Source organism: Rahnella sp. EDr1-12, assembly GCF_049206505.1.
Lineage (GTDB): Bacteria > Pseudomonadota > Gammaproteobacteria > Enterobacterales > Enterobacteriaceae > Rahnella > Rahnella rivi.
This window is the reverse complement of sequence record NZ_JBLZNY010000001.1, coordinates 115,344-346,029: the sequence shown is the minus strand read 5'-3', so window position 1 is coordinate 346,029 and position 230,686 is coordinate 115,344. Positions and strand designations below refer to the sequence as shown.

Below are 230,686 nucleotides of genomic sequence, written 5' to 3'. Positions count from 1 at the left end.
AGCCAAAGTGGCGTTCTTCTATTCCAGCCCGACGGTGACCGACCAGAACCAGTGGGTGAAAGAGGCGAAAGCCAAAATTGCCAAAGAGCATCCGGGCTGGGAAATCGTGACCACGCAGTACGGCTATAACGACGCCACCAAATCGCTGCAAACCGCCGAAGGGATCCTCAAATCTTATGGCGATCTCGACGCGATTATTGCCCCTGACGCCAACGCGTTACCGGCTGCCGCACAGGCGGCAGAAAACCTCAAACGCACTAACGTCACCATCGTCGGCTTCAGTACGCCAAACGTGATGCGCCCGTACGTTGAGCGCGGCACGGTGAAACAGTTCGGTCTGTGGGACGTGGTCAGTCAGGGCAAGATCTCGGTTTACGTGGCCGATCATTTATTGAAAAAAGGCGAATTTAACGTGGGTGACAAACTGGACGTACCGGACCTCGGAACGGTGGAAGTGATGCCGAACAGCGTGCAGGGCTACCAGTATGAGGCCAAAGGCAACGGCATTGTGTTACTGCCGGAGCGTGTGGTCTTCACCAAAGACAACATCGGTAAATACGATTTCTGACGATAAGGAGACAGGAAATGGCAGATCTGGATGACATCAGAGACGGCAAAAACTTCGGCATCGGCACGCCGCAGCACAATCACGCCTTCTTTCTTAAAGGCTGCGGTCAGCTGGACTGGGGCATGCAGTCGCGGCTGGCGCGGATTTTCAATCCTGAATCCGGTCGTACGGTCATGCTGGCCTTTGACCACGGCTATTTTCAGGGGCCGACGACCGGCCTTGAACGCATTGACATCAACATTGCGCCGCTGTTCGCCCACACTGACGTGCTGATGTGTACCCGTGGCGTGCTGCGCAGCGTGGTACCTGCCGCCGTCAACAAACCGGTGGTGATGCGCGCCTCCGGCGGTAACTCGATCCTGACCGAGCTTTCCAACGAAACGGTGGCGGTGGCGATTGAAGATGCGCTGCGCCTGAACGTCACGGCGATGGCGGCGCAGGTGTATATCGGCAGTGAATATGAGCATCAGTCGATTAAAAATATTATTCAGCTGGTCGATCAGGGGATGCGCTACGGCATGCCGACCATGGCGGTGACCGGCGTCGGGACCGACATGGCGCGCGATCAGCGTTACTTCTCGCTGGCGACCCGCATCGCAGCGGAAATGGGCGCCAACATCATCAAAACCTATTTCGTTGATGACGGTTTTGAGCGCGTCGCGGCGGGCTGCCCGGTGCCTATCGTGATAGCCGGCGGTAAAAAACTGCCGGAACGCGAGGCGCTGGAAATGTGCTTCAAGGCTATCGATCAGGGCGCATCGGGTGTCGATATGGGGCGCAACATTTTCCAGTCAGAATCACCGGTCGCCATGCTGAAAGCCGTGAAGGCGGTGGTGCATGAAAACGCCAGCGTGGCGCATGCGTATGAACTGTTCCTGAGCGAAAAGGGGTGAATCATGGAAGTGACGCTGGTCGAAATTAATGTTCAGCCGGAGAAGGTGGAAGAGTTTCTGAAAGTGTTCCACGCCAACCATCTCGGCGCGGTGCAGGAGCCGGGGAATCTGCGCTTTGATGTATTGCAGGACGAGACGGTACCGACGCGGTTCTTTATCTACGAAGCCTATCAGGATAACGACGCGGTGCTGGCGCATAAGAAAACCCCGCATTATCTCCGTTGCGTCGAGGCGCTGGAAGGGATTATGTCGGAGCCGAGGAAGAAGACGGTGTTTAAAGGGGTATATCCGTAAGCTGACGTTTAACGTCAAGGTAACACCAGCCTGGGGGGCGGCCTGTCGCCGCCGCCCAGGTGCGTAAACCGCGCTTGCTGAAAAAGCAGGGCATAATCCAAAACAGCAAAAGCACTTTCCTGCCAGCTTCCGGTGCAATCGGAAATCTTAAAGCACCTTTTCTAAGAAAGCCCGGGTCCTCGCATGAACCGGGCGCTCCAGTACCTGTGCGGCAGCGCCGCTTTCCACCACGCGGCCATCCACCATAAACACCACCTGATCCGCTACCTGGCGCGCAAAGCCGATTTCATGGGTGACCACCACCAGCGTGACGCCCGACTGCGCGAGTTTTTTAATCACGTCCAGCACTTCGCCGACCAGCTCCGGGTCAAGGGCGGAGGTGGGTTCGTCGAACAGCATGACTTTGGGATTGAGTGCCAGCGCACGCGCAATGGCGATGCGTTGCTGCTGGCCGCCGGACAAATGTCGCGGCCAGGCGTGGGCTTTTTCGCGCAGGCCAACGGTGTCGAGCAGATCATAGGCCCGCAGGATGGCCTGCTTACGGCTCAGGAAACCGTGCACCACCGGCGCTTCGATAATGTTATCCAGCACCGTCATGTGCGGGAATAAATTGAAATTTTGGAACACATAACCGACGTGGGTGCGCTGTTTGAGAATGGCGCGCTCTTTCAGTTCGTACAGCGTGTCACCCTTGCGGCGGTAACCGATGTACTCGCCGTCGATCTGAATAAAACCTTCGTCCACGCGTTCCAGATGATTGATGGTGCGCAGCAGGGTAGATTTACCGGAGCCGGAGGGGCCGAGGATCACCGTGACCGTCCCCGGTTCGATGTTCAGGCTGACGTTATCCAGCGCCTTATGCGCGCCGTAATATTTGCTCAGGTTACTGATGCTGATGTGTCCGACGGTGGCCGCCTGCGGCCTGCGCGGGAACAACGGCTTAACGGGAGTTTCCGCCGGGCGGTTTACAAATAAATCAAAGGCTTCGGACATGATGATTCTCCTGGAAAGTTAAGCCGCTCATGCGCGGGTCAGACGCCACTGGCGCAGGCGCTGAAAAAGCGTCGGGGCAGTCTGACGTACGGTGCCGCGTGAGAAATAACGCTCGACGTAATACTGTAAAACCGACAGCACCGTGGTGATCAGCAGATACCAGATGGTCGCCACCATCAGCAGCGGGATCACCTGCTGCGTGCGGTTGTAAATCACCTGCACGGTGTAAAACAGTTCCGGCATCGACAGCACGTACACAATCGACGTGCCTTTCGCCAGGCTGATCACTTCATTAAAACCGGTCGGCAAAATTGAGCGCAGCGCCTGCGGCAAAATGATGCGGAAGGTGCGGCGGTATGCCGGTAACCCCAGCGCCGCTGCCGCTTCGTGCTGACCCTGTTCAACGCCCATGATCCCGCCGCGAATGATCTCTGCGGTATACGCCGATTGCACCAGTGACAGGCCAAGCACGGCGACGGAGAACTGATCCAGCAGATCCACGGTCGGGGTGCTGAAAAACGACAGTGAGGTAAACGGAATGCCGAGCGAGAGGTTGTCGTACAGATAGGAAAAGTTGTAGAGGATGATCAGCACCAGCAACAACGGCAGCGAACGGAACAACCAGATGTAACCCCAGGCCAGCGAATTGAGCAGGTAGGATTTCGACAGGCGGGCGAGGGCCAGCGCGGTGCCGAAGATGACGCCAAATACCGTGCCGAGCAGGGTGAGAAGCAGGGTTTTAGCCAGCCCCGACAAAATCACCGGTTCAAAAAACCACTGGCGAAACACACCCCATTCCCAGCGGGGATTGGTGGCTATCGACTGCACAATCGCCAGCAAAATGAACACCGAAAAAACCGCACCGGCCAGCCGCCACGGATAGCGCGCCGGCACCACTTTCAGCGGGGGATGATTCACGAACGGGGATGTGTTTTCGCTCATACTTTTTCTGCCTGTATTCAGTGTTATCGTGCCGGTCAGGTGACCGGAACATCAGCGGTCAGCGCCTTGATGAAGGGCAGACGCCCGTCATACGGCGGTCGGGAATACACTTCCGGATCCAGCCGGGTGTCGAACTGCGGCTGATAACCGTGGGATAAATACAACCCGACGGCTTCCGGCTGACGGAAACCCGTGGTCAGAAAGACCCGGCGGTAACCTTGTGCCGCGACCCGACGCTCCAGTTCCTGCAAAATCTTCTGTGCCAGCCCCTGACGGCGCAGCGAACGGTGCGTCCAGATGCGTTTCAGTTCGGCAGTGTCTTCGTCGTAGCGTTTGTAGGCGCCCATCGCAATGGGCGCGCCGTTTCTCAGCAGGACGATAAATGCGCCGCCGGGCGCGGAAAATACGCTGTCATCTTCCGGTGGCTGGCTGGAGAAAAAGTCGCCGTAGCGCTCGCGGTATTCACCAAATAACCCCTCGATGACCGGCGCAATCAGCGGATCGTCCGGCACGGTCTGAATAAAGATATCGTCGCTCATGGTGCAGTCTCCTGATCAGTCGCCCAGTCCCGGCGGGTTGATTTCTGAATGGTCAATTTTCTCGACGCTCTCGCCCCAGCGATCCAGCACCTGTAAATAGGCACCGCTGGCGATGGCGCTGTTGAGCGACGCCTGCACGGCATCCACTAATCCGTTACCCTTTTTCAGCGTGACAGCGATGTTGGCCGTTTTCGGCCAGCCGCCCGGCACGGTGCCGACCAGTTGGGTTTTACCGGTCAGCAGCGATTTATACGCGCCGGTCACGTTCGGGCCGAAAGTGGCATCGGCGCGGCCAGACTGGATCGCCAGCGTCGCGGCGGCATCGTCGGTCACGTATTGCGGTTTAAACGCCGGCAGCCCCTTGGCCTGATTCTCTTTATCCCACGCCAGCAGCACGGCTTCCTGATTGGTGCCGGAGCCGACGATAATGCGTTTACCGGCGATGTCCGGTGCGGATTTTATCGAGGTGATTTTGCTGCCGGTCTTCACGTAAAAGCCCAGCGTGTCTTGGCGGTAAGTGGCGAAATCAAATTTGGTTTTGCGGTCTTTGGTCACGGTGATGTTGTAGATCGCCGCGTCGTATTTGCCGGAGGTGACGCCCAGCGGCCAGTCCTCCCAGGCAGCCGGGACCACTTTCAGCTTCAGGCCCAGACCGTCGGCCACCAGACGGGCGATATCCGCCTCGCTGCCGATCACCGTTTTGTTATCACGGGCGAACAGGCCAAAGGGCGGGGCACTGCCGAGGACGGCCAGTGCCACGGTCAGCGTCCCCGGTTCGACAAACTTAAAGTTGGCCGGAATTTTTGCCACGGCTTCCGGGCTTTTCGGCGTGTGTATTGGCGTTTCATTGGCAATCAGATCAATACCCGGCGCGGCGTAAGCTGCTGAAGAAAAACTGACGAGTGCTGCGATGGCGGTGGCTGTGAGAGTGGCGCTATGTTTCATCATTATTATTTTTACCCTGCATGCTTATTGTCTGTGGTGATGACCGTGAGGTGACACTTTCACTATTCCCGAGTGTTACAGGGATGTAAAACAACAAAATTAAATAATCAAAGAGAGAAAATGGAAATACAGATCAGCGGATAAATCCCACGAAAAATGCCCGGAATATCCGGGCGTGAGGAAATAAAATCTGGAATAAAGCGGTTATCCGGCGGTTAATTCCTGCAGGGCTTTTTCGGCCAGTTGCTGGAAATAATTCGCCGCCGGGAAAATAGCGGCTTCATCCGGATTAAACTGCGGATGATGTAAACCAAATTCGCTGGCCGAGCCGATGCTGACGAATGCACCGGGGACGTGATGCAAATAAAACGCAAAGTCTTCGCCGCCCATTTGCGCGGTGGCCACTTCGGCCTTGTACCCAAATTCAGCCGCCGCCTGCAGGCTGAACTCTGCCCAGCGCGGGGTGTTGACGACCGCCGGTGGCCCGCCAAACCAGTGCAGTTCGGCTTGTGCGCCCAGAGCAGCGGCGACGCCGGAAATCAGCTGGCGGATCCGCCCCGGAATTTGCTCCCTGATATCGTCGTTGTGCGTGCGCACCGTGCCTTCCAGTTCGACATGCTGGGGCAGAACGTTCCAGGTGTTGCCGCCCTCGATGCGGGTCACGCTGACCACCGCCGATTCCTGCGCCGCCACATTGCGGCTGACCAGTGTTTGCAGCGCGGTGACGATATGGCTGGCGGTGACAATGCTGTCCACACCTTCTTCCGGATGCGCCGCGTGCGCGCCTTTGCCGGTGACCGTTATCTGGAAGCGATCGACGTTGGCGTAGAACGCGCCGCCCTTGGTGGAGAAGGTGCCCACCGGCAATTCAGGCGCATTGTGCAGGCCAAAAATCGCATCAACGTTTTCCAGCGCACCGGCCTTGATCAGCTGTGTGGCACCGCCAAACCGCTCTTCCGCAGGCTGGAAAAACAACCGCACGCGGCCAGGCAATTGGTCTTCCCGCGCTTTGAGCAAATAGGCCGCGCCGAGGATCACCGACGTGTGGAAATCATGGCCGCAGGCGTGCATGACGCCCGGTTGCTGCGAGCTGAACGGCACGCCGGAGGTTTCTTCAATCGGCAGGGCGTCGATATCCCCGCGCAGCGCCACCACCGGCCCGTGCTCAGGGCCAATTTCAGCGACAACGCCGGTTTTCAGGCCGAGGGACAAAATACGGATCCCCGCCGCGTTCAGCCAGTCGGTAATTTTCCGGGTGGTGACAAATTCCTGATTGGATAATTCAGGATGTTGATGTAATTCGCGACGGTGAGCGATGAGCTGCTTTTCTAATTCAGTATTTTTTGTACCCGCATCGGTACGGATGTCATCGGCAAGTGAAAGGGTCATTATAAATAGCCTTATATGGGTAGAGATTGCAGTCATTTCATCCTAGCCACTCAGGACGAAGGGACTAAATACCCTGTGGCTATAATTTATAAACGAAATCGCAAACGTGCCGCATAGCAAAATATTCACTATAGAAACGCGATTTAATTATTTCGTTTCAGGCTGACTTCGTGGAACTCTTTTTATCATTAATGATGTGGCTACCGGACACCGGCAGATAAAAAGGAATGCCCGACGTGAATTACCGACTGAGCTTATTAGATCAAAGCCCGATACCTGACGGGCAGAGCGCTGCGCAGGCACTGGAGGCGACGCTGAGCTTTGCGCAGGCGGCGGAAAAACTGGGGTATCACCGCTTATGGGTTTCCGAGCACCATGACACCGATAAACTGGCCGGCAGTTCGCCGGAAGTGCTGATTGCCTGGCTGCTGGCGCGCACCTCGCGGCTGCGTATCGGCTCCGGCGGTGTGATGCTGCAACATTACAGCCCGTACAAAGTGGCCGAGAATTTCCATCTTTTGTCCTCGCTGGCGCCGGATCGCGTTGATATCGGCATCGGCAAGGCACCCGGCGGTTTGCCGCTTTCGACCAAAGCCTTGCGTGCACACAATCACGCGGACAATGCGCCGGGTTTTCCCGCGCAGTTGCAGCAACTCACGCATTATCTGACTCATCTTGATGACCATCTGGCCGGGACCGAAGCGCGCGCCTTGCCGCGTCCGCCGGTGGCTCCGCAGCGCTTTCTGCTGGGTGCCAGTAAAGAGAGCGCGCGGCTGGCGGCATCCCTTGGCTGGAACTTTGTTTTCGCCGGTTTCATCAATACGTCAGCAGAAGTGATGACCGAATCGGTGCTGGCATTCCATGAATATTCTGCGGGTCAGGGCCAGGCACTGGTGAGCCTGGCGGTGCTGGCGGCGCAGACGCGTGAAGAGGCCGCCGCTCTGGTGGCGGAACAACATAATTTTCGCGTCACGATTGGCGACCGGCATGTCACCGTCGGCACGCGCGAGCAGGCGGAAGCCTTTGTTCGTCAGGCCGGTGAGAAACATTTCACCATCGAAAAGCAGCAGATAAGCGTGCTGCACGGCACACCCGGCGATATCCATGAGCAGTTGCGTGATATTCAGCGCCGTCTGTGCGTCAACGAATTCGTCCTGCACACCCCACTGACAGATGCCGCCGTGCGTCTGAAGTCCATTGAATTGCTGGCTGGCCAGCTGTAAGGAGATTTCATGAGCCATTCAAAAAGTATCAAGCTCGGTCTGATGTTGCACGGTGCAGGCGGCCATATGAACTCGTGGCGTCATCAACAGGCGCCTGCCGATGCGAGCGTTAATTTCCCCTATTTTCGTGATCTGGCCCTGCGCGCCGAAGCAGCCGGGTTTGATTTCCTGTTTGTCGCCGACGGCCTGCACATCAATGAAAAATCGCTGCCGCATTTCCTTAACCGTTTTGAGCCGATCGCGCTGCTGTCTGCGCTGGCCTCGGCCACGCACAGCATCGGGCTGGCGGGCACCATTTCAACCTCTTACAGCGATCCCTTTACCGTCGCACGTCAGCTGGCGACGGTAGACAACATCAGCCAGGGGCGCGCGGGCTGGAACGTGGTGACGTCGCCGCTGGCCGGTTCAGCTAAAAACTTTGGCAAGGATCACCCGGAACACGCGCTGCGTTACCAGATTGCCGAGGAGTACATCAGCGTGGTGCAGGGGTTGTGGGATTCGTGGGAAGACGATGCCTTTGTCCGTGACCGCGAAAGTGGCGTATTTTTCGATGCCGCCAAACTGCACAAACTGAACCATCAGGGGCAATTCTTCTCGGTGGAAGGGCCGCTGAACATTCAGCGTTCGCCGCAGGGGCAGCCGGTGATTTTCCAGGCCGGTGCGTCAGATGCCGGGATCGCCCTGGCGGGTAAATCTGCCGATGCCGTTTTCACTAACGCCCGCACGCTGGAAGAAGCGCAGGAATATTCGGCCAAATTACAGGCGCAGGTGGCGAAAAATGGCCGTCATCCGGTGGGTATTTTCCCCGGCATCAGCCCGATTGTCGGCCATACCGAAGAAGAGGCCGAAGCCAAATATCAGTATTTGTTGTCGCTGTTATCCCTCGACGATGCGCTGGCGTACCTCGGGCGCTTCTTCGATCACCACGATTTCAGCCAGTATCCGCCAGACGGCCCGTTCCCGGAGCTGGGCGATCTGGGGCAAAACACCTTCCGTTCGACCACAGACAGCATCAAGAAACAGGCAAAAGAGCAGCATCTGACTCTGCGTGAAGTGGCCTATCAGACCACGCTGCCGCGCGGTGAGTTTTTCGGCACGCCGGAGCAGGTCGCCGATACGCTGATCCGCTGGGTGGAAGAGGGCGGTGCGAGCGGATTTATCATCAGCGGTCCGGTACTGGTGGAAGCGCTCGCCGACATCACGCGGCTGGTGTTGCCGGTGCTGGAAGCGCGCGGTTACTGGCATCCTTCGCAGGCGACCACGCTGCGCGAACGGCTGGATATTCCGTTCAAATCCAACCGCTACAGCGTGCAGGAAACCCGCCGCGAAACGGTGAACGAGAAATAGTTACAACATACTAGCCATAGACTCCCCGCCCGCTTCGGTAGCCCCGAGCGGGCTTTTTGCTTTGCAGGGCGGTACAGGGTGCCGTGGGTATCCTGACAAAAAGCCTTCCGGGCTTGCCTCTTCAAAAGATTGGGCGTAGGTTTCGCAAAACCCTTCGAAATCCCGGAACGCTTAAGGAAAACATATGAAAGCATTGGTTCTCGAACAACAAGACAAGGCAACGCTTGCGCAGGTGAAAGAGATTGCGCTGCCGGAAATGACGGAAGGCGATGTGCTGGTTGATGTCAGCTGGTCAGGGCTTAATTACAAAGACGCGCTTGCCATCACCGGCCAGGGCAAAATTATCCGTCAGTTTCCGATGGTGCCGGGCATCGATTTTTCCGGCCACGTCAGCCGCAGCAAAGACCCGCGTTTTTCCGTCGGGCAGTCAGTGATCCTCACCGGCTGGGGCGTCGGTGAAACCCATTGGGGCGGGCTGGCGGAACAGGCCTGCGTGAAAGGCGACTGGCTGGTGCACTTGCCGGAAGGCATGGCGGCGCGTAACGCCATGATCATCGGTACCGCAGGATTCACCGCCATGCTGTGCGTGATGGCGCTGGAAGACGCCGGTGTGACGCCGGAAAGTGGCACCGTGGTGGTGACCGGTGCCAGCGGGGGTGTCGGCAGCACGGCGGTGGCGTTACTGCATACCCTCGGTTACACCGTGGCGGCGGTCACGGGCCGGGAATCGACCCACGACTACCTGCGTAAACTGGGCGCCAGCGAGATCCTCTCCCGCGATGATTTCGCCGAAACCCGTCCGCTGGAAAAACAGATCTGGGCCGGTGCGGTGGATACGGTCGGTGACAAAGTGCTGGCGAAACTGCTGGCGCAGACCAATTACGGCGGCTGCGTGGCGGCCTGCGGCCTGGCCGGAGGGTTTAATCTGCCGACTACCGTGATGCCGTTTATCCTGCGCAATGTGCGTCTGCAGGGCGTCGATTCGGTGTCGGTACCTGCCGAACGCCGTGCGGCGGTCTGGGAACGCCTGATGAATACCCTGCCGGAAAGCTTCTACCAGCAGGCTGCCACGGAGATCACGCTGGAAATGACGCCGGCGGTGGCGGCAGATTTCCTGAACAATAACATTCAGGGCAGAACCCTGGTGAAGATTGGCGGCTAAGCTGCCTGACCCGGTATCCTCTGCGATACCGGGTACCTTTCCGCTCAATTTTCTCTTCGCTCTAAAGAATTGCCCCTGACCAGCCGATAAAAAGAATGTCCCTCTGAGAAAAAAGAGAATGAAATTCCTTATTTTCCGAATGACGCACAGCGTAATCACAGACAAAAACAAATCACGACAGGCCTGGGGAAAGTATGGACAATTTTCAGAAAGACATCGATGAGAGAACGAACCTCACTTCATCTAACCGCTTTGAATTATTGCTGTTCCGTCTGGGCTCTGCGCCAGATGAAGAAAAGTCTGAACTCTTTGGTATCAACGTGTTTAAACTCCGTGAAATCGTACCGATGCCTGCGCTGACGAAAGCGGCGGGTATGGCGTCGCCGATGATGGGGATGGCTAATATTCGCGGTGAAATTATTCCGGTGATCGACCTGCCTGCCGTGGTGGGCTGTGTACCTAAAACCGGCCTGAACATTCTGCTGGTCACCGAATATGCGCGCAGTACACAGGCGTTTGCGGTGGAATCGGTTGACGATATTGTCCGCCTTGAATGGAGCCAGGTGCTGGCTGCGGAATCCGGTGTGAAGAGCCGCAACATCACCAGCATTGCGCGTCTGGATAACGATACCTCCAGCAACCGTCTGGCGCTGGTGCTCGACGTCGAACAGATCCTCTATGACATCGTGCCATCCAGTGGCAACGTGTCCATTGATAAGCAAAAAACCAAGGCGTTTTCTCTCAAACCGGGCGCGGTGGCGATCGTAGCGGAAGATTCCAAAGTGGCGCGTTCGATGCTTGAGAAGGGCCTGAACATGATGGAAATTCCGGCGCAGATGCATATCACCGGTCTGGAAGCCTGGAATAAAATCCGCAAAATGGCCGAAGAGTGCAAAGCCGAAGGCCGCCCGATTTCCGATAAAATTTCCTTCGTATTAACCGATCTGGAAATGCCGGAAATGGATGGCTTTACGCTGACGCTCAATATCAAGCGCGATGAGTTCCTGAAAAATATTCCGGTGATCATCCATTCTTCTTTATCCGGCAGCGCCAACGAAGATCACGTGCGCAGAGTCGGGGCTGACGGTTACGTCGCCAAATTCGAAATCAACGAACTGGAAGCGGCCATTCACAAAGCGCTGGACGCCAAAGCGGCGGCGGTGGCGTAACGGCTGAAAAGGGCAGCGGCCTGCCCGGCGTGTTTCCGGTCAGGATTGGCTCAATTTTCGATATATTGCAGGGCGGTAAAGGAAATATTCCCGATACCGCCCTGTGCGTTATTTATTACTGCCGTTTCATGTCAATAAAATAATGCACATTTAACTTCATGGTGTTAATGGTGTTAAGTTGCTGGCACGCGGCGGATAATTGTAATTAATGTTATTTCCGGGTGCTTTGTTTTGCTTTTCGGGAAATGTTAGTATTGCGCACATTAAGTCCGCACAATATTGGAAAGATTGATGATGTTTTTCCTGGAAGAAACGTTAATAAATACGCTTGTCGGAATGTGTATTACCTATACCTGTATTTCAATTCCTTTTTTATATGTGAAGTTTACGCAGAAAAACAGCCTGCTGGTGAAGTGCGGCCTGGGTGTGCTGTTCGGGTTGGCAAGCGCTTATATTTTTCAGGAAGGGTCTGTCAATCATGCCAGTCTTTACAGCGTGATTATCGCTCCGGTTACCTTTGGTTTTATCTTCTACGGCTACCCGGTGCTGATTTTAGGCTTTATAACAAGCATGCTATTTATTTTCGGAAAAACCAGTTATTACGATGTGTTTTCCATTATCTATTTCATCTGTCTGACCGGGTTCAGCCTGACACATCGTAAAGGCATGATGTTTGTCATTTTATCCTACAGCATTGCTCAGTCGATTAATTTGCTGTCACATATTTCCGCACTCAACGACAACGGGTACTGGGAACTGGCGATCGTCAAAACGCTGATGAGTCTGGTATTCCTGATGGTGTTGTATTTTTCTTTTGGAAAACTGACCGACCTTTCTACCAGTAAAAATTATTTTAAAAAAGCCTCAGAAACTGATCCGCTGACCGGCGTCAGTAATCGGCGGAGTATTGATCTCTATTTAAAAGAAGCGGAAGAAAACAGCAGCAGCAATTTCTGCGTATTTATGCTGGATATCGATAACTTCAAATCAATTAATGATAATTTCGGTCACCCGTTTGGCGATGAAATTATCAGCACGGTGGCCAAAATTATTAAAAAGAATATTCGCGGCAATGATTTCGTCGGCAGGTATGGCGGCGAAGAATTTCTGATCGTACTCAATTCCGGCCTCGTCAACGCGCTGCCGGTGGCAGAAAAAATGCGCCTGAAAATCCAGGAGCATGTCAGTGCCAGTCAGGGGCCGGACAATGTCCGCATTACCGTTTCCGTCGGCGTCGCCGAACATGCACCGGGTTCACCGGTAAACGGCACGGTCGCCAACGCCGACAGCGCGCTGTATCAGGCCAAGACCCAGGGAAAGAACCGGGTCATCGCCTGGGAAACCCTGCAGGATGCCGACGAGGGGAACGTGAGGGGGGAGCCCTGACTATCATTTACGTTAACGCCTGTTTTTTTCCCTCATACCGAAAGCCGGAAAGCGGAGCGGGCAAGGGGCTGGTTGACCGCAAATCTTAGCGTAATCCGATCCTGCAACCTGACACAGCCACGGCATTTACAGGTATAATCCCACAAATTTTTTAAACTGGTTTAGAAACGAAGATGACAAAACTCACCTTACAAGAGCAGTTGCTGAAAGCCGGATTAGTCTCCAGCAAGAAAATGGAAAAAGTCCAAAGAACGGCTAAAAAATCACGTGTTCAGAGCCGTGAGGCAAGAGCAGCTGTGGAAGAGAACAAAAAAGCCCAGCTTGAGCGTGACAAACAGCTCAGCGAACAACAAAAACAGGCGGCCCTGTCTAAAGAGTATAAGGCCCAGGTTAAGCAGCTGATTGAGATGAACCGAATCACTGACGCCAAAGGCGACATTGGTTTTAACTTCACCGACGGTAACTTAATTAAAAAGATCTACGTGGATAAAACGACGCAAAGCCAGCTGATCAGCGGGCGTCTGGCGATCGCCCGTCTGCTGGTTGATAGCAACGGCGAGAGCGAATACGCAATCATCCCGGCAAGCGTCGCGGATAAAATTGCGCAGCGCGATGCGGGCAGTATCGTGCTAAACAGCACGCTGAGTCAGGAAGAGCAAGACGAAGAAGATCCGTATGCTGATTTCAAAGTGCCTGATGATTTGATGTGGTAATAAACCGGTTCAGAACGGACTTTCGTGACGGGCAACGATCGGCTCCTGGCTGACGGGGTGAACAAAATGCAGTTCACTGGCATGCAGCATCAGGCGCGGTGTCCGTTCGGTTCCCGGCAGCAAAAGTCCGCCATACAGGTCACAACCCAGAATAGGGTGGCCTGTGTGCTGACAGTGGATCCGCAACTGATGCGTGCGGCCGGTTTCCGGGGTGAGCTGTACCCGCGTTAACGGCAGTAGCGCCCCGTCATCCTGTTCCTGATAAAACCGCTCAATGACCTGATAGCCAGAACGCGCGGGTTTACCGCTGAGTGCGCAAATTGACATCAGCGGGAAAAGCGCCGGATCTTTGGCAATCGGCGCGTCTATCACCCCTTCATCTTGGTCCAGATGTCCGCAAAGCAGCGCGCTGTACACTTTGGTGACGGTGCGCAGGCTGAACTGCTGGCAGAGGGCGGCATTAACCGCTTTGTTGCGGGCAATCACCATCAGACCAGATGTCCCAAAATCTAGGCGGTGGACCAGCGTGCAGCCGGGAAATATCTGTACCAGCCGGTGATGCACTGAATCAAGATTTTGCGGATTTTTGCCCGAAAGGCTGAGCAGACCGGACGGCTTATTGATGAGCACCAGATGGTCATCCTGATACAGCGTCTCAATCTGGTCATGGCACGGCGGGGCAATAAACGTATCGATAATCGTAGACATCAGGCAACCCGGACGGAAAGTGGGAGCGGATGATAACGAATTTTAAACCGAGTTACGACGTCAGGCTGCGCATCATCGCTCCCTGCGGAAGGTTCATTCACATTCTTCAACAATGACGTCAGGGTGAAGGCGAATATAAACACTGCACTACCGACGCAAAGATAACTCACTTGGTTTTGTCAGAAGATTACCTACTTTCCATGAAAGTTTTCTCCTCTGGCAAACTTTCAGATGAGAACGGGTATGTAAAAACGGTTCACAGTGAGATAAATAGTCGCCTTTTAACCAAATTAAAATACTCATGCTTAGACGTCATTTGCCGATAATGTGTTTAAACACAGGGAGATCATGATGTCCGAGGTTAAATATTTCAGTAATTGCTACGAGTTTTTGAATTCACAGAACATAGATGATAATGCCGGCATTGCCGCAGTGAAAACGAAAGGCTTACATCTCGTATGGGAAAATGGCGTGCCTGTATCAACAGGAAATTGGGGATTTGTGGCGCCAAATGACATTGATCACCTCTTAATATTTTACGTTCAAAATAAACTCCCGACGCAGTTATGGTTGGGTGAAGTCGTTGGTTCGACGAGGGTAAGCAAGCTGAAGAGAAAAGGGGATAACGTCCAACTTCAGGTCAGAAATATGGCGTTGATCGGTGAAACAACTCAGAAATGGAAAACGTTCACCAATAATGGTCAATCAAATGGGATAAGAATTTTACAACGGAAAACGGTGAGTCCAGCCACCCTGATTTCCGATGAAACGCCGATGAGTATTCCTGCTGGTAACAGGTATCCTCAAAAAATCTCTGAAACCAGGGATATTGTGGAACGATGTGAGCAGGTTAAAAAATATACTCTTTTGCGCGCTAATGGCCAGTGTCAGGGATGTTCTAATCAAACAACGCCTTTATTGACAGACAGTCAGTCAGTATTTCTGGAGGTCCATCATGTGAAGTTTCTACGAAATTCAGGGCCAGATACCATCGATAATACTGTTGCTCTATGCCCTCGCTGTCATAAAAAAGCTCATCACAGTCATGACCGTCATCTATTCATGAACCATCTGTATGAATTGAACGATTTTCTGAAACCTTAATTTTGTGTCAGTAGCGTGACGTATAATTCCTTGTCACAGGTTTTCAAGGCTTTACTATGGGGCATGACGGCATCGCGCCCATATTGCAATAAGCGTCAACTTAATCAGAGCTGACTCTGGATATAAAGCACAAAAACTAGAAGCCCGCTTAAGTTTGCTTAAGCGGGCTTCTAGTTTTTGGATCCTCTGACTGAGATCGCCCTGCCAGTAACTGGCTAATAATTAAGCTAATCCTGAATTGCGATGCTGTCAAGAGCACCAGAATGATCACTAATTGAATTTGGCGGTATAAAACTGGTTCTGGGTTTTGTACATAGAGGGCAATACGCACCACGCGGCCACAATGGTTGATGATAATGCGGGTGTCAGGTACCTGACGTACAACCTCGTACAGCTCCGATAACGTGGTGAAAAACAGCAGGCATCATAGTTCAACCTATATCGGCCAACTGTTCAAATCAACACCCGCCTGATAGTGCTTATCGAGCAATAGTCCAGCGGATGCAGCTGAAAGCGGATTAACAAGGCTCGGATCTGCGTCCCTGGAGACTCGATGACGTACGCCGCGTAGGTGACCATGCGCAGCAGATAACTCCGCCTCCAGTACCTTGTGCACCGCCACGCCATGACATAAATCGACATAACCGACTACCACTGCGCCGCTTTGGGTAACAGCTGCTGCTGGCGGGGAGTAGCTTAGGTTACGTACTCAATTAAGCCCACCGGGCGCAAGGCTTTTGACCCCGAACTGCGGTAGCTGGTCAGCGCCTGCGTATACACCGAAGCTGTAATATTGTTGTGGCCGTAAGCCGCATCTACAAGGTACTCCAGTAGCAGGTATTGTCTGCCGGGGCGGTCATAAATGTGGTAATAGGCGTCAATAATCGCCAGGTCAGGTTACAGCGCCGGTTCGGTGCCGTTTGCAAGCTAATTCGCTCTAATCGGGAGATAGTCGTTGCTCATACTAGATAACTTATTGTAAGTAGATCGAGTAGATCGCGATTAACTATAGAACGAAGATGCGTATTTTGCGAGCGGAGGAAAGGCGGAATGTCCCCCTTGCTGTCAAGGCTATTCGGCAAGGGAGGCAGCCGCTATTCCAAGCGTAAGTGTTATAAAATTTGATATATCCAACCATAATTAACACGAATGATTCTGATATCAATGCGTTAAATAATCATCTGGAAAGTTACATAAATGAGTCAGGTTATCGTATTGTTGTTCAGTTATTAATTAAATTTCGGAATGCGCGATGAACGTTGAATAATCAACTATTCGAGTATTGTTATTTTCATTCGTATTAATATCTGGAGCAGCAATTTCCTGGTGATGGTTTTTGTACACACGCTGAATAGTACGAATAATGGATCGCGTTTTTTGGTCTGACAACGCAGAATGTAACACGATCGCCATCGAGGGAAGCGCTGGCAGAGAGAGTTTAGTGCTCACTTCGACCAGGTTTACAGGCGCCATACGATAAGGCAATACGCCTACCGCAATGCCTGCGCTGAGTGCAGCGATAACGGCGGTTATACCCACCCCGACGAACACCTCTTCCCAACGAATTCCCGACTGGCGTAAACGTTGAGAAGTCAAATCGCGTATACCGCAGTCAGGAGAAAGGTTAGCGATATGCACGGGGTGATCGGGAATACAGGTATATTTTTCGGTAGCAAACCAGCCAAACTGTTCTTGGCACAGTTCCAGCCCTTCGCGGCGGTCATCATCATTACGCACAATCACTGCATCCAACTGACCGTTGTTAAATGAATTCATCAACACGTGAGAGCTATCAACAGTCACCACTATCAATAACGTAGGATCTAATGACTTCATTTGTGAAAGAATTTCCGGCACTTCGGGTCCCATCACATAGCATGAAATGCCCAATTTGAATTTGCTATCACTCGCTATTAAACTGGATATGGCCCGTTCATGAGAGCTGAGAAAATCACGCGCGGATGAAATAAATTTTTCTCCAAAAATAGAAAGGCGCACCTGACGAGGTGTACGTTCTATCAATTTTTGCCCAAGCTTATCCTCGAGTCGCTTCAGTTTAACGCTTAAAGCTCCTTGCGTTGTGCCCAGTTCAGTCGCCGCACGAGTGAAACTTTTTGACTCTGCAATCACGACAAATGCGCGCACGGCATCAATATCCAGCGTGGTCATCTCAACTATTCCATTTTGTTGTCACAGATATACCAGACTTTACCATATCTGATGAGTTCGAGAAGTGATACTTTCTTGCCGTGTTAGAACATTTAGCTAAATAGAAAACTTCATTTTTCATAAATACTTTCATAAGAAAAATGCCATCTGATTAGATCTACGGAGCAAAAAAGAAATGGCCGCGACCATATCATCAATAAATAAGATAGCACTGGGTGCTGTGTGCTTATCCGCCATTATGTTGGGTCTGGAAATAACCAGTATTCCATCAATTTTACCAACGCTCGAAAAAGTGTTGCCTGCAGAGTTCCGTCAACTTCAATGGATTATGAATGCCTACACCCTGGCAATGTGCTCATGTCTAGTTGCTATGGGTGCTCTGGCAGATCGATTTGGCCGTAAGCGTATCTTTCTTGCGGGGATTACTGTTTTTGGTATTGCCTCTCTCATTTGTGGAATGGCAAGCAGTGCACCGTTGCTGATTGGTGCCAGATTCCTGCAAGGTGGAAGTGCGGCAGCGATGCTTTCCTGTCAGGTCGCTGTGCTTTCACATCAGTTCAGGGACGGGCCAGAGCGAGGAATTGCCTTTGGATGGTGGGGAATTATGTTCGGTCTGGGGTTGGGGTTCGGCCCTATTGTTGGTGGGGTTATCCTTGCTCTGTTGAGCTGGCACTGGGTGTTCCTTATTCATGTTGTGATTGCCGTAGTAACCGTTATTGCTGCCCGGATGGGTGTGGTGGAGTCGGGTGACCCGCATGTGGTGAAAATTGATCTTGGTGGTATGATCACCTTACCGATCGCCGTATTTGGTTTTGTCTATCTAATTACACAGGGGCATGAATTAAGTCTGGCATCGGGTACGGGCCAAGAAATTATTGCGATCAGTATTGCGAGCCTGCTGCTTTTCATCATCATTGAGCTGAAAAGCCAACGTCCTATTTTTGATTTTAAAGCTTTCCGAATTCGTAACTTCTCAGTTGCATTGTTGGGAGCCAGCGGCATGAATTTTTCATTCTGGCCGTTCGTTATCTATTTCCCGCTCTATTTACAGTCAGTGTTGGGCTATAGCAGTGTGGTAGCCGGGCTAATTGTGCTGGCTTATACCCTGCCAACGATTGTGGTTCCGCCTTATGCTGAGCGCCTGTTACAGAAGCGCGGCCCAGGTTTTATTATCCCGGTGGGATTATTCACCATCGCGATTGGCTTTGCGGTACTGCACATAACCATTTCCAGCGGACATGCTAGCTGGTTGACATTACTGCCGGGCTGTCTTATTGCTGGAGTAGGATTAGGGTTGACCAATACGCCAGTGACCAATACCTCAACCGGCTCACTGCCTCCAGAACGTGCAGGCATGGCATCGGGAATGGAATTCAGCGCCCGCATGATTTCACTCGCAGTGAATATCGCCGTGATGGGTTTTGTGTTGCTATCTGGCGTCTCTGCCGAGCTGGTTCATAGCGTAAAGGTAGATTCGCTTGCAAGTGTTGCTAATACGATTGCCGCAGGCAACTTCAATGCAGAACTTCTGGGTGGCGTGAATGTTGCCGCAGCACATGATGCCTTTGTAAATGGTATCAGCTGGGTCACGTTGTACGGCACGTTGGCTCCGGCAATTCTTGGATTACTGGCACGTCTTATTTCACAACAAAAATCATCAAAACAGATCGCAACGAGTTGATATTCTATTTATTAAAATTCATTTTTCGATGAAAAAATAAATAAAATTATATTCTTCACTATTATGGAACAGGGTGTTCCAGATAATACCTTATTTTCATAAAAACAAGGGTGCTAAGATGAAAAAAGATATTGAAACTGTTCGGCCACAACTCGCATTGGTTTTGGATATGGAACCTCATGATATTTACCCATATACAAATCTAAATGAGAATGAAAAATGGGACTCTTTTGCAATTCTCGCGGCAGTCGCATTAGTCACTAAAGAAACAGGGAAGCAGGTGGCCGTAGAAGATATGAGAAATATCAAAGTCGTGAATGATCTGGTTCTACTACTGGTGGAATAATAAGGTTTTATAAAATGCGTACCCATTCAATCATTGGCATTAATATTAAAGCAATTGCAGCAGCAATACCGTCTACGTTGATGCAATCGTCTGATTTCACTCTTTTGTACGGAGAGAAAAATGTTTCACGTGTTATTAGAGGAACAGGAATAAAATCAATCAGGGTTGCTAAGCATATATCAACGACAGATCTGATGACTGCCGCGGTGAATAATTTACTGAGCAATATTGATTTAGAGAATAATCAGATAGATGGTTTGATCGTTATCACTCAAACACCCGATGTATGGAGCCCCGGAACCTCATTTTCTCTTCACCAGGTATTGGGTCTCAGCGAAAACTGCTTTTTACTTGATCTTAATTCGGGTTGTTCTGGTTACGCCAATGGACTGATTCAGGCTGCGTCGTTGGTCAAGGCGGGTGTGTGTAAAAATGTGTTGGTATGTACTGGTGATGTTAATTCTCGCGTCATTGATGATAAAGAATATCAATCCAGAATGCTTTTTGGCGATGCTGCATCGGTATCATTGATCACTAATGGTGAGGACACCTGTACATTTATTTATGGCGCTGATGGGCAAGGTAGAAAATCCCTTGGTGTGGGAATGCATTATCAAAAAGAAGACGCAATTTCTGGAACGGTTGGCTATTTAAAAATGGATGGTGCTGCTGTAATGAGCTTTGCTCTAAAACGTGTTCCTGAAGCTATCGATACGCTGTTATCAGAATCGAATGTTGATAAAAATGAAATTGCGCTTTACGCCTTACATCAGCCAAATGAATTTATTCTTGGATACCTGAGAGACATCATGAGTCTGAATGATGAACAACTGCCTGCAGATGTTGACGGTATTGGTAATACTAATTCTACATCTATTCCTTTATTGTTAAGTCGAAAGGACTGGGGGCATTCACGGAAAAATATAATAATATGTGGTTTTGGTGTTGGCCTTTCCTGGAACGCAATGTTAATAAATCTGGAAAAAACAAAAATTATTAAACCTACAATAGTGTTAGATAATTCTCACACTGAGTAACTTAAATTTTTTCTACAATTAGAGGTGTCATATGTGTGGGATTACTGGTTGGGTAGATTTTAATAATAGGTATTTTGACAGAACGTATTTTGTACAAGCCATGACGGAGTCGTTGGCACATCGTGGGCCAGATGGTCAAGGTGTCTGGAATGATAAATATGCATCCTTAGGACATCAGCGATTAGCGATTATTGATATTGAGCATGGTGCTCAACCAATGGAAGCCAAAGGTTTTAATGGTAACCATGCGGTGATTGCATTCAATGGGCAAGTGTTTAACTTTCAGGAACTGCGAAGAGATTTACAAGGACTAGGTTATCATTTTGATACGACCAGTGATACGGAGGTGCTTCTCAAAGGCTACTTACACTGGCAAGAAAATATTGTCCATCATCTTAATGGCATGTACGCGGTAGCCATCTGGGATTGTCAACGTAACCAGCTTTTTATGTTTCGCGATCGCATGGGGATAAAGCCTCTTTATTATGCATTGACTGAGAGCGGCGTCATTTTTGCTTCGGAGCCGAAAGCTCTTTTTGTTAGTGGTGTCGTTCAACCAAGTATTTCCAGAAATGGATTTTGTGAAATACTCGATATGCTAAAAACACCTGAATGTACTGTATATGATGGAGTGTTTGAAGTGCGTCCGGGTACGATGCTTATATTTGATAAAAATGGGTTACAAAAAGAGACCTACTGGGCACTGGAAGCTAGGGAACATGTTGACTCTCTGGAAACGACCATTGACACAGTCAGAACCTTGCTTACTGACACAGTGAGCAGACAAATTGTGTCAGATGTGCCGGTATGTTCGCTTCTTTCGGGAGGGCTTGATTCATCTGCAGTCACCGCGATGGCGGCTAAATCCTTACCTTCAGGGTATTTACCGTCCTTCTCTATTGACTTCAGTCATAACATCGAGACTTTTCAGGCTGATGGGGTGAGAGGAGCCGCCGATGCGCCTTTTGCTCGAATGCTTGCCCAGCACGCGGGCACCAGACACACTGAGTTACTGCTACGCAGTGAAGATATGCTCAATGAATCTGTCAGGCAAAAGGTCTTACGTGCGGTGGATGCGCCACCTGCTTATTGGGGAGATATGTGGCCATCTTTGTATCTGTTATTTCGCGAGCTAAAAACACACTCTAGCGTTGCCCTTTCAGGCGAGGGAGCAGATGAAATTTTCTGTGGATATCAATGGTTTAGAAACCCAGCAGCCAGAGATGCAGATACATTCCCTTGGTTAACTGCGGGATCGGCACGCTATTTTGGTGGTCTCCAGTTGCTTTCACGTGACTTTGTCACTTCATTAGAACGTGAAGATTATCGAGCTGAATGCTATAGCAAAGCGGTGAAAGAAGTCCCCACTTTGCCAGGAGAAAACGATACAGATTGGCGTATGCGGAAAACGTCTTATCTCGCCATTACTCGATTTTTACCCACATTGCTTGACCGCAATGACCGTATGAGTATGGCGGTTGGAGTGGAGGTTCGCGTGCCATTCTGTGACCATCGGTTAGTCGAATATGTATTTAATACACCGTGGGAAATGAAAAGTTTTGACGGCAGAGAAAAAAGTTTACTGCGTGCCGCAACACGGCACCTGCTACCGGATGGGATTGTTAACCGAATCAAAACACCATATCCGGCCACCCAAGATGGTGCATATGAAAATGGACTTCGAGTTGAGTTAGGTACAATTATTGAAAATAACCGTTCACCAGTTTACGAACTGATTGACCGTGAAAAAATCATTAGCCTACTAAAAAGAGAGTCATCAGAAATAAGCCAGCCTTACAATCGAGGAAGTATTGAAATGGTGCTCTGGATGCATCGCTGGTTGAACGAGTATCAAGTCAACGTTAAGGTAAAAAAGGGGATGTGATGACAATTCAGTATAATAATACCATTGCGCCAAAATTATTGCACAAAGGCAGCTCTGATGACGTATTACTGTGCAGTCCAAGAAAAATCATGCCTTATATTGTTATTCCTAAAACCCCTATTTCTCAGAATGTTAGTGTTATTTTAAATGCATTTTATCACTGTAATGGAAATGGTGATTATACTTTTATTGATGATCATAACGAGGCATTACCAGAAGTGGAATTTGAGGGTGATGCTGAACTGATCTCCCAAGGAATTCCATTTCAAAGGCTTGATTCGCTCAGTAAAAAAAATAATCTCGATCATGATTTTATAAATGCCGAGAATGTCACTTCTTTCCTGAATGAATGCAATATTGAGCGTTATTCGACCAGTTTCCAGTTAGTCAATAATGCAGACCACTATTTCTTCTACAGAAAGCAGCATGAGCATGTTCCCGGCATTATGCTTATGGAAGTAGCCAGACAGGCAATTTATTATCAATTGTATACGTACTCTCAACATCAGTTAGGTAAGGTCACTATCAGTTTAAGCCAAATGCAAGCTGATTTTTACTCTTATTGTGAGCTTATGTATCCGGTGGAAATCGTTGTTGATGATTTTACTTCATCAAAATCATCAACTCCAAGGGAAATTACGTATTTAATCTCGTTCTATCAAGAGGCGAAACTGATTGCAAGAATCAAAACTGTGGCACCCGTGATTTCGATTGGGAAATTTAAGTTGGCTAGAAATGTGCTGCTAAATACTGATGATTTATTTAAACCTTTAAGTCACTCGCCACTAACCGTATTTATTACGTCACATGATCTTAGTCAGAATATTGTTGTATTGAAAAGTGTATCAGGCAAGGGGTGTGTTACCAGCAGAGTAAAGAATAAAAATATAGAGAAAGCGATTGTAACTTTTGTTTATGATAATTCAATATCTTTCAGCACATCTATTTATAGGGTTGGTGAAGGTAATGGGGAGAGTCATTGGTTATTTGAACGAGTCTCCTTTGAAGAGTTAGAAAGTCTTAAAGAGATGATCAAACGAGGATTTATAGAAAATTCTGTTGAAACTAACGTGTTCGGCGAGTGAAATTATGCCTAATTATTCAAATTTGACGCGGCCCTTATCCTTCGGGAAAAATCATTTAGCAGCAAACAGAATGTATTTTTCCTCTGTTGGTTTTGATCTTTGTGACCCAATGGGTAGGCCTCTACCTGAATTTTTTTCAATTTATGATTCTCTCATGGAAGGGGGATGTGGTTTTGGTTTTTTAGGAAATGCATCAGTTGACCCTTTGTCACAATATACTGATCGCAGCATGAAAATTGTTTCTGAAGACCATGCAAATGATTTAAAGCCAATTATTGAAAGTGCGAATAATAAAAAGTTTATTTTAGGCGTTCAATTGCAACATTATGGTGTAAAGCCTGAGGGAAACTCTTTAAGTTATAATCTACCCGATATTCCTGGTGATGTGACAAGGTTGAATGAAGACCGCATTGAAGATTATATCTATCAGTTTCATAATGCTGCGTGTCTGGCATTAAGAATAGGTGCGCCTGCAATTCAAATACATGCAGCTAATGGCTACCTATTGAGTTCTTTTCTCTCACCAAGAACTAATCGGCGAAAAGATAAGTGGGGTGGTTCACCGCTAAGAAGATCGCTAATTTTGGTTGAAATCATTCGCAGAATTAAAATTTCTGTTGGTGATAACATGGCAATATTTGTGCGTCTACAAATCGATGATGGTTTGGGTAAGGAAGGAATTCATGTCGATATATTAAGTGATGTCATTATTGCTATTGAAGAAGCTGGGGCTGATGCAATCATAGGTGCTACAGGAATTGCTGAGACTTATAATAAGTTCTTGAGCGATAAAAATTTCACAATTGATATTTCTCGCTCAGCTGGGCGTTTCTTTAAACAGAGAACAGCTTTGCCTATTGGTTTTGCTGCTAATATCGATAGTCTGAAATTAGCCGATGAGATTCTTGACAGTGGAGATGCCGATTTTATTGGTTTTGGGCGAGCGATTGTTGCAGATCATCAGTTTGTTAACAAAGAGCTGGCTGGGGATTATGATGACGTTTTCCGTTGCCGGTGGGATTCGTATTGCTTGTGGGATAAGAAAGAACCATCAGCAGACAGGGTATTTTGTTGTGTAAATCCGCGCTATTTGCGCCCTGTTCATATTCAATTAAAACATCAGGAGAAATAAAATGTCTTATACTGGTAAAGTCGCATTGGTTTCTGGCGGGACTCGTGGGATTGGATTTAATGTAAGTAAAAGCTTGATTGAAAAAGGTGTTTTTTGTTACATCACGGGAAGAAATAAAGAAGACGGATTGAATGCGCAGGAAGAATTGGGTAGTAATTCACGTTATGTTCAACTTGATGTCACCAATGAACGTGCCGTAATTGAGCTTTTCGATTTAATTCGTAAGGAGCACGGGCGTTTAGATTTTGCTGTTAATAATGCAGGTATCACCACTAAAAGAGCCTCAGTTCAAGAACTGGATTTAAACGAGTGGAACCGTGTATTACAGGTTAATCTTGTTGGACCATTGTTATTGATGTCACACCAGATTCGCCTGATGGGTCTAAGTGAGAAAGGCTCGATTGTGAATGTCTCGTCTTGTGGCGGGGTTTTAGGGCAACCACGGCAGAGTGCATATTCTACCAGTAAAGCAGCTTTAAATATGTTGACACAGGTTGCTGCAGTTGAAAGTGCCAATCCACCAGAAGGGCTGAGTGTGGTGAGGATCAATGCAGTTTGCCCAGGCCCGACCTTAGGTGGTATGAACACCAAGGAGAGACTTCGTGCTAACCCTGCATCAACAGAAGAGAAAATTCAGTCAACCGCATTGAAACGTTTTGCCGAGCCAGAAGAGATCACTGCCGCTATATTATGGCTTTTAGGTGAACAGTCATCCTATGTAACGGGGACATTGCTTTCAGTTGATGGCGGATTTAGTGCTGGGAAATTTTAAGGAAAGCCATGCGTACTTTGAGTTCACTCGAGAACCAGAAACAGCAGGAAGCTTTCAAGAGGGTATTCATTACTGGAGTGAGCAGAGGCTTAGGTCTGGCGCTGGCTTGTCTTTATCTCGATAAAGGTTGGACAGTATACGGTACAGCACGACATAAACCGACTCAGCTTGCAGGACATGACCGGTTTATTTTCAAATCCTGTGATTTGCAAGATCCTGAGCAGGTCGCAGCACTATTTGAACAAGAATTCAGCCCTGTTATTACACTGGGTGTGTCGGTTATACATCTTAATGCCGGTGTTTCTTCTAATGCACCATTGCATACTGATGAATATGATCTTTCACAATTACAAAAGGCCATGATGATTAATGTTCTGGCTAATAAGTTAATTCTTGACGCGCTTTTTCAATCAGGTTTTAAACCGGCACTTGTTGTGGCATCAGCTTCCATTGCTGGTATACGATACCGCGCTGGTATGTTGTCATATAGTCTATCTAAGGCTGCCTTAAATGCATTGTGTGGGGTTTATGCTCAAGAAAACCCAGACGTATTTTTTGCTGTGTTGGGGATGTGTAATATTCTGACTGATTTATCTTTAGGGATAATTTCAAAAGATAGTTTATGCAAATTTCCCGAGCATTTAAAATTAAGAGAAAGGTTTAATATGCCCGGATACGCAGTTAGCCCTGAGAAACGTGCAACAGAAATTTATCAAAGGGTCATTGAGCATGAATGCATAGGAATCACAAGCGGTGAGTTTATAGAGTTAAGAAATATCCTATAAAACTCGGTATGTTTTATCAATGAAGTAATTACAGTTTAAATTTAGGGATTATTATGGAAGTCGAGCTTAACGATATTTTAACATCTGCTATATATCGACAAGAGCCATTTATGGATCAACCTTTTGATTTTTCAGAGGGAGATGATACGGAACTCTATTCTTCAACGGGACAGCTAGATTCATTGAGTCTGTTGACTATCATTTCAGATGTAGAAAAACAGTTATTTAAGGTGCTTGGATATAAGATTAAACTCGCAACAGAGCAAGATCTTTCATTTCAAAACTCGCCGTTTAACACATATGGTAAAATGTTGAGGTTTATTAATGATAAAATTCAAATCTCGTTAAAAAATATAGCAAGTTAGTTTTTATCCGACCCTGTAGAAGGGTCGGCATTCTGACGGATAAATCTCAATGCTATCTATTAGTATGGATTGGGGCTAAATAATAATATGCTTTGGCGTGAAGTGGCTTACTTAAAAGATAACGATGATGAAGAAATTACCGTTTTTGTTGGAAATTATTCTGATTTTACACAGGATGATGCCATCTTCCTTTCTGAAGACGAGAAAATAAAGTCTCAAGCATTTTCGAGTGTTTCTGCGCGAAATCGATATATTGCAGGTAAGGCTTTTTTACGCAGAGCGCTAGGGTTTATGTTTAACAGAGATCCCTTTCAAGGGGCTGTATTGAAAGATGAGTATGGTAAACCATACATAGTGGATTTTGATAAAAAGATAAACTTTAACGTGTCCCATACGGGTGATGTTATTGCAATCGCGTTCTCAAGAAATAAGCCTCTTGGTATTGATATTGAGCTAAAAAATCGCGCAATACATCAACAAGTTGTAGACTATATATTTACAAATGAAGAAGCTGAAGAAATCTTGAGTAAGGCTGATTGGCCAGAGTGTTTTTTACGCGCATGGACAAGAAAAGAAGCTGTGCTGAAATGTATAGGTTGTGGCTTTGCTGGTGATGCGAAGGAAATTAGGGTTCCACTGGATGATGAAAAACTTACGGCTTATAAATATTTATTGGATGTAAATATTTTTCAGGTTTGGCATCTATTTACGATAGATTTTTTGCCAAATATAATTGGCGTTATTGCTATTTAATTGATGTAGAAATGGATATTATGAATTTAAAAGTAGGGGTTATTGGTGCAGGTGCAATGGCACAGGCAATTACGTTACAAGCGGTAAAGAATGGATTTGAGGTTATGGTCAGTAATACTCGTGGTCCTGAATCTCTCGAGTTATTAGTCAGAACATTAGAATGTAAGGCGGGCACACCCGAACAGGCAATCAATTTTGGTGATATAGTGATAGCCGCAGTTCCCCTTTATGCTATTCCAGAATTACCTAAAGCATTGCTTATAAATAAAATCGTCGTTGATCCGTTAAATTACTTCCCTCATCGTGATGGTGTTATCCAGTCGTTAAAAAATGGTGAGATAACTACCAGCGAGTTCTTGGCAGAAAACGTACCAGGTGCCATTATTGTTAAGGCCTTTAACTCTATTACGGTTGAGGATTTACGACGTGATGCGCGGCCAAAAGGGGCGATTAATCGCCGGGCTATTCCGATCGCCAGTGATAATATCAAAGCGAAGTCTACGGTAGCGAATTTCATTGAAAGTATCGGTTTCGACGTTGTGGATGCAGGTGAGTTAAGTGGCAGTTGGCGCTTTGAGCGTTACCGGCCTGTATATTGCGTTGCACTAAAGCAGGATGTGTTGAAAGAGCGTCTGTTTGCCACCAATCGTGATACCTGGGTTGCTGATGGCTACTGGATATTTAATCGGGGTGTGTAACTCTTATTACAGAAACCCTCTAATTTTGTTGTAGGCCGTGGAATTCAACCTGTTAACAGTCGTATTAAATCAGCAAATAATCAAGATACACAGGATTAAATGGTCTTTGTTGAATAAATCGAACTTTTAGCCGTTGTCAGGATCAGATCACCACACTCCTGATCCTGCAGCGATATCACGTGGCAAAACAAAAGTTCAAAATCACCAAGTGGGCTACCTACAACAAGGCGCTCATCCATCGGGGCTCACTGACATTCTGGCTTGATGAGTCGGCCATTCAGGCCTGGCATAACGATCCCAATACGTCTTCACGTGGTCTTCCTCAACGTTATTCTGTGCTCGCTATTTCTACCGTACTGATGATCAAACAAGTTTTTCGCCTCACGCTGCGCGTCGCGCAGGGATTTATTGACTTCATTTTTACCCTGATGAACTCCCGCTCCGGCGCCAGGATTACTCCTGCGTCAGCAGGCGGGCTAAGTCCGTCAACATCCCGTTTAAAACCCCGCGAGCGGCGAAATTGCCCATCTGGTTATCGACTCCACCGGATTAGAAGTCTTCGGTGAAAGGGAGTGGAAGGTGAAAAAACACGGTCAGGAAAAGCACCGCGTCTTGCGGAAACTTCACCTGGCGGTGGACGCCGGTACTCATGAGGTTATCTGCGCTGACCTGTCCCTGAATAATGTTGACGCAGAGGCATTCCCGGGAGTTATTCGTCAGACCCACCGGAAAGTTAAGGTCGTTTCTGCCGATGGCACTTATGGCACAAAACTTTGCCATGACGAGATGCGGCGTAAGAAAATCAAGGCGCTTATCCCTCCGCTAGATCAGGCGGGTTACTGGCCGGTGGAGTATGGGGACAGAAATCAGGAGGTGGCGAGGCAGAGGCTCACGGGGAGTAATGCTTACTGGAAATGGAACACGGCTTATAACCGACGTTCGGTGGGTATCTAACGATGCATGACTTCGATGCGCAGGTTGGTGAGGCTATGGCCATGATCCGTGCCTTAAACAAAAATGGCGCGTGCAGGGATGCCAAAAAGTGTGCGGATTGCCTAAGATAATGATTGATATGGGGCAGTTTTATCTAAACTCGATTTATTCAATAAAGCCTTGTGAGGGACCAAATTCAATATTCAGCTCTATTTTGTGACTAAAAACCAAGATCTGTATCAAGCTGACGTTGTTTTACTATATATGCGATGTATTTAGTCTTAAACGGGACCCATTAGCTGAGCGCTTTTTCAAGGTTATCAATCGGTATGTACCGAAGTTCAGACTTTGGACTGCTGATGGCCCAAAATATAGGATGGCACGAATTCCTCTCTGCATCTGTTCAGATAATCTGACCACCACTGCATCATCGTCTTGCGGGCTTCCAGATGTTACGCCTTGTGGATGTATGCTGCCCGTACGCTATTACGCTCCTGATGACTCATCTGACGCTTGCGGCCACAGCCCAGACTCCATGAGGGCACTACAGGCCATTGTCCGAAATCCGTGGCCGCAGATTTCATTTTTTGTGTCATATCTCATCAGGCGCAACGCCTTGTTGACGGTGTTTTCACACATTGGCTTATACGGATTATGGTCACCGGGGAATATCAGCACGCGATGCCCGGATATTTCCCGTATCTGTTTCAGAATAGCGATGGACTGACGGGAGAGTGGAACGATATGTGGAGTGCGCATTTTTGCACCACGCTCAGAGTAGCGGACACCGGGGATGGCCTCGCGAGTGGCAGGAATGGTCCAGATTCTATTTTTGAAATCGATCTCAGACCAACAGGCGAAACGCAGCTCGCTGGAACGGATGAATAGGTGAAGGGTGAGTAATACGGCCAGGCGGGTTAACTCTCGTCCTTGCTGGTAGTCCTCAATGCGAGCCAACAGTTCCGGTAGTCGTTCCAGCGGAAGGGCGGGGTAGTGACGTTTAACGGGCGGGGCAATAATACCCTCCAGATTTGCTGCCGGATTGTTCTTTATCAAATCCTGATGTATGGCATGACGCATGATGTTGCACATATGCTGCCGGGTACGTGCTGCGACTTCCAGCAGACCTTTTTGCTCAATGCCTTTCAGCAGGTCGATAAAGTGACGAGGTTTCAGTTCAGCTACCGGCAAGTGTCCAATCACAGGGAATATATGATTGTTCATGCTGGCAAGCAGACGGGAGGCGTGGTTCTCTGACCATGTTCGGTTGCTTTTATGCCAGTCCAGTGCCACATACTTGAAAGTTTTTCCTGGCGAGGTAGTGGCTCTTTCAGCAGAGCGCTGTTGTGCTGGATTTATATTCTGCGCCAGCAATTTACGGATGCCGTCACGCTGTTGACGAGCATCAGCCAATGACACGTCAGGGTAGGCGCCTAAGCCAAGGCGAGATTCTTTTCTATTGATACGATATTTGAGATACCAGAGACGTGAACCGCCTGGATTAACCAGCAGATATAGACCATGAGAATCGGAAACTTTGAAGGGTTTAGCGGATGATTTTAAGTTGCGGATTTTTGAGTCGTTAAGAGACATTTGGGGGTCACTCCGTCATCGAACCAACTTGACCCCAAATCTGACCACCAAATTCTCCCGATGCGGAGGGAAAACTGAAAATGCATCGGGAAGACTTTTCACGCTAACTCATTGAATCGGAATCACATAAGGATTCGCAAAACGGCATGAAAACAAGAATTTGGCTCCTCTGACTGGACTCGAACCAGTGACATACGGATTAACAGTCCGCCGTTCTACCGACTGAACTACAGAGGAATCGTGTGAACGGGGCGCATGATAACGAGTGACAGGGGCGGGATCAAAGGTTTTTTTGCTGCGACGTTCTGATGGGAGACAATTTGTGCAGATGGGTCAAAAAACAGTAAATCTTTCCCGCAGTTCATCAAATAAACTGAATCCTTATGTTAAATAAATGACATTTATTCTCATCCTGAGTCGCGTAAAGTAATCCCATCAGTGTGCTGTTATCCGCAAGTCGGGTCCGGCGCAGCGTTTTACGCACTATGAGGATGAATACGCGATGAAAAAGATTGGATTTTTATCATTTGGTCACTGGACGCCATCTCCGCAGTCGGGCACCCGTTCGGCAGCAGATGCATTATTAGAATCTATCGATCTGGCGGTGGCGGCTGAAGAACTGGGAGCCGACGGCGCTTATTTCCGCGTGCATCACTTTGCCCGTCAGCTGGCCTCGCCATTCCCGTTGCTGGCGGCCATTGGCGCCAAAACCCGCAAGATCGAGATTGGTACCGGTGTTATCGATATGCGTTACGAGAATCCGCTGTATATGGCCGAAAGCGCCAGCGCCGCTGATTTGATTTCCGGGGGGCGTTTGCAGCTCGGTATCAGCCGGGGTTCGCCGGAGCAAGTGATCGACGGCTGGCGCTATTTTGGTTATCAGCCGGAAGAGGGCGAAACGGAAGCCGATATGGCGCGCCGTCATACTGAAAAGCTGCTGGATGCGCTGCGCGGTGAAGGTTTTGCGAAACCCAATCCGCAACCGATGTTTCCAAATCCGCCAGGTTTGCTGCGCACTGAGCCTTATTCTGAAGGGCTGCGCGAGCGCATCTGGTGGGGCGCTGGCTCGAATGCGACCGCCGTCTGGGCCGCGAAGCTGGGCATGAATCTGCAAAGCTCAACGCTGAAAGATGATGAAACCGGCGAGCCGTTCCATATTCAGCAGGCGCAGCAAATCCGCGCCTATCGTGCGGCCTGGAAGGAAGCCGGGCATGAGCGGGCACCGCGTGTCTCGGTCAGCCGCAGCATTTTTGCCCTGATGGATGACCGCGATCGCATGTACTTTGGCGGCAGCAGTAACGATGGCGATAAAGTGGGTTTCCTCGATGAGAAAACCCGTGCGATTTTCGGTCGCAGCTATGCAGCCAGCCCGGAAATGTTGATCAAACAGCTGAAACAGGATGAAGCCATCGCCGAAGCCGACACCTTGTTACTGACCGTGCCGAATCAGCTGGGCGTTGAGTATAACGTGCATGTGATTGAGTCGATCCTTAAACATGTTGCTCCCGAAATGGGATGGCGTGAGTAGTCGCTAAGCAACATGACGAAACGAAAGCCCGTCGGGGGAAACCCTGACGGGCTTTTTTCTTTTTGCGACGCGGGCAGATAAGCCGCTGTCATTAAGGGGTTATTCTATAATCAGTGATGGCATTATTTTGATGAAAAAACCCGCAGGCACTGTACAAAATTCTGAAGGCAAGATCTATCAAATACATAGGGTGATTCAGATGTGACTGGTTTCAATCCGCGTATAGAGTAGCAATGAGACTACAAAAACAGGAGTGTGAGCATGAGCAATTCCATTGATGAAGAAGCAAAAGACGCAAAGCCCATTGTTGAAGCAGAAAGAGAAGCATCCGCCGGTAAATGCCCCTTCCATGAAGGTAATACCAATAAATCGTCCGGCGGTGGCACATCCAACCGTGACTGGTGGCCCAATCAGCTCAGGGTCGACCTGCTAAATCAGCACTCGACTCGTTCCAACCCGCTGGGCGAGACGTTTGATTATCGTAAAGAATTCGCTAAGTTAGATTACTCTGCACTCAAGTCCGATATCAAAGGGCTGCTCACCGAATCACAGGCCTGGTGGCCCGCCGACTGGGGCAGCTACATTGGCCTGTTCATCCGTATGGCGTGGCACAGCGCCGGGACGTATCGCTCCGTCGATGGACGCGGCGGATCAGGACGCGGTCAGCAACGCTTTTCTCCTCTCAACTCCTGGCCGGATAACGTCAGCCTCGATAAAGCGCGCCGCCTGTTGTGGCCGGTGAAGCAAAAATACGGTCAGAAAATTTCCTGGGCAGATCTCTATATTCTGGCGGGTAACGTTGCGCTGGAAAACTCCGGTTTCCGCACCTTTGGTTTTGGTGCCGGTCGCGAAGACGTCTGGGAACCGGATCTGGACGTGAACTGGGGTGACGAAACCACCTGGCTTGAACACCGCCATCCTGAAGAACTGGCAAAATCTCCGCTGGGCGCAACGGAAATGGGGCTGATTTACGTGAACCCGGAAGGTCCGAATCACAGTGGTGATCCGGCTTCTGCCGCTCCGGCCATCCGTGCCACCTTCGGCAATATGGGGATGAACGACGAGGAAATCGTCGCGCTCATCGCCGGTGGTCATACGCTCGGTAAAACGCATGGCGCCGCTTCTGCCACCCACGTGGGTGTTGATCCCGAAACCGCACCGATTGAATCTCAGGGCCTCGGCTGGGCAAGCAGCCACGGAACCGGCGCGGGCGCAGATGCCATCACCTCCGGTCTGGAAGTGATCTGGTCGCAAACCCCGACGCAGTGGAGCAACTACTTCTTCGAAAACCTCTTCAAATATGAGTGGGTGCAAACCCGCAGCCCGGCGGGGGCTATTCAGTTTGAAGCCGCCGATGCACCGGACATCATTCCTGATCCGTTCGACACGTCAAAAAAACGCAAACCGACCATGCTGGTCACCGATCTGACGCTGCGCTTTGATCCTGAGTTTGAAAAAATTTCACGTCGTTTCCACGGCGACCCGCAGGCCTTTAACGAAGCTTTTGCCAGGGCGTGGTACAAACTGACTCACCGTGATATGGGGCCAAAAGCGCGCTATATCGGGCCGGAAGTGCCAAAAGAAGACCTCATTTGGCAGGATCCGTTGCCGGTCCCTGTGTATCACCCGACCGTTGCTGAGATTGCGCAGCTGAAGGAAAAAATTGCGGCTTCCGGTCTTACCGTCAGTGAACTCACGTCGGTCGCCTGGGCTTCGGCTTCGACTTTCCGTGGCGGCGACAAACGCGGGGGCGCGAACGGTGCCCGCCTGGCGCTTCAGCCACAAAGAGGGTGGGAGGTGAATGCCACGGCGGCGCGCGTACTGCCCACTCTGGAATCCATCCAGCAGTCCTCCCGCACGGCGTCACTGGCGGATGTGATTGTACTGGCGGGTGTGGTCGGTGTTGAGCAGGCAGCGAAAGCGGCTGGCGTTGATATCGAGGTGCCATTCACCGCCGGTCGTGTGGATGCCCGTCAGGATCAAACGGACATTGAGTCCTTCGAATTGCTGAAACCTAAAGCCGATGGTTTTCGTAACTACCGTGGCAGTTCGGCCAATGCCTCGACCGAAAATCTGTTGATCGACAAGGCCCAGCAACTGACGCTGACCGTGCCTGAATTAACGGTGCTCGTCGGCGGATTACGCGCGCTGGGGGCAAACTATGACGGCAGTCAGCTGGGGGTTTTCTCGCAAAAAACCGGCGAACTTAACACGGATTTCTTCGTCAATTTGCTCGACATGCGCACCGAATGGAAAGCCACCGACGGAACGGGTGAACGTTTCGAAGGCCGCGATCGCGTCAGCGGAGAGGGTAAATTCACTGCCTCCCGTGCCGATCTGGTGTTTGGTTCGAATGCCGTATTACGTGCAAATGCCGAGGTTTATGCCAGCGCTGATGCTAAAGAGAAGTTTGTGAAAGACTTTGTCGCTGCCTGGACAAAAGTGATGAACCTGGACCGGTTCGAACTTTAAACGTAAAGGCAGGATCGTAAAGGGTAGTTATCACCCTTAAAGCCCGCTCAGGGATAACTGAGCGGGCTTTTTAACAGGGAGATTATGCTGTCAGAGAGGGGAGCCGCCGTTTCCTCCGTTGCCTCCAGCGCCGACAGAAGCAGTATTGGATTTTTCCGGAAATGGCGTTGCGGTGGTGAAGTGAGCCTGAATAGGGATCGCACCATCCTACAGGCTCACTTCAAACATCAGACGGGGGGCGAAATTATTTCGCCAGAAGCTCTTTGCGGACGATTTCAGCGCCTGCACTTAAGGCATCCAGCTTGCCTCTTGCCACGCTGCGAGGCAGGGGGATCATGCCGCAGTTAGTGCAAGGATAGAGCTTGTCAGCGTCTACAAACTGCAACGCTTTGCGAAGGGTGGCGGCGACTTCTTCCGGTGTTTCGATATTATTGGTTGCCACATCAATGGCTCCCACCATTACCTTTTTACCGCGAATAAGTTCCAGCAGCTCAATGGGTACATGGGAGTTCTGACATTCCAGTGAAATAATATCGATATTAGATTTTTGCAGCTTTGGAAAAATCTCTTCATATTGTCGCCATTCGGTGCCCAGCGTTTTTTTCCAGTCTGTATTGGCTTTAATGCCATAACCGTAGCAAATGTGGACAGCCGTTTCACATTTAAGCCCTTCGATAGCTCTTTCTAAAGTGGCAATACCCCAGTCATTCACTTCATCAAAGAAGACATTAAACGCGGGCTCATCGAACTGAATAATATCGACGCCCACAGCTTCTAATTCTTTGGCTTCTTCATTGAGAATTTTAGCGAATTCCCAGGCAAGTTTTTCGCGACTTTTATAGTGATTATCATACAGCGTATCGATCATGGTCATCGGCCCTGGCAGAGCCCATTTAATTGGTCGTGTGGTTTGCTGACGTAAAAACTTAGCATCTTCGACAAAAACCGATCTCTGGCGGCTTACCGGCCCAACAACCGTCGGCACGCTTGCTTCATAGCGATTACGAATTTTAACCGTTTCGCGTTTTTCGAAATCAACGCCGCTGAGGTTCTCAATAAACGTCGTGACAAAATGCTGACGGGTTTGCTCGCCGTCGCTGACAATATCAATACCCGCCTGTTGCTGATCTTCCAGACACAAACGCAGGGCATCCTGTTTGCCGTCAATTAATTCCTGATCCTGCAATTTCCACGGGGACCAAAGCACCTCAGGTTGTGCCAGCCAGGAAGGCTTAGGTAAACTGCCGGCAGTCGATGTCGGTAATAATTTTTTCATAACAGGTGACCTTATATTTTTTTATAATCAAAGAACGGTTTGCGCAGACCATTGTTCAAGAACGGATTGATAGGGTTTAATGAAGTTCTCTTCAGTAAACTTCCCTTGCTCGACAGCCAGCTGGCTACGTTCTTCCCGATCGTAAACAATGCGGGTTAAAGAATAATCCTGGTAATTCAGGCTTGGCTGATACTGTATTCCGGCCGCAGAATTAGCATTGTAAATCTCAGGGCGGTAAATCTTTTGGAAAGTCTCCATCGTGCTGATGGTGCTGATCAGCTCAAGATTTGTGTAATCACTGAGTAAGTCGCCGGTAAAATAGAAGGCTAAAGGTGCCACGCTGTTTTCAGGCATGAAATATCGCGCACGTAATCCCATTTTTGCGAAATATTCATCCGTCAGAGAAAGTTCATCCTGCTGATATTCGATACCCAATACCGGATGTTTCACGCCGGTGCGATAATAAGTGTTTTTACTGGAGACACTCAGGCATATCACCGGTTTCTTATTGAAGTTATCTTTATAGGTGTCTGAGTTGACGAAGCATTTAAATATATCCCCATGCAGTTCTCCAAATTTCTCAGGAAGACTGAATGCGGATTGGGTTTTATTGTGCGCCGGCAATAAAACGCTAAAATCATAATCCCTCACATAGGAGGAGAAATTATTCCCTAAAATACCTTCAATACGCTGGTTGGTGTGTTTATCCACGATATTTGTTTTCAGTATTTCAATCACCGGGAAGGAGTCTGAGCTGTCTTCGCCGGAAATAGTCAACTGAACAGTAATGATATCAAGTTCAACAGAATAGCGATCGCTCTTCGGGTTATCCCAGTGGGCCAGAGAGTTGAAGCGGTTATCGATCATCACTAAGGTGTTACGCAGGTTATCCTGGCGTTTCTCACCCCTTGCCAGATTAGCAAAGTTGGTGGTAATACGCGTATTTTCCGAGGGGTTATAATCTTCGTCGAAACGAATGCTCTTAATAGCAAAGGTAATATTTTTATTCATTGTTATCTGATATCCCGACATCTGATATGAAACCTGTTTTGATTGTTTGCTTTTCAGGGCTTCTCAATTTATTTTCAGATTTACCTTCAGCAGCCTCAAAATTTTCTATAGTTAATAACCGTGTATAATTTATGCCTGACTCGCTGACTAAGGAAAAGTGATTTAATTTCACTGAACATGAACGATTTTCATGATCAGGGGACAGATGTTCAGCTTCTCATGACAGTTCTTCACGCCTCCCGGACATAAGAAAGCCCGCCCAGATTTCTCCTTGCGGGCTTTCCAGCACTCATTTCGGCCCAGCCACGTGCGCAAAGCAGGGGCGGAAAACTCACTCCTCGCTGACGGCCTTATTGAGAAGGCGCGCGCGGCACACCTCGAGGATCTCATCAGACAGTGCCGAATCATCGGGGCAGGCGCGGGAGAGCACCAGAGCGCCAACAAGGTGGGCCATGCTGTCGATAAGGTCAGCGCGCGATGCGCTGTGCGGGCCACGTTCACTGGCTAACAGTGCCAACTGCGTTTCAATGCCTTGCGCAAATGCGGCTTTGATTGGCGCGGGCTGACGGGCGGTATCTGCCCCCAGCGCCGACATGACGCAACCCTTGCCCATGGAATCACGGTGCTCCCGGGAGAGGTAATTCTCCACAAATTGCTCACGGCTGACCCCCTGGGTACTTTCTGCCGATCGCATAAAACCGCAGCTCATCGCCTCCGACATCAAATCCGCCTTGGAGGCAAAGTGTTTATAGAAGCCGCCATGAGTGAAACCTGCCGCTGACATCAGTTCCGCGACGCCTACACCGTCATAGCCCCGTTCGCGAAACAACACCGAAGCCGTTTCAACAATGTGTTTCCGGTTTTCACGAACCTGCTCTTTTGACACTTTCATTTTTGCACACCTCACGAAAATTCATGCCTCAAGTATACATTGATGATAACCGTAATCAAACCGATTGACTTTTTAGATTACGATCACCATCATTAAGTCTGTACTTTGGCCGCGCACTGGCGGATTTTGTTTACTCACCAATAAAGAAGATCAACTCATGACCAAATCATCAGTCCTCATTACTGGCGCTTCGACAGGCATCGGCGCTGTTTACGCAGAGCGTTTCGCCCGCCGGGGGCACAACCTTGTTCTGGTCGCCCGCGACAAGGCAAAACTCGACACCCTGGCCGCACGTCTGCGGCAGGAACACGGCGTGGCTGTCGATATTCTGCCCGCTGATCTGACCCAACCGGATGCACTGGCGGCTGTCGAAACCCGTCTGCGCGACGACGCGCAAATTGGCATTCTGATCAATAACGCGGGCATTGCGCAGTCCGGCGGTTTTGCGGAGCAGACGTCAGAGTCTATTGAACGGCTGATTGCGCTGAACATCACAGCTCTGACGCGGTTGGCCAACGCCGCGACGCCGCGTTTTGTGCAGGCGGGAGAGGGCGCAATTGTCAATATCAGTTCCGTCGTCGGTCTGGCTCCGGAATTTATGATGTCGGTGTATGGCGCCACTAAAGCCTACGTGCTTTTCTTATCGCAGGGATTAGATCTGGAACTGTCATCCCGTGGTGTGTACGTCCAGGCGGTGCTGCCAGCCGGAACCTATACGGAAATTTGGGAACGCGCAGGCATTGACGTGACAACGTCACCTAAGATGATGCAGGTAGATGATTTAGTGGATGCCGCACTGGTCGGTTTTGACCGTCGCGAAAAGGTGACCATACCGCCACTTCAAAATGCCGCACACTGGGACGCTCTCGACGGTGCGCGTCAGACGCTGATTTCAGACATCAAACAAGATGAACCCGCAGCGCGATATAAATCCCTTTAATTAGAAAAGGTGCGTTGTGCAGGAGAACAAATGGTTGGCACAAGGGATGAGTAGCGTGTTTTTTGTTCCAGACAGGCTATCACGGGCATCAGGAGCGGATTTAACCAGAAAGCGTGAGCGCGTCGAAATGAATCTTAAAGTGACTTAAAAGGGGAAGTGGCCTTCCCCTTTAGATGCGTTTTAACCGGAGAGTTAACTCACCAGGTTAATCAGTCGTAAAAGGGCTAAAAACAGCTCCAGTACGACGATGATCACTGACAACATGTTCATCCGCGTTCTCCACATAATGCGGAGCGCAACACCAGTACCTTACCCTTACATTGCCTGTCAGTACGGGTGTACAAGTGTTAGATTGTATAGTCGCACTCCAGACTGGGGCACTGCTTGCGGCACCACCCGTCTGGCAGTCAGGGCTTTAAAATAGGTAAAGCCTGAAGCACGACAAACCTAACGGCCTGTATTATTAATGAGCATCCGTGGGTTTGCAACGGGTATTGAAGAAAGCTATAATCTCGTCGTTAGATTGTATGGTCGCACGTCGCTGCTTCACGATTACCTGTCGTTAAGGGCGAAAAATATAGAACCCCGTCTCACCAGCGGGGTTTTTTATTGTCTGGAATTTGGTTTCTCCGGCATCCCGATTTTCGCCGAACGAAAGAAAAGCGGAAAAGCAAAAAGCCCGCTTAAGTTTCCTTAAGCGGGCTTTTCTAATATGGCTCCTCTGACTGGACTCGAACCAGTGACATACGGATTAACAGTCCGCCGTTCTACCGACTGAACTACAGAGGAATCGTTTGAACGGGGCGGATAATATCCAGAGGGCGCCGGGGTGTCAACGCAAAATTCAATAATAGCCGCTGACTGCTCAGCATCTAATCAATACGGCTGAAAATCATCATCAGCGCCATCAAAATATGGGGTCAGCCGTCAGATTAACAATCACAGCGTTGTCCGCGACGTTGCCGTGCCAGCGGGTCTTGCTGATAAAAACGGGTGAAATGGCCGTAAACCAGCGGAAACCGGTCAGACAGCAATTCTGGCGCACTAAAGAAATATTCAGAAAGTACGGCGAAACACTCGGCGGCGTCGGTTGCTGCGTAGGCGTCCATGCTGGCAGCCTCTTCGCCTACGGTGTCGATTTCATCCTGCAGATTTTGCATGGCGGCCTGCAAATCATGCTCCCAGGCAACCACGTCGCGCAGCGGAATGGGCGGAATGCCGCTGACTTCGCCGCCGTTACGCATATCCAGTTTGTGCGCGGCTTCGTGGATGATCAGATTAAAGCCAGAATTGTCGAAGGAGTCTTCAATGTCCTGCCAGTTAAGGACGATCGGCCCCTGATCCCAGCTTTGTCCGGCGTGGATTTGCGTTCCGGCGTGGATCAAGCCGTTCTCGTCCTGCCACGGGGTATCGACCACAAAAGGAGAGGGATAGAGCAGAATCTCATGAAATCCGTCGAGCCAGGATGCGCCCAGCTCCATGACCGGCAGTGCAAACAGCAGAGCGATGCGCGCCTGCATTTGTTCGGTGAGCACAATGCCCTGCAAGGGCACCAGCCGTTTTTGTTGCAGCAACTGGCTGGCGATGCGTATCAGACGTTGTTGCTCTTCGTCATTGAGAGAGGACAACAGCGGAATGTTCAGGGCGTCGTTCCACGCGTCCGATCTTTCAATTTTCAGCTCATTTGCTTTCCACGGCCACTTAATCATCATTTTGCTCGCAAAGTGATCACTTGATTTATCAGTGCCAGCTAAGCCGAAGTGACTCCAAAACAAGTAACTTCAACAAGTTAGCGTCGGACTGCACAGATTCTGAGAGGATGTTACACATCCGCTCATTTTAAGCAAAATGCGGGATCCTCTTATAAGACATAGCTCACGTTATTCTTTAAGCCATTTTTCGATGAAAGTATTTGGCGCAAGGGGCTTGCTGAAAAAATAGCCTTGCAGGAATTCGAGCTGATACGGCGTCAGATAATCGACCTGTGCCTGTGTTTCGACACCTTCGGCCACGATAATCAGGCGCAGACGTTTTGCCAGATCGATGACGTTATCGACGATGTGCCCGGCCAGTGCGTCGGTGCCGATTCGGCCAATGAAGCTCTGGTCGATTTTTAGGATATCGATGTGGAAATTTTGCAGATACGCCAGGCTGGAGTGACCGGTGCCAAAGTCATCCATGGCAATCAGGACGCCCATCCGGCGCAGCGAGCTGAACAAACTGTGGGTGATGTCCGTTTGTTCGATCAGTTCGCGCTCGGTAAGTTCAAGTACCAGATGCACAGGGTTTTCTTTAAAGGCGTCGATGAACGCTTTGCAGTCTTCCACCAGCGTCAGATCTTTAAAGTGACTGGCGCAGATGTTAAACCCGAAATGGAAGCCTTTCGGCAACTGCGCGGCCATCGGACCAAACTGATCGCGCACCTGCGCCATCATTGAACGGGTCATCGGCACAATTAATCCGCTTTCTTCGGCAAGCGGAATGAACTGGTAGGGCGGGATCAGCCCGGAATGCGGATGCTGCCAGCGCATAAGCACTTCGCAGCCGGTGATTTTATGATCCGTGCCATCCACCACCGGTTGCAGCCAGGGAATAAACTGTTTTTTCTCCAGCGCCGTTTTCAGTGCGGTGACCGGCGTGCCAAAACGGCCAAGCAGCCCGTAGGTCATGAACGCCACAAATAAGCCGACCAGCGGAAAGAGCACCAGACTGGCGGTGGCGTAATCAAAGATGTAACGCCAGTGATCGCTGCCGCTGATCACCAGGCGCATCTCATAAGGGTAACGCTGAGACGCCAGCGCCATTCTTTCGCCTTTCGGCCAGCCCAGATCACGATGAATTTTGCCCTGATTATCCATCCACTGGTCGCCGACCTTCAGAACGAGAAATTTTTGCTGGCTGAGTAAACGAAGAATGTTGTGCAGGAAATAGCCGTCAACGCCGACCAGAACGCCCTGGCCGTTTACGTCGTGACGATAGGCGATCAGCGGATGATTTGGCGTTACGGCATTGCCGCTCATCAGCATCAGTTGTCCGCCAGCATAGTGGCCTTGGGAAACGAAATCGATCTTCTCACCAAACAGAGAGGTGCAATAAATGGTGTCGCCGGTATAGAGATTGACGGTGCGCACATTGGGCACTTTCGCCACCTGCCAGCGCAGAGCCTGAATCGTCTCCTCGGTACAAGGGGCGCCTATCAGATAGTTGACGGTATCGGCGGCGACGGCGGCATTGTCGAGGGTCATATCCACCATGTAGACCGATTGCGCCAGACTGGCGGCGTGATCTTTACGCAATCCCTGTGAGGTCTGCCATGAAATCGCCAGCGTGCCCAGCGCGGCGACCAGCAGGAATGCCAGTACCGACAGACAGAGTCGGAATCGCGGCCGGTATAGCCAATGTACGGATAAGGCCAAAGGAGTGTCCACCTTAGGAATTTGTGAAGGCTTACTGTTCTTAATATAACGCATAATCAGCGAAATCTGCTGCAAACCTCGGGTAATAATGAGGGAAATCAATCTCCCACCTACCCGATGTTTATGCTTAAAAGTCAGTTCGTGCGGTTTCAGTTTTATTGAGGGCCTAAAATTTGTAGCATAAGCGTTTACGCCGCCTGTCAGAAAACGACATCAGGACGAACACATGCCTTCCCGCTTTTCCATACTTCTCTGCGCTGCTGTTATCTCTCTTTCCGTCAGCGGTGCTGCGCTGGCCGCCGATGCACCAAGCTACGGGCCACAATTACAGGGGTTCGATTACCCGTTTCCGCTCAAACAGTTCTCACTGAATTCGCAGGGTGCGCCGCTGCAGATGGGCTATCTGGACGTGTCGCCGGCAGGCCACAAAAACGGACAGACCGTGGTGCTGATGCATGGAAAAAATTTCTGCGCCGCCACCTGGGGCGGGACGATTTCGGCACTGGCGGCCAAAGGCTATCGCGTGATTGCGCCTGATCAGGTGGGGTTCTGCTCCTCCACCAAACCCGGACATTATCAGTACAGTTTTCAGCAACTGGCGATCAACACGCATGAGTTACTCAAAAGCCTGAAGATCAGCAAAGCGGTGATCGTCGGGCACTCTACCGGCGGAATGTTAGCCACGCGTTACAGCCTGATGTTCGCGCCGGAAGTGTCGAAACTGGTGCTGGTCAATCCCATCGGGCTTGAGGACTGGAAAGCGAAAGGGGTGCCATACCGCACCGTGGATCAATGGTATGACCGCGAGCTGAAAACGTCGGCCGAGAGCATCAAACAATACGAGCTGAAAACGTATTACGTAAACAAATGGAAACCGGAATATGACCGCTGGGTCGATATGCTTGCCGGTCTGAACAACGGGCCGGGGCATAAGCTGGTGGCATGGAATTCGGCCCTGATTTACGACATGATTTTCACGCAGCCGGTGTTCTACGAATTTAAGAATTTACGTGTCCCGACCACGCTGATGATCGGCACGTCTGATACCACGGCCATTGGCAGCGACATCGCCCCGGCGGCAGTGAAAGCCAAAATTGGCAACTATAAAGTGCTCGGTAAACAGGCCGTGAAGCTCATCCCCCATGCCCGGCTTATCGAATTCAAAGGATTGGGGCACGCGCCGCAAATGGAAGAGCCGGAAAAATTTAATACCGCTCTGCTGAAGACCCTGGCGAACTGAGGCCGCAAGCATCATAAAAAAAACCGCAGTCTGCGTCAGGGCTGCGGTTTTTTATGGTTTTGCGTTTCGACATTCTGCTTCGGCGATTAACGCAGATTGTCCGGGAAGTTGGCCGGTAACTCGCTGGCTGCGCAGTCGATCACGGTGTCGTTGTTCGCGCCGCAGTCACGGACGAAAGTGATGGTCGCGAATTCATCAATCACTTCGGTCGGATAGGCCGGACCGGCATCGCGGTAAGCATTCATCAACGGAATATGATCGTTCTGGAAGCAGACGGTTTTTTCCGGATTGTTCATGACCCAGCGCGGGAAGAAGATGGTGCCGTGGAACACGTTATCGCCAAGATTCACAATCAGGCTGACGTCGGTACCGGTAGGCTCGGTCCAGGAAATTTTGTAAACCTCTGACGCCACACGCACGATGTAAGCTTTCTGGTCTTTCACCCAACGGTTACCCACCAGGCCACTGTGAATACGGTAATCCAGCGTCTGTGCGTTTTTCACATAGATTTCATAGTTCCAGCCGTTATCGTAGGTATAAACCACATGTTTACCAACGAAGCCGCTCAGGTCATTTTTATCAAAGTTACTCATGGTGAATCTCCTTAGGTTTTCTGGATGAAACGTGTGTTTCGTTTCGATGAAAGAATCATACCCCTCATAAATGTGATAAAAAAACGCTGATTTTCGATAAAAACAATCGGTTTATTAGATGTATTATGCGGTGACAAACTTCACTGCACAGGAGACAGATATGGCGCTGCCTAGAACCACACTTGAACAATGGGTTGTGTTGCAAACGGTGATTGAGCAGGGAAGTTTTGCGCAGGCGGCCACGGTGCTGAACCGCAGTCAGTCATCGGTCAGTTATGCGTTGAGCGGATTACAGGAGCGGCTCGGGCTGCCGCTGCTGGAAATTACCGGGCGCAAAGCCGCGCTCACCGAACAAGGGCGAGCCTTACTGGCGCAGGCGGCGCCGCTGATCTCTTCTTTCCTGCAACTGGAGCATCGCGCGGCAGGCTTGCGCGGCGGGGTGCGCACGGAGCTGAGTCTGGTGGTGGACAGCGTGTTTCCTAAAAACCTTTTGTTCCGAGCGTTGAAACGCTTTCAGCAACAGTTTCCCGATACCCAGGTGCATCTGACGGAAATCCTGCGGGGTGAAAGTCCCGGCCAATTAAATGAACGATCAGCGGATTTGTACCTCACCACGCTGGCGCCGGAAAATGCGATACACGGCCGGTTCCTTCTCGATGTGGATTTCGTGCCGGTGGCGAAAAGCGATCATCCGCTGTTACAACTGCCGGTGCCGCTTTCCGCTGAAGATCTGGCGCGCTTTCCGTTAATTACGGTGGCTGACCGTCGCTCGCCGCGAAGCGACAGCCGCCCAGCCGGTCAGGCGGCGAACTGGACGTTCACCACGGTGGAAGCGGCGATGGAGGCGATATCAGTGGGCGTGGGTTACGGCTGGCTGCCGCTGGGAAGTGTTGGCCCGGCGCTGGAAAGCGGTGTGCTGAGCAGGCTGACGCTGTCGGCCCGCACGGTGCGGCAAACGGCGTTGTATATGGTGATGGATAAAGAATCACAAAACTTTGACCAGACGGTGCATGCCCTGTCGCAAAGCATTCTGGCGGCGTGTGGCCTGCTGCCCTGAAACGCCGGGCAGCAGGTGCTCAGATTAGGGTTTTTTGCAGGCCGCGAGGAGATCAAGCTGCGGATCCCGTGCGCTGGTCTGAACGTTCATGGCACTGAGCACGGTATGGAACAGATTATCCTGCGACACATCGTCCTTCGTGGCATGGGCTTGCAGGCATGACACATCAATACCCTGCGCTCTGGAATAGCCGTCAGATAACCAGAACAGCATAGGCACATGCGTCTGCTCGGCGGGCGCGACGCTGTACGGCGTGCCGTGCAGGTACAAACCATTTTCCCCCAGGGATTCGCCGTGATCGGACAGATAAATCACCGCCACGTTGTACTTATCCTGATATTGCTTCGCCTTTTCAATGACCTGTGACACCACATAGTCGGTGTAGTGCAGGGTATTGTCGTAGGTATTGACCAGCTGCTCCTGCGTGCAGTTTTCAATGTCACTGCGCGGGCAGTCTGGCATAAATTTACGGAATTCCGGCGGATAGCGTCTGGAGTAGGTGGGGCCGTGGCTGCCGATCAAATGCAGGCCGATCAGCGTATTCCTGCCATCCGGTTTGATGTCCTCATCGATATTTTGCAGCAGCGCCATGTCGTAACAGGTGTCGCCATCGCAATATTTACCGTCTTTTTGAGTATTGAGGGTGACGTTAGGCACGCGGTCACAAACGCCTTTACAGCCTTCGTCATTGTCTTTCCAGAACACGGAGACGCCCGCTTTATGCAGAATATCCAGCAGCCCTTCGCTGTTGCGCGCCCGGTTGGCGTCATAGCGGGTACGTTTCATGTCCGAGAACATGCAGGGCACCGAAATTGCCGTGGCCGTACCGCAGGAGGTCATGTGCGCAAAGAAGATCACATCGGGCATGGCCTGAGTGTATTCATTGGTCGGTTTCGCATACCCGTTAAAAGACTGATTCTGCGCACGGGCGGTTTCGCCGATCACCAGAAACACCAGGTTGGGTTTCTCGCCAGGTGTCTGCACCAGTCTGGCGTCGTTTCCGAGGGTTTGAAACGGCATTTTTGGCGTGAAGTAACGGTGATTCATGTACTGGAAGGCGCTGTAGAGGTAATTGGTCGGCACGATTTCCAGATTCAGGGTGCGGTTGTTACGGCCAACGGAGGCGTAATCTTTGTAGAACACCCCGGCGATGGAGGCAACGATCGCCAGTGACACCAACATCGACACCAGACGCACGCCCAGACGACGTAAACGCGTCTGATCATAGCTGACGGGCGTGAAGAACAGCACAATCGCCGGTATTACGCCGGTAAAGACAAACCACAGCACCACTTGCAGATTCAGATACGAAGACGCTTCGGCAGACTGCGTCTCCAGAATGTTTTCGATCATCCCCCGGTCAAACACCACCTGATAGGTCATCATGGCAAAACTGGCGAGGGCGCTCACCGGCAGTATGATGATGAAGAAAGGTTTAAGTAACGGGCGGAAGCTGAACGGCGTGAACACAAAGTTCAGCGCAAAGAAAAGTGCCACGGGGATGGTCAGTGCGAACGCCAGGCTGTAGGCAGGCAGCGCATGAAGAATGCGGTAAAAGTGTAACAAGATTGGCAGGTTAACGATAAACGTAAAATATAAGCTGAGCAGCAAAGTCAGCCAGAAGTAGCTGATCTTCGGAAATAAATGGCGCAATGAAAACTCCCAAAAAACTGAAGGATGCAGGCGTTAACGGACTGAAACCATAACGCACATAAATGAATTGTCGTGAATCATAATATTGCTAGCTTAAGAAAGCCTTAATAGAAGTGTCACAAAGGGTTCACAGCTCACATTTTTCAGAAAGGTTCAGAAAATAAATAAAATATAGTTGGCAGGGTTTAGCCCCCGTAACCCTTATGCTGGGCGGCATAGCAGGGAAATTGCGCAAAAAGCCATCAGCCTGTTTATACCTTTCTGAGTGCGACTTCCGACTCATTTTGATCTTCCCGCTGATTAATCCTCCCAGGTTTAATTTAACACTGACGATTTTGCGTCCGGCCCTGCATGCGGAGCGATTGTCAGAAGGATTTATGCGTTGATTTCATCTTCGGCCACAATTGCGGCCAGCAGTATCATCGAACCGGGTGTTGTTATCGGCCCGCACGTTGTTGTCGGCCCTTTCTGTTTTATCTCCACGGGTGTGCGGATAGGCGAAGGGTCAGTCATTGCCTCACATGTCGTCATTAACGGCGATACGTCTATCGGTCGTGAGAACCGAATCGGGATGGGATCGTCCATCGGCGAAGTCAGCCAGGATTTGAAATACAACGGCGAAGCGGCGAGCCTCGACATCGGCGACGGCAACGAGATTGGCCGTCACTCGACGCTGCATCGGGGCACAGAGCAGGGCGGCGGTGTCACGCGCATTGGCGATCAGAATATTTTTCAGGCGGGTGTGCACATCGGGCACGACTGTCAGGTGGGCAATCACACGTCAATGGGCGATCACAGCGGGCTGGCCGGTCACGTCACGCTGGGGGATTATTCGCAACTCGGCGCACTGTGTGCGGTGCATCAGTTTTGCATCGTCGGCACCGGTTCGCTGCTGCTGGACAACACCTGCGTGGTGCAGGACGTTCCGCCGTTTGTTGTGGCGAGTGGTAACCGCGCAGTTCCGCGCGGCATCAACGAACGCGCGCTGGCGTTTACCCGCGCGAATGCCGTTGAGCGGAAGGTGATCCGCCATCTGTACGATCTTTTATATCATCAGCAGGTGGCGGCAGACGTGGTGAAGCTTGAGATTGAACGGCTCAGCGCGGAGCACCCGATACTGTGCCAGTTCAATGATTTCTTTACCCGCTCGACGCGCGGAATTATCCGCTAACCGGCGGGATATAAAGGCCGGTCAGGCTTCCAGCGCCAGCAGGGCAAAGGTAGCCAGCCAGTGTTCGCCCATGTAATCGCTGTCGAGATTATCCAGTGCGCTGTGCAAATGCTCTTCCGCCGTGTGGCGTAAAAGGGCTGTGCGCGCGTCGCCTGCCGGTAACGCCGACGCGAGAGATCGCTGGCACCAGGCGCGGCTGAGGTTCAGACCGTCCAGATGCCCGATCTTGCCGTCACTGCGATCCGTGACCGTGGCGGGCGTGAACAGCGTGGCGGGTTGACGTTGCGCCAGTTCCGGCAGAAAACGGTCGAACCAGAGAATAAATTCCTCCCCCGGCAGTACGCGGCGCATCAGCTCCGCTTCCATCAGCGATGGCGACAAAAATTCATCACCACCCGGTTCCCATGCCTGACAATGCACATCATCCTGATGCCAGCGCCGCGCCGTTTCTTCAATTAACGCGCACAGCGGGCCATGCTTCACGCTTCGGGCATAGTCCAGCGTCAGAGCCAGCGCGAAGGCCGTATTGAAATGGCTGCCGACGCGCAGCGGATAGGTCGCTTTCGGCAGAAACGCCGTAAAACTCTCTTCGAAAAAGCGGGCCATCGGCGCCAGATTTTTTGCCCATTCAGCGGCCTGCGGCAACGCCATTTCCTGCAGCTGCTGCGTCAGCGCCAGAAACCATGCCCAGCCATAAGGACGTTCAAACCCGGCATGTTGTGGCTGTTGCAGATAAGCCATTTCGCCCGCGACGTTTTGTGCAGTGAAATGCTGCCCGACCACGGATATGATTTTCTCTGCTTCCGGCAGTTCAGGGTAAGTGTTCAGCAAGCGCAGCAACAGCCAGTAGCCGTGAACGCAGGAGTGCCAGTCGTAGCTGCCATAAAAAATCGGGTGAAGCTGGCGCGGGGTGCGGGCGTCCTGCGCGCTGCTCATCGCATGCATCAGTTTATTGGGAAACTCACGCGTTAAATGATTGAGCGCAAGTGAGGCAAAACGGGACGCCATCGCTGGCGTCATCTGCGTTGTGGTCATCGTCTTTCCTTATCAGAAGCGGAACACAAAGAAATACATAAAGGCGGTGTTGACCAGCAACAGCAGCACGCCGGTTTTCCACTGTGCCTTGATCACGCCATTTTTATCCTGCAATTCAAGCAAGGCGGCGGGAACGATGTTGAAGTTTGCCGCCATCGGCGTCATCAGTGTTCCGCAGAAACCGCACAGCATACCGATGGCGCCCATGATGGCCGGATTGCCGCCGAGCTGATTGACGATAAGCGGCAGACCGATGCCCGCCGTCATCACCGGGAAAGCGGCAAAACCGTTGCCCATGATCATGGTAAACAGTGCCATCCCGAAGGTGTAGGCCACCACAATCGCCAGCGGTGAACCCAGAGGGATAATATTTTTCACCAGGTCGGCCACCACGCCGCCGACGCCTGCCATCGCAAACAACGCGCCCAGCGCCGCCAGCATCTGCGGCAAAATAGCCGCCCAGCCCACGGTGTCCATCGTCTGCCCGCCGGCTTTTATGGCTTTGAGTGGCGAATCGCGCAACATCACCAGCGCGGCGACAAAAGCCACCAGCGTGCCGATCACCAGAGAAATCAGTGTGACGTTTTTGGCTTCCACCAGCGGGGTGTATTTCAGCGTCAGGGTGCCGATCAGCGTCACAATCGGGATCAGCAGGGCAGGAATAAACAGTTTGCTGCCAAAACGTCGGGCACCGGCTTCACGCTGTTCCACGCGTTCAGGCTGGTCGTTATCCGTTTTGCCTTTACCCAGTTTGCCGCTGCCGGCAATCACCGCCAGCAGAATCGCCAGACAGCCGGTGACAAAGTGCGGCAACTCGCCGCCAAACAGAAAAGTGATACCGTAAACGCCCCAGAACAGCGCATTCACATAGCGACGTGCATTACTTTTGTCGCGCAGATTGAAGAGCGCGAAGGCGCAGAACATCAGGCCCGCGAGAATATAAACTGACTGTAGGTTGATCATTTTGCGGTGCTCCCGTGGTGGCCGTCAAAACGTTTAGCCAGCGAGCGGTCAAGCAGCCACAAACGGATAAAGTGAATAATCAGTGCGGCAATCGCGGTCGGGATCGCCCAGACAGACAGGTGCAGGGGTTCGACGTCGATTCCGTACTGATCGAGAAAACCTTTGATCAGCAGAATCGATTGCACGGCGATAAAAATGTCCTCGCCGAAAAAGACCGCCACGTTATCTGCCGCAGCAGAATGGGCACGGATTTTCTGACGCACGTCGTTAGGTAAATCACCGTATTTGGTGGTGGCGGCGGCTTCGGCCATCGGTGCGATCAGCGGACGAACCATCTGCGCGTGTCCGCCCAGCGAGTTCAGCCCCAACGCTGCCGTCATCTGGCGCAGGAAGAAATAGAGCATCAGGATGCGGCCAGTGGTCGCCACATGAATTTTGGAAATCAGGTGTTTCGCCTGCTCTTTCAGCCCGTTACGCTCAAGCAGCGCAATCACCGGCAAGGTCAGCCAGATAAGGCCCATATAGCGGTTATCGGTAAACGCCTTTCCGAAAGCGCTGATGATTTCCACGGTTTGCATGCCGCCGGCCAGTCCGGTAGAGATCCCGGCGATGGTCACGACCAGTAACGGATTAAACCGCAGTGCAAAACCCAGCACGACGATCGGAATACCTATTAGCACCCACATATAACTTCCCCTGTAACGATAAATACGATGTTGTGTTTTTTGTTTTACGTGCCAGTCTGCCTGCGCAATACACGCGAAATAACCGTGGGTTATTTCTTATAGCGATTACGCATAAATAAAACTGAGAGGCGGAAAGTAACAAGCGATTTAACGGAACGCAAGATGCAAACCGGCGGCCATCATAGGAAATGAGTCTGGCTGTTTGAAACTTTGTTATCGAACAAAATAGTGAACTGGCAGATGCTTTATACGCAGGGGATCAGAAGGTTATCAGCGGGAATTATCAGCATAATTAACCCGACACAGGGCCGGGATTAATGATAAAGGCGTATCAATACGCGGTGTGGCAGATTATTCGTCGTCCTCATCCCCGTAATATTTCACCCCAAGTTTGATCAGATCACGGCCCTGGGATTTACGGTGCAAATTACTGTCGCGCAGCGAATAGACGCAACCGCAATATTCCTGCTGATAAAAGCGTTCGCGTTTGCTGATCTCCACCATGCGCGCTGCGCCGCCTTTCTTGCGCCAGTTGTAGTCCCAGTAGACCATTCCTGGATAAGGCGCGGCAGCGCGATCGCCGCAGCCATTAATTTGCTGCATATCTTTCCAGCGCGAAATGCCCAGTGAACTGGAAATAGCACTGAAACCATGTTCCCAGGCATAGAGTGCCGTGCGTTCAAAACGCATATCGAAACACATGGTGCAGCGGATCCCACGCTCAGGTTCATTTTCCATTCCTCTGGCGCGTTCAAACCAATTATCGGTGTCGTAATCGGCGTCAATTAACGGGATGCCGTGTTGTTCGGCAAAACGTATATTTTCTTCTTTGCGCAGCAAATATTCTTTCTGCGGATGAATATTCGGATTGTAGAAGAATATCGTGTAGTCGATGCCGGACGCCTGAATAGCCTCCATCACTTCTCCCGAACAGGGCGCACAGCAGGAGTGCAATAAAAGACGGTCATGCCCTTCAGGCAGGGAAAGTTTCTCACGAATTAATTCAGACATCCTGTTCACCTTTATTTCAGAATAACTTTAACGATTGTTCTGAGGGGGATGATAGAAGACCTCGCTGTCGTGTCAAAATTTTCTTAACTGTTTCTGAACACACATCATGGCGTTACAGGGTTAGATGCTATGATAGAGGCAACATTGAGGGCCAGGCCCGGGACACGTTTTTTAAGGATGCAGGCAATGCAAATTATGAGATCGAATCACATTCGCTGGCTCAGTTTGTTGATTGTGATGGGCGGGTTGTTGTTGATTCTTCCTCTTCATTTACTGGCGTGCTTTATCGCCGGTTTTGTGGTGTACGAACTGGTCAATGCGCTGACGCCGCATTTTCAGAAAATCCTCAGCGGCGAACGTGCGCGCTGGGTGGTGGTGGCTTTTATCAGCACCGTGGTGGTGAGTTGCCTGATTCTGTTTGTCGCGGCTATCGCAGACTTCCTGATGGAAGACATGAAAAATCCGGTGGCGTTTAACGCCATGGTGTCGCGATTGCTGACTGACGCGCAAAGCCGTTTGTCGCCGGTGCTGTTGCACTATCTTCCAGCCAATATCGAAGAGTTACAGCGTACTTTCCTGCAATGGCTGCGTGAGCACATTGTCATGATCCAGACGTTCGGTAAAAACGCCGCGCACGTTTTTGTCACCATGCTGATTGGTATGATCCTCGGGGCGATTATTTCTCTCCAGCGGCATACCCGTGGCGAGCACCATGCTCCGCTGAAACAGGAATTGCTGGATCGCGTGAGCCTGCTCAGTGCTGCTTTTCGTAATGTGGTGTTTGCGCAGTTCCAGATTTCACTGATCAACACGGTGCTCTCGGGCATTTTCCTGTTTGGTATTTTGCCGCTGTTTGGCATTCATCTGCCGCTGGCAAAAACGCTGGTTGCGCTGACTTTCGTGTGCGGCCTGCTGCCGGTGGTGGGGAATCTGATTTCAAACACCCTGATTTTCATCGTGGGTTTGTCGCTGTCCTTGTGGGTGGGGGCGCTGGTGCTGGGGTATCTGATCATCATTCACAAGGTGGAATACTTCCTGAATGCGCGCATTGTGGGTAACCGCATCAAGGCCAAATCCTGGGAAGTTTTGCTGGCGATGGTGGTGTTTGAAGCCGCATTTGGTATACCGGGCGTGGTCGCCGCACCTATCTATTACGCCTACCTGAAAAGCGAACTCAAAGACGCCGGTCTTATCTAAACCTTTCTGCATTCCTTCTCAAATGTGACGCTGCGTTGTGCGGCGTCACTGTCTGGCTATCGGATTACCCTGATTTAAAACTCCTGAAAAAAACAGATTCAGGCAAGTAATGGCGAGGATCGTTATATTTGTTTGTCTCCTTAACGCGTCATACTTTCCTGGTGCACTGCCTTTTGCCGTGCGCATGTATTCCGTTAGCCCTTCAGGAGAAATAAATGACTCTTAACGTTCGTGGTTTCGCTGCCCTTTCAGCGGATGCGCCTCTTGCGCCTCATAATTTTGTTCGCCGTGACCCGCGTGATACCGACGTTGTGATCGACATTCTGTATTGCGGCGTGTGCCACTCCGATATCCACCAGGCGCGCAATGAATGGCACCAGAGCATCTATCCGATGGTTCCGGGACACGAAATTATTGGCCGTGTGAAACAAGTCGGCGCGAAAGTCAGCGGCTTCAAAGTCGGTGATACTGTCGGTGTAGGTTGTATGGTCGATTCTTGTCAGCACTGTGAATCCTGCGCGGAGAGCCTGGAACAGTACTGTGAAGAAGGCGCGACCATGACCTATAACAGCTACGATCGTCATGACAACATGATGACCTACGGCGGTTATTCCGAACAAATCGTGGTTGCAGAGAAATTCGTGCTGCGCGTTTCTGAAAAACTGGACATCAAATCCGCTGCGCCACTGCTGTGTGCCGGTATCACCACCTTCTCTCCGCTGAAACACTGGAAAGTCGGGAAAGGCCATAAAGTCGCGGTTGTCGGCCTGGGCGGTTTGGGCCACATGGGCCTGAAATTTGCCAAAGCATTGGGCGCAGACGTCACGCTGTTCACCCGTTCTAAAGGCAAAGAGCAGGAAGCTTACCGTTTAGGCGCCGATCACGTGGTGCTGTCGACGGATGAAGAGCAAATGGCGGCGGTGAAAAGCCACTTCGACTTCATTCTCGATACTGTGCCAAACCAGCACGATCTGAACCCGTACCTGGATACCCTGAAACGCGATGGTACCCACATTCTGGTCGGCCTGATTGAACCTATCGACCCTGCGCTGCACAGCGGCAAACTGGTGATGGGGCGTAAAACCGTTGCAGGTTCCCTGATCGGCGGGATCGCAGAAACTCAGGAAATGCTGGATTTCTGTGCTGAACACGACATTACCTGTGACGTCGAGATGATCGACATGCAGGACATCAACGGCGCTTACGACCGTATGCTGAAAAGCGACGTGAAATACCGCTTTGTTGTCGATATGGCTTCACTGAAAAACGCGTAACCCGCTGATTTCGGTTAAATAGCGACCTGATGCGTCTGCCGGAGAGTGAAGAAATTCGCACCGGCAGGCGCATTGTGACGAAATTTACGCTTTCCTTCTTACGGTGGCTTCTCCGCTTGTAACGGCAGTGGTATCCTGCTGCCTTTCGCCGGGCGAAGGAAAAACAGTGGCTAAGAGTTTTGATGAACTCATCAGAGATATGGACCTGATGATTGAACATGTGGACAGACTGAAAAGCCTGCCTCCACGGGCTGCAGAGCCAAGTTCAGCGGCGGCTGAGAAACCGGCATACGATTCTTTCGGCGAGATCTTTGCGCTTAAAGCCGTGATGCGTGCCTTTATCTCTTCCGTCGATACGATTGTAAAAGTGCAGATTGCGAAGAAAGTTGAGCAGGATATTGGCCATCTGGAAAACACGGTGCGCTCTATCGGCGGTGGCAGTGCGAACGCTGAAGACGTCGCGCAAATCACCGCTTACGTCCGTAATGCCGTTTCTGAACTGATGGAATAGCAGTACGCTGCTTCCTGGCAATACACGAAAACTGTCTGCTAATAAACGCCGGTCACCTCAGTGAGCGGCGTTTTTTTTGGTCGCAAGGGTGAGCCAGACGGTAGGCGTACAGGCGATAAGGCGATATTCTTCGCGTATGTTTGATGGCTGGCGCTTGTTATGACTCAGGATTATCGCTTTTTCGCGGCAACGCGACGCAGATGTTTTGCGCTTTTGTTTGAGCACCGCACCCGCAGCGGTCACCGGATGGAAATCTTTTGGATCACCGCGTCCTTACTGAGCGTGGTGGTGCTGTTTTTCGAATCCAGCGCGACCGATCTGTTTCCCAATACGCCGAATGTTCTCTGGCGCTTCGGTTTAATCGAACTCGGATTCACGGCGCTGTTCAGCGTGGAGTACGTGCTGCGCATCGTTTGCTCGCCGCGCAAAATGCATTATCCGGTCAGTTTCTTCGGCATTATCGATCTGTGCACCGTATTGCCGATGTATATCGTCTGGATGATGCCGTCGCTGGCCGGATCTGCCGATCTGGTGGTGGTGGTGCGTTTGCTTCGCGTATTGCGCGTTCTGCGCGTGCTGAAACTCCTGCGCTATATGAATGATGCCGGGATGTTGTGGCGCAGCCTGATGCGCGCGCGCCGCAAGCTCAGCATCTTCTTTGGCTTCGTAGCCATCATCCTGTGTCTTTTCGGCGGCCTGATGTTTGCGGTGGAAGAGGGCAAGGATGGATTTACGTCGCTTGGCGCATCGGTGTATTGGGCCGTGGTGACGCTGACAACCGTCGGGTACGGCGATATCACCCCGCATACAGCCCTCGGCAGAATGCTGGCATCGGTGCTGATTCTTTTAGGCTATTCAATCATTGCGGTGCCAACCGGAATTCTGACGGCTTATATGTCACAAGAGCTGGAAAAGGGGCGGGCGGCACGTTCTTGTCAGAATTGTCTGCATTCTGGACATGAATCTGATGCAAAATTTTGTGCACATTGCGGTGCGGTTCTGGAAGCGCAGAGATCACAAGCTGTTGATAAATAGACCTATAATTGTTCAATGATTGTACTGACTGGTTCATAAAAAGACTATTTTTGGGGTTTCCCCTGACATTGCGTTAAAAAGAGTTGCTATTAAATGGCAGTCATGAGTAAATACGTCTCGGCCTGTGGTACAGACCTATTTATGCACGACATCCTGAGTAAAGTTGTTCCAATTTAAAGCGTTATCCATGATAACCCTGCTCTGACGAATTTCCTTCTTAGTGCCTCCATAAGTAACGACTGAAATCCGGCTATAACATGCCCATGGTGGCGAAATTTATTTTTAAAAGGTAATTCTTATGTCAATGATGAAAGGTCAGGTTAAGTGGTTTAACGAGTCTAAAGGCTTTGGCTTCATCACTCCTGCTGACGGCAGCAAAGATGTGTTCGTACACTTCTCCGCTATCCAGGATCAAGGTTTCAAGACCCTGGCTGAAGGCCAGAACGTACAGTTCACTATCGAGAACGGTGCTAAAGGTCCGTCTGCGGCTAACGTTACCGCTATCTAATCTTACTTTACCGCTGTTACAGCGATAAACGTACAGATGACAAAAACCCGCATGCGCGGGTTTTTTTACGTCTGTCGTTTGTGAAATACCCCTTTGTCATTTTGCGAGCGCCTGTTGTTTAACGGCGGTATCTGGCAAAAAGACAAAAAAAAGCCCGCATAGTGGCGGGCAAAAATATTTCTTATGACATTCATTACGTACTCCCTCGGGGGTGAGCACGCAGGCAGTATAAAAGAAATATCTGTCAGGATTCTGGCGCTGAAATGTTAAGAAATTGAAAATTAATCCCCCCGCGTTATCTTAGGGTTTTTGCCCTGCATTCACCTTGTCCCGTGCCTTTCTCTGCCAGTCTGTACTACAATGAATACAATTGAACACTATGGGGTAACCTGATGAAAGTTAATGATCTTGTCACAGTAAAAACCGATGGCGGGCCGCGTCGTGAAGGGAAAGTGCTTGCTGTAGAAGAGTTTTACGAAGGCGTTATGTATCTGGTTGCGCTGGAAGATTATCCGGCGGGGATCTGGTTCTTCAATGAAGGCGATACCAAAGACGGAACCTTCGTCGTGCCACGGGACAGCGAAGAGTAAAATATCGCAGGTAACATGAATCAATAAAAAAACACCGGAGCCATCGCTGCCGGTGTTTTTGTTTTATACGCGGGTACGGTCAGAATTTAGAACGTTTCCCAGTTCGGTTCTGTGCTGGTGGTTTTGCCTGAACGCGGCGATGATCCCGGCAGGGCGCGTGCGGCGGGCTGAGTACGCCCGGCGGGGCGATGTGTTCCGTCAATTTTGAAGACGGCAACCGCCTGGGTGAGGCGCGCGGCCTGTTCTTCCAGAGAGGCGGCAGCGGCTGAGGCTTCCTGCACCAGCGAGGCGTTCTGCTGAGTTACGCCGTCCATCTCAGAGACAGCCTGGCTGACCTGACTGATGCCGCGACTCTGTTCATCGGAGGCGGAGGCGATTTCCCCCATGATGTCAGTCACATGGCTGACGGCGGTGACAATTTCAGACATTGTCGTCCCCGCATCGCCCACCAGAATGCTGCCTTCACCCACGTAATCCACCGATTCTTCAATCAGTGATTCGATCTCTTTTGCCGCCTGTGCGCTGCGCTGGGCAAGATTACGCACTTCGCTGGCGACCACGGCAAATCCACGGCCTTGTTCACCCGCGCGGGCGGCTTCTACGGCGGCATTCAGCGCCAGAATGTTGGTCTGGAAGGCGATGCTGTTGATCACATTGGTGATTTCAGCAATTTTGGTCGAACTGCGCGAAATATTTTCCATTGTGCTGACGACGTTGGCGACGATTTCTCCGCCTTTCTGCGCTTTATTCGAGGCAGCGGCTGCCAGTTTGCTGGCGTGATGGGCGTTTTCAGAGTTCTGTTTCACCGTCGCGGTGAGCTGTTCCATACTGGCGGCGGTTTCTTCCAGCGCGGCAGCCTGTTGCTCGGTGCGTGAGGAGAGGTCGGTATTGCCGGAAGCAATTTCCGTTGAGCCCTGATAAATGGACACGGCGCCTTCGCGCACGGTCAGCACGGTGCTGGCCAGTGAATGCTGCATGTGGTCGACATTGCTGCTCAGCACGCCGATTTCGTTGCGGCCATTATTTTGTGCCGGCTGAGTCAGATCGCCTTCGGCGATTTTCTGAATGCGCACCACCAGACGGTTCAGCGGATTGATGATCACTTTACGCATCACCAGATAAGTGATGAACGTCAGCACCAGCGCCAGCAGGAATGCGCCGCCCATCAGGCCATAACCGAGCGTGGCATTTCGCTGCGCTTTATCATTGATTTTATTGGCGGTTTCGGTGCGATAGGCAATTGCTGCCAGCAACGGTGTGTTGTTAGCCTGATCCAGTTCACGCACTGTTTCGGCTTCCTGAGAAATCACTTCCTCAAAATGCGCCTGCTTCGCAGAATCCATCATCGGCAGCATGCCCTGCGTCATGTAGGCGTTGTAGGATTTTTTCAGCGGTTCATCGAGCGCCAGATCGGTGGCATTTTTACCGGGCCGGTTGATGTAGGTATCAAAAGCCGTCTGCGACTGTTTCAGGCGGGTGGCGGCATCGCTGAGATTCTTATTAAAGACGTCCTGATCGCCAACGCGGGCTGCCGCTGCGGCCTGAATCAATAACAGGCGGGCAGTGCGCAGGTGGTTGGAGCTGTTCGACAGCGCCAGGCGTATTTGCAATTCCTGCGTGGCATTCGAAAGTGCCGCATTACTTTGTTTGAGGAAAAAGCTGGATGTGCCAATCGAAATGGCAAACAGGAACAGGATCCCCACCAGAATCTGGCTGATCAAGGTGATGAGTCGAATATTGCTGATAAAAGAGGTTCGGGTATTGATGTTTAAAGGAGTATCCATTTTATTCCGCTCTGTTAATCCTGTTCACCGGCAATTGAGGGTCGGTGAGTGACAGCGATGTAGGGTCTGCCTGCGGGCAAGTCCTGCCGTGGCGAAAACACGCCATATAAGGACATCGGCAATCCAGAGAGGAGGTTGAGTTTATATTTGCGACGCGGATCTCATTTCAGAAGTTTGTGTAGCCTTCTACAGGCTATGCAATGGCATAGCCTGTAGAAATAGCCCGTCATTAAAGAAAATTAGCTGACATAAATACCGTCTGTAAGCTGATCACATAAACGCACAACATGATAAATAATGTGTTTGTTCGGTGATTTTATTTTCCGCTTAATATTTCCTTTATATGACGACACTGTTTTGGTCTTAATTTTCAGCTTATCCGACATTTCATTTGTGCCGTCGCCTGACATCCACATTCTCAGCATGGCTGATTCAGACCGGCTGAGCATCACGGGGCGGATATCCAGCAGGCCGCAGCTGGCCGGGTTTTTCGCCTGCGGCAGTCGCGGGTGATTCAGCAGTTGTTTCAGGGTTTCAGCCTTAATGGATTTCGAGGTGATAATCACGTTCTTGCGAACGAAAACGTACTCTTCAAAATGAATACGTGTGCTGGACATAAAAATAAAAAATAACGTGTCGGCATATTCAGTAATCAGCGCTCGCAGGCGGGATTTACTGTCCGCATTGGATTGCATGCAATCTTCATTAATAAACACCACGGACGGCTTCAGTTTGCGGCAACTCTGGTGTAACTGATCAAAGTGGCTGACATAACTGATGTCCTGTTCCTCGGCGAGAAATTGCTGCAATCCAATGCGGGTAAAACGGCAGGGATCCAAGATTATCGTTTGCATAGTGAGTCCTCACAGGACGTCCTTGTTCGGCATAATGATTGGATTAAAACAGATGAATCTTAAAAGCACGAAGAACGTGCTGACCCTATTTCTCGCATGAAAAAACCGCATATTCAAAGTTTTTTTTAGCGTTTAAAGAGAGTTACGAGATTATATTAATTTGGTTTATGTCAGCGTTTACTTTGTGACTGAACAAAGGGATCGTGAAATTAGGACTATTCTGAGCGGATGTAAGGACATAGCAGTAAAACTTATTGATGATGGCGTAATTATAACGACAGGAAATACTTAGCATTCACATCAAGAGCCGCAAAATGCTTCAAAACAATTCACGCATTGTAAACGGCAAGTTAACGGGACGCGATACAGAGTACCGCGTCCATAAAAGTTACCAGTAGGATTGCCAGCACTGAGTCAGGCGTACCAGGGCCTCAACGTAAAAATAGTCGCCCCAGCTGCAACACTCATCCACCCCTTTACCACTCGCCATGTGGTAAACCGAATGCTTAAGCAAGCCGTCGCAGTCTTCCTCTTCACGGACAAGATAATGGTCGGTGAGAGAATCCATTATGCGCAGCGCCATTTCCTCATAACAGGCACGTTTGTCATCGGTGGCGGGCAGGGTGTTGACCAGGCTCAGCAGACCGCACACGGCAATCGCTGCCGCCGAACTGTCGCGGGGTTCCGTGGTCCCCAGCAGCGCCAGATCCCAGTGGCAGACATCGTCCTGTGGCAGACGGTTGAGAAAATAATGTGCCAGACGCCGTGACAGCTCGACCTGATCCTCGTCTCCGGTGTAGCGGTAACTCAGCATGAAGCCGTAAATCCCCCATGCCTGGCCGCGCGACCAGCATGAATCGTCGGCATAGCCCTGATGGGTGTTCCCAAAGCGCGGCTCACCGGTCTGCGTGTCCATATAAAATGTGTGATAGGTCGAGGCATCAGGGCGAACAATGTACTTCGCGGCCTGCTCTGCATGGGCGCGCGCAGCCTGTGCAAAGCGCGGCTCACCGGTTTGCTCACTGGCCCAGTAAAGCAGCGGCAGATTCATATTGCAGTCGATGATCATGCGTCCGGCCTGTTCCGGATCCTGCAAATCGCCCCAGGCCTGAATGATTTTCGCTTTCGAATTAAAACGCTCCATGAGGGCTTCGGCGGCCAGCAGCGCGATGCCGCGGGCCTGGCGGTTGCCGGTCAGTTTCCAGGCACTGACGCAGGACAGGCTGTAAAGAAAACCAAGATCGTGCGTGGCGGTATCAATGCGGTTAACGATGCGGTTGCCAAATGAGGTGACCTGTTTTTCTGCCGCATGACGGTAGCGATCGTCACTGGTCATTTCCCACGCCAGCCACAGCTGGCCGGTCCAGAAGCTGGTGGTCCATTCCACATTTTCAGTCAGCGGGTAATGTCCGTTCTGACAGGTTTCTGCCGGAAACTTATCGCCAAACTTTTCCACGTTGCGGGAAATTTTGCTCAGCACCGTCTGGCGCGCCCGCTGCATTTTTTCTGCAAACGCAATCCTGTCTAACTGATTCAGTTCAACCGGCAATAAATTCTCTTTCGCGATATTCATCGTCATATCTTCTCCCTTTTTCAATTAATTCATTCACTCAGCGTTTCGCCGGGGTCAGTTCTGCCGGGGTTTCCAGCGGTTTATCGGTGGAGGGGGTACCTGACCGGATGCTCTGACAGGCGGATAACGTAAAGGCTGAAACCAGCGTAAAGAACAGCGCAATACTGCCCATGATCAGATAGGTGTGTTCGAAGCCGATGCGTTCATAGAGATAGCCAGCCGGCGGGGCGATAACGATCGAACCGACGTAAATCATGGCCTGATAACCCAGCAGATACATGGTGGCGTTAACACGTTTGCTGAAATGCTCGGCGATATATTTGAAGACCGAAATCAGCAGCAATGAGATTTCCAGCCCGTAGAACGGCTTGATGATGGAGATCAGCAGCGGATCGTGAGTCAGCCCCGAGGCTATCAGGCGGATCCCCACCACCACGCCGACCAACAGCAGGCTTTTCTTGGCACCGAAATAATTCACCAGGAACGGGATCACCATCATCATCAGGAATTCGAAGCCGGACTGCACGGTGCTCAGGTAGCCATACCAGGCGTTGCCTTGCTCTTTGGTGGTAAAAAAGGTGACGAAATAGCGCGAGAACTGCTGCTCGGCAACAAACATCATCCAGGCGACACCGGCGACATAGAGCGAAAACATCCAGAATTTGCGGTTTTTCAGCAACAGGATCACATCGCTGAACACGATTTTTTGCTGCGCGATCACGTCGTTGTTTTTCAGCTCTTCATTGCCAATTTTCAGTGAAAGCAGCACGCACAACATCACCAGCGACGTGGCACTGCTCAGGCCGAAATTCCAGGCAGGAGAAAGATTAAACAACAGGCCTGAGAACGAGGCGGCCAGCGCCCAGCCGAGCGAGCCCCACATACGGACCTGCCCGAACTCCATGTGATACAGGCGGCTGAAGCGATCGGCATAAGATTCTGACGCGGCGACACCGGCATACCAGCCGAGGCTGAGATACAGCGCGCCGACAATAATGCCGATCATCATGTGGCTTTCCAGCAGCGGCTGGTACACGAAGATGAAGAAGGGAGCCATCAGCGCCGACACCAGCACGACAAAGTAGAGCAGCGATTTGCTCATGCCGATCTTGTCCATGATGTAGCCATAAACCGGCTTCATCACCACCGCAAAAACGCCGTTAATGGCGAAAACGGTACCGATACTCATACTGTCCAGCCCGGCCTTTTGCCCCAGCCACAGGGCGTAAAGCCCGAAGCTGGAAGACCAGGTGAAGAAATACAGGAATATAAAGCTACTCATTTTATAGTAAGCCGATTTACTGGCTGTTTTTATGGCTTTCATGGTGACTCCTCAAGCGTGAACTGCCGGGCTTTACTGTGAAATTCAGGCCAGAGAAATCTGCCCGCTGCGTCCCTGATACTGCCAGTGCAACTGGTTGCCCTCGCGGATGATTTCCGGTGTGGCAAGGTCGCCGGTCTCGCTGCCGGTGCCGGCGCAGACCGCGCTGATGAGCCAGTGCGAACCGGCGGGGTAACTGGCTTTAAGCACGGGGATCACTGCCGTTTCGGCGAACATAATGCTGCTGTTCGGCGGAGTCACGACCGTCGTGGCCTCGCGCTCGCTCCCGCCGCTCAGGCTGACTATCCGGCTGATGCCGTTGCATGCCGTCACCGCCATTGCGTGCTGATTGGGGGTGATTTGTGACCGGGTCGCCGGATCCTGGATCACTGCAAATCCGCCCTCGGCACTGTCCAGCGGACGCTGGTTTTTCAGATGATGAATGCGCAAATGCCAGTCGCCACACGGGATAAGCCAGGTGCGCACTTCCACGTCGTGCCAGGGCAGCCAGCGCGAATAAATCGCATCCTCGGTGATGCGGGTTTCAGCGCAGTCACGGCGTCCGCGAAAATATCCGTCGCCTTCGGCCAGCATCAGCATGGAGTCACAACCGGCGTGATTCAGCCCGTAGCGTCCGCGATCCAGCGTGAAGCCGAACTGGCTGGAATAAGCGAATTTGGTGTATTTGGCTTCGGTATTGACGAAGTTATTCAGCTCCAGCTGGCCGGACGTGAGCATCACAACGTGCTGACCTTGCGCGTCGCGCATCAGGATCTGACTGGCGTGAGGAATACAGTGCGTGCGGGGCAGTTCCGGCAGCGGCGCTTCGTCCGCCAGCCAGAACGCATCATCCTGCGGCAACGCCAGAATCAGAAAAATTTTGCACGCCCAGTAAGGCGAGCCCGGCGCGTTGTAGTCTTCGGCCATCACCAGATTGGGCGTGTGATACCCGATGCTGAGCAGGCCGTCGCGGTCGAAAATGGGTTGTTTCAGCCAGTGACGCAGATGGCGCAGGATCACGCCTTTAACGATGCCCGGCGTAAACACATCCAGCTTGCTGTACGCCGCAGCGCTCCAGAAAGCGGCTTCGGCAAAGCGATAGGTCAGGCTGCGGCCAAACGGCACAGCGGCACCGTCGGCGGAGAAAAGAGTGATGAAATCCTGCGCAAATACCCCGGCGCGCTGGCGAAGTAAGGCCGCGCGCGAAGGATCCACATCCGCCATATTTTGAGCGTACAGCAGGCCGTAATAGTGGAACGCCATTGAGATGTAGTAATCGCGCGGACGTCCGGGGCCGTCGGAGTACCAGCCATCGCCCAGATAATAGGCTTCCATCAGGTCAAAACGGGCAGCCACCGCGTCCTGGCTCCACGGCAGACCGGCCTGTTTAAAGCCCATCTGCACCATGATCGGAAAGAAATTCCAGTTGTTGTTGGGAATGACTGCGTCACGTCCCTGATTCAGCCAGTCGGCCAGATGTTGCTGTTCCTGCGCCGTAAAATGCTGCAACAGACGTTTATCCAGCAGCGCCAGCCCGACGCCAAACGCAGCCATTTCCACGCAGCGCTGATCGAAATCGCGCAGGGTGCCCCAACACTGCGGATGTTGCGGGTCGGTGCCGAAACGGATCGCATCCAGATAGAAGGGCAGATCGGCGCATTCGCCACCCCCGGCCACCAGCGGAAAAATCCCCCACAACATGCGGGACAGCGCTTCCATTTTGGCAATCTCTTTACCGTAATGGGTGGTGGACTCTCCGAGGTCGATACCACTTTTGCCTTTTTCGGTATAAGGCGAGACGGCCGAGAGCAGGTCATTCAACAGATGTTGTACGTCTTCGCGATTACGCAGCGGATTTTGAGTATTCACTTTATTTTGCGTCATAAAAGCTCTCCCGGTGGTGTTAAAGGACCGGTAAATAAGGTTTTTATTATTTGAAATACTATTTCAATTCCTTGTGTCGCGATTGAAATATAGAGAAATGGAAAACGCTGATTGTTACGGGGTTCACAGATTCAGCTGAATTTTGAAATTGTGATAAAGAATTTCGCCTGAAAGCGGCTTAAATTATAAAAAATGGACTGAAAATTGTGATCTGCTGTTATCCGTATTATGCGTAAAGGACATCCCCAATGCCGGTATCAGATTATCTTGAACGTATTGCCCTTAATGAACGTCAGGTTTCTTTTAACCGGATGAGTCGCGGCAGCGCTAATTATTTCCACTGGCATCAGTGTCTGGAATTACTGTTTGTCAGCCGGGGTTACGGCATTGTGATTGTTGATAATCAGCAATACACCTTAAAACCGGGGCGCCTGTTCGTGTTTCCGCCGTTCAAATTGCACAAAGTGTTTGTCGAAGCAGGCGAAAATAATGCCTATGAACGCACCACGGTTCATCTGGATCACCAGCTGCTGGACGGCTGCCTGCAATCTTTCCCGCAGCGTCGCGCCCGGTTTGCCAGGTTGTGGGATCCCGACCGCGCCGCCCATATTTTTGACCTGAGCGACCACGCCGCGCACATTGAAGTGATCCTCGAACAGTTCAACCAGCTGACCGAGCAGCAAACCCATCAGTGGGAGGAAATCGCGATGCTGGTGTTGCAGCTGATGGCTTTTATGCCCGCGCAGGGCGATACGCCGAAAACGGTCAGCCGCACGACGGCGTCAAAGGTGATGCAGTGGATTGAAGAAAATTATGTGCAGAAATTTTCGATGGCCAGCCTCTCGGCGGCGGTAGGGCTGTCAGAAAGTTATATCTCACGGGTTTTCGGGCAGGAAACCGGCGGTTCTGTTCAGGATTATCTGGCTACGCGCCGGGTGAAGCGCGCCTGTGAGCTTTTACGTTTAACGGATCAGTCTGTGGAAAGTATCGGTCTGCAATGCGGGTTCGCGGACTCGCCATACTTCATCACCCGCTTCAAAAAAATGATTGGAAAAACGCCGCTGCAATATCGCAAGGCGGCGTTTTCATTATTGCAGTGAACTGACTATGCTTTCCGCCAGCTGGCTGGGGACGTGCCGAGCGCAGAAGCAGGCAAATCCCATTGCCACGCGGTGCCCTCAAGCTCAACGGGCGCACGTAACCGCCAGCCCGGCCCCCAGACGGTATATTCCGGCTGCGACGAATAGTCTTCTGCCTGCGCCGCAAAAATCCGCGACGCAGACGCTGTCTCTTGTGCCCCGGAGGTCATCAGTTCACGGGCAGTACGCGCCAGCGACAGCCTTGTTTCACTGCCCTGATGCGTTTCGACGCGCTGTGCTAACCCCTGAATCACCGCTGCCGCCATCAGATAACCGGTGACGTGATCCAGCGCCTGAACCGGCAGCGGCACAGGCTTATTCTCGCCCGATTGCTGCATACCCTGTTGCGCGATCCCGCAACTCATTTGCACCAGGCTGTCAAACCCGCGCCGCTCGCGCCACGGCCCGCTCCAGCCGTAGGCATTGAGACAGACATCCACCAGCCCCGGCGACAGGGCGCGCCGCTGTTCACTGCCATAACAGAGTTTGTGCAACGCACCGGCGCGATAGCCGTGAACGATCACGTCTGCCTCTCGCAGCAAGGTTTCAAAACGGTGCCTGTCCTGCGGGTTGTGCAGGTTGAGCCGTGCGCAACGTTTACCTAACGTCACGTCGGCTTCCTGGCCCGGTTCATCCCAGCCAAACGGGTCGATGCGCAGCACATCCGCGCCCAGTCCGGCCAGAAAACGCGTAGCCACCGGCCCGGCAATGATGCGCGTGAGATCGAGGACGCGCACGCCTGCCAGCGGACGCTCGCGGCCCAAGGCCCATGCAGGCGGCGTGGCAGGCGGGCAAAGTGCGCGCTGAAACAACGGCTCACTGACCAGCGATTTTCCCTGCACATGCTGCTGCCACTCGCTGGCGCTGAACATTTGCGCGGCACAACCTCCGGCCAGCACCACCGCCTGTTCCAGCTCCGCTTTCTTCCACAAAGCCACCCGTGGCGCCAGCGCCTCCCGGTGGTTTGCCTTGCCCAGCACCGTTTCGACGACGTTGCGATGGGCGGGCGCATTGGTGTGAAGACGGATCCAGCCGTCGGCGGTGGCGTAATCACCGGCCAGACTGTCCCAGACCGGGGGGATTTCCCAGCCGTCAGGTTTGATGCTGCTCTGACACCACAACGACGCCAGCCGGCGGTCAACGGTGACAGCAGGGGTAATGCCGTCTTTCAGAGACAACAGATGCGACAGCGCCTGCGCCGCCACCGCCACGGACGCTGTGATGAGCGTTGTCACCGGATAATAAGCCGGTAAATCCCCTTCACCGGTCACATGCAGCGCCGCAGGCAGGCGGTCCCTGCCGGTGAGTTGTGCATACAGCGCGCGGGTTCGTTCCGGGATGTTTTCATCAGACATACTGCGACTCCAGAAGGCGGATAACGGAGTTACAAATTTAGAACATTTTGGCCGCAGCGTGCCAAATGAGGGAGAGAAGTGCCCTGAAGCGCATGAAATTCAGGGTTCTGTAACAGAATGCTCCTAAAACGCTCGCGCGAATTAGCACCAGACTATGCCCCGCAAACGGCAGTTGGCGAACCTGCCCGCAGCCCCTGACAGGCGGGGGCTGCGCACTTTCAGATGTGCTTACTTTTACAAGCAAAATATTAGCTGAATGCATTCAATTTCTTATACTCGGCGGGTGAATTTTACGTTAGCCTTGAGGTCGAATTTTTTCGAACACCGCGGGGGCGGCGCCCTGAGGCGATGCCCCCAGATTTTTGCCCAGTACAGGAAACGAATCTGGCATGGAACGAAGAGCATTTATTCAAGCTTCAATGGCATTCGCCGCCTGGTGCGGTGTGCCGGCTATGTCCACACTGTTCACCCGTTCCGCTGAGGCGGCAGAGGCGAACGTGGCAGACGGCGGCGAACTGCCGTTTGATTTCAACGCCCTGCAAAAGATGGCGAAGGACTTAGCGGATAAACCCTATGGCGGTGCGCCGCAGCCTTTACCTAAAACGCTGGCTGAGCTGACACCGCAGGCCTACAACGCCATACAGTACGATCACGCCCATTCCTTGTGGAACGGATTGCAGGACCGGCAGCTCGACGTCGAACTGTTCCACGTGGGCATGGGCTTCAAACGTCGCGTGCGCATGTATTCGGTGGATCCGGCCAGGCACATGTCGCGCGAAATCCATTTCCGCCCTGAATTGTTCAACTACCATGATGCAGGCGTGGATACCAAACAGCTCGAAGGTTTCTCCAATCTCGGATTCGCCGGTTTTAAGGTCAACAAAGCGCCTGAACTGACGCGCCGCGACGTCGTTTCTTTCCTCGGCGCCAGCTATTTCCGCGCGGTGGATGACACCTATCAGTACGGCCTTTCTGCCCGTGGCGTGGCGGTGGATACCTTCACCGATCAACCGGAAGAGTTCCCGGATTTCACCGCATTTTGGTTCGATACGCCGAAACCGGGTGATACCACCTTCACGGTGTATGCGCTGCTCGATGGCCCAAGTATCACCGGTGCCTATAAATTCGTGATCCACTGCGAACCGACGCGCGTGGTGATGGAAATCGAAAACCATCTTCATGCCCGTGAAGACATAAAACAGCTGGGCATTTCTCCGATGACCAGCATGTTCAGCTGTGGCACCAGCGAGCGTGGCCGTTGCGACACCATCCATCCGCAAATTCATGACTCCGATCGCCTGCAAATGTGGACCGGCAACGGCGAATGGATTTGTCGTCCGCTGAATAATCCGAAACGTCTGCAATTCAATGCGTTTGCCGATAACAGCCCGAAAGGTTTTGGCTTGCTGCAACTCGACCACGAGTTCAACAATTATCAGGATGTGATTGGCTGGTACAACAAACGTCCGAGCCTGTGGGTGGAACCGGTCGGTGACTGGGGGAAGGGCGCGGTTAACCTGATGGAAATTCCGACCACCGGAGAAACGCTGGATAACGTGGTGTGCTTCTGGCAGCCGGAAACGCCGGTGAAATCCGGCGCTGAGTTCAGTTTCAGCTACAAGCTGTACTGGAGCGGTACGCCGCCGCACCGCAGCCCGCTGGCCAATGTGCTGGCCACGCGTACGGGTATGGGCGGGTTCCCGGAAGGCTGGGCGCCGGGTGAAAACTATCCGGCAGTGTGGGCGCGTCGTTTCGCCATCGACTTCGTCGGCGGTGAACTGAAAGCTTATGCCGACAAAGGCATCGAGCCGGTGATCAACGTCTCTCATGGCCAGATCAAGAATATCGAAATTCTGTATGTCCAGCCGTTCGACGGATACCGCATCCTGTTTGACTGGACTCCGGACAGCGATTCCGTCGCGCCGGTCGAACTGCGCATGTTCCTGCGTTCCGGTCAGACCGCGTTGTCAGAAACCTGGCTGTACCAGTATTTCCCGCCAGCGCCTGAAAACCGCAAGTACATCGACGACCGGCAAATGCGCTAACCCGCAGCGGCGTTAAAAAACAAAAAGCCCCGATTCGCTCGGGGCTTTTGCTTTTTACTGACTTGTTTTGCAGATGCACCGGACACAGGATCTGCCTTGGGTAAAACAAGGGTACTCAGCTGACGAAGGCGAAGACGGCAATCAAAACGCCTTAACCAGCATTCCGGTCTGCGGTTGTTGCTGAGGATTTCTCAGCGCCGCGTCGAAAGATTTTTCAACCTCTTTCAACTGTTGTAAGAATTCTTGCGGCGAGAAGTCGTGCGGTTTGCTGCTCATATAAGCCAGGGCCAGTTCTTTGGCGTTGTAACGCTGAAAGTTATACATGCTGTTCCTTATTCATCTCAGAGATTATTAATGGGATGGCTAACAGCAAGCTGGTGTACTCAAACGTCCTGCCACTGCTTACGACGTGCTGCCAATGCAATGCATTCTACGGAAAAGATTGATAAGTAAAAGCTGGTGCTGTTTATGCATTTGATAGCTGAAACCTAACTCATCACGGTTTTTTGCTTGCACATCCCAATAGTCTTTTCTGGTGATTAATTCATCAGGCCATTATCTCTGCGGAGGAAAGCCTTCATCCTGCTCAGAGAGAAAATTTCTTTGCCAGTCATGCTGTTAATGTGAATTAAAAGGGTGGGCGCGGGCCGCCTGCTGGGGTAGGCTGAAGGGAGTCATTCACATCTCAATGGTCTACGAAAAGAGGTTTTTAACATGAGTAAATTTATCTTCTCTTCGCCAAGAAAGTACGTTCAGGGAAGCGGTGTGCTGGATGAGTTAGGGGATTACCTGCCGGCGCTCGGCGGGAAATCTTTCCTGATTGCTGATGACGTGGTCTGGGGCATTATCGGCGAGCGCGTGAAAGCATCGCTGAGCGCCGCACAGGTCGAATTTCATTATGAACGTTTCAACGGCGAAGCTTCTGCCAGTGAAATCAACCGTCTGGCGGCCATTGCCCGCGAAGCGGGCACGCAGGTGGTGGTCGGTCTTGGGGGCGGCAAAACCCTCGATACGGTAAAAGCCATCGCGGATGAACTGAAACAAAACGTGGTGATTGTGCCGACGGTGGCCTCAACCGATGCGCCGTGCAGTGCGCTGTCAGTGATTTACACCGACGAAGGCGTGTTCGAATCCTACCGTTTCTACAACAAAAACCCGGATCTGGTGCTGGTCGATACCCAGGTGTGCGCCCAGGCGCCGGTGCGGTTGTTTGCCTCCGGGATTGCAGACGGTCTGGCGACGTTTGTGGAAGCGCAGGCGGTGCTGCGCTCGCACTCTCACTCGATGGTAGGCGGTGACCCGACTATCGCCGGGATGGCGATTGCTGAAGCCTGTGAAAAAACGCTGCTGACCTACGGTTACAGCGCCTATACCGCCGTTGAGCAAAAACTGGTGACGCCAGCCGTCGAAGCGGTGGTGGAAGCCAATACGCTGTTGTCCGGTCTGGGCTTTGAAAACGCCGGTCTGGCGGGTGCTCATGCGATCCACAACGGATTCACCGCGATTTCCGGCGACATTCATCACCTGACGCACGGTGAGAAAGTCGCCTACGGTACGCTGACGCAAATGGTGCTTGAGCAGCGCCCTGACGAAGAGATCGCCAAATACGTGCGCTTCTACCGTTCCATCAAAATGCCTACCACGCTCAAAGAGATGCACCTGGAAAATGAAACCTTTGCCAGCCTGGTAAAAGTGGGGGCACTGGCGAACGGCGAGGGCGATACGCTGGGCAACCTGAATCCGCATCTGTCGGCAGAAGACGTTGCCAGCGCCATTCTGGCGGTCGATGCGTTCAGCAAGTCTGTGAAGTAAATAGTAAGTCCTCCCCTGCGCGGGCAGGACATTTCAGAACCGCGCCATCGCCCACGGCAGTACCACAGGCAGTTGCGACAGCAGATACAGCACCAGCCCGATAAACGCGCCAACCAGCGTGCCGTTGATGCGGATAAACTGTAAATCCTTACCGATGTTCAGCTCGATTTGCCGCGACATATCACGCGGATCCCAGCCTTTGACCGTATCGCTGATGTGGCGGGTGAGGAAGGTGGCGAAATCCGGCGCGAGTTTACCGGCGATGGTTTCCATTTGCAGATTCAGCGACGCCCGCAGTTTTTCATCTTGTGCCAACGCATTTCCCAGCCACTGGCCGGATTCGGTGACTTTGACAAACACCCGCGAATCCTCGCTTTCTAAATCCTCCTTCAGCCAGTTACGCATGTCGCCCCACAGTTGCAGCACGTAGGCGTTCAGCTTCTCGTCATCTTTCAGGTACTGCTTAATTTCTTCGGCTTTCTGCGCCGTCGCCGGATCGTTTTGCAGCTTCCAGATAAAACTCTGCACCGAGCGGTCAAAGCCTTTGCGGAAGGCGTGGGTTTTATCGTTGCCCATATCGTCGAGCACCGAATTCACCGCATTGGACACCATATCCGCGCCGTTGCGTCCCAGCCAGCCGGTGGGCAGCAGTTTGGCCGTCAGCGGATGTTCACGCTTCATCCAGCCGACGATTTGCGCCGAAATAAACTGCCGTGTGCTGTCCTTTGCCAGCAACACTTCCAGCTGATCCATGGCCTGATCGAGCAACTCCTGATGGCGGCCATTTCGGGTCAGGCTTTCCAGCAGCGTGGCGATGGACGACGAGAGATCGATTTTGTCGATCACCCGGTACAACGCGCGGCGAATCAGCTGCGCGATGCGCTGATCGTCAGTGACATCCAGAAAACCGCGGATCATTTTAATGGCGTAGCGGGCAAAACGTTGGGCGTTGTCCGGTGCGTTCAGCCAGTCGGTCAGCATCCGCGCCGGATCGTGCTGGCGGATAAGGTTTATCAGCGTGGCGGGTGCGAGGAATTTTTCCTGCACGAACACCGCCAGATTGTCGGCGATCTTGTCTTTATTTCGCGGGATGATCGCCGTATGTGTGGAAACAAACGGCACTGGTACTCTGCGGAACAGCGCCACCACGGCGAACCAGTCGGCCATTGCGCCGACCATAGCGGCTTCGGAAATGGCTTTCAGCCCGGAAACCCAGAAATTGGGTGGCAGAAAAAGGGTGATCACAAACAGGGCCGCAGCAATCAGCAGCAGCCCCAGCGCGTTACGTTTACTTCGGCGAAGTTCTTGTTCTTTATCCATGGCCCCAGTTTAGGAAGCCAAAAGCAGGCTGTCAGCTTTTTTCTCCGTGGCGAAGAGAGTTGATAAAATGAGAATTATTCTTGATATGAGACAATGTCTCATTAAACTGCCTGCAATCAGGTTTCTGGCATTCACAATGAGAGCATTTCATGGAGTTGTTACGCGTCGTTTTTAAGCAGTATCGCTGGCCGTTTTTAGGCGTCATGTTGCTGAGCCTGCTCAGCGCCATTCTGGGCATTGGCCTGATCGCGTTTATCAATCTTAAACTGATAGAAACAACCCATGCTTCCCTGATGGTCTTACCGCAATTTCTCGGCTTATTGCTTCTGCTGATGGTGGTGACCCTCGGTTCACAACTGGCGCTGACGATTCTCGGTCACCATTTTATTTACCGTCTGCGCGGCCAGTTCATCAAACGTATTTTAGATACCGACATCGAGCGCATTGAACAAATCGGCAACGCGCAGCTGCTGGCCAGTCTGGGCAGCGATATCCGTAATATCACCCTGGCATTTGTCCGCCTGCCGGAGCTGGTGCAGGGGATTATCCTGACCCTCGGCTGCGCCGCGTATCTGGCCTGGCTGTCACCGGAAATGCTGCTGGTAACCGTCATCTGGCTGGTGATCACCATTGTCGGTGGTTTCAAACTGGTGTCGCACGTTTACAGCCATCTGGCGAAAGTGCGTGAAGCGGAAGACAAACTGCAAACTGACTATCAGAAAGTCATCGAAGGGCGCAAAGAGCTGGCGCTTAACCGCGAACGGGCGCGCCATCTGTTTGACGATGTTTACCGCAAAGATGCCGAGGAGTACCGCTACCACATTATCCGTGCCGATACCTTTCACCTGAGCGCCGTGAACTGGTCGAATATCATGATGCTGGGGGCGATCGGGCTGGTCTTCTTTATGGCAAACACGCTGGGCTGGTCAAATACCGATGTCGCCGCGACTTATTCCCTGACGCTGCTGTTCCTGCGCACGCCGATGCTGCAGGCGGTGGGCGCGTTGCCGACGCTGCTCAGCGCACAGGTGGCCTTTGGCAAACTGAAAGCCCTGAAACTGGCGCAATACCAGGAGGACTTTACGCCGCCGGTGGTGACGACTCGCTGGCAGACGCTCGAACTGTGCGATCTGGTGTTCAGCTATGAAGGCAAAGAAGATCATGCCGGTTTTGGCATCGGGCCGCTGAACCTGACCATCACCCGTGGCGAACTGGTGTTCCTGATTGGCGGCAACGGCAGCGGAAAGTCTACCCTGGCGATGCTTCTGACCGGGCTTTATCACCCGCGCGGCGGGCAAATATTGCTCGACGGCGTTGCGGTTACCGCGCAGAACGCGGAGCAATACCGGCAGATCTTCTCGGCAGTATTCACCGATTTCCATCTGTTTGGTCAGCTGATGGGGCCGCAGGGGGAGGCACCCGATCCGCAGGTGGTGGAAGACTGGCTGCAACGCCTGAAAATGAAAGAAAAACTTCAGTTCAGCGGCAACGAAGTGACCAATCTGCAACTCTCCGCAGGGCAGCGTAAGCGCGTGGCGCTGCTGCTGGCGGCGGCTGAGGGGCGCGATTTTCTGTTACTGGATGAATGGGCTGCCGATCAGGATCCGCAATTTCGGCGGACGTTTTATCGCGAACTTCTGCCGCAACTGCGTGACATGGGCAAAACCGTACTGGCAATCAGCCACGATGATCACTATTTTGAACACGCCGATCGTCTGCTGGAAATGCGACAGGGTAAACTTAAAGAGCTGCACGGGCAGGAGCGCGCTGACGCCAGCCGCGATGCGGTCGCACAAATCGGTCTTTAAGCGACGTTTTTCGAGATAAAGGAACAGTCATGAACTGGAACGAAGTGATGGTGTGGGGCATCACCGGTGTGGTGCTGGCGTCGGTGCTCAGCCTGTTACATAAAAAGGGCAAACTGGGCCGCGTGCCCGGCATCATCCTGTTTGTCGTGCTGATTGTGGGGGGCGCAATAGTGTGGGGCGGGGTGATTAAGCCGCGCGTCATGGGCGAAAGCGAAGAGCAGAAAATCGACAGCGCGCTCGCAGAACTGCCGCTGTATGGCACCATCAGAACACAGGAACCGGCGCTGTATGCGCAGATCCGCCGCGATATTTTGCAGATGAAGAAGGAAGGGAAACCGCAGCAGGAAGCCATTGACACCGTGAAACCGAGGGTGTCTGAGCTGCTCTCTGCGCGCATTGTTCATGCGCCGGATGCGGCGGTGAATGCGGCGATGCAGGTCAATCTCGAAGAGATGCAGACCCTGCTGGCGCGCAAAGACGGCTCCTGCTTTAAGTTTCTCTATCCGCAGGTGAGCGGCGGGGTGAACACCGCGCAGGTGCTGCCGCCGGAGCTGTTCCGCAAAGATCTGAGTACCATGAACGATTTACTGCTGGCGACCGGGCCTGGGCAGACCGATCTGCCGGTGGCGGTGAGCACCGAAAAAGTCATCCTGATGATGGCGCCGGTGCGCGAAGCGCTGGGAAATATGTACGGCGATCAGTTGCAAATGTTCAGCGACCTGACCAAGCCGGATGTCGATCGCGAAAAAGTGTGTGAGATTTCCATCAGCCTCTATTCCGGCATTCTGGCGCTTCAGCCCGCCGATTCGGCGGCGATCCTGCGCCAGATGCTGGGTAAACCCAACTGATCCCCACGGACGGTACGCGCCCGCGTGCTGTCCGTGAAGATACTGATTCAGACAAACAGACAATCCCTACTACTTTTCCGACTAAGAACAGGTATTCTTAGCCGGAAATTCATAAAACAATAATTTACCGAACTTCCGGAATCCTTTTTCTATGCAAAAATTGTTAAGAATGCCGCTGTTGCTGGCATTGTTGTCATGTCTGCTGATGACCCCCGCGCTGAGTCAGGCCGATGAAGCCACCGGCCAGCCGGACGCCCAGCAGCCGGTGAAAGTCAACGCCACCACGGCGTTACCTGCGCTGCAAAAACGTCTGGATCAGCTCAAGCAGCAGGTGTCGGCAGCGAAAACCGATAAGAAATTTACCGGCCTCAACGACGGCGCGCAAAAGCTGGCCGAAGACGCTGACAAACTGGCCGTGGCGCTGGCACCGCAGCTGGAAGAAGTGCAGGCGCAACTCGACGTTCTCGGCCCCGCGCCGGCGGCGGGGACGCTGACTGAAACGCCTCAGGTGGTCAGCCAGCGTAATAAACTCAACAACAGCAAAACGTTGCTGACTACCCAGATTGAACAAACCAAAGGTATTGCGACCGGTGCGCGAAATCTGTCCTCGCAGATTTCCGGGATGCGCCGTGACGCGCTGAAAACTCAAATCGCGCTCAATACCGGCAGTATTCTCGGCAGCAATTTCTGGTCACCGCTGATCACACCAAATGAAGACGATGCCGCGCGCTTTGACGATTTTGGCTCGCAGGTCAGCGATGCCTGGACGCAGGCGTGGAGCCCGGACTGGCGCGTCGGCACGGGCATTTATCTGCTGCTGGCGCTGTTGATTGGCGTGTTTGGCCGGAAAACGCTGGATCGCCCGATGAACTGGATACTGCCGCGCTGGTTGCCGCAGGGGCGTTTTCGCCGCAGTTTCCTGGCCTGTTTCACCACCCTGAGCACCACCTTTACGCTGGGCATCAGCGTTCAGTTGCTCGGTTTTATCTTCACCCGCCTGCCGGACACCTCGCAGTGGGTGAATGAATTTGCTGAACAACTGGTTGAACTGACCTATTTCTCGGCGGTGATCGCCGGTCTGGGTATCGCGTTACTGTCTAACGGCCATCCGTCGTGGCGTTTACCGGGGATCGCTGATCCGCTGGCGAAAACGCTGGCGTCATTCCCGGTGCTGCTGGCGGGCTTTATTTTCCTGTTCGGCATTATCGAACAGCTGAACAATCTGGTCGGCGCGAGCATCGCCGCCACGCTGTTTGGCAATGGTCTGGCGGCGTTGCTGGTGGCGCTCAACTGCCTGATTGCGCCGCTTCGCGTTAACCGTATGCGCCGTAAAATGCGCGCCGACGGTGAACAGACCGAAGCGCGCTCTACGCTGGCGGGGCTTATCCATCTGGTGATCAGCCTGACGGCCTTCGTCATTCTGATCGCCTTGCTGATTGGCTATATTCCGCTGGCGCGTTTTGTCACCTTCGAACTGTTGTGGATCGGTCTGGTGGTTTGCAGCCTGTATCTGCTGATTCACTTCTGGGTCGATCTGTGTGAAAGCGTGTTTTCGGCGACCACACACAGCGGCAAAATCCTGAAAGGCACGCTGAGCGTCAACGATCGTCACCTGTCGCTGGCAGCGACACTGTGCTCGGCGCTCGGTAAAACAGCGCTGTTGCTGATGGCTGCCGTCGCGTTGCTTAACGGGACGTTCGGCACCACCACGCCGCTGGAATTGCTGAGTAAAATTGTCGACATGTGGGGCGGTAAAGGCCTCGAAAGCCTGAACATTATTCCGGCGCACGCGGTCAATGCGGTGCTGTGTCTGGTGGTGGGCTGGTACGTGCTGCGCTCCGCCAAGCGCTGGCTGGACAACGATTTCCTGCCAAAAACCATGATGGATCGCGGCATGCGCGCCTCGCTGGTGACGCTGTTCACCAACGTGGGCTATGTGCTGATCATCATGCTGACGCTGTCATCGCTGGGCATTGAGTGGAACAAACTGGCGTGGATCGTCAGCGCCTTGTCGGTCGGTATTGGTTTCGGTTTACAGGAGATCGTGAAGAACTTTATCTCCGGTCTGATCCTGCTGACGGAACGTCCGGTCAAAGTGGGGGATTTGATCAGCATCAGCGGTGTGGAAGGGGATATTCGCCGCATCAACGTTCGCGCCACCGAAATTCAGCTCAGTGATAAATCCACGGTGATTGTGCCGAATTCCCAGCTGATTTCGCAGAACGTGCGTAACGCCACCATGGGTAACGCGCAGGGCGTAGCGACCATTGTCCTGACTTTCCCGCTGGACATTGACCCCGAGCAGGTACGCACGCTGTTACTTGACGCCTACAACCTGCACGAAGCGATTCTGGAAAACCCGCCGCCGTCCGTCAGCTTTAAAGAACTGGGGCCGACCGGCATCGTGCTGAGCGTCACCGGTTACGTCAACAGCCCGCGCATGGTAGGCGGAACGCGCAGCGACCTGCTGTACGAAATCCTCAAGATGCTGCGCGCTGCCGAAATCAGCCTCAGCCAGACCCAGACCATGGTGTTGGAACAGCCGCTGGCGCGGATTGCGGCGGCAGAAGAATCCTCATAGGGAGAGGGGGCTTATTAAGGTCAACTTCAAGGTCAACTTCAAGGTCGTGGGCGCCGGCCCACACCGGGTTAAGGGGCGTAAACGCGCCTCTTAACAATCCGGCGTTTTTTTAACTGCGCGCTGTCGCTCGCTGGCTATGTTTCAGGTACTCCTGCTATTGCCGCAAACGCCGCCGCTGCGCGGTTCTCTCATTTCAGGTTCGGACCCGCTCGGAAAAACACCCTCGCGGTTTCTCACCGTTCATTCGACGTCGTTTTGAGCGCGGCCATAGGCTTCTTAAAGCACAACCTCACCGTTTTCGACTTTATAAATCAAAAATAAATCAAAAAATTAAGTCTCAATAATCATCTGAATTACATAGCCATTGGCCGCACTCAAAAATCATCTGAATTACATAGCCATTGGCCGCACTCAAAAATCATTTGAATTACATAGCCATTGGCCGCGCTCAAAAATCACGCCGAAGGGAGTGGTGGAAAACCGCGCATGTTTTTGCGCGGGTTGTAACCCGACCGGAGGGCACCGCGAAGCGGCGGGATTTTGCGGCAATTGGAGGAGTTTCTGAAACATAGCCCGCGAGCGGCAGCGCGCAGTAAAAAGACGCGGGAGATCCAAGAGGGGCCCGTCCTGGCCCCTTTTGGGCGGTTTCGGCGACAGCCGCTGAGCGATCACAGCACGTGAGAAACCGAAACTTTCACCAGGCCCCAAAAGGTCGGGTTACAACTCGTGAAATAGCCGTAGCAACAAAACATAGCCCGCGAGCGGCAGCGCGCAGTAAAAAGACGCGGGAGATCCAAGAGGGGCCCGTCCTGGCCCCTTTTGGGCGGTTTCGGCGCAGCGCGTTAAGTGATCACCGCACGTAAGAAACCGAAACTTTCTCGATCAAACTAAATGATTACTCGCAATTCAGCGACTTAATCGCCCCCTTCCTGTGAAGTAACAAATACACCGCCGGGATCACCAGCATCGAAAGCAGTGGCGCGCTGACCATGCCGCCGATCATCGGGGCGGCGATGCGTTGCATCACTTCCGAGCCGGTGCCGCCGCCCCACATGATCGGCAGTAAACCCGCCATAATGGTGGCGACGGTCATGGCTTTTGGCCGTACGCGCAGCACCGCGCCGTGGTGAATCGCGTCGCACAGCTGGGCTTCAGTCATCTCCTCACCGGTGTTCTGCTGGCGCTGCACCGCCTGATTCAGATACAGCACCATGATCACCCCAAACTCCGCCGCCACGCCGGCCAGCGCGATAAAACCGACGGCAGCGGCGACCGACAGATTGTAGCTGAGCAGGTACAACAGCCAGATACCGCCGGTCAGGGCGAAGGGCAGCGTCGCCATGATCAATAGCGCATCCCGCACGCTGCTAAACGTGACGTACAACAGCACGAAGATGATCAGCAGCGTCACCGGCAGCACGATTTTCAGTTTTGCCGTGGCGCGTTCCAGATATTCAAATTGCCCCGACCAGCTCACCGTGACGCCTTCCGGTAATGTCACCTGCTGATTCACCGCCCGCTGCATCTCTTCGACGGCAGATTTCAAATCGCGGCCGCGCAAATCCACATAAATCCAGTCCGACAGACGCGCGTTCTCGCTTTTCAGCATCGGCGGGCCGTCGGTGACCGTGACTGATGCCAGCGCCGACAGCGGCACCTGCGCGCCGGAGGCGGTCAGCACCGGCAAATCGCGCAGCGCCTGCACGTTATCGCGTAACTCGCGCGGATAGCGCAGGCTGACGGGATACCGCTCGCGGCCTTCCAGGGTTTCACCGATGTTTTCACCGCCCACCAGTGTGGAAATTAGCGACTGCAACTCCGTCACCGTGACACCGTAACGTGCTGCCTCCCGGCGGTTGATGGCAATATCGACATAGCGGCCACCTTCCAGGCGCTCAGCCAACGCCGAGGTGACGCCCGGCACGGTTTTGACAATGTGCTCAATCTGCTGCGCAACCGCTTCGATTTGCGCAATATTATTGCCATTCACTTTGATGCCCACCGGGCTTTTGATGCCGGTACCCAGCATATCCAGCCGGTTACGGATCGGCGGCACCCAGACGTTGGCGATGCCGGGCAGTTTCACCGCGTTATCCAGCTCGGTGATGATTTTGTCCGGCGTCATGCCAGGCCGCCACTGGTCACGGGGTTTAAAGCGGATGGTGGTTTCAATCATGGTCAGCGGTGCAGGGTCGGTGGCGCTGTCTGCCCGTCCGGCTTTGCCAAATACGCTGGCGACTTCCGGCACGGTTTTGATCAGGCGATCGGTTTGCTGCAACAGCCGCGCCGCTTCGCGGGCGGAAATCCCCGGCAGCGTGGAGGGCATGTACAGCAAATCCCCTTCATCCAGCGCGGGCATAAATTCGCTGCCCAGCTTTGCCAGCGGATACAGCGACACCAGCAGAAACAGGCCGCTGAATAACAGCGTGGTTTTCGGACGTTTCAGCACCGCGGAAAGCACCGGCTGATAGGCGGCGATAAGCCAGCGGTTTACCGGGCTGGCATTTTCATCCGGGATTTTCCCGCGAATAAAATACCCCATCAGCACCGGCACCAGCGTGATGCCCAGCCCCGCGGAAACCGCCATCGCATAGGTTTTGGTGAATGCCAGCGGCGAGAACATCCGGCCCTCCTGCGCCTCCAGTGAAAACACCGGAATAAACGACAGGGTGATGATCAGCAAACTGCAAAACAGCGCCGGGCCGACTTCCGTTGCCGCACGTTCAGACACCGTCCAGTAATCTGCGGAGGTCGGTTGCTGCCCCGGATGATCGTGCCGCCATTGTTCCAGCACTTTGTGCATATTCTCGATCATCACAATCGCCGCATCGACCATCGCCCCGATGGCAATGGCGATCCCGCCGAGTGACATAATATTGGCGCTGACCCCCTGATAGTGCATGACGATAAACGCGCCGAGAATGCCGAGCGGCAGGGTGATGATCGCCACCAGCGCCGAGCGGAAGTGAAACAGAAACAGGGCGCAGACCACCGCCACTACCGCGAATTCTTCGAGCAATTTATGTGACAACGTCACGATGGCCCGCTCAATCAGCGGCTGGCGGTCATACACCGGCACGATCTCCACGCCCGCCGGAAGGGTACGGGCCAGCGCATTCAGGCGCACTTTCACCGCTTTCAGCGTTTCCAGCGCATTCTTGCCCGAGCGCATCACAATCACGCCGCCGGCCACTTCGCCTTCACCGTTCAGCTCCGCCACGCCGCGCCGCAGTTCGGGGCCGGTGCGCACGGTGGCGACGTCAGAAATTAACACCGGAATGCCGTTGCTGGCCGTCACCACCACGTTGTTGAAATCCTCCAGGCTTTTCAGATAACCGGAGGTGCGCACCATGTATTCGGCTTCGCCCATTTCCAGCAGTGAGCCGCTGCTTTCCTGATTGGCACTTTGTAATGCTGTCACCAGTTGCTGATGCGTCACCCCACGGGCGCGCATCCGCTGCGGATCGGCCACCACCTGATACTGGCGCACCATGCCGCCAATACTGGCGACCTCGGCCACATCCGGCACGGTTTTCAGATCATAACGCAGCGTCCAGTCCTGCAGGGCGCGCAGCTGTTCGAGGCTGTGTTTGCCGGTTTTATCCACCAGCGCGTATTCGTAAATCCAGCCGACGCCGGTGGCATCCGGCCCCAGCGAGGCTTTGGCCCCCGGCGGCAGCGTGGACTGCACCTGACTGAGGTATTCCAGCACCCGTGAACGCGCCCAGTAGGGATCGGTGCCGTCGTCAAACAGCACGTACACGTAAGCATCGCCGAACATCGAAAAGCCGCGCACGGTTTTCGCGCCCGGAACGGAGAGCAGCGTCGTGGTAAGCGGATAGGTCACCTGATCTTCAATAATTTGCGGCGCTTTGCCGGGGTAACTGACGCGCACAATCACCTGCACGTCCGAGAGATCCGGCAGGGCGTCGAGCGGTGCTTTCTGCAATGACCAGATACCCCAGGCGGCCATGATCAGCGCGGCCAGCAACACCAGCAGCCGGTTTTTTAGCGACCAGCGGATCACGGTGGCAATCATAAATCACCTCCGTGCTGATGCGCTTTTGCCGGCGCGGCTGCCGCGGGCAGTGCGCTGCGCAGGCTGGCTTCGGAATCAATGAGGAATTGCCCGGAGGTCACCACAGACTGACCTTCTTCCAGGCCGGAAAGCACCTGCGTCCAGCCATCACGCGTCGCGCCGGTCGTCACTGCCTGCGCCGTGAAATGCCCATTGCCGTCGTCGAGCAAAACCGTATTGCGGCTGCCGGTCTGGATCAGCGCTTCCTGCGGGATCGCCAGAACCGGAGCCTGTGACACGGCGTCCAGCGCCATCGTCAGGTACATACCAGGGCGCAGTTTATGTTGCGAATTGTCCATCACCACGCGGGCTTTCAGCGTGCGGCTGACGGCGTCTACGTCCGGCAACAGTTCGCTGATGGTGCCGTGGAACAGCTCGCCGGGCTGGCTGTCGGCGCTGGCGGTGACCTTGCTCCCTGTCTGGATCTGACTGGCGGCGGAGGGAGGATAATCGATCACAATCCATACCTGTTGCAGGCTGGTCAGTTCGAACAGCGGCTGCGTGGCGCTGACCTGCGCGCCTTCGCGTACCGCAAGCTGGCTGAGATAGCCGTCCACCGGCGAAATCACGTCGATACGGGTTTGCGGCTGACCGGTTTTCTCGACGCGGCGCAGTACGTCCTCGGGCATAAACTGTAAGGCCAGACGCTGACGGGCGGCGGCGCTCAGGCTGCGGTCACCCAGCTGGCGTACGGCCAGATATTCCTGCTGCGCGGCGGTCCAGTCAGGGATCCACAGCGTCGCCAGTTTCTGGCCTTTTTTCACCTGCTGCTGGCTGGCGGCAACGTAGAGTTTTTCCACCAGACCGGCGGCGCGGGCAGAGACGGTGCGCAGGCTGCGCTCATCGGCGGCGACCGTGCCGTAAAGGTTAAGCGGGGCCGAGAGGGTCCGCCGCTGCACTGTCTCGCTGCGCATCCCCAGATTTTGCTGCTGGCGGGCGCTGACCGTCACGCCACCGTCGTCTTCCACGTCACCGGCGTAACGCGGCAACAGATCCATATCCATAAAGGGGGATTTTCCGGGTTTGTCAAAACGCTGATCCGGCGTCATCGGATCGTACCAGTACAGCACCTTGCGTGCGGCGGGCGCGTCAGAAACCTGCGTTTGCGCGGGGACGCTGTGGCGTCCGGCAAGGTAACCGGCGGCCAGAGCGGCCAGAATGGCGACGGCCAGCAGGCTGTAAGTTTTCGCGGATGTCATTGAAGATCCTCCTGTGGCGCGAGATAGCGCAGGGCGATCCAGAAACGGGCGGCTTCCAGTTCGGCGTTACGCCCGGCCAGCTGGCTGTCGAGCAGGCTGAGGCGCGCGCCGAGTACATCATTCAGGCTGCTTTTCCCGGCGCGATACTGCGCCTGGATCACGCCAATACGCTGCTGTTGCAGCGGAATGACATCTTTCACCTGCCGTTGCCACAGCGTGACGGCGGCCTGATATTGCGTCACCAGCGTGTTCAGCTGCGCCTGATGATCCCGCGTCAGCTGTGCCAGCCGGTCGTTGCTTTCCAGGGCTATTGATTGGTCGGCGGCATGATCTTTGTCCTGTCGCGAGGCGGTAAACAGCGGTAAATCGACGGTAAACATGATGCCTGCCATGTCGTCATAATCGTCGGCACGGTGGGCGTAATACACTTCGACACCCACGTCGGGCAGCGCGGCAATCGCCGATTCGGAGGATTTGGACTGCGCGACTTCCGCCTCGCGCCGCGCCTGCAGAATTTCCGGGTGCAGGCTGACGCTGTCTGCCTGCTGCGCGCTGGCGGGCAACGCACTGACCGCAGGCACCTCACCACGGATGTCAGGGTGATCGATGCCGGTCAGCTGACTCAGACGGGTGCGCGCCAGCTCAACGTCACGTTTCGCCTGGGTGAGTGTGTCCTGCATGGCAATCAGGGTCAGACGGGCGTCGAGCACTGAGGCAGGCAGGGCGCTGCCGCTGCTGACGCCGCCGTGCTGTACACCAATCTGCCGCTCACTTTCTGCCACCAGCGAGCCGGCCTGGCCGACGTTCTGCTCGCCTATCGCCAGCGCCATCCAGGCCAGCGCGGTGTCACGTTGCAGCCGGGCGCGGATACTTTGGGTGCCCGCCGCCACCTGCCGCGATTCGGCGCGCAGGGTGTCGGCCTTACGCTCGCGTTTCGTGCTGCTGACGTAATCCTGCATGATGCCGATGCGCTGCATGGTCATGCCTTCACGGGTAAAGCGGCGAGTGTTATTGCCACCGACCGGCAGGTTCTCAATGCCGAATTTCAGCTTCGGATCCGGCAACTGCATGGCGGCGTCTGCGCGGTTATCCAGCGCGTTGATCTGGTGGCGGCTGGCTGAAAGCTCAGCGGAATATTCCTGCGCGGCAACCAGCGCCTGCGGCAGGGAAACGGGTGTGGCAAAGGCGCAGACCGGCATAAAAGCCAGCAGCCAGTGCCACGTCACCCGAAGGCGACGCGGTAAAGTCAGCATGTGCAATTCCCCTGTCAGCGTGTCAGCGGCGTCAGTGTCTGCAACTGATACGCAGACTCAGTTTTGACGAAGCTGAAGACAACCGGTGTTCCGGCGGGCAGGGCGTTGGCGGTGATCTGCGGCGGCAGACGGAAGTTCATGGTCATGGCGGGCCATTTCAGTGCAGGAATGGCGTGATGGGAAATCCCCACGCGGTCGGCCTGCCACTGAGTGATGATGCCTTCGGATTGATAGACCGTGGCGTCTTGTTGCATCGCCTTATGATCGTGACCGGCGGGCATGACATCCGCGAAGGAATAAACGGAAATAAAGAAAAGACTAACAGAGAATAAATTAAATAAAGCGCGCATGGGAAATACTCCAATACTGTCATAAAGGAAAGTTGCCATTAATCTGGCCGGGTAATTTCATTTAATTTCGGATGCGGAAAAACATCCGTGACAGCAGGGCGCTATTCTCTGTATCGGCAAAACCGGACTTCGGCGGGAGGAGCGATAACCGGCGGGGCAGTCCAGTCCGCCGTGGTGACGGCGGCGCTGGCATCGACGGTGATCAGGGCTAACGTCTGAGCGACCGGCACGGCCAGCAGCGGCACGGTGCCGTTATCAGACGAGGTTCTTTCCGGGACGCAATGCTTCTCGCACAACACCGACTGACTCTGCATATGCGCTTGTGTATCAGGCATTTGCATGAACTGGTTGTGTTGCATTTGGGTATTTTCCACCGGCGGACGCAGGTCACACGGGTGGCTGGCGAGCGCCAGCTGAGCGTTCAGTATCAGCCAGCATAACGCGAACAGCAACGCACTGACCCGCTTGCCTGGCAAGCGTAGTGAATGCATAAACTGTGAAATCGCGAAGCGAACTGACATAGAAATACTATTTCCGGCGGGAAAGATGCGAATGAGTATATAAGTATTCTTCGCAGGCAGGGAAGCGAAAATAGATAAAAGCGGAAGTTAACGCATGAGAAAGGGATAATAAGGCGAATAACACCGGAAAGTGTTATTCGCATGTAACTGTTATGCATTAATCAGGTAATAGATTATAACCAGCCGGACTTTTTCAACTTCCAGTATAACCATACACAACCGACAAACGTCACGCCGAGCGTCACCGGATAACCCCACCAGTCATCCAGTTCCGGCATGTTTTTGAAGTTCATGCCGTACAGACTGAACACCACCGTCGGGATCGCCAGAATCGCCCCCCAGCCCGCCAGCCGTTGCACCACTTCATTCTGATGCACTGACACCAGCGCCAGATTCACATGCATGGCGTTGGAAAGCATTTCGCGCATGTCATCGGTGGTTTTGATCACCTGATTGGCGTGATCCTGCACGTCGCGGATATACGCGCGCAGGCCCTTCGGCACCAGCTCTTCGTAGTGGTGGCTGAGCTGATTACAGATATCTTCCATCGGCACGGCGGCGTTGCGCAGCGACAGCAAATCGCGGCGCAGTTTATACACCTGCTGCACCGCCTGCTGATTGAAAGTGTTCTGGAACATCAGCTTTTCGATGGCATCGAACTGTTCGGTGTACTGATGCAGGATTTCCAGATAGTTATCGACCACGGAATCAAGCACGCAGTACAGCGCATACGCCGGGCCTTTACTGAGCATATCCGGGCGTTCTTCCGCGTGTTTACGGATTTCTTTATAACTCGATGACGCGCCATGACGGACGGTGATCAGGAAGTTCTTGCCCAGAAACAGGTGCGTTTCGCCGTACTCAATGCTCTCTTTCACCTTCTGCGCGGTGTGCACCACAATAAACAGCGACTCGCCGTACTGTTCTATTTTTGGCCGCTGATGGGCGGTCAGCGCATCTTCAATGGCCAGATCATGCAGGCCGAATTCTTCCTGAATGCTGCGCATGTAGCTGTCTTCCGGCTGCCACAGCCCGAGCCAGACAAAGGTATCCGGTTCTTTGAGCACTTCGCTGATGTCTTCGACCGTGACGTCCTGCAAACGCTGACCGTCGCGGTAAGCCACGCTGTTGATCACTGAATCGCAGCTGGGTTTTTTATCTTCTGTTGCAATGTCGTTCATGCTGCGGTTATTCCCCGGCGGTCGTTTTTACTTTTACGTCCGGCGTAGCAGCCGGGCCAAATACCGTGTAGGTCGGTAATTCCACATTCTGATACGGTTCCCAGCCGCCGCCCAGCGCTTTATACAATGAAACCAGATCGGTGCTGGTTTTCACTCTGGCTTCGGCAGATTGCTGGTGTGCCTGTGCCAGCTGGCGCTGGGCATCCAGCACGTTGATAAAGGTGGACAGCCCCTGACGATAGCTGTCGCTCGCCAGATCAAACGCGGTCTGCAAGGCTTCGGTCGTCTGATCCAGCCCGCTGACCTGATCCTGATCGGTGCGGTAGTTCACCAGCGCGTTATCCACATCCTGAAGCGCTGTCAGCACCGTCTGGCGATAATTGAGCGCCGCATTGGCCTGTTGCGCGCGGGAAAGGTGCACGCTCGACACCAGCCGACCGCCCTGGAAAATGGGCACGGTGACCGACGGGCCGATGGAGTAAAAGTGGCTGCTCCAGTTGTCGAGATAGCTGGCATCGGTGTTGCGCATCCCGAACTGGCCGGTGAGCGAGATGCTCGGGAACAGTTGCGCGACGGACACGCCGATATTAGCGGTGGCGGCATGGAGATCGGCTTCGGCTTTGCGCACGTCAGGACGTCGACGGGCAAGCTGCGACGGCACGCCCACCGGCACGGCGGCGGGCAGGGCAGGCATCGGTTTGACGGCGGCCAGTTCGTTATCCAGCGAGCCCGGCGTCTGACCGAGTAACACCGCCAGGCCGTTCATCGCCTGACGTTCCTGTGCCTGATACTGCGGCAACTGGGCGCGCAGGGAACCTAACTGCGCACGGGCATTTTCCACATCCAGCTGCGGCGACAGCCCGTTTTGCTGCCGGTTCTGCGTCAGGCTCAGCGTCTGCAGAGCGACGTCGATTTGCGTCTGAATCGATGCCGTGATGCTTTGGGCACCGCGCAGTTGCAGATAAGCACGCGCGACTTCGGCTTCCAGCGACACTAACGCATCGTTGCGCTGTTCGACGGAAGACTGGGTCTGGGCGTTAGCGGCTTCCACCTGACGGCGCGTGCCGCCAAACAAATCCAGCTCCCAGCTGGCATCGAAGCTGCCCTGATACAAATCCACCGGGCGCGTGGCGGTGTCGATGGCCCCGGAGGCCTGCGGGCTGAGATCGTTTAACTGATCAGACGCGCCGCTCGATTCAAGTATCCCTTTCAGGCCGAGCTGCTGGCGGGTCACTTTCGCGTTGCCCTGCACCGAAGGCAGCCAGGCGCCCTGGGCCTGTTTCACCTGTTCGCGCGCACCGGCAATGCGCAGCACTGCCTGCTGCAACGAGATATTGCCGGCGATGGCACGGGTGACCAGGCTGTCGAGCTGGGGATCGTTAAAGGCTTTCCACCATAACGGATTCGGCTCCGAAGGCAGGGCAATCGACGCCCCGTCTTTGTCTTTCGGCGGGGTCATATCGTTGAATGCCCCCGGCGTGGCCGTCTGAGGTTTCTGATAATCAGGGCCGACGGAGCAGGCGGCTAATACCAGCGTTAAGGTCGAGAGTGTCAGAAAACGGACACCGGAATGCGGATGACCCGGCGTAGAGCTTATCTTTTTCAACTTAATGTGCTCCGGCATTACCTTCGCTCTTCACAGGCGAAAGCAGGAAACAAAATGGAATCAAAATAACGGCGACGATGGCGCAATAGCCGAACACATCGATGTAAGCCAGAATGCGCGATTGCGACACCATCTCCTGATACATCCGCGCGGTGGCAAGCTGCATCGGGTCGCCCAAAACGTGGGCGAAATCACGGATGGCGGCGGCGCTTTTGGTCACGGCCTGATTAAACTGTTCGTTGAGCGGCGACATGTTGTGCACCATATGCGCGCTGTGCGCCTGCGTTCGCTCGGTCACCCCGGCGGTCGCCAGAGAGATCCCGATCGATCCGGCCACGTTACGGAACATGGTAAACAGCGCGGCGGCATCGGCGTTCATGCGTTGCGGAATGGTAATAAACGCGATAGTGGTGAGCGGCACAAACAGGAAGCCGAGGCCGATCGACTGCGCACTGCGGAACATCACCAGTGTTTCGAAATCAACGTTTGGCGTCAGCCTTGCCGAATAGAGGAAGGACGCGGCCAGCAGGAAGAAGCCGAAAGCGATAATGTAACGGGTCTGAATAATCGGCATCAGCTTGAGCACCAGCGGGATCGACAGCACGATCAGTATCGCACCGGGCGACATCACCAGCCCGGAGAGCGTGGCGGTGTAACCCAGTTGCTGCTGCGCCAGCTGCGGGATAACCACCGAGCTGCCGTACAGAATCATCGCCATACCGGCCATCAGCAGGCCCGCCACCGCGAAGTTTTTGTCCTTCAGGCAGCGTAAATCCACCACCGGTTTTTTCGCGTACAGCAGCCAGTAAATCGCCCCGACAATACCGGTTGCTGCCAGCACCGCGAAGGTGACGATAAAGCCGGATTTGAACCAGTCATCGTCTTCACCGCGGTCCATCATCACCTGCAAACAGCCCAGCCCCAGCGCGATAAGCCCGATACCGATGTAATCAATACTCAGTTTGCCTTTGGCTTTACGCTCCCACGGCGGATCTTCCAGCAGCTGATAAATCGCCAGCAGGGCAATGATCCCGACAGGGATGTTGATCAAAAACACCCAGCGCCAGCTGAAATGGTCCGTGATGTAACCGCCAAGCGTCGGGCCGATGACCGGTGCCACGATGATGGCAATGGACGACAGGCCAAAGGCTTTGCCGCGATCGGCGGGTTTGAAGTAATCGAGCAGCACCGACTGCTGAATCGGCTGTAAACCCCCGCCGAAGAAGCCCTGCAGGATGCGGAACAGAATCATCTGCCACAGTTCGGTGGCGATACCGCACAGGAAAGAACAGACGGTGAACATGCCGATACAGATCAGGAAGTAAGTTTTACGTCCCATCACGCGGCTGAGGAAGGCGGAAATCGGCAGCACAATGCCGTTGGCGACCAGATACGAGGTCAGCACCCAGGTGGATTCGTCGTAGCTGGAAGAGAGCGAGCCGGCGACGTGCGGCAGCGCCACGTTGACGATCGTGGTGTCCAGAATTTCCATGAACACCGCGATGGTGACAACGGCAGCAACCGCCCAGGGATTGGCCTTGGGTTTCCAGTAACTGCGGTCTTCGTTCATTCTACGGTCACCGTCGGCTCAACCGACAGGCCGAGCGGCAGAGGTTGTTTCGGATCCAGACCGCTGTCGATCACGATCTTGACCGGAACGCGTTGCACAATTTTCACGTAGTTACCGGTGGCGTTTTCTGCCGGGAAAGCGGAGAAGCGTGAACCGGTGCCTTGCTGAACGCTGTCCACATGGCCCTGCAATTTGATATCAGGATAAGCATCCACGGTGATCTCAACTTTGTTACCCGGACGCATCCGCTCAAGCTGAGATTCTTTAAAGTTAGCGGCGATCCAGATGTCTTTCGACACCACGGAGAACAGCGAAGAACCGGCCTGCACCAGCGTGCCGATCTGCACGTTACGCTTGGTGACATAGCCGTCAAATGGCGCGCGAACCTGCGCATAAGACAGATTCAGCGTGGCGCTTTCCAGCTGGGCTTTCGCCTGTTCAACCTGCTGCTGACGGGCTTCTACGTTGGTTTCGGCCTGACGAATTTGCAGCTGAACCTGTGCCGCCACCTGAACCTGCGCTTTGGCATTTTCTAAATCAGCCGCGGCGGAGCGAACCTGCGCGCTGGAAGAGTCGATGTTTTGTTGCGTTGTGGCGCGGGGATCCACGCCACGCTGACGGCGGAAATCGGCGGTGGCATTCATCAGGCTGGCTTCGGCACGGGTTTGCTGCGCTTTGGCCTGGGCGAGCTGCGCCGGATACTGCACTTTCGCCAGATCAAACTGCACCTGCGCCTGATGCAACTGAGCCACGGCCAGCCCGAGCTGCGCCTGTGCCTGATCGCGTTGCGCGGTGGCGTCACGCGGATCGATTTCGACCAGCAAATCGCCTTTCTTAACGAACTGGTTATCTTTCACTGACAGGCTGGTGACGTAACCGGCAATTTTCGGCGCAATGGTCACCGCATCGCCTTCGATAAAGGCGTCATCTGTGTTGACCTGATCTTTGGTCATCAGCCACCAGATCAGGGCGACCACCACCATCACAACCACCACAATACCCAGAATAATCAGAGGCTTCTTGCCGGGGCCTTTGCCTTTTTCGTCGGCGTCATCCTTGTCTTCTTTCTTATCTTCCGGGTCCGGACTGTGTCCTTCTCCCGATTTAATCTGGCTGGAATCAAGTTCTGTGTGTGCGTCATCCGACGCGGAAGGCTGTGGCTTGTTGTCGTTTGTCATAATGCTCTTCTGATTATCGGCGTTTGTGGCCGGAACAAAGAAATCTTGTTTTAACCTAGATTGTATTGATGTAAAAGCAAGTAAATATAAGTCAATAAACCTTAGTGAGGGCACGAAGATCCACACCATAGGGAAGCTCCGAAAACGGCAAAAAGATGTATAATGCTGGGCTGGTATTTGTATTTTTCAAATAAAGTTGATTATCTGCTTCAGGATATCCCTGTGATAAACGCCCAAAATGATCTGTCTTCGTGGGGTCAGCCATGAGCCGTCCTGCACCTTCTTATAAAGGCCTGACGCGCATTGCGTCGCTGGTGTCGCTTTGCGTGGCGCTGGTGCTGGTCTGTGTGAAAGTCTGGGCATGGGCGGCCACCGGTTCGATTGCGCTGCTGACCTCGGCGGCTGACGGTCTGGTAGACGTGCTGGCTTCAATGGTGACGCTGATAGGGGTGCGCTACGCGCTGCGCCCGGCAGACAAAGGCCACCGCTATGGTCACGGCAAGGCCGAAGCGGTGGCGGCGTTTGTACAGGCACTGCTGCTGGGGGCGGCTGGGCTGGTGCTCGGCGGTGAATCCATCGGGCGCATTATCAATCCGCAACCGCTGGCGCAGCTCGGCCTGGGTATCTGGGTCATTATTGGCAGCTCGCTCGCCGCCACCGGCCTGGTGCTGATGCAGACCTATGTGGTGAAACGTACCGGTTCAACGGCCATTGCCGCAGACCGCGCGCATTACGTCACCGACGTGGCGGTGAATATCGCGGTGCTGGTGGCCTTGATCCTCGAACGTCATCTCGGCTGGACCCGTTCCGACTCTATCGGCGCGCTGTTGATTTCCTTCTATATGATCTGGAACGCACGCGGCATGGCGGCGGATGCCCTCAAGCAACTGCTGGATCGTGAACTGGATATGATCGACCGCAAGCGGGTGAAAGCCGCCGTGCTGAGCGTCGAAGGCGTGCGCGGTGTGCACGATATCCGCACCCGTAATGGCGGGGACCGCGTGTTCGTGGAGTTTCATCTCGAAGTGGACGGCAATCTGACCGTCGATGTCGGTCATGAAATCGGTGATGCGGCGGAAATGGCGGTGAGTCTGCTGTTTAAATCCGCTGACGTGACCGCGCACCTTGAACCTGACGGCATTGATGATGACCGGCTCGATAACCTGCTGCTCTGATCGCTAATGAAAAACCTCCGCCAGCCATGACGGAGGTTTTTTTCTTTCTCACTGGCAGACATGTGCTGTTCTGCCTGCTTATCCTAGTGTGTACGCATTCCCGCTGCGGCCATCAGCAGCTTAAACACTGACGCAACGGCAAACAGTGCCAGCACGCTGCCCAGCCAGATCATCGCCATCCAGCCGATGCGTTTCCAGAACGGCTGCCTGATGACGGTGTCATCGTCCATTTCTCTGATCAGTTTTTTCATCATTTACCTCTCCAGCCTCAATGGTAGCCCTGTTCCGGCGTCACTTTCCCGCGGAAAACGTAGTAGCTCCAGAAGGTGTAAACCAGAATCACAGGGATGATAAACAGCGCGCCCACCAGCATAAAGCCCTGACTTTGCGGCGGGGACGACGCCTCCCAGATCGACACAGACGGCGGAATAATATTCGGCCAGATACTGATGCCCAGACCGGTATAGCCGAGGAACACCAGCGCCAGCGTCAGCAGGAACGGCGCATGGTGCGCCCGACGTTGCACCGCCCGCAGCATCCATACCGACACCAGCACCACCAGCACCGGAACGGGCAGGAACCAGAACAGATTTGGCCGCGTGAACCAGCGGTCGGCGATATCACCGTGGGTGAGCGGCGTCCAGATACTGATCACCGCCAGCACGGCCAGCAGGGTGAACAGCAGCGGCCTGACGCGGCTGTGCATGTTGTCCTGCAAGTGTCCTTCGGTTTTCATGATAAGCCAGGTGCAGCCGAGCAGGGCGTAAGCCACCACCAGACCCGCGCCGCAAAACAGGTTGAACGGCGTCAGCCAGTCCAGCGCGCCACCGGCATACCCCCGGTTCACCACCGGAATGCCACTTATCACCGCGCCCAGCACTACGCCCTGACAGAACGTCGCCAGCACCGAACCGCCGATAAAGGATTTATCCCACACATGGCGTTTCTGCGTGCTGGCTTTGAAGCGAAACTCAAAGGCCACGCCGCGAAAAATCAGGCCAAACAGCATTAACGTCAGCGGGATCGCCAGCGCATCGAGGATCACCGAATACGCCAGCGGAAACGCTCCGAACAGGCCTGCGCCGCCGAGCACCAGCCAGGTTTCGTTGCCGTCCCAGACCGGGGCGACGGTGTTCATCATCACATCGCGTTCATGCTCTTCTTTCACCAGCGGAAACAGCAGGCCGATCCCCAGATCAAAACCGTCCATTACCACGTACATCATCACGCCAAAGACGATGATCAAAAACCAAATCAGCGGAAGATCGATACCCATGTCAGACTCCTTTGCCTTCGTCTTCGAGTGGTTCTTTGATGGCCGACAGCGGACGCGCCGGTGTGCGATGTTGCCCCGGACCGCCGTGTTCGCTGCTTTGTCCTTCGTGCGGCTGAGGCCCTTTGCGGATGAGCTTCATCATGTAGAGATAGCCCACGCCAAACACCGACGAGTAAATCACCACAAACAGCAGCAGGCTGATGCTCATCTGCATCGCCCCGTGGCTGGAGACGGCATCTTTAGTGCGCAGCAGACCATACACCACCCACGGCTGCCGCCCGATTTCCGTGGTAAACCACCCCGCCAGCAGGGCAATCAGCCCGGAAGGGCCCATCCATAAGGCAAAGCGCAGGAACGCTTTGTTCTCATACAGATTGCCGCGCCAGCGCAGCACCAGACTCCACAGGCCGAGCACAATCATCAGCATCCCCAGACCGGCCATGATGCGGAAGGTGTAGAAAATGATGGTCGAATTCGGGCGATCCTCTTTCGGGAAAGATTTCAGTGCCGGAATTTGCTCGGACAGACTGTGCGTGAGGATCAGGCTGCCCAGATAGGGGATTTCGAGGGCGTAACGGGTTTCCTCGCGTTGCATGTCGGGGTAACCAAACAGGATAAGCGGCGTCGGCTCGCTGTTTTTATTCTCCCAGTGGCCTTCAATGGCGGCGATTTTAGCGGGCTGATATTTCAGGGTATTCAGGCCGTGCGCATCACCGAGAAAGGCCTGAATGGGCGAGACGATCAGCGCCATCCACATCGCCATCGACAGCATGGTGCGCATCGCGGGCGTGTTGCGGCCTTTCAGCAGATGCCAGGCGGCAGACGCGCCCACAAAGAACGCCGAAGACAGGAACGCGGCGGTGGTCATATGCAGCAGGCGGTAAGGGAATGACGGATTGAAAATCACCTTAAACCAGTCGACCGGGATCACCTGGTTATTCACGATTTCATACCCTTGCGGCGTGTGCATCCAGCTGTTGGAAGCCAGGATCCAGAACGTGGACATCAGCGTGCCGAGCGCCACCATACAGGTCGCGAAAAAGTGCAGGCCGGGGCCGACTCTGTTCCAGCCGAACAGCATGACGCCAAGAAAACCGGCTTCGAGGAAGAAGGCGGTCAGGACTTCATAAGTGAGCAACGGGCCGGTAATGCTCCCGGCGAACGAGGAGAAAAAGCTCCAGTTTGTGCCGAACTGGTAAGCCATCACCAGCCCGGACACCACGCCCATTCCGAAGTTAACGGCAAAAATTTTCGACCAGAAATGGTAAAGGTCGCGGTATTCCTCTTTCTTTGTTTTCAGCCACATGCCCTCAAGCACCGCCAGAAAACTGGCAAGCCCGATGGTGATAGCCGGAAAAATAATGTGGAAGGAAACGGTGAAAGCGAACTGTATACGTGCCAGCTCCAGGGCATCCAGACCAAACATAGAACCTCTTTTTTTGCAGGTGATCCCTTTAACCAAGGATAGGTGGTAGAACCACATTGGTTAAAATTTATTCAAATTGTGGCGTTTCATGGTTTCATGAGGGAAGGGATTGAAACACGGGGAGGGGGTGTATAACAGATACAGTTTGGTGATGGATGTGTATAACAGTTTGGCGTGCGGGGACTATTCCACGCGTTGTAACCCCACCATTTTAGGGGCCTGGTGAAAATTTCGGTTTCTCACGTGCGGTGATCGCTCAGCGGCTGTCGCCGAAACCGCCCAAAAGGGGCCAGGACGGGCCCCTCTTGGATCTCCCCCGTCTTTTCACTGCGCGCTGCCGCTGGCAGGCTATATTCCAGCGGCCACCGCTATTGCCGCAAACGCCGCCGCTGCGCGGTCCTCTCATTTCAGGTTCGGACCCGCTCGGAAAAACACCCTCGCGGTTTCTCACCGTTCATTCGACGTCGTTTTGAGCGCGGCCAGAGGCTATGTAAAACAAATGTTTTTCTCCTCCCCCGCGAAGTGGGAAGAGAAAGGCAAAACCAAACACATCGTTCGACTTTAAAAATGCCAGTGGCCGCGCTCAAAAATCACGCCGAAGGGAGAGGTGGAAAACCGCGCGTCTGTTGGCGCGGGTTGTAACTCGACCGGAGGGCACCGCACAGCGGCGGGATTTTGCGGCAATAGCCGGAGTACCTGAAACATAGCCCGCGAGCGGCAGCGCGCAGTGAAAGAGCCTGGGATTCTTAAGGGGGGCGGCGATAAGCCCCCTTAAGGCCCGTTTGGGCGGCGAGCCCAAGGTCTTGACCTTAAGGCCCGTTTGGGCGGCGAGCCCAGGTCTTGACCTTAAGGCCGGTGTGGGTGGCAACCCACGGTCTTGACGTTAAAACGCATTCGCAGAACCCCCTAAATATCCTTATTTCCCCCTATTAACTCTATTTTCTCTATCGCCCCGCGAACCCCCCCAAACGTGATCTCCCCCGGCATGTTCCCCATATCCGGTGTACTCAGGCTTCTGTCAATAATCACCGCCAGATCTTCCTCTGAGATGCCCTCGGCGAGCTGAGAAAGTTGTGTCGGCACCGCACTGGCACGCGCGAGGGCGATGGCGGTCAGTAATTCTTCATCGCTGCGGCCTTCGAGCGCCAGCAGGCACAGATTACCGTAACCGACCAGCAGGCCGTGGGCGACGTGGCGGGTTTTGGCGCAGGCGGTGAACCCTTCGTATAAGGCATGTGCTGCGCCGGTATGGGCGCCGTTACTCATCACCGAGGTCAGCCCGGCGTAGAGGAAGATTGCGTCGAGGACCTGCTCGAGGGCGTTGTTGGCTTTACCTTCCTGCACCGCGAAACAGGCATCGGCGGCGAAATGTTCGATCAGGGTATAACAGAGTTCACTGTTGGTTCGCGCAACGCCAGCCAGGCCGGTGAGCTGACTGAGATCGCTGATGGCGCGGTACTCATACCACTTTGCCAGCGTGTCGCCGATGCCTGCGGAAAGCCAGTGCAGCGGCGAGGTGGCGAGAAGATCGGCGTCAATCACCACCGCCGCCGGGCCGCAGGAGAGGGGGAACATATCGCGGAACTGACCGTCTTCATGGTAGCGAAAGGTCAGTGAAGTGACGGCAGAACAGGTGCCTGCAATGCTCGGCAGTGTCACCACGGGAATGTTGCAGGCGACGCCTGCGGCTTTGGCGGTGTCGATGGCTTTGCCGCCGCCGGTGGCGATAATCACCTCGACGCCCTGGGTGCGGAAGATGTCGGCCAGGCGGTTGATTTCCTGCTGGCAACATTCGCCGCTGAACACTTCGCTGCCAAGATAGCTCACCATCTGCTGTTCGAGCTGATCGGCGACTTTTGCCTCGACGCTGGCAATGGCGCGTTTACCGCCCACCAGCATGGCGCGCTGGCCTAAACGCCCGCACATCGCGCCAAGATGTTTAATCGCCCCGCGCCCGCGCAGCACGCTGGCAGGAAATACCAAACGATGGGTGAACATAGTTGCCCTCATAAAACGTCGTGTTTTAAGAAGTATAGAAGGCGCGTTCCGGATCGCAGTAAATTCAGCGGCGGCGCTGGCGGACGGCGTCGTGGGTTTTACGCAGCGCATCGCGCGCACCCGGCAGACGCTGGGCGATACCGATATAAAGACAGTCGATGATCAGCAACTGGCTGGTGCGGCTGGCCATCGCGGCGGCGCGAAAACCCAGTTCGCGACCGCTGGTCAGCAGCACGACGTCGGCTTTGCGGGCGAGGGGGGAACGCCCGCCAGCGGTGATAGATAACGTCATCGCGCCGCTGCTTTTGGCCTGCATCAGCGCGTCCAGCACGCCGGTGGTTTCACCGGAGTGGGAAATCGCCAGCGCGACATCGGCGGCGGTTAACTGGCAGGCGCTGACCAGACTTTCATCGGTGCTTCCGTAGGTCTGAGCGATGACGCCAATACGGCGCAGTTTCTGGCAAAAATCCTGTGCCACCAGCGCGGAGGCACCGGCACCGTAAACGTCGATACGCCGCGCCTGCGACAGCACGCTGACGGCCTGTTCGAGGGTGTCGCCGCTGAGCAGTTGCGCGGTAGCGCTCGCGCCTTCCACTTCAAACGCCAGCAGTTTATGCAGGATCTGTTTCGGCGTGTCGCCCTCGCCGATGTCGGCCACCAGCGGTTCTCCCGCCGGGGCATTGCGCGGCAGTTCAGCGGCTAACGCCAGCCGCAGCGCCGGATAGCCTTCGAAGCCTAAACGACGACTGGCGCGCACCACGGTTGCGGTGCTGGTGGCGGCGCGCTTTGCCAGTTCGGCCACGCCAAGTTGCGCCACGCCGGGTGGATCGCTGATGATCAGGGTAATCACCCGCTGTTCCGCCTGCGAAAAACTGCCCTGCAACGCCTCCAGCCGCGACTGCAAATTCATTCCTTTCATCGGCTATTTTTCCAGTTCGCGCAGGTGGTCATCTTTGCGCAAGGTCATCAGCGCAAACAGACTGACGATACAGGTGGCTACCACGTAGTACGCCGGAATATCCAGATTGCCGGTTTCTTTAATAAGACCGGTGATGATAAGCCCCGCACAGCCCGAAAATACCGCATTCGACAGTGAGTACGACAGACCAAGGCCGGTGTAGCGCACGCGGGTCGGGAACATTTCCGCCAGCATGGCCGGACCAGGGCCGGCGATCATGCCAATGGTGGCACCGGCGATCAGCACCGCAATGCCTTTCGCCAGCAGACTGCTCTCAGGATTTTGCAGCAAATGCAGCAGCGGGAAGCTGAGAATAATCACCGCCAGCACGGCGGCCATCATGACTTTTTTACGGCCAATTTTATCGCTCAGCCAGCCGGAAGGAAGAATGGCAATGGCGAAACCGACGTTCGCCAGCACGGTGGCCACCAGCGCCTGTAAGAACGTGGCGTGCAGCGAGGTTTGCAGATAAGAAGGCATCACCACCAGGAACGTATAACCGCCCGCTGACCAGCCCATCATACGGCCAATACCCAGGGCGATGGCTTTCGCGGTGGCAATGGCGGAAGCTTTTTCGGCCGCCGTCTGCCGGGTTTTGACATCCGGTTTTTTGCTGGCGACAAAGCTCGGTGTTTCATCGAGTTTCAGACGCAGCCACAGCGCCACCAGCCCCATCGGCAGGGCCAGCAGGAACGGAATACGCCAGCCCCAGTCTTTCATCTGCGCTTCCGGCAATGTCTGCACCAGAATCGCCACCAGCCCGACGCCGGTCAGTAAACCCAGTGACACGGTGAACGATTGCCATGCGCCGTAAATCCCGCGCTTGCCCTTCGGTGCGAACTCGGTCATCAGCGAAACCGCGCCGCCAAATTCTCCCCCGGCAAACAGCCCCTGGAACATGCGCATCAGCGTCAGCAACAGCGGTGCCGCCACGCCGATCTGCGCGTAAGTGGGCAGCAGGCCAATGATGGCGGTGGCGACGGTCATCAGCAGCACGACGGCGATAAGCGTAGGCTTACGGCCAATGCGGTCGCCGATGCGGCCAAAAATGATCGCGCCTATCGGGCGGCAGAAAAATGCCAGGGCGAAAGAGGCGTAGGTGAGCAATAAGCCGGTGAGCCCGCTCTGGCCTTCGAGGGTGAAGAAGTTACCGGCGATCAGCGTCGCCAGATAACCGTAAACACCGAATTCGTACCATTCGATAAAGTTGCCGACCGAACCGGCGACGAGTGCACGACGGGACTGGCTGGCGCTGGTTACAGCAGGGGAAGTCTGGCTGGTCATCAAAAACCTCAGATCGTTATCAGAATGGAATGTAAATAATTTTCTAAATTCAGGTGATCATTATGTCAATATTTTTCAGGAACTGTGCAAAATAAAAGCGAAATCTGTGGAGTTGAACAGAATTTAAAGAGGAATGACGAGGCGAAACAAAACAGGCGATGCCCGTGAGCATCGCCTGTTAGCGGAAAAAGGAGAGGGTGAAAAGGTTCAGAGCGTGTGGATGTCGATCCCGTCGCCGATATTACTTTTCTGGTAATACGCGCGCGGTACTTCAACCTGATACTGTTTGTCGGCGTAAGCGACTTCCAGAATGAAGCGCTCGTTTTCATAAGATTCCACCGGGATAAACCCGAAGAACCCTTCCGCCACGCTGATGGTGCGCGAGGACGGCACGGCATAACGATGAACAATCCTTGCTCTGAGCGGCTGCTGAGTGCCAGTTAACATATTCCATACGCGGTTAACGGGTTGCGACAGCGTGGCAAGCACGTCTGAGGCCAGCGAGTTGAGGGCGGAGGGCCAGCTCTCAGGTTTTTTCATAGTCATGATAAATACCTCGTTGGTCTATATAACCTAATTCTTATAATTATCTGTGGCTAAGATCCAATGATTTTTTAGACTTAACTATGTCAATTTTTGTAAGTGGCTGGCGGGTCACGAAATTACTCCGCCAGCGTTTTGCGTCTTTTGCCAGATTTACGTTCTGCTAGCAATAACGGGCAGGAAGGGCACATCGCATGGTCAGCCAGATCGTAACGCAGACAGCACTGTTTGCGGTATTGCGGGCTGTCCGGATCGGCCGGATTTTCGGCACGCATCGGCTGAAACAGCGGGTTTTTACCGCCATAGCGCAGCTCGCGGGATTCCATCAGCGCCATGCCGTCGGCGATATCTGCGTTCACCAGCTCGGCCTGTTTTACGCCCCAGCCAACGCGGATGGCGGCGTTGCTCCAGTAGATACCCGGCTTAAGGCCGGAGAATTCTGCCAGCGCTTCACACACCGGGCGTAAATGCTGCTCGATCATCACATCGAAACGCGCCATCGGTTCAGAAGAGCTCAGCGCTTCGCCTTCGCCATCGAGATAAATCTGCGAGGGCAGCCCCTCTTCCTGCATACAGAGGTAGACGTTTTCGGCGGCGATCGGCAACTGCCAGCCGTGACGCAGCGAGACGATCACCCAGCTTGGCAGCAGGGTGGCGAAATACCACTGTGACCACATCGAAATCCGCGCGCGGCGGGTGTCGCACTGCGCGGCGTCAGCAGCATTGGCATCCAGATAGCGTTTAAGCATGCTGGCGCAGCCTTCGGGGGTGGTGAGATGCGTCACAGGCACCGCGTTGGTGACCAGCGGCGTCAGCGGTTTAAAGGTGTCCGCCACCCAACTGACGGGCGTATCACGGAAACTGTCGAGAAATCTTTGCATTGTCGGGGGCGAATAGGATTCGGCGCTATAAATCATGCGGACAGAGTAGCGAAAATTAAAGCGGAATAGAAATGATTTCGATTTAGATTGCGATGCGGCAGGCAAATCCAATCAGCGGCGGGGCGACATCGCCGTGCCCCGCATAAAAGACCGTCTTACAAGACGTTACTCTGCAACACCCACACGGCGGCTTCGACGCGTGATTTCAGTTTCATCTTTTTCAGCAGATGTTTGACGTGAACTTTCACCGTGCTTTCGGTGATGTTAAGACGGCGGGCGATCATCTTATTCGGCAGACCTTCGGCGATCAGTTTGATGATGTCGCGTTCGCGCGGTGTCAGGGACTGAATATCTCGGTCACCGCTCGGGCGGCTTTCCCGCAGGCTGGCTGCTAATACCGGCGTCAGCGCTTCGCTGAGCACCATTTTTCCGGCAGCGGCGTTATGCAGCGCGGCCAGTAAATCTTCCGGCTCCATGTCTTTAAGCAGATAGCCATCGGCGCCGCGTTTAAGCGCGGTCACCACGTCATCTTCATGATTGGAGACGCTGAAAACCACCACGCGGCCAGACAGCGAGGTCTGGCGCATTTTATCCAGCGTGTCCAGACCGTTCATGCCGGGCATATTCAGATCCAGCAAAATCAGGTCCGGATCCAGCTGTTTTGCCAGTTCCACGCCTTGCTCGCCGTTACTGGCTTCGCCGATCACTTTCAGGCTGGCGTCCAGCGCGATCAGCTGTTTGACGCCGTTGCGCAGCATAGGATGATCGTCAATCAGCAAAATAGTGGAGGGGGTGATGTCGTTCATACTTGCTCCTGGGGATTAATTGGCAGGGCTTCCGGGCGGAAACGCACGAGCACTTCAGTGCCGCCGTCCGGACGTCGGTCGAACCGACAGGTGCCATGTAAGGTGCTGGCGCGATCCTGCATGATGATCAGGCCATAATGATTTTGCCGTTCGGCGTCCGGTGAAATGCCCTGGCCGTTATCGCTAATGCGCAGGGTAATTTCCCCGTCATCGCATTGCAGGGACACCGACACCTGCGTGGCGCGGGCGTGTTTATAAGCATTGTTCAGCGCTTCACGGGCGATGTGCAGCAGATGAATTCCCTGATTCGCCGGAACGGAACGCGGGGGGATCTGATAATCGAAACCGATGGTCAGCCCCATGCGGCGGGAGAATTCATCCACCGTGTGTTGCAGCGCCGCGCGCAGGCCGGGGGTATTGAGGGTCAGGCGGAACGTGGTCAGCAGCTCGCGCAGCTGGCGGTACGCGGTGCTCAGTTCATCGCGCATCTGCTGTAACAGGTTTTTATCCTCTTCGGAAAACGTGCTGGCGTGCATCTGCAAACAGGCGACCTGGATTTTCAGGCAGGAGAGTGACTGCGCCAGCGAATCGTGCAGCTCGCGGGCAATGGCCGAACGCTCTTCCATCAGCATCAGCTGCTGCTGATGTTCCGCCTGACGCGCCAGCATCAGGGTGCTGGTCAGTTGCTCCATCAGCATTTTGATCAGCTGTTGCTGATCGTCATCCAGATGTTCCCCCGGCGGCAACTGCGCCAGCAGAACGCCGTAATTGTCGCGCTCATCGCGCAGGCTCCAGCTCAGTGAATCCCCGTCCTCATCCGTCTGTTCACCGACTTTCGGGCTGACCGGCTGGCGCGGCGAGGCATTATTGAACTCATTGAACACCTCCGCGCTGTTATTTTCGTACTGACGCAGCTGCACTCCCCGCAGCGGCGTGAGGGACTGCAATTCTTTCAGCACCGGCTGCATCCGCGCATCCAGCGGCTCGCTGGTGTGCAGCTGACGGCTCACGCGGTACAGATAATCCAGCACCTGATTTTTCTGTTGCAGATCGGCGGTTTTTTCCGTCACACGCTGCGCCAGATTATCGACCATTTCCCCCAGAGCCAGAGACATGCTGTTGAGCGAATCGCCGAGGATATCCATCTCATTATGCGCGTCGCCGTTCGCCACGCGTTTGCGCTGATAGCGGTGGCTGAAATCCCCGGCGGTGATGGCGCTGGCCTGCGACAGCAAATTGCGCCACGGCGTCAGCAGATGGCGGCGCAGGAACCAGATGGTCACCGCGAGCAGCAGCAGGGTGACGGCGACCAGTGCGCGCTGAATCAGTGAAATCTGCTGTAAATGGTATTCGGTTTTATGTTCGAGCGCGGCCACCAGCACGTCGAGCTGGCCGACAAACACCGCCATATTGGCGGAGACGTCCTGCGGATGTTTCGCCGCCATCACCTGATGGCGCAGCGTGGTTTGCCAGTAATTACGCAGCGCCAGAAATTGCGGTTGCAGGTTTTCGCGTTCAACAGCCTGCAACAAATCCGCGCTGTTCTGGTCAATCTCCATCTGGCGAATATACGCGGCGTTTTTGCCACTGAGCGGCACTTCGGACAGCAGCCGGTAACTCTGCATACGCAGCGAACCGGCCTTATTGATGGCGTGGGCGTTGCCTTCAATACTTCCCGCCATCCACGCCGCCATGCCCATGCCGCCTATGCCCAGCAGGCCGAGAAGCAGCATCAGCAGGGTGATCTGGCTGACAAGCGAGAGAGAAGGCAGGGCGCGTTTGAGCATCAACAGGGTTTCCGGTGGCTGTAAAAAGCGTTAAGTAATTCTTTATATACCGATTATGGCTAGGTTAACCGCATGGCAAGAGGGGGCATTTTTTATGATCCGGATGACTTTCCCTATACCCCTTTGTGATTACTCCTTTATTTCCATCGGAGGTATCGATGCGGTAGCAAGAAGCACAATGCGTTATCAACCTGATGAATATTAGCAGTTAATTGGACAGGAAGCTGATACTCACAAAGAGGCCATGGTTATTTTATCGTCATTTTCCACCTGCCTTTGCGTTGATTTGTATCAACATCCCTAAGCGGTGCTCTACCTAGTGTGTGCGACATAACTCCACCATTACAACAATAACGCGCTTCAACTCGAGGTTCATATGTCACACACATCAGCTACACCGACGGAAAAACCGTCCCGCCTGTTGCAGGACTGGCGCCCGGAGGATCCGGCATTTTGGGAAAAGACCGGTCATAAAGTCGCCAGCCGAAATTTATGGATCTCCGTCCCTTGTCTGTTACTGGGCTTCTGCGTCTGGATGCTGTTCAGCCTGGTTTCCGTGAATCTGAACAAAGTCGGCTTTAACTTCACCACCGATCAGCTGTTCATGCTGACCGCCATTCCTTCCGTTTCCGGCGCGCTGCTGCGGGTGCCTTACTCCTTTATGATCCCGCTGTTTGGCGGCCGCCGCTGGACGGCACTGAGCACCATCTTCCTGGTTCTGCCTTGTGCGTGGCTGGGCTTTGCGGTGCAGGACACCACCACCTCCTACAATACCTTCCTGGTGATCGCACTGCTGTGCGGTTTCGGTGGCGCAAACTTCGCGTCGAGCATGTCTAACATCAGCTTCTTCTTCCCGAAAGCGAAGCAGGGCGGTGCGCTGGGCATCAACGGCGGTCTGGGCAATCTGGGCGTCAGCGTGATGCAGCTGGTGGCTCCGCTGGTCATTTCCCTCGGCGTGTTTGCTGCGTTCAGCGATAAACAAACGCTGGCTAACGGCGCGGACATCTGGCTGCAAAATGCGGCCTGGATCTGGGTGCCGTTCCTGGTGATTGGCACCGTCGCTGCCTGGTTTGGTATGAACGATCTGGCGTCCTCAAAAGCCTCAATCCGCCAGCAGTTACCGGTGCTGAAACGCGGCCATCTGTGGATCATGAGCGTGCTGTATCTGGCGACGTTTGGTTCGTTTATCGGCTTCTCCGCAGGTTTCGCGATGCTGACCAAAACCCAGTTCCCTGACGTCAACATTCTGCAATACGCCTTCTTCGGCCCGTTCTTTGGCGCACTGGCGCGTTCAGCCGGCGGAATGCTTTCCGACCGTCTGGGCGGTATCCGCGTAACGCTGGTGAACTACATTCTGATGGCGATTTTCGCCGGTCTGCTGTTCCTGACCCTGCCGGTGAATGGCGTGGGCGGCAACTTCCCGGCGTTCTTTGCGGTGTTCATGGTGCTGTTCCTGACGGCCGGTCTGGGCAGTGGTTCAACTTACCAGATGATTGCCGTGATCTTCCGTAAACTGACCACCGACCGGGCGAAAGCGCGCGGTGCCAGCGAAGACGAAGCCCTGCGTGAAGCGGTCACCGACACCGCAGCGGCACTCGGTTTCATCTCTTCAATCGGCGCGATCGGCGGTTTCTTTATCCCGAAAGCCTTCGGTATTTCTCTGGCACTGACCAATTCACCGGCTGGCGCGATGAAAGTCTTCCTGGTGTTTTACGTGGTCTGTGCGCTGATCACCTGGCTGGTGTACTGGCGTAAACTGAACAAAGGTTTTGCGACCAAACAGGTCAGAAAATAACGTCTGAGTTTTGATTTTCTGTCAGTAATCACCAAAGGGGCTGCGGCCCCTTTTTGCATAGACATCAGCGCTCCCGCCCCTGTGGATTTCCTCCCAAAAAAATTATTCGCCGCGTCTTAAGTCATATTTATTTACTACCCTTAACCCAAATTAGACAAAACCTGCGCTGGAGCGGGGAGGTGTGTAGTGAAGAAGCTTAAGATTTCTGCTGCGTGCTCTTACAGGAAAATGGTGGCCTGTCTGGTCAGCCTGAGCCTTTCTGAGGCGGCACTGGCAGGCTGCGACATCTTTAATCCGGTATCAGGACAGACCGTGACATGCTCTGTCGCTGCACCTAACCCCTCCGCGATGGGGGCCACCGCAGTGGTGGGAAGTGACAATGTCACGGTCAATATTGACACTGGCACTATTCTGAATTTAAACGATCAAAACGGTGTCCTGGTTTACAGCGACAGCGCGGTTTTCCAGCGCGGTACGCTGAACATCACCAATGACAGTTTCGACGGTATTTCCGCCCGTCTGGCCGGTAACTCCCTGCACAATGCCGGCACCATCACCACGCAGGGGTTTCAGTCGGAAGGTATCTATCTTTCAGGGACCACCAGTCAGGCCATCAACGAGTCCGGCGGGCAAATTATCACCAGCGGGGAGAATTCCAGCGGAATAATCAGTTTTGGCAGTTCACCGGCCACCGTCGGAAACAACACCCTGCTTAATGCGGGCAGCATCTCGACCTCCGGTACGCTTTCCTCCGGGATTTATGCACAGGGCAGCGGCAACCAGCTCACTAATACCGGCAGCATCACCACCAGCGGCACCAACGCGTCCGGTTTACAGGCGAATGGCAGCGACAATTCGATCAGCAACAGCGGAACCGTGGTGACACAGGGGCTGGGCGCTAATGCGATCAATAACGACGGTGGCGCAACTCTGGGCAGCGTGACCAACTCGGGCTCGCTTTCCACCCGCGGGGATTTTGCTAACGGCGTGTATTTCGGCGGCAGCGCCGATTTCACCAACACGGCGACCGGCACGATCACCAGCACCAGTGCGCGTGGCGTGCTTGCCACCGGCGGCGGAACGCTGACCAATAACGGCATGATCAACGCCGGACGCGACGGCATCGACAGCCCTGCTGGCGCGGTAACCATCATAAATACCGGTTCGATCACCTCCGGTAATGAGCGTGCCGTGCATGTTGAAAGCAACGACAACAGCACGCTGATTAACAGTGGTGATCTCACCGGTAACGGCGTCGCGGTGCAGTTTTCCGCAGGCAATGACGTCTTTATCTGGCAAAACAGCGGGACGCTCAGCGGCTCCGCAGACATGGGCGCAGGGGACGACAGCGTGACGCTGCGTCGTCTGACCGACGTCAATCTGGCGGCCATGCCCGTACTTCAGGGCGGCACGGGGCAGGATCAGCTGATGCTGGAAAATTCGCAACTGAGTGACCCGTCGCGCTTCATCGACTGGGAAAGTGTGCTGCTGCAATCCGCCTCGCAACTCTCGATGACCCGCCCGCTGGTGCTGGGTGATGCCACCACGCAAACCGGCACCCTCAGCATCGATTCCACCAGCGTATTGCTGGCGGGAGGGCAAAGTGCGGCGGACATTGCGGGCTTTGGCGGCGCGAATGACGTTACCGTCACCAATGCCGGGACGCTCGATCTGACCGACAGCGCAGGCAGCACCCAAGATCGTCTGACTATTCACGGCAATTACGTGGGCGATAACGGCGTGCTGAAGTTGCAGACGGTGCTAAACGGTGATGATTCGGCATCTGACCGGCTGGTGATTTCCGGCGGGGAGGCCAGCGGCAGCACACAGATTCAGGTCACCAATGTTGGCGGAACGGGCGTAGCGACGGCGGGTTCCGGCATTATGCTGGTGGAAGCCACTAACGGCGCGACCACGACCGCCAGCGCCTTTACGCTGGCAGGCGGTTCGGTTTCCGCAGGAGCCTATGATTATTTGCTGTTTCGTGGCAGCAGCGACGATGCGCAGAGCTGGTATCTGCGCAACTCACTGATTGTGGTCACCCCACCGGTCACCCCCCCGGTGACGCCTCCCGTGACGCCGCCGGTCACCGCGCCAGAGTCTCCGTCCGTGACGCCACCCGTGACCCCGCCGGACATTCCACCGGTTGCGCCGCCCGTCGTCCCGACGTCACACCCGGTCGATACCGCTGTGCCGCTTTACCGGCAGGAAGCGCCGCTGTATCAGGCGGTCGCACCCGTTGCGCAGCAGATCGGCATCCATCAGATCGCCACCTATCATGACCGCCAGGGGCAGGTGAACACCACGGGGCAGGCGGCAGGCTGGGCCAGAACCTTCGGCGTCCACAGCGAACAATCCTGGTCCGGTACCACCTCGCCGTCATTCGACGGTCATTACGCCGGGCTTCAGGTCGGTCAGGATTTGCTGGCCGGCGAACAGGATAACGCAGGCATCTTTTACGGTTTCACGCGGGCTAAAGGTGATGTGCGCGGTTTCATCCGTGCTCAGCCGGATGCCTGGGCGGGCAATATGACACTGGAAGGTAACAGCGCGGGCGCGTACTGGACGCACCACGGGAAGGGGCAGTCTTATGTCGATCTGGTGGTGATCCACACCTGGCTTAACGGCTCGACCACGTCCGGGCGTGGTAACGATGCAGATGTCGGAGGCAAACTCTGGTCTGCGTCACTGGAAACCGGGTATCCGATCCCCCTGACAGAGCGCTGGTCGCTGGAACCGCAGGCACAAATCATCGGCCAGCGTCTGAGCCTCGATGACAGCAACGACGGCATTTCATCGATTAACTACAGCAAGGATACGGTGTACACAGGCCGGGTCGGTGCGCGGGTGCAGGGAAGTTACGGGGAGGCTGAACGGCGTCTGCAGCCGTTCCTGACGGTCAACGTGTGGCATGAATTTGACGATACCACCAGCGTCACGCTGGGTAATGATCGCCTCACGCAGGACGCCGGAAGTACCGCGCTGGAAGTCGGTGTGGGGTTAGCGGCCAGTATCAGCCGGCAAATCGAACTGTATTCATCCGCCAGCCACACCAGCGACGACGACAGTAATCACCGCGAAGACGTCAGCGGGAATCTGGGGGTCAGGATCATCTGGTAGCCGGGGTGTTGAGCGTACTACTTCACATAGGAATTCAGCACGCTCAGCACCACATCCAGATCGGCTTCGCGTTTGACCTCATCGGCCTCGTGAACAATATGTTCCGTCAGATGGCCTTTGATCACTTCCCGCATCAGCCCGTTCACCGCGCCGCGGATCGCCGCGATTTGTTGTAAAACAGCGGCGCATTCGTGGGGTTCATCCAGCATTTTATTTAACGCCGCCACCTGGCCCTGGATCTTGCTGGTACGGGCCTTCAGCTTCTGTTTATCGCGAATAGTGTGGGACATGTTAACTCCTTGTATGACGCGAAATGCCGGGCCAGCTTATCATTGCCAGTATACTGGGGGGTAGTATTCAATACTGGGGGGGAGTAGAATTCCTGCGCCTACCTCAATGAGATGCCTCACCATGAATGACTTTTCAGCACTTTTGCAGCAGGGAAATGCGTGGATGTTTATACCCGGCGCCATATTACTGGGGATTTTGCACGGGCTTGAGCCAGGCCATTCGAAAACCATGATGGCAGCCTTTATCATCGCGATTAAAGGTACCGTCCGGCAGGCCGTTTTACTCGGGCTGGCGGCCACGGTGTCGCACACGGCGATTGTCTGGATCATTGCCTTTGGCGGCATGTATCTGAGCAACCGTTTTACTGCCGACGCGGTGGAACCCTGGATGCAAATGGTGTCTGCGATGATCATCCTCGGCACGGCGCTGTGGATGTTCTGGCGCACCTGGCGGGGTGAACGGTTGTGGAAAAGGGAGCACTCGCACGGGCATCATCATGATCATCACCACGCTCCCGCCCATGCTCACAACAATGTACAGCGCCACCTGCCACTTCAGGGGCTGGGCCATCTGCGCAGCATGACGCCGATCAGCCTGTCGCCGCAGGAATATCAGGATGCACATGAACGTGCACATGCCAGCGATATTCAGCGCCGCTTTGCGAGTGCGGAAGTGACCAACGGGCAGATCCTGTTTTTCGGTCTGACGGGCGGGTTAATCCCCTGTCCGGCCGCTGTGACGGTGCTACTGATCTGCATTCAGCTCAAACAACTGGCGCTGGGTGCGACGATGGTGGTGTGTTTCAGTATCGGGCTGGCGCTGACGCTGGTGACCGTCGGGGTGGCCGCCGCAGTGAGTGTCCGGCAGGCAGCCAAACGCTGGAGCGGGTTAAATACGCTGGCGCGCAGGGCACCGTATTTTTCCAGTGTGCTGATCGGGCTGGTCGGGATTTATATGGGGATCGACGGCTATATGGGCTTAACGTCGTAAAAAATCCGAACCTAATCAGTCATAAGCCATAACAATTCAGACTTTTTAAAACCGGCTCAAGGCGCTATAAATGACGGGATGAAAAATGGAGAAAAGATCCCGCGATGAAAACTGCCCACCTTGTTGACCCTGAACTGCGTCCGTTGCTCGACCAGATGCCCGCCCGCGTGCTGGAAGCCTCCGTTTTGCCCGCCATGCGTGAGCAGCGTCAGGTGGCAGCGCTGGAAAGTTTGTCGCAGGATGACGGCTTACCGGTGTGTGTCACGCATCATCACGTTGAAGGCAGTAAAGGCGCGCCGGCGGTGCGTGTGGCGGTGATTTCGCCGCAACATGCCCGGAAAGGGCGGATGGGTATTCTGCATATTCACGGCGGCGGTTATGTGCTGGGCAGCCCGGAGCAGTCGATGCCGCTGACCCGTCCGACGGCGGCGCGGCATGATTGTGTGATTGTCTCGGTGGATTACCGTCTCGCGCCAGAAACACCGTTTCCCGGTCCGCTGGAAGATTGTTATGCCGCACTGGTCTGGATGGCTGAGCAGGCGGAGTCTCTGGGTATCGATTCTGCGCATATGGGTGTGATGGGGGACAGCGCCGGTGCAGGGCTGGCGGCCTCTCTGGCGCTGCTGACCCGCGACCGTGGCGGCCCGACACTGGCGTTTCAGAACCTGATGTATCCGATGCTCGACGACCGTACCGTCACGGAGAGCCACCCTAATCCGGTGACCGGCGAATTCGCCTGGACACGTGAGGACAACCGTTTTGGCTGGCAGGCGTATCTGGGGCACGACGCAGGGCTGGCTGAGATTTCCTGCTACGCCGCCGCAGCGCGTGCAGAGGATCTCAGCGGGCTTCCGCCGGTCTGGATGGGTGTCGGTTCGATTGATTTATTCCTTGATGAAAATATCGACTACGCCCGCCGGTTAATCCGCGCCGGTGTGCCGGTGGAATTCAGCATCTATCCGGGCGGATTCCACGGTTTTAACGGCGATCCGGCGTATGCGCTGGCACGACGCGCCCGCGAACAGCGGCAGGATGCGCTGGCCGGTTTCAATCCTCTGCGTAATAAACATCACTATGGCTTATAATAAAAAACAATCTATAAGGCATAACCCAGGTTTAATCAGAAAATATTTTGGACATCAAACAGCTCATCTACCTGTGTAATCTCGAGCGCGAGCGGCATTTTGGCCGGGCGGCGGAGGCGAGTTTTGTCAGCCAGCCGACGCTGTCGATGCGCCTGAAAAATCTTGAGAAAGAACTCGGGCTTAGCCTGATCAACCGCGGCAATAATTTTGAAGGTTTCACCGCCGAGGGCCTGCGCGTACTGAGCTGGGCGCGGGAAATTGTTGCGGTGTACGAAGGGCTGAAGCTGGAAGTTGAGTCGTTAAAGCAGGGCATGAGCGGCACCCTGCGCATCGGCGTCATGCCGCAGTGCAGCGTTTCGCTGGCGAAGCTAATCAAAGCGGTCAGCCTGGTGCATCCGGGGCTGGATTACCGGGTCGCGGAAGTCAGTGCCGACCAGCTGATTGAAGCGCTGAGCAGCCATTCAGTGGATGTCGGCATTGGTTTCTTCGAATTCTCCACCCTCAACGAACTGCGTTTTCAGCTGGTACCGCTCGATGACGGCGGCGTGGACGTGGTTTACCATCCCGACCATTTCCCTGAGCTGCAAAACCTGACCCTGATGACCGCAGAACAGGCGGTCGCGCTGCCGTTGTGTCTGTCCGAGCCCAGCCGCTATTTTCGTCGTTATCTTGACAACTTCTTCCGTCAGTCCGGGCTGGAACTTCATCCCCGTCTGGAAAGCACATCGATATTTCAGCTGATGCAGGGCGTGTTTGTCGGTATTGGCTGCGCGCTGGTGCCGCGCGGGCATCTGATTGATGACATGCATCCGGCGCTGAAGCGCTGCCCGCTGGACATCACGCCGATGAGCCGCCACGCCGCGCTGGTGGTCGCCGAAGCGGGGCGCTCCACACCGCTGGCGCAGCATTTCTTCACCGCTTCCGGTCTGTGGCTGGCGCAACAACCTCTGGAAAAACCGCCGGCATGGCCTAAATAAAGCGCCATCAGCGTTTTCTCTCTCTTAATCCTATTGATGAAATGAATCTTTGGGCTCAAGCTTTGCGGCATGACTTAAGTAAAATGGATGGAATAAAACATGAAAGCATTAAAAACGGTGATCCTGGCGATGGCGGCAAGCGGTATTTTACTGGCCGGCGGCGCGCAGGCGGAGAACAATTTGCTGGGGCAGTTGCAGCAAGCGGCCAATGAAGGGCTGAACGGCGCAGGTAAAAACACCAACAGCACCGGCACCACCTCATCCCTGACCTCACTGCTCGGCGGTGGCGACAGTGCGCTGACCTCCACCAGCGCGAACAACGTCGCCGGTGTGTTGCAATATTGCGTGAAGAATAACGTGCTTTCCAAAGCCAGCACCGAGAATGTCAAAGATCAGTTGCTGAGCAAACTGGGTATCCAGAGTGCGTCGGGCGCAGAAAGCCAGGATTATCAGCAAGGGCTGGGCGGTTTACTGAAAACCGGTAAAGATCAGAGTGTGGATCTGAACAACCTTGGCAGCGGGCTGACGCAGGTGAAAGAGAAAGTGAAAACCAAAGCATGTGATGTGGTGCTGAAGCAGGCGAAATCCTTTATTTAATCACATAGGCTGGCGCCATAGCGGCTTTTAACTTCAAATTCAAGGTCGTGGGCGTCGGCCCACACCGACCAGAGACCCGGTAACGCGCGGGCCTCTGGACTCCGCGCTTTTTCACTGCGCGCTTCGCTCGCTGGCTATGTTTCATCAGCCGCGGTGATAGCCGCAAAATCCCGCCGCTGCGCGGTTCCCTTCAGTCGGGTTACAACCCGCGTAAAAAGACCCGCGGTTTTCCACCTCTCCTTACGGCGTGATTTTTGAAAGCGGCCTCAGGCTTATACTTCACAACCTCACTTTCTTTATTTTTCTAAAAACTGCGGACGATTCAGAAATCTTGCTGAAACATGACCCGCAGCCGCTCATTTCAGGTTTACCCGGCCAAGGCCTCACCCTTCATTCGGTGCCATTTTTGAGCGCGCCAATAAACTTATCTAAAAGATAAAAATAGTCTGCCGTTGATTTTAAGATCGTGCGGGCGATTCAGAAATCTTGCTGAATGAGAGGTTGCAGACCAGAGGCTGCAATCCCGAAATGAAGGCACCGCGAAGCGGCAAGATTTCCAGCCTGTCGCTGTGGTTGCTGAAACATAGCCAGCGCGCGGATCACGTGTTTGAAAAGCGAGGGGAGTCCAGAGGGGAAAAGCTTTTCCCCTCTGGTCGGTTTCGGCACGAAAGGCCGAGTGATAACCGTTATTGAGAAACCGAAATTGTCACGGTCAAAGCCTTCAGTGCAACTGAGAAAATTTATAAAGGGATCAAAAGGGAACCCCTTTCACTCCGCATAAACCTTCTCTTTGCTCTCGCACAAATCCTCGATCAAACATGACCCGCAGCGCGGCTTACGCGCAATGCAGGTATAGCGACCGTGCAGGATCAGCCAGTGGTGGCAGTCGAGTTTGAACTCGGCAGGCACCACTTTAAGCAGTTTCTCTTCCACATCATCAACGGTTTTACCCGGCGCGAATTTCGTCCGGTTGCAGACGCGGTAAATATGCGTGTCGACCGCAATGGTCGGCCAGCCGAAGGCGGTGTTGAGCACGACGTTGGCGGTTTTGCGGCCAACGCCCGGCAAGGCTTCCAGCGCAGCGCGATCTTCCGGTACTTCACCCTGATGCTTTTCCAGCAAAATGCGGCAGGTTTTGATCACGTTTTCCGCTTTGGCATTAAACAGGCCGATGGTTTTGATGTATTCCTTCACGCCGTCCACGCCAAGCGCCAGAACCGATTCCGGCGTGTTGGCGACCGGGTAAAGTTTGGCCGTCGCTTTGTTCACGCTGACGTCCGTGGCCTGCGCGGAAAGTAACACCGAAATCAACAGCTCGAACGGGGTGGTATACACCAGTTCGGTGGTCGGATGCGGGTTGTTGTCCCGCAAACGGCTGAGGATCGCGACGCGCTTTTCCTTATTCATGCACACTTCCTTTTGGCAGAGTTTCTTCAGCGGCAACATGTTGCACCGCTTTACGCGCTTTCATGCGCTGGTCGATCAGGTATTTCCCGGCAAGCAGCAGGCCAAGGCCGATAAAGGCGCCCGGTGGCAGCATGGCCAGCAGGAACGGGTTATCAAGGTGGATAACTTCGATACGCAGCACTTTGGCCCAGGGGCCGAGCAGCAGATCCGCGCCGTTAAACAGCACGCCGCTGCCGAGAATTTCACGCATCGAGCCGAGCACGAACATCGCGCAGGTGGCACCCAGCCCGGTCATTGCGCCATCCAGCGCCGCCAGATGTACCGGACTGTTCGCCGCGCAGGCTTCCGCACGGCCCACCACAATACAGTTGGTGACGATTAGCGGAATGAAGATCCCCAGCGCCTGATACAGCCCGAACGCGTAGGCGTTGATCAGCATCTCTACGGTGCTCACCACCGAGGCGATAATCAGTACGTAAATCGGAATACGGATTTCATCCGGGATCCACTTACGGAACGCGGAAATCATGCCGTTGGTGCAGGTCAGCACCAGCGTGGTCGCCAGGCCTAAACCGAGCGCATTGGTGGCAGTGGAGGTCACGGCCAGCAGCGGGCAAAGGCCCAGCAGCTGAACCAGCGAGGAGTTATTGGTCCACAGACCCTGAACGATTATCTTTTTGGCTTCACTCATCACGGGCTCCGCAAGGGGTAAGTTGGGAGAGCTGAGACGGTACCGTCCCGATAAATAATGCAGTCCGTTTCACGGAACGCACCACGGCGCGCGGTGTGATGGTCGCGCCGGTGAACTGATCAAACATACCGCCGTCTTTCTTCACCGCCCAGCGCTCATCGCTGGCGCCATTGACGGTCTGATTGGCGAAATGCTTGATCCAGTCAGAAATACGCACTTCAATTTTATCGCCCAGCCCCGGCGTTTCATGCTGTTCAAGCACGCGGGAGCCGTAAACTTTGCCGTTGAAATCCGCCGCAACCAGTAACTGAATCGCACCGGAATAGCCGTCAGGCGCGGTGGTTTCCACCACGGCAGCCACCGGTTCTCCACCTTTGCGCGCCAGATACATCCGGTGCGGGGTGGCGGTGCCCAGTGACTCATCGGTGACGTTGTAACATTCATCCTGCAGGTTGTTATCGTACACACTGGCAGGAATAACCTGATCGAACAGGGTTTTCTGCTGCAACAGCGCCTGATGCTCAATGGTCGGTTTGGTCAGCAGGTTAACGATGGCGGTCATACCGGTCATCAGTGCGCCAAAAAATGCCAGAATCAGGCCGTGGCGTCGCATTGTCGCTAACATAATTCTTCCTCAGCGATGCCCGTAGACACGCGGTTGCGTGTAGTGATCAATCAATGGCACTGTGATATTTGCCAGCAGAACGGCAAAGGCCACGCCGTCGGGATAGCCGCCATAGGTGCGGATAAGCCAAATCAGTAAGCCGATGAGGGCACCGAACACCAGACGGCCTTTCGGCGTGGTGGAAGCGGTGACCGGGTCGGTGGCGATGAAGAAGGCACCGAGCATGGTCGCGCCGGAGAACAGCCCCACCAGCGGCGACGAGTAGCTCTCCGGAGCCAGACCCCAGGCAATCGCCGCGCAGAATGTCAGCATGCCGAGCATGGCCACCGGAATGTGCCAGCTGATAATTTTACGCCACATCAGATACAGGCCACCGGCCAGAAATCCGAGATTAATCCACTGCCAGCCAAGACCGGCCAGCGAACCGCCAAACAGCGGGGTGGCAAGGATCTGTTCAGCCGAATGTCCTGAGCGCAGCCCGGTTTTAAACGCATCCAGCGGAGTGGCTTGCGTCACGCCATCGACATTCATGTTCAGCTGATAGGCGGTCAGATCCTGACTGTTGTGACCGGTGAAAATGGTCAGCAGCGTGTCGGTAAAACCGACGTGATGATGTTGCAGCACGTCCGGCGGTAACCAGGTGGTCATCTGGACCGGGAACGAAATCAGCAGCACCACGTAGCCGACCATCGCCGGGTTAAACGGATTCTGTCCCAGCCCGCCGTACAACTGTTTGGCGATAATGATGGCGAAAATGGTGCCGAGCACCACCATCCACCACGGCCCGAGCGGCGGCAGGCTGATGCCCAGCAACACCGCTGTCAGCAGGGCGCTGTTATCGCCCAGACGTTTTTTCACCGGTTGCTTGCGCAGTTGCAGCACTGCGCCTTCTGCCAGCAGAGCAATCATGATGGCCAGCGTCAGCTGAACCAGTGTGCCATAACCAAAAAACCAGACCTGAGCGATCAGGCCGGGAACACAGGCCAGGATCACCATCATCATGATGGTGCTGGTGCTCTGGCGGTTATGCGTAAAAGGTGAACTTGCGATCCTGAAGGCCATCTATTCCTCGTTCGACATGGTCTGAGCGGCTTTGCGGGCCTTAACTCGGGCGATCGCAGCAGCCACGGCGGCTTTACGTGGATCGCTTTCTTGTTGTGATGGGTCTTTTTCTGATGGTGCGTCGTCTTGTAAATCACTCTGCGCGGCGGCTTTTTTCGCTTTGGCACGGGCAATCGCGGCGGCGACAGCGGCTTTGCGTTTGTCGTCAGCGGTGAGTTCAGCCGGTGCCGTTGCCACGTTTTCCACACCGGTTGTTTCACCGGCAGGCTGTGCGGCAGCAGCTTTTTTGGCTTTGACGCGGGCAATGGCGGCGGCCACAGCGGCTTTGCGATCTGCATCCGCATCGGCGGCAGGCGCAACGTTCAGCTCACTGTCCTTTGCTTCAACCACCACGCCGGTGCCGGCTTTTTTGGCTTTAACGCGGGCGATGGCGGCGGCCACGGCGGCTTTACGGTCGTCTTCGGCAACTGGTGGCGTTTCAGGCACTGGTTCTGAGGCCACGGGGATGTCTTGCTGCGCGGCGGCTTTTTTCGCTTTGGCGCGGGCAATCGCCGCCGCCAGTGCGGCCTGGCGCGGATCGACGTCCGGCGTTTCAGCCACCGGTTTCTCTTCGGCTGGCGCGTCTTGCACCGGCGTTTCACTGAGCTTCACGGCGGCTTTCTGGTGTTTCTCTTCACGCGCTAACTTCTCGCGTTCCATGCGCGCCTGTTTGGCTTCGAAACGCGCTTTGGCTTCGGTGGCACGGGCGGTTTCGGCATCAATGGCGCGGATTTCGGCCTTTTCCTGACGGTAATACTGCACCAGCGGAATGTTGCTCGGGCAGACATAGGCGCACGCGCCGCACTCGATGCAATCAAACAAATTGTGATTGCGGGCTTTCTCGTGCTCTTCACCTTTGCTGAACCAGTAAAGCTGTTGCGGCAGCAGACCGGCAGGGCAGGCTTCCGCGCACAGGCTGCAACGGATACAGGCTTCTTCCGGTTCCTGCTGACCCAGTTCGGATTCAGACGGTGCCAGCAGGCAGTTGGAAATTTTCACCACAGGCACGTCAAGCGACGGCAGGGTAAAGCCCATCAGCGGGCCGCCCATGATCACCATCTTTTTGTCGCCCTGAGGCTGCAATCCGCCTTCCTGCATCAGGTGCGCCACCGGTGTTCCCAGACGCGCCCAGACGTTGCCCGGTTTCGCCATCGCTTCACCGGTCAGCGTCACCACGCGTTCGATCAGCGGTTCGCCGTCGATGATGGCGCGTTTGATGGCATACACCGTGCCGACGTTTTGCATCAGCACGCCGATGGACGACGAGTGATGGCCTTTCGGCACTTCGAGGCCGGTCAGAATTTTAGTCAGCTGTTTGGCACCGCCGGAAGGGTATTTGGTCGGCACCACGCGCAGTTCGAAACGCACGCCGTCGGTAATATCCGCGCCGATCGCCGCTTTGAACGCCGCAATGGCTTCAGGTTTGTTGTCTTCGATGCCAATCAGCACGCGCTCAGGATGCAGCATGTGGCACAGAATGCGCGTGCCCTGCAGGATCTCCGTCGCGTGTTCCTGCATCAGCCGGTCATCGGCAGTGATGTAGGGTTCACATTCGGCCGCGTTGAGGATCAGCGTGCGGGTGGAAGTCAGGCCGCCTGCCAGCTTGCTGGCGGTCGGGAAGCCTGCGCCGCCCAGCCCGGCGATACCGGCCTGGCTGATGCGCTGATTCAGCTCATCGGCAGAAAGCTGGCGGTAATCGGCAATCAGTTCGCGCTCGCACCAGGTGTCCTGCCCGTCGGCTTCAATCAGCACGCACAGTTCTTTCAGGCCGGAAGGGTGCGCGGTGATGTGCGGTTCGATGGCCGTGATCACGCCTGACGTCGGCGAATGCACGGGCACGGTACGGCCACGGCCTGTCGTCAGCGGCTGACCTTTTAACACGCGGTCGCCGGCACTGACGCACAGCTCGCCTTCAGGGCCAAGGTGTTGCTGAAGAGGGATGATAAAGCGCTCAGGCAACGGCACGTTGCGCAGCGGAACGTGGCTCGACTGCGTCTTCATTTCCGGCGGATGAATACCGCCCTCGAAGTCCCAGACTTTGTCTTTTTTGAGCGCGGCAAACAGATTAAACATGTTACTCCGCATGGATGACCTGAACCGGAATGGATTGCATATCCCACTTCCAGTTTGCGGTGGTGGTTTTGATCGGCAGCATTTCGATGCAATCCGTCGGACAAGGCGCGACGCACAGGTCACAGCCGGTACATAAATCAGTGATCACGGTATGCACGGCGCGGGTGGCACCCACGATGGCATCCACCGGGCAGGCCTGAATGCACTTGGTGCAGCCGATGCAGTTGCTTTCATCGATGTAGGCCACTCTGCGCACCGGTACCGCCGCGGCGGCGTCTTCGCCCATCGGCTGCGGTTCAACGTTAAGCAGCGTAGCCAGCTTGAGCATCACGGCTTCGCCACCCGGCACGCATTTATTGATGTTGTCGCCGTTGGCAACGGCTTCGGCGTAAGGTTTACAGCCGGGATATCCGCATTGTGCGCACTGGCTTTGCGGCAGAATATCGTCAATCTGATCGACAACCGGGTTGCCTTCCACGGCAAAACGACGCGAGGCGTAACCCAGCAGCAGGCCAAAAACCAGCGCCAGAGCAGTCAGCGCGCCAATCGCTACCCATAATTCAAACATTAGAATTTCACCAGACCCGTGAAGCCCATAAAGGCCAGCGACATCAGACCGGCGGTGACCAGCGCAATGGAAGAACCTTTGAACGGCGCAGGCACGTCAGCCACCACCAGGCGTTCACGGATAGCGGCGAACAGCACCATGACCAGCGAGAAGCCGAGCGATGCGGCGAAGCCGTACAGCGCGGACTGCATGAAGTTAAGCTGCTGGTTAATGTTCAGCAGCGCCACGCCGAGCACGGCGCAGTTAGTGGTAATGAGCGGCAGGAAGATGCCGAGCAGGCGATACAGCGACGGGCTGGTTTTACGCACCACCATTTCGGTGAACTGCACGACCACGGCGATGACCAGAATGAACGCCATCGTGCGCAGATAAACCAGCTCAAGCGGCATCAGGATGAAGGTGTTGACCATCCACGAGCAGATATTGGACAGGGTGATAACGAACGTGGTCGCCAGCCCCATGCCGATAGCCGATTCCAGTTTCTTAGAGACGCCCATAAACGGGCACAGCCCAAGAAACTTCACCAGAACGAAGTTATTTACCAGCATGGTGCCGACAAACAGTAATAAATAAGAGGTCATGACAATTGCCCGGACATAATAAACATTAAAACTTCAGGGTTATTCCGTGAAGGTTTCTTTAACCCGCAGAGAGCGTTTGAAATAAGGCACAAACACCGCGGCAGCCAATAAAGGTAACAATAAGTTACGCACGGCCAGATCATCGGTAACCGGCGAGAATGCAAAGGCTTTTACGGCCAGCAACACGGTGCACAGTAACCAGATAATATACATTTTCGGCAAGGCTTTGGCACGCTTGCAGAATTGCCACAACACGGCGACGGTAAATACCCCCATCGCTAATGTGGTCACTACGGAAAAATACCATTGCAGTGTAAATGCCTGCGAATTGGTGAGTAAGTAATCCCGCGATTCCGGCATAAATAATGCCATGGAAAACAATGCCAGCATTAATGCCACGCTTAACAACGTCACAATCAGATACGCCATCGGGGCCAGTAACCACCCACCAATACGTTTATAGCCCGGATTATTCGACATAAAAAACCTTTATTACGCGGGTTTTTTCACCCAGTCAGCACGGAGAGTCTTCCCCGACCTTCAAGGCGCAGTAGCTTAACCTGAGTTAGCGGTAGCCGATATCGTATTTATGTGATCAATACCTTAATCCTTCACGCCATCTCCGCGTTGGCCCCTTGGCGCGCCCCGGTCACATACTTTTGTATGCTCACGGGGCTGACCCGGTTGCCGCCTTGATTCAGCATGAAGGCTTCAGGTAATGAAATGGGGAAGGTTTAATGCACCGGCACCAGAATTTCAGTGGCGACGATCACCACAATCAGGCCGACCAGCACGGGCACGGAGGTGCGTTTGACCACTTCGAACGGGGAGATTTTTGCCATACCGGCGATGGCGACGATCACGCCTGACACCGGCGAAATGGTGCGGCCGAGGTTTGAGGCCTGCAGCATCGGGATCACCAGATATTCCGGGTTAATGCCCATTTTCGCCGCCAGTTTCGGAATAAGTTCCACAAAGGCATAGAAAGAGGCGTTACCGGAGCCGGTGGTCATGGCCGCCAGCACGGTGATCACCACCAGAACCAGCATCATGAGCAGGCTGCCGGAACCGAAGTTTTGCGCCAGACCGATCAGGCTGCTGATGAAACCGACGGTACTCAGCCCCTGCGCGAAGACACCTGCCGCGACCAGCAGCATCACCACGTTGGCGAAGGCATCGGCCATGCCGCGATAGGCAACGTCCAGACCGGCGAACACGATTTTCCCGCTGCGGTTACGTACGGTTTCAATCAACGCAGTCAGCAACATGCAGATCACCAGAATGGTAATAATGTGCAGCCCCGGCCCCCATTTGCCGTCAAAAATCAGCACCCCGATAATGGGCGTGAAGGGCAGAATGGCGTAGAACGCGGGCGCATTGGTTTCCACCACATCATCTTTATTGGAATCCAGGGCATCCAACGTTTCGGGGGTTTCACGTTTATCGAGGTAACGCTGCCAGAAGAAATGGGCAACGGCCATCGCCACGATGGCGGCCACAGAAATCGGCAGAGTGGCTTTAAACGCAAAATCCACCAGCGGCATGTTCGCCGCCTGCGCGGCCAGCACCACGTCACCGGAGGTCGGTGAAAGAATGATGGCCGCAGGGGAGGCACAAATCGCCGCTGCTGCACCACGGCTGATGCCGACGTTGACCATGATCGGGAACAGGGTGGCCATCAGCAGCACGCCCAGCCCGGTTGCTGAGGAGACGGCCAGCGACATCAGGCACGCCAGAATGTAGGCCGCCACCATCAGAATATAAGGGGAGTTGATCATTTTCAGCGGACGCGACGCCAGCCGCACGACCACGTCGTTCGCGCCGATGTGCGTCATGTAGGCGGCGAAACCGCACAACATCATGATCATCATCCCGAGATCGCCACCGCGGCTCATCAGCAGAATTTTGACGTATTCCACGATATCCGTGGTGTTCCAGCCGGTGCTTTTCGCCCCTTCAGGCAGCACGCTGTGGCCCATTAACACGCTTATCACCAGCAGCAAAAGCCCGCCGACCATCAGCACGCCGGTGGGCGAATAGCCTTTAATGATGTACCGCCCGACAAACACGGCAACCACCAGCCCGATCAGTAATTCCCACATAATGTTGTATCCCCGAGAGTCAATATGGATCCAAATGAAAGGCGGGCACTGTGCCGAAATAGCGCACCGGGCGTCATGACGCTTATCAATTATGGGTGATGAAAAAGAGGGGAATATCAAAATATGTGATGTTTAGCGGGGAATAAGAGGGGGTTTAAAACTCGTTTTAACTTCAACTTCAACGTCAAAGTCGTGGGTTGCCACCCACAGGGGCCTTAAGGTCAAAACCGTGGGTTGCCACCCACACGGGCCTTAAGAGGCGCCTATCGCCGCGCCTCTTAAGAATCTCCGGCTCTTTTACTGCGCGCTACCGCTCGCTGGCTATGTTTCAGGTAGCACGGCGACAGGCTGGAAATCTTGCCGCTGCGCGGTGCCTTCGTTTCGGGTTTGCAGCCTCTGGTCTGCAACCTCTCACTCAGCAAGATTTCTGAATCGCCCGCAGCTTTTTAAAGAATGAAGTACGTGAGGTTGTGAAGTAATAGCCTGAGGCCGGTTCCAAAATTCCGCCGGAGGAGAGGCGCAAAACCGCGCGTCTTTTTGCGCGGGTTGTAGCCCGAACGAAGGGCACCGCGCAGCGGCGGGATTTTGCGGCTATCGCTGCTGTATCTGAAACATAGCCAGCGAGCGGAGCGCGCAGTTAAAAAAACGCAGGATTCCAAAGGGTTTCGTTTAAAACCCTTTGGGCCCGTTTGGGCGGCGAGCCCAAGGTCTTGAATTTGAATTTGAATTTATGGTTGGTATAGCCCGCCCCCACGACTTTGACCTTAAGGCCCGTGTGGGCGGCCAACCCAAAATCAAAGCTTCGGGATTTCCCGATAAAACCCCACGCCAATCAGGCGCCCAAACAAGAACGGGATAAATTTGCGCCCGCGCAGCCACGCCTCCATCCGGGAGGGAGGTTTGGTGCGTTTTTTTTGCCCCGCACGGCTGATCATAATTTGTAACGACTGCGTCGCCCATGTCGGAAACGCGCGGCGGCGCTGGATGCGCTTTAAATGCCTGAGCGTCAGGCGTCCGGCTTTCAAAGGTTCAGTGATGATATTTGCGGTCGCTACCGCATCCTGAATCGCCAGATTCACGCCGACGCCGCCGATAGGCGACATGGCATGAGCCGCATCGCCGATGCACAGCAGCCCCGGTTTCGCCCACGCCTTCAGACGGTCGATGCGGATCACCAGCAGACGCACGTCGTCCCAGCTGAGAATATCCTCGGCCAGGCGTGCGCGTTCGAACGGCGATACCCCGGCCAGCAGATCGAGGAACGGCGGGATCCCTTGCGCTTTGAGCGCGTCGAGGCTGTCTTTCGGGATGGAATAGCCACACTGCCAGTAATCACCCCGGTCGATCATGATGAAGTTTTTCTTCGGACCGCGGTGGCCCATTGACCACTGCGGATCGTCCGGGCGTTTGTTGATTTTCAGCCACAGCACGTCGCGCGGCGCGCCATAACGGCGAATTTCCATACCGGCCTTTTCACGCACAATTGAATTGCGCCCGTCGCAGCCCACAACCAGATCGGCGTTGAAGGTCTGTGTTTCGCCCGCCACGTTGGCAATCACGCCCGTTACCTGGCCTTTCTCTTCCTGCAACGACAACACCTGTGCGTGATGGATCAACCGGAAATTCGGCAGCAGGGCGGCTTTACCGGCGATAAAATTAAGGAAATCCCACTGCGGCATAAACGCGATGAATTTGCATTGTGTCGGCAGATGGCTGAAATCCGCCAGCGTGGTTTCCTTGCCGTCGATCTCGCCGTAAAGTTTTTCAGCCCTCTGATGCGGAAGTTTCAGAAACTCGTCGAGAAAGCCGAGCTGCCAGATAATGTCGAGGGTGGAAGGATGGATGGTGTCGCCGCGAAAATCGCGAAGAAAATCACGGTGTTTTTCCAGCACCGTCACATCGATGCCCTTGCGCGCCAGCAAATACCCCAGCATTAAGCCCGCGGGGCCGCCGCCGACAATGCAACATCTGGCGGCGGAATCCGTGTTCGGTGTCATAAAAACCTGCCTGGCAAAGTGAATTTACATGATAACAATTATCATTTGCGCAAGTGCGCGTCAATTCTCAGATAACCGCATCAGTTTCACCCCAACCCCCAGGCCAGCTATCAGCATCAAACTGATGAACCCGGTGATCCCGTACCAGCCGTAGGCGTGCCAGAAGAATCCCCCGAGCGTACCGGCGACGCTTGACCCGGCGTAATAGCAGAACAGGTACAGTGAGGAAGCCTGGCCTTTGGCACGGCGCGCACGGCGTCCGATCCAGCCGCTGGCGACCGAGTGTGCGGCGAAGAACCCGCCGGTGACCAGGATCATGCCGATGAAAATCAGCCAGACCGGTGAAAACGCGGTGATCACAATGCCCAGCAGCATGATGCCGGTGGCACCGATAAGCACCGGCCCTCGGCCATAAACACCGGTCAGCACGCCCGCTTTGGGGGAGCTGTAGGTGCCCATCAGGTACACCACCGATAAAATCCCGACAATGGCCTGACTCATGTTGTAAGGCGTGCCGAGCAGGCGATAACCGATATAGTTAAACATGGTCACGAAGCTGCCCATCAGCAGAAAACCTTCGATAAACAGCAACGGCAAACCGCTGTCGCGCCAGTGCAATTTAAAGTTGATCAGCAGCTTGCGCGGTTTCAGCGAACTGGCTCGAAAGTGCTTAGACGGCGGGAGAATTCGCCAGAACATGATTGCCGCGGCCAGCGCGAAGACACCGACCACCGCAATGGCGATGCGCCAGGAGAAGAAATCCGTCAGTACGCCGCTGACCAGACGCCCACTCATACCACCAATGGAGTTCCCGCTGATGTATAACCCCATCGAGAACGCCACCACGCTCGGGTGAATTTCTTCGCTCAGATAGGTCATCGCCACCGCAGCCACGCCGCTGAGAGACAGGCCAATCAGGGCGCGCATCATCAGAATGCCGTCCCAGCTTTGCATCACCGAACAGACCAGCGTGCAGCCTGCCGCGAGCAGCAGCGCCACCACCATCACTGATTTGCGCCCGACGGCGTCAGAAACCGGCCCGGTGAACAGCAGACCGATGGCCATCAGACCGGTAGACAACGACAGCGACAGGCTGCTGGTGGCCGGCGACACGCCGAAATCATGGGACAGCACCGGCAATATGGGCTGAACGCAGTAGAGCAGCGCAAAGGTCGCCAGACCCGCCGAAAACAGGGCGAGGGTGACGCGGATGAATTGCGGTGTGCCACGTTTAATGAAAGGTGTTTTAAGGCCGGAGCGGACGACGGGCATGTCCGGATTGAGTTCGTCGTCATTCACTGAATCGCGGGAGGGTGCAGCGGCATTCCGCCGGGTGGTTTTCACTGAGAGTCCTTAACCAGGGTGATAATAAAAACTATTTGAAAATGTATGAAAATTTTAACAGTCGGCTTTATATTGTCTAATATATTAATTTCGCTGAAACGATATGTTTAAAATATCAATCGGAGTCAGACCCGCGCCATGAGCCACATTGAACTGCGCCACCTGCGTTACTTTATTGCCGTCGCTGATGAGTTGCATTTCGGCCGCGCGGCGGAGCGTTTACACATTTCACAGCCGCCGCTGAGCCAGCAAATTCAGGCACTGGAGGCCCATGTGGGCGCGGCGCTGTTTTATCGCAGCAACCGCACGGTGCGGCTGACACAGGCGGGTGGCGCATTCCTGCCGGAAGCGCGGCAGATTTTACAGCGTGTGGAAGAAGCCTCGGAACAGGCGGCGCGTATTCACCGTGGCGAGGCGGGCAATCTGACCCTCGGGCTGACCTCATCTGCGCCTTTTCTCCAGCGTGTTTCCCGTACCTTGCACCGTTTTCGCCTGACTTATCCCGCGGTGAATATCCGCATTGAGCAGCTCAACAGCAAACAGCAGATCGAACCGCTTCTGGAGGGAAAACTCGATCTGGGGATCATGCGCAACGGCGAATTGCCGCCGCAGCTGGCGCATCAGCAGGTGTGGTCGGAGCCGCTGATTGCCGTGGTGCACAAAGACCATCCGCTCAACGATCTTCCCGCAGGCGAACTGACGTTTCAGCATCTTGCCGATCAGCCCTTCGTGTTTTTCTCTAAAGACGTGGGGACGTCACTGTATGACGACATTCTGGTGCAGCTGAAAACGCAGGGGATCACGCCTTATATCACGCAGGAGGTCGGCGAACCGCTGACCATTATCGGGCTGGTGGCGGCGGGGCTGGGCGTCTCGATTTTACCGGCCTCGTATTTGCGTATTCAGGTCGAGGGCGTGCGCTATTTACGCTTTGGAAAAATGGAAGGCACCACGCAACTCTGGCTGGTGAATCACGCCGAACGGCCCATGACGGCGTCGGCGACAGCGTTTATGGCAATGATGATGGCGGAGGACGGGCTCTGACCTATGACAAAATCTGCTGTATTTCCAGTCAATTCCGAACGTGTTTTCACGCAATATGTGCACCGAATCACATAACGAATCAAATAGTTGACGACATATAGCAAAAACCCCACCATAGCCTCTAATCTTTATTTTGAAGCGCGAAAATAACAGGAGTTCCTTGAGTGATCCCCGATGGGCAGCCCGGCCATATTGATCAAATCAAACAAACCAACGTCGGTGCTGTGTATCGCCTGATCGATCAGTTTGGTCCTATTTCGCGCATTGAGCTTTCCAAAAAAGCCCAGCTGGCTCCCGCCAGTATCACCAAAATTGTCCGTGAACTGATTCAGGCGCATCTTGTGCTGGAAACGGAATTTCAGGATCCCGGCAGCCGCGGGCGTCCCGCCATCGGTTTAGCTCTTGATACTCAGGCCTGGCATTATCTCTCCGCACGCATCAGCCTGGGGTCGATCACCCTGGGGCTGCGCGATCTGAGCAGTAAACTGGTGGTGGAAGAGGTGCTGCCGCTGCCCGAGCAGGCTCCGCAGCCGCTGATGCAGCGCATCATCGCCGAAATCGACCAGTTCTTCATCCGTCACCAGCGCAAACTCGAACGCCTTACCGCTATCGCCATTACCTTACCGGGCATGATTGATGCGCGGCGCGGCATTGTGCACCGTATGCCGTTTTACCATGACGTGTTCGATATGCCGCTTGGCGATACGCTCAGCACACACACCGGTTTGCCGGTTTTCGTACAACATGACATCAGCGCCTGGACGCTGGCGGAAGCGTTATACGGCGCATCGCGCGGCTGCAAAAACGTGGTGCAGATTGTTATCGATCACAACGTCGGCGCGGGGGTGATCACCAGCGGGCGCGTGCTGCATGCGGGCAGCAGCAGCGTGGTGGAAATCGGTCACACGCAGGTCGATCCTTACGGTAAACGTTGTTACTGCGGCAATCACGGGTGTCTGGAAACCGTGGCCAGCACCGACAGCATTCTCGAACTGGTGCGCCAGCGTCTGACGGCATCCGCGCCTGCCAGCCTGCTGCACGGCGTGTCGCTGACCATTGAAGCCGTCTGTGATGCCGCCAACCGGGGCGATCAGCTGGCGCGCGATGTCATTATCGGCGTCGGCCAGAGCGTAGGCCGGATGCTGGCGATCATGGTCAATCTGTTCAATCCGGAAAAAGTGCTCATCGGCTCACCGCTTAATTTATCTCAGGATATTCTGCATCCGGCGATAATGTCCTGTATTCAGCAGCAATCACTTCCTGCATATAGCGAAAATATCAAACTTGAATCCACGCAATTTTATAATCAGGGAACAATGCCTGGCGCGGCATTAGTTAAAGACGCGCTCTACAGCGGATCATTACTGATTAAGCTTCTGCAAGGCTGAGTTTTTTTTATAACGTTACTGTCTGATTTAAAATAAATCAGAATAAGCTTTCGTTCGCTGGTCAACAAAACATTGCGCTAACGCAAACCGCTCGCATCTCGCATCGCCTAGACTTTCCGTCGTTACTTTGTCTCTGGCGGTGTTTTTTACCGGAGATTATCTTTCAATAAGACGGAGAGATCCCGGAGCCTGAATTCCATGTTAACGCACTTTTTCGTCACGGGTACGGATGCCCGTGTAGGTAAAACCATTGTCACACGTGCCTTGCTTCAGGCCTTAGCCGCGCAGGATCGCTGCGTTCTGGGCTATAAACCTATTGCAACAGGCAGCCAGGAGTTGGCCGACGGGGTTCGAAATAAAGATGCGGTAACTCTCCAGCAGTCATCTTCTATTGCTTATCCTTTCAAAAAAATAACGCCTCTGGCATTAACTGATGAAGATATTTATGCCAGTGAAATACCTGAGAATGTGTTTGAAATAATGACCAGTGGCCTCAATTTTATGCGGGAAGAGGCTGATTCGGTGATTGTGGAAGGATGTGATGGCTGGAGAACGTTGATTACTCCGCATCTTTTATATTCCGACTGGGTGCGCCAGCAAAATATGCCGGTGGTGTTAGTGGTCGGTATTCAGGAAGGTTGTGTCAGCCACGCGCTATTAACCGCGCAGGCTATTATTGCCGACGGTTTACCCTTGTTAGGGTGGGTGGCGAATCGAATTAACCCATGCCTTGCACATTATCAGCAGACTATCGATGCGCTGACCGCCAATATTTCGGCACCGCTGCTGGGTGAAATTCCCTATTTACCCCGCGCAGAAAGCCGCGATATGGCGAAGTTTATCGACCTCTCAAGCTTTGATCTGAAAACCCTGACCCGCGCCTGACGTCAGCGTTGTAAAATCTGCTCATCAATTAAACGGCTCCGTCTCTCTGACCCGGAGCCGTTTTTTTGTCTATAATTCGGGATTAGCATTAACGCATCAATCTGAAGAAAAAAGAGAACATGGCCGTCACTCACACCTCAGAAACACAATCTGCGCACGATCCTGTCGTTAAAAATGCCCACCGACCGCTGATCCTCATCGCCTGTATGTTGTCGATGTTTATGGCGGCGGTGGAAGTGACGATTGTCGCGACCGCGATGCCGACCATCATTGGCGATCTGGGCGGTTTCTCCCTGCTTGGCTGGGTGTTTGCCGTCTATCTGCTGACCCAGGCGATCACCGTGCCGGTGTACGGCAGGCTGGCCGATTTGTACGGCTGCCGGAAAATGTTTTTCATCGGCACCACGCTGTTTTTAATCGGTTCCGTTCTCTGTGGCTTCGCGCCATCCCTTGGCTGGATGATCGGTTTTCGTGCGTTGCAGGGGCTGGGCGCCGGGGCGATCACGCCGATTGCGACCACGCTTATCGCCAACGTCTATGGCCCGCAGGAAAGGGCGAAAGCGCAGGGGTATCTCTCCAGCGTGTGGGGTGTTTCGGCCATCGTCGGGCCGCTGATGGGCGCGTTTATTGTGTCGCATTTCCACTGGGCGGTGGTGTTTTGGGTCAACGTACCGATCGGTCTGGTGGCGATGGGGATTTTAATCAAATACCTGCCGCCGGACGGACAGCGTAAACAGCATCAGCTGGATCTGGCCGGTACCGGTTATCTGACCCTCTCGGTGGCGGCGTTACTGCTGGCGCTGCTGCAGGCCGAAGTGCTGGGTTACTGGGCGCTGGGGCTGATTGCGCTGGCCGTGTGCAGCGCGCTGTTGCTGATTCGTCAGGAGCGTAAAACGCCGGAGCCGCTGTTTCCGCTGGCATTGTGGCAGAGCAAAGTGATCATCGCCGGTAACGTCGGCGGCCTGATTATCGGCGCGACCATGATGGGGATCAGCGCGTTTCTGCCGACTTACGTGCAGGGCGTGCTTGGCGGCACGCCGTTACAGGCGGGCACCACGCTGGCGCTGATGTCGATTGGCTGGCCGCTGGCGAGTATGTTAAGCAGCCGGCTGATGCAGGCGACGTCATACCGCGCCACGGCGGTCATCGGCGGGATTTTGCTGGTGGGCGGCAGTCTGGCGCTGTTGTTACTTTCACCGACGTCCGGCTTGTGGGTTGCGCGTCTGGCGGCGTTCTCCATCGGTGCGGGCATGGGATTGTGTAACACCACGTTTATCGTTTCGGTGCAAAACAGCGTCGGGCCAGAGATACGGGGAATTGCCACGGCATCCACATTGTTTACCCGCATGCTCGGGTCGGCCATCGGCACGGCGTTACTGGGCGCGACGCTCAATCTTAATCTGCAATTCCGTTTGCCAGGGGTGAACGATCCGGTACAGCAACTGATGGAGAAAGCCACGCGTGGCGCGATGGAAGCCGGTCAGCTCAGTGCTATAACCGAAAGTGTTGCGGCCTCTTTGCACTGGGTGTTTGTGGTCTCGGCGGTGATTTCGGTACTGGCGGTCGCCGCCGGTTTACTGATCCCTTCCGGCGACCGCCCGCACCCGCAACCTCAGCGGGAAAGTTAAGCCGCCTGCCGTTGCTGTAGCCTGAACGCCGCTAACATCAGCGTCAGGCTCAGTAACACCGCCACGGACGCCATCGCCATTCCGTCGCCCACCGAACCTTGCTCAAACTGCCGCCAGACAAACACCGACACCGTTTGTACGCCCGCCGGGGAGAGCAGCAGGGAGGTCACCAGTTCACGTGAAGCGACGGCAAACACCATCATCATCGCCGCCAGCAGGCTTGGAAACACCAGCGGCAGCAGGATCAGCCGTAAGGTCTGTGCCGCCGTGGCACCATGCACCCGCGCGGCCGCATCGAGATTTCCGCCAATCTGTTTCAGCGCTGCGCTGACGTAACGCACCGGATACGGCAGCAGCAAACAGCAATAGGCCAGCAGCAAAATCCCCCAGGTGTTGTAAGGCGTCACCGGCCAGAAACTGCGGTTCCACGCCAGAATCAACCCGACGCCGACCACAATGCCCGGCAGCGCAGCGGGCAGCAAAGAGAGCCCGTCGATCCACGCCGCACCACGAATTTTCCGTACCACCACCAGCCAGGATGCCAGAAACCCGGTCAGCCCGGCGATCAGCGCCGTACCCGCCGCCAGACTGAGGCTGGTGGAGAGCGCCCCGATCGCGTCACCGTGCGCAGCAAACAGCGCGCTGAAATGCCGCAGGGTCAGATTCGAAAGCGCAAGGCCGCCTGACAGCGTGCCGGAAAATGCGGTCGCCAGCATCGAAAGCAGCGGCAGCGCGACGGCAATCAGCGCCACCAGTGAAAACAAAATCATCACCGGGATCGTCCGGCCAGCCAGGGATTTTTGCGTCAGGTCTGCCGGTTTGCCGGTCATACTTTCCACATTTTTACCCGCCAGCACCGCGCGCTGGACGCTGTAAGCACACAGCGCCATCGCCACCAGCACCAGTGAAAGCACTGCCGCACCGGGCAAATCGATCGGCCAGTCAGCCAGGCGCTGCTCGATGCCGGTGGTCAGCATCAGAATGCCGCTGCGTGAACCGAGTGCGCCGGGCACGCCGTACTCTTCAATTGACAGCGTGAATGCCAGCAACAGGCTGGATGCCATCGCCGGTAAGGCCATCGGTAACGTGATCCGCCAGAATGCCCGCCACGGGCCCGCGCCGTGGATCCGCGCCACATCGGCCAGGCGACTGCCGCTGGCGGCCATGCTGCGTGAGACGGCGAAATAGACCACCGGAAAGATATTCAGCGTCATCACCACGATCATCCCCGGCAGGGAAAACAGGAAATCATTCAGATGCAGCCACGGCAGCAGTTGCTGCACATATCCGTTGGTCTGCAACGCCAGCATCCACGACAGCGCGGCGATGTAAGGCGGCAGTAAAAAAGGCACCAGAAACAGCACATCCCACAGCCCGGCGCACGGCAGCCGGAACAATCCGCGCAGGGCGCCGAGCGGAATACCGATAAGCCCACTGCATAACGCCACGCCGAGCCCGACCTGTAAGGTCGTACCGATAAGCCCTGAGAGCTGAGGTTCGGCGAAAACGTGGCGAAATGCGCTGAAAGGTGCATCATAGCTGCTGGTGTCCAGATGCGGAAAAACCGCCTGTAACACCACAAAACTCACCGGTATGGCGACCAGCAACAGCAGCGCAAGGCCGGTCACGCCCGGTAAAAAAGCGTTCTTATTCATGATTTGTTTCTCAGAAACGGGCTGCGCAACCTGCGGCAACGCAGCCCGGCGGGCGTTATGGCTGGGCGAACAGTTTTGCGAAACGATCGAGAACGTCTTTACGTGAGGCAGAAGCCTGCGGGTCTTCCGGCAACAGCTTCAGGGATTTGAACAACGGACGTTTGGCGTCGATGTCCGTGCGCGCCGGCATCAGCCAGGCATCTGCCACCAGCTTCTGGCCTTCCGGCGAGAGGGCATAATCGATGAAAGCTTTGGCGTCTTTTTGTTGCTGGCTGGATTTAAGGATCATCATCGGGCGCGGAGCAATCACGGTGCCGCTGGCCGGGAAAATCACTTTGACCGATTCGCCGTCCTGCATGCTGGCGTAGGAAACGTAATCCACCGCGCCGAACACTGCCGCTTTCGCGCCCTGTAACACCGGCGTCAGCGCCTGCGCGTTCGGCCCGGCGATAATCATGCCGTTGGCTTTCAGGTCATCAAATAATTGCCATGCCTGCTGAGCGTGGGCATTTTGTAACCCGATCAGCAAATCCAGCGAGGCGCCGGAAAGAGAGGGATCCGGCGTGGTGACTTTGTCTTTGAACTCCGGTTTAGTCAGGTCGCCCCAGTCTTTCGGTTCCGGGGTGCCGCTTTTGGTGTTCCACACAATGCCCAGCGCGGAAATGCCCTGCGCGACGTAATACGGCGTTTTAAACTGCGCCGGCACCTGTTCTGCGTTCGGGCTCTGGTATTCCAGCAGCCAGCCGCGCTGTTCGAGATCGGTCGCGGTGTCCCACGAGGCGGAAATCAGGACGTCAGCGCGCGGATTGGCCTGTTCGGCTTCCAGTCGTGCCATCACTTTACCGGTAGTTGCCTGAAAAACATCGACTTTCACGCCGGTCTGTTTTTCATAGCCTGCCGCCAGTTTTTTAGCCAGCGAACCCGGCCCGGCGGTATAGAGGGTCAGCGCCTGCGCGCTGCCTGCTGCCATTGCGAGAGAAAGAGTCATTGCGGTGATTACGCCTGTTTTGGTTCCGGAAAATCGTGTGCGATTCATGTGTGTAATTCCATCAGAGGTTAAGCAACAAAAGGGGAAACGACGGAGGCGTCATTCAGGTCAATGCTGGCGATAGCGCCCTGATCCATGCGTGCGATCCGGTGAGCCAGGGCGCGGGCTTCGTGATGATCGTGGGTGACATACACCGCCGTGGTGCCAAGCTGGCGCAGCAGCGTTGCCATCTCTTCGCACAGGCTTTCGCGCAGGTCGCGATCAAGATTGGACAGCGGTTCGTCGAACAGCAAAATGCGCGGCTCGGCGACAATTGCCCGCGCCAGTGCCACACGCTGTTGCTGACCGCCGGAAAGCTCGGCAGGACGACGGGAGACGAAATCGGCCAGGCCGACCCGATCCAGCGCGGCCATCACTTTCTCGTGGCGGGCTGCGCCGCGAATACCGCGCATTTGCAGCGGAAACGCGACGTTTTGCCCGACGCTCATGTGCGGCCACAGCGCGTAATCCTGAAAAGCCATGCCGAGATTGCGTTGTTCCGGCGGCAGACTGAACGTTCCGCTGGCGACGACGTTGCCGTCAAAACAGATCTGGCCGGAGGCGGGCTGCAATAAACCGGCGAGCATTTTCAGCAGCGTGCTTTTGCCGCAACCCGAAGGGCCGAGCAGGGCGAGGATCGTGCCTGCAGGCACCGAAAGATTGACGTGATTGAGTACCCGGTTGCTCCCGAAAAAATGGGACACCTGATGGATGGCGATAGCGGGGGGAGAAGCAATGCGCGGTGGCGCATTCCCGCCGGTAAAAGCTGGAATGTTCATGACGGTACTATCCTCTTTGGGACTTATTGGTGAGATGAGCCTAAAGAGATTATGTGACGGGGAAATGACAGCAGGCGCTGCGCGGGAAAACGGAGGGTGCAGGCCGGAAACCTGCACCGCAAAGGGTTAACGGTAGTGCGCCTCTCCCCATGCCAGCATGCCCGCCAGCAGCGGTTTCAGCACGCCCTGAAGTTCGGTGGCTTTGTCTTCCGACCAGGCAAAGGGCTCGATTTCTTCCATGTAATTCACCTGTGCCAGCTCCAGCTGAACCGCGTGCTGGCCGGCCTGCGGCTGCCCGTACTCGCGGGTGATGTATCCGCCTTTAAAACGCCCGTTGAGCACGTGGCTAAACCGCGTTTGTTGCCGGCAACAGCCTTCCACCGCGTCGCTCAGCCCCGGCAGGCAGCTCGCGCCGTCGTTGGTGCCCAGATTGAGATCCGGCAGTTTTCCCTCGAAAAGCCGCGGAATGCGCGAGGCGATGGAGTGCGCATCAAACAGCAACGCATAGCCAAATTCCTGTTTCATCCGCGCCAGTTCCGCCTGAAGGGTCTGATGATACGGCTGCCAGATTTGTGCCAGATACTGCTGACGCTGTGCGGCGGTCGGTTCCATGCCGGGTTTAAAGGTCGGGCGTCCGTCGAACAAGGTATCGGGAAACAGCCCGGTGGTGGCCGTGGCATAAAGCGGTGTGTCGTCCGCCGGGCGGTTGAGGTCAATCACAAAGCGGGAATATTCACCCACCAGAATGCTGGCACCGAGCGCGCGCGCAAAATCGTACAGGCGGGGAATATGCCAGTCGGTATCAGACAACGGCAGCGCCGCATCCGTCAGACCACTGGCGACTTCCGGCGTCAGGTGCGTGCCTGCGTGAGGAATGCTGATCAGCAACGGCGCAGTTCCCCGGATAAAATGGTAAGGATTGGCGATAACGTGACTAGCTGAAAGGCTCATAAACGAACGTCTCCACGGGAGTGACCACGATAAACAACGGTGCAGGGCAGCTGACCACCCAGCCAGTAAACCAGCTCAGCCGGACGCGAAAGCGGCCAGTGAATAAAATCGGCGACTTTTCCCGCCTCCAGCGTGCCGTGTGTGGCCTGCAAACCCAGCGCGCGTGCGCCGTGACAGGTCACGCCTGCCAGCGCTTCCTCCGGCGTGAGGCGAAACAGCGTGCAGCCCATATTCAGCATTAAACGCAGGGAAAGGGCGGGCGACGTGCCCGGATTGGCATCACTGGCCAGCGCCATCGGCACGCCGTGCTGGCGAAAGAGGGCGACGGGCGGGCACTGCGTTTCGCGCAGCAGGTAATACGCGCCCGGCAGCAACACCGCCACGGTACCGCTGGCCGCCATGGCGATGGCGTCGGCGTCGGTGGCGTATTCGAGATGATCGGCAGACAGCGCGTGATGACGTGCGGCCAGCGCGCTGCCGTGCAGGGAAGAGAGTTGTTCAGCATGAATTTTCACCGGCAGGCCGAGAGCCTGAGCGGCAGTGAAAACCCGTTCGACCTGTTCCGGCGAGAACGCCAGGTGTTCGCAAAAAGCATCCACGGCGTCCGCCAAGTGCTCTCTGGCAACCACCGGCAGCAGGGTGTCACAAATCAGCTGAATGTAATCATCAGCCCGGCCTTTGAACTCCGGCGGCAGGGCGTGGGCGGCAAGACAGGTGGATTTCACCTCAACCGGCAACATGTGGCCCAGCCTGCGGATCACCCGCAGCATTTTAATTTCGCTTTCCACGCTCAGGCCGTAACCCGATTTAATCTCCACGCAGGTCACGCCCTCGGCCAGCAGCGGTTGCAGGCGGAACAATGCCTGCGCCAGTAGCTCCTCTTCGCTGGCCGCGCGGGTGGCGTTCACCGTCGATAAAATCCCGCCGCCTGCCGCCGCAATGTCGGCGTAGCTCACGCCGTTCAGACGTTGCTCAAACTCTGCGCTGCGGTCACCGCCGAAAACCAGATGCGTATGGCAGTCAACCAGCCCCGGCGTGATGATCCCGCCTGAAAACGCATGTTCCACGGCGCCGGGAAAATCCGGGCAGTCGGCCTCACTGCCGACCCAGAGAATGTGGCCGTCGCGCACGGCGATCACGCCGTTTTCGATCAGGTTATAGTGCCCGTCCTGCATGGTGACCAGCGTGGCACCACGCCATACGCTGTCACAATCGCGGGAGGGGGCAGAAGAGTGCGGGGACGTTGTTACCGGCATGGCAGGCTCCAGGTGGCGATCAATTGTCGGGATAATCATCTTGTATAGACAACTAAAGTCAACCTAGCGCATTCGCCGATAACCGGCAAGTGAAAAGCCGCTTAACCGTGACTGGTGAAACGTCCGAACAGCTGATAACGGGAACCGGGATAAATCAGACGCGCCGAGGTGACCACGCGGTTGCCGCTCCAGGTGCGGCGATGGATCAGCAGACAAGGCTCATGTTCGCCCAGTTGCAACAGCTCCCGCTGCTCGTCGCTGGCACTGATGGCTTCAACGCGGTGCTCACCGGCGGTCAGCGGCGCAATGGTCATCAGATACGTGTACGGCGACTGTTTGTTCAGCACTTCCTGCAGATAGTCCGGCGCAGTCTCGGGGTTGACGAAACGTTCTTCAATCTGCACCGGCACCCGGTCTTCGTAATGGACAATTTGCGAATAGAACAGGATCGCGCCGGGGGCGATTTCCATCTGTTGCGCCTGAGCGGCATCGGCCAGCCGCGCTTCGCACACCAGAATTTTGCTGTCATGACGATGGCCACGCCGGGCGATTTCATCGGCAATGTTGTGCACTTCCAGCATCGGGGTGTAAGCCTTGGCTTCAGCAACAAACGTGCCGACACCCTGCATGCGGATCAAAAAACCTTCGCTGGTCAGTTCGCGCAGTGCCCGGTTGATGGTCATGCGGCTGACGCCCAGTTCGTTCACCAGTTCGCTTTCCGACGGCACACGCTGATGCGGTTTCCACACGCCTGCGCGGATCTGGCTGACGATCGCCTGTTTGACGCGCTGATAGATCGGGGCGGGGGTGTCGCTCATCGCGGCGGCCAGTTCGGACAATGTCTGCTGGGACACTCCCTGTTGCGCTGCACCGTACTGCAAAAGTGGCGTCGGCTCCGACATGTCTTTTACCTCGTTCATTGAGTTTTCAACGCTCTTCATTTCACACGCATTGTCAGATGTGCAATGGCTGAATGGGATCCCTGATACAGCCCCGTAGTGTCCACCACGGGCAGGCAAACGAAAAGAGGACGACGGAAACAAAAATCAAAAAAATTCCTGTTGCAAGTTTACAGCGCAATCAGGCATATGTATATGTATAGACAAGTTGCTCAAAACTTTCTCACATCGGGTTTTGTTTCCCCATGTTTAATCAGGAACGATGTCATGGCTGCTTATTTTGCTTCACGCGCTTTACTCGCCGAAGGCTGGGCGCACGATGTACGTCTGGACGTGGATGCTGACGGAATGCTGACGGCGGTCACCGCAGGCAGCGGTTCGCAAGACTGCATCAGGCTTTCAGGGCCGGTCGTGCCGGGAATGCCTAACCTGCATTCGCATGCTTTCCAGCGGGTGATGGCCGGTCTGGCGGAAGTCGCCGGGGATCCGCAGGACAGTTTCTGGACATGGCGCGACCTGATGTATCGCATGGTGCAACGCCTGACGCCGGAGCAAACCGGTATCATCGCCCGCCAGTTGTACATAGAAATGCTCAGGGGCGGTTATACCCAGGTCGCCGAATTCCATTATCTGCACAATGATGTCAGCGGGCAGCCGTATGCCGATCGCGGTGAAATGACCGCGCAGTTAAGCGCCGCGGCGGAGCAGGCAGGTATCGGCCTGACGCTGCTGCCGGTGCTGTATCGCTACGCGGGATTTGGCGGGCAGCCTGCGCAGCCCGGCCAGAAACGCTTTATTCAGGATGTGGACAGCTATCTGCAACAGCAGGCGGTGGTTCACCAGCAGATCAGCGGCAAACCTCTGCAAAATAGCGGGCTGTGCTTTCACTCCCTGCGCGCGGTGACCCTCGGGCAAATGCGTGAGGTGCTGGCAGCGGGCGATGCGCACTCGCCGGTGCATATTCATATTGCCGAACAGCTGAAAGAAGTGAATGACTGCCTCGGCTGGAGCGGCCAGCGACCGATCACCTGGCTTTACGATAATCTCGATATAGACAGCCGCTGGTGTCTTATTCACGCCACCCATGCCGACCGTTTTGAGCTTGCCAGCATGGCGAAAAGCGGCGCTGTCGCCGGATTATGCCCGACGACGGAAGCCAATTTAGGCGACGGTATTTTCCCCGGTGTGGAGTACCTCGGGCACCAGGGCCGCTGGGGCATTGGCTCCGACAGCCACGTCTCGCTCAACGTCGTGGAAGAACTGCGCTGGTTTGAATACGGCCAGCGTCTGCGCGATCAGCGCCGTAACCGTCTGACGCTGGCGCATCAACACTCGGTGGGTGATGTGCTGTATTCACAGGCTTTACAGGGCGGGGCGCAGGCGTGCGGCGTTCCCGTCGGTAAACTCGCCAGCGGTTTTCGCGCCGACTGGCTGGTGCTGGACGGCAACGATCCCTATCTGGCGGCGGCGCAAAACAGTGAGCTGCTCAACCGCTGGTTGTTTGCCGGTCACGCCGGGCAAATCCGCGACGTTTATGTCGGGGGGATTGCCCGAATTATTGACGGACAACACGCGCAGCAACAGACCGCCGCCGCAGATTTCCTGCGGGTGCTTAAGCAACTGGCGGAGGACGTCGCATGACCGGCTGGCAGCATTTTACTTTGGCCGGGCTGCCGGTCACCCCCTGGCGTAACGGCGGTGGGGAAACCCGCGAAATCCTCAGCGCTGCGCAAGGAAACACCGATTTTGACTGGCGCGCCAGCATCGCCACTATCGCGCAGGACGGCCCGTTTTCAGCTTTTCCCGGCATTGACCGCTCCATCACTTTGCTTTCCGGCGCAGGCGCACAGCTGCTCGCGCCACCGGACATCAGTCACTCCCTGACACGCACCGGTGAACCCTTTGCTTTCCCCGGCGAAATGGCGATCACCGCCCGCCTGACCGCAGGCGTCACCACCGATTTCAACATCATGACGCGCCGGGCGGTGTGCCACGCGCGGGTGATCGCCGCACGGGAAACGCTGTCCGTTTCCACCGATCAGAGCGGTGTGATCTATGTCGTGAGCGGTGAATGGCAGATGCCGGACGGACGGCGCATCAGGCAGGGCGAGGGGTTTTACCGGGCCACACCGGCTGCCCGCGCGGACACCGCCCGGATACACACAGAACACCCGGACAGCTTGCTGCTCTGGGCCGCGATCGTCTTTCACTAATCAGTAGCGTACAGCCACCCGACAGGCTCCGGTCTGGTTCGGGTGAACTCTTAGCTTCACTTGTCTATACAGGAATAGATTATGGCTTCTTCATCCACAGAATTGACCCTTTGCCACCTGCAACCGGGTCTGGTTGATTTACCGATGCTGCGCAACATTTATCAGGGCAACGTGCGTCTCGAACTGGCTGAGGAAGCACGGGCCGACGTGCAGGCTTCACAGGAAACGGTTACCCGCATTGTGGAATCCGGCAAGGTGGTGTACGGCATCAATACCGGTTTTGGCAAACTGGCGCAGACCCGTATTCCGGCGGACCGGCTGGCGGAACTGCAACGTAATCTGGTGCTGTCACACAGCGTCGGCATAGGCAAAGATCTGGCCGATAACGTGGTGCGGCTGGTGATGGCAACCAAAGTGCTGAGCCTGTCGCGCGGGCATTCCGGGATCCGGATGGCGGTGATCGACGCACTGATTGCGTTGTTTAATGCCGGGGTGTATCCCTGCATTCCGGAAAAAGGCTCGGTGGGGGCATCCGGCGATTTAGCGCCGCTGGCCCATCTTTCCCTGATGCTGATAGGCGAAGGGCAGGTGACGGTAAAAGGGCAGAAAGTGTCAGCCCGTGAAGGGTTGGCGGTCGTCGGGCTTGAGCCGTTTGAACTCGGGCCGAAAGAGGGGCTGGCGCTGCTTAACGGCACGCAGGTGTCCACCTCGCTGGCGCTCTCCGGGCTGTTTGAGGCCGAGCGGGTCTTCTCCGCCGGTCTGGTGGCAGGTGCGTTGTCACTGGAGGCCATCAAAGGGTCCGTCAAACCGCTGGACCCGCGTATTCATCAGGCGCGCGGGCAGATCGGGCAAATCGCCGTGGCCGCGGCGGTGTCTGAGTTGCTGGCGGGGAGTGACATTGTCACTTCCCATGCCGGGTGCAGCCGCGTGCAGGATCCCTATTCCATCCGCTGTGTGCCGCAGGTGATGGGCGCCTGCCTCGATAATTTGCATCACGCCGCACGCATTTTACGCATTGAGGCCAACGCGGCGTCTGATAATCCGCTGGTGTTTGCCGAGAACGGAGAGGTGATTTCCGGCGGGAATTTCCACGCCGAGCCGGTGGCCTTCGCGGCGGACATTCTGGCGCTGGCGATTGCTGAGATCGGCGCGATTTCAGAACGCCGCATGGCGCTGCTGCTTGATACCGGGCTGTCCGGCCTGCCGCCGTTCCTGGTCAACGACGGCGGGGTCAACTCCGGCTTTATGATTGCGCAGGTCACCGCCGCGGCGCTGGTATCTGAAAACAAATCACTGGCGCACCCCGGCAGCGTGGACAGCCTGCCGACGTCGGCTAATCAGGAAGATCATGTGTCCATGGCGACCTACGCCGCGCGGCGTCTGGGCGACATGTGCTTTAACACCAGCGTGGTGGTCGGCATCGAAGCGATGGCCGCGGCGCAGGGCATCGATTTCCACCGTCCGTTGCAAAGTTCGGCCCTGCTGGAAAACGAACTGAAAGCCATTCGCGCCGACGTGCCTTTCCTTGAACAAGACCGCCTGATGGCACCGGATGTCGAGATGATGCGTCTGTGGGCCACCCGTGAACACTGGCCGGCGATCATTGAAGCGCTGTTGCCAAGTTTTGCCTGATTCTCCTGACCCGATAAAGGATACGAAAATGAACGCTCCACAAAAAACTGCCGTTGCCCGCGTAGTTCGTGCCGCGCACGGCACAGAACTCAGTTGCCAGAACTGGCTGATCGAAGCGGCTTACCGCATGTTGCAGAATAACCTCGACCCCGACGTGGCCGAACGCCCGGACGATCTGGTGGTGTATGGCGGCATTGGCAAAGCGGCGCGTAACTGGCCGGCTTTCGAAGCCATTCTCGACAGCCTGCGCAAGCTGCGTGAAGACGAAACGCTGCTGGTGCAATCCGGTAAACCGGTGGGCGTGTTTCGTACGCACACCGATGCGCCCCGCGTGCTGATCGCCAACTCCAATCTGGTGCCGCACTGGGCAAACTGGGAGCACTTCCACCAGCTGGATAAAGCCGGGCTGATGATGTACGGCCAGATGACCGCCGGTTCGTGGATCTACATCGGTGCGCAGGGCATCGTCCAGGGCACTTACGAAACCTTCGCCGAAGCAGGGCGTCAGCATTACAACAGCGACCTGCGCGGCAAGTGGATTTTAACGGCCGGTCTGGGCGGTATGGGCGGCGCACAACCGTTGGCCGGTGTGCTGGCCGGCGCCTGCGTGCTGGCGATTGAATGTCAGGAATCGCGCATTGATTTCCGCCTGCGCACCCGCTATCTCGATTACAAGGCGCACAGCATTGATGAGGCGCTGGCGATGATCGAAAAAGCCTGTGCAGAGAAGAGAGCGATTTCCGTGGGATTACTGGGTAACGCGGCTCAGCTGATGCCGCAACTGGTGGCGCGTGCCAGAGAAGGCGGCCTGCGTCCGGATATGGTCACCGACCAGACTTCCGCACACGACCCGCTGAACGGTTATCTGCCGGAAGGCTGGAGCCTGGAACAATGGCAGGCGGCGCGTCAGTCCGACCCGCAGTCAGTGATCAAGGCCGCGAAGGCCTCGATGGCGAAACACGTTCTGGCGATGCTGGATTTCCACGCGATGGGCATCCCGACCGTGGATTACGGCAACAACATCCGTCAGGTGGCAAAAGACGAAGGTGTGACTAATGCGTTTGATTTCCCAGGGTTTGTTCCTGCCTATATCCGCCCGCTGTTCTGCGAGGGCAAAGGGCCGTTCCGCTGGGTGGCGCTCTCCGGTGATCCGGAAGATATCTACAAAACGGATGCCAAACTGAAAGAGCTGTTCCCGGATAATGCCAATCTGATCAACTGGCTGGACATGGCGCGTGAACGCATTGCCTTTCAGGGACTCCCGGCGCGCATCTGCTGGCTGGGGCTGGGCGAGCGTCATATTGCCGGTCTGGCCTTCAACGAAATGGTGCGCAACGGCGAGCTGAAAGCGCCGGTGGTGATTGGCCGCGACCATCTGGACACCGGTTCGGTGGCGTCGCCAAACCGTGAAACCGAAGCGATGAAAGATGGCTCGGACGCGGTGTCTGACTGGCCGTTGCTGAATGCCTTGCTCAATACCGCAGGCGGCGCGACCTGGGTCAGCCTGCACCACGGCGGCGGCGTCGGTATGGGCTTCTCGCAACATGCGGGCATGGTGATTGTGGCGGACGGCACACCCGAGGCAGATGCCCGGCTGGCGCGTGTACTGTGGAATGATCCGGCGACCGGCGTCATGCGTCATGCGGATGCAGGCTATGAACAGGCAGCCGAATGCGCAGCGCGACATGACCTGAATTTACCGATGATCTGAGCTGTGACGTGAGGTGAAAAACCGCCGCCCGCTTAACGTACTCCGATAAGCGGGCGGCGATCGTTTTATCAACGCTGTGATGTAATCGGCTGAATTAACCGAAAAAAGCCCCTTTTATTGCCCGATCAAAAAGGGCGGGTGTCGTGTCTAATGGCTAGCATCAGACAGGTGTAAAGCCCAGCAGGCGGGACTCTGAGGGCTGAGGCCGTCCAAAAAAATACCCCTGGAACAGCGAACACCCTTCTTCTTTCAGACGCCGGAACTGCTCGTCGGTTTCCACGCCTTCGGCGGTGGTCTGAATATCCAGACTGCGGCTCATGCCGGTGATGGCGCGGATAATCGCCAGCGCTTCCGGACTGTCCTGCATATCATTAATGAATGACCGGTCGATTTTGATTTTGTCGAACGGGAATGACCGCAGATAGCTCAGTGACGAATACCCGGTGCCAAAATCGTCCAGCGCGATGCGGATGCCCAGCGCTTTCAGCTGGCGCAGCGTACCGACATTTCCCAGCGTGTTGTCCAGCAGCACGGACTCGGTGATTTCCACTTCCAGCCGTTCCGGCGCAAGCCCCGAGGCGGCCAGAGCCGATTCCACGACGGACACCAGCCCGCTGTTTTTGAACTGGATCGGCGAGAGGTTCACCGCCACGGTTTGATTTCCCGCCCAGGTGGCGGCCTCGCGACAGGCTTCATGCAGCGCAAAAGATCCCAGGCTGTGTATCAGGCCCGTTTCTTCGGCAATCGGGATGAAATCGACCGGCATGATCAGCCCGTTTTGCGGATGGTGCCAGCGCATCAGCGCTTCGTAGCCCATCACGGCATCGTGCCGCGCATCGGTGATCGGCTGGTAATAAAGACGCAGCTGATTGCAGGTTATGGCGTCGCGCAGATCCATTTCGACCACACGGCGTTTACGCGCGGCGGCGTCCATCTCAATGCGGAAATCTTCATAGCGGTTGCGGCCATTGCGTTTGGCTTCGTACAGCGCCATATCCGCGCAGCGCAGCAGCTGATCCGGGGAGTTATCCGTCGAATCTGCCAGCGCAATACCGATGCTCAGGCCGACCGACAACGAGTGACCGTCGATGATCACCGGCGGGCGCACCGATTCAATCAGGCGTTTTGAGATCTGATGCGCATCGGAGATATCTTTCAGCCCCGGCAGCACCACGGCAAACTCATCGCCGCCAATTCGCGCCAGCGTATCGTCATCACGCAGGGTCATGCGCAGCCGTTTGGCAATGGCGCGCAGCAGTTCATCGCCGACCTGATGACCGAGTGCGTCATTGACGTTTTTGAAGTTATCGAGATCCAGACACAGCGTGGCCGTATGCGTGTGGCTGTAACTGTCGTGTTGCAGGGCTTCGTTGAGGCGCTGACTGAACAGGATGCGGTTGGGCAGGCTGGTCAGATTATCGTGATGCGCCATGTGGTGGATACGCGCATGGGCAGCGTGCTGGTCGGTCACGTCGTCGGCGATCATCATGACGTAGCTGGTCTGCGGATCGTGCCCGCGGATCACCGAACTGGTGGTTTGCAGCGTGCGGTCACCCACGGCAGTCAGCAGTTGCTGCTCGCTTTTATGCACGCCTTCCGCCCGCAGACATTCGTCTGACTGCTTATTGATAAAGGTGCTCAGGCCGACGCCCATGCAGTCCTGCGGACGTTTACCCAGCATCTCTTCGCGCGAAATGCCCAGCAGACGTTCAGCCTGACGATTCACCAGCAAAATTTCCCGCGAGACAGCGTTTTCGACAATCACAGACGAAGGGATATTGGCGATCACCGTGTTGAGAAACTGGGTGAGGGCGGAGAGTTGCTCGCTGTTGGATTCTGCCAGGTCTTTGGCATACATCAGCGCCTGTTCATTTTCACGGCGTTCGGTGACGTCGCGGGTGATTTTGGCAAAACCGATGATGTTACCGGATTCACGCAGGGCTTCGATGATGACATGCGCCCAGAAGCGTGAACCGTCTTTGCGCTGTCGCCAGCCTTCGGATTCATAGCGGCCGGTTTCCCGTGCCGTCTCCAGCCCGTGCTGCGGCCAGCCACTTTTTTTATCTTCCTCGGTGTAAAAACACGAAAAATGCTTCCCGACCACTTCCTCAGGCGAATAGCCCTTAGCGCGCTGCGCACCGGCATTCCAGTTCGCCACGGTGCCATCGGGTTTCAGCATGTAAATAGCGTAATCTTCTACGCGTTGAACCAGCAACCGATACAGTACGTCAGAATCTTCGTTCATTATATTTTGCCTGCTAGCTGGCCGCCTCTGTGCGGGATCCTCCCAAATCAGAGTCCGGCTAAATAGTGCGCCTGTTCCCGACGCATTTCTGCTGTGATGTGCGGTGAAACGTTAGCATAAGATAATTCTCAGTTCGTCAAATTTTGCCTCTAACGTGCTTAAAATTAAGCCTTTTTAGCAAAAAGATCGGCCTTAAGTGAAATTTCACTTTTGGTCTGAAAGAGGCGTAAAAGTTATCGGCAGTAACCTGCCAGGCTTTAATGAAAGGGCACAAAAAGCTTAAGGGTTTGTAAGGCAATTGAGGGGAGTTGGTCAGGCAGAAATAAGAAAGCCGCAACAGGTTGCGGCTTGACATAAAAAGGGCATTTCAGGCAGGGCAAACGCCGCCTTATTTTAGCGCAGGATCGCGGTCGGAGAGCGCCGCGGAATAATATGGCCCGTCAATGACCGACTCGCGCAAAATAACGTCGGAGGTAAACTGATTCTGTTGCGATAAATACCCGCCATCGAGCATCGAAATAATCTGGTTAATCACTTCGCTGACCATATCGCTGACCGGATCTTTCACACTGGAGAGCGCGGGAATTAAAAACGGCGCAGTAGGAATATTATCAAAACCTATTACCGAGACCTGCGCAGGTACCGCGACGGCGGCGTGGCTGAGCTGTTTCATTGCGCCGATCGCCATGTCATCGTTGCTGGCAATCAGCGCGCTGAACGTGACGCCACGGGCGAGAAGGGTATCGACCGCCGCTGCACCGCTGGCCGGTGACCATTTCCCGGCCACGATCAGGTCTTCCTTCACCCCGATCCCGGCGGAGATTAAGGCGTCTTTATAACCCGACAGACGTTCAGTGGCGGTCGGGGAATCCATTGAACCGGTAATAAACGCAATATCGCGATGACCGCGTTCAATCAATGTACGGGTGGCCTGAAAACTCGACCCTTTATGATCACAATAAATACAGTGGCTCTGATGTTTTCTCAGCTTACGGTTCACCACCATCACCGGTTTTTTATATTTATCGATGATCACGTCCATTTCATCGACCGTTAAAAAGCGCGGATAAATAATGATGCCGTCGCAGCGTAAATCATGCAGGAAATCGATCGCCTCGCGCTCTTCGGCGGCGCTGTTTTTGCCGTCCACCAGGATCAGCTGCCGCCCGTTGGCGTCCAGTTTTTTGGCGGCCTGCGAGATCAGTTCACTGAAATAATTGCCGTTATACAAGGTGTTGGTGACCACCAGGCCGATGCACATCGATTTGCTGGTCGCCAGATTACGGGCCAGTAAATTCGGGCGATAGCCGGTTTCTTCGATGGCTTTAAAAACCTGATCTTTTGTTTCCTGGGTCACATAGCCTTTCCCGGAAAGTACCCGCGAAACCGTGGCTTTTGAGACGCCTGCTCTTGACGCTACTTCCTGCATTGTCGACATCAGGCACACCTGAAAAATAAAAATGATTCGCTATTCTACACATTTCGTCAGTTTTTCGAGGATTTCGACGCGCGAAGCCACCGCATGGAGATCGTCATCACAAAAATGAAATAGCGTTGTTACTTTTTATTGAAGTCAGCATCAGAACTGAACATTCTCGTATGTAACCGGTTACCTATTGTTTCATCCACCGACTCAAAAAGCGCGAATAACAGCATTTAACGCTCACAGCATCATTCATAACCCTATGAATTCGAGAGAGTTGTCACTCATGTCAAAGAATTTTGCAGCAATGTCACAGTCGATCGTCAGTGCCCTCGGCGGCGCGGACAACGTCGCGGCGGTTACGCACTGCATGACCCGTTTACGTTTTGTGCTTAATGACGCCTCGCGGGTTGATGGCGCAACCCTGAAAAACATCACCGGGGTGATGGGGGTCGTGCGTAATGAAAATCAGTGTCAGGTGATCATTGGCAACAACGTGTCGCAGGCCTATGCCGAAGTACAGAAACTGTTGCCGGAAGGCGTATCGGGAGCAAATCTTGCGCCGGTAAAACGGAAAATTACCTTAAAAAGCATTGGGTCGGGGATTCTTGACGCACTGATTGGTACAATGTCGCCGCTGATCCCGGCGATCATCGGCGGCTCTATGGTAAAACTGCTGGCGATGATGCTCGAGATGACCGGCGTACTCGAGAAGGGCGCGTCTACCCTGGTGATTCTCAACACTATTGGTGACGGCGCGTTCTTCTTCCTACCTGTGATGGTCGCGGCTTCGGCAGCGGTAAAATTCAAAACCAATATGTCGCTGGCTATCGCCATTGCCGGTGTGCTGCTCCATCCGGCGTTTATCGATCTGATGGCGAAAGCGGCTGCCGGGCAAAAAGTCGAATTTATCGGCATCTCCATCACGGCGGTGAAATACACCTACACCGTCATTCCCGCGTTGTGCATGACCTGGATGCTGTCTTATATCGAAAGATGGGTTGACCGCATTACACCTGTCGTGACCAAAAACTTCCTTAAACCGATGCTGATCATGCTGATTGCCGCACCGATCGCCATCGTCATTATAGGCCCGCTGGGGATCTGGATCGGCACCGGCATTTCTGCGGGCGTGTATACCGTTCACCACTATCTTGGCTGGCTTTCCGTCGCCATCATGGGGGCGGCCTGGCCGCTGCTGGTGATGACCGGGATGCACCGGGTGTTTACGCCGGGCATCATTCAGACCATCGCCCAGACCGGCAAAGAAGGCATGGTGATGCCGTCCGAAATTGGTGCCAACCTGTCCCTTGGCGGGTCTTCGCTGGCCGTCGCGTGGCGCACCAAAAATCCGGAATTACGTCAGACCGCGCTGGCCGCTGCCGCTTCGGCAATCATCGCCGGCATTTCTGAACCGGCACTCTACGGTGTCGCGCTGCGGCTGAAACGCCCGCTTATCGCCTGTCTTATCAGCGGATTTATCTGCGGCGGCGTGGCCGGGCTCGGCGGGCTCGCCAGCCACTCGATGGCCTCACCGGGGCTGTTCACCAGCGTCCAGTTCTTCGATCCGTCGAACCCGATGAGCATCGTCTGGGTATTTGGCGTGATGATTCTGGCGATTGTGATTTCCTTCGTCACCACGCTGTTGCTCGGCTTTGAAGATATTCCGGTGGAGACGGCGCAGCCTGACGCTCAGCAGCCGACGGACACCCCGCAATCCAGCCCCTTTGCCGCCGGGCAAAGTGCGCTAAAAACACATTAAAGACCCTACAGAAGAGGACTTTCTCATGGCAGCATCACCATTTCCTGACGGCTTTTTATGGGGCGGCGCGATAGCCGCCAATCAGGCCGAAGGTGCCAGCTTTGAAGGCGGAAAAGGCCTGACCACGGTGGATATGATCCCGCACGGCCAGCACCGGCTGGCGGTGAAAACCGGTCAGGAAAAACGTTTTTCGCTCAGAGACGATGAGTTTTATCCTGCCCATCAGGCGATTGATTTTTACCATCGTTACAAAGAAGACATCGCGCTGATGGCGGAGATGGGCTTTACGGTATTCAGAACCTCGATCGCCTGGAGCCGTCTTTATCCGAACGGTGACGAACTGACGCCAAACGCCGAAGGCATCGCGTTTTACCGTGACGTGTTTGCCGAGTGCAAAAAGTACGGCATCGAACCGCTGGTGACGCTGTGCCACTTCGACGTGCCGATGCATCTGGTGATCGAATACGGCTCGTGGCGTAACCGTAAAATGGTGGAGTTTTTCGCCCGCTACGCACGCACCTGCTTTGAAGCCTTTGACGAGCTGGTGAAATACTGGCTGACCTTCAACGAGATCAACATTCTGCTGCACAGCCCGTTCTCCGGCGCCGGTCTGGTGTTCGAAGAAGGGGAAGATCAGGAACAGGTGAAATATCAGGCCGCGCATCATGAGCTGGTTGCCAGCGCCCTGGCGACCAAAATTGCTCATGAAGTGAACCCGCAAAATCAGGTCGGCTGCATGCTGGCGGGCGGTAATTTCTACCCGCGCACCTGCAAACCGGAAGACGTGTGGGCGGCGTTGCAAAAAGATCGCGAGAACCTGTTCTTTATCGACGTCCAGGCGCGTGGCGAATATCCTTCTTATACCCGCCGCGTCTTCGCGCAGAAGGGGATAACCATTGCGAAAGAGCCGGGGGATGACGACATTCTGAAAAACACCGTCGATTTTGTGTCGTTCAGTTATTACGCATCCCGCTGCGCCTCGGCAGACATGAACGACAATAACAGCAGCGCAGCAAACATCGTTAAATCACTGAAAAACCCGCATATCGAGGTCAGCGAATGGGGGTGGGGCATCGACCCGCTCGGCCTGCGCATCACCATGAACATGATGTACGATCGCTATCAGAAACCGTTATTTCTGGTGGAAAACGGGCTGGGTGCGAAAGATGAAATTAACGAGCGTGGCGAAATCGATGATGATTACCGCATCAGCTATTTGCGTGAGCATATTCAGGCGATGGGCGAAGCCATTACCGACGGTATTCCGGTCATCGGTTACACCTCGTGGGGCTGTATCGATCTGGTGTCGGCATCCACCGGTGAAATGAGCAAACGCTACGGTTTCGTGTATGTCGATCGTGATGACAGCGGCAACGGTACGCTGGAGAGAAAACGTAAGAAATCGTTCTGGTGGTATAAAAAGGTGATCGCCAGTCACGGAACGGATTTGCAGTAATCTGACCGGGTAAATATTCAGGCCAGCGCCATGCTGGCCTTTATTTTGGCGCATCCTTTATGACACTCTGTGGTGTTTTAAATACTGGTCATCCTCTTATACAATCACTTAATGAATGATGGCTAACAGCTTTGCCCACTCCTCAACCTGTGAACGGTATATAAACTCAATAATATCGGTATCATAAAGTCTCATGCCTTTAATTTCTAATACAATGCAGGGGTAGTTTACAGGCATATGTCTGACCAGTTCATTTTCAATTTCACCGGCTTCAAGCATTGGCGGAAAACCGTCATCAATATATAAATAATCTTTCGTCATCCATTCTCTGTATTCGGATTCATTATTTAATAGTTTCATCGTGATTACTCATGTTTTCTGTAATGACAGACAGCGTTATGCTTTTCATTCTACGCAGGCATAACCCTCAACGATATCTTGTGTGTTAGAGGAAATATGACCATCTGACAGGTAGGCATAGGCGTAGGCACTGACATCGAAACTGGAAATATCAGAAGACCAGAAGACAACGCCTGAATGCGGCATATCTTCCACACTTTCTCCCCATTCTTCCCACAAAGAGGTGCCGGGTGCGTGACGGACATGTTGTCCGGCGGAGAGTTCATCCAGCTTAGGCAGACGCAGCCCCTGATTTTCACACGCTTTTTTGGCGTCCGGCCAATTTTTGCCGGAGGTACTTGCGGTGTAAAAACGCTCAGGGGAGAAAATAATGGACGCTCTTTTCTCATTATGTCTGGCCATAATACGCACCGCGCCTTTTGTTTTAAATGTCACCAGTCCGCTGTTCGAGACTGTCGCGATGGCACTGTTACTGGTGGTCCAGTCTAACTGGTCAGCCAGGTTATCTGTTTCCATTTGTACTTCGGCACCGGCAAAGGCGGTGTGTAAACTGCTATCGCCACTCACGGTTAATCGCGCGGAGGGATTATTCGGTGCAACGATATATCCCACAATATTGATAGCGTGCGGGTTTACCGGTCCGTCAGGAATATTATCCGAATTGTCATAACTGCTGATATCGCTGATCTGAAGGGGAGTATTTGCCTGAGGAAAACCGGTAACCGTTTTCGGGGTAATGTTCACACCGATGACACAGCCCTTGTCGGCGGGCCTGATAACATAATTTGTCGTGCCTTGTGACAGCGTTCGCTTATTATTCGCCGCATCCAGACATATCCATTCGACAGAAGGGAGGGTCACATCATCATCACCTTCATCATCATTAAAACGCCAGGATAAAGAAATACTGTCATTGATTTCGAGTTCGTCATTATCGCCAATAATATCGTTATCCCGCGTGATATTTATCGTTTCGGGAAGGTCTTTATTATTGTAAATCACAGGCGCTGTACCGGCGACGATGCCCGCTGACCCCGTCATAACTTCTGCGGTTGCCATGAATGAGACGCCGAGATAGGTTGCCACTAAAAAAGCGATCCCGGTGACGTTGGGTTTATTCATTTTCATTTTTTACACCATAACAGCGGGAGTCTGTTTATTCAGTAAAGGGAAATAAACCGGGCGGTCGTCGCCCGGCTTATTCAACGCCGGGAAAGATTATTTTTGACGCTTACCGGATTTTAATGTGGCTTTCACTTTTGCGGTGTAATCCACTTTCAGCTGATAACCCTGAATACCGTCCGGGCCGGCGCTGGCGAAGACGTTCTTCGCATCCGCGTTGGTTAATGGCAGTTTCAGATCCTTGTTATCGGTTGAGCTGACGGCCGCACCTCCTGCTGTACCCGCCGTTGCCGAGGTACCGTCGAAGGTCCACACGTAGCTGTAGTTAGAGGAAGCATCCACTTCACCGGCATCCATGACGTTGTTGTTGTTGGTGTCATACCAGATTTTGAACTGATAGCTGTGGCCAAGGATCAGCTGACTGTTCGCTTTGCCAATCAGGTTAGTGCCAGGATCGGCTGCATCGACAATCATGGTTGACACAGTTCCGCCAACGACCGGACCGTCAGGGATATTATCTGTGGTGTCATTTTTACTGATATCCTGAATGGTGAGGGTTTCTCCGACCGCTGGGATACCCGTCGAGGTGGTTTCAATGATCGTCACGCCAAGATAACGTCCGGCATCGGCCTGCGCGAGCGTATAGTCGGCGTTGCCGTCAGCAGCGGTGATATCCTTTTTGTCGCTCTGACCGTCTGACGTGGTGAACCATTTAATGGTTTTTTCACTGGCGTCCGTATCCCCTTCGGCGTCTTTTAAAACATAACTCAGGGTGACTTTATCTCCGACGGCCATTCCCGTGACAGAGCCACTTTCATGTCCGTTGGAAAAGGAGACGCTGTGATCGACGGCACCCGCACCGGTACCGGTGAGAACAGGTTTGGTACCCATTATCTGACCCGCGCTGGCGGTGGTATCCGCAACGGCAAACTGTGAACAGCTCGCAAATAACAGGGTGGCGAGTAATGTTTTATTGAAATTTTTCATAGGTAATAAAGACTCTTGTTAATGAGATAATCTTAAACTCTGAATGAAGCTGCCAGTTATTATCGGGTTCGTAATGACTCAACGGATTTCAACCCTTCCTGCGTCAGCTGGTAATCCACTTTTAATTCATAACCCTGAATACCTTCTGCTCCGGCACCGGCGAAAACGCTCTTCGCCATAGCATTGGTGGCTGGCAGAATAAGGCTATGGTTGTCTGTCGCGGAAACGGCAAAGCCGCCCGGCGTTCCCGCCGGCGTGACCCCGGTAAATTGCCAGCGGTAATTCATCAGCGACGATAATGGCGTTGACGAGGTATCAGAAATAGTTTCCCGGTCACTGGCATCCCACTGACCATTGTTATTACTGTCGTAGGCGACCCTGAATAAATATTCATGGCCTAACTGAAGGGTATTTCCCCGGGTAGCCGTCAGATTAATATCCGGGGCTGCTTTATCCACAATAGCGGTATAAAACATGGTGTCAGCCGGGGAGAAATTAATCAGCACCGCATTGGTCCGTTGTGTTTCTTTATTTTCTGGTGATGCGACAATGGTATAAACGCCGCTCATGGTGCTGCTGACCGCGGCTTTTCCATTATCCGGAGAACGGGTGTAGAAAAGACAAGGTGTTGCTGCGTCGCATTTTTCTTTTGATGCGTGAATCACCACTTCGCTGCTATGACTTTTATCTTCCATTTTGTAAGCACGGAACGTCATATTCAGATCTTCTGCATTAATTGGTGTCGTTTCACCTGCCAGCCCTGCAATTTTGCTCCCGCTGGCTTCTAAATCGACCACACTTTTACCGTCAGACAGAACTTTGGTGGCTTTCTTCTCCTCACCGGCATCATTAATCACCAGCTGATAGGAAGAAGGGGCTTCCGAAACGATTATATCCACTGCGTTTGACTGCTTGCTGCGCCCTTTATCGTCGAGCAGCATCACCGAGAGCTTATATTTATTGGCATCAGGATCCGGTGAATCCACCCAGGCCGGGAACGTCAATGTCCAGTGGTTATTGGTGCCTGCGCTGATATTTTGGTCAGGAGATAACGCGGGTAAACCTAACTGTGTTTCCGGATTAAACGCGCCAGAGGGGATCCAGCGCGCTTCTTTAATCGCCAGATGTGAGGAAATGGAAGCATTTACGGTCCAGTGACATCCTTCATAGGCCTGTGCTTGCTCCGGGGTATCAGCAAGAATACATTGTACTGCGGTGCCCGTCGGTTTGAGGTACAAACCGATATCCAGATCGTTTTTTTCGCGGTATTCGAGAACGATGTGATTATTACGATCGACGAAATCCATCCGGCTGCCGGCCAGCGTTCTCATTTGCGACACGGCGGAAGGATCCAGTTGTTTTGAAATGGGCACGCCGATGCGGTAATCCAGCGCGAGTTCGGCGGTCACTTCATCGCTATCAGAATTCCCTTTTTTATACCCCACGCCAAGGGTGACCATGGGAACCGGCGTATAATCTGCGCCCAGCGTGACCGCGGAAGGGTCTTTTTGCAGATCATCAGTGCCAAATAGCGCCACTTCGTCACCGTAATACTTTTCATAAACCAGTGACGAACCAAGCTGAGGATAGGCAGGTAAATAAGCCTGCACACGCATATCCCAGCCCCTTGCCGGGCGTTCTTCATAATTTTCCAGATCGCGGGAATCCTTCCATGAAGATAAAGGCAGATAATAGTTACCGCTGAGCTTTAAAAAGTTTGTCCAGGCCTCACCACCAAAACCTATACGCCGGTGATGCCGGGTAATATCGTAATCATAGAAAGTATTGGCACCAATCATCCAGTCCTGGCTGAGATTATGACGAATTCCGGCACCCAGGTTAGCTATTGTCCTGCCATCGGTATTATGAGCAGAAATTTGATTGAAAAAGAGATTATCCTTTCCCTCAATGATCGGAATGAGATAATCCAGTGACGAGCCGTCAAGGCTTCCGTCATCATCGAGAACGAATTGTGTACTGATATGCCCGTAGGGAGAAAGTAAAGATTCGGCTTGCGCCTGTGCCGCGCCGCTGGCTATTCCTTTTCCGTACTGGAATAACTGTGATTTCAATCCTTCAGGTGTCAGATTTTGAAAATTTTGTTGCGCTTCACTCGTCGCCATTTGCGCCGTCTTCGAGGCCCAAATATCATTCTCAGCCGGGTTATTTTTTGTCTCGCTTTGATCTGCGTCGTCAGATGATTCGGCACGGCTGCCGAGATCAGGCAACGGAATATTATCAGAGGCCTGTACTGTCTCTGCAGGAATTTGACAAAATAAAGATATTGCCAATGAATAAAAAATAAATTCTTTCATCATATTATTAACCGATAATACGGGGCAAGTTCTTAAAAAAAAGAATGATTGAGTATCCGCAATCAGATATTACTCTGGCTTTGCGCGGGTAAATTGTATTCCATGTGGGTGGATGAAGCAGATCTTAACAACAATGGGTTTTTACAACAACGTCCGTTTTTGGACAGTTGAGCGGACTAACCGAATGAGAGATAAGAATTTTTTTATCGAAGTGATCTCTCGCTTCCACAGCGCAGGACAGCGTGAATTTTTCAGTGATGAAGTTGTTTTTATTTAAAATCAGTGAGTTAAGTAATTTTTTAAAACGAGAAATATCAGAGGCTTTTGCGCAAAGATTTTGGGTGATTGACAACTATTCAGAACGAACATAACCCGCAGTCAGAATGATTTTGGCAGTTTTCTTAATATACTTATCAGCTTGCCACTTTCTATTTTTATATATTCCCCTTGCCGCAGGTGAGATAATATTTTCATTATTCCGCTGCGCGCCAGATGACTACGCTCTAAAATAAAAGTAGGGACATTGATTTTGGTTTTTATCTCAGAGGGAACCTTATCCAGTTCAAGTAACAGGGCGCGCACGATTTCGTAAGAAGTCTTATTAATGAGCATGTTTGTTCGGTACGCGTGGTAATCATTGAAATAGGACTGGCAGATCAGCAGTTCTTCAAGAAGTGAGTTTGCATTTATAATCCGGATAACAGAGGATAAAGGCAGTGTTTCTAATACACAGTCAGGGCGGGAAATGAACTTATAGATACTGTCGCGATAGGGTGAACCTTGCATCCCGAAAATAGCGGGGGCGCGGGCAGTGGCAAATAGCATATTATCCGCGTTGCGGTAAATATCCACTGTACCTTCAATCACAAGCACGACCTGAGAATCACCTTGTTCATTATGCAGTTTAACCTCTCCTCCGGCGTGGTCGGGCAGTAATGGCGCAGATAATTGTTTGAATAACCCGATTAATTTAATGATTGTTTTAACGGGCTTTTGCATAGGATGATGACCTGAAGTCGACATTTTTTCAGACAGGTATTGAGTGTTCATTCCGCCTCTGATTTATTTAAAATTGACTTTCCCTGTTCAGGCGGAAGTCTACCACGGCGGAGGAGAATTGCCATGGACTTAACACGTCAGGCGTTGTTGATTAATCTTTATAACCTCCGTTGTTGCTACGGATGTTATAAAAAAGCAGAAATCTAATTTCTGAAAAATAATGTCATCATGGGTTAATGTGCATTAAAAAAGGAAACATTATCCTGCGGTACTCGCACGCACCTTCAGCTTTCCTGCCATGCGTACGCACGTTGCTGCGTCTTCTCCTGAACAAATATATTCCACCGCCTGACGGCCCAGTTCGACATAAGGCAACTGTACGCTGGTCAGTTTCGGGGTCATCTGATCGGCAATACGCTGATCGTCATATCCGGCAACCAGAATGTCCTGCGGAATACGCAGATGCAGTTCGGTCAGCGCCTGATAACAGCCGAGTGTCATCCAGTCGCTGGAGCAAAAAATCGCATCGGGCGGTTCCGGCAGTTTCATCAGTGCCAGCGTTGCCTGATAAGTTTCATTCAGCGACCAGTTGGTTGCCATCACCCGCCGTTCATCATAAGGAATACCCGCGTGTGACAACGCTTCGCGATAACCTTCACGGCGCATTTCGCAGGCCTCCATCCAGTTATCCCCCATGATATGCGCAATGCGTGTCGCCCCCTGTTCGATGAGGTGGCGGGTGATCTGCAACGCGTTAGCGCGGTCGTCGGGCAGGAAGGAGGGCAGCAGCGGGAAGGCGCGATCGTAGACATTGAGCAGCACAACGGGAAGCGAGGTCTGGTTGGCGAATACCGAAAAATCAATCGCCTGCGTAACGGGAGAGGCGATGATGATGCCCGCACAGCGGCGCTGATTCAGCTGCGCAATGATACGCACCGCCAGCCCGATATCATCGCCATAATCATAGACGGTCAGCAGCGTATCGTGCCGCCACGCGGCTTCACGGGCTTCGCTCAGCGCATCAACAAAGGGATCGTAACTCGGCATGGCGTTGAGCAGCAGGGCGATCTCTTCCTGCCCGTTATCACGGTGCGGCGCAGGCATTTTTTTATAGCCGAGCGACAGGGCAGTATCGAACACCCGCTGACGGGTTTCTTCGCTGAGTTTTATGGCGCGTGAGTTGTTTAAAATAAGCGAAACCGTTGCCTGTGAAACTCCCGCTTCACGTGCGATATCACTCATTGTCACCTTGTTTTTTTTCTCCATCCGCCTTTCCCCGTCACCCTGTTTTATGCCCGGCGCACTATATCACAGCACACATTTTTGCCAGACCACCCGCGCGCTTGCCTGAAAAGAGTGTGATCCCACTGGCAGAACCCGCCCACCGCATTTGCAGCCTGGCCGGTTTGATAATAACTATTAGCTAATATTATTAGCAATGGCATGTTACCGGCAACCGGACAAGGAGAACAGAATGAAAACCCAGTGGAGCGAACAACAGGCAGCAGAATGGGAAAAGCAGCAAGGGTGGATTTGCGGATTCAACTACCTGCCGCGCACGGCGATAAACTGGACAGAACTCTGGCAGCGCGAAACGTTTGACGCGCCGACCATTGATCAGGAGCTGGGCTGGGCGCACCAGGCCGGTTATAACCAGCTGCGCATCAATCTGCCGTTCATCGTCTGGCAGGACGATCGCGACGGTTTGCTGGCGCGGATTGATCAGTTCCTGAGTATCGCCGCGCACCATCAGATCAAGGTGATGCTGACGCTGATGGACGATTGCGGATTCTCCGGTGACGAGCCGTTCCTTGGCCCGCAAAAAGCGCCGGAGCCGGGCAAACATAACAGTCAGGCGGCGGCCAGTCCGGGGCGGGATGTGGTGTGCGATCGCGACCGTTGGCCGGAAATAGAGCGCTATGTGCGCGATATTATTCGTCATTTCCGCACCGACGCGCGCATCGCCATCTGGGATTTATACAACGAGCCGGGCAACCGTGGCACCTTTGCCACCGGGCTTGAAGAAGTGCTGTATGACGAAAAACTTGAGGTTTTTGCGCTCGAACTGATGCAGCGGGCGTTTGTCTGGGCGCGGGAGGAGGATCCGGTTGCGCCGCTGACCGTCTGCGCATGGCATTTCCCGCAAGACCCGGATCAGCCGGAAAGCGAGTTTTTCACCCATCCGGTCGATGTTGCCGCCGCGCAGCTCTCTGACGTCATCAGTTTCCATGCCTACGTCGCCACGCCAAAGCTTTTGCAGGCGCTGCGGTTCTGGCAAAAATTCAACCGCCCGGTGCTGTGTACCGAATGGCTGGCGCGCCACGTGGGCAGCGTGTTTGAAGAACAACTGCCGCTGTTCAGCGCCTTTAACGCGGGCTGTTATCACTGGGGGCTGGTGCGGGGTAAAACGCAGACCACACTGCCGTGGCCTTCGGTGCGCAAGGGGAATCAGGATTACGCCCACTTATGGTTCCACGATGTGCTTGATGAATACGGCATTCCGTTCCGCCGTGCCGAAATGGATCTGGTTCGCCGTTTAACACGCATGAAATAATCTTTTCAACAGCCGCACAGGGACGTGCGGGCGATTCACGAATCTTCAGTGCTTACCCCTTCCTTTCATCAGCAGCCATAAAAACCACGGTGCGCCGATCAGCGCGCACAGCAGCCCGGCGGAAACCGGCCACGGCCAGGCGATGTTACGGCCCAGCCAGTCGGCGATCACCATCAGCAAAGCGCCAAACAGTGCCGCGACCAGACATTGCGCGCGGAAACGGATTGCGCCGCTGTAGCGGGCCAGCTGCGGGGCGATCAGCCCGACAAAACTCAGCGGGCCGATCAGCAACGTGCCGCCTGCGGTCAGCGCCGCCGCCAGCAGCAGGATCAGCATATTGCTGCGCCGCAGCCCGATGCCGAGCGCCCGCGCGGTGGGATGCCCGAGGCTGAGCAACTGCACCCAGCGCTGCAACAGCAAGGCCAGCGGGATCAATAGCAGCGCCTGACCCGCGCCCCAGACCGCACGTTCTGCGGTGATGCCTGCGGTGGATCCGGTGCTCCAGTTGAGCAACATCATCGCGCGCGGGTCGCCGCTCATCAGCAACAGCATACTCAGCGCCATGCTCAGATGGGTCAGACACAGCCCGACCATGACCATCGACTGTGGCTGAAAGCGCGAGCGTAACCCGAACATAAACAGCAACAGTGTCGCCAGCAAACTGCCCGCCAGCGCAGCCGGAAACAGCGACGACAGCGGCTGATTAAACAGGACAACCATCAGTACCACCGTAAGCGATGCGCCGCTGCTGATGCCGAGCAGTTCCGGGCTGGCGAGGGGGTTGCCGCTCTGCCGCTGGATCAGCACCCCGGCGACCGCCAGCATCGCCCCTGCGCTGAGTGCGCCGAGCATGCGCGGCCAGCGCCATTCCAGCAGCGCCCGGAACGCAGCGCCTTCCGGCGACCGGTTAACCAGCAACGAAACGACGATCCCGCCCAGCAACATCAGCAGCAAGATCCGCAGCCGGGCGCGGGTCAGCGTGCGTGCGTGCGGTGCGCTGAACGGCGACGGCGTGATCAGCGGATTGCGCTGGCGAAACAGCAACACCAGCATCAGCGGTGCGCTGAGTAATCCCGAGAGCGCACCGGTCGGCAGATCGCCCCCGGCAGGTGACAGAAACTGTGCCAGCTGATCGACCAGCGTCAGCAACAGCGCGCCACACAGCGGCACCCACAGCATCTGATGCCGGAATGAACGCACGCCGGTCAGCCGCACCAGAGCCGGAGCGGCCAGTCCGACAAAACCGATAATGCCAAGCTGACTGGTGACCAGCGCACTGAGCGCCACGGCGACGGCAAGGGTGGCGATACGTACTTTCACCACCGAAACACCGAGCGCACCGGCGCTTTGGTCGGAAAGGCCGATCAGCGCCAGCGGCCTTGCCAGCAGGGCGCTCAGTGCCATCAGTATCAGCAGCGGCAGCAATAAAAACTGCGTCGCCTGCCAGCCGCTCTGGCTGAGTGAACCGGCCTGCCAGCTGAACAAATCACTGAGATAATCATGGTTGAACAACACCATCAGCGTGTTGAGGGCATTGCCGTACAGGCTGATGACCATGCCGGTGAGGATCACTTTCAGCGGATCCAGCCCCTGACGGGCGATCAGCAGATAGAGCACCAGCGCGGTCAGCGCCGCACCCGCCAGCGCCAGATTGGTAAGGCCGACAACCAGCAGGCCGGGGAACACAATCATGCTGGCGGACATGGCGAGATTGGCACCGGCGGCAATGCCGAGCGTCGCGGGTTCGGCCAGCGGATTGCGCAATACCTGCTGAAAAAGCAGGCCCGCCATCGCCAGCGCCATTCCCGCCAGCACGCCGATCGCCAGACGCGGTAAAAAACTGTAATGCAGCAACAGGTTGGCGGTTGCCGGAGAAGGCGTATTGCCAGAACGTGAAAGATTACTGAACAGTAAAAATGCGCACAGCAGCGTCAGTAGCAGCGCGAACAGCCACGGGAGCAAAGCACGGTGTTGTTTATGCATCGCCCGTTGCCTCTTCCAGTGCCGCCGTGATGTGCTGCGCCAGACTCACCGCCGTCGCCAGACCGCCAAACGGGAAGAAGTGCGACAGTTCTCTGGCCCGGCCGGCGGCCACCAGCGGTAACTGCTGCCACATACCCTGCGGCTGACGCAGCCGCGAAACGCGGGTCAGCGTGGTCGGCAGTTCGGTATAAAACAGCCAGTCCGCCGGTAACGACACCAGTTTCTCAATGCCCACATTGGCGGTGCCCATCGCGCCGACCGGCTGCGTCCAGGCATTGCGTAACCCGAGCTGAGTGAGCAGCGCATCGGGCAGGCTGTTGCTGCCATACACCGTGGCGTATTTCCCGTCCTGACTGCGTACGGCGACCAGGATCCGTTGCCCGGCGGCATGCGCGATGCGCTGTTTGCAGCGTTCGATCGCCACCGCGGACGTCTCTGTCAGGCGGGCGGCGCGGGGGGAGATCGCCAGTTGTTGCCCGAGTTCCGCCGTGAAGTTCAGCAAGGCTGACCAGAGCGGCCCGGCAGAAGGATAGACCGACACCACCTGCAACGGCGCGATGCGTTGCAGGCTGTCGAGGAGGGCAGGCGCAAGCCTGTCGCTGAGAATGAGTCCGGGTTTCAGGGCGGCGATAAGTTCCAGATTCGGCTCCCAGTAGGGGCCGATATCCTGAACCTCTGCCGGTAACACCGGCGTGGCAATCCGGCGGCGAAAATAACCGCCGTCAGATACCGCGAGCGGCGTAATACCGAGCGAAAGCAGGGTTTCCGCCGCCAGCCAGTTGATGGCAACGATACGGTGATCCGCAGGCGCCGCCAGCGCCGACGCTGCATCAAGCAGCGGCAGCGCCAGTAACGCCTTCAGACAGTCGCGCCGGCTGAGTAACAGGCCTGACATCAGAAGCTGTATTTCAGCGAGCCGATGAACGTGCGTTCCTGCCCCGGATAACAGCTGGTGTCGTCGTCGCAGGTGCCGACATAGTCATGATCCAGCAGATTCTGAATATTGAAACCGACAGAAACATGCTGATTAACCTGATATTTCGCCCCGGCGTCGATCAATGCAAAGTTCTTCACCGGCACGGTATTGGCGTTATCGCCGTACATGCTGCCGACATAGCGCACGCCGGTGCTCAGCAGCAAACCGTCAAGCACGCCCTGATGGAAGCCGTAATTCAGCCAGGTGGAAGCCATGTGTTTGGGCACGTTGGCCTGCTCGTTGCCGCGGTCGCCGTTGTTACTGGCGGTGATTTCGGTTTCGGTGTAGGTGTACGACGCCAGGACATCGAGATTCTGCGTCAGCTTCACCGTGCTTTCCGCTTCCACGCCTCGCGAGCGAACTTCGCCGGAAGCCACCTGATAACCGGTGATCACATTATTGACGATCTCGTTGGTCAGCACGTTACTTTTGGTGATATCAAACGCTGCCAGCGTCATCAGCAGGTCCGGGTCCGGCTGATATTTCACGCCGACTTCGTACTGGTGCGCCTTACTCGGATCGAACGTGCGGTTCTGGCTGTCGGTTCCGCTGTTTGGCACGAAAGATTCGGCATAGCTGATGTACGGCGCAAGCCCGTTATCGGCCAGGTACGTCAGCCCGGCACGGCCTGTCCAGGCGCCTTTATCCAGCCAGCTGGTGCTGTCGTTGAGATTATTTTGCGTGCGCATACTGATGTCATCGTGGCGGCCGCCTAAGGTCAGCAACCATTTTGGCGTCAGTGAAATCTGATCCTGCATATACAGGCCGAGCTGCGCGGTGGTCTGATCGTTATTGTTCAGGGCATAGGTCGGGTCGGCGATATTCTGGCCATACACCGGGTTGTAGATATTCAGCGCCGGGGCGGCGGCCCCGAAGCGTTTGGCATTGCCATCAAGGCGGCTGTAATCCAGCCCGGTTAACAGACGGTGCGTGACGGAGGCGGTGGAGAAATCCGCCTGCAACTGGTTGTCGATATTGAACGCATTCATGTGCTCGTCAAAACGAATCGCATTGCGCGACACCGTACCGGCGTTGAAATTCACCGCGCCCGGCAGCAGGTTATTCAAAATCGTGTCAGTCTGGCCGTAACGCACGTTCTGGCGCACCTGGAAAATATCGTTGAACTGATGGCTCAGCTCATACCCGACGGTGAACTGTTCCTGACGAAAACGGTTATAGCTGTAATCGCCGAGCAGGGTATCGGTGACCTTGCCGCCCGGTTTGGTCAGCACGGCGATGGTGCCGCCGGAGGTGTCACGCAGATAATCGGCGCGCACGGTCAGGCTGGTATCGGCGTCCGGCAGCCAGGTCAGAGAGGGGGCGAGATAGACGCGGTTATCTTCCACATCCGGGCCGTCGCGGTACTGGAACTGCGTGTCGCTGTCACGGGCCAGGCCGATCACGCGGTACAGATAATGGCTGTCATCATCGATTTTATCGCTCATATCAAACTGCGCCTGACGGCGGTTAAAATTGCCCAGCTCGACTTCCACGTCATGCACGCCCTGCGCCGACGGCAGCTTGCTGATGCGGTTCACAATACCGCCCGCGTCGCCCAGACCGAACAGCGTGGATGAAGGCCCGCGCACAATATCAATCCGTTCCAGCGCGTAAGGTTCGGTGCGGAAATAGCTGTAACTGTTGTTGAGCTGGCGCAGGCCGTCGCGGTAATCATTGGTGGTCAGGGCGTTAAACCCGCGAATGTAGATCCAGTCATAGCCTTTAGGGTCCACACCGTAGGTTTCGGTTTTGACGCCTGGCACATAACGCAGCGCTTCGGTGACGCTTTGCACGTTCTGTCTGTCCATCCGTTCACGGGTAATGACTGACACGGACTGAGGCACTTCCAGCAGCGGCGTGTCGGTTTTGGTGGCGGAGTTGCTTTGCTGCGGAATAGCAGAATAGGGGCCGGTCTGCCCGGTGACCGTCAGCGTGTCGGCGGCCGCAGGCTGCGGCGCCACCACCACGGTGTCGTTGTCGAGGCTGTAACCCAGGCCGCTGCCGCCCAGCAGACGGCCAAGTGCCGCTTCCAGCGTCATGTTTCCCTGTACCGCGGGGGCATTTTTTTGTGCGACGGAGTCCGGTGCGGCAATCAGTTGTACGCCTGCCTGCTGTGCCAGCGCATTAAGCGAGGTGAGAAGCGGCTGGGCAGGCAGTGAAACCGGCAGCGTGGCTGCCGCCATAACCCCCGGTGAACAGACGGCGAGCGCGATCGCGGTCAGGCCAGTTTTGAAACGCGTACCCTGATAAAACGAAGAAATGGTCATGCGGATATCCCCAGAAATAAATCAAATAAGAATCATTATCCTTTCTGAAGACGAGACTGACGCCAAAACCCTGACGTCGTCTCAGGAATATTTTTACTTTATTTTTGATCGGGTCCTTCAGCGCCTGCGGATCTGCGTCTCGCCTGCCTGCAGATTGATTTTCACCGGCAACACTTTGGGCAGGGCGCGGGCAAAACTGTCCGGACGATAGACGTTAAAACTGCCGCTGATGCGCAGGGCGGCAACCTCCGCCGATCCCGCCACGTAAGGCATATCGCCGTAGCGGGCGAATTCCGCCAGCGCCAGACGCAGCGGCGTGTTATTGAAATTAATGCGTGACTGCCGCCAGTCTGCGATAGCGTCCGGCGCAACCGGTGGCTGACGGGTGAGATTTCCGCGGATATCGCTGGTGGCGCGCTGCGTAGCGCCCAGCACCATCAGATGACGGTCCTGCCCGGTCAGATGCAGTGCGGCCATCGCCCGCCAGCGCATATTTTGCAGCCATGCGCGCGGGCCGACGCGCACGGCGCCGCTGCTGACCGCGACATCCACACCGTCGCCGCTCATCGACTGCGGGATATAGCGCACGCTGAAGCGGGTGCCAAGCACCGTGACGCGGGAAGGGCCGCTCAGCACCACAAAGGGTTTGTCCTCAAGATGCTTCACGTCAAAAAAAGCCTGCCCCTGACGGAGCGTGACTTCACGCCGCTGCGGGTAATACGCCACGTCGAGCCGGGTTTGGGCATCGAGTGTCAGCACGGTGCCATCCGGCAGGGTGATCTGTTGCGTTTCACCGCGTCCGGTATGCAGCTGGGTGGTCATCACCGGCGGCGACAGCCACTGCCAGGCAGGCCACATCAGCACCAGCAGCAGCGCACACGCCAGACCGGCCAGGTGCCAGACCGGGCGGCGCAAAGCCTGAGGCCGCGCGGCGGGCAGTGAAGCACGCAGACGCGCCACGTTTTTCTGCGGCAATTCACCGACCTGCTGCCACACCTGCTGCATGGCGCGGTATCGCGCGGCGTTGTCGGCCTGCGTCAGCCAGCGTTCAAATTCAGCGCGTTCCCCGGCGGACAGCCCGGTCTGCTGTTGACTCAGCCAGCGGACGGCCTGCTCATCGGTCTGCATATGTGGATCCCTGGCGCTATTCATCAAGGCCATCCTTATTCTTGTCTCGGGCGTGCTGGCCGGAATGCTCCTGCTGCCAGATGTCGTTACTGTTCCGGCAGGCCAACATGGCGCGGATAATGTGTTTTTCGACCATATTGATGGAGATCCCCATCTGGCGCGCGACCTCTTTCTGCGACAGGCCGTCAAAGCGGTGCAGAATAAAGGCTTCACGGCAGCGCGGCGGCAGGCCTTCAATGGTGCGGGTCATCAGTTCAGTATACTGATTTTCTTCGATTAATTCGTAAGGTTGCAGATAAGAAGGCGCCGCAAATTGCTCCGCGTCCGTCTCATCAGCGGCGTCGCCGGACGCTATGTCAGGGCGGCGATAGTGATCGACCAGCAAATTGCGGGCGATACGGTACAGCAGGCTGCGGTGCGACCGTATGGGCTGGGTGACCGTCAGCGCCCGGATAAACGTTTCCTGCGCCATGTCTTCTGCATGTTCACGGTCACGGAGTTTCCGGTTTATAAACCGATATAATTCAGTGTAATACTTCTCGAAAGCAGGCACTTGATTCTCTGGTGATGAAGGACAGGGGGGCTTCTGCGATGCCTATATTACGCATAAATCCCCGCGCCTGGCATACTTAAATGATAATCATTCTCGAAAATAATCTGCCTAACTGGTCTGAATCTCTGCGCAGGCCGCCCTCCGGCACGCTTCTTGCTTCACCGCTGTTATCCTCCGGCGATCAGGTTCAACCATGACACTTTCTGCTCTCGATTTTGTACTGGCTTCCAAGAGAAGTGAAATCACCGGCCTGCAACAGTTGCTGCAAATGGGCAAACTGGTGGGAGCGGTCAGCCAGCTTATTCACGTCTTACAACGCGAGCGCGGCACGGCAAATATCTACCTGGGTTCGCAGGGCAAAACCTGGGGTGACCGGCTGAGCGAGCGGGCGCTTCAGGTACAGCTTGCTGAGCAGGCGGTCAGCCAGCAACTTGCGGCGCTCGATCTCCACGGACAACCGATGGCTAACGCCTCGCGGCTGTTCAGCCGGATTGCCGGCGTGTTGCATAGCCTGAGCACGCTGCCGTCGCTGCGCGCGCAGGTTCAGGCGCTGAGTATCCAACAGCCGGACGCCATGAGCCGTTACAGCGAGGTGATCCGCATTCATCTGGCACTGGTGTTTGAAGCTGCGGATACCTCCGGTGATCCTTCTGTCTCACGGGCGTTGTTGGCGATGTTCAGCTTTATGCAGGGTAAGGAACTGGCCGCTCAGGAGCGCGCGCTGGGTGCGGCGGGTTTTACGGCGCGCCACTTTGACGAGCAGACGCACCAGCAGTTACTGGCGCTGATCGAAAGTCAGGAGCGCTGTTTCCAGACATTCACCGAGTTTGCCGATCCCCGCTGTCTGGCGCTGTGGCAGCAACAGCTGAGCGCCGACAGCAGCGAGTTCGAGCGTTTTCGCCGTATTGCCTGCACCCGCGCAACACCTTCCGGCGAAGCCAGCGACGTGGCGTTGCGCTGGTTTGACGTCACCACCGCCCGCATCGACGGCATGAAAATTGTCGAGGATTTACTGGAAGATGTGCTGACCGAATGCTGCCGTCAGCGGATCCGCGATGCAGAACGTGCCGGAGAATTGCAGCAGCAGGAAATCGGCCAGATACCGCGCCATGACCCGCACTACGCCGCGCTGATCCCGCCGCAGCTCAGCCGTTCCGTCCTCGAACTGGTGGAGCAGCAATCCCGCCAGCTACAGGCGCAGGATGCTGAACTGGCCGGACTGCGCACCACGCTTGCCGAACGCAAAGTAGTGGAACGCGCCAAAGGCTTACTGATGCAACACCACGGCATGAGCGAGCCGCAGGCGCACAAGACGCTGCGCGACATGGCGATGAACCAGAACAAAAAGCTGTCAGACATCGCCGACGCGATGCTCTCGGTGGCGGCGGTATTGGGCAAATCCGCGTCCTAATCCTAAAGGAGTATCTGCACAATCTATGTGCCATACGGGTGTGCACCGCGGGCAGTGGCGGTGCACCGGAAAGCGCTGAACGCGAAGGGCACCCGCTAACCGGCTGATTTACCAGTGATGTCACAAGTTGGCACACAAGCTGCATTGTTTATCATCACAGCACTAAACCAATGGCGGTTTAGTCAGCATTTCGGATAAAGGCGTCCGTTAGCGTTCAGGAAACTGAGCGCTAACCGGACGCTTTTTTTTTGCTCATTTTTCACCTTACAGGAAGCCGTAATGACGCAAGACGACAACAACACAGTGGGCACATTCTCCCGCCGCCGTTTTCTGGCCGGCAGTGCAGTGCTGGGCGGCAGCATGATGATGCCGGGCTTTATGAACAGCGTCTGGGCGGCGGGCTCTGATGCGCCCGAGAAAAAAGAGATCCGCGTTGGTTTCATTCCGCTCACTGACTGCGCGTCAGTGGTGATGGCGGCGGTGAAAAAGTTCGATGAGAAATACGGCATCAAAATCATCCCCAGCAAAGAATCGAGCTGGGCGTCGGTGCGCGACAAACTGGTGTCCGGCGAGCTCGATGCCGCCCACGTGCTTTATGGCCTGGTGTACGGATTACAGCTCGGGGCCTCCGGTCCGCAGCACGACATGGCGATGCTGATGACCCTCAACAATAACGGGCAGGCGATCACCCTCTCAAACCAGCTGAAACAGGCGGGCGTCACCGATGCGGCCTCGCTGAAAAAAGTGGTGGATGCCAGCGCCAAAGGCACCTACACCTTTGCGCAGACGTTCCCCACCGGCACCCATGCCATGTGGCTCTATTACTGGCTGGCGAATGCCGGGATCCACCCGTTTAACGATGTGCGTAACGTCGTCGTACCGCCGCCGCAAATGGTGGTGAACATGAAAATTGGCAACATGAGCGGTTACTGCGTCGGAGAACCCTGGAACCAGCGCGCCATTTTAGATGACGTCGGTTTTACCGCCGCCACCACCCAGGAAATCTGGGCCGATCATCCGGAAAAAATCCTCGGTACCACTTCCGCCTGGGTAGCCGCGAACCCTAACGCCGCCCGCGCACTGACCGCCGCGGTGCTCGACGCCTCACGCTGGATAGACACCTCCGATGCCAACCGCATTGAAACCGCGCAGGGGGTGGCGGCGCGCGCCTACATCAATACCCCGGCGCAAACCATTCAGGGACGCATGCTCGGCGAGTACGACAACGGGCTGGGCAAAAAGTGGAAAGATGCCCACAGCATGCGCTTCTTCAACGACGGCGCGGTCAACTATCCGTACCTCTCCGACGGCATGTGGTTCCTGACGCAGCACAAACGCTGGGGGCTGATTGACAGCGATCCGGATTACCTGGCCGTCGCCAAAAAGATCAACCGCACCGACATCTACAAACAGGCCGCCACGGCGGTGGGCGGCATCAACATGCCTGCGGGTGATATGCGCAGCAGCACCTTGTTTGACGGAAAAGTGTGGGATGGCAGCAACCCCGCGCAATACGCCAACAGTTTTGCCATGAAACGTTAAGTGAGGCCGAAATGTCCATGAACCCGAAAACCAATATTGTCGCCCTGACCGCAGAGCCGGAAAGCGCGGAAATTCTGCCGCTGAACGCCGCGAAAGCCGCGCCGCCGCCGGTGGCGAAAGCCGCGACCGGCAGCAAAGGGCGTGAAATCCTGCGTCGCATGATGCAAAAACTCGTGCCGGGGCTGCTCGGCGCGATAGTGCTGATTGCTATCTGGCAGATTGCCGCACTCAGCAGCAAAGGGTTTCCGACGCCGCTGAAAACCTGGGACGCGGCGAAAATCATCTTTGCTGACCCGTTTTACATCGACGGCCCGAACGACATGGGCATCGGCTGGAACGTGCTGGCGTCGCTCAAACGCGTGGCGATGGGCTTCGGGCTGGCGGCGCTGGTGGGGATCCCGGCCGGGTTCCTGATTGGCCGCTTCCGTTTTATCGCCAATATGCTCAACCCGATCATCTCTTTACTGCGACCGGTCAGCCCGCTGGCCTGGCTGCCAATCGGTCTGCTGCTGTTTCAGCGCGCCGAACCGGCATCCGCCTGGACCATCTTTATCTGCTCAATCTGGCCGATGATCCTCAACACCGCCGAGGGCGTGATGCGCATTCCGCAGGATTATCTCAACGTGGCGCGGGTGCTCAAACTCAGTGAATTCACGGTGATGCACAAAATCCTGTTTCCTGCCGTGCTGCCGTACATCCTGACCGGCGTGCGTTTGTCCATCGGCATCGCCTGGCTGGTGATTGTTGCGGCAGAAATGCTCACCGGCGGCGTGGGGATCGGCTTCTGGATCTGGAACGAATGGAACAACCTCAACGTGGAAAACATCATCATCGCCATCCTGCTGATTGGCGTGGTGGGCATGCTGCTGGAGCAGGGGCTGATGGCCATTGCGCGGCGCTTCAGCTACGAAAACCGTTAGGAGCCTGACATGAAAAACGACAAAGCCATTATCCGCGTAGAAAACGTCACGCAAAGTTTCCCGACCGCCAAAGGGCCATTTCTGGCGCTCGACAACGTCAGTTTTGACATCGCACAGGGTGAAACCGTCAGCCTGATCGGTCACTCCGGCTGCGGAAAATCCACGCTGCTGAACCTGATTGCCGGGCTGAGCCGCCCGACCGAAGGCGTCCTGCTGTGTGACAACCAGGAGATTAACGGCCCCGGCCCGGAGCGCGGCGTGGTGTTTCAGAACCATTCGCTGCTGCCCTGGCTGACCGCTTTTGAGAACGTCGCGCTGGCGGTACATCAGGTATTCAAAGGCCAGATGAGCAAAAGCGACATGCAGGCATGGATCGAACACAACCTTGAGCTGGTGCATATGTCACATGCCATGCACAAACGCCCCGGTGAAATCTCCGGCGGCATGAAACAGCGGGTCGGCATTGCGCGCGCGCTGGCGATGAAACCCAAAGTGCTGCTGATGGACGAACCTTTTGGCGCGCTGGATGCCCTGACCAGAGCGCATTTGCAGGACGCGGTGATGGAGATCCAGTCACGCCTGAACACCACCATTTTGCTGATCACTCATGACGTGGACGAAGCGGTGCTGCTGTCTGACCGCGTGATGATGATGACCAACGGACCGGCGGCGAAAGTCGGCGAAGTGATGCAGGTGGCGCTCGAACGGCCGCGTTCACGGCTGGCGCTGGCGAACGATCCGAGGTTCCACCAGTACCGCCAGCAGGTATTGCAGTTCCTGTACGAAAAACACCAGGCCGTGGCCTGAGTCAGTGGTGGAGTGAGCGCAATGGATAAACCTGTTCTGGTGGTGATCGGCAACGGCATGGCGGGCGTCCGGCTGGTGGAAACGCTGTGCGAACGCGCACCGTCGCGCTTCCGCATTCTGATCATCGGTGACGAAGCGCAGCCCGCTTACAACCGCATCATGCTCACGCCGGTACTGTCGGGCGAGAAATCCTTTGCCGATATCGTGACGCACGAACAGAGCTGGTATGAACGTCACAACGTCACGTTTTTGCGCGGTGCGCCGGTCACGGCCATTGACCGTGCCGCCAGACGGGTCAGCGTTGAGGGGCAAACGTTCTCTTACCATCATCTGGTGATCGCCACCGGTTCGCGGCCTTTTATGCCGCCGCTGCCGGGGGCGCAACTGGCGGGGATCCACGGATTCCGTACGCAGCGCGACGTCGAAAACATTCTGCACGGACAGGTGGCCGGACGACCGGCGGTGGTGATCGGCGGCGGCGTGTTAGGCGTGGAAGCCGCCGCGGCGCTGGCGATGTGCGGAATGGCGGTCACGCTGTTGCATCGCGGCCCGCATCTGATGGATCAGCAACTGGATGAACATGCTGCCGGGCTGCTGCGCATGAGCCTGCTGTCACGCGGTATCGAAACGGTATTGCAGGCGCAAACGGCGGCCTATGGCGCAGACGACAGCGGCAACGTCCGGCAGGTGACCTTGTGCGATGGCCGCGTTTTGGCGGCGCATCGTGTGGTGGTGGCCGCCGGTGTCCGCCCGGATATTGCGCTGGCGCAGGCTGCCGGTCTGGCCTGTGCGCGTGGCATTCTGGTGGATAGCGGGTTGCAGACTTCTGATCCGCATATTTCCGCCATCGGCGAATGTTGTCAGCTGGGCGAACTGACTTTCGGGCTGGTCGCTCCCTGCTGGCAGCAGGCAGAAAACCTGGCGGCCAGACTGGCGGGTGATGATGCAACGCCCTTTACCGTACAAAACGTCCCGCTGCGCCTGAAGGTGACTGGCATTGACCTGTTTTGCGCCGGTGAACTTGCCGCCGGTGATGACGCCCAGATCCACAGCACCTTTGACCCGATCGACGGCCACTACCGCCGCCTGTTACTGCGCCACAACCAGCTGCAAGGTGTGCTGCTGTGGGGCGACATCAGCGACGGGCCGGACTACTTCTCACGTCTTCGCCATCCATCCATTCAGCCATCGCAACTGAGCGTTTTCAATCCAGAAGAAACGCCTGCGGTGCCTGATCTCCCCCTGAACGAACCGTTATCCCATGAGATAGCGAGGAGCAATGTAATGTCAAAACCCGTTTTAGTGATGGCCGGACACGGCATGGTCGGACACCATTTCCTGCAACAACTGGTCGAGCGCGAACTGCATCTGCACTATCAGGTGATCGTGTTTGCCGAGGAAACGTCCCCGGCATATGACCGCGTCCATTTGTCAGAGTTTTTCTCCGGACGCAGCGCCGAATCGCTGTCGATGGTAGAGGACGGCTTCTTCGAATCCACCGGTATTGAGCTGCGTCTCGCGCACGGCGTGGAGCACATTGATACCAAACACCGTTTTGTGGTTGACCGGCAGGGGCGGCAGACGGCGTACGATTTGCTGGTGCTGGCGACCGGCTCTTACCCGTTTGTGCCGCCGATACCGGGGAATGACGCGCCGGGCTGCCTGGTGTACCGCACGCTCGACGATCTGGCGGCGATCCAGGCCTGCGCCGGTAAGGGCACCACCGGCGTGGTGGTGGGCGGCGGATTGCTCGGGCTGGAGGCGGCCAATGCGCTGAAACATCTCGGGTTGCAAACGCACGTGGTGGAGTTTGCGCCACGGCTGATGGGCGTTCAGCTCGATGAGGGCGGTGCGGCCATGCTGCGCCGCAAAATTGAAGCGCTGGATGTGCAGGTGCACACCGGCAAAGAAACCCGCGAAATCGTCGCAGGTGAAACCTGCAGTTACCGCATGGTGTTTGCCGACGGCAGCCATCTGGAAACCGATCTGGTGCTGTTCTCCGCCGGGATCCGCCCGCGTGACCAGCTGGCAAAAGAGTGCGGGCTGACGGTCGGCCCGCGTGGCGGCATTGTGATTGATGACCAGTGCCGCACCTCCGATCCGGCAATTTTTGCCATCGGTGAATGTGCGTTGTGGAACGGTCAGATCTTCGGGCTGGTCGCGCCCGGTTATCAGATGGCGCGCACACTGGCGGATACGCTGTCCGGTAGCGAAGTGGCGTTCAAGGGCGCGGGCATGAGCACCAAACTGAAACTGCTCGGCGTCGAAGTGGCGTCGGTCGGGGACGCGCACGGCCGTACCCCCGGCAGCCAGAGCTACAGCTGGGTGGACGGCCCGGCGGAAGTGTATAAAAAAATCGTGGTGTCGCAGGATGGCAAACGCCTGCTCGGCGCGGTGCTGGTCGGCGACAGCACCGAATACAGCACGTTGTTACAGATGATGCTCAACGACATGCCGCTGCCCGCGAATCCGGAAGGGCTGATCCTTCCCGCCAGCACCGGTGCTGCGCCGAAAAGCCTCGGCGTGGCGGCGCTGCCGGACGGCGCGCAGATCTGTTCCTGCCATAACGTCAGCAAGTCGGATATCTGTGACGCGGTGAAAGGCGGCTGCGGCGACATGGCGGCAGTCAAAGCCTGTACCAAAGCAGCCACCGGCTGCGGCGGCTGTGCGGCGCTGACCAAACAGGTGATGGAGTTCGCGCTGACGGAAATGGGCGTCGATGTTAAAAAAGACATCTGCGAGCATTTTGCCTATTCGCGGCAGGAGATTTATCACCTGGTCCGCATGGGCAATATCCGCAGTTTCGGTGAACTGATTCAGAAACACGGCCACGGCCACGGGTGTGAAATCTGTAAACCGCTGGTGGGATCGGTGCTGGCATCATGCTGGAACGATTACCTGCTCAAACCGCAACATCTGCCATTGCAGGACACCAACGACCGCTTCTTCGCCAACATCCAGAAAGACGGCACTTATTCCGTGGTACCGCGCGTCCCTGCGGGGGAAATCACCCCGGACGGCTTGATCGCCATCGGACTGGTCGCCAAGCGTTACAACCTTTACACCAAAATCACCGGCGGCCAGCGTGTCGATCTGTTCGGCGCACGGCTGGAGCAGTTGCCGGAAATCTGGCAGCAACTGGTGGATGCCGGGTTCGAAACCGGTCACGCCTATGGCAAATCCCTGCGTACGGTGAAATCCTGCGTCGGATCCAACTGGTGCCGCTACGGCGTGCAGGATTCCACCGGGCTGGCGCTGCAACTGGAGAGCCGCTACAAAGGGCTGCGCTCGCCGCACAAAATCAAAATGGCCGTGTCCGGCTGCACCCGGGAATGTGCCGAAGCACAAAGCAAAGACGTCGGTGTGATTGCTACGGAAAAAGGCTGGAACCTTTACGTCTGTGGCAACGGCGGCATGAAGCCGCGCCATGCCGATTTACTGGCGCAGGACATGAGCACCGAAGCGCTGATCCGCACCGTGGACCGCTTTCTGATGTTCTACATCCGCACCGCCGACCGCCTGCAACGCACCAGCACCTGGATGGACAATCTGGAAGGCGGGATGGCGTATCTGCGTCAGGTGGTGCTGGAAGACAGCCTGCATATCGGCGCGGAGCTGGAAAACGAGATGAACGCCGTGGTCGGCACCTATCAGTGCGAATGGCAGACCACGCTGGCTGACCCGGATCGTCTGGCGCTGTTCAGGCCGTTTGTGAACAGCGAACTGCCGGACGAAGCGGTAGTCATGGTGCAGGAGCGGCAGCAGATCCGCCCGGCAACTCCCACGGAGCGCGCCTCACTGCCACCGGTGGTGGTGAATCAGCCGGTGATGGCCGTTCATGGTTGGGTGGATTTGTGCGAACTGAACGCCATCCCGGCCAACGCAGGAATGGCGGCGCGGCTGGCAAACCGCCAGATTGCGCTGTTCCACCTGCCGGATCATCCGCAGAAGGTTTTTGCCCTGAGCAATCATGAGCCGGACAGCGACGCTAACGTGCTGGCGCGCGGCCTGCTGGGCGATGTGAAAGGGGAACCGGTGGTGATTTCGCCGTTGTACAAGCAGCGCTTTCGTTTGCTGGACGGGTGCAGCGTGGATGACGGGCACACCGCACTCAGCGTCTGGCCGGTCAAAGTGGACGGCGGGCGCGTCTGGGTGCAGGAAAACCCGGTGAGCCACGGGGTGCGTGCCGCAGAGCGGATTGAGACGGTCAGCCTATGAAAAAAGACGCGACGTTCACCACCTGCGCATACTGCGGCGTCGGCTGTGGCGTCAGGATGCAACCGCAGGTGCAGGGCTTCAGCGCCAGCGGCGACGATGCGCATCCGGCCAGTCTCGGGCGGCTGTGCGTTAAGGGCAGCGCGCTGGGAGAAACGCTGGATTTGCAGGGACGTTTACTTCAGCCGGAAATCCACGGCCAGCCGGTCAGCTGGGAGAAGGCGCTGGACGCCGTCGCCAGCGGATTGCAACAGGTGATCCGCGAACATGGCCCGCAGGCCGTGGCCTTCTACGGCTCAGGCCAGTTGCTGACGGAAGACTATTACGTTGCCAACAAACTGATGAAGGGTTTTATCGGCGCGGGAAATATGGATACCAACTCGCGCCTGTGCATGGCGTCGGCGGTGGTCGGCTACAAACGTGCGTTCGGCGCGGATGCCGTGCCGTGCAGCTATCAGGATCTGGAACGGGCAGACTGCGTGATCCTCACCGGTTCCAATACCGCCTGGGCGCATCCGGTAGTTTATCAGCGGCTGGCGCAGGCGAAAAAAGAGCGGCCCGCAATGCGCATTATTGTGATTGACCCGCGCCAGACCGCCACCTGTGATATCGCCGATTTGCATCTGGCGTTGCGCCCCGGCAGCGATGCGGCGCTGTTTTGTGGTGCGCTGAACGCCATGGCGGACAGCGGGAAACTCGACGCCGCTTTCCTGCAACAGCATACCCGGGGTGCGGAACAGACCTTGCAGGCGGCACAAACCTGGACGCCAGCCCGCACTGCCGATGCGTGCGCGCTGCCTCCGGCAAAGCTTATGGCCTTTTATCAGATGATTGCTGACAGTGACCGGCTGGTGACCCTGTATTCGATGGGCATCAATCAGTCCAGCTCCGGCGTTGATAAATGCAACGCCATCATCAACTTACATCTGGCGACCGGCAAGATTGGCCGCGAAGGCTGCGGGCCGTTTTCCATCACCGGCCAGCCCAATGCCATGGGCGGGCGCGAAGTGGGCGGTCTGGCAAACCAGCTGGCGTCGCACATGGGGTTCAGCGCGCAGGAGGTGGATCGCGTGGGGCGGTTCTGGGCGAGTGACAACGTCACGAAAACCGCCGGACTGAACGCCGTTGACTTGTTTCGTGCCGTGGAAACAGGCCAGATCAAAGCGGTATGGATCATGGGCACCAATCCGCTGGTGTCGCTGCCGGATGCCGACCGCGTGCGTGCCGGGCTGGCGCGCTGCCCGCTGGTGATTGTCTCCGACATCATGCGCGATACCGATACCACCCGTGCCGCCCACATTTGCCTGCCCGCACAGGGCTGGGGCGAGAAAAACGGCACGGTCACCAATTCCGAACGTTGCATTTCCCGTCAGCGGGCGTTTCTGCCAGCGCCGGGCGAGGCGAAACCGGACTGGTGGATCCTCTGTCAGGTGGCGCAGCGTCTGGGTTATGACGATGCCTTCGCCTATCAGCATCCGGCAGAGATTTTCCGCGAACATGCGGCGCTTTCCGGTTTTGAAAATCAGGGCTCGCGGGCGTTTGATATCAGCGGGATGGCGCAGCTTTCCAATGAACAGTGGGACGGGCTGCGTCCGGTGCAGTGGCCGGTCAACGCCGCAAATCCGCAGGGCACTGCGCGGCTGTTCACCGATAACCGGTTTTTCCATCCTGACGGCCATGCGCGGCTGATCCCCGTTACGCCAAGGCCGCCGGTGAACCCGCCGACGGCTGCCTGTCCGCTGATCATGAACACCGGCAGGGTGCGTGACCAATGGCACACGATGACACGCACCGGGAAATCTGCGCGCCTGATGCAGCACATCAGCGAACCTTTCTGTCAGTTTCATCCCGACGATGCCCCGCAGATCCAGCCCGGCGATCTGGTGCGCGTTGCCTCCTCGCACGGCTGGCTGTTGCTGCGCGCCCAGCCGGACAGGCTGCAACCGCGCGGCAGCGTCTTTGTGCCGATGCACTGGAACAGCCAGTTCAGCCAGCAGGCCAGGGTGGATGCGCTGATTGAGGCACATACCGATCCGCTGTCCGGGCAGCCGGAAAGCAAACATATGCCGGTCAGTCTGCGCCGCTGGAATGCCGCCTGGCAGGCCGAACTGTTTATGCGCGGCGACAGCGACCGGCATCCGGCACCGCCTGACACTGCTTACTGGAGCCGCATCGCGCAGCAGGGCGTGACGCATTACACGCTGGCCGATTCGTCTTTACCGCAGGACTGGACGGCCTGGCTCAGCGAACATTTCGGCACCGGCCAGTGGGTTTGCCAGGCGGCACATCTGGGCGATGACGGTTTTCATCTTCTGGCCTGGTCCGGCGGTGAGCTGCAACTGGCGTTTTACGCGCACCGCCGTCGCCCTGCGCCGGAACGTCAGGCGGTGGTGGCCGCATTTTCTCAGCCGCCGGTGACCGCGTCGCAGCGTCTGGCGCTGCTGGCAGGCACCGCCGGAAACGGTAAAGCCCCCACCGGCGCGATGATTTGCAGCTGCTTTGCCATCGGCGAAATCGCCATCGCAGACGCCGTGCGGCAGGGATGTCACAGCGTGCAGCAGCTCGGCGCGCAGCTGAAATGCGGCACTAACTGCGGTTCATGCATTCCCGAACTCAAAAAGATCATAGCCGGCCAGCTTACGTCGCTGACGGCAGGAGACGACCAATGAACATCCTCGAAAAGTCATTACAGATGCAGCAAATCTCTCAGCTTATGGCGTCGGGGAACCTGCGCCAGCCCGTGTGCCGGGGTGAAGTCTGGCTGGTGGGCGCCGGGCCGGGCGACGTTGAGCTGCTGACGGTGAAAGCGCTGCGGGTGATTGTGCAGGCCGACGTGGTGGTGTTTGACCGGCTGGTTTCAGACCCGGTGATGGCGCTGATCCCGGACGAGGTGCTGCGCATTGATGTCGGTAAATCGACACGCAATCACACGCTCGGACAGGGTGAGATCAACCAACTGCTGGTGACGCTGGCACAGGCCGGACACCGCGTGGTGCGCCTCAAGGGCGGCGATCCTTTCGTTTTTGGACGTGGCGGCGAAGAGATGGCGCACTGCCAGCAGCATGAGGTGATCTGCCACATCGTGCCGGGGATCACTGCGGCAATGGGCTGCGCGGCAGCCAGCGGTATCCCGCTGACACACCGGGATCTGGCTCAGTCGGTCCGGTTTGTCACCGGCCACGGCGCGCAGGGCGAGCCGGACATCGACTGGTCAGCACTGGCCACCACGCGCCAGACGCTGGTGTTTTATATGGGCATTGCCAACAGTGAAAACATCAGCCAGCAGCTGATAGCGCATGGTCTGGCGGCCTCCACACCGGTGGCCGTGATCGAACGCGGTACCCGCCCCGATCAGCGGGTACTGACCGGCACACTGACCGCGCTGGCAGAGCTTATCCGCACGGAGCAGGTGCAAACGCCCGCGCTGCTGATCGTCGGGGAGGTGGTGGAGATGCATCGGGGCTGGCAACGCAGTTGCGGGTATGGAGAAGGTCAAGATCGTGGGTTGCCACCCACACCGGGTTTGAGAGGTGCTTATCGGTGTGCCTCTTAATATTTCAGGCTTATTTACTGCGTGATGCTGTTTCAGGGGGTTCTGTGAATACGTTTTAACGTCAAGATCGTGGGTTGCCACCCACACCGGCCTTAAGGTCAACACCGTGGGTTGCCACCCACACCGGCCTTAGGGGTGGCTTATCGCCGCCACCCCTAAGAACCCCGGGCTCTTTTAACTGCGCGCTGCCGCTTGTTGGCTATGTTTCAGGGGCTCCTCCTATTGCCGCAAACGCCGCCGCTGCGCGGTCCTCTCATTTCAGGTTCGGACCCGCTCGGAAAAATACCCTCTCGGTTTCTCACCGTTCATTCGACGTCGTTTTGAACGCGGCCAGAGGCTTCTTAAAGCACAACCTCACCGTTTTCGACGTTTTAAATCAATAATAAATCAAAAAATTAAGTCTTAATAATCATTTGAATGACATAGCCATTAGCCGCACTCAAAAATCATTTGAATTACATAGCCATTGGCCGCACTCAATAATCATTTGAATTACATAGCCATTGGCCGCGCTCAAAAATCACGCCGAAGGGAGTGGTGGAAAACCGCGCGTTAGTTTGCGCGGGTTGTAACCCGAGCGGAGGGCACCGCGCAGCGGCGGGATTTTGCGGCAATAGGAGGAGCTGCTGGAAAGTAGCCCGCGAGCGGTAGCGCGCAGTAAAAAAGACGTGGGAGATCCAAGAGGGGCCCGTCCTGGCCCCTTTTGGGCGGTTTCGGCGACAGCCGCTGAGTTGAGCACTGCACGTGAGAAACCGAAACTTTCACCAGGCCTCAAAAGGTCGGGTTCAACCCTTGGAATAGCCTGAGCGGCTGAGCGATCACCGCAGGTGAGAAACCGAAACTTCCCCAAGGCCCCGCCTGCATCCCCCTACGGCATCCCCGGCAGCGAGTTGATCAGCTGCTGCGTCCACGGATGGGCGGGCCGGTGGAAAACGTCATCGACGTGTCCGTGTTCTACCACGCTGCCGTCTTTCATCACCACCACGCGGTCGGCCAGATGGTGGATCACGCCTAAATCGTGTGAAATGAATAACAGTGCGGTGCGGTGTTCTGCCTGCATATCGGCCAGCAGATCCAGCACCTGCGCCTGAACTGAGACGTCGAGCGCGCTCACCGGTTCATCGGCCACCAGCAGCGCCGGATTGGGCGCGAACGCACGGGCGATCGCCACGCGCTGGCGCTGACCGCCGGATAAATCGCGCGGATAACGGCGCAGAAAACTCTCGCCCAGCTGCACTTCATCCAGCAACTGCCGGATGCGTTTCTTGCGTTCATCGCCAAAAATCCCGACGCTGTCCAGACTCTCACCGATGATTTTCTCAACGTTATATCGCGGATCAAACGAACTCAGCGGATCCTGTGCAATCAGCTGGATGCCTTTGCGTTGCAACCTGCGGTCGGATTCCGGGATCTGACTCCAGCGCCGACCCTGAATGGTGATGGTGCCGGAACCGGGCTCGGTCAGCCCGAGCACCATGCGCGCCACCGTGGTTTTGCCGGAACCGGATTCGCCGACAATCCCCAGCGTTTCACCCGCGGCAAGGCGCAGACTGACGTGATTCACCACCGTTTTTCCGGCGAACTGTTTGCACAAACCGCTGGCTTCCAGCACCGGGATTTCCGTGGAAATATGCCGGGCGGGCAACGCGACGCCTCGCGTGCCGGAAAGCCTCAGGCCACGCGTCGCCGTTCCGGGCACCGCGGCCAGCAATTGCTGCGTGTAAGGGTGCTGCGGCGCGGTCAGCAGTGCCTCGCTGATGCCTTCTTCCACCACTTTTCCCTGATGCATCACCAGGATCCGATCGGCGAGTTTCCCCACCACGGAGAGATCGTGGCTTATCAGCAGCAGGCTTTCGCCTTTATCGCGCCGCTGTTGCAGCAGATCCAGAATCTGTTTTTGTACGGTCATGTCCAGCGCCGTGGTCGGTTCATCGGCGATCAGCAAACCGGGGTTGCCCGCAAGCGCCGTGGCGATCAACACGCGCTGACGCAAACCGCCGGAAAGCTGATGCGGATACGTGGTCAGCCGGTGTTGCGCATCGGGAATACCGACAGATTTCAGCAGGGCAAGGGTTTGCGCGTGCAGTTCACGGGGCGCGCCGGGCTGCGTGGCGATGAGGGCGTCGCGCAGTTGCTGACCCACCTGACGCAGCGGATCAAGCGACACCAGCGCGTCCTGCAACACATAACCAATTTTGCTGCCGCGAATTTTACGCCAGCGGCGCTGGCTGGCGCCCAGCATGTCCTGACCGTCAATCACAAACCGGTCAGCAGTGATGCGCGCACTGGCGTCCTGTAACCCCAGCAGGCTGCGTGCGGTGACGGTTTTTCCCGAGCCGGATTCCCCGACAAAAGCCACCGATTCCCCGCGTCTGAGTTGCAAATTCAGGCCGCTGACCGCCGCTTTTTCGCCCTGCGGTGAAGGAAAAGAGATCGACAGATTGCGGATATCGATAAACAGGTCGCCGCTCATGGTTGTTTCCCTTCAAAAGTGGCCTGCCAGTAACGGCCCAGCGTGTTCACAGAAATTACGGTCAGCGTAATGGCTACCCCCGGCCAGACGCCGATCCACCAGGCATTGCGCAGATAGTTACGGCCTTCAGCCAGCATCAGCCCCCATTCGGCGGTGGGGGGTTGCGGCCCCATGCCGAGAAAACTTAGCCCGGCGGTGCCGATAATGGCGCTGCCCAAACCGAGCGTTGCCAGCGCCGGCACGTGGGCAATGGCGTGAGGAAGAACGTGCCGCCACACCAGAACGTGGCGTTTCAGGCCAAAGGTGCGCGCCTGTTCTACGTAGCCCGAAGACATCACCACAAAAGTTTGCGCCCGCACCACGCGGGTAAAGCGCGGTATAGACGCCACGCCGAGCGCAAAGATCAGATTGGTGGTGCCGGGGCCGGTAAAGGCGATCAGCATCAGCGCCAGCAGCAGATCAGGAAAGGCGGACACCACGTCCACCGCGCGGCTGATCAGTTCATCCAACGGCCCTTTGAGCAAACCGGCCAGTAACCCCAGCAGGCTGCCGATGCTGACCGCGACGGCCATTGCCGCAAGGCTTATCAGCAGGGAATAATGGCTGCCGTAAATAATGCGCGCCAGCACATCCCGCCCGAGCTGATCGGTACCCAGCCAGTGTTCAGCCGAGGGCGGCAACTGAGCGTTCACCGGATCGGCATTCAGCGGATCGTAATGGGTAAGCCACGCGGGGAAAATCACCGCCAGCAGCACCAGTAACAGGTACAGCGCGGCCAGCAGAAATCCCGCAGAAAAATGACGTTTAAGACCGGCGGTGGCGATCATCTGGCTCATGACGTGTGCTCCCCGTCCGCATCCCGCAGGCGCGGATCGATGAATAAATAGAGAATGTCCACCAGCGTACTGAGCACCACGTACACCAGCGCGGAGAAAATCGCCACCGCCAGCACCACCGGAAGGTCTTTACCCAGTACCGCATCCACGGTGATTTTGCCGAGCCCCGGACGGCCAAAAACCTGTTCGGTGATCACCGCGCCGCTGAGTAAACCGCCAATCAGCCAGCCGGTCAGGGTGACGGCGGGCAGGGCGGCGTGGCGCAGGGCGTGACGCAAACGCAGGGTGGTATCGGGTAAACCCCAGGCGCGCAGCGTCAGCATAAAGGGCTGATCGAGCGCGTCTTCCAGCCCGCGCCGCAGCACCTGTGACACTACCGCACCCAGCGATAAGCCCAGAGATAACGCGGGCAGCACCAGTGAGGAAAAGCTGCGATCGCCCGCCACCGGAAACCAGCGCAGTGTAAAACTGAAGATAAACAGCAGCACGATACCCAGCCAGAAAGAGGGCGTGGAGGCCAGAACCAGCTCGACCGACCCGGCGATGCGCTGCCCCAGGCGGCGGTGCGCGGTGGTCACCGCCATCAGCACGGCAAATATCAGGCTGAACACCAGCGCCAGACCGGTAAGTTTGAGCGTCGGCCACAGCTGCGACAGCACCAGCGAACTGACGTCAGTATTGAGCATATAAGAGCGGCCAAAATCGCCGTGCAGCACGCGCCATAAATAGTGCAGATATTGCCTGTACAGGGGCTGATCCAGCCCCCATTCCGCCCGGATCGCCGCCTCGATGGCCGGAGTCTGTACCTGTTCGCCCATCAGTAAACTGACAATGTCCCCCGGCGCGAGATGCACGCTGATAAAAGACAGCGTCACCGCCGCCCATAACACCAGCGCGCCGCTCAGCAGCCGCCGGAGGATCCGCCATCGCCATGACGGCGGGGTGTCGGGCAGCCGGGGTGAAGCCAGTGAACTTTCAACCGTCATGGTGTGACTCCTTGCTTATTGATGCTGAGCGCCCGATCAGTGCTTGCTCAGCCAGACGTCGTAGGTGTTTTCCGGCATCTGTTTGAACGGCCTGAAACCCACGTCATGAACGTAAGACGCGGCGGCAATCTGGTCTTCCGGCTCGTACAGTGGGATCGCCAGCGCCTGCTGCAACACGGCAAAATTCTGCAACTGACCGTAGAAGTTTTTACGTTCGCTGTTATCCAGCGTTTGCGACGCGCCTTTGAGCAACGGAATGATCTCCGGGGCATCGGTGCGGCTGTAGTTGATCGCCCCTCCGGCGTTCACCGGCAGGTAATGGTTTTCGATATCTATGCCGTCGGTATCGGTATTGGAGTTGGCGATCGAGCCGAATTCACCGGTTTTCCGCACTTCGGTATAGGTGCCGGAATCGACGTAACGGATTTTCAGATCGATACCCAGACGTTGCCGCGCCTGCGCCTGCAAGGCCTGCAACAACACATCGCGCTGATCGCGCACCGTGGCCTGCGCCTGAATGATTTCTATGGTCAGCGGTTTGCCGTCTTTGGTGCGGATACCGTCTGCGCCTTTGGTTTTCCAGCCAGCTTCATCCAGCAACTGATTCGCCAGCGCCGGGTTGTTGCCGTATTTATTCACCAGACTGTTGTCGTATAACGGGTCAACCGGTGAGGTGATCCCCCAGACGCGGGTGCGCTCGCCGCGATAAATCGATTGCAGGATGGGTGAAATATCCAGCCCCTGTAAAATCGCTTTACGGACGTTCAGTTCCTGCGTTGGTCCGTATTTCACGTTAAGAAACAGTGAGTAAGGGGTGCCGGTATTCAGTGCGTGCTGATAAGAGAAATCCGCGTTGTCTTTGAATTCGCCCGCATCATTGCCGGAGACGCCTTCGATAACGTCAACCTGGCCGGAAAGCAGTGCGCCGGTGCGCACCGAAGATTCAGGCAGGAAGCGGTAAGTCACGCCTTCCAGATAGGCCGGGCCCTGATGGCGGGCATTGGCAGACGCCCAGTGGTAATCCGGGTTGCGCACATACTCAATCTGCTGGCCTTTCTCATAGCGTTTGAGGATAAACGGGCCGGTCCCGGCGATGTCCGTGCCGCCTGATTTGAGCTGAGGTGAGGTCCAGGATGACGGCGAAATCAGTTTCAGGCCGGAGGCGAAAGAGAGGAACGGGCTGTAGGCCTGTTTCAGCGTAATGCTGACGGTGTGCTCGTCGGGGGTGGCCACGCTGTCGATCCGCCCGGCCAGCGCACAGATGCTGGAGCCTGCGCAATAGGCCGGATCCTGCGCATGGCGGAAGTTTTCCGCCACGGCACTGGCGTTGAACTTCTCACCGTTGGAGAATTTCACGTCATCGCGCAGGGTGAAGGTGTAGATTTTGCCGTCTTCTGACACCGAATATCCGGTAGCCAGCCACGGAATATAACTGCCGTCAGGTTTACGCGCGAGCAGCGACTCGTAGGCGACGCGCAGGATCAGTTCCGCTTTGGACTGGCCGTTCAGCTGAGGGTTAAGCGTATTCGGTTCGGTTTCCACGCCCCAGGTGAGGGTTCCGCCTGACACCGGTTTTTCAGCCGCGTAAAGCGCCTGGCCGGAGGAAAGAATTAACAGCGTTAAAGCAGACAGTGAGGCGGCAGAGGCTTTCATATTTTTCCCATTAAAGTCATACCCGGACGGTATTTGAAATACATCAACAAAGATGAATGCGCTGGATCTGTTATAGGGAATCGCAATTCCCGTAATGATTATTAAAGGCGCGTTGCCGGGTTGTAAAATCACAATATTTGCTTACCAGCGTAAATAAATGACTTTGGCGCGCATCCTGCCGGGCGGGGTTATTTCTGCGGATGTGTCAGTGCGGGTTTATTCATTTTTGTCGTATTCAAATGCTTTTTTCTTCGTGGCGTAAATAACCCTGATCTCTATTTTTAACGCAGACTCATTATTCAAATTAAGGAGATCATTTGACTATCCAATCTCGCCGTCGTCTGAAAACTCTGGTCGGGGCAGGGAGCGTGGTATACGCCTCCAACGATCAGGGGCGCGTGACCGGTATTACCCGTGCCATTGCGCAGGCGAAAATAGCGGAAAAAGAGAAGATCACCGGGCTGTTTACCGCCGATCTGTTGCAGGCTGACCCGGACGGACTGTCCGGTTCGACCGGCAGTCAGGATCCTGTTGTCACCCTTGCCGCACTGAGCCAGGTCACCTCGCATATCGGGCTTATCGCCACGATTTCCACCACTTATCAGCACCCTTACAACCTCGCCCGGCTGGTCGGCACGCTCGATCACGTCAGCGGAGGCCGTGCGGGCTGGAACGCGGTGACGTCGTCGGTGGGGGAAGAGAACTTTGGGGAAATCACCCTGCCTGCGCCACAGGTTCGTTATGCCCGTGCCACCGAATTTATCGAGGTGATCAACGCGCTGTTCGATGCCAACCAGCCGGACGCCGTGCGCCGCAATAAAAGCGGTTCAGTCACCATCGACCCGCGCAAGCTGCATCCGGTGCATCATCACGGCGATTTTTTCCGCGTGCAGGGGCCGCTGAATGTGCCACCACCGCCGCAGCACCGGCCGGTACAGTTTCAGGCCGGGCAGTCCGAAGAAGGGCTGAAGCTGGGCGCCCGCTACGCCGAAGTGATTTACACCTCACAGCCCACCTTTGAGGATGCGAAGCACTTTGTCGAACAGGTACACCATCATGCGGATGCGTTTGGCCGCCGCGAAAATCGTCCGTTAATCATGAACTCGTTCCATTCGATCATCGGCGAAAGCCCGTCAGACGTGACGCGCCGGTTATTTGAAAAGCATGAGCGCATCGATTACGAGCAGGGACGCCTGAAAGTGGCGGACATGCTCGGTGGCGAGATTGACCTGCAGGATCTGGCGCTGGATCAGCCTGTCCCGTTGCGCCTGCTGCCTGACATTGAGCAGGTCAACCGGCGTCGCGGGCGCGCAGAAATCTTCAAACGTTTTGCCTTACAGGGGCTGACGCTGCGCGAATTGATCATTCAGGCACAGGAAACCGGCCACTGGTTTGTCGCCGGTACCCCGGAAACGCTGGCCGACGCCATCGAACAACGTTACCAGGCGGGCGTGCTGGATGTGATTTCCCTGCACGGGCTGGGCCAGCCGGATCAGGAGGACCTGCTGCTCAACGGCTTACTCCCGGAATTACGCCGCCGCGGGTTGATTGATACGGAGTACAGCGGGGGGGATTTCAGGGAGAATTTGGGGATAAGGGGGAGGGGGTAAAACAGGGGTGTTTTATCCTCTACTTCAGCTTCAGCTTCAACTTCAAGTTCAAGACCTTGGGCTCGCCGCCCAAACAGGCCCAAAGGGTTTTAAACGAAACCCTTTGGAATCCTGCGTTTTTTTAACTGCGCGCTGCCGCTCGCAGGCTATTTTTCAGGTACTCCTGCTATTGCCGCAAAATCCCGCCGCTTTGCGGTGCCCTCCGGTCGGGTTACAACCCGCGCAAACAGACGCGCGGTTTTCCACCTCTCCCTTCGGCGTGATTTTTGAGCGCGGCCACTGGCATTTTTAAAGTCGAAACGATGTGTTTGGTTTTGGCTTTGCTTTGCTTTTATCCTCACTCTGCGAAGGGGGATGAGAAAATAATCCTGTTTACATAGCCTCTGGCCGCGCTCAAAACGACGTCGAATGAACGGTGAGAAACCGCGAGGGTGTTTTTCCGAGCGGGTCCGAACCTGAAATGAGAGAACCGCGCAGCGGCGGCGTTTGCGGCAATAGCCGGAGCCGCTGGAATATAGCCCGCGAGCGGTAGCGCGCAGTGAAAGAGCCCGGGATTCTTAAGGGGGGCGGCGATAAGCCCCCTTAAGGCCGGTGTGGGTGGCAACCCACGGTGTTGAACTTGAAGTTGAAGTTGAACTTGACCTTAAATGGGTACCTGTTGCCCCTCAACAATATACGATATATCCTCTATGCTCACTTTCCACCCAGGAAACCCCGTTATGACCCCATCCACACCGCTTCTCGATATCCGCAGTCTTGCGATTCATACCGATTCAGGGATCCCGCTGGTAAATCCTGTCTCCTTTCAGGTGAACAGACGCGAAATAGTGGCGCTGGTGGGGGAATCAGGCTCGGGGAAAACCCTCAGTTCGCTGGCGCTGATGGGGTTGCTGCCGCCCGGCGTGTTGATGAGCGGGGGCGAAATCTGGCTGGAGGATAAACGTATTGCCAGCCCGGATGTGCCTTACGATGCGCCGGTGCGCGGCAAAGAACTGGCGATGATATTTCAGGAGCCGATGACCAGCATGAATCCGGTGCTGAAAGTCGGGGAGCAGATCGCGGAAGTGCTGGTTCGCCATCAGCAGATTGGCTGGAAACAGGCGCATCGCGACGCGGTCGCCTTGCTGGATCGCGTGGGCATCGTTAACCCTGAGCAGCGGGCGAAGCAGTATATTCATCAGCTTTCCGGCGGGATGCGCCAGCGGGTGATGATCGCCAGCGCCATCAGCTCTAAACCCCGTCTGCTGATTGCCGATGAGCCCACCACCGCGCTGGACGTCACCATTCAGGCGCAAATCCTCGCGTTGTTGCAGGAACTGCAACAGGAAATGGAAATGGGGATCCTGCTGATTACTCACGATTTAAGCATCGTTGCCCGCTACGCCGACCGCGCGTATGTCATGCATCAGGGAAACCTGGTCGAGCAGGGGCCGGTCGGGCAGTTGCTGACCGCGCCGCAGGAACCCTATACCCGCAAACTGATTGCCGCCTCACAACCGCAGGAGCGTCCGGCAGGCGCACAGATAAGCGACGAGGCACCGCTTATCCGGTTGCAGGCGCTGACCAAAAGTTATGCGCAAACCCGCTCTCTGCCTTTTGTTGCCGCTAAACGCCAGACGGTGCTGTTCCCCACCACGCTGGATATCCGCCGTGGCGAAATTCTCGGGCTTATCGGGGAATCCGGTTCCGGTAAAACGACGCTGGGGCGGGCGATTATGGGGCTGATTGACACCGACAGCGGCGATATCGAATTTGACGGGGTATCCCTGACCCTCGCCAGCCAGGCCATCCGGCAGAAAATGCGTCGCCGTGCGCAAATTATCTTTCAGGATCCCTATGCCAGCCTGAACCCGAAAATGACCATCGGTGAGCAAATCGCCGAGCCGCTGCGGGTCTATAAGTTACGTCCGGCGGGGCAGATTCAGGCAAGGGTGGAGGAGTTACTCAAACTGGTCGGGCTGGAAGCGCATCACGCCAGCCGCTTACCCGGTGCGTTTTCCGGCGGCCAGCGTCAGCGCGTGGCGATTGCCCGTGCGCTGGCGCTGGAACCGGAGTTACTGGTCGCGGATGAAGCCGTTTCGGCACTGGATTTATCGGTTCGCGGGCAAATACTGGCGCTGCTGGACAGACTGCGTGAACAACTGGGGCTGACCGTGTTGTTTATCAGTCATGATCTGGCTGCCGTGAAGCAGGTCTGCGATCGCGTGGTGGTGCTGTATCACGGAAAAGTGGTGGAAAGTGGCACCACAAGCGAGGTGCTTGTCGCGCCGCAACACCCGTATACCCGCCAGCTGCTGGCCGCGGCGCCGGATATTGTGCAGGCGCTGCAACTGCGTAAAGCCAGCTAGAAACCGGTCAGCATCGGCAATTCATCATGTTCAGCCCATTCATGCCAGGAGCCGACATAAATCGCCAGATGCTGATAACCCGCCAGCTGAAGCGCAACATACACCGTGGCTGCCCGTGCGCCACGGTGGCAATAAATAATGGCGCGACTGTCGGGTGAAATCCCGGCTTTTTCAGCACGCTGACGAAGCTCGCCGGCTGCCAGAAACTGACCGTCCTGTATCACATCCTCCCAAAACAGCAGTGTGGCGCCGGGAATACGCCCGGCGCGGTGACAGCATTCATGGGCAAACTCGCCGGAATACTCGCTTTGCCTGCGGGCATCGACAATCTGCGTGTGGTGTTGCGCTGCAGCCAGCACGTCAGCCCGCGTGGCGGTGAGGCGTTTGTGCATTACGGGAGCGGGTGAAAAGTCAGGGTTTTGTGCGCTGATTTCAGCCTGCAAACCCTGTCCGGGTAACAGCGCGCCACCGGCCTGCACCCAGGCATCCACACCGCCGTCGAGCAGTAACGCCCCCGAAATGCCGGCAAACTGCGTAAACCAGACGCCCCGTGGCGAGCGCATGCCCACCTGTTGCTCGAAAAAAACCGGAGTGACGTTGTCACCGATGAGCAGCGCCTGCCACGCGCGATAAAAGGCGTGAGCCATGCTGACGATCCCTTCGTCGCTGCTGTCAGGAATAAAATAGTCGTACACGTTGAGATGGCAGGCATCAGGCAGGGTGGCCTGCTGCCATTGCACCCGTTCACGGACGTCAATCAGCGCAAATAACTCACCCTGCGCCAGACGGGCGCGCAGTTCAGCCGCACCGATCAGCAGGGAATTATTCAGGGGCATGGGCGGACTCCGGGAAAAACGGTAACAGGGTGCCGGTATCGCGTTCAGCGGCCAGCCGCAGGACCCGCGAGGCCAGGGCGATATCGAACACGTTGAGGCCAAAAGAGGAAAAATAGACGCTGTCTGCGGCGGCAGGCCGCCAGCCGTCGAGCAGCAGGTTGCCTAAATCTGCATCTACCCGCTCCCTGCTGAATTCACCGGCGCGGTACATCTGGAACAGACTTTTGGCACTGGTTTCGCAGAAATCACCCCATAAATCCACCACCACGCGGCTGGCGCAGCGGATCGCGGCAAAACTGACTTCGTGATAGCCGACCTGGATCACCAGCCGTCCGGGGCGCATCGCCTCAGCTTCCAGCAGAGGTTCAGCGGCGCTGGTGCAGGTGATCACTGCGTCAATATCCCGGCTGAGCGCCTCCTGCAAATTTTCGACGTTAACCAGTGGCCACGGCAAAGACGCGCTATCAACCGGCAAACTGCGCTGGCGGCGATCCCACCAGCTGACTTCCAGCAAATTGCCGAACAACTCACGCAGCATATCCAGATGCGCCATCGCCTGAACGCCAGCCCCCAGCAGCAGCACGCGCTGCACGGTGCGCGGCGCGGCATGACGCAGGGCAAGTGCGCTCACGGCCGCCGTGCGGGTGGCGGTCAGCGCACCACTTTCCACCAGCCCGAGCGGCAGACCGTTATCCGCCCGGCTGACAAGCGTGAGCGCCATTGCCTGCGGCAGATGGTCCTGTGCGTCTGGCCGGTGGGCGGTCCATTTCACGCCTGCAGCATTAAAACGCCCGCCAACCCGCGCCGGTAATGCATAGGCTTTGCCACGCTGGCCGGTGAGGCTGACATGGGTTTCCGCAGGCATTTCGGCGTCGTGGTGGCGCATCAGCGTGACAACGTCACAGACATCATCCAGCGCCGCCTGCGCCAGCGTACCGCCGAGCGCGATGACATCCTGCCGGCTCAGATAGCGAAAACCCTCCGTCATCTCAGTGCTCCAGCAGCGTTTGGGCAAAGGGATAGAGCGCCGGTGAACCGCCGCAGTGGACGAAAATCACCGTGGCACCGGCTTTAATTTTGCCTTGTTCCACCAGACCGATCAGGCCGTGCATGGCCTTGCCGGTGTATACCGGATCCAGCAGCAGGCCTTCTTCCTGCGCGACACGGTAAATGGCGTCAATCCCCCCGGCAGACGGCACGCCGTAGGCTGTACCGACGTACTCATCCTCAATCCAGATATCGTCGGGAGTCCAGCGTTGCGGCCATTCGAGCAGATCGGCGCAATCCTGCGCCATGGCGGATATCCGTGTGCGGAACCATTCGGCCTTAGCACTGACGCTGATGCCGACGATGCGGGTGTCAGGCCAGTATTTACGGGCACCGACGTACAATCCGGCCAGAGTGCCGCCGGAGCCGGTGGGGGCGACGATCACCTGCGGCGGTGGCTGATTGCGCTCTTTGAGCTGAGCATCCATCTCTTCGACCGCGCGCACGTAGCCCAGTGCGCCGAGCGGCGTGGCACCGCCGAGCGGAATGATCAGGGCTTTCTCGCCACGGGCTTCTGCCGCCGCCGCGTGGGCGTTCATGGCGCCTTCAATCTGGGTGAAATAGCCCTCGGGGTCGAGGAACTCCAGCTCCGCGCCAAACAGCTTATCGAGCAACAGGTTGCCCTGATAACTCTGAGGCGCGTCGCCACGCAGCACCAGCACCGGTTTCATGCCGAACTTACGTGCCGCCGCTGCCACCATGCGGGCATGGTTGGACTGATGGCCGCCGGTGGTGATGACCACCTTGACCTGCTTGCGGCAGGCGTCAGCCATCAGATACTCCAGCTTACGGACTTTATTGCCACCGCCGCCAAAGCCGGTGTAATCATCACGTTTGATGTCGAGCGTGATGCCAAGCGAGGTACTGAGCGAGGCCAGACGCTCGAGAGGTGTGGGGAAAAACCCCAGTGGAACACGTTCAAAATCATCTGCTTGTTTCATCATATTTTCCTGCTGATTATTTTTTAAAACTTTCCCGGGAGTTGACGCAAAACAGCGGCGGAGATCACTCCGTCACCGTTGAAAAAGAGGTGTCGTTGCTGAAGAACTGTATCCAGTCGGTGACGGATTGCTGAAACCGTGCCAGCCCGCGCAGGGTGACGAATTCATTGACGCCGTGAGCGTTGCCACCGTGGCCGAGGCCGCCAATCAAAAAGGCTTCAGACACGTGCGCAAAGGTGTAGGCGGGCGCGCAGCCGGGCGCCCAGGGCCAGATTTGCGGCGTGGCACCTTGCGCCTGATAGCTGGCGAGCAGCGCGTCCACCCCGGCACTTTCGCGCGGGAAGCGGTGGCCGGGATAGCTGTCGTCCAGCGTCAGCGTCACGCCGCTGAATTCCGGGCGCGACAGGGTTTCCCTGATGCCGTTAAGCAGGCTTTCCCCGTCGATGCCGGGCGGCACCCGCAGCGCAAATTCGGCGCTGGCACGGTGGGGGATCACGCCGCGCGCATCGGACGGATCGCTGCGGATTTCGGAAATGTTCAGCACCGCGCCGTTAATCAGCTGTTGCAGGCAGGCAAGCGTATCGCCGTGTACGGACAGTTTTTCGCTGCGACGAAAGCGCAGTTCGTCTTCGATACTGAACCGGTCGGCGAGAGTGGTCAGCAGGCGGGTCGCCTGTTCGTCGGTCTGCCGTCGCGCCATCACGCCGTTGTCTTTGGCAGGCGCAATGGCATGCAGGGCGTTCACCAGGTGCCAGACGGGGTTGGCGATCCAGTTGGCATTGCTGGCATGGATTGCCGCATGAGGGCCGCCCCATTTGCCCGCGTTGACTTCAATTCTGCCGCCGCTCAGCCCGCTGAAACCGAGGTAAACCCGCGGTTCGCCGCCGCCGTATTCGCACAGCGAGGGGAAAAAGACCGCGTCAGCGGGTGCCACCGGGCAGGGTGTTTGTGCCAGATAGCGGCGTAAATGCCCGCTGCCCGTCTCTTCCTCACCTTCAAGGATGATCTCCAGATTGACCCGCAGGGCACCGCTATCGCGCAGGGATTTGATGGCCGTCAGCATCCCCGCCAGCGGGCCTTTGTTGTTTTCGGCTCCGCGCGCGACAAACACGGCGCCAATGCCCGGCCAGTCACTGAATCCGCCGCTGAACGGCGGGTGCTCCCAGCCTTCCGGTCCGGCGGGCATGACGTCATACATGTTGTAGAGCACCAGCGTTTTCGCGGCCTGCATGTCGATGCGCAGATGCACCAGCGGCGGCGCGTCGCCTGCAGATTGCTGGCTGACGGTGATAACCGGCGTGCCGCCCAGCTCGCGGATGATCCAGGCTTCCAGCCAGCGGGCGAGTTCGCGTTGCTCATCAATTCGCCCGGCTACGCTGGCAAACGGCGTAATGGCTGACAAAACGGCGAGGGTGGGTTGCAGTTCAGCAGGGATCTCTACGGTCACAGGCGAATCCTCGGATTAAGCACGACATAAAGCAGATCGATAATCAGATTGATGCCGACAAACACCAGCGCGGCCAGCAGCACGATGGCCTGCACCAGCGGGAAATCACGGTTCTGGATCGCCTGCACCGCCAGGCGGCCAATCCCCGGCCAGGCAAAAATGATTTCCGTGACCAGCGCGCCGCCGAGCAGTGAGGCAAAATACATGCCCTGAACGGTGATCACCGGGATCAGCGCATTGCGTAACCCGTGGCGCACCACAACGCGCCACTGACTCAGCCCTTTGGCGCGGGCTGTGCGGATATAATCCTGCTGTAAAACGTCTATCAGGCTGGCGCGGATCAGGCGGGCGATGGCGCTCATGTAATACGCGCCCAGGCTCAGTGCGGGCATCACCAGTTGGCTGGCGCTGCCGTAGCCGCCGGAGGGCAGCCAGCGTAAATTCAGGCTGAACACGATGATCAGCAACAAGCCGAGCCAGAACACCGGCACGGCCTGGCCGCTGAACGCCAGCAGGCGGGCGAACAGATCCCACAGCGTGTTTTGACGAAGCGCACTGAGGATCCCGAGCAGTAAACCGGCCAGCGTGCTCCAGGCCAGCGCGGTGACGGCGAGCAGTAATGTCGCCGGAACGCGCTGGGAAATCAGTTCGGTGACCGGCTGGCTGTAGCGCAGCGATTCACCCATATCGCCCTGCAGCACGCCGGTCAGGTAATGCCAGTATTGCCAGGTCAGTGACCGGTCAAAGCCCATGCTGTGACGAAAATTCTCCATCTCCTGCTGACTGGAGCCGGGTGGCATCATGACGGCGGCCGGATCGCCGGTCAGATGCAGGCTGTAAAAAATAAGCAGTGACACGCCGAACATCACCAGAACGGATTGGGCGAGGCGGTGCAGGATATAGCGCAACATATCAGTCGAGCCTCGTGTGGGTTTTGCGCAGCAGGCTGTCGCCGAGCAAATTGCAGCCGATCACCAGCGCGGCAATCACCAGGCCGGGATACAGCACCAGCCACTGCGCCAGCAGCATGTAAGAACGGCCTTCGCCGATCAGATTGCCAAGGGTCGGCGTCGGAGGCTGAATGCCCATGCCGAGAAAGCCAATTGACGCCTCCAGCACAATCAGCCGCGGAATATCCAGCGTCAGCAGCACGATAAGCGGCGTCATCAGATTGGGTAAGACGTGGCGCAGCAAAATGCGCGGCGTGGAGAAGCCCATCGCTTTCACGGATTCGATGTACTCCAGTTCGCGAATTTCCAGCGTTTTCGCCCGTGCCACGCGGGCGTAAATCGCCCAACTGGTGACGCCCATGATCACAATAATGTTGCTGAGCGTTGCGCCAAACAGCGCCATCACCAGCAGGATCAGCAGGATGAACGGCACGGCGAGCTGGATATCCATCAGGCGCATGATCACCGCGTCCAGCCAGCCCCCGACGTAACCGGCGATCATGCCGAGTGCGGAACCGATCAGCGCAGCGATCACCGCCGCCAGCATCACCACCATCAGCGAGAGGCGGGTGCCGGAGAGAATGCGGGAAAGAAGGTCGCGACCCAGCTGATCGGTGCCCAGCCAGTGCGCGCCCGCTGAGCCCGAACTGCCGGGAGGCGAGAACGCCGCCGCCAGATCGTTAATCAGCGGATCGGGCAGAGGAAGCCACGGCGCGAGCAGCGCCGGGACGATCACCAGCAGGAGCAATAGTCCGCCGAGGACGCCGTCACCGTAAAAACGGCGGCGGGGTTTTCTCAGCAAAGCCTGTCGCGGTGAAATCATTTGAGCCTCAGATCAAACAGCGGGATACGGGCATCGGCGCGGCCGCTGAAGGTGAGGTTGTCAGCACTCGCGTACAACGCATCTTCTTTGTACAGCGGGATCAGCGGTTGCTGCTGCGCCACCACGTCCTGAATCTGTTGCAGGATTTTCTCACGACGGGCCGGATCGACGGTCAGGCGGCTGCTGTTGAGTAAGGCATCCAGCTCCGGTGAACTGACGGTCGAATAGGGTTCGCCGGAATGCAAAATGGGGTAAAGCGCGGCGTCGGCATCAAGCGTTTGCGTTGAACCCCACGCCAGCATGTACATCGGTGCCTGTTTTTGTGCGGCAACCTGCTGGGTGTAAACCGACCACTCCGGCACTTCCAGCTCGGCTTTCACCCCGATGGCAGCCAGATCCTGCACGATGGCCTGTGCCACGTCGGCGCTGGCAATGTAACGGCGCGGTGCCTGGAAGCGCAGGGTGAACCCTTGCGGGTAACCGGCTTCGCTCAGCAAGGATTTCGCCTTCGCGATATCCTGCGCCGGGGCGGGTATCGCCTGATAACCAAAATCTTTCGGCCCGGCCATGGTGCCGGTCGGCGTGCCAAATCCGTGCAGCAGATCGCGGGTATACGCGGTGCGGTTCAGTGCCAGTGACAGCGCCTGACGCACGCGCACGTCGTTAAGCGGTTTCTGATCGTTCTTCAGCCCGAGATAGATAGTCAGGCCGCCGTTTTTAACCTGTTCGAGATGAACGCCCGGCTTGTTTTTCAGCGCTGGCACCAGATCAGCCGGTACGCCATCCACCAGCTGAACTTCACCGGTCAGCAGGGCGGTAATGCGCGCGGTGGCTTCCGGGATCGGACGCCAGGTGACGGTATCGATTGCGGGCTTGCCGCGCCAGTAATCCGCGTTGGCCTGCATCACGACTTTTTCATCCGGGACAAATTCTTTGAGAATATACGCGCCGGAACCCACGGGTTTGCGGGCAAATTCAGCCGCCCCTACTTTTGTGACGTAAGCTGGCGGTACAATGTAAGTCGGGTAGCGGCTCATGCGGGTTGGCAGCAGCGGATCCGGGCCGGTGGTATGAATTTTCACTTCAAGATCGCCGCTGACTTCAACGGATTTTATCGTGCGGATATACGAAATGGTCGGTGAGTGGTTGGCCGGATCGAGAATGCGGTCGATGGAGAATTTCACCGCCTGCGCATTGACCGGTTCGCCGTCAGAAAATTTTACACCGGGACGCAGGGTAAACGACCAGGTGGTGTCATCGAGGGCTTTCCATGCGGTGGCCAGACCCGGCTGCAACTGCATGTTGGCATCGCGCAGCACCAGCGTGTCAAACAGGTTGTCTACCAGCGTGGCAGGCTCTTTAAGGAAACCGGGATCCATCGCGGTTGCGGACGTTGTCTGGGCAATCACCAGTTCGGAAGCGAAGGCTACCGGCGTCATGAGGCTCATCAACACAGCCAGCGAAGCCAGCTTAAAGGCAGGTATTTTCATCTACGGTCATTCCCAAAGTGAAGCCGCCAGCAAAGTTGACGGAATTAACGTGACGTCCGGCGTCACAGAAAACGTACAAGCAATGTTCAACTCCTCAATACATGATATATCCTATATAATGTATTTTTGGCAAGCTACGGATTAAACCGCAAAAGAAAAGCCATATTTTTGCTAAAGGAAAATGTCACATGTTTGAGATGGAAAAAGCGCAGCGTGTCAGTTTAACCATGCAGGTCGAAGCCAAACTGAAAGGGGCGCTGATCGTCGGCATCCTCAAGCCCGGCGCGCGTCTGGTCACGAAAGAGATTGCGGCGCAACTGGGCACCAGCGTCACGCCGGTGCGCGAGGCACTGCTGCGGCTGGTGTCTGCGGGCGCGCTGGATGCCACGCCTGCGCAGGCATTTCTGGTGCCTAAAATCGCGCTGACGCGTTATCAGGAAATCACGCTGATCCGTAAAAATCTCGAAGGTCTGGCGGTGTCTCAGGCCTGTGAGCGGGCAACGCCAGCCTGCCTGACGCAGCTGAAAACGCTGAATGCCCAATTTATGGCGGCGAAAGTGGTGAATAACGTGGAAGAGGCGTTACAGGCTAACCGCGAGTTTCGTTTTGCGCTGTATGACATCGCCGGTATGCCGACGCTGACGGCGCTGATTGAACAACTTTGGGTGCAAATCGGTCCGTGTTTTAACTATCTCTATCCGCAATCGGCGCACATGGCACAGGGCCAGCATAATTACGATCAGCTGCTGCTGGCGTTAGAGGCGGGTGACAGCAAACGCTGCGTGAAGCTGATTCACAAATCCATTGATGACGGTTCTGCCATTCTGGAAAAGCACTATTTCTGAGAGGTTGGGCATAAACGGGTGGTGAGAATGAACAAAAGCCAGACAGGACGGTGACCACCTGTCTGGCTGCACCTTACGCGGTGGCAATTTCCTCTTGTGCGGCCTGCGCCGCAAACTGGTTTTCCGGCTCCGCTAACCCCAGATTTTCCCTCAGCGTCTTCCCTTCATACTCCGTGCGGTACACCCCGCGGGCCTGTAACAGCGGGATCACCTGGTCGGCAAAGACGTCAAATGCTGTCGGCGTGCCGCCGCGCACGATAAAGCCGTCAGTGGCGCCGGAGGTAAACCAGTGTTCCAGCCCGTCGGCGACATCCGCAGGCGTGCCAAGGAACGTCGGGCGTGGCGTCGCGGCTTCCAGCGCCGCCTGACGCAGCGTCAGCCCGCGGGCATGCGCATTGCGTTTGATTTCGTCGGTGGTGCTGCGAAAGCTGTTCTGGCCCAGATCGCCAATGTCCGGGAAGGGCGCGTCGGCGTCGTGCTGGCTGAAATCGTAGTGCTCAAAGTAACGCCCGAGGTAATCCAGCGCGCTTTCCAGCGTCACTAACTGCGCGGTTTCCTGATACTGACGCTCAGCCTCGCTGACCGTGTCCCCGATAATCACGCTGATGCCCTGGAACACGCGGATATCGTCGGCGTTGCGGCCATTTTCCACCAGCTGACGGCGGACATCCTCGCGGAATGCGCGGGCCAGCTCAGGCGTTTCCTGACGGGTATAAATCGCGTCAGCCGCTTCGGCGGCAAAGGCTTTGCCCTGTTCGGACGCGCCGGCCTGAAATACCACCGGACGGCCTTGCGGTGAGCGCCCGACGTTGAGCGGGCCCTGCACCGAGAAGTATTTTCCCTGATGATTCAGCGTGTGTAATTTTTCGGAAGCGAAGAATTCGCCGCTGGCTTTGTTGCGCACAAACGCATCCTTTTCCCACGAATCCCACAGCCCTTTCACCACGCTGACGTACTCACTGGCGATGCGGTAACGTTCGTCGTGCTCCGGGTGATTGTCACGGGAGAAGTTTTTGGCCGAGCCTTCCAGCGGGGAGGTGACGACATTCCAGCCCGCCCGGCCACCGCTCAGATGATCGAGGCTGGCAAACTGACGTGCGACGGTGAACGGCTCGCTGTAGGACGTTGAAAGCGTCGCCACCAGACCAATTTTATCGGTGACCAGCGACAGCGCCGAAAGCAGGGTAATCGGCTCAAAACGGTTAAGAAAATGCGGGATAGATTTCTCAGTAATAAAAAGCCCGTCGGCAACAAATAAGAAATCAAATTTAGCCTGTTCGGCTTTTTGCGCTAATTGCTGGCAGAACTGAATATTAATACTGGCGTCGGCGACGGCGTCAGGGTGTCGCCACGCCGACATATTTCCCGATGCGCCCTGAATAATGGCACCCAGACGAAGGTATTTAATGTGGCTCATTGTGAATTCCTTATTGATTTAACCGGGCGGCGCTAAACCGGCGCGCGTAATTCAGTGAGTGAACGAACCTGTGGCTTATTTTCCTGTACGTCGAATGCCTGCTGATCGAGAATTTTACGCAGATACACCAGCTCGACGCCGAGCGGATTGGTCGCGGTATGAAACGGCTCGTAGCCACGGCGCAGATAGAGATCTGTCAGCCACGGGTGTCTGATCGCCGTAGCCAGATACACGGCGGGAGATTTCAGCGTATCGCGTAAGAACGTTTCTTCGACGTGACGGATAATTTCGCGGCCAAAACCCTGGCCCTTCGCCTGTTCGGCCACCGCGAACCAGTGCACAAAAGGCCAGGGGGCGAGATGATTTTTTGCCGGTGTCCACGGAAAGCGGGTGGTCAGGGTGGCGGTCAGCCCGGCATCGGTTTCCAGTACATAAGTGGTTTCACTGCGGATCACCTGCCGCACGTCTTCCACGCTGGCGCGGGTAATGGTGAAGTGAATGTTGTGCTCAAGAAGCGGCGCGTAGGCCTTTTGCAGCAGGCTGTGCAGGGCTGCTGCGTCGGACTCACGGGCAAGACGAATACCTTGGCTCATGTTCAGATCCTCAGGCCAGCGCCACGCTGGACGTGGCGAGTAATTCCAGAGAACGCAGGCGCGCCTGCGGCTGTGCCAGCGGGGTGTCTATCACAAATTCCTCAATGCCGTATTTCGCCTGCAACGCCTCCAGTTGCTGATGAACCTCCTCGCCGGTGCCGTGCAGCACGGCGGATTTGCGCTCTTCAATTTCATGAGACGCGGCGTCAGACTGGCGCGCGTACAGCTCGGCCTGTTCCAGGCTGCCGACGTTGACGCTCTGACCGTCGCTGCCGGTCACGCGGTATCGCTGGCTGTTATCCACCAGACTGGCCGCTTTCGCCGCCGTGTCGGCCACGATCACCGGCACGGCCAGCAGGGCGCGCCTGCCGTTGCTGTCATGCGAATAGGCGGAAAGGGCGCGGGAAATATCGCGCTCGTCGGCATTCAGATGGGCGGCGAAAACGAAGTTCCAGCCGAGGCTCGCCGCCAGCCGCGCGCTTTGCTCACTGGCACCCAGCAAAAAGCGTGAGGCAGGCTGCGGCGGTTGCGGCGTCACAGACAGGCGGTCATCGCCATGCCCTCTGACCGGCACCGACAGCCAGTCATCCAGCTGGCGAAGCTGTTCGGCAAAATCGCCTTTACGGGCAGGATCGACGGCGTACTGCAACGCGTGGGTGGAAAGTGGCAATCCGCCCGGCGCTTTGCCGATACCGAGATCAACCCGTCCCGGCGCCAGCGAGGCCAGCTGATTGAAATTCTCCGCCACCTTGAACGGGCTGTAGTGTTGCAGCATCACGCCACCGGAACCGACCCGCAGTTGCCGGGTATGCGCCAGGATCCAGGCGATGACAATTTCAGGCGAGGAGATCGCCAGTTTGTCCGTATTGTGATGCTCCGCCAGCCAGAACCGGTGGTAGCCCCAGCGTTCAGCTTTTTGCGCCAGTTCCAGCGTGCGTCTGAGCGCACCGGCTGCATCTTCGTGGTCATCCAGCGGACTTTTTTCCAGCAAACTTAAACGGTATCCCATCGCTTTCCCTTGTTTTCGAAACACGTTGTTAACAAGGATTATTGGATTCAGGGGGAAGGGATGTAAAACAACAATAGTTGCTATTTAAGTGCGGGAAATGAGATTAGAAAGCAGACAGGCGGGGAATATTTCATAAGACGCAAAAAATAACATGCCCATCATGAAATGGGCATGTTAAGAAAACCTGTTTTAACGTTTAAAAATCACTTTTTCTTATAAACGTCCGCAGTACCGTGGATCTTATTATTGGTATTGCCGGAGGTTAAAACGAAGACGTCACCGCCTTTTTTATCGGCTTTTTTCGACAGGTCTTCGATAGCGCCGGACTGAGAGGTTTTATTGGACGTCGTCACTGAACCCACTTTGGTGTATTCAGACGCCACTTTTTCAAAATCCACTTTCTTCATCAGTTCTGCGGAAAAAGCACTGGAAGAGATAAACGCCGTCAAAGCCACAGCCAGCAACACATTGTATTTTTTCATGTCAGCCTCAGATTGAGAATTGCCCAGTAATTGACGAAACCTGGCTAGCCCTACGCCTGTTTATAATAACCCTGTTAAGTAATAAACCCGTCTGTAAACAACAGGTTCACACCTCACTAAGGTGTAGATGACGTTGTGAGTAATTTCAATGCAAAACTAAAATTTTAAACGCTTCCCGCTCTGTTTCAGGCAAAAGCCGTCATGGCGCGCAACCTCACATTCCGTTTCCGATCCCACAAAAATCCAGATCTCCGTAGGATTTTCATCGTTTTTTCCTGCTTCTTTCCCCGTAGTTTGATGTTACGCAAACGTTAACTGACGAGGCAAAACATGAACATTTCAACGGAACAGTATCTCACCGCGCTGGGCGCAAATCAGACGTTGTCACCGGCGCAACTCGATGAGCTGGAGACGAAAGGTTATGTGGTTATTCATGATGTTATCGACAAAAACTGGCTGGAAGATATGCGCAGTGCCTTTGATTCTCTGGTGGAAAAAGAGGGCGATAATCTGGCGGTGGAACACCATCAGGAAGCCACCGCGACGCGTATCGCTAACATGATTAACAAAGGCACCGTGTGGGAAAAAGTCTGGGCGCATCCGCTGATCCTTTCTGTCTGCCGCCATATCTTTCAGGGAGCCTTCAAGGTGTCGAGCCTGAACGGACGCGAAGCGTTGCACCACGGCGGGCATCAGCCGCTTCATGCAGACTGGAAAAAACCGCGCCCGGATTTCCCTAAAGTGCATCTGGTGAATGCCATTGTGGCGATTGACGATCTGAGTGCCGCCAACGGCGCGCCGCGTATCATTCCCGGCACGCACCATCGCCCGAAGCTGCCGGAAGAGGTGCTGGCCGACCCCGGGCTGCCGCATCCTGATGAAGTGATGTTTGAAGCGCCCGCAGGCAGTGTCATGATTTACAACGCGCACGCCTGGCATGGCGGCACCAATAACACCCTCGGCACACGCCGCCGGGTGCTGCACAGTCTGTATATCGACCGTGACGATATGCAGCAGCAGGATCAGCGCAAGTGGCTGAAGCCTGAAACGGCCAGCCGTCTGACACCTGCGCAGAAATGGTTACTCGACGTGCTGTGACGTCTGACGGAGTGAAACGCCCGGCCTGCAGGTCGGGCTTTTTTTTGGCAATTTGCGCAGGGTCACAGAGTCCGCCACCGGCATAACATCGAAGTTGTTACGGGTATGTTATGGTAAAAGGAAATCCCCGGAGGCTCACATGCTGACTGACGTCATTGAAACCCTTTTCCGATCGGTGTCCGGCAGCGGCGCGCCGGTGGTGCGCTTCCCGGATAACTCCCAGCCGCCGCCGGAGCTGGCCTGTGTGGTGAGCTTTCCGCGTATCGAATTTGTGGTCGAAGGTGAGGTGCATGATCGCAGTATCGCCCGCGACAAGGGTTTGCTCAGGCAGGGGGACGCCGTTTATATCCCCGGCGGGAAGTGGAATCTGACGGTATGGGACCGCCCGGCGGTGTTGCTGAGTATTCTGTTCAGCAAAGAAAAGCTGGGTTTCAGCCTGCAATTCTGGGATGGCAAGGCCTTCACCGGCACCGACAAACAGAGCGTGCCGCGCCTCGGCCCGCGCGTGGGATCCTTCCTGTTGCAGGCCATGAATGAAAGCGTTTCTCTTCCCGACGATCAGCAAACCGCCCGCTGCGTGGTGGCCGGATTGCTGAGCCATTGCCTTGAGCAGTTATCCAACCGGGCCCAGGTGCTGACCCGCAGCGGCGCACTGTTTGAGATGGTGAAAAAATACATCGACGAAAATGCTTCGCTGCCGCTGACGCGGGAAAACGTGGCGAAACGCTTCCACATCACCCCCAATTACCTGTCGCATCTGTTCAGAAAATCCGGCGATATCGGCTTTAGCGAATACCTCAATCACGTGCGTCTGGAGCGGGCGAAACTGCTGCTCAAAGGCTACGAGCTGAAAATTAAAGAAGTCGCGAGTCATTGCGGATTTGTGGACAGCAATTATTTCTGCCGTGTGTTTCGCAAAAGCACTGCGCGATCCCCTTCGCAATACCGCAGCCAGTGGCTGAGCCAGCTGCCCTGATTTTTTTGCATATTGTCACGCTGCGGTATTATTGCGGGTCTATGCTACTTTTTTTAACCCGTAATGATAAGGAATGAGTGATGCACCAGCTCGTGTTGTTTTTATCTTTGTTCTGCATGGCCAGTTCGGCTTTCGCCAGCCCCGATGCGGCGACTTCTCTGGCTTCAGCGATGAATCAGCGCATGGCGGTGATGAAAGATGTGGCGGGGTATAAAGCGGCCCATCATTTACCGGTTGAGGATTTGGTCAGGGAACAGAAAGTGCTGGCCGAAGCTCAGGAAGAGGCGGCGAAAGCGGGCGTGGATCCTCAGTCGGTCGCGCCGTTTATTCAGGCGCAAATGGATGCGGCGAAAGCCATTCAGTACCGCTATCTGGCGGACTGGCTGTCGCAGCCGGAACCTGAGTGGAAACCGGCCGATCTGGCGGACGTCAGAAAACGGATTTCACAGTACGACAAACTGATCCTCGACACGCTCAGCCAGCAACTGAATGCCGGAGGATTCAGCAAGGAAGAGCGTGCGCGGATGGTCAGCCTGCTCAGCGCGCCGCACCTGAGTAATGCCGATAAACAGCGCCTGGCAGATTCGCTGGGAATGATTAAGCCTAAGTAAAACCCCTCAACCCGGCGGGAATGGCGCACTTTTCGCTGCCATTCCCCCGTCTCTTGTTCTACGCCTGCGCCAGCCGGCGTCTCTTCACCGGCACCGTGATCCACAGCAGGCAGGCGACGATCAGGCCAATCCCCACCCAACCCAGAGCGGGCAGCCTTTCGCCGACTATCACCACGGCAAGCACGGCCGCAACGGCGGGTTCGAGCAGCGTAATGGTGGTCGCCATACTGGCGGGAATGCGCGCCAGCCCGTAGCCGTAACAGAGATAGCCGATAAACATCGGAACCAGCGCCATGTAAATGCCGACGGCGGCGTTATTCCACGAGGCCAGCAGCGGCGCGCCGGTGGCAAAAAGTACCGGCATCAGCATTATTCCGCCGAAGCCAAAGGTCGCACCCATGGCGGTGCGAGAAGGAATGCCGCGCTGCATCAGATGACGCGCCGCCCAGGAGTAGAGCGCGTAGGTCAGACCGGCCAGCAGCCCGAGCGCAATGCCGGTGATCACTTCTGACTGCTGCGCCGTGGAGGAGGAGTGCGCACTTTCGGCCAGACAGAGCAGCACCATGCCTGCGACACCCACCGCCGCGCCGGTCATCCAGCGGCGCGTCAGGCGTTGTCCGTCAAGACCATATTCAATCAGTGCAGACAGCAGCGGGGCGGAACCGATGGAAATCACCGTCCCGACCGTCACCCCCGCCAGATGCATGGAGGCATAAAACGCCAGAGGATACACCGCCACCGCCAGCGCACCGGTCAGCAACATCCGCCAGTGATGGCGCAGCGTGGCGCGGTGACGGGCAATGCCCCGCAGGGCGATCAGCGCCTGTAATATGCCGCCAACGCCCATCGCCACCGCACCGATGGCAACGGCGCTGACGCCCGGCGCAAAGGTCGCCGCCGTTCCGGTGGTTCCCCACAACAGTGCGGCGATCAGTACCCCGCCCATGCCTGACATACGTTCAGCGGGATTCATGCCTGCGTCGCCTCCATCATCTCTTCTGCCATCGCCATGGCCTGCCGGACACAGTCGCCGTTGCCTTCAAGCCCCGCGCGGGACATGGCCCCTTCGAGCAGGAAGGAGAAGTGACGCGCCATCCGCTGCGCTTTGAGTTCATCGCCGTTAAGCAAAGTGAGAAGGTGGGCAGTCAGAATCGATTCCACCTGTTCTTTGTGTCCGCGTACGGCTGTTCTGCCGGGGGCGCCGGCGGGTAACTCCGCGGCGGCATTGAGTAATCCGCAACCGCGAAAGCCGCGCTCATAGGCAAATTCCGCGTGATCCTCATACGCCAGAAACACCGCCAGCACGCCTTCTCTGGCGTCAGAAGTCTGTTGCAGACGGCGGCTGTAGAGCATCAGCCATTCGTCGTGGCGGATCTCAATGTACGTGGCCACCAGTTCAGCTTTGGATTCGAAATTGTTGTAGAGGCTTTTTTTGGCCACACCGGCTTTTTTGACGATGGCATCAATGCCCGTCGCGGCGATGCCATCGTTGTAAAACAACACTCTGGCCGCGCCCAGCAGGCGGTCGCGGGCGCTTTCTGCGGGAGAATCGGAGACTGGCATGGCGCAATTCCTTCGGGGTGAGTAAACAGTAGGTATACCAGTCTACCTACTGGTGGCGAAAAACGAAAGGGCCAAAGTGGACGGGTTAACCGTGCCTTTACTGGGGGAAAGAGACATAATCCGGTAAAAGCCGTTTGCAGACAGCAGGTTGGTTCTGTCCGGCAGAGCAATATGTCGTTAACTTTCAGAAGGAATAAAACATGCTTCATGAGTGGCTGAATGCCGTACACGTTATTGCAGGGGTGTTGTGGATTGGCGGAATGATGGGGATGGCGATGGTTTTCGCGGTCACCGGCAACGCGGCGGCGCAGGAGGCCAGCCAGGTGGCGCTGCTCGGCTATGTGCGCAAATGGAACCGCTGCGTCACCAGCCCGGCGATGCTTCTGCTGTGGATCGCCGGTATCTGGATGATTGTCAGTTACGGCAAATTCCCGCACGCCTGGTTGCTGATCAAACTGCTGGTGGTGGTGGGGCTTTCCGCCCTTCACGGCATGCTTTCCGGTGAACTTCGCCGCCGTGCAACCGGCCAGCCGACTAAAAACTTCGCCATTTTAGGTAAGGCGTCGGCAATTATCGTGGTGGCCGTGGCAGTGATCGGGGTGTTAGCGGTAATCAGACCCTTTTAATGGCGCGGCAGTGACCGGCTAAAACGGCCTTAACCGGCAACAAAAAATCCACGCTCAGACGTGGATTTTTTATTGGCATCAATTTCGTAACAAACACTAAACATTTTCAGCTTAACCCGCTGGCGGCGCTGTGAGAAACTGGCAATGATTGCGCAAACATTCTAATTTTTGACACCCGAAAACAGTGGGCAATGCTTTGAATAACACCCAAAAAACCTATAAGAATCGAACCCGTTCGGCCACGCTCGAAGATGTGGCGAAAGAAGCCGGTCTGTCACCGATGACGGTGAGCAGGGCGTTGAATAACCCAAAAGTGGTGCGCCCGGCGACCATCTCCCGCGTGATGGACGCGGTGAATATCACCGGCTACATCCCCAACATGCTGGCCGGCGGGCTGGCGACCAGCCGCACCAAGCTTATCGCCGTGGTGGTGCCGCAGATTAATAACAATATGTTTGTCGATACCGTGCAGGCGATAAGCGATGAACTGGCGCTGCGCGGTTACCACATGTTGCTGTGCATTGTCGGCTACGAGCCGGAGGCGGAAACGGACATTGTGGCGACACTGCTTTCCCGCCGCCCGGACGGCATCGTGCTCACCGGTATTCATCACACCTCAGAACTGAAACGCATTATTCTCAACGCCAATATTCCCGTGGTTGAAATCTGGGATTTAACGCCCACCCCCATCGACATGCTGATCGGCTTCTCCCATGAAAAAGTCGGCAACGCGATTGGCGCGTATTTTCTGGATAAAGGCTTCACCCGCTTCGGCTTTATCTGTGCCTCTGACCGCCGCGCGATAGTGCGGAAAAAGGGTGCGCAGGCGGTGTTGCGCACCCGGCCTGAGCATGAGATTGAAGAGCTGATTGTCTCCCGTCCGGCCAATATGGAAGTCGGGCGCAATGCGCTGCGCCAGATGATGGCGGACGGTAAACGTTTCGATGCCATCATTTGCAGTTCTGACACGCTGGCGCAGGGCGCGATTATGGAGGCGGAAGCGCAGGGGCTGCGGGTGCCGGGCGATCTGTCAGTTATCGGCTTCGCAGACCTGAATTTTGCTGCCCATAACCGCCCGGCGATCACCACCGTCAGCGTGGATAAGTGGGAACTCGGGGTGAAGGCGGCCCGGATGCTGGCGGATAAAATCGAAGGCATTCCGGTGGCGGAAACTGTGGTGGATCTCGGCTATTCGCTGGTGATCCGCGAATCCGCATAAGGCCATCAGGGAACATCTCGCGGGGATTTATGCCTGCATCACAGCGGCTTATCACCTTTAGAAAACGTAATTTTAACTTGTTCGCCACCTTATCCTGGTGTCAAATCAGACACATTGCGTCCTGACGGGCAAGACCGTTAACAAAAGGAAAATACTATGTCTCAAACTCTGCGGGTTGGCCTCATCGGTTATGGCTTCGCCAGCAAAACCTTCCACTCACCGCTGATCGACGGCACGCCGGGTCTGGAACTGGCCGTGGTGTCGAGCAGTGATGCCGGAAAAGTGCATGCAGAATGGCCTCAGGTCAGGGTAGTGGATTCCCCTGAGAAGGTGTTTGCCGATCCGGATATCGATCTGGTGGTGATCCCCACGCCAAACACCACGCACTTCCCGCTGGCGAAACTGGCGCTGGAAGCGGGTAAGCACGTTATCGTCGATAAACCCTTTACCGTCACGCTGGAAGAGGCCCGCGAGCTGGATGCGCTGGCGCGTGAAAAAGGCAAAGTGCTGTCGGTGTTCCATAACCGCCGCTGGGACTCCGATTTCCTGACCGTGAAAACGCTGATCAACGAAGGTTCTCTTGGCGATATCGTTTATTTCGAATCGCATTACGATCGTTACAAACCGCAGGTGCTGGAACGCTGGCGTGAGAGCGCGGCGCAGGGCAGCGGCATCTGGTATGACTTAGGATCGCATCTGCTGGATCAGGCATTGCAGTTGTTCGGTACGCCGGACACTTTACAGGCCGATCTGGCGGTGCTGCGCCCCGGCGGTAAAGCGGTGGATTATTTCAACGCCGTGCTGACCTATCCGCGCCGTCGCGTGGTGCTGCACAGCACCGTCTACGCCGTAGCCGAAACGGCGCGCTTTATCGTGCAGGGTGAAAAAGGCAGCTATGTGAAATTCGGGTTGGATCCTCAGGAAGATCGTCTGAAAGCGGGCGAACGTTTGCCGCAGGCTGACTGGGGGTACGACATGCGCGATGGCGTGGTGACGCTGAGCCATGACGGCGTGCTGGCGGAAAAATCGCTGCTGACCCTGCCGGGCAACTATCCGGCCTATTACGCCGGTGTGCGTGATGCGATTAACGGCCAGGGTGAAAATCCGGTGCCCGCGGGCGACGCTATCCGCGTGATGGAACTGATCGAACTGGGTATGCAATCTTCTGAGCAACGCGCGACGCTGAACGTCAAAAAATAAGTCGCCGTTGTTATTTTCACGAGGTGTTAACCGCACCTGTTTATCTGGCAAGGAAGATCCATGTCCTGGTTAAAAATCGATAAGTTTTTGCTGATTCTGATCTGTGTGGTGGTGGTCGCGTCGTTCTTTCCTTGTGAAGGGATTTACAAAACGATCTTCGAACACCTGACCACCGCGGCCATCGCGCTGCTGTTCTTTATGCACGGCGCGAAGTTGTCCCGCGAAGCGATCATGTCGGGGATCGGCCACTGGCGTTTACACGTTGTCGTATTCCTCAGCACCTTCGCACTGTTCCCGCTGCTCGGTCTGGGGATGAAGTGGCTGGTGCCGGTGGGGATTTTAACCCCGACGCTGTATTACGGTTTTCTGTATCTCTGTGCGCTGCCTGCTACCGTGCAGTCGGCCATCGCCTACACCTCGGTGGCGGGCGGGAATATTCCGGCGGCGATTTGCAGCGCGTCGGCCTCCAGCATTCTCGGCGTTTTCCTTTCGCCGGTGCTGGTGGGCCTGCTGATGCATACGCAGGGCGGCACCAGCGATACGCTGCATGCTATCGGGTCGATTGTGTTGCAACTGATGGTACCTTTCATCATCGGGCATCTGTGCCGTCCGTTGATCGGGGGCTGGGTGCAGCGACATAAGAAAATCGTTAACGTGACCGACCGCTCTTCAATCCTGCTGGTGGTGTACGTGGCCTTCAGCGCGGCGGTAGTGGAAGGGATCTGGCATCAGATTGACGGCTGGTCACTGCTGGCGGTGCTGGGTTGCTCGATTGTGCTGCTGACCATTGTGTTGATCATCAATACGTTTGTGGCGCGCTTGTTTGGCTTTAACACCAAAGATGAAATCACCATTGTCTTCTGCGGGTCGAAGAAGAGCCTGGCGAACGGGATCCCGATGGCGAACGTGTTGTTCCCGGCGGCAGCCGTCGGGGCGATGGTCTTACCGCTGATGATTTTCCACCAGATCCAGCTGATGGTGTGCGCGGTGCTGGCCTCGCGTTACGCCAGACGCGTGGCGCGTGAAGACGCGGCTGCGCAGGTGAAAAAAGAAGACGTGACATCAGCGTAACCGGCTGACAGAAAGACAAAAGGGCGGGAATCATTCTCGCCCTTTTTTATGGAGTCAGAAACGGTTACGCCGAGACTTTATCGCGGATTGCCTGTTTTTCCGCATCGGTCAGGAAGGCCATGGTCAGGCCGTTTTCCTGCGCTTTGCGGATTTCATTTTGCGTCAGGCCCGCGGCTGGCGCGGCAACGTTGTACTCGTTGGCGATCTCAATGCCCTGAACCGCCGGGTCATCGGTATTGATCGACGCCAGAACGCCGTGACGCAGGAACGTCGCCAGCGGGTGCTGCTCAAGCGACGCCACGGTGCTGGTTTGAATATTGGAGGTCAGGCAGGATTCGATACCAATCTGGTGCTTCGCCAGGAAATCCATCAGCGCCGGATCTTGCGCTGCTTTCACGCCGTGGCCGATACGCTCAGCGCCCAGTTCACGGATGGCCTGCCAGATGCTTTCAGGGCCTGCCGCCTCACCGGCGTGAACGGTAATACGCCAGCCTGCATCACGCGCGCGGTTAAAATGGCTGAGGAAAAGACTGCCCGGAAAACCGAGTTCATCACCGGCCAGATCCAGCGCGGTAATACCGTCGCGGTGCGCCAGCAGGCCTTCGAGCTCCTGCACGCAGGCATCTTCACCAAAAGTACGGCTCAGAATACCGATCAGACGCACATCGATATCATGATTTTTTTGCCCTTCACGGATCCCTTCGATCACCGCTTCCACCACGCCGGCAACCGGCAAATTGTGATTCATCGCCATGTAGTACGGCGAGAAACGCAGCTCGGTGTAATGCAAACCGGCCTTCGCGGCATCTTCCACGTTTTCTTTAGCAACGCGACGGCAGGCGTCGATGTCGCCCAGCACTTTCACGCCCCAGTCCAGTTTTTGCAGGAAGCTGACCAGATCCGGTTCCGCGTGCATCACCTGCACGTGCGGGCGCAGGGCGTCGAGTTCGTCAGCAGGCAGGGTCAGATTAAACTGACGGCCTAAATCGAGAATGGTTTGAGCGCGAATGTTGCCATCAAGGTGGCGGTGGATATCAGTGAGGGGAAGGCGTGTGTCGATCATGGTGTGCACTCATTATTATTGAAATGTGCGGGGCATTATAACTGGATTTAGTTGCGCAACAAGGAAGGTTTTGGTTTTGCTGCCTCCCTGGCGAAGAGGAGGGTTGGGGTGGGGGATGAAGAAAAACTCAGCCGTCTGATGTGTGTGCTGGCATTGAGAACGCCTGCAAACACGCCGTGCATCCTCCCCCTTCGCAGGGGGAAGCGCTTACCGTAATGCCCTGATACCGCTAATTAATTTTTCAACTCCTGCTTCAACTTTCGACCGCGGGCAGCCGACGTTGAGACGCAGGAAACCGTTGCCTTCTTCACCGTAGGTATATCCCGGCATGATGGCGACTTTTTGATGTTCGATCAGCTCTTTTTGCAGCAGTTTATCGTCAATGCCCAGCGGGCGCAGGTCGATCCACGCCAGATAGGTGGATTGCGGCGGCTGCCAGTTGAGGGCCGGGAACGCGGCATTCAGCTTGTCGGCCACATAGCGCAGATTGCCCTGCAAATAGTTGCGCAACGCATCCAGCCAGGGTTCACCGGCCTGATAAGCAGCCACGTGTGCGTGGATCGCCAGCACTGCCGGAGAGGATAAGCCGTCGCAGGCTTTGAGCTGATGCAGATAGGCCTCGCGCTGCGCTTTGTGGCTGATCAGCCCGTAAGCGCCGGTCAGCGCCGGAATGTTGAAGCTTTTCGAGCCGGAAGTCAGCAGCGCCCATTCGCCACGGCCTGTTTCATTCCACGGCGTATGCGTATTGTCGCCCCAGACCATGTCCATGTGGATTTCATCGCTGATCACCCGCACGTTGTGGCGCTCACACAGTTCAGCTATCAGCGTCAGCTCTGCGCGCGTCCAGACTTTTCCGGTCGGGTTGTGCGGGCTGCATAACAGCAGCACTGAGCAGGTCGGCTGTGCCAGCAGCGTTTCCAGCTGGCGGGCATCCAGCGCCCAGTCGTTGCCCTTTTTGGTCAGCGGGCTGGAAAGCATGGTGCGCTGATTGCCTTCCACCACTTTGAAAAATGCGTCGTAAGCGGGGGTGAAGGTCACCACGCCGTCGCCCGGCTGGCTCCACTGGCGGATCAGTTGCGCCACCATGTAAATCACCGACGGGCCGTATACCACCATGTCGCGATCGATCTGGCTGTTGAATCGCTGCTGATACCAGTGCGCGACCGCGCCGAGGAAATCGTCGTGCTGCCAGCGGCTGTAGCCGAGGACGCCGTGTTGCAGACGTTTTTGCAAGGCTTCGAGAATGCACGGCGCGGCGGCGAAATCCATGTCGGAGATGGTGAAGGGCAGTAAATCAGCGCTGCCAAAACGGTCAGCGACGTAATCCCACTGCGTACACCAGCTGCCGTGGCGATCCACCACGGTGGAGAAATCGAAAGAAGTTGAAGTCATTTTTCACTCCCTGAAGAAAGCTGAAAAGGGCGACACTAGGTCGCCCTGCGGATTCAGTGCTTACGCCGTCACCCCTTGCGGAGCTGAATGGCTGGCCGCTTCGCGGATCAGATAATCCAGTTCATCTTTCACCGACTGTACCTGCGGCCCGATCACGACCTGCAAATTGTGGTCGTTGAGATGAACCACGCCAATGGCACGGTTAGCTTTCAGTGTTGCGTCATCCACCCGTGACATATCCGAGACGGAAAGGCGCAGGCGGGTGATACAGTTGTCCAGAGAGACGATATTTTCGGCACCGCCCAGCGCGCTGAGAATAGCCGGGACGTTGTAGCCGGATTTGCTGGAAGAAGGCACCGGCGCGGCGTCAGGCATACTTTCCGATTCGCGACCCGGCGTTTTGATATTAAAGCGCATGATGGAGAAGCGGAAGATGGCATAGTAAGCCGCAAACCAGATGGCCGCCACAACGGGTACCAGATACCATTTGGTTGCCGTGCCGTGCAGGATGCCGAAGACCACGAAATCGATGATGTTACCGTCGGTATTGCCGATGGTGACGCCCAGAACCGACATAATGGTGAAGCCCAGACCGGTCAGAATGGCGTGGATCACATACAGCACTGGCGCCACGAACAGGAACAGGAATTCGATCGGTTCTGTGGTGCCGCCCACCACGCACGCTACCACGCCGGAAATCAGCAGGCCTTTAATTTTATGACGGTTTTCAGGTTTCGCGCAGTGGTACATCGCAAGCGCCGCGCCCGGCAGGCCGCCAAGGAAGGCTGGCATTTTGCCCTGAGACAGGAACTGTGTGGCACTCTCAGAGAAACCGTGCGTGGTCGGGCAGGAAAGCTGTGCCTGGAAGATGGTCAGCGCGCCGCTCACTTCACGGCCACAGACATCCAGCGTACCGCCGGCTTCGGTGAAGCGGATCAGTGCCACCAGAATATGATGCAGACCGAACGGCAGCAGCAGACGTTCGCCGGAACCAAAAATCATCGGCCCGAACACGCCCGCGCCCTGAATCAGACGGCCAAGGCCATTGATGCCAGCGGCGAAGAACGGCCAGATAAGCGGGATCAGCAGACCGACTAAACCGAGCACCACGGTGGTGACGATAGGCACGAAACGGGTGCCGCCGAAGAAGGCCAGTGCATCCGGCAGGCGGATGGTGTTGTAGCGTTCATGCAGCATGTACACGATGATACCGACGATCACCGCGCCCAGAATACCGGTGTCGATAGACTGAATCCCGAGGATCATCTGGATGTTGTTGGCCTTCAGTACCGCAGGATCCACGGTCGGCAGCGTGCCGTTGGCGGTCAGGTAGAAGTTAATCGCCAGATTCAGCACCGCGAAGCCGACGAAGCCGGAAAACGCCGCGACGCCTTTGTTCTCACGCGCCATGCCCAGCGGGATAGCGATAGCGAACATCACCGGCAGGAAGCTGAACGCGAAGGAACCGACTTTGCTCATCCAGACGAAAATCAGCTGGAGGATCGGATTGCCCAGTGCGGGGAGCAGGGTCACCACATCGTGGCTGCTTAACGAGCTGCCGATGCCCAGCATGATGCCGCAAAACGACAGCAGAGCCACCGGCAGCATGAAGGTTTTACCCAGACTCTGGAAGAATTCCCAAAGCGTAATTTTTTGTTTTTTACTGGCAGGCATAGCTGCTCCCTGTAAGTGTTGGTGTTAGCTGTGTGTTGACGGCGCTAAAGATAAAACGTTTTACCTAAATAATACGTGGCGTGAATCACAATATTCGATCATTCCCTCTGTGCGGGGTCTGGTGGCAGGTTTAACGTTTTACTCAATCCGGTGAATTAGGTATAACTGTCTGACACGCTTATTTTTTAATGTTGTAAATAATGCGGGCGGGAAAGGATCCCGTTTTATGGAGTTTGAAATGAACGATGACGTCCAATGAATCATAAAAAAATCACGATTATTGACGTCGCGCAGCACGCGGGAGTTTCCGTTACCACGGTGTCACTGGTGCTGAGCGGCAAAGGACGAATTTCACAGACCACCTCCGAGCGCGTAAACCGTGCGGTCGATGAACTGGGGTTTGTGCGCAACCGTCAGGCCAGTACGCTGCGCGGCGGCGAATCCGGCGTGGTCGGGCTGATTGTTCGCGATATCTGCGAGCCTTTTTATGCCGAAATGACCGCCGGGCTGAGCGAGATGTTTGAGGCGCAGGGCAAAGTGCTGTTTCTGCTGCAAAGCGGCTCAACCGGCAAGGGCCTTGAGCGCTGTTTTGATACCTTACTGACGCACGGCGTTGACGGCATCGTTATCGCAGGTGGAGTGAATTCGATTGCCGGGCTGAAAGAAAAAGCGGAAGAACATGGGGTACCGCTGATCTGCGCGGCGCGCTCCGGGGGTATCGAAGGGGTGGATGTGGTGCGCCCGGACAACATGCTGGCCGCGAAAATGGCCACCGAATATCTGATCAAGCGCGGGCATAAACAGATCGCCTATCTTGGCGGCCTGAGCAATTCGCTCACCCGCGCCGAGCGGCTGGGCGGCTTCTGCGCCACGCTGTTGCAATACGGCCTGCCGTTTCGCAGTGAGTGGATCATCGAATGTGATTATCAGCAGAAATGCGCCGCCGATGCAGCAGAAGCCTTGTTATCCCGTTACCCGAAAATCAGCGCCATCGTCTGCCATAAAGCCTCCGTTGCGCTCGGTGCCTATTTTGGCGTGATGCGCACCGGCACCCAGGTCGGCGGCGGCGCAGTTGATAACTTCTTCCAGCAAAAAGTCGCGCTGATCGGCATGGAGGATGCGCCGGAATCCGCGCTGACCGAGCCTCCGCTGACGTCAATCGTCAACTCGGCCAGGGAAATTGGTTATTCGGCGGCACGCCGGTTAATGCTGAGGATTGGGGGGCAAAATCTGGAAGCGCAAAATATTATCGTCGCACCGGGGCTGGTGGAGAGGGAATCGGCGTAAGGCGGATTTCACAGCGGCACAACAGACTCTGCGCGCCGCTGCGAAATCTCATGATGACTCAGCGTGATTCACATGGCCGCCGTGGCGACGGCCTGCGTGATTAACGGCTGCACAGCTTGTAATACACCTCATTCCAGCGGATCTGGTTTTTGAAGTCTGCCAGCGTCGTGTCGTTATCTATCACCAGCAACTCAATTCCGGAAAGCTCGGCATAAAGACGCAGCGCGTCGATATCCAGTGCCTGCGAGAATACCGTGTGGTGCGCGCCGCCGCCGAGGATCCAGGCTTCTGCTGCGGTAGCCAGTGATGGCTGTGCTTTCCAGATAGCGCGGGCGACCGGCAGTTTTGGCAGAGGATGAGGCTGTTCGACGGTATCCACCAGATTGACCAGCAGACGGAAGCGGTCGCCCATGTCGATGACGCTGGCATTCACCGCCGGACCTGCCGGGGTGGAGAAGATCAGACGCGCCGGATCCGCTTTGCCGCCTATGCCGAGAAATTGCGCATCCAGCAACGGTTTTTCTTCTTTGGCAATCGACGGGCACACTTCCAGCATGTGCGAGCCCACCACCAGATCGTTCCCTGGTTTGAAGTGGTAGGTGTAATCTTCCATAAACGACGTGCCGCCTTTCAGGCCGCTGGCCATCACTTTCATGATGCGCAGCAGGGCAGACGTTTTCCAGTCGCCTTCGCCGCCAAAGCCGTAGCCTTTTTGCATCAGACGCTGTACCGCCAGCCCCGGCAGTTGTTTCATGCCGTGCAGATCTTCGAAGTTAGTGGTGAAGGCACCAAATTTGCCTTGCTCGAGGAAACGGGTCATGCCCAGTTCGATCTTCGCGGCGTCCAGCAGGTTTTCACGGCGTTCGCCGTTGATTTTAACCGTATCGGTGAGACGGTACGTGGCTTCGTACTCTTCCACCAGCGTATCCACGTCACCTTTGCTGACTTCGTTGATCACACTCACCAGATCGCCGATACCGTACGCGCTGACGGTGTAGCCAAACTGGATTTGCGCGGCGACTTTATCGCCTTCGGTCACTGCCACTTCACGCATGTTGTCGCCAAAACGCGCCACTTTCAGGTGCTGACTTTCATTTTTCGCCGCCGATACGCGCATCCACTGAGCGATGCGGCGATGAGATTCACCGTCCTGCCAGTGCCCGGCCACCACGGAATGTTGCTGACGCATACGGGCACCGATGAAGCCAAATTCACGGCCACCGTGCGCAGTCTGGTTCAGGTTCATGAAGTCCATGTCCATGGTGTCCCACGGCACTTCGGCGTTGAACTGCGTATGGAACTGTAACAGCGGCTTGTGCAGGATGCTCAGGCCGGCAATCCACATTTTGGCCGGCGAGAAGGTGTGCAGCCAGGTGATGATCCCCACGCACGGGTTGTGGTAGTTGGCTTCGCGGCACAGGGCGGTGATTTCGTCCGGCGTGGTCACCAGGGGTTTGAGCACCAGCTTAATCGGCAAACCGGCTTCCGTGTTCAGGCCGTTCACCACTTTTTCGGCATTCTCTTTGACCTGACGTAACGTTTCCGGCCCGTACAGATGCTGACTGCCGATAGCGAACCACACTTCGAGATGTTTAAACGCGTCCATTTGTTACTCCTGAATATCGGATATGAGAAAGAGGAATTAATGCGTCGTCTTCGCTGCGAACAGCGGTTCAGTCGTGACACACCATTGCTGATAACGTTCGTACAGGCGCTGATATTGCTCGACGCGCTGCGGATCCGGCAGCAGCGTGCGTTCGATGCTGCAGGCCATTTTTTCCTGCGCGGCAGGCACGTCGCTGAATTCACCGGCGGCGACGGCGGCAAAGATCGCCGCACCCAGCGCACAGCACTGATCAGACGCAACAATTTGCAGCGGCCGGTTCATGGCGTCGGCGCACACCTGCATGATGACCGGCGATTTACGCGCAATGCCACCGAGGGTCAGGACGTTTTCCACCGGAATATCCTGCTGTTCGAAACACTCCATGATGGCGCGTGCGCCAAAGGCGGTGGCGGCGATAAAGCCCCCGAACAGTTCCGGCGCTTCGGTACCTAAATTGATATCGGTAATCACGCCTTTCAGGCGCTGGTTGGCAAACGGCGTACGGCGGCCGTTGAACCAGTCGAGCACCAGCGGCAGGTGATCCAGTTTCGGATTGGCGGCCCAGGCGGCGGTGAGATCCGACAGGAGGTTTTTTTGTAATGCGGTTAACTGTGTTTGCAGTTCAGGATGGGTTTTTGCCGCCTGAATCAGCGGCCAGCTCAGCAGACGGCTGAACCAGGCGTACATGTCGCCAAAGGCTGACTGCCCGGCTTCCATCCCGATCATGTCCGGCACCACGCTGCCTTCGACCTGACCACAAATCCCGGCAATGGCACGATCGTTAACGCGGGCTTTATCGGCAATCAGAATGTCGCAGGTGGACGTGCCGATGACTTTCACCAGCGTATACGGCTGTGCGCCCGCACCGACGGCGCCCATATGGCAGTCGAATGCGCCGCCGGAAAGCACCACGCTTGCCGGTAAACCGAGACGTGCTGCCCATTCAGGGGTGAGTGTACCGACGGCCTGTTCGGCGGTGACGGTATCGGTAAACAGCGGATACGGCAGGTTTTCGACCAGCAACGGATCAAGGGCGGCGAAGAAATCTTTCGGTGGCAGGCCGCCCCACGACGGATGCCAGAGCATTTTGTGCCCGGCGCTGCAACGTCCGCGCACCACTTTGTCCGGCGCGGTGGTGCCGGAAAGCAGGGCGGGCACCCAGTCGCACAGTTCGACCCACGACGCGGCGGCTTCTTTCACCGCGGCGTCAGCGCGGGAAACGTGCAGGATTTTCGCCCAGAACCATTCGGAGGAGTAGACGCCGCCGATGTAGCGGGAGTAATCAGGGAAATCGCCGCTGCGGCACAGACGGTTGATCTCTTCGGCTTCTTCTATTGCCGTGTGATCTTTCCACAGCACGAACATGGCGTTCGGGTTTTCGGCAAATTCCGGGTTCAGCGCCAGAATGTTGCCCTGATGATCGACAGGCGCGGGGGTTGAGCCGGTGGAATCGACCCCGATACCGACCACGCGGGCGGCGCGCTCATGGCCCAGGCGGGTCACCACGTTTTTTATCGCCTGTTCCATCGCTTCTATATAGTCGAGCGGGTGATGGCGGAACTGATTTTTAGCCGCATCACAGTAACGGCCTTCATTCCAGCGCGGGTAATACACGACATCCGTTTCTATCTCAGCACCCGTCTGACAATCTACGGCCAGTGCACGGACAGAATCGCTGCCAAAATCCAGACCAAGAGCAATCGCACCTTGCGTCATTCTTTCTCACTCCTTCAGGTTTGCCGTAGTCATTACGGCGGCGAATCGAATTGCTCTAACAGTAGGAGGATGTCAAAAAGGCTGTGAGGAGGCGTTAGCTGGAAGTATGCACAAATCTGCTCCCAATGATGTTTCTGTGAGGTTGGTCAAATGTTAGCGTTTGGCTAAAATCGCTATATCTATGCACATTCCTGCTGTTTTCCCGGCGTGTGATAGCGCTCTACATTCCGCTGCAAAATTACCGCTAAAACTTAACCCGTCTTACAAGAGAGTGTGACGTAAATCCGCTATACACAGGACTTCGGCGCATCCTCACTTTGTTTCCTTACGCTACTGATAACGTTTTCACGATGGCGGCAAACCACCAGGTTTCAGAGCGCAATTGTGAAAAACAACAATAAAAGTCGGAGAACATCATGCATAAATTCACTAAGGCATTAGCGGCGGTAGGGTTAGCAGCCGTTATGTCACATTCAGCTATGGCAGCAGAAAATCCGAAGCTGGGTTTCCTGGTTAAACAGCCTGAAGAACCCTGGTTCCAGACTGAATGGCGCTTCGCCGATAAAGCCGGTAAAGACCTGAACTTCGAGGTCATTAAAATCGCCGTGCCGGATGGTGAAAAAACGTTGAATGCGATTGACAGTCTGGCGGCGAACGGCGCGAAAGGTTTTGTTATCTGTACGCCGGATCCCCGTCTCGGGCCTGCCATCATGGCGAAAGCGCGCAGCTATGACATGAAAGTGATCCAGGTGGATGACCAGTTCGTGAATGCCAAAGGCAAGCCAATGGAAGAAGTGCCGTTAGTGATGATGGCCGCGACCAAAATCGGCGAGCGTCAGGGGCAGGAACTGTATAAAGAGATGCAAAAACGTGGCTGGAAACCGGCTGAGACAGGCGTCATGGCCATCACCGCCGATGAGCTGGACACCGCACGTCGTCGTACTTCCGGTTCAATGGACGCGCTGAAAGCGGCCGGTTTCCCGGAAAAACAAATCTACAAAGTGCCAACCAAATCTAACGATATCCCTGGCGCACTGGATGCCGGTAACTCACTGCTGGTGCAGCATCCTGAAGTGAAAAACTGGCTGATCATCGGCATGAACGACAACACCGTGCTCGGTGGCGTGCGTGCAACGGAAGGTCAGGGCTTTAAAGCGGCTAACGTGATCGGCATCGGTATCAACGGTGTGGATGCGGTGAATGAGCTGTCGAAAAGCGCGCAAACCGGCTTCTACGGTTCCCTGTTACCCAGCCCGGATATCCACGGTTACAAAAGTATCCAGATGCTGAACGAATGGGTGACCAAAGGCGTTGAACCACCGAAATTCACCGAAGTGACTGACGTTGTGTTAATCACCCGCGACAACTTCAAAGAAGAATTGAAGAAAAAAGGGCTCATGTAATTTCCGGGATCATTTGAAAAAAGCATCAGATAACGCTGCTGCATAACGGACGACAGTTTTTTTTATAAGTTATTTATAAAAGGTTACGTACTGTTTTCTGCTGTGCAGTGGCGTGCATTCAACTTCACTTAATTTCCAGGTAGCCACTATGACTCAGCAATCTTCAACCAAGACGCCTTTGCTGAAACCGTCGCTGACGGAGTTTGATGCGGCCAAGCCGTATCTGGAATTCCATGACATTGGCAAAACTTTTCCGGGCGTGAAAGCGCTGGACGGAATTTCTTTCAATTGTTATGCCGGGCAAATTCACGCACTGATGGGCGAAAATGGCGCAGGTAAATCGACGCTGTTAAAAATCCTCAGCGGTAATTATCAGCCGTCGCAAGGCGTTATTCACATTAAAGGCCAGCCGGTCAGTTTTAATAAAACCACTGACGCACTTGATGCGGGCGTGGCGATTATTTATCAGGAATTACATCTGGTGCCGGAAATGACGGTGGCAGAAAACATTTACCTCGGACAATTGCCGAGCAAACACGGTTTTGTGAACCGTAAACTGCTGCGCTATGAAGCCAAAATTCAGCTCGAACACCTCGGGCTGGACATCAACCCGGATACGCCGCTCAAGTATCTCTCCATCGGTCAGTGGCAGATGGTGGAGATCGCCAAAGCCCTGGCGCGTAACGCCAAAATCATTGCCTTTGACGAGCCAACCAGTTCGCTCTCTGCCCGTGAAATCGAACAATTGTTCAGGGTTATCCGTGAGTTGCGTGCCGAAGGGCGCGTGATTTTGTATGTTTCCCACCGTATGGAAGAAATCTTCGCGTTAAGTGACGCTGTCACGGTATTCAAGGATGGCCGCTATGTGCGTACCTTCGACGACATGACGCAGGTCGATAACAGCAAACTGGTGCAGGCGATGGTGGGCCGTAATCTGGATGATATATACGGTTATGCACCGCGTCCGCATGGCGAAATCCGCCTCGAACTGGATGAAGTCAAAGCGCCGGGCGTGAGAACGCCGGTCAGCCTGACGGTGCGTCAGGGGGAAATTGTCGGTCTGTTCGGGCTGGTTGGTGCAGGGCGCAGCGAGCTGATGAAAGGATTATTCGGCGGCACGCGCATAACCGGCGGCACACTGAGGCTGGACGGTGCGGTGATGAACATCCGTAAACCGGCGGATGCCATTCGTCAGGGCATCATGCTTTGCCCGGAAGACCGCAAGGCTGACGGCATCATTCCGGTTCACTCGGTGCGCGACAACATCAACATCAGTGCCCGCCGTAAAACGGTGAAAGCAGGGTGCCTGATCAACAACGCCTGGGAAGCGAAAAATGCGCGCAAGCATATCGAGGCGCTGAATATTAAAACCCCGAGCGATCAGCAGCTGATCATGAATTTGTCCGGCGGTAATCAGCAAAAGGCCATTCTTGGCCGCTGGTTGTCGGAAGACATGAAAGTGATTTTGCTGGATGAACCGACGCGCGGCATTGACGTCGGCGCGAAACATGAAATTTATAACGTGATTTATTCTCTGGCAAAACAAGGCATTGCGGTGCTGTTTGCGTCCAGTGACTTACCGGAAGTGCTGGGTCTGGCCGACAGAATTGTGGTGATGCGCGAAGGCGCCATCTCCGGCGAACTGTCCCATGACGAAGCCACCGAAGAAAAAGCGCTGGGGCTCGCGATGTTGCGAACGCCAGACCTGACTTCTGCCCCTGACGCAGCCTGACCGAGGAGCAAAATATTATGTCGAGTATGACAACCAATTCCGCCAAACCGGATCAACCCTCAGCGGCTTCACGCGGCGGCCAGGGCCTGATGCGTATCTGGGACAGTTACGGCATGTTAGTGGTGTTCGCCGTGCTGTTCATCGCCTGTACCATTTTCGTGCCAAACTTCAGTTCTTTCATCAACATGAAAGGTCTGGGGCTGGCGATTTCAATGTCCGGGATGGTCGCCTGCGGCATGTTGTTCTGTCTGGCTTCCGGTGATTTCGATTTGTCCGTGGCATCGGTCATTGCCTGCGCGGGTGTTACCACGGCGGTGGTGATTAACCTCACCGAAAGCCTGTGGATTGGCGTCGGTGCGGGGCTGGTGCTGGGGATGCTGACCGGTTTACTTAACGGTTTCGTGATCGCCCGGCTGAAAATCAATGCCCTGATCACCACGCTGGCAACCATGCAGATTGTGCGCGGTCTGGCGTATATCATTTCCGACGGTAAAGCGGTCGGTATCGAAGACGAGCGTTTCTTCGCCCTCGGTTATGCCAACTGGTTCGGGCTGCCTGCACCGATCTGGCTGACTGTCGGCTGTCTGATTATCTTCGGGCTGCTGCTCAACAAAACCACTTTCGGGCGTAATACGCTGGCGATTGGCGGTAATGAGGACGCGGCGCGTCTGGCCGGTGTGCCGGTGGTGCGTACCAAAATCATCATTTTCATGTTGTCCGGGCTGGTGTCGGCGGCCGCGGGGATCATTCTGGCGTCGCGTATGACCAGCGGCCAGCCAATGACTTCGCTGGGCTTTGAACTGATCGTCATCTCCGCCTGTGTGCTGGGTGGCGTTTCACTGAAGGGCGGTATTGGCAAGATTTCCTACGTGGTATCCGGGATTTTGATCCTCGGTACGGTTGAAAATGCCATGAACCTGCTGAACATTTCCCCGTTCTCGCAGTACGTGGTGCGTGGCTTGATCCTGCTGGCGGCGGTGATCTTCGACCGCTACAAGCAGAAAGCGAAAAAGACCCTGTAAAACCGGTTTTGTGATAACGCTTTCACCGCGCTTTTTTCACGGCATTTGACGCTTTCAGGGGTTAAGTGCCGTAAAAACGCGTGGTTGTTCACAAATTGATAACCTTTACTGGCAGCGTTTTCACCGCCGATTAGAATAGATGAAAAATCCATAGCCACGTGATGTTCAGGAGGTTCGATGTATCACCGCATGATTCAGGATCAGCAGCAAAATCCGCTGTTACCGGGTTACAGTTTTAATGCTTATCTGGTCGCCGGAATGACACCGATCCTTGCTGATGGCCCGCTGGATTTCGCCATTGACCGCCCCGGCGGCATGAAAGGCTTTATTCTCAACCTGACGGTAAAAGGCCAGGGGAAAGTTTTTGACGGCGAGGATACCTTTTATTGCAACCCCGGCGATTTGTTGCTGTTCCCGCCGAAAGCGCGCCATCTTTACAGCCGCTCGGCTAACGCAGACTCCTGGTATCACCGCTGGGTCTATTTCCGCCCGCGCGCCTACTGGGCCGACTGGCTGGAATGGCACACCAAAACCCGCGACGTCGGGCGTCTCTCTTTGCCGAATAACACCCTGTTGCTGGAATTCGACCGGCTGTTCGCAAACATCGAACAGACGCAAAAATCAGGCCGCCGTTTTTGCGAAGAACTGGGCATGAACCTGCTGGAACGTCTGTTGCTGCGCGCAATGGAAGAAGACCCGCAGAGCCCGCAAAAAATCATGGATCCGCGCGTTATCGAAGCCTGTCAGTTTATTACCGGTAATCTGGCCGGTGAGCTGCGCATTGACGAAGTCGCCCGCCATGTGTGCCTGTCGCCATCGCGGCTGGCGCATCTGTTCCGCGAGCAGGTGGGGATTAACATTCTGCGCTGGCGGGAAGATCAGCGGGTGATCCGCGCCAAACTGCTGTTGCAGACGACGCAGGAATCAATCGCGACCATCGGGCGCGTGGTGGGATATGACGATCAGCTGTACTTCTCAAGGGTATTTCGCAAACGGGTGGGGGTCAGCCCGAGTGATTTCCGCCGCCGCAGCGTCGAGATCAATTACCCGGCAAAGCCTTACCGGGCGCAGGCGGATAATGCGGTGGCTTATCACTTCTGAGCCTCGCACAGCCTGAACAGTGATGAGCAAAATTCAGACGAACGCTGATAAAGCAGACAAAAAAAAGCCGGTATAAAAACCGGCTTTTCTCTTTTTTACGTACTGACGAAAGTTACGCCGCAGGTCTGGCGATCACATTTCGGTTTTCCATGCGCACTTCCGCAATCGTCACATCAATGATGTCACTCTGGCGGTAGGCCACTTCGCCTTTAATCAGCACGGTGCCGGTGTCAGCGCTGCACACCAGCTCGTCGCGCACGCTGTGCAGGAACGGAGCAGGAATGAACGCCACGGCGCCGATATCTTGCAGACGGATACGCAGGCCGCCGCGAGTCACATCGATAATTTCAGCGCTGAACTTCACCTCAGTACCGACTTTATCTTCCAGATAACGGGCGTACAGCCAGTCACCGACATCACGCTCAGCCATGCGGTTCGCGCGACGGCGTTCTGCCAGCTGTACGGTCATTTCATCCTGAGGTTTCTCAGCAGACTGTTGCAGGATCATCGCTTTCAGCAAGCGGTGGTTCACCATATCGCCGTATTTACGGATGGGTGACGTCCAGGTGGCGTAAGCTTCCAGACCCAGACCAAAGTGCGGCCCCGGCGTGGTGCTGATTTCTGCAAAGGTCTGGAAACGACGAATGCGGCTGTCGAGGAACTGCGTTGGCAAGGCATCAAGCTTACGGCGCAAGGCGCAGAAGCCCGGCAGTGTCAGCATCTCTTCGGCGTTGGCTTGCACGTCATTGGCCTGCAACACAGTGACCGCGTTCTCAACCAGCAGCGGATCAAAACCGGTGTGCACGTTGTAAACGCCAAAACCGAGGCTGTCGCGCAGGGCGATGGCGGCGCAGACGTTGGCGGCAATCATCGATTCTTCCACAATGCGGTTCGCGATGCGGCGATGCTCGGCGACGATTTCCAGCACGTTGCCTTTCTCACCCAGCACGAAGCGGTAATCAGGACGATCTTTAAACACCAGCGCATGCTCAGTACGCCATGCGCTGCGCACGTCACAGACGCGTTTCAGCAGGCGGATCTGCGAGGCGATCACCTCACTGGCCGGCTGCCATTCGCTTTTCTCATCGGTTTCCAGCCAGTCAGACACGTTATCGTAAGCCAGCTTGGCTTTGGACTCGATGGTCGCGGCGAAGAAACGAATGTCACTGCCCAGCGTGCCATCGGCGCTGAGCGTCACAGAGCACGCCAGAACCGGACGGCTGACATCCGGCCACAGCGAGCAGATGTCGTCGGACAATTCACGTGGCAGCATCGGGATGTTAAAGCCCGGCAGATAGTTGGTGAATGCGCGTTTTTTAGCAATATTGTCGAGATCGCTGCCTTCCGCTACATAAGCTGTCGGGTCAGCAATCGCGATGGTCATTTGCAGGGTGCCGTCGCCGTTGTCTTTGACATACAGCGCGTCATCCATGTCCTGCGTGCTGCCGCTGTCGATGGTGACAAACGGCAGGGCAGTCAGATCTTCGCGGGTCAGGCCTTCGTCGCGCAATTCGGCGATGTCAGATTTTGGCGCCTCGCGTTCAAGATTATGACGTGCCAGTGTCACCCACCACGGCGCGAGATCGTCAGTGCCGGTGGTGATCCACTCGGTGATTTCAGCCTGGAAGCTGTGATCACCTTCTTTCAGCGGATGGCGGCGCATTTCAGCCACACACCAGTCGCCGTCGCTCACTTCATGATTGATGTTACGGGCAACGCGGCACTGAATGGAATCACGTAATAAAGGGTGATCGGGAAGAATAGTAAGACGGTCGTCTTTTTTGGTCACACGACCCACAAAACGGCTGAGGAAAGGTTCAACCAGGGTTTCCGGCTGGACGACTTCACGCTCTTTTTCGGTTTGCAGTGAGGCGATCACGCGGTCACCGTGCATGACTTTTTTCATGTACGGAGGCGGAATGAAATAGCTTTTTTGGCCGTCTACTTCAAGAAAGCCAAAGCCTTTCTCAGTGCCTTTCACAATGCCTTCGACACGTGGAGTCTGAGAGTGAAGTTGCTGTTTTAGCTGCGCGAGCAGCGGGTTATCTTGAAACATATCGTCCAGAGAATTGGGGGTTAATGTGGCTCGATTAGCGGCAGACAGTTTTACGCGATCTGGCACCGTCGGGCAAGCTCTTATCCCCCCTTTCGCCTCATAACGCCGACGCGAAAGGGAGGATTTACGGCACACCCCGCAAAAGGGATCAGGCGATACGTTGCAGATCGACGGTTTGTTCACAGCGACGGATTGTCACCGGCACCGCTTTTGAGGTCGGGGTGTGGGTCTGATCGCCAAAACTCGACATCGGCACCAGCGGATTGGTTTCCGGATAATAGGCCGCCAGATTGCCGCGCGGAATGTCGTAGCTCACCAGTTTGAAACCGCTGACTTTGCGCTCAACGCCATCGTTCCACAGCGTTTCGATTTCCACCAGTTCGCCGTCTTTCAGGCCTAAATCGGCCAGATCCTGCGGGTGAATAAACAGCACTTCACGCTGGCCGTAGACGCCACGGTAACGGTCATCAAGGCCGTAAATCGTGGTGTTGTACTGGTCATGGGAACGCAGGGTCTGCAGCGTGAACGGCGCATTGCGATCGCCCATTGGGATCAGCACATCTGGCAACGGCGCGGCGCTGAAATTCGCCTTACCGCTCAGGGTGTTGAAATTCAGTTCTGCCGCCGCATTGCCCAGATAGAACCCGCCTTTGATGTCGCAGCGCGCATTGAAGTCTTTAAAGCCAGGAATGGTCGCTTCGATGTGATCGCGGATCAGATTGTAATCATCCGCCAGCGCCATCCAGTCGAGGTATTTGTCGCCGAGAACCGCATCGGCGATACCGCAGACAATGGCCGTTTCGGAACGCTGTTCTTTGGATAACGGAATACCCACGCCTTCGGACGCATGCACCATGCTGAAAGAGTCTTCGACGGTGATGAACTGCGAACCGGTGGCCTGCATATCCAGCTCAGTACGACCCAGCGTTGGCAGGATCAGCGCTTCGTGGCCCGGCGTCAGGTGGCTGCGATTCAGTTTGGTACTGATCTGCACCGACAGTTCAAGATTGCTCAGCGCCTGAAGGGTACGCGGCGTATCCGGTGCCGCCGCCGCGAGATTACCGCCAAGGCAGATCAGCACTTTCGCTTCTTTACGCAGCATGGCTTCCAGCGCTTCTACGGTGTTGTGGCCCGGAGTCCGCGGTGGGGTGAAATGGTAATGTTTTTCCATCGCATCCAGCAGGGCTTTCGGCGCTTTTTCGTCGATACCCATGGTGCGGTTACCCTGCACATTACTGTGGCCACGCACCGGACAAAGCCCCGCGCCTGGTTTACCCAGCTGACCAAACAGCAGTTGCAGGTTGGTGATTTCACGCACGGTCGGCACGGAATGTTTGTGCTGAGTAATGCCCATCGCCCAGGTACAGATCACGCGTTCGGCGTGCATATAAATAGCCGCGGCTTCGCGCAGATCCTGCTCGCTCAGGCCAGACTGTTCAGTGATTTTTTCCCAGCTGGTGGCATCCACCATTGCCAGATACTCGTCCACGCCAGCGCTGTTTTGCGTAATAAACGCGTCATCGAACAGGGACGGCTGGCCGGAGGCAATGCGCTCGCGGTGCGTTTGTAACAGCGCTTTGACGATGCCGCGTACGGCAGCCATATCGCCGCCCAGATTGGGCTGGTAATAGGCGGAACTGATGCGACCGGCTTTCGGTGTGACCACTTCCAGCGGTTTTTGTGGATCAGCAAAACGCTCCAGACCACGTTCGCGCAGGGTGTTAAAGCTGACCACTTTCGCGCCGCGATCGGCTGCGTGACGCAGGCTGTGCAGCATACGCGGGTGGTTGGTCCCCGGATTCTGCCCGAAGACGAAAATGGCATCGGCTTTTTCAAAGTCGTCCAGACGGACCGTGCCTTTGCCGACGCCGATACTCTGTTTCAGGCCAACGCCGCTGGCTTCATGGCACATGTTGGAGCAGTCAGGGAAGTTGTTGGTGCCGAACATGCGGCCAAACACCTGATACAGATAAGAGGCTTCGTTGCTGGCGCGTCCGGAGGTGTAAAAATCGGCCTGATCCGGGCTTTCGAGACCTTTAAGATGGCTGGCGATCAGCGAAAAAGCAGCATCCCAGCTGATCGGTTCGTAATGGTCGGTGGTGCGGTTGTAGCGCATCGGGTGGGTCAGACGTCCCTGATATTCCAGGAAATAATCGCTCTGCTCACGCAGTTTGCTCACGCTGTGCTGGGCGAAAAACTCTGGTTCGACGGCTTTACGGGTGGCTTCCCAGCTGACGGCTTTCGCCCCGTTTTCGCAGAAGCTGAACGTACTGTGATTATCATCGCCCCAGGCGCAGCCCGGACAGTCAAAACCGCGACCTTTGTTAACACGCATCAGGTTACGTAAGTTTGAGAGGACTTTTTTACTGTCGAAGACGAAACGGGTGGTGGATTCTAATGCACCCCAGCCACCGGCCGCGCCGTGGTAGGGTTTGATCTCAGTTTTGAATTTCATAATTATGCTTCGCAGGTGGTTTTTATTCTGGTCTGGAAACAATCGGATCGGCAAAATGTTAATCGGATTGTTAATTTTATGTCACAAGTTTAGGAGGGCGAGGGGAATACGTCTAATCGAATGCCGTGATGGTGTGATAGATAACCTCTATGGCGCAAAAAGTTCGGCGCGAAATCCACATTTCCCAGTTCTGACGGGGGCTTAAAGTCAGTTTCATCAGGTTAAAAAACAGCAGGTTGTGATAATCAAAACTGATTGCGCGGGCAACTGACTGTTTTGCTGTAAAAGCGTCCAACTTGTAACTGAACCGTTTCATTATGAAATGCTTAGCAAAAGACTAAGGGTTTTTCTGTACGCCGATTTAAGGCACCCTATGCCGCAGATCTCACTCTATGATTTTTTTGTATATTGCCTGTGCATTTTTATGCGCCGGTCAATACGGCACGTTTAAGGAAGACTCAGTGAAACGTAGTGTAATAAGTGTTTTGTCTTGTGTGTTGATGTTCTCTGCGGGCAGCGCCCACGCTGTCGCGCCACTCGATTTCCCGGTTGTGCCACCGAGCATTGATGCCGCCTCGTTTGTCCTGATGGATTACGCCAGCGGTGATGTGCTGGCGGCAGGGAATCCGGACGATCGCCGTAACCCGGCCAGCCTGACCAAACTGATGACCGGCTACGTGATTGACCGTGCTTTGGATCAGAAAAAAATCACCATGAATGACGTTGTGACCGTGCCTCAGGAAGCCTGGGTGGCGGGTAATAAAAGTCTCGATGGTTCTTCCCTGATGTTCCTCAAACCGGGCGACCGTGTTTCCGTGCGTGATTTAATCCGCGGCATCATCATTACCTCCGGTAACGATGCCTGCGTGGCGATGGCTGACTATGTGGCGGGCAGCCAGGACAGTTTTGTCGGCATGATGAACAAATATGTCGTCAGCCTGGGCCTGACCAACACCCATTTCGAAACCGTGCACGGTCTGGATGCGCCGGGGCAGTTCACAACGTCATACGATCTCGCCAAGCTTTCCCGTGCCATCATCGGCGGCGAGCCTGAGGAGTATCAGATGTATGCCGAGAAATCGCTGACATATGACAACATCACTCAGCAAAACCGTAACGGCCTGTTGTGGGATAAAAACCTGCAGGTAGACGGCCTGAAAACCGGTCATACCGAAAGCGCCGGTTTTAACATTATCGCTTCGGCAACGCAGGGTGACCGTCGTCTGATTGCCGTCGTCATGGGCGGGAAAAGTTCAAAAGGGCGTGAAGAGCAGGCACGTAAACTGCTGACCTGGGGCTTCCGCGAATACTCCAGCAAGCAGATTTTCAAAGCGGGTCAGACTGTCTCTGATGAACATGTCTGGTACGGTGCGAATTCGCAGGTGAAAGTCGGGTCGCTGAGCGATGTATTCATCAGCGTACCGCAGGCGGATGCCGATAAACTGAAAGCACAGTATGTTCTGACTAACCCGCAGGTTGAAGCACCGCTGAAAAAAGGGCAGGAGCTGGGCAATATCAATATCGTGGATAACGGCAAAGTAATTAAAACCGTGCCGCTGGTGGCATTAGAAGATGTCGCCGAGGGCGGCATCATCAGCCGGGCGATCGATTATGTGAAACTGAAAATTTAAAATAACTTCCTTAATAATAAGTATTAATAATCCCTGGTGAAATAACCGGGGATTTTTTTGCCATAAATTTGAAGTATTGATAATTTATAAAATATGACGGAGTTATTGTTTTTAAATGTAATTGGCGCAATTCATATTATTTTCTATAAATTCATCTCGTTTTTATTTTTAATTAATGCATTAATGATGGTGGTGAATTATCAATGTTTATTTTTTAAATCTTTCGATTGATTCATCAAACAAATTAGCATGAGTATTAATGGTTTTTTTAAATATATATAAATGGAGTTATATAATGAGTGAAGAAAAAACAAAATCAGACCTGGTCATTGCTGAAGGTAGTCAATTCAGCGCGGAAACATCAACAGATTATTCCCCTGGGAAAGAAAATATCGCGCTCGCTGTGACGGCGACCGGGATAACCTATAACGGTACCACGGGTAATGATTCGTTTACGGGTGGAAAAGAAGATGATCATCTTCGCGGCGGTGACGGTAACGACTGGCTCAGCGGAGGTTTGGGAGATGACGTTCTTAAAGGCGATACGGGTAACGACACACTCAACGGCGGCGCTGGTGCCGACGTGCTGGAAGGCGGGGCTGGCAATGATTCTCTTTACGGCGGAGAAGGACTGGACAGCTTTATCTTCGCCGCCGGCCACGGTCAGGATGTTATCACTGATAGCCGTTCGTCAGACATCGGTAATGACGTTTTACGGTTCAATGGAGCCAGTTCGGGCTCGGCGCGGTTTAGCCGCGAGGGTAACAGTTTGATCATACAGGCCTACGGTGCGGACGACCGGGTGAGCGTCACTAACTTCTTTGTAAATGGCGAAAGTTCGGGGGAATTTTTCCGTCAGTACAGCTTTGTCTTTGACGATAGGACTCTGACGGAGACAGACCTCTTGTCAGGGGTCACGTCATGGGGAACCGCAAATAATGACAATGAGTCGGGCTGGTACGGTGTAGACCTTATGTATGGCGGGTTGGGTAACGATTCGCTAAGTGGAGGGTCAGGAAATGACGTTCTGAACGGCGGAGCCGGTGATGATACGCTCGGTGGCGGAGCTGGAGACGATATTCTTGAGGGGGGCTCAGGTAATGACCGTCTTAGCGGTAACGAGGGGCTGGATACTTTTATGTTTGCCGTCGGACACGGTCAGGATGTGGTCAGTGACGCACCTTCGACCGACATCGGAAATGATACTTTGCGGTTTACGGGGGCGAATAGCCAAAATGCCCTTTTCAGCCGCAAGGGAAACGATCTGATCGTTCATGCCTATGGAACAGATGACAACGTAACGGTCACCAACTTTTTCAATAATCCTGAAACACCCGGGACGGTGTTCCGTCAATACAGCTTTGTGTTTGATGATAAGACGCTGACGGAACCGGATCTGCTATCGGGCGTCACAACCTGGGATACAGAGGGTAATGACAATGCGTTGGGCTGGTACGGTGTAGACCTCATGTATGGCGGATTGGGTAACGATTCGCTACGTGGAGGCTCAGGAAATGACGTTCTGCACGGCGGAGTCGGTGATGATACGCTCGGTGGCGGAGCTGGAGTCGATATTCTTGAGGGAGGCTCAGGTAATGACCTTCTTAGCGGTAACGGGGGGCTGGATACTTTTATGTTTGCCGTCGGACACGGTCAGGATGTGGTCAGTGATGCTCCTTCGACCGACATCGGAAATGATACTTTGCGGTTTACGGGAGCGAATAGCCAAAATGCCCTTTTCAGCCGCAAGGGAAACGACCTGGTCGTTCATGCCTATGGAACAGATGACAACGTAACGGTCACCAACTTTTTCAATAATTCTGAAATACCCGGAACGGCGTTCCGTCAATACAGCTTTGTGTTTGATGATAAGACGCTGACGGAACCGGATCTGCTGTCAAGAATCACCTCCTGGGGTACTGCGGGTAATGATACTGAGTGGGGCTGGTACGGGAATGACATTATTTATGGCGGTGCGGGCAACGATTCACTGTCTGGGGTTTCAGGAGATGACATCCTGAACGGTGGACTGGGTAATGACAACCTCTTTGGTGGGGATGGGGCGGATACTTACCACTTTGCGGCGGGTCATGGAAAAGACCTTGTGAATGACGTTGGTAAACCCGGCGAAAGCAATAATACCCTGCGTTTCAACGGTGCAGAGTCTGGTACAACACGGTTTAGTCGTGATGGGAGTCATCTGACCATTCAGGCCTACGGAAGCGATGACAGCGTGATGGTCAGCAACTACTTTGCCGGTACTGATCAACCCGGAGGAATTTACCGCCAGTTCAGCTTTGTCTTCGACGATGCGACGCTGACGGAGGCGGATCTGGCGAGGTCGGGGATGACGTACAACGGAACGGACGCTGGTAACAATGCCTCGGGCTGGTATGCCGCTGATCTTATGTACGGCGCAGGCGGTAACGACACGCTGCAGGGAGGGGGCGGAAATGACGTGCTGAACGGCGGTGCGGGCAATGACTCACTTAATGGCAACAGCGGTGAGGACACCTACCAGTTTACTGCCGGGCACGGTAAAGACCATGTGTATGACTCAGCGGGTAGCGGTGAAAATGGTGATATTTTACGCTTCACTGGTGCGTCATCGGGCGCAGCCCGTTTCAGTCGCGAGGGTGCCAACCTTATCATACAGGCCTACGAAAGCGATGACAGCGTGACGGTCAGCAACTACTTTGCCGGTACTGATCAACCCGGAGGGATTTACCGCCAGTTCAGCTTTGTGTTCGACGATGCGACGCTGACGGAGTCGGATCTGGCGAGGTCGGGGATGACGTACAACGGAACGGACCTTGCTAACAATGCCACGGGCTGGTATGCACCTGATTTTATGTACGGCGCAGGCGGTAACGACACGCTGCAGGGAGGGGGCGGAAATGACGTGCTGAACGGCGGTGCGGGCAATGACTCACTTAATGGCAACAGCGGTGAGGACACCTACCAGTTTACTGCCGGGCACGGTAAAGACCATGTGTATGACTCAGCGGGTAGCGGTGAAAATGGTGATATTTTACGCTTCACTGGTGCGTCATCGGGCGCAGCCCGTTTCAGTCGCGAGGGTGCCAACCTTATCATACAGGCCTACGGAAGCGATGACAGCGTGACGGTCAGCAACTACTTTGCCGGTACTGATCAACCCGGAGGGATTTACCGCCAGTTCAGCTTTGTGTTCGACGATGCGACGCTGACGGAGTCGGATCTGGCGAGGTCGGGGATGACGTACAACGGAACGGACCTTGCTAACAATGCCACGGGCTGGTATGCACCTGATTTTATGTACGGCGCAGGCGGTAACGACACGCTGCAGGGAGGGGGCGGAAATGACGTGCTGAACGGCGGTGCGGGCAATGACTCACTTAATGGCAACAGCGGTGAGGACACCTACCAGTTTACTGCAGGCCACGGTAATGATTACGTGTATGACAACACCGGTGCGGGTGAACACGGCGATATCCTACGCTTTACCGGGGCTAACGCTGGTTCAGCGCTGTTCAGTCGCGATGGTCGCAGTCTGGTTATAAAGGCCTACGGAAGCGATGACAGCGTGACGGTCAGCAACTACTTTGGCGGTACTGATCAACCCGGAGGGATTTATCGCCAGTTCAGCTTTGTCTTCGACGATGCGACGCTGACGGAGTCAGACCTGGCGAGGTCGGGGATAACGTACAACGGAACGGAGGTCAGTAATAATATTACCGGCTGGTACGGCGTCGACCTGATGAACGGTGGCGGCGGTAACGATACGCTGAGTGGAGTTTCCGGAGATGACGTTCTGAACGGCGGCGCGGGTAATGACGTGCTGAACGGCGGAGCGGGGCAGGATACCTATCTGTTCGCTAACGGACACGGTAATGACAGGGTCACTGATTACGCAGGTAAGCTTGAAGGCAAAGATATTATTGAATTCAGCGATCTCAATCTCACCGACCTGTGGTTCTCGAAAAGTAACAGTAATCTGCTTATTACCGAATCAGGATCTCAGGATTCCGTAGAAGTGATGAACTGGTATTCCAATGCTGAAAGCCAAAATAAAGTCATTCATACGCATGATGGCTATGAAATTGATGCAGCTCAGGTGCAGCAACTGGTTGAAGCGATGAGTACGTTTGCCGCAACGCATAGCGAACTATCAGCAGCAGATCAGCAAACAGGCTTTATGCACTCTGTCAGTGTTTCATCCTATCTCGAAGCCGCGAAATAATGTAATGCGGTAAATATCAAAAGCTCCTCTGTATTCACGGAGGAGCTTTTTTATTTCTGACATCTCAGGATATTTATTCAGAACACTTTGGAAGAAAAATCCGTTTTTACTTCGCTTTCAATATAGGTATTTAAACCCCATCCGGCGCGCGCTAATTCTTTCATCTTTTCAAGATGCTCGGGGCCGGGGTGACGGATATCATAAAGATACACGTGATTATTTTTGAAACGGACTTTAATCGAGTTGGCATCTATCTGGAAGCTGACAACCTGTGAATCACCGCTTTTGTTGGCGTAATTTTCCATGCTGCATCCTGTTAGCTAAGCCTGATATCGGGCGACCTCATCTATTAACCACGTTCGGCCATTTGACACAGGGCGGAAGTTCACAGTTTGCGCAACGCACGGAAAACAAAGCTGAATACGACAGCAGGAACACCGCTCATGACGTTCTCAGGCCATGAGCGGGGAAGATTACAGGTTTTCCGTCACGATTTTGGCGGCCGCCGCCAGCACATCTTTACGTGCTTTGGCATCCTGCTGCGGTTGGGTGAAATAGGTGACCAGAATGAGCGGCGCATGGTTATCGGGCCAGATCACCGCAATGTCATTGGTGGTGCCGTAATCGCCGCTGCCGGTCTTATCGCCGACCTGCCACGTTGCCGGAAGTCCTGCGCGGATGCTGGCTGCGCCGGTGGTGTTACCTTTTAACCATTGCACAAGCTGCGCGCGCTGCGGTTCAGCCAGCGCATTGCCCAGCGTCAGTTTACGCAGACTTTCTGCCATCGCCAGCGGGGAGGTGGTATCACGTTTGTCGCCGGGGATCGCCGTGTTGAGGCTTGGTTCCGTGCGGTCGAGGCGGAAAGTCTCATCGCCGAGGGAACGTGCAAACTGAGTCACTTTTGCCGGGCCGCCGAGCTGCGCGATAAGTTTATTCATCGCCACGTTGTCGCTGTACTGAATCGCCGCCGCACCCAGTTCACCCAGCGTCATGCCGCTATCAAGGTGTTTTTCAGTGATCGGGTTGTAGTTCACCAGATCGGACTTTTTGATATCCACGTGCTTATTCAGCAGGTTTTTATCCGTTTCACTGGCTTTCAGAATGCCTGATGCTGCCATCACTTT

184 protein-coding genes, 2 tRNA genes and 2 pseudogenes (2 of these 188 only partly in view) are annotated in these 230,686 nt (G+C 55.4%); 82 read left to right on the top strand and 106 right to left on the bottom strand.

What is annotated here, in order from left to right; genetic code table 11:
- The 3 genes in view from lsrB to lsrG are tightly spaced (at most 17 nt apart) and all read left to right on the top strand, a layout consistent with a single transcriptional unit that may run on beyond the window.
- Positions 1–568: the 3' portion of an autoinducer 2 ABC transporter substrate-binding protein LsrB gene (lsrB, locus tag ACO0U8_RS01445; protein WP_421670141.1), read on the top strand. Its footprint begins 434 nt before the window's first position; 568 of the gene's 1,002 nt are visible here — the last part of the coding sequence; its start codon lies beyond the left edge, outside the window; its stop codon occupies positions 566–568.
- Between the two features lie 17 nt (positions 569–585).
- Positions 586–1,461: a 3-hydroxy-5-phosphonooxypentane-2,4-dione thiolase gene (gene lsrF, locus ACO0U8_RS01440; protein WP_421670140.1), complete on the top strand. Its 876-nt coding sequence runs from the start codon at positions 586–588 to the stop codon at positions 1,459–1,461.
- A 3-nt stretch (positions 1,462–1,464) separates the two neighbouring features.
- The gene (gene lsrG, locus ACO0U8_RS01435; protein ID WP_056780596.1) at positions 1,465–1,755 is read left to right on the top strand and encodes a (4S)-4-hydroxy-5-phosphonooxypentane-2,3-dione isomerase; all 291 of its coding nucleotides are present in this window, start codon (positions 1,465–1,467) and stop codon (positions 1,753–1,755) included.
- A gap of 147 nt (positions 1,756–1,902) precedes the next feature.
- On the opposite strand, the gene ACO0U8_RS01430 is transcribed toward lsrG, so the two are convergent.
- From ACO0U8_RS01430 to ACO0U8_RS01410, 5 genes are all read right to left on the bottom strand, one after another.
- A complete protein-coding gene (locus ACO0U8_RS01430; protein ID WP_238485167.1) occupies positions 1,903–2,748 on the bottom strand; it encodes an amino acid ABC transporter ATP-binding protein in 846 nt (281 codons plus the stop codon).
- Between the two features lie 27 nt (positions 2,749–2,775).
- Positions 2,776–3,690: an amino acid ABC transporter permease gene (locus ACO0U8_RS01425; RefSeq protein ID WP_122095492.1), complete on the bottom strand. Its 915-nt coding sequence runs from the start codon at positions 3,688–3,690 to the stop codon at positions 2,776–2,778.
- Between the two features lie 35 nt (positions 3,691–3,725).
- Positions 3,726–4,229 (bottom strand): GNAT family N-acetyltransferase, encoded by a 504-nt coding sequence (locus ACO0U8_RS01420; protein WP_056780587.1) that lies wholly within the window; start codon positions 4,227–4,229, stop codon positions 3,726–3,728.
- Positions 4,230–4,244: 15 nt separating this feature from the next.
- Complete coding sequence (locus ACO0U8_RS01415) at positions 4,245–5,174, bottom strand: ABC transporter substrate-binding protein (RefSeq protein ID WP_183848133.1); 930 nt, start codon at positions 5,172–5,174, stop codon at positions 4,245–4,247.
- Between the two features lie 204 nt (positions 5,175–5,378).
- The gene (locus tag ACO0U8_RS01410) at positions 5,379–6,563 is read right to left on the bottom strand and encodes a M20 peptidase aminoacylase family protein (protein ID WP_421670139.1); all 1,185 of its coding nucleotides are present in this window, start codon (positions 6,561–6,563) and stop codon (positions 5,379–5,381) included.
- Between the two features lie 236 nt (positions 6,564–6,799).
- Between ACO0U8_RS01410 and ACO0U8_RS01405 the strand changes: the two genes are divergently transcribed.
- From ACO0U8_RS01405 to ACO0U8_RS01380, 6 genes are all read left to right on the top strand, one after another.
- Positions 6,800–7,786, top strand: coding sequence for an MsnO8 family LLM class oxidoreductase (locus ACO0U8_RS01405; protein ID WP_421670138.1), 987 nt, complete (start codon positions 6,800–6,802; stop codon positions 7,784–7,786).
- A 9-nt stretch (positions 7,787–7,795) separates the two neighbouring features.
- Positions 7,796–9,133 (top strand): LLM class flavin-dependent oxidoreductase, encoded by a 1,338-nt coding sequence (locus ACO0U8_RS01400; protein ID WP_056780575.1) that lies wholly within the window; start codon positions 7,796–7,798, stop codon positions 9,131–9,133.
- Between the two features lie 184 nt (positions 9,134–9,317).
- On the top strand, positions 9,318–10,295 hold the full coding sequence (locus tag ACO0U8_RS01395) for an oxidoreductase (protein ID WP_421670137.1): 978 nt from the start codon (positions 9,318–9,320) through the stop codon (positions 10,293–10,295).
- A gap of 194 nt (positions 10,296–10,489) precedes the next feature.
- Entirely contained in the window at positions 10,490–11,464 is a 975-nt protein-coding gene (locus ACO0U8_RS01390; RefSeq protein ID WP_217204079.1) for a chemotaxis protein, read from the top strand.
- A 291-nt stretch (positions 11,465–11,755) separates the two neighbouring features.
- Positions 11,756–12,850 (top strand): GGDEF domain-containing protein, encoded by a 1,095-nt coding sequence (locus ACO0U8_RS01385; protein WP_421670136.1) that lies wholly within the window; start codon positions 11,756–11,758, stop codon positions 12,848–12,850.
- A gap of 173 nt (positions 12,851–13,023) precedes the next feature.
- Positions 13,024–13,563, top strand: a complete 540-nt coding sequence (locus ACO0U8_RS01380) for a DUF2058 domain-containing protein (RefSeq protein ID WP_056780564.1) — start codon at positions 13,024–13,026, stop codon at positions 13,561–13,563.
- A 9-nt stretch (positions 13,564–13,572) separates the two neighbouring features.
- Here ACO0U8_RS01380 and ACO0U8_RS01375 read toward each other — a convergent pair whose 3' ends face one another.
- Complete coding sequence (locus ACO0U8_RS01375; RefSeq protein ID WP_217204081.1) at positions 13,573–14,271, bottom strand: RluA family pseudouridine synthase; 699 nt, start codon at positions 14,269–14,271, stop codon at positions 13,573–13,575.
- Between the two features lie 348 nt (positions 14,272–14,619).
- On the opposite strand from ACO0U8_RS01375, the gene ACO0U8_RS01370 reads away from it, so the two are divergent.
- On the top strand, positions 14,620–15,375 hold the full coding sequence (locus tag ACO0U8_RS01370; protein ID WP_217204082.1) for an HNH endonuclease: 756 nt from the start codon (positions 14,620–14,622) through the stop codon (positions 15,373–15,375).
- A 1,233-nt stretch (positions 15,376–16,608) separates the two neighbouring features.
- Here ACO0U8_RS01370 and ACO0U8_RS01365 read toward each other — a convergent pair.
- Positions 16,609–17,544 (bottom strand): LysR family transcriptional regulator, encoded by a 936-nt coding sequence (locus tag ACO0U8_RS01365; protein ID WP_217204083.1) that lies wholly within the window; start codon positions 17,542–17,544, stop codon positions 16,609–16,611.
- Positions 17,545–17,719: 175 nt separating this feature from the next.
- Between ACO0U8_RS01365 and ACO0U8_RS01360 the strand changes: the two genes are divergently transcribed.
- From ACO0U8_RS01360 to ACO0U8_RS01305, 12 genes and pseudogenes are all read left to right on the top strand, one after another.
- A complete protein-coding gene (locus ACO0U8_RS01360; RefSeq protein ID WP_421670135.1) occupies positions 17,720–19,225 on the top strand; it encodes an MFS transporter in 1,506 nt (501 codons plus the stop codon).
- Positions 19,226–19,343: 118 nt separating this feature from the next.
- Positions 19,344–19,571 carry a hypothetical protein gene (locus ACO0U8_RS01355; RefSeq protein ID WP_183846766.1) on the top strand — a complete coding sequence of 76 codons (228 nt, stop codon included), beginning with the start codon at positions 19,344–19,346 and terminating at the stop codon, positions 19,569–19,571.
- Positions 19,572–19,585: 14 nt separating this feature from the next.
- On the top strand, positions 19,586–20,608 hold the full coding sequence (locus ACO0U8_RS01350) for a 3-oxoacyl-ACP synthase III family protein (RefSeq protein WP_217204085.1): 1,023 nt from the start codon (positions 19,586–19,588) through the stop codon (positions 20,606–20,608).
- Between the two features lie 31 nt (positions 20,609–20,639).
- Positions 20,640–22,493 (top strand): asparagine synthase (glutamine-hydrolyzing), encoded by a 1,854-nt coding sequence (asnB, locus tag ACO0U8_RS01345; protein ID WP_421670134.1) that lies wholly within the window; start codon positions 20,640–20,642, stop codon positions 22,491–22,493.
- Positions 22,493–23,578, top strand: coding sequence for an AfsA-related hotdog domain-containing protein (locus ACO0U8_RS01340; RefSeq protein WP_217204087.1), 1,086 nt, complete (start codon positions 22,493–22,495; stop codon positions 23,576–23,578). The genes asnB and ACO0U8_RS01340 overlap by 1 nt, the downstream gene beginning before the upstream one ends.
- 4 nt (positions 23,579–23,582) lie before the next feature.
- Positions 23,583–24,710: a hypothetical protein gene (locus tag ACO0U8_RS01335; protein ID WP_217204088.1), complete on the top strand. Its 1,128-nt coding sequence runs from the start codon at positions 23,583–23,585 to the stop codon at positions 24,708–24,710.
- A gap of 1 nt (position 24,711) precedes the next feature.
- On the top strand, positions 24,712–25,482 hold the full coding sequence (locus tag ACO0U8_RS01330; RefSeq protein WP_217204089.1) for an SDR family NAD(P)-dependent oxidoreductase: 771 nt from the start codon (positions 24,712–24,714) through the stop codon (positions 25,480–25,482).
- A gap of 8 nt (positions 25,483–25,490) precedes the next feature.
- On the top strand, positions 25,491–26,267 hold the full coding sequence (locus ACO0U8_RS01325) for an SDR family NAD(P)-dependent oxidoreductase (protein ID WP_217204090.1): 777 nt from the start codon (positions 25,491–25,493) through the stop codon (positions 26,265–26,267).
- A 53-nt stretch (positions 26,268–26,320) separates the two neighbouring features.
- Entirely contained in the window at positions 26,321–26,632 is a 312-nt protein-coding gene (locus ACO0U8_RS01320) for a hypothetical protein (protein WP_217204091.1), read from the top strand.
- Positions 26,633–26,719: 87 nt separating this feature from the next.
- Positions 26,720–27,385 carry a 4'-phosphopantetheinyl transferase family protein gene (locus tag ACO0U8_RS01315; RefSeq protein WP_421670133.1) on the top strand — a complete coding sequence of 222 codons (666 nt, stop codon included), beginning with the start codon at positions 26,720–26,722 and terminating at the stop codon, positions 27,383–27,385.
- A gap of 11 nt (positions 27,386–27,396) precedes the next feature.
- Positions 27,397–28,083 carry an NADPH-dependent F420 reductase gene (locus tag ACO0U8_RS01310; RefSeq protein WP_217204093.1) on the top strand — a complete coding sequence of 229 codons (687 nt, stop codon included), beginning with the start codon at positions 27,397–27,399 and terminating at the stop codon, positions 28,081–28,083.
- A gap of 179 nt (positions 28,084–28,262) precedes the next feature.
- Positions 28,263–29,142: pseudogene (locus ACO0U8_RS01305) on the top strand (IS5 family transposase).
- 215 nt (positions 29,143–29,357) lie between these two features.
- Here ACO0U8_RS01305 and ACO0U8_RS01300 read toward each other — a convergent pair.
- Both ACO0U8_RS01300 and ACO0U8_RS01295 read right to left on the bottom strand, forming a co-directional pair.
- Positions 29,358–30,609, bottom strand: a pseudogene (locus ACO0U8_RS01300) (tyrosine-type recombinase/integrase).
- Positions 30,610–30,770: 161 nt separating this feature from the next.
- Positions 30,771–30,846, bottom strand: a tRNA-Asn gene (locus ACO0U8_RS01295).
- Positions 30,847–31,111: 265 nt separating this feature from the next.
- Here ACO0U8_RS01295 and ACO0U8_RS01290 point away from each other — a divergent pair.
- Both ACO0U8_RS01290 and katG read left to right on the top strand, forming a co-directional pair.
- Positions 31,112–32,137: an LLM class flavin-dependent oxidoreductase gene (locus ACO0U8_RS01290; protein ID WP_421670132.1), complete on the top strand. Its 1,026-nt coding sequence runs from the start codon at positions 31,112–31,114 to the stop codon at positions 32,135–32,137.
- Between the two features lie 261 nt (positions 32,138–32,398).
- Positions 32,399–34,609 carry a catalase/peroxidase HPI gene (gene katG / locus ACO0U8_RS01285; protein ID WP_421670131.1) on the top strand — a complete coding sequence of 737 codons (2,211 nt, stop codon included), beginning with the start codon at positions 32,399–32,401 and terminating at the stop codon, positions 34,607–34,609.
- A 244-nt stretch (positions 34,610–34,853) separates the two neighbouring features.
- On the opposite strand, the gene ACO0U8_RS01280 is transcribed toward katG, so the two are convergent.
- From ACO0U8_RS01280 to ACO0U8_RS01270, 3 genes are all read right to left on the bottom strand, one after another.
- A complete protein-coding gene (locus ACO0U8_RS01280; protein ID WP_122095463.1) occupies positions 34,854–35,885 on the bottom strand; it encodes a methionine synthase in 1,032 nt (343 codons plus the stop codon).
- A gap of 27 nt (positions 35,886–35,912) precedes the next feature.
- Entirely contained in the window at positions 35,913–36,896 is a 984-nt protein-coding gene (locus ACO0U8_RS01275; protein ID WP_421670130.1) for a DUF1852 domain-containing protein, read from the bottom strand.
- A gap of 331 nt (positions 36,897–37,227) precedes the next feature.
- Entirely contained in the window at positions 37,228–37,788 is a 561-nt protein-coding gene (locus ACO0U8_RS01270) for a TetR/AcrR family transcriptional regulator (RefSeq protein WP_421670129.1), read from the bottom strand.
- A 157-nt stretch (positions 37,789–37,945) separates the two neighbouring features.
- Between ACO0U8_RS01270 and ACO0U8_RS01265 the strand changes: the two genes are divergently transcribed.
- On the top strand, positions 37,946–38,728 hold the full coding sequence (locus ACO0U8_RS01265) for an SDR family NAD(P)-dependent oxidoreductase (protein WP_421670128.1): 783 nt from the start codon (positions 37,946–37,948) through the stop codon (positions 38,726–38,728).
- Between the two features lie 713 nt (positions 38,729–39,441).
- On the opposite strand, the gene ACO0U8_RS01260 is transcribed toward ACO0U8_RS01265, so the two are convergent.
- The 3 genes from ACO0U8_RS01260 to ACO0U8_RS01250 form a co-directional block, all read right to left on the bottom strand.
- Positions 39,442–39,517, bottom strand: a tRNA-Asn gene (locus ACO0U8_RS01260).
- Between the two features lie 143 nt (positions 39,518–39,660).
- On the bottom strand, positions 39,661–40,437 hold the full coding sequence (gene mtfA, locus ACO0U8_RS01255; protein ID WP_056780536.1) for a DgsA anti-repressor MtfA: 777 nt from the start codon (positions 40,435–40,437) through the stop codon (positions 39,661–39,663).
- Between the two features lie 171 nt (positions 40,438–40,608).
- Positions 40,609–42,144 (bottom strand): EAL domain-containing protein, encoded by a 1,536-nt coding sequence (locus tag ACO0U8_RS01250; protein ID WP_260307176.1) that lies wholly within the window; start codon positions 42,142–42,144, stop codon positions 40,609–40,611.
- Between the two features lie 226 nt (positions 42,145–42,370).
- Between ACO0U8_RS01250 and ACO0U8_RS01245 the strand changes: the two genes are divergently transcribed.
- Positions 42,371–43,384, top strand: a complete 1,014-nt coding sequence (locus ACO0U8_RS01245; protein WP_421670127.1) for an alpha/beta fold hydrolase — start codon at positions 42,371–42,373, stop codon at positions 43,382–43,384.
- Between the two features lie 86 nt (positions 43,385–43,470).
- Here ACO0U8_RS01245 and ACO0U8_RS01240 read toward each other — a convergent pair whose 3' ends face one another.
- The gene (locus ACO0U8_RS01240; RefSeq protein WP_122095459.1) at positions 43,471–43,977 is read right to left on the bottom strand and encodes a phenolic acid decarboxylase; all 507 of its coding nucleotides are present in this window, start codon (positions 43,975–43,977) and stop codon (positions 43,471–43,473) included.
- 160 nt (positions 43,978–44,137) lie between these two features.
- Between ACO0U8_RS01240 and ACO0U8_RS01235 the strand changes: the two genes are divergently transcribed.
- Positions 44,138–45,034, top strand: a complete 897-nt coding sequence (locus tag ACO0U8_RS01235) for a LysR family transcriptional regulator (RefSeq protein ID WP_421670126.1) — start codon at positions 44,138–44,140, stop codon at positions 45,032–45,034.
- Between the two features lie 24 nt (positions 45,035–45,058).
- Here the strand turns inward: ACO0U8_RS01235 and ACO0U8_RS01230 are convergent, their stop codons facing one another.
- A complete protein-coding gene (locus ACO0U8_RS01230) occupies positions 45,059–46,687 on the bottom strand; it encodes a phosphoethanolamine transferase (protein ID WP_421670125.1) in 1,629 nt (542 codons plus the stop codon).
- Between the two features lie 382 nt (positions 46,688–47,069).
- Between ACO0U8_RS01230 and lpxA the strand changes: the two genes are divergently transcribed.
- On the top strand, positions 47,070–47,858 hold the full coding sequence (gene lpxA / locus ACO0U8_RS01225; protein WP_056780517.1) for an acyl-ACP--UDP-N-acetylglucosamine O-acyltransferase: 789 nt from the start codon (positions 47,070–47,072) through the stop codon (positions 47,856–47,858).
- A gap of 21 nt (positions 47,859–47,879) precedes the next feature.
- Here the strand turns inward: lpxA and ACO0U8_RS01220 are convergent, their stop codons facing one another.
- The 4 genes from ACO0U8_RS01220 to ACO0U8_RS01205 form a co-directional block, all read right to left on the bottom strand.
- Positions 47,880–48,893: a DUF2891 domain-containing protein gene (locus ACO0U8_RS01220; protein ID WP_421670124.1), complete on the bottom strand. Its 1,014-nt coding sequence runs from the start codon at positions 48,891–48,893 to the stop codon at positions 47,880–47,882.
- Between the two features lie 12 nt (positions 48,894–48,905).
- Positions 48,906–49,853, bottom strand: a complete 948-nt coding sequence (locus tag ACO0U8_RS01215; protein WP_421670661.1) for a DUF979 domain-containing protein — start codon at positions 49,851–49,853, stop codon at positions 48,906–48,908.
- Positions 49,853–50,542, bottom strand: coding sequence for a DUF969 domain-containing protein (locus ACO0U8_RS01210; RefSeq protein ID WP_056780508.1), 690 nt, complete (start codon positions 50,540–50,542; stop codon positions 49,853–49,855). Before ACO0U8_RS01210 ends, ACO0U8_RS01215 begins: the two co-directional genes overlap by 1 nt.
- 351 nt (positions 50,543–50,893) lie before the next feature.
- Entirely contained in the window at positions 50,894–51,553 is a 660-nt protein-coding gene (locus ACO0U8_RS01205; protein WP_056780504.1) for an epoxyqueuosine reductase QueH, read from the bottom strand.
- A 186-nt stretch (positions 51,554–51,739) separates the two neighbouring features.
- On the opposite strand from ACO0U8_RS01205, the gene ACO0U8_RS01200 reads away from it, so the two are divergent.
- From ACO0U8_RS01200 to dsrB, 6 genes are all read left to right on the top strand, one after another.
- A complete protein-coding gene (locus tag ACO0U8_RS01200; RefSeq protein WP_056780501.1) occupies positions 51,740–52,750 on the top strand; it encodes an AI-2E family transporter in 1,011 nt (336 codons plus the stop codon).
- Between the two features lie 215 nt (positions 52,751–52,965).
- A complete protein-coding gene (locus ACO0U8_RS01195) occupies positions 52,966–54,024 on the top strand; it encodes an NAD(P)-dependent alcohol dehydrogenase (protein WP_056780496.1) in 1,059 nt (352 codons plus the stop codon).
- Positions 54,025–54,190: 166 nt separating this feature from the next.
- Positions 54,191–54,535, top strand: a complete 345-nt coding sequence (locus ACO0U8_RS01190) for a hypothetical protein (protein ID WP_056780492.1) — start codon at positions 54,191–54,193, stop codon at positions 54,533–54,535.
- 246 nt (positions 54,536–54,781) lie between these two features.
- The gene (locus tag ACO0U8_RS01185) at positions 54,782–55,570 is read left to right on the top strand and encodes a potassium channel family protein (RefSeq protein ID WP_390975302.1); all 789 of its coding nucleotides are present in this window, start codon (positions 54,782–54,784) and stop codon (positions 55,568–55,570) included.
- Positions 55,571–55,868: 298 nt separating this feature from the next.
- The gene (cspE, locus tag ACO0U8_RS01180) at positions 55,869–56,078 is read left to right on the top strand and encodes a transcription antiterminator/RNA stability regulator CspE (RefSeq protein WP_013575246.1); all 210 of its coding nucleotides are present in this window, start codon (positions 55,869–55,871) and stop codon (positions 56,076–56,078) included.
- A 392-nt stretch (positions 56,079–56,470) separates the two neighbouring features.
- The gene (gene dsrB, locus ACO0U8_RS01175; protein ID WP_056780486.1) at positions 56,471–56,668 is read left to right on the top strand and encodes a protein DsrB; all 198 of its coding nucleotides are present in this window, start codon (positions 56,471–56,473) and stop codon (positions 56,666–56,668) included.
- Between the two features lie 86 nt (positions 56,669–56,754).
- On the opposite strand, the gene ACO0U8_RS01170 is transcribed toward dsrB, so the two are convergent.
- From ACO0U8_RS01170 to ACO0U8_RS01150, 5 genes are all read right to left on the bottom strand, one after another.
- Positions 56,755–58,452 carry a methyl-accepting chemotaxis protein gene (locus ACO0U8_RS01170; protein WP_136375591.1) on the bottom strand — a complete coding sequence of 566 codons (1,698 nt, stop codon included), beginning with the start codon at positions 58,450–58,452 and terminating at the stop codon, positions 56,755–56,757.
- A 239-nt stretch (positions 58,453–58,691) separates the two neighbouring features.
- Positions 58,692–59,306, bottom strand: a complete 615-nt coding sequence (gene rcsA, locus ACO0U8_RS01165) for a transcriptional regulator RcsA (protein WP_421670123.1) — start codon at positions 59,304–59,306, stop codon at positions 58,692–58,694.
- A 388-nt stretch (positions 59,307–59,694) separates the two neighbouring features.
- Positions 59,695–60,885, bottom strand: coding sequence for a glycoside hydrolase family 88 protein (locus ACO0U8_RS01160; protein ID WP_421670122.1), 1,191 nt, complete (start codon positions 60,883–60,885; stop codon positions 59,695–59,697).
- Positions 60,886–60,916: 31 nt separating this feature from the next.
- The gene (locus tag ACO0U8_RS01155) at positions 60,917–62,203 is read right to left on the bottom strand and encodes an oligosaccharide MFS transporter (protein ID WP_217204105.1); all 1,287 of its coding nucleotides are present in this window, start codon (positions 62,201–62,203) and stop codon (positions 60,917–60,919) included.
- 42 nt (positions 62,204–62,245) lie between these two features.
- A complete protein-coding gene (locus tag ACO0U8_RS01150; protein WP_421670121.1) occupies positions 62,246–64,084 on the bottom strand; it encodes a DUF2264 domain-containing protein in 1,839 nt (612 codons plus the stop codon).
- A gap of 248 nt (positions 64,085–64,332) precedes the next feature.
- Between ACO0U8_RS01150 and ACO0U8_RS01145 the strand changes: the two genes are divergently transcribed.
- The gene (locus tag ACO0U8_RS01145) at positions 64,333–65,184 is read left to right on the top strand and encodes a helix-turn-helix domain-containing protein (protein WP_421670120.1); all 852 of its coding nucleotides are present in this window, start codon (positions 64,333–64,335) and stop codon (positions 65,182–65,184) included.
- A 5-nt stretch (positions 65,185–65,189) separates the two neighbouring features.
- On the opposite strand, the gene ACO0U8_RS01140 is transcribed toward ACO0U8_RS01145, so the two are convergent.
- Positions 65,190–66,578 carry a CoA transferase gene (locus ACO0U8_RS01140; protein ID WP_421670119.1) on the bottom strand — a complete coding sequence of 463 codons (1,389 nt, stop codon included), beginning with the start codon at positions 66,576–66,578 and terminating at the stop codon, positions 65,190–65,192.
- 389 nt (positions 66,579–66,967) lie between these two features.
- On the opposite strand from ACO0U8_RS01140, the gene ACO0U8_RS01135 reads away from it, so the two are divergent.
- Positions 66,968–68,623, top strand: a complete 1,656-nt coding sequence (locus ACO0U8_RS01135; protein WP_421670118.1) for a glucan biosynthesis protein D — start codon at positions 66,968–66,970, stop codon at positions 68,621–68,623.
- A gap of 141 nt (positions 68,624–68,764) precedes the next feature.
- Here the strand turns inward: ACO0U8_RS01135 and ACO0U8_RS01130 are convergent, their stop codons facing one another.
- The gene (locus tag ACO0U8_RS01130; RefSeq protein ID WP_056780449.1) at positions 68,765–68,947 is read right to left on the bottom strand and encodes a hypothetical protein; all 183 of its coding nucleotides are present in this window, start codon (positions 68,945–68,947) and stop codon (positions 68,765–68,767) included.
- Between the two features lie 390 nt (positions 68,948–69,337).
- Here ACO0U8_RS01130 and ACO0U8_RS01125 point away from each other — a divergent pair, with 390 nt between their 5' ends.
- Positions 69,338–70,435 carry a glycerol dehydrogenase gene (locus tag ACO0U8_RS01125; protein ID WP_122095444.1) on the top strand — a complete coding sequence of 366 codons (1,098 nt, stop codon included), beginning with the start codon at positions 69,338–69,340 and terminating at the stop codon, positions 70,433–70,435.
- A 33-nt stretch (positions 70,436–70,468) separates the two neighbouring features.
- Here the strand turns inward: ACO0U8_RS01125 and ACO0U8_RS01120 are convergent, their stop codons facing one another.
- The gene (locus ACO0U8_RS01120) at positions 70,469–71,755 is read right to left on the bottom strand and encodes a DUF445 domain-containing protein (RefSeq protein WP_056780443.1); all 1,287 of its coding nucleotides are present in this window, start codon (positions 71,753–71,755) and stop codon (positions 70,469–70,471) included.
- Between the two features lie 149 nt (positions 71,756–71,904).
- Between ACO0U8_RS01120 and ACO0U8_RS01115 the strand changes: the two genes are divergently transcribed.
- From ACO0U8_RS01115 to ACO0U8_RS01105, 3 genes are all read left to right on the top strand, one after another.
- On the top strand, positions 71,905–73,563 hold the full coding sequence (locus tag ACO0U8_RS01115; protein ID WP_421670117.1) for a multidrug ABC transporter permease/ATP-binding protein: 1,659 nt from the start codon (positions 71,905–71,907) through the stop codon (positions 73,561–73,563).
- Positions 73,564–73,592: 29 nt separating this feature from the next.
- Entirely contained in the window at positions 73,593–74,411 is an 819-nt protein-coding gene (locus ACO0U8_RS01110; protein ID WP_421670116.1) for a hypothetical protein, read from the top strand.
- Positions 74,412–74,562: 151 nt separating this feature from the next.
- Positions 74,563–76,992, top strand: a complete 2,430-nt coding sequence (locus tag ACO0U8_RS01105; protein WP_056780435.1) for a DUF3772 domain-containing protein — start codon at positions 74,563–74,565, stop codon at positions 76,990–76,992.
- 895 nt (positions 76,993–77,887) lie between these two features.
- Here ACO0U8_RS01105 and ACO0U8_RS01100 read toward each other — a convergent pair.
- From ACO0U8_RS01100 to ACO0U8_RS01055, 10 genes are all read right to left on the bottom strand, one after another.
- Positions 77,888–81,031, bottom strand: coding sequence for an efflux RND transporter permease subunit (locus ACO0U8_RS01100; RefSeq protein WP_421670115.1), 3,144 nt, complete (start codon positions 81,029–81,031; stop codon positions 77,888–77,890).
- Positions 81,028–82,269 (bottom strand): efflux RND transporter periplasmic adaptor subunit, encoded by a 1,242-nt coding sequence (locus ACO0U8_RS01095; RefSeq protein ID WP_421670114.1) that lies wholly within the window; start codon positions 82,267–82,269, stop codon positions 81,028–81,030. Before ACO0U8_RS01095 ends, ACO0U8_RS01100 begins: the two co-directional genes overlap by 4 nt.
- A complete protein-coding gene (locus ACO0U8_RS01090; RefSeq protein WP_421670113.1) occupies positions 82,266–83,522 on the bottom strand; it encodes a TolC family protein in 1,257 nt (418 codons plus the stop codon). The genes ACO0U8_RS01095 and ACO0U8_RS01090 overlap by 4 nt, the downstream gene beginning before the upstream one ends.
- 14 nt (positions 83,523–83,536) lie before the next feature.
- Complete coding sequence (locus tag ACO0U8_RS01085) at positions 83,537–83,872, bottom strand: copper-binding protein (RefSeq protein WP_421670112.1); 336 nt, start codon at positions 83,870–83,872, stop codon at positions 83,537–83,539.
- A gap of 101 nt (positions 83,873–83,973) precedes the next feature.
- Positions 83,974–84,393, bottom strand: a complete 420-nt coding sequence (locus tag ACO0U8_RS01080) for a hypothetical protein (RefSeq protein ID WP_136376915.1) — start codon at positions 84,391–84,393, stop codon at positions 83,974–83,976.
- A 173-nt stretch (positions 84,394–84,566) separates the two neighbouring features.
- Positions 84,567–85,574, bottom strand: a complete 1,008-nt coding sequence (gene corA, locus ACO0U8_RS01075; protein WP_056780417.1) for a magnesium/cobalt transporter CorA — start codon at positions 85,572–85,574, stop codon at positions 84,567–84,569.
- Between the two features lie 7 nt (positions 85,575–85,581).
- Entirely contained in the window at positions 85,582–87,198 is a 1,617-nt protein-coding gene (locus ACO0U8_RS01070) for an efflux transporter outer membrane subunit (RefSeq protein ID WP_421670111.1), read from the bottom strand.
- Positions 87,182–88,750 carry a DHA2 family efflux MFS transporter permease subunit gene (locus ACO0U8_RS01065; protein ID WP_056780411.1) on the bottom strand — a complete coding sequence of 523 codons (1,569 nt, stop codon included), beginning with the start codon at positions 88,748–88,750 and terminating at the stop codon, positions 87,182–87,184. The genes ACO0U8_RS01070 and ACO0U8_RS01065 overlap by 17 nt, the downstream gene beginning before the upstream one ends.
- Positions 88,747–89,928 carry an HlyD family secretion protein gene (locus ACO0U8_RS01060; RefSeq protein ID WP_136377300.1) on the bottom strand — a complete coding sequence of 394 codons (1,182 nt, stop codon included), beginning with the start codon at positions 89,926–89,928 and terminating at the stop codon, positions 88,747–88,749. Before ACO0U8_RS01060 ends, ACO0U8_RS01065 begins: the two co-directional genes overlap by 4 nt.
- Before the next feature lie 91 nt (positions 89,929–90,019).
- Complete coding sequence (locus tag ACO0U8_RS01055; RefSeq protein ID WP_156362042.1) at positions 90,020–90,193, bottom strand: hypothetical protein; 174 nt, start codon at positions 90,191–90,193, stop codon at positions 90,020–90,022.
- Between ACO0U8_RS01055 and ACO0U8_RS01050 the strand changes: the two genes are divergently transcribed.
- Positions 90,192–91,103: a cation diffusion facilitator family transporter gene (locus ACO0U8_RS01050; protein ID WP_122095433.1), complete on the top strand. Its 912-nt coding sequence runs from the start codon at positions 90,192–90,194 to the stop codon at positions 91,101–91,103. The two genes, ACO0U8_RS01055 and ACO0U8_RS01050, sit on opposite strands and share 2 nt — an antisense overlap.
- Positions 91,104–91,186: 83 nt before the next feature.
- Here ACO0U8_RS01050 and ACO0U8_RS01045 read toward each other — a convergent pair whose 3' ends face one another.
- The 10 genes from ACO0U8_RS01045 to narX form a co-directional block, all read right to left on the bottom strand.
- Positions 91,187–91,333 carry a DUF2474 domain-containing protein gene (locus ACO0U8_RS01045; protein WP_217204176.1) on the bottom strand — a complete coding sequence of 49 codons (147 nt, stop codon included), beginning with the start codon at positions 91,331–91,333 and terminating at the stop codon, positions 91,187–91,189.
- Positions 91,334–91,371: 38 nt separating this feature from the next.
- Positions 91,372–92,379 carry a cytochrome d ubiquinol oxidase subunit II gene (gene cydB, locus ACO0U8_RS01040; protein WP_421670110.1) on the bottom strand — a complete coding sequence of 336 codons (1,008 nt, stop codon included), beginning with the start codon at positions 92,377–92,379 and terminating at the stop codon, positions 91,372–91,374.
- A gap of 1 nt (position 92,380) precedes the next feature.
- Positions 92,381–93,805: a cytochrome ubiquinol oxidase subunit I gene (locus tag ACO0U8_RS01035; protein WP_122095431.1), complete on the bottom strand. Its 1,425-nt coding sequence runs from the start codon at positions 93,803–93,805 to the stop codon at positions 92,381–92,383.
- 906 nt (positions 93,806–94,711) lie between these two features.
- Entirely contained in the window at positions 94,712–95,803 is a 1,092-nt protein-coding gene (locus ACO0U8_RS01030; RefSeq protein ID WP_421670109.1) for an iron-containing alcohol dehydrogenase family protein, read from the bottom strand.
- Positions 95,804–95,867: 64 nt separating this feature from the next.
- Entirely contained in the window at positions 95,868–96,722 is an 855-nt protein-coding gene (locus ACO0U8_RS01025; RefSeq protein WP_122095429.1) for a MurR/RpiR family transcriptional regulator, read from the bottom strand.
- A 3-nt stretch (positions 96,723–96,725) separates the two neighbouring features.
- On the bottom strand, positions 96,726–98,045 hold the full coding sequence (locus ACO0U8_RS01020; protein WP_122095428.1) for an MFS transporter: 1,320 nt from the start codon (positions 98,043–98,045) through the stop codon (positions 96,726–96,728).
- 207 nt (positions 98,046–98,252) lie between these two features.
- Positions 98,253–98,591 carry a hypothetical protein gene (locus ACO0U8_RS01015; protein WP_056780385.1) on the bottom strand — a complete coding sequence of 113 codons (339 nt, stop codon included), beginning with the start codon at positions 98,589–98,591 and terminating at the stop codon, positions 98,253–98,255.
- Between the two features lie 116 nt (positions 98,592–98,707).
- On the bottom strand, positions 98,708–99,469 hold the full coding sequence (gene fhuF, locus ACO0U8_RS01010; protein ID WP_421670108.1) for a siderophore-iron reductase FhuF: 762 nt from the start codon (positions 99,467–99,469) through the stop codon (positions 98,708–98,710).
- Between the two features lie 155 nt (positions 99,470–99,624).
- Positions 99,625–100,275, bottom strand: a complete 651-nt coding sequence (narL, locus tag ACO0U8_RS01005) for a two-component system response regulator NarL (protein ID WP_056780379.1) — start codon at positions 100,273–100,275, stop codon at positions 99,625–99,627.
- Positions 100,272–102,062, bottom strand: a complete 1,791-nt coding sequence (narX, locus tag ACO0U8_RS01000) for a nitrate/nitrite two-component system sensor histidine kinase NarX (protein WP_421670660.1) — start codon at positions 102,060–102,062, stop codon at positions 100,272–100,274. Before narX ends, narL begins: the two co-directional genes overlap by 4 nt.
- A 376-nt stretch (positions 102,063–102,438) precedes the next feature.
- Between narX and ACO0U8_RS00995 the strand changes: the two genes are divergently transcribed.
- Both ACO0U8_RS00995 and ACO0U8_RS00990 read left to right on the top strand, forming a co-directional pair.
- Positions 102,439–103,857, top strand: coding sequence for a NarK family nitrate/nitrite MFS transporter (locus tag ACO0U8_RS00995; protein ID WP_056780373.1), 1,419 nt, complete (start codon positions 102,439–102,441; stop codon positions 103,855–103,857).
- Positions 103,858–104,043: 186 nt separating this feature from the next.
- Positions 104,044–106,977 (top strand): autotransporter outer membrane beta-barrel domain-containing protein, encoded by a 2,934-nt coding sequence (locus tag ACO0U8_RS00990; protein ID WP_421670107.1) that lies wholly within the window; start codon positions 104,044–104,046, stop codon positions 106,975–106,977.
- Positions 106,978–106,994: 17 nt separating this feature from the next.
- Here ACO0U8_RS00990 and rcnR read toward each other — a convergent pair whose 3' ends face one another.
- Positions 106,995–107,267: a Ni(II)/Co(II)-binding transcriptional repressor RcnR gene (gene rcnR / locus ACO0U8_RS00985; protein WP_056780366.1), complete on the bottom strand. Its 273-nt coding sequence runs from the start codon at positions 107,265–107,267 to the stop codon at positions 106,995–106,997.
- A 121-nt stretch (positions 107,268–107,388) separates the two neighbouring features.
- Here rcnR and ACO0U8_RS00980 point away from each other — a divergent pair, with 121 nt between their 5' ends.
- The 4 genes from ACO0U8_RS00980 (at position 107,389) to ACO0U8_RS00965 (ending at position 110,917) form a co-directional block, all read left to right on the top strand.
- Entirely contained in the window at positions 107,389–108,258 is an 870-nt protein-coding gene (locus ACO0U8_RS00980; protein WP_421670106.1) for a nickel/cobalt efflux protein RcnA, read from the top strand.
- Positions 108,259–108,362: 104 nt separating this feature from the next.
- Entirely contained in the window at positions 108,363–109,343 is a 981-nt protein-coding gene (locus tag ACO0U8_RS00975) for an alpha/beta hydrolase (protein ID WP_421670105.1), read from the top strand.
- Positions 109,344–109,390: 47 nt separating this feature from the next.
- Positions 109,391–110,320, top strand: coding sequence for a LysR family transcriptional regulator (locus ACO0U8_RS00970; RefSeq protein ID WP_421670104.1), 930 nt, complete (start codon positions 109,391–109,393; stop codon positions 110,318–110,320).
- A gap of 99 nt (positions 110,321–110,419) precedes the next feature.
- The gene (locus tag ACO0U8_RS00965; protein ID WP_056780352.1) at positions 110,420–110,917 is read left to right on the top strand and encodes a DUF2501 domain-containing protein; all 498 of its coding nucleotides are present in this window, start codon (positions 110,420–110,422) and stop codon (positions 110,915–110,917) included.
- Between the two features lie 768 nt (positions 110,918–111,685).
- Here the strand turns inward: ACO0U8_RS00965 and nth are convergent.
- The 11 genes from nth to ACO0U8_RS00910 form a co-directional block, all read right to left on the bottom strand.
- Positions 111,686–112,324, bottom strand: coding sequence for an endonuclease III (gene nth, locus ACO0U8_RS00960; RefSeq protein ID WP_056780350.1), 639 nt, complete (start codon positions 112,322–112,324; stop codon positions 111,686–111,688).
- Positions 112,317–113,015, bottom strand: coding sequence for an electron transport complex subunit E (locus tag ACO0U8_RS00955; RefSeq protein ID WP_122095420.1), 699 nt, complete (start codon positions 113,013–113,015; stop codon positions 112,317–112,319). The genes nth and ACO0U8_RS00955 overlap by 8 nt, the downstream gene beginning before the upstream one ends.
- Positions 113,008–113,640 carry an electron transport complex subunit RsxG gene (gene rsxG, locus ACO0U8_RS00950; RefSeq protein WP_056780344.1) on the bottom strand — a complete coding sequence of 211 codons (633 nt, stop codon included), beginning with the start codon at positions 113,638–113,640 and terminating at the stop codon, positions 113,008–113,010. Before rsxG ends, ACO0U8_RS00955 begins: the two co-directional genes overlap by 8 nt.
- A 9-nt stretch (positions 113,641–113,649) precedes the next feature.
- Positions 113,650–114,702 (bottom strand): electron transport complex subunit RsxD, encoded by a 1,053-nt coding sequence (rsxD, locus tag ACO0U8_RS00945; protein WP_056780341.1) that lies wholly within the window; start codon positions 114,700–114,702, stop codon positions 113,650–113,652.
- Positions 114,703–116,814 carry an electron transport complex subunit RsxC gene (gene rsxC, locus ACO0U8_RS00940; RefSeq protein WP_421670103.1) on the bottom strand — a complete coding sequence of 704 codons (2,112 nt, stop codon included), beginning with the start codon at positions 116,812–116,814 and terminating at the stop codon, positions 114,703–114,705. It abuts the gene before it with no gap.
- Between the two features lies 1 nt (position 116,815).
- The gene (rsxB, locus tag ACO0U8_RS00935; RefSeq protein WP_056780337.1) at positions 116,816–117,382 is read right to left on the bottom strand and encodes an electron transport complex subunit RsxB; all 567 of its coding nucleotides are present in this window, start codon (positions 117,380–117,382) and stop codon (positions 116,816–116,818) included.
- Complete coding sequence (rsxA, locus tag ACO0U8_RS00930; RefSeq protein WP_056780334.1) at positions 117,382–117,963, bottom strand: electron transport complex subunit RsxA; 582 nt, start codon at positions 117,961–117,963, stop codon at positions 117,382–117,384. Before rsxA ends, rsxB begins: the two co-directional genes overlap by 1 nt.
- A 39-nt stretch (positions 117,964–118,002) precedes the next feature.
- A complete protein-coding gene (locus ACO0U8_RS00925) occupies positions 118,003–118,443 on the bottom strand; it encodes a DUF2569 domain-containing protein (protein WP_056780331.1) in 441 nt (146 codons plus the stop codon).
- 254 nt (positions 118,444–118,697) lie between these two features.
- Positions 118,698–120,065, bottom strand: a complete 1,368-nt coding sequence (gene dcuC, locus ACO0U8_RS00920; protein ID WP_421670102.1) for an anaerobic C4-dicarboxylate transporter DcuC — start codon at positions 120,063–120,065, stop codon at positions 118,698–118,700.
- A gap of 794 nt (positions 120,066–120,859) precedes the next feature.
- Positions 120,860–122,062, bottom strand: coding sequence for an FAD-dependent oxidoreductase (locus ACO0U8_RS00915; protein ID WP_421670101.1), 1,203 nt, complete (start codon positions 122,060–122,062; stop codon positions 120,860–120,862).
- A 60-nt stretch (positions 122,063–122,122) separates the two neighbouring features.
- Positions 122,123–123,406: an MFS transporter gene (locus ACO0U8_RS00910; protein WP_183846878.1), complete on the bottom strand. Its 1,284-nt coding sequence runs from the start codon at positions 123,404–123,406 to the stop codon at positions 122,123–122,125.
- A gap of 138 nt (positions 123,407–123,544) precedes the next feature.
- On the opposite strand from ACO0U8_RS00910, the gene ACO0U8_RS00905 reads away from it, so the two are divergent.
- The 4 genes from ACO0U8_RS00905 to ACO0U8_RS00890 all read left to right on the top strand — a co-directional run bounded on the left by ACO0U8_RS00905 (position 123,545) and on the right by ACO0U8_RS00890 (position 128,351).
- A complete protein-coding gene (locus tag ACO0U8_RS00905) occupies positions 123,545–124,450 on the top strand; it encodes a LysR family transcriptional regulator (RefSeq protein WP_421670100.1) in 906 nt (301 codons plus the stop codon).
- A 164-nt stretch (positions 124,451–124,614) separates the two neighbouring features.
- Positions 124,615–125,838 (top strand): sugar metabolism global transcriptional regulator Mlc, encoded by a 1,224-nt coding sequence (mlc, locus tag ACO0U8_RS00900; RefSeq protein WP_056777491.1) that lies wholly within the window; start codon positions 124,615–124,617, stop codon positions 125,836–125,838.
- A gap of 198 nt (positions 125,839–126,036) precedes the next feature.
- Positions 126,037–126,723 carry a dethiobiotin synthase gene (gene bioD, locus ACO0U8_RS00895; protein ID WP_056777489.1) on the top strand — a complete coding sequence of 229 codons (687 nt, stop codon included), beginning with the start codon at positions 126,037–126,039 and terminating at the stop codon, positions 126,721–126,723.
- 119 nt (positions 126,724–126,842) lie between these two features.
- Complete coding sequence (locus ACO0U8_RS00890) at positions 126,843–128,351, top strand: MDR family MFS transporter (protein ID WP_421670099.1); 1,509 nt, start codon at positions 126,843–126,845, stop codon at positions 128,349–128,351.
- Here ACO0U8_RS00890 and ACO0U8_RS00885 read toward each other — a convergent pair.
- The 6 genes from ACO0U8_RS00885 to hutC form a co-directional block, all read right to left on the bottom strand.
- Entirely contained in the window at positions 128,348–130,006 is a 1,659-nt protein-coding gene (locus tag ACO0U8_RS00885) for an ABC transporter permease (protein WP_421670098.1), read from the bottom strand. The two genes, ACO0U8_RS00890 and ACO0U8_RS00885, sit on opposite strands and share 4 nt — an antisense overlap.
- Positions 130,007–130,061: 55 nt before the next feature.
- Entirely contained in the window at positions 130,062–131,042 is a 981-nt protein-coding gene (locus ACO0U8_RS00880; protein WP_122095412.1) for an ABC transporter substrate-binding protein, read from the bottom strand.
- A gap of 20 nt (positions 131,043–131,062) precedes the next feature.
- Positions 131,063–131,812, bottom strand: coding sequence for an ABC transporter ATP-binding protein (locus ACO0U8_RS00875; protein ID WP_421670097.1), 750 nt, complete (start codon positions 131,810–131,812; stop codon positions 131,063–131,065).
- A gap of 126 nt (positions 131,813–131,938) precedes the next feature.
- On the bottom strand, positions 131,939–132,763 hold the full coding sequence (hutG, locus tag ACO0U8_RS00870; protein WP_421670096.1) for an N-formylglutamate deformylase: 825 nt from the start codon (positions 132,761–132,763) through the stop codon (positions 131,939–131,941).
- Positions 132,760–134,019 (bottom strand): imidazolonepropionase, encoded by a 1,260-nt coding sequence (gene hutI / locus ACO0U8_RS00865; protein ID WP_414071133.1) that lies wholly within the window; start codon positions 134,017–134,019, stop codon positions 132,760–132,762. Before hutI ends, hutG begins: the two co-directional genes overlap by 4 nt.
- A 101-nt stretch (positions 134,020–134,120) precedes the next feature.
- Complete coding sequence (hutC, locus tag ACO0U8_RS00860) at positions 134,121–134,921, bottom strand: histidine utilization repressor (RefSeq protein ID WP_183848144.1); 801 nt, start codon at positions 134,919–134,921, stop codon at positions 134,121–134,123.
- 264 nt (positions 134,922–135,185) lie between these two features.
- On the opposite strand from hutC, the gene ACO0U8_RS00855 reads away from it, so the two are divergent.
- The 4 genes from ACO0U8_RS00855 to hutU all read left to right on the top strand — a co-directional run bounded on the left by ACO0U8_RS00855 (position 135,186) and on the right by hutU (position 140,474).
- Entirely contained in the window at positions 135,186–136,559 is a 1,374-nt protein-coding gene (locus ACO0U8_RS00855) for a formimidoylglutamate deiminase (RefSeq protein ID WP_421670095.1), read from the top strand.
- The gene (locus tag ACO0U8_RS00850; protein WP_421670094.1) at positions 136,556–137,131 is read left to right on the top strand and encodes a HutD family protein; all 576 of its coding nucleotides are present in this window, start codon (positions 136,556–136,558) and stop codon (positions 137,129–137,131) included. Before ACO0U8_RS00855 ends, ACO0U8_RS00850 begins: the two co-directional genes overlap by 4 nt.
- Before the next feature lie 81 nt (positions 137,132–137,212).
- Positions 137,213–138,763, top strand: a complete 1,551-nt coding sequence (gene hutH, locus ACO0U8_RS00845; RefSeq protein WP_421670093.1) for a histidine ammonia-lyase — start codon at positions 137,213–137,215, stop codon at positions 138,761–138,763.
- 28 nt (positions 138,764–138,791) lie between these two features.
- On the top strand, positions 138,792–140,474 hold the full coding sequence (gene hutU, locus ACO0U8_RS00840; protein WP_421670092.1) for a urocanate hydratase: 1,683 nt from the start codon (positions 138,792–138,794) through the stop codon (positions 140,472–140,474).
- A 160-nt stretch (positions 140,475–140,634) separates the two neighbouring features.
- On the opposite strand, the gene ACO0U8_RS00835 is transcribed toward hutU, so the two are convergent.
- Together ACO0U8_RS00835 and ACO0U8_RS00830 are read right to left on the bottom strand one after the other, a co-directional pair.
- Positions 140,635–142,719, bottom strand: a complete 2,085-nt coding sequence (locus tag ACO0U8_RS00835) for a putative bifunctional diguanylate cyclase/phosphodiesterase (RefSeq protein WP_056777448.1) — start codon at positions 142,717–142,719, stop codon at positions 140,635–140,637.
- A gap of 388 nt (positions 142,720–143,107) precedes the next feature.
- Positions 143,108–144,157 (bottom strand): LacI family DNA-binding transcriptional regulator, encoded by a 1,050-nt coding sequence (locus tag ACO0U8_RS00830; RefSeq protein WP_421670091.1) that lies wholly within the window; start codon positions 144,155–144,157, stop codon positions 143,108–143,110.
- A 271-nt stretch (positions 144,158–144,428) separates the two neighbouring features.
- On the opposite strand from ACO0U8_RS00830, the gene ascF reads away from it, so the two are divergent.
- Together ascF and ACO0U8_RS00820 are read left to right on the top strand one after the other, a co-directional pair.
- On the top strand, positions 144,429–145,904 hold the full coding sequence (gene ascF, locus ACO0U8_RS00825; protein WP_421670090.1) for a PTS cellobiose/arbutin/salicin transporter subunit IIBC: 1,476 nt from the start codon (positions 144,429–144,431) through the stop codon (positions 145,902–145,904).
- 25 nt (positions 145,905–145,929) lie between these two features.
- Positions 145,930–147,360 carry a 6-phospho-beta-glucosidase gene (locus ACO0U8_RS00820; protein ID WP_421670089.1) on the top strand — a complete coding sequence of 477 codons (1,431 nt, stop codon included), beginning with the start codon at positions 145,930–145,932 and terminating at the stop codon, positions 147,358–147,360.
- A 108-nt stretch (positions 147,361–147,468) separates the two neighbouring features.
- On the opposite strand, the gene ACO0U8_RS00815 is transcribed toward ACO0U8_RS00820, so the two are convergent.
- The 6 genes from ACO0U8_RS00815 to ACO0U8_RS00790 form a co-directional block, all read right to left on the bottom strand.
- On the bottom strand, positions 147,469–147,720 hold the full coding sequence (locus tag ACO0U8_RS00815) for a hypothetical protein (RefSeq protein WP_056777435.1): 252 nt from the start codon (positions 147,718–147,720) through the stop codon (positions 147,469–147,471).
- A gap of 45 nt (positions 147,721–147,765) precedes the next feature.
- Positions 147,766–148,848, bottom strand: coding sequence for an Ig-like domain-containing protein (locus tag ACO0U8_RS00810; protein WP_421670088.1), 1,083 nt, complete (start codon positions 148,846–148,848; stop codon positions 147,766–147,768).
- Between the two features lie 90 nt (positions 148,849–148,938).
- On the bottom strand, positions 148,939–149,829 hold the full coding sequence (locus tag ACO0U8_RS00805) for a SinI family autotransporter-associated protein (RefSeq protein WP_421670087.1): 891 nt from the start codon (positions 149,827–149,829) through the stop codon (positions 148,939–148,941).
- A gap of 59 nt (positions 149,830–149,888) precedes the next feature.
- Entirely contained in the window at positions 149,889–151,952 is a 2,064-nt protein-coding gene (locus ACO0U8_RS00800) for an inverse autotransporter beta domain-containing protein (protein WP_421670086.1), read from the bottom strand.
- A 570-nt stretch (positions 151,953–152,522) separates the two neighbouring features.
- Positions 152,523–153,194, bottom strand: coding sequence for a helix-turn-helix domain-containing protein (locus ACO0U8_RS00795; RefSeq protein WP_421670085.1), 672 nt, complete (start codon positions 153,192–153,194; stop codon positions 152,523–152,525).
- 207 nt (positions 153,195–153,401) lie between these two features.
- Positions 153,402–154,409, bottom strand: coding sequence for a LacI family DNA-binding transcriptional regulator (locus ACO0U8_RS00790; protein ID WP_421670084.1), 1,008 nt, complete (start codon positions 154,407–154,409; stop codon positions 153,402–153,404).
- A gap of 208 nt (positions 154,410–154,617) precedes the next feature.
- Here ACO0U8_RS00790 and ACO0U8_RS00785 point away from each other — a divergent pair, with 208 nt between their 5' ends.
- The gene (locus tag ACO0U8_RS00785) at positions 154,618–155,697 is read left to right on the top strand and encodes a 1,4-beta-xylanase (protein ID WP_421670083.1); all 1,080 of its coding nucleotides are present in this window, start codon (positions 154,618–154,620) and stop codon (positions 155,695–155,697) included.
- Positions 155,698–155,742: 45 nt separating this feature from the next.
- Here ACO0U8_RS00785 and fhuB read toward each other — a convergent pair whose 3' ends face one another.
- The 5 genes from fhuB to ACO0U8_RS00760 all read right to left on the bottom strand — a co-directional run bounded on the left by fhuB (position 155,743) and on the right by ACO0U8_RS00760 (position 162,604).
- Complete coding sequence (gene fhuB, locus ACO0U8_RS00780) at positions 155,743–157,680, bottom strand: Fe(3+)-hydroxamate ABC transporter permease FhuB (protein ID WP_421670082.1); 1,938 nt, start codon at positions 157,678–157,680, stop codon at positions 155,743–155,745.
- Complete coding sequence (locus ACO0U8_RS00775; RefSeq protein ID WP_421670081.1) at positions 157,673–158,575, bottom strand: ABC transporter substrate-binding protein; 903 nt, start codon at positions 158,573–158,575, stop codon at positions 157,673–157,675. The genes fhuB and ACO0U8_RS00775 overlap by 8 nt, the downstream gene beginning before the upstream one ends.
- A complete protein-coding gene (locus tag ACO0U8_RS00770) occupies positions 158,575–160,923 on the bottom strand; it encodes a TonB-dependent siderophore receptor (protein ID WP_056777414.1) in 2,349 nt (782 codons plus the stop codon). The genes ACO0U8_RS00775 and ACO0U8_RS00770 overlap by 1 nt, the downstream gene beginning before the upstream one ends.
- 117 nt (positions 160,924–161,040) lie before the next feature.
- The gene (locus tag ACO0U8_RS00765) at positions 161,041–162,075 is read right to left on the bottom strand and encodes a FecR domain-containing protein (RefSeq protein WP_390975405.1); all 1,035 of its coding nucleotides are present in this window, start codon (positions 162,073–162,075) and stop codon (positions 161,041–161,043) included.
- Positions 162,068–162,604, bottom strand: coding sequence for an RNA polymerase sigma factor (locus ACO0U8_RS00760; protein ID WP_421670080.1), 537 nt, complete (start codon positions 162,602–162,604; stop codon positions 162,068–162,070). The genes ACO0U8_RS00765 and ACO0U8_RS00760 overlap by 8 nt, the downstream gene beginning before the upstream one ends.
- Before the next feature lie 193 nt (positions 162,605–162,797).
- On the opposite strand from ACO0U8_RS00760, the gene ACO0U8_RS00755 reads away from it, so the two are divergent.
- The 7 genes from ACO0U8_RS00755 (at position 162,798) to cobA (ending at position 175,052) form a co-directional block, all read left to right on the top strand.
- A complete protein-coding gene (locus tag ACO0U8_RS00755; protein WP_056777404.1) occupies positions 162,798–164,015 on the top strand; it encodes a nitrate regulatory protein in 1,218 nt (405 codons plus the stop codon).
- 279 nt (positions 164,016–164,294) lie between these two features.
- On the top strand, positions 164,295–165,557 hold the full coding sequence (locus ACO0U8_RS00750; protein ID WP_421670079.1) for a CmpA/NrtA family ABC transporter substrate-binding protein: 1,263 nt from the start codon (positions 164,295–164,297) through the stop codon (positions 165,555–165,557).
- Between the two features lie 17 nt (positions 165,558–165,574).
- Positions 165,575–166,477 (top strand): nitrate ABC transporter permease, encoded by a 903-nt coding sequence (ntrB, locus tag ACO0U8_RS00745; RefSeq protein ID WP_421670078.1) that lies wholly within the window; start codon positions 165,575–165,577, stop codon positions 166,475–166,477.
- Positions 166,478–166,486: 9 nt separating this feature from the next.
- Positions 166,487–167,284 (top strand): ABC transporter ATP-binding protein, encoded by a 798-nt coding sequence (locus ACO0U8_RS00740; protein ID WP_056777394.1) that lies wholly within the window; start codon positions 166,487–166,489, stop codon positions 167,282–167,284.
- A 21-nt stretch (positions 167,285–167,305) separates the two neighbouring features.
- Positions 167,306–171,502: a nitrite reductase large subunit NirB gene (nirB, locus tag ACO0U8_RS00735; protein ID WP_421670077.1), complete on the top strand. Its 4,197-nt coding sequence runs from the start codon at positions 167,306–167,308 to the stop codon at positions 171,500–171,502.
- Complete coding sequence (locus ACO0U8_RS00730) at positions 171,499–174,168, top strand: molybdopterin-dependent oxidoreductase (protein ID WP_183846927.1); 2,670 nt, start codon at positions 171,499–171,501, stop codon at positions 174,166–174,168. The genes nirB and ACO0U8_RS00730 overlap by 4 nt, the downstream gene beginning before the upstream one ends.
- A 23-nt stretch (positions 174,169–174,191) precedes the next feature.
- Positions 174,192–175,052 carry a uroporphyrinogen-III C-methyltransferase gene (cobA, locus tag ACO0U8_RS00725; RefSeq protein ID WP_056777505.1) on the top strand — a complete coding sequence of 287 codons (861 nt, stop codon included), beginning with the start codon at positions 174,192–174,194 and terminating at the stop codon, positions 175,050–175,052.
- Positions 175,053–175,920: 868 nt separating this feature from the next.
- On the opposite strand, the gene ACO0U8_RS00720 is transcribed toward cobA, so the two are convergent.
- The 4 genes from ACO0U8_RS00720 to ACO0U8_RS00705 are packed head-to-tail and all read right to left on the bottom strand — an operon-like array spanning position 175,921 to position 181,000.
- Positions 175,921–177,525 carry a dipeptide ABC transporter ATP-binding protein gene (locus ACO0U8_RS00720; RefSeq protein WP_421670076.1) on the bottom strand — a complete coding sequence of 535 codons (1,605 nt, stop codon included), beginning with the start codon at positions 177,523–177,525 and terminating at the stop codon, positions 175,921–175,923.
- Entirely contained in the window at positions 177,522–178,352 is an 831-nt protein-coding gene (locus ACO0U8_RS00715; protein WP_421670659.1) for an ABC transporter permease, read from the bottom strand. The genes ACO0U8_RS00720 and ACO0U8_RS00715 overlap by 4 nt, the downstream gene beginning before the upstream one ends.
- A 5-nt stretch (positions 178,353–178,357) precedes the next feature.
- Positions 178,358–179,347: an ABC transporter permease gene (locus ACO0U8_RS00710; protein WP_056777370.1), complete on the bottom strand. Its 990-nt coding sequence runs from the start codon at positions 179,345–179,347 to the stop codon at positions 178,358–178,360.
- 36 nt (positions 179,348–179,383) lie between these two features.
- The gene (locus ACO0U8_RS00705) at positions 179,384–181,000 is read right to left on the bottom strand and encodes an ABC transporter substrate-binding protein (protein WP_421670075.1); all 1,617 of its coding nucleotides are present in this window, start codon (positions 180,998–181,000) and stop codon (positions 179,384–179,386) included.
- Between the two features lie 317 nt (positions 181,001–181,317).
- Here ACO0U8_RS00705 and ACO0U8_RS00700 point away from each other — a divergent pair, with 317 nt between their 5' ends.
- The gene (locus ACO0U8_RS00700; RefSeq protein WP_421670074.1) at positions 181,318–182,610 is read left to right on the top strand and encodes an NtaA/DmoA family FMN-dependent monooxygenase; all 1,293 of its coding nucleotides are present in this window, start codon (positions 181,318–181,320) and stop codon (positions 182,608–182,610) included.
- Positions 182,611–183,329: 719 nt separating this feature from the next.
- Complete coding sequence (locus tag ACO0U8_RS00695; protein WP_421670073.1) at positions 183,330–184,958, top strand: dipeptide ABC transporter ATP-binding protein; 1,629 nt, start codon at positions 183,330–183,332, stop codon at positions 184,956–184,958.
- On the opposite strand, the gene ACO0U8_RS00690 is transcribed toward ACO0U8_RS00695, so the two are convergent.
- The 7 genes from ACO0U8_RS00690 to ACO0U8_RS00660 all read right to left on the bottom strand — a co-directional run bounded on the left by ACO0U8_RS00690 (position 184,955) and on the right by ACO0U8_RS00660 (position 192,492).
- Complete coding sequence (locus tag ACO0U8_RS00690; protein WP_421670072.1) at positions 184,955–185,794, bottom strand: sulfurtransferase; 840 nt, start codon at positions 185,792–185,794, stop codon at positions 184,955–184,957. The genes ACO0U8_RS00695 and ACO0U8_RS00690 overlap by 4 nt on opposite strands.
- Positions 185,781–186,782 (bottom strand): ornithine cyclodeaminase, encoded by a 1,002-nt coding sequence (locus ACO0U8_RS00685; protein ID WP_421670071.1) that lies wholly within the window; start codon positions 186,780–186,782, stop codon positions 185,781–185,783. Before ACO0U8_RS00685 ends, ACO0U8_RS00690 begins: the two co-directional genes overlap by 14 nt.
- A 1-nt stretch (position 186,783) precedes the next feature.
- Positions 186,784–187,782 carry a 1-aminocyclopropane-1-carboxylate deaminase/D-cysteine desulfhydrase gene (locus ACO0U8_RS00680; protein ID WP_122095382.1) on the bottom strand — a complete coding sequence of 333 codons (999 nt, stop codon included), beginning with the start codon at positions 187,780–187,782 and terminating at the stop codon, positions 186,784–186,786.
- 64 nt (positions 187,783–187,846) lie between these two features.
- Positions 187,847–189,229, bottom strand: coding sequence for a M20/M25/M40 family metallo-hydrolase (locus ACO0U8_RS00675; RefSeq protein WP_421670070.1), 1,383 nt, complete (start codon positions 189,227–189,229; stop codon positions 187,847–187,849).
- Complete coding sequence (locus ACO0U8_RS00670; protein ID WP_136375195.1) at positions 189,226–190,140, bottom strand: ABC transporter permease; 915 nt, start codon at positions 190,138–190,140, stop codon at positions 189,226–189,228. The genes ACO0U8_RS00675 and ACO0U8_RS00670 overlap by 4 nt, the downstream gene beginning before the upstream one ends.
- 1 nt (position 190,141) lies before the next feature.
- On the bottom strand, positions 190,142–191,002 hold the full coding sequence (locus ACO0U8_RS00665) for an ABC transporter permease (RefSeq protein ID WP_056777336.1): 861 nt from the start codon (positions 191,000–191,002) through the stop codon (positions 190,142–190,144).
- Positions 190,999–192,492 carry an ABC transporter substrate-binding protein gene (locus ACO0U8_RS00660; RefSeq protein ID WP_183846948.1) on the bottom strand — a complete coding sequence of 498 codons (1,494 nt, stop codon included), beginning with the start codon at positions 192,490–192,492 and terminating at the stop codon, positions 190,999–191,001. The genes ACO0U8_RS00665 and ACO0U8_RS00660 overlap by 4 nt, the downstream gene beginning before the upstream one ends.
- A gap of 188 nt (positions 192,493–192,680) precedes the next feature.
- Between ACO0U8_RS00660 and ACO0U8_RS00655 the strand changes: the two genes are divergently transcribed.
- Positions 192,681–193,337, top strand: a complete 657-nt coding sequence (locus ACO0U8_RS00655; RefSeq protein ID WP_056777328.1) for an FCD domain-containing protein — start codon at positions 192,681–192,683, stop codon at positions 193,335–193,337.
- A gap of 73 nt (positions 193,338–193,410) precedes the next feature.
- Here ACO0U8_RS00655 and ACO0U8_RS00650 read toward each other — a convergent pair whose 3' ends face one another.
- From ACO0U8_RS00650 to yahO, 4 genes are all read right to left on the bottom strand, one after another.
- Entirely contained in the window at positions 193,411–194,754 is a 1,344-nt protein-coding gene (locus tag ACO0U8_RS00650; RefSeq protein WP_421670069.1) for an LLM class flavin-dependent oxidoreductase, read from the bottom strand.
- 32 nt (positions 194,755–194,786) lie between these two features.
- Positions 194,787–195,347, bottom strand: a complete 561-nt coding sequence (locus ACO0U8_RS00645) for a GNAT family N-acetyltransferase (RefSeq protein ID WP_056777321.1) — start codon at positions 195,345–195,347, stop codon at positions 194,787–194,789.
- A 10-nt stretch (positions 195,348–195,357) separates the two neighbouring features.
- Entirely contained in the window at positions 195,358–196,356 is a 999-nt protein-coding gene (locus ACO0U8_RS00640; RefSeq protein ID WP_056777318.1) for an LLM class flavin-dependent oxidoreductase, read from the bottom strand.
- A gap of 203 nt (positions 196,357–196,559) precedes the next feature.
- A complete protein-coding gene (gene yahO, locus ACO0U8_RS00635) occupies positions 196,560–196,838 on the bottom strand; it encodes a DUF1471 family periplasmic protein YahO (RefSeq protein ID WP_056777315.1) in 279 nt (92 codons plus the stop codon).
- Positions 196,839–197,168: 330 nt separating this feature from the next.
- Here yahO and ACO0U8_RS00630 point away from each other — a divergent pair, with 330 nt between their 5' ends.
- The 3 genes from ACO0U8_RS00630 (at position 197,169) to ACO0U8_RS00620 (ending at position 199,523) form a co-directional block, all read left to right on the top strand.
- Positions 197,169–197,936 (top strand): phytanoyl-CoA dioxygenase family protein, encoded by a 768-nt coding sequence (locus tag ACO0U8_RS00630; RefSeq protein ID WP_421670068.1) that lies wholly within the window; start codon positions 197,169–197,171, stop codon positions 197,934–197,936.
- Between the two features lie 139 nt (positions 197,937–198,075).
- Positions 198,076–198,912 carry a helix-turn-helix domain-containing protein gene (locus ACO0U8_RS00625; protein WP_183846958.1) on the top strand — a complete coding sequence of 279 codons (837 nt, stop codon included), beginning with the start codon at positions 198,076–198,078 and terminating at the stop codon, positions 198,910–198,912.
- Positions 198,913–198,992: 80 nt separating this feature from the next.
- Positions 198,993–199,523, top strand: coding sequence for a chorismate mutase (locus ACO0U8_RS00620; RefSeq protein ID WP_421670067.1), 531 nt, complete (start codon positions 198,993–198,995; stop codon positions 199,521–199,523).
- 58 nt (positions 199,524–199,581) lie between these two features.
- Here the strand turns inward: ACO0U8_RS00620 and ACO0U8_RS00615 are convergent, their stop codons facing one another.
- Positions 199,582–200,496 carry a DMT family transporter gene (locus ACO0U8_RS00615; RefSeq protein WP_421670066.1) on the bottom strand — a complete coding sequence of 305 codons (915 nt, stop codon included), beginning with the start codon at positions 200,494–200,496 and terminating at the stop codon, positions 199,582–199,584.
- Positions 200,493–201,086, bottom strand: a complete 594-nt coding sequence (locus tag ACO0U8_RS00610) for a TetR/AcrR family transcriptional regulator (RefSeq protein ID WP_056777300.1) — start codon at positions 201,084–201,086, stop codon at positions 200,493–200,495. The genes ACO0U8_RS00615 and ACO0U8_RS00610 overlap by 4 nt, the downstream gene beginning before the upstream one ends.
- 200 nt (positions 201,087–201,286) lie before the next feature.
- Here ACO0U8_RS00610 and ACO0U8_RS00605 point away from each other — a divergent pair, with 200 nt between their 5' ends.
- The 4 genes from ACO0U8_RS00605 to ACO0U8_RS00590 all read left to right on the top strand — a co-directional run bounded on the left by ACO0U8_RS00605 (position 201,287) and on the right by ACO0U8_RS00590 (position 205,202).
- Positions 201,287–201,712 carry a CopD family protein gene (locus ACO0U8_RS00605; RefSeq protein WP_421670065.1) on the top strand — a complete coding sequence of 142 codons (426 nt, stop codon included), beginning with the start codon at positions 201,287–201,289 and terminating at the stop codon, positions 201,710–201,712.
- A gap of 196 nt (positions 201,713–201,908) precedes the next feature.
- Entirely contained in the window at positions 201,909–202,931 is a 1,023-nt protein-coding gene (locus ACO0U8_RS00600; RefSeq protein ID WP_421670064.1) for a LacI family DNA-binding transcriptional regulator, read from the top strand.
- A 156-nt stretch (positions 202,932–203,087) separates the two neighbouring features.
- A complete protein-coding gene (locus ACO0U8_RS00595) occupies positions 203,088–204,131 on the top strand; it encodes an oxidoreductase (RefSeq protein ID WP_056777292.1) in 1,044 nt (347 codons plus the stop codon).
- 60 nt (positions 204,132–204,191) lie between these two features.
- On the top strand, positions 204,192–205,202 hold the full coding sequence (locus tag ACO0U8_RS00590) for a bile acid:sodium symporter family protein (RefSeq protein WP_056777287.1): 1,011 nt from the start codon (positions 204,192–204,194) through the stop codon (positions 205,200–205,202).
- A gap of 64 nt (positions 205,203–205,266) precedes the next feature.
- Here ACO0U8_RS00590 and add read toward each other — a convergent pair whose 3' ends face one another.
- From add to malX, 3 genes are all read right to left on the bottom strand, one after another.
- Entirely contained in the window at positions 205,267–206,265 is a 999-nt protein-coding gene (gene add / locus ACO0U8_RS00585; RefSeq protein ID WP_056777285.1) for an adenosine deaminase, read from the bottom strand.
- Positions 206,266–206,472: 207 nt separating this feature from the next.
- Positions 206,473–207,657, bottom strand: a complete 1,185-nt coding sequence (locus ACO0U8_RS00580) for a MalY/PatB family protein (RefSeq protein ID WP_421670063.1) — start codon at positions 207,655–207,657, stop codon at positions 206,473–206,475.
- 60 nt (positions 207,658–207,717) lie between these two features.
- Complete coding sequence (malX, locus tag ACO0U8_RS00575; RefSeq protein ID WP_056777271.1) at positions 207,718–209,331, bottom strand: maltose/glucose-specific PTS transporter subunit IIBC; 1,614 nt, start codon at positions 209,329–209,331, stop codon at positions 207,718–207,720.
- A 255-nt stretch (positions 209,332–209,586) separates the two neighbouring features.
- Between malX and malI the strand changes: the two genes are divergently transcribed.
- Entirely contained in the window at positions 209,587–210,618 is a 1,032-nt protein-coding gene (gene malI, locus ACO0U8_RS00570; RefSeq protein WP_056777268.1) for a Mal regulon transcriptional regulator MalI, read from the top strand.
- 100 nt (positions 210,619–210,718) lie between these two features.
- Here malI and araA read toward each other — a convergent pair whose 3' ends face one another.
- Both araA and ACO0U8_RS00560 read right to left on the bottom strand, forming a co-directional pair.
- A complete protein-coding gene (araA, locus tag ACO0U8_RS00565; protein WP_421670062.1) occupies positions 210,719–212,224 on the bottom strand; it encodes an L-arabinose isomerase in 1,506 nt (501 codons plus the stop codon).
- Between the two features lie 36 nt (positions 212,225–212,260).
- Positions 212,261–213,940, bottom strand: a complete 1,680-nt coding sequence (locus tag ACO0U8_RS00560) for a ribulokinase (protein WP_421670061.1) — start codon at positions 213,938–213,940, stop codon at positions 212,261–212,263.
- A gap of 416 nt (positions 213,941–214,356) precedes the next feature.
- Here ACO0U8_RS00560 and ACO0U8_RS00555 point away from each other — a divergent pair, with 416 nt between their 5' ends.
- From ACO0U8_RS00555 to araC, 4 genes are all read left to right on the top strand, one after another.
- Positions 214,357–215,343 (top strand): arabinose ABC transporter substrate-binding protein, encoded by a 987-nt coding sequence (locus ACO0U8_RS00555; RefSeq protein ID WP_056777260.1) that lies wholly within the window; start codon positions 214,357–214,359, stop codon positions 215,341–215,343.
- Positions 215,344–215,491: 148 nt separating this feature from the next.
- Complete coding sequence (gene araG / locus ACO0U8_RS00550) at positions 215,492–217,075, top strand: L-arabinose ABC transporter ATP-binding protein AraG (protein WP_122095368.1); 1,584 nt, start codon at positions 215,492–215,494, stop codon at positions 217,073–217,075.
- Positions 217,076–217,092: 17 nt separating this feature from the next.
- A complete protein-coding gene (gene araH, locus ACO0U8_RS00545) occupies positions 217,093–218,097 on the top strand; it encodes an L-arabinose ABC transporter permease AraH (RefSeq protein WP_056777255.1) in 1,005 nt (334 codons plus the stop codon).
- A gap of 177 nt (positions 218,098–218,274) precedes the next feature.
- Positions 218,275–219,198, top strand: coding sequence for an arabinose operon transcriptional regulator AraC (gene araC, locus ACO0U8_RS00540; protein ID WP_056777252.1), 924 nt, complete (start codon positions 218,275–218,277; stop codon positions 219,196–219,198).
- 112 nt (positions 219,199–219,310) lie between these two features.
- Here the strand turns inward: araC and ACO0U8_RS00535 are convergent, their stop codons facing one another.
- Both ACO0U8_RS00535 and ACO0U8_RS00530 read right to left on the bottom strand, forming a co-directional pair.
- The gene (locus ACO0U8_RS00535; protein ID WP_122095367.1) at positions 219,311–221,254 is read right to left on the bottom strand and encodes an exoribonuclease II; all 1,944 of its coding nucleotides are present in this window, start codon (positions 221,252–221,254) and stop codon (positions 219,311–219,313) included.
- 148 nt (positions 221,255–221,402) lie between these two features.
- Entirely contained in the window at positions 221,403–223,709 is a 2,307-nt protein-coding gene (locus ACO0U8_RS00530) for an FdhF/YdeP family oxidoreductase (protein WP_421670060.1), read from the bottom strand.
- 461 nt (positions 223,710–224,170) lie between these two features.
- Here ACO0U8_RS00530 and ACO0U8_RS00525 point away from each other — a divergent pair, with 461 nt between their 5' ends.
- A complete protein-coding gene (locus ACO0U8_RS00525; RefSeq protein WP_421670059.1) occupies positions 224,171–225,340 on the top strand; it encodes a serine hydrolase in 1,170 nt (389 codons plus the stop codon).
- A 295-nt stretch (positions 225,341–225,635) separates the two neighbouring features.
- Complete coding sequence (locus ACO0U8_RS00520) at positions 225,636–229,562, top strand: hypothetical protein (protein ID WP_421670058.1); 3,927 nt, start codon at positions 225,636–225,638, stop codon at positions 229,560–229,562.
- A 77-nt stretch (positions 229,563–229,639) separates the two neighbouring features.
- Here the strand turns inward: ACO0U8_RS00520 and ACO0U8_RS00515 are convergent, their stop codons facing one another.
- Together ACO0U8_RS00515 and bla are read right to left on the bottom strand one after the other, a co-directional pair.
- The gene (locus tag ACO0U8_RS00515; protein ID WP_015697366.1) at positions 229,640–229,867 is read right to left on the bottom strand and encodes a hypothetical protein; all 228 of its coding nucleotides are present in this window, start codon (positions 229,865–229,867) and stop codon (positions 229,640–229,642) included.
- A 168-nt stretch (positions 229,868–230,035) separates the two neighbouring features.
- Positions 230,036–230,686: the 3' portion of a class A beta-lactamase gene (bla, locus tag ACO0U8_RS00510; protein WP_421670057.1), read on the bottom strand. Its footprint extends 237 nt past the window's final position; 651 of the gene's 888 nt are visible here — the last part of the coding sequence; its start codon lies off the right edge, out of view; it ends in the stop codon at positions 230,036–230,038.

What these genes read in the sequence shown, in the direction of transcription:
- ACO0U8_RS01135 (WP_421670118.1), top strand. Translation starts at nt 66,968, where the DNA reads ATGGAACGAAGAGCATTTATTCAAGCTTCAATGGCATTCGCCGCCTGG.
- araA (WP_421670062.1), bottom strand. Translation starts at nt 212,224, where the DNA reads ATGGACGCGTTTAAACATCTCGAAGTGTGGTTCGCTATCGGCAGTCAG.
- ACO0U8_RS01120 (WP_056780443.1), bottom strand. Translation starts at nt 71,755, where the DNA reads ATGGATAAAGAACAAGAACTTCGCCGAAGTAAACGTAACGCGCTGGGG.
- malI (WP_056777268.1), top strand. Translation starts at nt 209,587, where the DNA reads ATGAATCATAAAAAAATCACGATTATTGACGTCGCGCAGCACGCGGGA.
- ascF (WP_421670090.1), top strand. Translation starts at nt 144,429, where the DNA reads ATGTCAAAGAATTTTGCAGCAATGTCACAGTCGATCGTCAGTGCCCTC.
- ACO0U8_RS01320 (WP_217204091.1), top strand. Translation starts at nt 26,321, where the DNA reads ATGGAAGTCGAGCTTAACGATATTTTAACATCTGCTATATATCGACAA.
- mtfA (WP_056780536.1), bottom strand. Translation starts at nt 40,437, where the DNA reads ATGATTAAGTGGCCGTGGAAAGCAAATGAGCTGAAAATTGAAAGATCG.
- ACO0U8_RS01195 (WP_056780496.1), top strand. Translation starts at nt 52,966, where the DNA reads ATGACTCTTAACGTTCGTGGTTTCGCTGCCCTTTCAGCGGATGCGCCT.
- ACO0U8_RS01220 (WP_421670124.1), bottom strand. Translation starts at nt 48,893, where the DNA reads ATGACCACAACGCAGATGACGCCAGCGATGGCGTCCCGTTTTGCCTCA.
- ACO0U8_RS01055 (WP_156362042.1), bottom strand. Translation starts at nt 90,193, where the DNA reads ATGGCTGACCCCACGAAGACAGATCATTTTGGGCGTTTATCACAGGGA.
- ACO0U8_RS01020 (WP_122095428.1), bottom strand. Translation starts at nt 98,045, where the DNA reads ATGACCAGCCAGACTTCCCCTGCTGTAACCAGCGCCAGCCAGTCCCGT.
- ACO0U8_RS00905 (WP_421670100.1), top strand. Translation starts at nt 123,545, where the DNA reads ATGAGCCACATTGAACTGCGCCACCTGCGTTACTTTATTGCCGTCGCT.
- ACO0U8_RS01265 (WP_421670128.1), top strand. Translation starts at nt 37,946, where the DNA reads ATGACCAAATCATCAGTCCTCATTACTGGCGCTTCGACAGGCATCGGC.
- ACO0U8_RS01185 (WP_390975302.1), top strand. Translation starts at nt 54,782, where the DNA reads ATGGAAATCTTTTGGATCACCGCGTCCTTACTGAGCGTGGTGGTGCTG.
- asnB (WP_421670134.1), top strand. Translation starts at nt 20,640, where the DNA reads ATGTGTGGGATTACTGGTTGGGTAGATTTTAATAATAGGTATTTTGAC.
- add (WP_056777285.1), bottom strand. Translation starts at nt 206,265, where the DNA reads ATGATCGACACACGCCTTCCCCTCACTGATATCCACCGCCACCTTGAT.
- ACO0U8_RS01315 (WP_421670133.1), top strand. Translation starts at nt 26,720, where the DNA reads ATGCTTTGGCGTGAAGTGGCTTACTTAAAAGATAACGATGATGAAGAA.
- ACO0U8_RS01050 (WP_122095433.1), top strand. Translation starts at nt 90,192, where the DNA reads ATGAGCCGTCCTGCACCTTCTTATAAAGGCCTGACGCGCATTGCGTCG.
- ACO0U8_RS00660 (WP_183846948.1), bottom strand. Translation starts at nt 192,492, where the DNA reads ATGAAAATACCTGCCTTTAAGCTGGCTTCGCTGGCTGTGTTGATGAGC.
- ACO0U8_RS00835 (WP_056777448.1), bottom strand. Translation starts at nt 142,719, where the DNA reads ATGAACGAAGATTCTGACGTACTGTATCGGTTGCTGGTTCAACGCGTA.
- ACO0U8_RS01100 (WP_421670115.1), bottom strand. Translation starts at nt 81,031, where the DNA reads ATGATTGCCACCGTGATCCGCTGGTCGCTAAAAAACCGGCTGCTGGTG.
- ACO0U8_RS01420 (WP_056780587.1), bottom strand. Translation starts at nt 4,229, where the DNA reads ATGAGCGACGATATCTTTATTCAGACCGTGCCGGACGATCCGCTGATT.
- ACO0U8_RS01325 (WP_217204090.1), top strand. Translation starts at nt 25,491, where the DNA reads ATGCGTACTTTGAGTTCACTCGAGAACCAGAAACAGCAGGAAGCTTTC.
- ACO0U8_RS00755 (WP_056777404.1), top strand. Translation starts at nt 162,798, where the DNA reads ATGACACTTTCTGCTCTCGATTTTGTACTGGCTTCCAAGAGAAGTGAA.
- ACO0U8_RS00530 (WP_421670060.1), bottom strand. Translation starts at nt 223,709, where the DNA reads ATGAAATTCAAAACTGAGATCAAACCCTACCACGGCGCGGCCGGTGGC.
- araC (WP_056777252.1), top strand. Translation starts at nt 218,275, where the DNA reads ATGTATCACCGCATGATTCAGGATCAGCAGCAAAATCCGCTGTTACCG.
- malX (WP_056777271.1), bottom strand. Translation starts at nt 209,331, where the DNA reads ATGCCTGCCAGTAAAAAACAAAAAATTACGCTTTGGGAATTCTTCCAG.
- rsxA (WP_056780334.1), bottom strand. Translation starts at nt 117,963, where the DNA reads ATGACCTCTTATTTATTACTGTTTGTCGGCACCATGCTGGTAAATAAC.
- ACO0U8_RS00810 (WP_421670088.1), bottom strand. Translation starts at nt 148,848, where the DNA reads ATGAAAATGAATAAACCCAACGTCACCGGGATCGCTTTTTTAGTGGCA.
- ACO0U8_RS01095 (WP_421670114.1), bottom strand. Translation starts at nt 82,269, where the DNA reads ATGACATCCGCGAAAACTTACAGCCTGCTGGCCGTCGCCATTCTGGCC.
- ACO0U8_RS00515 (WP_015697366.1), bottom strand. Translation starts at nt 229,867, where the DNA reads ATGGAAAATTACGCCAACAAAAGCGGTGATTCACAGGTTGTCAGCTTC.
- ACO0U8_RS01030 (WP_421670109.1), bottom strand. Translation starts at nt 95,803, where the DNA reads ATGTTCACCCATCGTTTGGTATTTCCTGCCAGCGTGCTGCGCGGGCGC.
- ACO0U8_RS01425 (WP_122095492.1), bottom strand. Translation starts at nt 3,690, where the DNA reads ATGAGCGAAAACACATCCCCGTTCGTGAATCATCCCCCGCTGAAAGTG.
- ACO0U8_RS01340 (WP_217204087.1), top strand. Translation starts at nt 22,493, where the DNA reads ATGACAATTCAGTATAATAATACCATTGCGCCAAAATTATTGCACAAA.
- ACO0U8_RS00620 (WP_421670067.1), top strand. Translation starts at nt 198,993, where the DNA reads ATGCACCAGCTCGTGTTGTTTTTATCTTTGTTCTGCATGGCCAGTTCG.
- hutU (WP_421670092.1), top strand. Translation starts at nt 138,792, where the DNA reads ATGAACGCTCCACAAAAAACTGCCGTTGCCCGCGTAGTTCGTGCCGCG.
- ACO0U8_RS01170 (WP_136375591.1), bottom strand. Translation starts at nt 58,452, where the DNA reads ATGGATACTCCTTTAAACATCAATACCCGAACCTCTTTTATCAGCAAT.
- ACO0U8_RS00630 (WP_421670068.1), top strand. Translation starts at nt 197,169, where the DNA reads ATGAACATTTCAACGGAACAGTATCTCACCGCGCTGGGCGCAAATCAG.
- ACO0U8_RS01390 (WP_217204079.1), top strand. Translation starts at nt 10,490, where the DNA reads ATGGACAATTTTCAGAAAGACATCGATGAGAGAACGAACCTCACTTCA.
- ACO0U8_RS00730 (WP_183846927.1), top strand. Translation starts at nt 171,499, where the DNA reads ATGAAAAAAGACGCGACGTTCACCACCTGCGCATACTGCGGCGTCGGC.
- ACO0U8_RS00680 (WP_122095382.1), bottom strand. Translation starts at nt 187,782, where the DNA reads ATGAAACAAGCAGATGATTTTGAACGTGTTCCACTGGGGTTTTTCCCC.
- ACO0U8_RS00595 (WP_056777292.1), top strand. Translation starts at nt 203,088, where the DNA reads ATGTCTCAAACTCTGCGGGTTGGCCTCATCGGTTATGGCTTCGCCAGC.
- ACO0U8_RS00555 (WP_056777260.1), top strand. Translation starts at nt 214,357, where the DNA reads ATGCATAAATTCACTAAGGCATTAGCGGCGGTAGGGTTAGCAGCCGTT.
- araH (WP_056777255.1), top strand. Translation starts at nt 217,093, where the DNA reads ATGTCGAGTATGACAACCAATTCCGCCAAACCGGATCAACCCTCAGCG.
- ACO0U8_RS01415 (WP_183848133.1), bottom strand. Translation starts at nt 5,174, where the DNA reads ATGAAACATAGCGCCACTCTCACAGCCACCGCCATCGCAGCACTCGTC.
- ACO0U8_RS00655 (WP_056777328.1), top strand. Translation starts at nt 192,681, where the DNA reads ATGTTTGAGATGGAAAAAGCGCAGCGTGTCAGTTTAACCATGCAGGTC.
- ACO0U8_RS00925 (WP_056780331.1), bottom strand. Translation starts at nt 118,443, where the DNA reads ATGTCGAATAATCCGGGCTATAAACGTATTGGTGGGTGGTTACTGGCC.
- ACO0U8_RS00770 (WP_056777414.1), bottom strand. Translation starts at nt 160,923, where the DNA reads ATGACCATTTCTTCGTTTTATCAGGGTACGCGTTTCAAAACTGGCCTG.
- ACO0U8_RS00685 (WP_421670071.1), bottom strand. Translation starts at nt 186,782, where the DNA reads ATGACGGAGGGTTTTCGCTATCTGAGCCGGCAGGATGTCATCGCGCTC.
- ACO0U8_RS00720 (WP_421670076.1), bottom strand. Translation starts at nt 177,525, where the DNA reads ATGAGCGGCGACCTGTTTATCGATATCCGCAATCTGTCGATCTCTTTT.
- ACO0U8_RS01140 (WP_421670119.1), bottom strand. Translation starts at nt 66,578, where the DNA reads ATGTCTGATGAAAACATCCCGGAACGAACCCGCGCGCTGTATGCACAA.
- ACO0U8_RS01365 (WP_217204083.1), bottom strand. Translation starts at nt 17,544, where the DNA reads ATGACCACGCTGGATATTGATGCCGTGCGCGCATTTGTCGTGATTGCA.
- ACO0U8_RS00695 (WP_421670073.1), top strand. Translation starts at nt 183,330, where the DNA reads ATGACCCCATCCACACCGCTTCTCGATATCCGCAGTCTTGCGATTCAT.
- ACO0U8_RS00605 (WP_421670065.1), top strand. Translation starts at nt 201,287, where the DNA reads ATGCTTCATGAGTGGCTGAATGCCGTACACGTTATTGCAGGGGTGTTG.
- ACO0U8_RS01155 (WP_217204105.1), bottom strand. Translation starts at nt 62,203, where the DNA reads ATGAAAGCCATAAAAACAGCCAGTAAATCGGCTTACTATAAAATGAGT.
- rcsA (WP_421670123.1), bottom strand. Translation starts at nt 59,306, where the DNA reads ATGCAAACGATAATCTTGGATCCCTGCCGTTTTACCCGCATTGGATTG.
- ACO0U8_RS00520 (WP_421670058.1), top strand. Translation starts at nt 225,636, where the DNA reads ATGAGTGAAGAAAAAACAAAATCAGACCTGGTCATTGCTGAAGGTAGT.
- ACO0U8_RS01270 (WP_421670129.1), bottom strand. Translation starts at nt 37,788, where the DNA reads ATGAAAGTGTCAAAAGAGCAGGTTCGTGAAAACCGGAAACACATTGTT.
- ACO0U8_RS01025 (WP_122095429.1), bottom strand. Translation starts at nt 96,722, where the DNA reads ATGAAAGGAATGAATTTGCAGTCGCGGCTGGAGGCGTTGCAGGGCAGT.
- ACO0U8_RS00885 (WP_421670098.1), bottom strand. Translation starts at nt 130,006, where the DNA reads ATGAATAAGAACGCTTTTTTACCGGGCGTGACCGGCCTTGCGCTGCTG.
- ACO0U8_RS00855 (WP_421670095.1), top strand. Translation starts at nt 135,186, where the DNA reads ATGGCTGCTTATTTTGCTTCACGCGCTTTACTCGCCGAAGGCTGGGCG.
- ACO0U8_RS00830 (WP_421670091.1), bottom strand. Translation starts at nt 144,157, where the DNA reads ATGTCGACAATGCAGGAAGTAGCGTCAAGAGCAGGCGTCTCAAAAGCC.
- narX (WP_421670660.1), bottom strand. Translation starts at nt 102,062, where the DNA reads ATGCTCAAACGCGCCCTGCCTTCTCTCTCGCTTGTCAGCCAGATCACC.
- ACO0U8_RS01160 (WP_421670122.1), bottom strand. Translation starts at nt 60,885, where the DNA reads ATGACGATGAATATCGCGAAAGAGAATTTATTGCCGGTTGAACTGAAT.
- nirB (WP_421670077.1), top strand. Translation starts at nt 167,306, where the DNA reads ATGGATAAACCTGTTCTGGTGGTGATCGGCAACGGCATGGCGGGCGTC.
- ntrB (WP_421670078.1), top strand. Translation starts at nt 165,575, where the DNA reads ATGAACCCGAAAACCAATATTGTCGCCCTGACCGCAGAGCCGGAAAGC.
- ACO0U8_RS01350 (WP_217204085.1), top strand. Translation starts at nt 19,586, where the DNA reads ATGCGTACCCATTCAATCATTGGCATTAATATTAAAGCAATTGCAGCA.
- ACO0U8_RS01080 (WP_136376915.1), bottom strand. Translation starts at nt 84,393, where the DNA reads ATGTCAGTTCGCTTCGCGATTTCACAGTTTATGCATTCACTACGCTTG.
- yahO (WP_056777315.1), bottom strand. Translation starts at nt 196,838, where the DNA reads ATGAAAAAATACAATGTGTTGCTGGCTGTGGCTTTGACGGCGTTTATC.
- ACO0U8_RS01400 (WP_056780575.1), top strand. Translation starts at nt 7,796, where the DNA reads ATGAGCCATTCAAAAAGTATCAAGCTCGGTCTGATGTTGCACGGTGCA.
- ACO0U8_RS00610 (WP_056777300.1), bottom strand. Translation starts at nt 201,086, where the DNA reads ATGCCAGTCTCCGATTCTCCCGCAGAAAGCGCCCGCGACCGCCTGCTG.
- ACO0U8_RS00805 (WP_421670087.1), bottom strand. Translation starts at nt 149,829, where the DNA reads ATGAAAAATTTCAATAAAACATTACTCGCCACCCTGTTATTTGCGAGC.
- ACO0U8_RS00705 (WP_421670075.1), bottom strand. Translation starts at nt 181,000, where the DNA reads ATGAAAGCCTCTGCCGCCTCACTGTCTGCTTTAACGCTGTTAATTCTT.
- ACO0U8_RS00995 (WP_056780373.1), top strand. Translation starts at nt 102,439, where the DNA reads ATGTCACACACATCAGCTACACCGACGGAAAAACCGTCCCGCCTGTTG.
- ACO0U8_RS00785 (WP_421670083.1), top strand. Translation starts at nt 154,618, where the DNA reads ATGAAAACCCAGTGGAGCGAACAACAGGCAGCAGAATGGGAAAAGCAG.
- ACO0U8_RS00775 (WP_421670081.1), bottom strand. Translation starts at nt 158,575, where the DNA reads ATGTCAGGCCTGTTACTCAGCCGGCGCGACTGTCTGAAGGCGTTACTG.
- bioD (WP_056777489.1), top strand. Translation starts at nt 126,037, where the DNA reads ATGTTAACGCACTTTTTCGTCACGGGTACGGATGCCCGTGTAGGTAAA.
- ACO0U8_RS01110 (WP_421670116.1), top strand. Translation starts at nt 73,593, where the DNA reads ATGAACTGGAACGAAGTGATGGTGTGGGGCATCACCGGTGTGGTGCTG.
- ACO0U8_RS01105 (WP_056780435.1), top strand. Translation starts at nt 74,563, where the DNA reads ATGCAAAAATTGTTAAGAATGCCGCTGTTGCTGGCATTGTTGTCATGT.
- fhuB (WP_421670082.1), bottom strand. Translation starts at nt 157,680, where the DNA reads ATGCATAAACAACACCGTGCTTTGCTCCCGTGGCTGTTCGCGCTGCTA.
- ACO0U8_RS01090 (WP_421670113.1), bottom strand. Translation starts at nt 83,522, where the DNA reads ATGCTGACTTTACCGCGTCGCCTTCGGGTGACGTGGCACTGGCTGCTG.
- ACO0U8_RS01430 (WP_238485167.1), bottom strand. Translation starts at nt 2,748, where the DNA reads ATGTCCGAAGCCTTTGATTTATTTGTAAACCGCCCGGCGGAAACTCCC.
- ACO0U8_RS01335 (WP_217204088.1), top strand. Translation starts at nt 23,583, where the DNA reads ATGCCTAATTATTCAAATTTGACGCGGCCCTTATCCTTCGGGAAAAAT.
- cspE (WP_013575246.1), top strand. Translation starts at nt 55,869, where the DNA reads ATGTCAATGATGAAAGGTCAGGTTAAGTGGTTTAACGAGTCTAAAGGC.
- cobA (WP_056777505.1), top strand. Translation starts at nt 174,192, where the DNA reads ATGCAGCAAATCTCTCAGCTTATGGCGTCGGGGAACCTGCGCCAGCCC.
- ACO0U8_RS00650 (WP_421670069.1), bottom strand. Translation starts at nt 194,754, where the DNA reads ATGAGCCACATTAAATACCTTCGTCTGGGTGCCATTATTCAGGGCGCA.
- nth (WP_056780350.1), bottom strand. Translation starts at nt 112,324, where the DNA reads ATGAATAAGGAAAAGCGCGTCGCGATCCTCAGCCGTTTGCGGGACAAC.
- ACO0U8_RS00790 (WP_421670084.1), bottom strand. Translation starts at nt 154,409, where the DNA reads ATGGAGAAAAAAAACAAGGTGACAATGAGTGATATCGCACGTGAAGCG.
- ACO0U8_RS00645 (WP_056777321.1), bottom strand. Translation starts at nt 195,347, where the DNA reads ATGAGCCAAGGTATTCGTCTTGCCCGTGAGTCCGACGCAGCAGCCCTG.
- ACO0U8_RS00690 (WP_421670072.1), bottom strand. Translation starts at nt 185,794, where the DNA reads ATGCCCCTGAATAATTCCCTGCTGATCGGTGCGGCTGAACTGCGCGCC.
- ACO0U8_RS01240 (WP_122095459.1), bottom strand. Translation starts at nt 43,977, where the DNA reads ATGAGTAACTTTGATAAAAATGACCTGAGCGGCTTCGTTGGTAAACAT.
- ACO0U8_RS01375 (WP_217204081.1), bottom strand. Translation starts at nt 14,271, where the DNA reads ATGTCTACGATTATCGATACGTTTATTGCCCCGCCGTGCCATGACCAG.
- ACO0U8_RS01015 (WP_056780385.1), bottom strand. Translation starts at nt 98,591, where the DNA reads ATGACTATGAAAAAACCTGAGAGCTGGCCCTCCGCCCTCAACTCGCTG.
- ACO0U8_RS01205 (WP_056780504.1), bottom strand. Translation starts at nt 51,553, where the DNA reads ATGTCTGAATTAATTCGTGAGAAACTTTCCCTGCCTGAAGGGCATGAC.
- ACO0U8_RS00915 (WP_421670101.1), bottom strand. Translation starts at nt 122,062, where the DNA reads ATGACACCGAACACGGATTCCGCCGCCAGATGTTGCATTGTCGGCGGC.
- ACO0U8_RS01380 (WP_056780564.1), top strand. Translation starts at nt 13,024, where the DNA reads ATGACAAAACTCACCTTACAAGAGCAGTTGCTGAAAGCCGGATTAGTC.
- ACO0U8_RS01330 (WP_217204089.1), top strand. Translation starts at nt 24,712, where the DNA reads ATGTCTTATACTGGTAAAGTCGCATTGGTTTCTGGCGGGACTCGTGGG.
- ACO0U8_RS01280 (WP_122095463.1), bottom strand. Translation starts at nt 35,885, where the DNA reads ATGAAAAAATTATTACCGACATCGACTGCCGGCAGTTTACCTAAGCCT.
- ACO0U8_RS01290 (WP_421670132.1), top strand. Translation starts at nt 31,112, where the DNA reads ATGAAAAAGATTGGATTTTTATCATTTGGTCACTGGACGCCATCTCCG.
- ACO0U8_RS00670 (WP_136375195.1), bottom strand. Translation starts at nt 190,140, where the DNA reads ATGTTGCGCTATATCCTGCACCGCCTCGCCCAATCCGTTCTGGTGATG.
- hutC (WP_183848144.1), bottom strand. Translation starts at nt 134,921, where the DNA reads ATGTCGGAGCCGACGCCACTTTTGCAGTACGGTGCAGCGCAACAGGGA.
- ACO0U8_RS00640 (WP_056777318.1), bottom strand. Translation starts at nt 196,356, where the DNA reads ATGGGATACCGTTTAAGTTTGCTGGAAAAAAGTCCGCTGGATGACCAC.
- ACO0U8_RS01035 (WP_122095431.1), bottom strand. Translation starts at nt 93,805, where the DNA reads ATGTTTGGTCTGGATGCCCTGGAGCTGGCACGTATACAGTTCGCTTTC.
- araG (WP_122095368.1), top strand. Translation starts at nt 215,492, where the DNA reads ATGACTCAGCAATCTTCAACCAAGACGCCTTTGCTGAAACCGTCGCTG.
- ACO0U8_RS01125 (WP_122095444.1), top strand. Translation starts at nt 69,338, where the DNA reads ATGAGTAAATTTATCTTCTCTTCGCCAAGAAAGTACGTTCAGGGAAGC.
- ACO0U8_RS00820 (WP_421670089.1), top strand. Translation starts at nt 145,930, where the DNA reads ATGGCAGCATCACCATTTCCTGACGGCTTTTTATGGGGCGGCGCGATA.
- ACO0U8_RS00875 (WP_421670097.1), bottom strand. Translation starts at nt 131,812, where the DNA reads ATGAACATTCCAGCTTTTACCGGCGGGAATGCGCCACCGCGCATTGCT.
- cydB (WP_421670110.1), bottom strand. Translation starts at nt 92,379, where the DNA reads ATGGGTATCGATCTTCCGCTGATTTGGTTTTTGATCATCGTCTTTGGC.
- ACO0U8_RS00750 (WP_421670079.1), top strand. Translation starts at nt 164,295, where the DNA reads ATGACGCAAGACGACAACAACACAGTGGGCACATTCTCCCGCCGCCGT.
- hutG (WP_421670096.1), bottom strand. Translation starts at nt 132,763, where the DNA reads ATGAGCCTTTCAGCTAGTCACGTTATCGCCAATCCTTACCATTTTATC.
- fhuF (WP_421670108.1), bottom strand. Translation starts at nt 99,469, where the DNA reads ATGCAAAGATTTCTCGACAGTTTCCGTGATACGCCCGTCAGTTGGGTG.
- ACO0U8_RS01045 (WP_217204176.1), bottom strand. Translation starts at nt 91,333, where the DNA reads ATGGACGATGACACCGTCATCAGGCAGCCGTTCTGGAAACGCATCGGC.
- ACO0U8_RS01210 (WP_056780508.1), bottom strand. Translation starts at nt 50,542, where the DNA reads ATGTGGGTGCTAATAGGTATTCCGATCGTCGTGCTGGGTTTTGCACTG.
- ACO0U8_RS00590 (WP_056777287.1), top strand. Translation starts at nt 204,192, where the DNA reads ATGTCCTGGTTAAAAATCGATAAGTTTTTGCTGATTCTGATCTGTGTG.
- ACO0U8_RS00975 (WP_421670105.1), top strand. Translation starts at nt 108,363, where the DNA reads ATGAAAACTGCCCACCTTGTTGACCCTGAACTGCGTCCGTTGCTCGAC.
- hutH (WP_421670093.1), top strand. Translation starts at nt 137,213, where the DNA reads ATGGCTTCTTCATCCACAGAATTGACCCTTTGCCACCTGCAACCGGGT.
- ACO0U8_RS00815 (WP_056777435.1), bottom strand. Translation starts at nt 147,720, where the DNA reads ATGAAACTATTAAATAATGAATCCGAATACAGAGAATGGATGACGAAA.
- ACO0U8_RS01245 (WP_421670127.1), top strand. Translation starts at nt 42,371, where the DNA reads ATGCCTTCCCGCTTTTCCATACTTCTCTGCGCTGCTGTTATCTCTCTT.
- rsxG (WP_056780344.1), bottom strand. Translation starts at nt 113,640, where the DNA reads ATGTTAGCGACAATGCGACGCCACGGCCTGATTCTGGCATTTTTTGGC.
- ACO0U8_RS01060 (WP_136377300.1), bottom strand. Translation starts at nt 89,928, where the DNA reads ATGACAAACGACAACAAGCCACAGCCTTCCGCGTCGGATGACGCACAC.
- ACO0U8_RS01070 (WP_421670111.1), bottom strand. Translation starts at nt 87,198, where the DNA reads ATGCCGGAGCACATTAAGTTGAAAAAGATAAGCTCTACGCCGGGTCAT.
- ACO0U8_RS01130 (WP_056780449.1), bottom strand. Translation starts at nt 68,947, where the DNA reads ATGTATAACTTTCAGCGTTACAACGCCAAAGAACTGGCCCTGGCTTAT.
- ACO0U8_RS00795 (WP_421670085.1), bottom strand. Translation starts at nt 153,194, where the DNA reads ATGAACACTCAATACCTGTCTGAAAAAATGTCGACTTCAGGTCATCAT.
- ACO0U8_RS00665 (WP_056777336.1), bottom strand. Translation starts at nt 191,002, where the DNA reads ATGATTTCACCGCGACAGGCTTTGCTGAGAAAACCCCGCCGCCGTTTT.
- rsxB (WP_056780337.1), bottom strand. Translation starts at nt 117,382, where the DNA reads ATGTTTGAATTATGGGTAGCGATTGGCGCGCTGACTGCTCTGGCGCTG.
- ACO0U8_RS00955 (WP_122095420.1), bottom strand. Translation starts at nt 113,015, where the DNA reads ATGAGTGAAGCCAAAAAGATAATCGTTCAGGGTCTGTGGACCAATAAC.
- rsxC (WP_421670103.1), bottom strand. Translation starts at nt 116,814, where the DNA reads ATGTTTAATCTGTTTGCCGCGCTCAAAAAAGACAAAGTCTGGGACTTC.
- ACO0U8_RS01385 (WP_421670136.1), top strand. Translation starts at nt 11,756, where the DNA reads ATGATGTTTTTCCTGGAAGAAACGTTAATAAATACGCTTGTCGGAATG.
- ACO0U8_RS00710 (WP_056777370.1), bottom strand. Translation starts at nt 179,347, where the DNA reads ATGACGGTTGAAAGTTCACTGGCTTCACCCCGGCTGCCCGACACCCCG.
- rsxD (WP_056780341.1), bottom strand. Translation starts at nt 114,702, where the DNA reads ATGGCCTTCAGGATCGCAAGTTCACCTTTTACGCATAACCGCCAGAGC.
- lsrG (WP_056780596.1), top strand. Translation starts at nt 1,465, where the DNA reads ATGGAAGTGACGCTGGTCGAAATTAATGTTCAGCCGGAGAAGGTGGAA.
- ACO0U8_RS01085 (WP_421670112.1), bottom strand. Translation starts at nt 83,872, where the DNA reads ATGCGCGCTTTATTTAATTTATTCTCTGTTAGTCTTTTCTTTATTTCC.
- ACO0U8_RS01360 (WP_421670135.1), top strand. Translation starts at nt 17,720, where the DNA reads ATGGCCGCGACCATATCATCAATAAATAAGATAGCACTGGGTGCTGTG.
- ACO0U8_RS00580 (WP_421670063.1), bottom strand. Translation starts at nt 207,657, where the DNA reads ATGACTTCAACTTCTTTCGATTTCTCCACCGTGGTGGATCGCCACGGC.
- ACO0U8_RS01065 (WP_056780411.1), bottom strand. Translation starts at nt 88,750, where the DNA reads ATGAACGAAGACCGCAGTTACTGGAAACCCAAGGCCAATCCCTGGGCG.
- rcnR (WP_056780366.1), bottom strand. Translation starts at nt 107,267, where the DNA reads ATGTCCCACACTATTCGCGATAAACAGAAGCTGAAGGCCCGTACCAGC.
- ACO0U8_RS00890 (WP_421670099.1), top strand. Translation starts at nt 126,843, where the DNA reads ATGGCCGTCACTCACACCTCAGAAACACAATCTGCGCACGATCCTGTC.
- ACO0U8_RS00980 (WP_421670106.1), top strand. Translation starts at nt 107,389, where the DNA reads ATGAATGACTTTTCAGCACTTTTGCAGCAGGGAAATGCGTGGATGTTT.
- ACO0U8_RS01370 (WP_217204082.1), top strand. Translation starts at nt 14,620, where the DNA reads ATGATGTCCGAGGTTAAATATTTCAGTAATTGCTACGAGTTTTTGAAT.
- dcuC (WP_421670102.1), bottom strand. Translation starts at nt 120,065, where the DNA reads ATGTGGGAATTACTGATCGGGCTGGTGGTTGCCGTGTTTGTCGGGCGG.
- katG (WP_421670131.1), top strand. Translation starts at nt 32,399, where the DNA reads ATGAGCAATTCCATTGATGAAGAAGCAAAAGACGCAAAGCCCATTGTT.
- ACO0U8_RS01145 (WP_421670120.1), top strand. Translation starts at nt 64,333, where the DNA reads ATGCCGGTATCAGATTATCTTGAACGTATTGCCCTTAATGAACGTCAG.
- ACO0U8_RS01200 (WP_056780501.1), top strand. Translation starts at nt 51,740, where the DNA reads ATGCAAATTATGAGATCGAATCACATTCGCTGGCTCAGTTTGTTGATT.
- ACO0U8_RS00740 (WP_056777394.1), top strand. Translation starts at nt 166,487, where the DNA reads ATGAAAAACGACAAAGCCATTATCCGCGTAGAAAACGTCACGCAAAGT.
- ACO0U8_RS01235 (WP_421670126.1), top strand. Translation starts at nt 44,138, where the DNA reads ATGGCGCTGCCTAGAACCACACTTGAACAATGGGTTGTGTTGCAAACG.
- hutI (WP_414071133.1), bottom strand. Translation starts at nt 134,019, where the DNA reads ATGCCGGTAACAACGTCCCCGCACTCTTCTGCCCCCTCCCGCGATTGT.
- ACO0U8_RS00965 (WP_056780352.1), top strand. Translation starts at nt 110,420, where the DNA reads ATGAAAGCATTAAAAACGGTGATCCTGGCGATGGCGGCAAGCGGTATT.
- dsrB (WP_056780486.1), top strand. Translation starts at nt 56,471, where the DNA reads ATGAAAGTTAATGATCTTGTCACAGTAAAAACCGATGGCGGGCCGCGT.
- ACO0U8_RS01410 (WP_421670139.1), bottom strand. Translation starts at nt 6,563, where the DNA reads ATGACCCTTTCACTTGCCGATGACATCCGTACCGATGCGGGTACAAAA.
- ACO0U8_RS00615 (WP_421670066.1), bottom strand. Translation starts at nt 200,496, where the DNA reads ATGAATCCCGCTGAACGTATGTCAGGCATGGGCGGGGTACTGATCGCC.
- ACO0U8_RS01395 (WP_421670137.1), top strand. Translation starts at nt 9,318, where the DNA reads ATGAAAGCATTGGTTCTCGAACAACAAGACAAGGCAACGCTTGCGCAG.
- ACO0U8_RS00850 (WP_421670094.1), top strand. Translation starts at nt 136,556, where the DNA reads ATGACCGGCTGGCAGCATTTTACTTTGGCCGGGCTGCCGGTCACCCCC.
- ACO0U8_RS01310 (WP_217204093.1), top strand. Translation starts at nt 27,397, where the DNA reads ATGGATATTATGAATTTAAAAGTAGGGGTTATTGGTGCAGGTGCAATG.
- ACO0U8_RS00560 (WP_421670061.1), bottom strand. Translation starts at nt 213,940, where the DNA reads ATGACGCAAGGTGCGATTGCTCTTGGTCTGGATTTTGGCAGCGATTCT.
- ACO0U8_RS00765 (WP_390975405.1), bottom strand. Translation starts at nt 162,075, where the DNA reads ATGAATAGCGCCAGGGATCCACATATGCAGACCGATGAGCAGGCCGTC.
- ACO0U8_RS01150 (WP_421670121.1), bottom strand. Translation starts at nt 64,084, where the DNA reads ATGACGCAAAATAAAGTGAATACTCAAAATCCGCTGCGTAATCGCGAA.
- ACO0U8_RS01115 (WP_421670117.1), top strand. Translation starts at nt 71,905, where the DNA reads ATGGAGTTGTTACGCGTCGTTTTTAAGCAGTATCGCTGGCCGTTTTTA.
- ACO0U8_RS01275 (WP_421670130.1), bottom strand. Translation starts at nt 36,896, where the DNA reads ATGAATAAAAATATTACCTTTGCTATTAAGAGCATTCGTTTCGACGAA.
- ACO0U8_RS00535 (WP_122095367.1), bottom strand. Translation starts at nt 221,254, where the DNA reads ATGTTTCAAGATAACCCGCTGCTCGCGCAGCTAAAACAGCAACTTCAC.
- narL (WP_056780379.1), bottom strand. Translation starts at nt 100,275, where the DNA reads ATGAACGACATCACCCCCTCCACTATTTTGCTGATTGACGATCATCCT.
- corA (WP_056780417.1), bottom strand. Translation starts at nt 85,574, where the DNA reads ATGAACGACATTGCAACAGAAGATAAAAAACCCAGCTGCGATTCAGTG.
- ACO0U8_RS00880 (WP_122095412.1), bottom strand. Translation starts at nt 131,042, where the DNA reads ATGAATCGCACACGATTTTCCGGAACCAAAACAGGCGTAATCACCGCA.
- ACO0U8_RS00715 (WP_421670659.1), bottom strand. Translation starts at nt 178,352, where the DNA reads ATGATCGCCACCGCCGGTCTTAAACGTCATTTTTCTGCGGGATTTCTG.
- lsrF (WP_421670140.1), top strand. Translation starts at nt 586, where the DNA reads ATGGCAGATCTGGATGACATCAGAGACGGCAAAAACTTCGGCATCGGC.
- ACO0U8_RS00800 (WP_421670086.1), bottom strand. Translation starts at nt 151,952, where the DNA reads ATGGCGACGAGTGAAGCGCAACAAAATTTTCAAAATCTGACACCTGAA.
- ACO0U8_RS00625 (WP_183846958.1), top strand. Translation starts at nt 198,076, where the DNA reads ATGCTGACTGACGTCATTGAAACCCTTTTCCGATCGGTGTCCGGCAGC.
- ACO0U8_RS01355 (WP_183846766.1), top strand. Translation starts at nt 19,344, where the DNA reads ATGAAAAAAGATATTGAAACTGTTCGGCCACAACTCGCATTGGTTTTG.